Here is a 197624-nt window from a genome sequence, read left to right as displayed (position 1 = left end):
AGATGTGTATAAGAGACAGGACGCCCGCTTTGATGAAATCCTACAACAAATGAAAGACGCAGAGCAAGCCAGACTACAAGCCAGTTTTGACCAAGAAGCCCAGAGCAAACTAGAAGCCGCACAGGCCGAAGAAGCGAGAATCAAAGCAGAGCAAGAAGCCGAAGCAGCACGCTTAAGACAAGAACAAGCAGCCGCCCAAGCTGAGCGAGACAGACTGGCAAGAGAACAAACCTCAGCCCAAACTCAAAGCAACGACACCACAGACGATTACTTAATTGTAGTAGCCTCTTACTCAGTGGGCAACCGTTACGGCAAGCTGTACTTAGAAGAGCTGAAGGCAGAATACCCTCAGGCAGGCCTATTCACCAGCCAAAAGCGCAACCTTGACTACCTCTACATCGAAAGCCTGAACGACTTCGACAAGGCCATCGCCCGCATGAAAGAAATCAGGAACGACACCCGATTCAAAAACAGCTGGGTACACATTGTGAGGTTGAGTAGGTAAGCAGAATAATATGTGCAACAAACCCAAAAGAGCAGCCAGACGGCTGCTCTTTCTTTGTTTTTAGAAGAGTTGGCTACTCTCGCAAAGATTAAAACCTTTAAACTTTAGTCAGCCAAGGCGCTATCATTTACCTACTTCGTCACTATTCTAATCAGCGCATCGTAGCCTTTCAGCTTTCGCTTTTTATGGTAATCATACATCTTGTCGTTTTTGATGATTTGAATACTTTGTACTTTCATTAAATCAAGCGCTTTTATCTGATCATCAGTCATGTCAGGTTTTAACTCTCCGTCAATTTCTAGTATGGCGTTGTCTTCCTTTATTGCGGCAATAGTGAAACTAGTTCTTATTGAGTTGTTGAAACTTTGATCAAAACTGACTATTCCAAGATCTTGATAAGAAGTATAATATGGAAACCTCTTAAGATACTCCCTACTGGATTTTTCATAATCCTTTGTACTATCAAGTATGATTAGCTTAGGGTTGCTAGATTGGACCTCTGGAAACATAACAAGAATTTCGCTCTTGCTCTTCATGACAGTAATACTTAATGCCTGATTAGCGTCAAGCAGCTTACTAGCTTCAGAACGATCTATTAAATTGCCATTAAAGGCGTAATATACAGAGTCAGAATCTTGGCTATCTGGAGCTGTAAATTGAAGCAAGCTTCGCTTTGTTGTAATTATAATGAGCCCAGATACCGGAGTAGGAATATCTGGGTACCTCTTAAGGACTGCAGCCTCACCCTTTATTACTGATATATTCTCAATTTGATTCGGGTCAAGGGTATTCATTATACCACTATCTCTCAGTTTGCCATCAACCATGTAGCGTACGGCAGAGGTCTCCGGTGAACCCTTTACAGTGTCTTTCACTAATTTTACCAACTTGACCTTTATTTCCTTTCGCTCTTTTTCATCATATACAGGATAGTCTTCTATTATTTCTGAAACTCTAAGGCCTACGAGTTTATACTGACTCATTTCTTCTTCTCCTATAATTTTGCCCATGTACTCATATCGTATTTTGGGAGCTGAAAAATCGATGGAAGTATTCATCTTTTCCAAATACTGATTTACCTCTCTTTCGTACTTCTTGAGATCGCCTGAATAGGAGTTAAGTGTTCTCCAGTGTGTATTTAGTTTTTCGATTCGCTTTTTATATTGATTCAGAAGAGCCGTGTCAGTTTTTCCAGTGGCTTTCAACTGTTTCTCCAATTCTTTCAACTCCATTTGAGTTTGGGGTATCTCTCGCTCTACCTTTCTTAACTCCGAACGGATACGAGCCATATTCACTTCGTTTTGAGCTTCAGCCTTTGCCATTTCTTCTGAATACTGTTGTTCCCTTTTTTCAAGTTCTGCATCAATTTGTTGGTTGTATTCTCTGGCCTTATTGGCATTGGCAATATGTCTTGCTTTCAATGCCTCATCAATTCTTCGGTTTTCGGCATTTACCTTGTCAATAAGCTCCTGAGAAAACTCTTTTTTGGCGCTTTGGTGTTCTTCAGAAAACCTATGGATTTGATTGTATGCGGTTTTATAAGCTTCAAATTCTTCACCAGTGATTTCCGTTTTGTCATTCATTATCATTGTTACAGCACCAAAAGCATCGGTTTTCACCGTCACTTTAGAGTTTGGGTTCAGTAACTCTAGAATAGCTTTATTCACCTTGGTGGTATCTTGAAATACCGGGTTTTGCATCAAGCTTTCAATGTTATCTTCTTCCAGATCGGCCATGGTGGGTTGGTCTGCTTGGCTTGCATTCTGACTCATAAGCACAAAGCTCAATACCAGAATTCCCAAGGACATAAAGCCGCTGAGCCAGTTCATTTGAGGTTTGTGATCTACAATGCGTTTTACCCTGCTCAGCAATTGATTTTTCTTTCCGGCAAAAGCCAAAGCAGGTTGAAATTTATGTCCTTGAAATTCAGAGGCATTAGTTAATGCTTTGATCAGTGTCAGCTTTTTACCCAGCTGATTTAGGGCGATATCATCACAGTGGAACTCCCTTTCGGCATCTAGCTGTATTTTGAGCCACCAAAAAGCAGGGTGGAAAAAGTAAACCACCTGCAACAGGTTGATAACTATGTTGATAAGAAAATCTTTTCGTTTGATATGGGCCAATTCGTGCACTAAAATGGCTTCAATTTCATCAGTAGGAAGGGCTTGGATGAGTCCCATAGGAAAAATGATGACAGGCTTAATCACACCCATGACCAATGGAGAAGAAACCCTTTCAGATTGCTTTAAAAGCACTTTTCCCTTTATTTTCAAAGAGTTGCAGAGTTCGCTCATTTTCTCTAACCAGACTGAATCTGTAATCAAATTGGCTCTGGATTTTAGTCGGTTTAGAAAATAGAATCCTCCTAACATTCTGACTGTGAATAAGAAGGCGCCCATAAGCCAAACCACTAAGGCCAAATTGGCGTTTTGTGACGTCCAAGCTTTCCATTTTGCCATAAGGGTGGGAGAGGTAGCCACCTGCTTAACTGGTGATGAAGCTTCATTGAATTCTAATGAAAACACGGAGGTATTCTCGAAATCAAGCGGGCTATTAAAGGTTGAGGTTGTTACACCATTATCTAAATGCCCCAGAAAAGTAGTGATGGAAAGTAGAGGTAATATAAGAATAGCAACAAGCACTACGGCATAACGTTTTGCAGGCGAAGCTTTCTTCATGAAAAGCAAGACAACAAAACTGGCGATCAGCACTAAGGCTCCTTGCCAAAGCGAATCGAATAGGGTTAGGCCTAAGGCTTCGGCCCATTGAGGGTTGATGAGTGCTTTCATTTTTGTTCTCCTTCAAGTTGTTCAATGAGTTTTTTGATTTCTTCGAGCTCGGCTTTTGAGGCTTTTCCTTGCCCTAATGCCTGCATGACCAATTGCGAGGCGGAACCGCTAAAAGCGGCATCTACTAATTTATTGAGTAAAGTATGCTGTACATTTTGTTGTTCAATGGCTGGTTTGTACACATGGGTGCGAGAAGACTCATCTCTAGTGACAATACCTTTCTGCGCCATAATCTGCATCAGTTTTAAAGTTGTGGTATAACCCGTTTCCTTTTCCTGACAAAGTATTTCATTGACTTCCCTCACCGTACTTGGGCCTTTTTCCCAAAGCACTCTGAGTATGTCTAGTTCCGATTCCGTGGGTTTATGTGTCATGTTGCTTTCGTTTTTAAATATTGACCTCTTCTGAAGTAGACATTTCTAGTCTACGACAAGTTTCGTATCAAACTTATACGAACGAATTCGTAATAACAAATTTTGTTACGAATATTTTCGTATATCCATCATGTAATAAATGTCAATTCATATGATTTATACCGAAAAGATGAAAACTCTTTCCTTCCATCACCTTTTTTAGAACAATTATATTATCAATCTGTATTTAGCATGAAAGGAATGTTTAATTTCATTAACCACTAAACTTACCAACGAGATGAAACTATCGAATAATTTAAAACGACTCCCCCGGCTTCTGGTCGTGGCGGTGCTATTGAATTTCGGTTCAATACAAGCACAAGACACCAATATGGGCTACCAAAGGCCTCCAGAGGAAATTGCTAAACTGATTGATGCGCCTTCAACGCCATCGGTGAGTATTGATTCTAAAGCAGATTGGATGTTACTGATGGAAAGACCTGGCTATCCTTCTATTGAAGAAGTAGCTGCACCAGAGCTTAGAATTGGCGGAACCAGAATTAACCCTGCCACCAACGGCCCAAGCAGAGAAAGCTTTATGACGGGCTTGAGTTTGAAGAACATTGCTTCAGGTCAAGAATTTCAGTTTTCAGGAATGCCAAGCAAACCTCAAATTGGTAATGTAAGCTGGTCGATGGACGAAAGTAAAATTGCTTTTACCAATACCACCGAAAACGGAATTGAGCTTTGGGTGGCAGATGTAAACAGCAAGTCAGCCAAAAAATTGACAGGTGAAATCATCAACAATGCCTATGTAGGTGCATATGAATGGATGCCAGACAATAATTCATTATTGGCAAGTACTGTTGTCGACAACCGTGGCCCTCAGCCCAAAAAGCCTTTGGCACCCACCGGGCCAGTACTTCAAGAAACTTCTGGCGCACTTGCCGCTTCAAGAACCTATCAGGATTTACTTGAAAACCCGTATGACGAAATGCTTTTCGAATACTACACCATGGTTCAGTTGAGAAAAATCGACATGAATGGAAATAGTCAGAAAGTAGGGCAGCCAGACATTATTAAGTCGGTTAATATTTCCCCTGACGGCAACTATATTTTAGTTCAAACTATTCAGAAGCCGTTTTCTTATTTAGTGCCTGCGTCTCGTTTTCCTTTTCAATACGAAGTATGGAGCAGTACAGGAAGCTTGGTAAAAGTAATGGCCAAAATTGATTTGGATGAAGTTCGTCCCAATGGATTTGACGCCACAAGGTTAGGTGCTAGAAGCATGACTTGGAGAGCTGACAAACCGAATACGCTTTACTGGGCAGAAGCAAATGATGGTGGAGACCCGAACAAAGAAGTAAAAGAGCGCGACATTGTATACATGCAAAGCGCTCCGTTTAACGGAAAACCAACCAAGCTTTTCGGAACTAGTTTACGCTACTCTGGCATTCAGTGGGGCGATGAAAACAGGGCCTTATTAAATGAAGGCTGGTGGGCACAGCGTTTGGAAAAAACCACCTTGATTGATCCATCTAAACCGAATACTCCTGGTCAGGTATTAATTGACCGCGCTACTACCGACCGTTATAATGACCCTGGAAACCCAGTAATGACTAAAAATCAATATGGCTGGAATGTGCTTTTATTTGACAAAGACGATCTGTTTATGCGTAGTACGGGAGGCTCGCCAGAAGGTGACAGACCGTTCTTGAGCAGGTTTAACACAAAAACTAAGAAGGCAGAAATCCTTTTCAGGTCTGAAGCCCCTTATTACGAAAGAGTAACTGATCTTCTTTCTAAAAAAGGAGACATGATAATTACCATTCGCGAGTCGGAAAAAGAGCCGCCTAACTATTACATCCGTGATTTGAAGAAAGGTACAATGAAGGCGATTACAGACTTCCCTCATCCGCAACCTTCATTAATGGCCATTAACAAGGAAATCGTAAAATATAAAAGGAAAGATGGCGTAAACCTAAGTGCCACTTTATATACGCCTGCGGGTTACGACAAAGACAGAGATGGTAGATTGCCAGTAATTATGTGGGCTTACCCAATTGAGTACAAGTCGGTAGAAACGGCTTCTCAAATTAGAGGTACTCCTTATTCGTTTACCAGGGTAAGTTCTGGTTCACCATTGTTTTGGGTACTACGAGGTTATGCGGTAATGGATGGCACGGAGTTTCCAATTATTGGTGAAGGTGATAAAGAACCAAACGATACTTTTGTAGAGCAATTGGTAATGAATGCCGAAGCGGCCATCGACAAAGCCGTTGAAATGGGCATTGGCGATCGCAATAAATTTGCAGTAGGTGGCCATTCTTATGGTGCGTTTATGACAGCCAACCTTTTAGCACATTCCGATTTATTTGCAGCCGGAATTGCCCGAAGTGGTGCTTACAACAGAACTTTAACGCCATTTGGTTTCCAAAGAGAAGAGCGTACTTATTGGGAAGATCCAGACCTTTACAACACCATGTCGCCATTTATGAATGCTGACAAAGTGAATGAGCCATTGCTTTTGATTCATGGTGAGGCCGATAATAATTCAGGTACTTTCCCAATCCAGAGTATTCGTTTTTACAATGCCATTAAAGGGCATGGCGGCACTTCAAGACTGGTAATGTTACCTCACGAAAGCCACGGCTATCGCGCAAAAGAATCAATTATGCATATGCTTTGGGAAATGGATACTTGGATGGAAACGCACGTAAAAAACGCGAAGACTAAACCAGAAAACGCAACCATTGATAGCAAGAAGTAATTGAAAAGCTAGTATTGAAAATCCGAACCGCACTCGAAAGGGTGCGGTTTTTTTGTCTAATTGACATAAAAGCAACTTACTGGTTGAACCAACAAAACATACTAAGTAGTATTTTTTATTATCTTTACGCCATGCAACAAGATTTAAAATCTGACTTTACTAAACAGCTTATTGTAAACGAGGCATTTAAGTTGTTTTATGCTAATGGTTTCAGAACTACCAGCATTGATAAAATAATGGAGAAAACCTCCTTGAGTAAAGGTGCATTCTATCATCATTATAAAAGTAAAAAAGAACTGGGCCTTGAGGTGATTAGCCTAAAGGTTCAAAAAAGAGTGGTTGAAGGAATGATTTCTCCTTTAAAGCAAGAGGGTAATAGTTTCAATATTCTGGAAAACGTATTTATCAACCGGCTAAAGGAATTTCCATTTCAGGAAAAGCAAAATGGTTGCCCTATGAATAATTTGATTAATGAGTTAGGTAACAGTGAAAGTATATATCAGACTGCGCTCAAAAGTATTATAGAAAAGTGGAAAAGCGCTTTGGTGGAGCTTATTGAAAAAGGAAAAACCGAAGGCTCAATAAAAAAGGAGACTCCTAGCGAAGCTGTTGCCGTTTACTTGATCAGTGCGTTTGAAGGGATCAGAGGTATTAGGAAACTATATGACAATGATGTTGTGTTAGACGAATTCATCACAGGGCTTTCATTGTACTTAAAACAAATAAAGGCTTAATTTTTTTACCCTAAAACATACTTGCTAGTATGTTTTACTAAACATTAAAAAATGAAAAACGAAAGAAGAGATTTTATTAAAAAGTCTGGAATGCTAGGCGTAGGAATGGTGGCGGGTCCGCAATTTGGAATGACGAGATCTGCAGAAGAGGATAAAATGAGTCAAAGCATTAGGCCTAAAGTCTTGTTCTTTGATGTCAATGAAACCCTATTGGACTTAACTGCCATGAAAGAGAGCGTGGGTAAGGCCTTGGGCAATAGAAGTGATTTGTTACCCTTGTGGTTTACCACCATGTTGCAATATTCGCTAGTAACTACAGTGGGTCGGCAGTACAACGATTTTGGAATTATTGGTGCTGCTGCATTACAAATGGTAGCCGCTAACAACAATATTTCTTTAACCGAATCTGAAGCAAAAGAAGCAATACTGACTCCAATAAGGTCATTGCCTGCTCATCCAGAAGTGAAGGAATCATTGGCACGATTAAAGGACGCTGGCTATACACTGGTTTCATTTACAAATTCATCCAACAAAGGGGTTGAAACACAATTTACAAATGCTGGTTTGTTAGAATTTTTCGAAGAGCGATTAAGTATCGAAGACATTGGAAAATTTAAGCCACATACCGATGCTTATGATTGGGCCGCCAGAAAAATGGGCGTTGCGCCAAGCGAGTGCTTATTAGTAGCGGCTCATGGCTGGGACATCGCTGGTGCTATATGGACTGGTTGGAGAGGTGCTTTTATTAGCCGTCCCGGGGCTCAATTATATCCGCTTGCTCCGACTCCAGAAATCAATGAGCCCAATTTAAAGCTCATTGCTGACCGGCTAATTTCTCTCAAATGAAAAAGCGCGTAAATCAAAGCATTAACATAATATCAATACTCGTTTTGATCTACTTTGCGGTTCCCAAAATTCTTGGGCTTTCTCAAAGTGTAACTGGCTTCGAGCAATTTGAAAGTGTGCTGCACATAGACGCCACCTTTTTCAGATTATTTACGGGCTTTTCAGAATTAATCATTGCTGCATTAATCCTTACACATGCTTTTACTAAAAACCGCATGGTAGGTTTAGCGGCCTTTCTGTTTCTACTGGCCACCATGGTTTCGGCTTTAGGTATCGAGTTTTTTGTAAGGCCCGAGCCAGTCATGCTGTTGGTGGTCATCGCCATCATTTTAATGCTTACATCTTCCTACAAACTAAAAAACATCTTAAATCATGAATAACTTAAACGGTAAAGCAATCATAGTAACAGGATCATCAAGAGGGATAGGGAAAGAAGTAGCGATCCTCTTGGCAAAAAATGGTGCTAAAGTAATTGTCAATCATTCTAATAGCCCAGATGAAGCGGATGACACTGTCAATCAAATAGTGAATAATGGAGGAGAAGCCATCGCGGTAAAAGCTGATGTTAGCCAAAGAGATCAAGTAACGGACTTATTCGACAAAGCAATTGAAGCGTATGGAAAAGTGAATGTCTTGGTCAATAATGCGGGAATTATGTTTTCGAAATTGCTAAAAGATAATACGCAAGAAGATTTCACAAGTCTGTTTGATGTGAATGTAAGAGGCATTTTTAATACGCTACAAGAAGCTGACGCTAAACTAGCCGACAATGGAATTATCATTAATTTCTCTTCAAGTACTGCCAAATTAATGTTCCCAACCTACTCATTATATTCTGCTACAAAAGCTGCCGTAGAACAAATCACAAGAGTTTTTTCTAAGGAAATTGGGAGAGGTATTTCCGTAAATGCTATAGCTCCTGGAGCCACTGCAACCGACTTGTTTTTAAATGGAAAATCACAAGAGACCATTGATAAACTAAGTGCGATGAATGCCTTTAACAGACTGGCCGAACCCATCGATATTGCCAAAGTTGTATTGTTCATGGCCAGCGATGATTCCAAATGGATATCGGGTCAAGTAATTGGGGCTAACGGAGCATTGGTGTAATATTAAAATTAGACCGTACTAGGAAAACAACGAACCGCACTCTAAAGGCTGCGGTTTTTTGTTTTCAACACTAATGACAATACAGAGGCCGACTCCTGAAATTCATTTAAAGTTCGGTATCTTTGTTTCTGAATGAAACAACTCTATATCATAGCAGGGCCAAATGGAGCAGGAAAAACAACTGCATCGTATACTATTTTACCTGAGATTTTTGACTGTTATGAATTTGTTAATGCTGATGAAATTGCAAAGGGACTTTCTCCGTTTAACCCGGACAGTGTTGGGCTTCAAGCTGGCAGATTGATGCTTAATAGAATTGATGAGCTAGTTAAAAAGGAAAAAACATTTGCCTTTGAAACTACCTTATCAACTAAGAGCTACCATTCCCTAATCAAAAGAGTAAAAGAATTAGGCTATGAAGTTATACTCTTATTTCTGTGTTTAAACTCAAAGGAGTTAGCTATAAGAAGAGTAAAAACAAGAGTAATAGAAGGCGGACACAATATTCCGACAGATGTTATCGAAAGAAGGTATGAAAATGGATTACAGAACCTGTTTAATAGATACATCCCTATTGTTGACTCTTGGATATTAATTGACAACTCTAACGAACACTTTGACTTTATAGCAAAAGGGTCTAAGGATGAAATAAGTATTATTAACTCAGAGAAGTGGGCTGAACTAAAACAGAAATATGATGGGAAATAAATTGACGGAGCTTGAAAATAAAGTTCGTAAAGGGCTTGAAGATTCGTATAAGAAACTTCTTGAATTTAAACGCCAGAAGAATACGCCACTAATTATTTCCAAAGATGGGAAAATTGTGGAATTAAAAATTAATACTAACTCTAATAAAGGATAACATCAACAATACCTCTTTGGGAAAAGTCAATCAGAAGAGCAACAATTACCAACAAGAAATAATTGACTGAACATACTGAAACAACGAACCGCACTCTTTTGAGTGCGGTTTTTTTGTTTAGGGTTTACAGTTATAAAATTCGATATATTTATGGGCGTCAGTCGTAAATGAGACTGACACTTAATGTTCCTATCAGTTAAAAGAAAACGATGTAGTGAAGCAAAAACGACTCGTCATATCGACACTATTACTCTTTTTAATAGTGAATACAATTTCCCTTTGGGATGGTAAACTTGGCTTTCTAGCTTTTCCGCTCTTCCTTTTACTTGTTGTGGTTTATTTGATACTGGCAGTTCTTGTTTTTAGACAACTGTTTTTCGCTATCAGAGAAAAGTTTAAAGACAAACAAAGGTTAGGTGTTATTGGGGCGTTAACTATCGTTTTGACATTAATTCTTTTAAAACCCAACGGACTAATAGACTTTGACAAATTGCAAGGTGAGGACTTGTTAGTGGCTGAGAGAGAAGGGGCGGCAAACTGTATGACGACTCTTAAGTTGAAAGAGAATAATACTTTTACAGAAAGATCTGTGTGTTTTGGTGTGACAGAGATTAAAGGTAATTATGAGCTAAAAGGAGACACTGTTTTTTTTAGAAATGTTGGGGTCTCCAGAAACAAAAAGAGCTATTACAAGTTTGCCGTCATTTATAAGTCAAAAACTAATAAAATAAAGTACTTGGGAGACATCGTATTGTACGACAATGCAAAACACAAAACAGGCAATGAGCTTTGGATAACAAAAAACGAATTGACTAAATAGCAATCACCCCCCCCCTCTAAAACAACCCCATTTGCCCTTTGTTGGTTTTCACAAATAAGTCGGTGCGAAGCTTAGGCCTGGACTCCGTATTTTGAAAGTATTTGGCTTTGGAAAGCTCAAACAGTCGGTTGATGGATTGCACCATCAAACCTTCTCCTCGCATTCTCGTGTTGTAACGGCTGTCGTTTAGTTTGCCTCCGTGCGCTTCCTTTATTTGGTTCAGAATTTTGCTCGCCCTGTCTGGAAAAGCCTCCTGCACCCAATGTTCAAACACTTGGCCAATGGCTCCATTTAATCGAACCATGGTATAACCCGCGCCTCGTGCCCCAGCCTCAGAGGCGGCTTTCATAATGTCAGGAATTTCATGGTCGTTTAGGCTGGGAATAATAGGGCCAATCATAATGCTTACGGGCACGCCACGCTTGGTCAGTGTTTCCATGGCCTTCAATTTTCTAACAGCCGAAGCTGTTCTGGGTTCCAGTTTTCTTCTTACCGATTCATCCAAAGTGGTGAGGCTGAAATATACGCTAATCAGGTTGAGGTCGGCCAAAGGGCCAATAATATCGAGGTCGCGGGTGATGGTGACGTTTTTGGTAATGATGCCCACAGGGTGTTTGTATTTCAGAAAAACAGCCAGCAGTTTTCGGGTAATTTCAAGCTTCTGTTCCAAAGGTTGATAGCAATCGGTATTGCCAGAAAGCACGATGGTGGAAGGCTGCCAATTGGGGTTTTGCAAATGTTTTTCCAACAACTGAGGCGCGGACTCTTTGTACATGATCACTTTTTCAAAATCGAGCCCCGCGTTGTAGCCCCAGTATTCGTGGCTGTTTCGCGCATAGCAATAAATGCAGCCATGCTCGCAACCTTGATAAGGGTTGAGGGAATAGGTCATACCCACATCAGGACTTTCCACTTTGTTGACAATGGTTTTTGGGAAGATGGGAATGTATTTGGTGTTCGGGTTTTGGCCATCAAATTCATCGATTGCTTCTAGGTGTTCTTGCACATATTCGTGCATCAAGAACCTGTTCTTCACCTGCTTTTGAGCACCTCTTCCTTTAATCATTAATCTAGTATTTTTAGTTTTACTAAAAATACTAGATTTAAACCAGATATTATAGCTAATAGATTGAGTATTTCTTTTGAAGTGCTATTGTTTTGGCCAGCGTCACGGCTGTGGGGTTTTTGTTTTCTGGGCTATTAATTTATATTTTAGAACATAAAATTATACTTAAGCTATAATGAAACTCCGATCTCAGGTATTCTCAATTTTTAGTTTCCTTCTGCTGGTTTTATTGACGGTCTCCTGTGGTACTTCAAAAGAGGTTTCTGATGATAATGTCAAATCCTACATTACCCAAGTAGTCGATTCCGTTATGGTCGATCGACTTTCAACACTTCAACTATTAGACTACAATGTTGATACGAAGGAGTTTTTAGTAGGTGATCTACAAACCGATGAAGTATTGATAGTCAACGAAAATGGTGATTTGGTTTTGTCATTCAATCCCCATGTTGAAAGCCCAGCCTATGTTGGTTCCTATGATTTTGGTTGGAGTTTTTACGGAAATGATGAATTGGTTTGTTACAGCCACTATTATTTATATCAGTTCGATAAAAAGGGAAACAAGCTTGCCAAAATACCCTACCCTGTAGAAGCAAGGTCGATTTGGTGGTTAGATAGAGACCCAACTATGTTGGACAGTTATACTATAAATGGTAGCACTGAAGTGCTTGCCTTTATCACTGAACCTGCTGGGCCTCCTTATAACTCTCAGGCCTTTCAAGACTCGACTGTTATGCTTTACCGTATGAATTTTGAAACGGGAGAGGCCACTCCCGTAATGGAAAAACAGCATGAAAGTGTATATCGGACTTTAGGTAAATTTGTAGACCGCGGCTTTCCTTATGTAACAAAAATGAAAAACGATCGCTTTGCTCAGGTCTATAGCATTGACTCCATGCTTTACATTTTTGATGTGGCGAATAACAACTTAGTAAACGCGATACCGCTACCAAAAGCTTTTCAACCTGAGTATGAAACTATAGAGTTTGGAGAAAAAGGAGAGCCAGATATATTTAGAATTAACTCTTATGTGGTCTCCACTGGTGATAACATTCTGGTTTCGGTCATGGGGAAAGTTCCAGAGTCGATCATAAGAGAAATATATAAAAAGGTAGACATGCTGTCTGAATCGCAGGATTATAAGGATGCAGTAAAAAAGTACATGACGAATAACCATTTACTCTTTGACGAAAACCGCTATTTGGGCGAGGTGAAATGGACTGCTGGAAATGTGGGTTATCAAAAAATCAGTAGCCCCGATGGATATTTCTGGGTTCAACGCATATATAACGATGAACGCGACTACCAAACCTTTTTGAAAGTAAAAATTGTAGAAGACTCTAATTCAGAAAAACCTTAACCAAAGATTTGTATGCTTAAGTACTTAAAAGCCTTTCAACTTCTTCTCCTTACATGCTGCCTTATAACAATGGTGGCCTGCAATGGCAAAGAAGAGAATTCACAAAGTAAAATTGGAAGCTTTAAAGCTGAAATTGTTGACTCTTTGGTGATTGATAGACTTTCGGTCTTAGAGTTATTGGACTACCAAAGTAGTACGGGAGACCTTCTGTTCGCGGATACTCAATCAGGCGATTACTTGGTTATGGACAAAGCCGGAGAGGTTCTTTCATCTTTTAACCCTCATATAGAAGGGCCAAATTATATGGGCAATTCTAGTTATGGCTGGAGCTTCTATGGTAAAGATGAGCTGGTGGCTTTTGGCAGGCCCTATTTTTATCGCTTCTCCAAGGCAGGTGAAAGACTTGGGCGTTATGACAATCCAATAAACCCTGGAGGAGGTATTTGGCTTGATTATTCCCCCCAACGGATAAAGGCTTTTGAAACCCAACGAGGAACGGAAGTGGTGGCTCTGATTTTGGACCTTACCAATAGAAAGCGCAGCAGTCAGGAATATCAGGATTCCGTTGATGCGGTTTTTCGAATGAATTTTGAGACGGGTGAAAACACTACGGTTATGCATAAGGAACCTGACAATATTTACCGTACTGCTGGCGAGTACATGGATTGGGGTTATCCGACTTTCACACGATTGTCGGGCAGTACCTTTGCTTTTACCCATCAAAGCGATAGTTATCTCTATATTTTTGATGCAGAGAAAAATGAGTATATCAATAAAATTGGGATTCCAGAAGAGTTTTTGCCTAAGTATAGTGCAGTAAGCTTTGGTAGCAAAGATGACCCGGAGCAGTTGAGAGTGAATGCAAACGTTTTTTCTGTGGGTGATAAAGTCTTGCTCTTGAGTATTGGACGAATACCGGATGCTGTGATGAAAGAGTTGCAGCAAATCCCTAATTATTATGAGTCACCTGAGCTAGAAGCAGCGGTGAGAAAGTATATGACCACTGATTTTCTACTTTTTGATCAAAAGCAGTTTTTAGGAAAAGTAGAATGGGTTTTTAATATTAATGAGGCTTTACCCAAGGGTACAGAAAGTGGTTTTCTCTGGCTGAAACGAACTTATAAAGATGAGCGCGACTACCAGACCTTTTTGAAAGTAAAAATTGTAGAAGAATGATTTTCTAGCCAAAGATAGAAACCTCTTCAATGGCTTTTTCCATGGCTTCTTTTTCTGAAAGCGTTTTTTCCGCAGACCAGTCAAAGTGATTTTGGAAATCTTTAAGGATAACCTCCAGCGTAGGCTTGATGCTGTGAATATCGAAATACAAACGGCCCGTTCTGCGGATATAGAAATCTTGAATTGAAAAGACCATTTCATTTTCTAGGCAATACCTCAATTCTGAACGAATCAATTTAAGATGGAGTGCTTTGTTGTCAAAGGCATTCATGCCTTCAATAATTTCGTCTGTTACTTTTCCGTAATTGCTCACCAAATAGCCCGCATAGTATTTTTCGAGGCCAATGACCTCTAATTGTTCGCGAGTAGATTTTCTGTATTTCTTTACTGCTTTGGCATTTTTAAAAGCACCATTATCTAAATCAATATGGGTGGTTTTGGTTTCCACAATGGGCATGCCTTCTTCTTTGTGAAGGCGATCATACAAGCGATCGACCACTTTTTCGGCCATTTTTCTATAGCCCGTGAGTTTGCCCCCAGCAATAGAAATCAGTCCAGTTTCCGATTCGAAAATTTCATCTTTACGCGAAATTTCTGAAGCAGACTTTCCGTCTTCATGTATCAGTGGCCTTACTCCAGCCCAGCTTGATTCTACATCTTTGGCTTTCAGGTTCAGCTTTGGAAATGCATGATTAGTGCCCTTGATTAAGTATTCTACATCGGCTTTGGTCGTCAGAATTTTATCCTTGTCGCCAGCGTAATCGGTGTCGGTAGTGCCTATATAAGTGATTTTTCCTCGTGGAATGGCAAACACCATTCGCTTGTCAGGGAAATCGAAATAAATGGCCTGCTTGAGCGGGAATTTATTGTGGGGCAAGACAATGTGTACGCCTTTGGTGAGGTGGAGGTGTTTGCTGGTCAAAGAATGGTTTTTCGTTCTCAGCTCATCTACCCAAGGGCCAGCCGCACTAATGGTGGATTTGGCCTTGATCTCCATTTTTTCACCTGAGATAAAGTCCGTAGCAAAAACTCCGGCTACTTTTCCTTCCTTATAAATGAATTCATCGGCCTGCACATAATTAAGACAATGGGCTCCAAATTTGGAGGCGGTTTTAATAATTTCAATGGTCAAGCGGGCATCGTCCGTTCGGTATTCCGCATAAATGCCACCGCCTTCGACATTCTCTTCACTTAAGAGGGGCTCCTTTTCCAAAGTCTCTTCAATGTCCAACATTTTGCGTTGATCCACTTTTTCTACGCCTGCCAAAACATCGTAGACCATCAAACCAATGCTGGTCATGAGTTTTCCGAAAGTGCCATCCTTAATGAGGGGGAGCAGCATTTTTTCTGAAGTCACCAAGTTGGGAATGAGCTTGTGCAAGGTGGCGCGTTCTCTGCCCACTTCGCGGACCAGCGCAATTTCAAATTGCTTGAGATAGCGCAAGCCGCCATGAATCAGTTTGGTGGATTTACTGCTGGTGCCTGAGGCGAAATCGTTCTTTTCAACCAACACGGTTTTAAGTCCTCTCGAAGCTGCATCGAGCGCAATACCTGCCCCCGTAATGCCTCCACCAATGATCAATAGATCATAGTGCTGCGTTTTTGCAGTATCTGTTAATGCTTTTCTGTTGGTGGAAGAGAGGACGTTCATAGTTTTAATTTTCTACCCAATTCATTGATCTTTTCACTGCCTTTTGCCAAGTCGCGTAGAGTTTTTCTCTGAGCTTGGCGTCCATTTCTGGCTCAAACTCATGCTCGATAATTCTGTTTTTGATAATGTCTTCTTGTTTCCAAAAACCGACAGATATTCCAGCCAAGTAAGCGGCACCTTGCGCGGTGGACTCAATGACTTCTGGTCGTTCTACCCCAACGCCAAGAATATCTGCTTGAAACTGCATAAGGTAATTATTGGCCGCAGCACCACCATCTACTTTCAATTCCTTCAACTTTAGACCCGCGTCTTTTTGCATGGCTTGTAAAATATCACGGGTTTGAAAAGCCAGAGAGTCTAGCGTGGCCTTGATAATGTGTTCTTTTCCCGTATCACGAGAGAGTCCGAAAATGGCGCCTCGAGCATACATGTCCCAATAGGGAGCGCCCAAGCCAGCAAAGGCTGGAACGACTACGACTTCATGGCTGTCTTTTAGCTTTTCCGCAATCGCTTCAGAATCGCTTGAATCTTCAATGATTTCAAGTGCATCGCGTAGCCATTGCACAGCTGCACCCGCTACAAATACACTTCCTTCCAAAGCGTAGTATATTTTATCGTCAATGCCCCAAGCAATGGTGCTGAGCAAGCCATTGTATGAATGTTGAAGGTCTTCGCCCGTATTCATCAGCATAAAACAACCAGTGCCATAGGTGTTTTTCGCCATGCCGGGTTCAAAGCAAGCTTGGCCAAAAAGGGCAGCTTGTTGGTCGCCAGCAATGCCTGCGATGGGAATTTCCACTCCGTCAAGTTCATAAGTACCGAAATCTCCGCAGCTTGGTCGGGCTTCAGGAAGCATGGACTTTGGAACGTCAAGCGCTTTCAAAAGCCTATTATCCCACTTCACGGTTTTGATATTGAAAAGCAAAGTGCGGGAAGCGTTGCTGTAATCGGTGGCATGTACTTTTCTATTGGTCAGGTTCCAAACTAACCAAGTGTCTATCGTTCCGAAGAGTAAATTACCAGCTTCGGCACTTGCTTTTGCACCTTCGACATTGTCTAAAATCCATTTGATTTTGGTGCCCGAAAAATAGGAGTCGATCACCAAACCTGTGTTTTCTCTAAGGTAAGCTTCAATACCCGTGTGCTTTAGGTCTTCGCAAATGCTGGCTGTCCGTTTGTCTTGCCAAACAATGGCGTTGTAAATAGGCTTGCCCGTGTTTTTGTCCCAAACCACTGTGGTTTCCCGTTGGTTGGTAATGCCTATGGCCGCTACTTCTTCACCTTTGATATTGTTCTTTTTAATGAGGTTGGAAAGGGTTTCCATTTGGCTGGAAAGAATTTCCGTAGCATCGTGTTCCACCCATCCTGGTTTAGGGAAAATCTGAGAAAACTCTTGCTGTGCAATGTCAATAATTTGCCCTTTTTGATCGAAAAGCACCGAACGAGAACTCGTGGTGCCTTGGTCTAATGCGATGATGTACTTCTTTTCGCCCATAGTAATAGATGGATTTTGTTTTAAATGAAAAAACGACTTGACCTCCTATAATATTAGCGACTATTAAGCGGAAAGCCTAGAGCGCAAAACCAATTCTATTATTTGAAGAGAATGAACTTTTATTGCTGCTTCTGACTGTATATTTAACTCAAGTCTTTTTTACCTTTCCTGTTAAAGGCTCAATACTTAGCTTTACCGCGATGAATTGGTTACAACTTCTTTCTTTAGATACTCCTGATGTTCAGCAAAACCAGACGAGAACGGTTTTCGATCGTGATTTTGATCGGATTATCTTTTCTCATCCGTTCCGTAAACTGCAGGATAAAACGCAGGTACACCCCTTGCCCGAGCAGGATTTTGTCCACACCCGATTGACGCACAGCTTGGAAGTGTCTAGCGTGGGCCGATCTTTAGGAAGGTTGGTAGGCAGTAGGCTGATAGAGAAGTATGATTTTCTTCAGAATAAAATAAGTGCACATGATTTTGGCGCCATAGTAGCGGCTGCTTCTTTGGCGCACGACATTGGAAACCCACCTTTTGGGCACTCGGGTGAATCTTCCATTTCGGATTATTTTAAGAATGCAGAAGCAGAATTAAAGCCTGAAGTAACCGAAGCCGAATGGGCCGACTTGATCAATTTTGAAGGAAATGCGCAAGGGTTTAGACTTCTGAACCGGCCGGGTTATCAGGGCTTGAAATTATCTTCGGCTACTTTAGCTGCTTTTACAAAATACCCTCGTCCTGCTTTGGTTAAAGAACAAGACAAGGCCAGAAGAAGCCAGAAGAAATTTGGCTTTTACGATACAGAAATAACCGTTTTTCAGGAATTAGGAAAAGAACTTGGTCTTGAGGTTTTAGGAACTGATCAGTACTGTCGCCATCCGCTGGCCTTTTTGGTGGAGGCTGCCGATGACATTTGCTACCATATTATAGATTTAGAAGATGGCTGTAATTTAGGCTTGGTCACTTATGAGCAAACGGTCGAATTGCTTGCCAATGTGATTGGCGATAAGTTTCAGCCCGAAAAGTTAGAGGCCATTCATAGCTTAAAGGAACGAATTGGAGTGCTTCGTGCTTTGGCCATTAATCAGCTAATTGGAGAGTGCGTAGATTTATTTATGAAGCATGAAGAGAAACTACTGACTTCTGAATTCGATATTTCTTTGGCAGATGAAATTCCTTCGAAAGCGGCTATGGCCGAGATTATTAGTGTTTCAGTAGAGAAAATTTACCGTAGTCGAGATGTAGTAGAAACCGAGGCTGCTGGATATCGCGTATTGAATGGTTTGTTGGAAACCTTAGTTCCTGCAACTTTAGCAGGTTTTAAAAAGAACCTTTCTGCAAAGGATAAAACCTACTTTAGGTTATTGCCCTCTGAAACTCAAACGGAAGTGAAGCAGGCGGATTCTGCTTACATTGCCCTAAGGTCTGTGCTCGATTATGTTGCAGGAATGACCGATTCTAACGCTTTGAATTTGTACCGAAAAATTATGGGTATTTCCCTACCGGGCCGATAGCCCAATTAACCTTTCTATTTATAGGATAAAATGGTGAGAATCAATTTACTGAGAAGGGATTTCTATTACCTTTGTGATCTTTGAAAAAAATGTGGTCTAAACTTCCTCATATCGTACTGAAATACAGGCTCGCCCTGATGATTCTATTGCTCCTTTTTACGGTGTTCATGGGCTATATGGCGCGTGATGTAAAAATGGCATTTAACTTTAATACGGCCGTTCCAGAAACAGACGAAAACTATAAGTACTTCCAAGACTTTAAAAAGAATTTTGGGGAAGATGGAAACATCTTGGTGTTGGGTGTGAAAGATAGCAGTCTGTATGAGCTTGATAACTTCCTCAAGTATGAGGCGCTGAATAAAAAATTACGAAGTGTGGAAGGTATCACTAACGTAATTTCACTGGCCACACTTCAGAATATCACCAAAAATCAAGACAGCCGCAGTTTTGAGCTTACCCCTTTAATTAAGCAAAGTCCCACCTCTCAGGCCGAACTAGACTCCATAATGGCAGCGGCTTTGAACTTAAAGTTCTATAGCGGTCAGTTGATGAATGTTAAGAATGGTGCTACGCTGATTCTGATTACGATGGACCGGGAAGTGCTTAATTCTAAACTTAGGAATGATGTAGTTGGTGAAATTCAAGGCATTGGAAAAGCATTTTCTGCCGATACAGGCATTGAGCTTCATTATTCGGGAATGCCGTTCGTTCGAACCATCATGCAAGAAATGACGGCCAAAGAGCTCAAATTATTCATTGTGCTTTCTATTGCCATTACAGCCCTTATCCTCTTCCTCTTCTTTAGGTCGTGGACGGCTGTGGTTTTTCCGCTTATAGTAATTGGAGTAGTGGTGACTTGGGTAATGGGAACCCTCGGAATTCTTCAGTATAATATCAATGTACTCACAGGCTTAATACCGTCAATCATCATTGTAATCGGGATTCCCAATTCAATTTACTTGCTGAATAAGTACCATCAGGATTTTGCCAAACATGGTAATAAAATGAAGGCGCTTAGCCTGATGATCAGAAAAATTGGCTTGGTAACCTTCATCACCAACTTCACTACTGCCATTGGTTTCTTGGTTTTGGTTACTACGGATATTACCCTCTTAAAGGAATTCGGTTTAGTAGCTGGTATTAACATTTTAGCCACTTTCGTGGTAAGTATGGTGCTTATTCCTGGTATTTTCTCTTACCTGCCCGCGCCAAAACCAGCTCAGTTGAAACACCTAGACTTTAAGATGACTGGGCGAGCGCTCACCTTGCTTGATTTGCTAGTGCACAGACACCGTTACCGTGTTTTCATAATCACTTTTGTGGTGGTTGGTGTTTCGCTTTATGGAGTCTCTAAACTCTATTCGGTGGCCTATATGGTCGATGATATTCCAGAAGAATCAACACTTAAGCAGGATCTTTACTTTTTTGAAGAGAACTTTAACGGAGTAATGCCGCTTGAAATTATTGTTGATTTCGGAAAACCAAGGTCGTCACTAAATGCTAGAAACTTGAGAAAAGTGGAACGTTTGGAAATCGGCCTCGATTCTATCGACTTTGTTTCACAACCTATTTCAATTGTCAGTTTTGCCAAGGCCATTCGCCAAGCTTATTATAATGGTGATTCAAACCGATATAGTCTTCCGAGCCCAAGTGATAGGAATGCGATCCTGAATTATTTAAGCAATCAAAAGGATGAAGATGGATTGCTAAACAGTTTTGTAGATACTACAGGCCAAGTGTTAAGGGTTTCTTTAAAAACTTGGGATTTAGGCTCTGTTAAAATGGACTCACTTATTACCCAGGTAGTGGAGCCAAGAATTAACGAAGTATTTGGTGAAGATGAAGACGTGCATACCAGTGTTACGGGTTCTACCTTGCTGTTTGTAAAGGGAAATAAATTCTTAATCGAAAACCTTCAAATGTCGCTGTTATTGGCTTTCGCAATTATTGCGGTGATCATGGCCATTCTCTTTGCAAACTTCAGAATGATTATCATTTCTATGGTGCCGAACTTAATTCCACTGATTTTAACCGCAGGAATCATGGGCTTTTTCGGAATACCATTAAAACCAAGTACGGCCTTAATTTTCAGTATTGCCTTTGGTATTTCTGTAGATGACTCAATTCACTTCTTGGCCAAGTACCGCCAAGAATTGTTTGCGAATAAGTTCTTTGTGCCTATCGCCATCAGTAACAGTATAAAAGAAACAGGATCGAGTATGCTATATACGTCTATCGTGTTGTTCTTCGGTTTTGTGATTTTCGTGTTCTCCGATTTCGGTGGAACCGTAGCCTTGGGTTTACTTACTTCGTTAACCCTGTTGTTTGCTATGGTAACCAACCTTACCGTTTTGCCAGCCTTATTGATGGTTTTCGATAGTGGAAAACGTGATTTGAACTTTCATCCACTTATTGAGCATTATGAGTTTTATATCGAAGACGAAGACGAAGAAATTGATACTCAAAACCTTTTGATTAAGAGTAACGACCCGTTTGTTGGTTCAACAGACAAAGACAATAAAGATTCCTAAAAGCCATTTTCGGCTTAGCCCATAAAACAAGGAGTAAAAGTGAAAAAGTACAACGAATACAAAAACCCGAATTATGCCCAAATAGGAGAGCAAATGCTCCAGTTCTGGAAAGAGAATGGCATATTCGAAAAGTCAGTAAACACCAGAGAAGGGAAACCATCTTTTACCTTTTACGAGGGACCGCCATCTGCTAACGGAACCCCAGGTATTCACCACGTAATGGCCAGAACCGTAAAGGATATTTTCTGCCGTTACAAAACGCAAAAAGGCTTTCAGGTAAAAAGAAAAGGCGGTTGGGACACCCACGGTCTTCCTGTTGAACTTCAGGTAGAAAAGGAATTGGGCATTACCAAGGAAGACATCGGCAAAAAGATTTCGGTTGAAGAATACAACCAGAAATGTCGTGAGGCAGTAATGAAATTCAAAGATGAGTGGGATGACCTTACCGAGAAAATGGGTTATTGGGTAGACCTCGACAACCCATACATCACTTTCGAAACCGATTATATTGAAACGCTTTGGTCGCTTTTAAAACGACTTTACGATAAAGATTTACTTTACAAAGGCTACACCATTCAGCCTTATTCACCTGCGGCAGGTACAGGTTTGAGTTCGCACGAACTAAACCAACCGGGCACTTATCAGGATGTGAAAGACACATCGATGACGGCCATGTTTAAGGTAGAAGGTACCGAAAACGACTTCTTTTTGGCTTGGACGACTACGCCATGGACATTGCCTGCCAACAACGGTTTGGCCGTTGGGGCTGGTATTGAATACGTAAAGGTGAAAACCTTCAACCAATACACTTTTGAGCCTATCAATGTGATTTTGGCCAAAGACCGCCTTTCTTCATATTTCAATGAAAAAGCGAAAGATATTAAGCTTGAAGACTATAAAGCAGGCGATAAGTTAATTCCTTTTGAGGTGTTAGAAAGCTTCAAAGGCCGCGACTTGGCAGGCAAAAGCTACGAGCAACTGATGCCTTATATTCCGTTAGAAAAGCCAGGCTGCACCGTTGTTGTTGGTGATTTTGTCACTACTGAAGACGGTACGGGTATCGTGCACATTTCAAAAACATTTGGTGCAGACGATTACCGTGTTTCGGTAATGAATGACATGCCGGGCGTTTTCGTAAAAGATGAAGAAGGCAAGAACGTTCCGATTGTAGACAAGCAAGGAAAGTACGTGAAAGAGATCACGGATTTTGCTGGCATGTACGTAAAGAACGAATATTATTCAGACGAAGAGCGTCCTGAAAAATCGCTCGATGTTTTGATTTCGATCAAACTGAAAGAAGAAAACAGGGCTTTTAAAGTAGAAAAATACGAGCACTCTTATCCGCATTGCTGGCGAACCGACAAGCCGATTTTATACTATCCGCTAGATTCTTGGTTCATTAAAACTACGGCTTACAAAGAGCAACTTGTAGCGCTGAATAAAACAATCAACTGGAAACCTGCTTCAACAGGTGAAGGCCGCTTTGGCAACTGGTTAGAAAACTTGGTAGACTGGAACCTGAGCCGCTCGCGCTATTGGGGAACGCCACTACCAATTTGGGTTTCGGAAGATAAAAAAGAGCAGAAATGCATCGGTTCACTGGCCGAGCTGAAAGCAGAAGTTGAGAAATCAATTGCGGCTGGTTTTATGACCGAAAGCATTGGCGAAGACTTCGATTTACACCGCCCTTATGTAGACGATGTGTATTTGGTAAGTGAGACAGGTCAGAAAATGACCCGCGAAGCCGACCTTATCGATGTTTGGTTCGATTCGGGTGCCATGCCTTATGCGCAGTGGCATTACCCGTTTGAGAACAAAGAAATTTTCGAATCGAATTTCCCAGCAGACTTTATTGCAGAAGGCGTAGACCAAACCCGTGGATGGTTCTTTACGCTTCATGCTTTGGCAGTAATGCTAGAAGATAAAGTGGCTTTTAAGAATGTAATCGCCAACGGTTTGGTGCTGGACAAGAACGGCAATAAAATGTCGAAAAGGTTGGGCAATGCCATTAACCCGTTTGAAACCATAAGTAACTTTGGCCCAGATGCCACACGTTGGTATATGATTTCAAATGCCAACCCTTGGGACAACCTCAAATTCAATATTGAAGGTGTAGGCGAAGTACAGAGAAGGTTCTTCGGAACGCTTCAGAACACCTATGCTTTCTTTGCGCTTTATGCCAATTTAGATGGTTTCACTTTCGAGGATGCTGAAATTCCTTTGAATGAAAGGCCAGAAAGCGACCGTTGGATTTTATCTCGATTGAACAGTTTGATCAAAGAAGTAGACCAAGCCTATAACGATTATGAGCCAACTCGCGCATCACGAGCGATTATGGATTTTGTGACCGATGAAGTGAGTAACTGGTATGTACGCTTGAACAGAAAACGTTTCTGGAAAGGCGATTATGACCAAGGCAAAAAAGCGGCTTACCAAACTTTATATACTTGCTTGGTGAGTGTAGCGAAATTGGCGGCTCCTGTGGCTCCGTTCTACATGGATCGCTTATATCAAGATTTGAATGCAGTGTCTGGTAAAGAGAACTTCGAGTCGGTTCATCTTTCCGATTTCCCTGTAGCGAATGACGCGTTCATTAATAAAGATTTGGAGGCCCAAATGATTTTGGCGCAAACCATTTCTTCGTTAACACACTCTATTCGTAAGAAGGAAAAAATCAAAGTGCGTCAGCCTTTGACCAAAGTGATGGTGCCTGTTTTAGACGAAAAAACTAAGCAATACATTGAGGCGGTTCAGGATTTGATCATGACTGAAGTCAATGTAAAGGCAGTAGAATATATCGATGATGCTTCGGGCATTTTGGTGAAGAAAGTAAAACCGAACTTCCGCACCTTGGGTAAAAAATTCGGTCCTCAAATGAAGTTAGTGGCTGCGGCGATTGGCCAATGGACGAAAACTGAAATTGCTGAAATCGAAAAGAATGGATCTATAAATATTTCGCTTGAAGGCGAGCCAGCTTCGCTTTTGTTGGAAGATGTAGAAATCTCTAGCGAAGATATTCCGGGCTGGTCAGTAGCTTCTGAAGGCAAGGTAACCGTGGCGTTAGACATTTCGATTACAGATGAGCTTCGTGCCGAAGGTATTGCCCGTGATTTTGTAAACCGAATTCAGAATTTGCGAAAAGACATGGGGCTTGATGTTCAGGATAAAATCAACATTCAAGTGGCCAAAAACGAAGCTTTGATCAACGAAGCTTTAACAGCCAATGCAACTTACGTTTGTGAAGAAACGCAGGCTTTGAGTTTAACCATTGTGGAGTCTCTTTCAGAGTCACAAAGTGTTGAAATTGACGAGTGGATGCTTGAAGTGAAAATAGCAGTAGGCTAATGGCTGCGCAGTTCAGGCACTATAAATACTATCTCCTCACTTTGGCGGTAATCGCCATCGACCAGACGGTAAAACTTCTGGTACATTTTAAAATGGTTTTCGGCCAAAATGGGGAGATCAAAGTATTTGGTGACTGGTTTAAGCTGCATTATATCTTAAACGAAGGTATGGCTTTTGGCCTTCGGTTTGGTTCGGAATGGGGAAAACTAGGGCTTACTGCTTTCCGAATGGTTGCCATAACATTTATTGCCATTTACCTATACAAACTTGCTAAGAGAAACCTTCACCCCGGCTTACTTTGGACCATTGCCCTTATTTTAGGGGGAGCTATGGGCAATGTAATCGACAGTATTTTTTATGGAGTTTATTTAAACAATGCTCCTTACGATGCCGTTACCCCTTGGTTTCATGGGAAAGTAGTAGATATGTTCTACCTCGATGTTTGGGAGGGATATATTGCGGATTGGGTTCCATTTTGGGGAGGAAAATACATTGCCCTTTGGCCTATTTTCAATGTAGCCGATGTCTGTATTTTCTTAGGAATTGCCTTGCTCCTTGTTTTTCAGAAGCGGTTTTTTGGGAAGAGCCAACCTCAAGAGCTCTGATTAGCTATTCCTTCTAATCAAATTTTCAGGCTTCAATATGTGTTGTTTATCCATGATATTGAGGTGTTAATCATTTATTTCCGTGCTATTGATTTTTGGATATTAATTTAAGCTTTTGTTAGAGGGCTATATTTCTCTTTTTCATAGTCTCTATCTTAGTTAGAGAGTGAAATAAGCATTCTAAAAATTATATATAATCATTTATTATATTAATTATAAATTCTATATTTAACTAATCGAATAGTTTAAATTATCAAACATGACACATCGACTTCTTAAACTCAGTATTTGGGCAGTGCTACTACTCCTTCTGCCTTTATCATCACTTGCTCTTCAAGAACTTCCAACAGATCCCTCTGTTAAGGTTGGCAAATTAGATAATGGCTTCACTTATTATTTAAAGCAAAATGCTAAGCCCGAGAACCGGATTGAATTCAGGCTTGCCATAAATGCGGGTTCCATTTTAGAAGATGACGACCAACAGGGCTTGGCTCACTTTACGGAGCATATGCTATTTAACGGCACAAAGAACTTTGAGAAAAACGAGCTGATTAGTTTTCTTCAGAAAATGGGTCTAGAGTTTGGAGGCGATTTGAATGCCTACACCAGTTTTGATGAAACGGTGTACTTTCTACCAATTCCTACAGAAGACAAAGAGAATGTTGATAAAGCTTTGACTGTGTTGAGTGATTGGGCGCATAATGCCACTTTCGACAACGAGGAAATAGACAAAGAAAGAGGTGTGGTGATGGAAGAGTGGAGGCTCGGACGAGGTGCAGCGCAAAGAATGAGAGAAGAAACTTGGCCAGTGGTGCTTCAGGGCTCTAGATATGCCGAACGATTGCCGATTGGTAAAGAGACCGTATTACAGAACTTTAAATATGAAGCGGCTAAAAGGTTTTATGCAGACTGGTACCGACCAGATTTAATGGCAATTATTGCTGTTGGTGATTTTGAACCAGCAGAAATGGAGGCAAAAATCAAATCTTATTTTGGATCGATTAAGAACCCTAAAAAACCAAAAGAGAGAAAGTATTACGATTTACCTCCTTTTAAAGGAACCCGCATTGCTGTGGCAACCGATGATGAAGCCACAGGAAGTTCAATTGCCGTGGGCTTTATTACGCCTGGAACACAAAAGCCAGAAAACACCCTAAATGATTTTAGAAAAGGTCTTTTAACAGGCTTATACGGTCAAATGATTAACCAACGATTGGGCGAAAAAGTACAGACTGAGAACCCTCCCTACTTATTCAGCTTTAGCGGATATGGCGCTTCTTTAGGCAAGTACAAAAAGGAATATAGCATTGTAGTGAATGTAAAAGACGGCATGTTTAAAGAGGGCTTAAAAGCCGCAATGGTAGAGAATGAAAGGGTGAGAAGATATGGCTTTACCAATGGTGAGCTTGAAAGAGTAAAAGCACTTTACCTTAATGCTTATGATAGAAGAGCGAAAGAAGCAGACAAAGCCCAATCAGGGAGTTTGGTTAACACTTATGTTCAACATTTCTTGAATGGAGGAACACTATTAAGCGAAAAACAAGAACTGGAATTGATGAGCCAATTGCTTCCAACCATCACGGTTGAAGAAATCAACGAATTGGTTAAAGGCTGGATTACAGAAGACAACCAAACCATTATTATCACGGCAAAAACAGATCAAGAATCGAATATTCCTTCTGAAGACGAGCTGAAGTCAATTATGACGGATGTTAGAAGTGATCAAACGATTACTCCTTATGCAGAAGAAAAATTGGCAACTTCTTTAATGACTTCGGCACCAAAGGCCGGAAAAATCATAAGCGAAAGTACCAATGAAGCAACGGGAATTACTGAGCTTATGCTTTCGAATGGAGCAACAGTTTATGTAAAACCAACTGACTTCAAAAATGATGAGGTGCGAATGAGCGCTTATAGTGACGGTGGCGCATCTCTATATTCGGTTGATGAATACATGAATGTTACTAATGCAAGCGAGATTGTAGGACAGATGGGGCTTGGAGAATTCAGCCAAGTTGATTTGGGTAAATTCATGACAGGAAAAACCGCAGCCGTAAGTGCAAGTATAGGCCAATTTGAAGAGAGCATGTCGGGCTTTTCAAGCTTAAAGGATTTAGAGACATTTTTCCAAATGGTGCATTTAAAGTTTACTACAGTGCGCCATGATGAACAAGCTTTCAAAAGCTGGCTCACCAGAATGAAGACTCTTTATGCCAATTTTGGTTCTAGCCCAGATATTAAATATCAAATTGAATCCATGAAAATTATGTATGGAGATAACCCTTGGGCAAGAGGGCTTCCGACTGCAGAAGAAATGGATCAAATTTCGCTGAAAAGAGTAACGGAGATTTATAAAGAACGCTTTGCCAATGCTGGTGACTTCAATTTTGTATTCGTAGGAAATATAGACATGAAGACCTTTAAACCACTATTGGAGCAATACATCGCTAGTTTGCCAGCATCGAGTAAAGATGAAACCAACAAAGACATTAATTTAAACCCGGTGCCTGGGGTAATTACTCAAAGCGTTTATGCTGGAGTAGACGACAAAAGTGTGGTGACCATTACTTTGAGTGGAGATTATGACTACACTTTAGAAAACAATGGACTGATGAATGCTGCTGCCAGTGTTTTGACCAATAAAATGATTGAAACACTTAGAGAAGAGTTAGGTGGGGTTTATGGCGTAAGTGCTCAGGCCTCTTTGAGCGAAAGCCCAACGGAAAGATTCACGTTTACAATTTCATTCCCTTGTAAGCCCGATAATGCCGATGCTTTGGCAGAAGCAGCTATGAAGGAATTAGAGAAACTCAAAAAAGGTGAATTTACGGATGAAGACTTACAGAAAGTGATTACAGCCCGCATGCAGAATTATGATGAGCAAATTAAAACAAATGCCTACTGGCAGGGAATGATAAAAAGCTATTCTAAATCTGGAGACGGCTTTGAAGAAATCTTGAAATCAAATGAACGTGCAAAGGCCATTACTAAAGAAAAAGTGGTTGGGGCCGTAAATCAATACTTAACAGGCGAGAATATAATTAGAATTACCAAGCTTCCTGATGGTTATAAAGGTGACGCCAACTTGAAGCAGGAAATCAAGAAGAATTAAGGAAAGTTGAAGTTGAATAGAAGGGGCCGGCAAATTGTCGGCCTTTTCGCTTTTGTATGCTTATAACAGCACTACATCATTCACGATAGGACTTCCAAATTCTTTGGCCAGTAAAACTAAAATCTTGTTTTTAGACATGTTCAGTTCGTGGCGTAAGGGGGCAGAAGTGAGGTGAACGTAAAGTTTTTTGTCCTTAATGTAAATTTTGCTGGTGCGTTTGGCAATGGCCACGCCCATTACTTGCTCCCAAGAATTGATCAGGTTGGTTTCGTGAAATTTCTGCTCAATGTTGAATGACTTCAACATATCTTTCACGGCATCACCAATGCTTTCTGGTTGTCCTTTTCTATTGTTGGGGTAAGGTCTTTTGTTCACTATTATTTCGTTCGAATTGTAAAAGTAAGGATTTGGCAGGGTCGTTTTTGATTAAGCACAGGATTTACTTATCAAGACGGTTATCCACAATTGAGTGTCAATCCTCTTCGCTATAAACGAATAAATCGGAGGCAATCTTATCGGCCAGAAGCTTTCCGTTATTGGTAAGTGTAATGCAGCCTTCTTCTACCTGAATCATGCCTTTGTAGTCAATCCGCATGAGGTAATCTTCGTGCATTTTCAATAAATCAACTTTGTGCTTTTGTTTGAGCCATTCCGTATCACAACCCCATTTGGTTCTTAGGCTGGTAAGAATGTACTCGTTGATTTGGTCTTCTTTGGTCAGAATAATTTTTTCAAAAGGAATAATGCCATCATTAATCCCCTTGATGTATTTGGCGTTGTTCGAAACATTGGCTTGCTTAAAGTGCCCATTGAATGAATGTGCCGAAGGGCCGATTCCCAAATATTTTTCCTGTTTCCAGTAATTGCCGTTGTGCTGCGATTCGTAACCGGGTTGGGCAAAATTTGAAATTTCATATTGTTCAAAACCGTAGCGGTCGAGTGTTTCGGTCAGTATTTCAAATTGTTGTGCAGCGTATTCTTCTTCCACATCCTTCATTTTTCCTTTCGAAACCAAATGGCCGAAGGCGGTTTTAGGTTCTATGGTCAGGCAATAAGAAGAAATGTGTTCAGGTCGCATGTGGATTACCTTCATTAAATCCCGTTCCCAAATTTCATGGTTGTGATGAGGCAAGGCGTAAATCAAATCCACACTAATGTTTTCAAAACCAGCCTTACGCGCATTATAGAAGCACATTTCTGCCTGTTCGGCTGTATGTTGGCGGTTCATCCATTTTAAATGCGGCTCATGAAAAGATTGAATTCCCATACTCAATCGATTAATGCCAGAAGCATAGAGCGATTTCAGTTGGTCGCCATCAAGGTCGTCTGGATTGGCTTCGAGCGTAATTTCAGGGTTGCTGGCCAAATTAAAGGTATGCTGAATCTGCTTCATGATTCGCTTCAGCTGATCTTCACTCATTAATGAAGGAGTACCACCTCCAAAATAGATGGTGTTTATCGCTTCACCATTCAAATAATCAGCTTGCATTTCCAGTTCTTTACAAATAGCATTGACCATGCTGTCCATTTGCCCAAGCGATTGGGTAAAATGGAAATCGCAATAATGACAAGCCTTTTTGCAAAAGGGAATATGAATATATAATCCGGCCAAAGAATCGTTAATTTGAAGCTTAAATTCGCAGAATGCCCAAGATATACTTAAAGTATATTTATTGCTTATTCCTTTATGGTTTTTTATGCCTTTCTGTTCAGGCGCAGGAAAAGTATGTGCTCAATATTGAGGTGGCTGAACAAGAAAGTGCTGTGCTTAAGAGATATAATTTCCCTAAAGAACATGCAGATTCTTTAAGTGCCCAGCGGGCTGTGCAAAACTTGGTGAGCGCTTTACATTCCGATGGTTATTTGCTGGCTTATGTTGTTTCTCATACCAGTTCTTCGCAACAGGTTAGCTATAAAATAGCTATTGGCGAAAAATTTACTTGGATGAAACTTTCGCCTGGAAATGTGGAAAATTCGCTTTTGAGAAGGAGTGGATATAAGCAGAGCCAATTCGATGAAAAGCCGTTTCGTTTTAATCAAGTAGCGCGAATGGAGAAATCGCTTTTGTCTTATGCCGAAAGAAATGGTTATCCCTTTGCGAGCCTAAAATTAGATTCGCTTAGAATAGAAGAAAATCAAATTGGTGCTTCGCTGAACTTAGATTTAGGGCCCCTCATTCTTTTCGATAGCTTAGATATAAAAAGTGATTTTACGCTCAAGGCCCGCTTTTTAGGAAACTACTTGGGCATTGTTCAAGGCAATCCTTATGACCAAAGAAAGATTGATTATCTCGGTCAGCGTTTGCGCAATTTGCCTTACCTAAGGCTGAGTGAAGCGTCCACTTTAACTTTTCAGAACTCTGAAGCCACTGTGCATTTGAAGGTAGAAAAACGGCCTGTAAACCAAATCGATGGAATCATAGGTTTCCTCCCTAATGCTAATCGATCAGATGGATTGCTGATTACTGGGCAGGTTGATATTGATTTGTTGAACCCTTTTGGTTCGGGGAAGCAGATTGGTTTGCACTGGCAAAAACTGAGTGAAGAAACTCAGAATCTCAATCTGCAATATGCACACCCCAACGTGCTGGGAAGTCCGCTCAATTTTGATTTTGCATTGGATTTTCTGAAACAAGACACATTGTTCACTAAGCGCATATTCGACCTGAAAATTGGTTATAACCTTGGCGGAAATAGCTTTCTAAATGCTTTTTCGAGCAGCGAAGGCACTGACCTAATTGGTACGCCAAAAATTACAAATAATGAACTTCCAGTTGTGATCGATTTTGACCTTACTTCTTACGGAATGGGCTTTGAATGGAACAACTTCGATGATCCGTTTTTAATCTCAAAAGGCACTGGGATTAGTTTGGAGGCTTCTACCGGAAATAAGAAAATTAGCCGAAATGTTGGCTTACCCACAGAAGTATATGATGGCGTTGATCTTAAAACTCTTCAATACACCTTTCGACTTAACTTTCAGAATTACTTAAGACTGAAAAATAACTTTGTTTTGGTGAACAAGCTGAGCGGAGGGCTAAAGGCCAACGACCAACTTTTTAGAAATGATGCTTTTAGGTTGGGAGGCCTCAAATCGATTAGAGGTTTTAATGAGAACTTCTTTTTTGCCACAAAATATGCATTAGCTACATTAGAAGGTAGGTTGTTATTTGACGAAAGTTCATATTTGTTGCTGTTTTCAGACTTGGCCTATTTACGAGGAGAATTTAAAACCTCTCCAACATCGGATTGGGCCTTAGGCTTAGGAGCAGGTTTGAGTTTTACTACTTCTTCGGGTATTTTTAATTTTATTTATGCTTTAGGAAGTTCGCAAAACACGGGCAGTTTTAATTTCAATCAATCTAAAATACACTTTGGTTACACAACCAGATTTTAACGCATGATCTATACGCAATTGGTAAGGGCAGAAGGCAGAGATGCATTTATTGTTATTGCAATTATTTTGCTTTGTACCTATGCCATATCCAGAGCGGTTTTCCCCAAAGTGTTTTCCGGTATTATTGCCCCAAACAAACTGTTTGGGTTTAGGGTGAGAGAAGATTTGGGCAGTAACCTGAGGCCTTTCAGTTCGGAACACCTGTACTTTACTGCCTTAAGTTCGCTGTCACTTTCCTTTGTAATTTTATTTATTGCTAATGGTCTTTGGAAGGAAAAGGGCCTGCCTGAAATACTTATTGTCGATCATTTTGGACTCGCGATTATTCAATGGTTAGGTCTTTTTGTAGCGCTCAATGTGTTGGTGTATGTTAAGTTTCTGTTGATTTTAGGTTTCGGATTATTATTTGATTTACGCGGATCGATCGCTCGTCATTTTGTAGATATGGTGAATGCTTCCTTGGTATTTTTTCTTATAGTCCTTCTTTTTTTAACCCTAGTAAGCTTTTCTTCAATCGTGTTTCCAGAGCGTTTGATCCAATTTGCATTGGCCGCATCGGTTATCTTTTTCTATTATAGGGGGTTTTTAATCTACATGAGAATGCTCAACGATAGGCCTCATAGCAAGTTGTTTATATTTTCGTACATTTGCGCCACAGAACTGACCCCACTCACCATTGGGCTGGTTCTAATAATAAATAGCCAAATCTAGAAGAAGAAGTAGGGAACTTATGTCTAATAGTACACAGGAGGATAGGCTTAAACAAGTAAAGAGCATCCTAGTATCTCAACCAAAGCCATCTGATGACAAATCACCTTATTACGTTTTAGCGAATAAGTATAACATCAAAATTGATTTTAGGCCTTTTATTCAGGTTGATCCAATTAATGTTAAGGATTTCAGAAAGCAGAAAGTAGATATACTAAAGCATACAGCCGTAATTTTTACCAGCAGAAATGCCGTTGATCATTTTTTTAGGCTTTGTAAGGAACTTAAGGTAGAAGTGCCAGCTGACATGAAATACTTCTGTATTTCAGAACAAACGGCTAATTACCTTCAAAAATATATTGTAGTTAGAAAGAGGAAGATTTTTACCGGATCACGAACAGCTCAAGATCTGATTGAGATTCTTAAAAAGCACAAGAACGAGAAATACGTTTTTCCTTGCTCCAATATTCGTAAGGAAGATATCCCTCTGTTTTTAGAAGAAAACAACTATCATTTCACAGAAGCCATTATTTATGAAACTGTAGCAAGTGATCTTTCAGACTTGGACGATGTGCTGTACGATATTATAGCGTTTTACAGTCCTAGCGGAATCAATTCGTTGTTTGTAAACTTTCCGGATTTTAAGCAAAACGATACCAGAATAGCTGTTTTTGGCCCAACAACTGCCCAAGCATCAAGAGACGCTGGTTTGATTATAGACATTGAGGCACCTTTGCCCAATGCTCCTTCAATGACTGGAGCGCTTGAGCTTTACATAAAAAAGGCAAATAACTTAGATTGATTTATTGTTAACTCTAAGGGAAGAATCCAGTTATCTTGTAATATATTCGAGCCGAATGAATAATTCGGCTAAATTTGTCGTTACGAGATTATGAATAGAACTTTTAGTTTGTCATTGGTTCTTTTACTGGCTGCCGTTTTTCAGGTAAAAGCTCAGCAAGACGCTCAGTTTACCCAGTACATGTTCAATCAATTATATTATAACCCTGCTTTTGCTGGGTCATCTGATGGAACCACATTAACCGCAATCCATCGCTCACAATGGTTTGGTTATGATGGAACAGTAAACCAAGGCGGAGCTCCAAGCACACAACTAATAAGCTATAATTCAAGGTTGCCTCAAATAAAATCAGGGCTTGGAATATATTTAAGCAACGACAAACTGGGTCCCACCAATAACCTACAAGTACAAACTTCGTTATCAAGAAACTTGAATTTACCCAATGGAGGTATCCTTACAGTAGGAATAAATGTAGGTTTATTTTCAAGCTCCATTGATTATGATAAGGTAGTGGTGGTAGATCCCTCAGACCCCATTTTTAATGCATCCGGAAAAGAAGGTCAAATGAGACCTGATTTAGGAGTAGGGCTGGTATACAGAAAGGGAAATTTTTTTGGTGGTTTGAGTACAAATCACTTACTTCAACCTGAATTTGACTTTGGAGAAAGTCAAACTTCCAATCAATTAAATCGACATTACTATTTGACAGCGGGTTATGATTACTCATTTACCCCTCAAATAACTATCACACCAACTGTTTTACTAAAATCGGTAAGTTTGAATACTTACAATGTAGAAGTGAGCGTTATTGGCGAGTACAATAACAATCTGAGAGCAGGTTTGGCTTACAGACAATCAGAGTCGGCCTCTCTAATAGTTGGGTATAAGATTTTAAGTGATCGTTCTTTAACATTGGCTTATGCCTTTGATTTTGTTGTAGGAAATCAGAGTAGCAAAAAGCCGACATCACAGGAGTTAATGTTAATTTATAACTTTAAGTCTACTCCAAAAATTGGAGGACAAAGGATTATAAGAACTCCAAGATTTAGGTACTAACAAACGTTTTGCCTAAGTTATGATTTCGATAATTTTCGATTACAGGCTGGATTAATGAATAGAAAATACTATTTTTCGCGCTTTATTTAATTGATTGGCAATAACATGCGCTAATGGTCAGTTAAGTAAAAACAAGAATTAGCTATCAATGAGGAGAATATACGCTGGGTTTGCGATTTTAATGGTTGTCTCTTTATCTACTGGTTGCTCTATGTTTAAGGGCTTTCTAGGTGGTGGAGGCATGAGTAAGGTAGAGAAACTTAATGCTGAAGGGCAATTAATGGGGGTACCTGACCGAGAAGGTTGGTACCAAGAAACACCTTACGGTATGGTTCAGATTCCTGGAGGAACATTTTTCATGGGCCAAGCCGATGAAGATGTTGCTGCATCTCAAATCAACTTTAACCGCCAAATTACCGTCAGTTCCTTTCTGATGGACTCGGAAGAAATCACAAATAATGAGTATCGTCAATTTTTGAACTTTATCGATACCATTTCTCAAGACCCTAACGAACAATACTGGACACAGCAAGTAAAGCAAGATGTAACACCAAACCCAGATGTTTGGGATACGGAGTTTGCATATCATATGGGCGATAAAATGACCCAATACTACTTCAGTCACCAAGCCTTTGATGATTACCCTGTTGTTGGAATTAGCTGGGAATCTGCCGCTAAATTTGCTGAATGGAGAACCGAACATTTGAACATCGGTCGTGAAGACGATTACTTTGGCACAGGTGGTGGTGGCCTTTTTGGAGGTAAAAAGAATAATAGTCCAGACCCTGCTGGAGTTCAAGGCTTAGGAGGCCCAGGCCAGTTAGGTGCGCAGCCTCAAGTTGGGCAAGGACAAGGAAACCAAACCAATACGACATTTAAGAGTACACTTCCAGTTGAAGCACGTTATCCAAACTTTAGGTTACCAACGGAAGCTGAATGGGAGTATGCAGCTAGAGGTGGTCGTGAAATCATTAAGTATCCTTGGGGTGGGCCATATACAAAAAATAAAAGTGGCTGTTTCTTAGCCAACTTCAAACCTGGTCGTGGTAACTACGATGATGATGGTTATCCATACACGGCTCCAGTAAACTCGTTCCTTCCAAATGGTTTCAACCTATATAACATGGCAGGAAACGTAGCCGAATGGTGTTTAGATGATTTTTCACCTATCTACAACCCATTGGTTTGGGATTTGAACCCAATATTTCTTTATAAAGACAACGAAACAAGTAATCCTCATTACGGCAAAAAAGTAGTAAGAGGTGGTGCTTGGAATGATATTTCATATTACCTGCAAACAGGAACGCGTACCTACGAATACAAAGATGTGGAGTCGGCAAGTATTGGTTTTAGATGCGCAATGGATTACTTAGGCCGTGCGGGTGATGACTTCGGAATGAACAACTAACCAAATTTAAACCAAATAACTTCAACCTTATTTAATACACATATGGCTAACAAATCATTTTCAGAGAAATTTTATGGCGATATTATGCCAAAGATTTATGGGCTCGGAGCTGCGGTAGTAATCGTAGGGGCAATGTTTAAGCTAGAGGGCTGGGCAGGTGCAACTCCAATGCTAATTACAGGTTTGAGCGTAGAAGCATTGATTTTTGCTTTCAGTGCTTTTGAACCAAAATCAACAGACTATACTAAAAAATTATATGAGGCAAACGCTGCTGGAGTAAGCCCAAGCCAACAAAACAGTAAAGACGAGGTGAGCCTCGGTAAAATTTTGAAGGAAGCTGCAGTGAGTAAAGAAAGCTTAAAGCAGTTCGGAGAAGGAATGACCACCCTAGCCGCTAATGCAAAAAGCATGTCTGACATGTCGAATGCTGTTTCTGCTACTAACGCTTATGCAGATAGCGCTAAGAAAGCTTCTGAAAGCTTAGGTAAAATTAACCAGAGCACTACTGCTACGGCAACTGCCATGGCTCAAATGGCCGATGCAGCAAAAGGAGCTGGCGAAATTCAAGCACAACTAAAAAATTCTGCTGGTTCATACCAAGCACAACTTCAAAATGCATCTGTTCAATTAGATGCTTTGAACAAGGTTTACAAAGAAGAATTGAACGATTCACAAGCACATGTGAAGGCAATCAAAACCTTCTATGCAAATATTGATACTGCCTTAGCGGGTGTTTCTGCTGCAACTAAAGAAGCAGAAGAATTTAAAGCTCAAATGGGCAAGTTGAATACCAATGTGAATTCACTTAACAAAGTGTATGGCGCAATGTTGTCAGCAATGAAATCATCAAACTAAACTGATCTATTATGGCAGGAGGTAAAGAAACCCCAAGGCAGAAGATGATCGGTATGATGTATCTCGTACTGACAGCTCTTTTGGCCTTGCAGATTAAAGATACAGTACTTGAAAAGTTTGTATTAATGGAAGCAGGCTTGGAAACTTCAAACGAAGTTTATGCTACAAGCAATGCTCAAGTATTAGCCAGTATTGATAAGGCAGCGAAAGATCAGGGAAGTAAAGACACTGATATTGCCGTTGTTAATGCTGCAAAGCAGGTGCGTCAGAAAACCACTGACATTGTTGAGTACTTAGCAGGTATTAAACAAGAGGTTGGATTGAAATCTTCTGGTGGCGATGCCGAAGCTATTTATGAAAGAAGTACCCTAAAGAAATACGAGGAGCCTTCTAACTACTTAGTAGAGCAGAAAAAGGCAGATGAGATAAAGGTGCGTTTAGATACTTATAATGATGAGATGAAATCGATTCTATCTCAGATTGGTATCAATAAGAATTGGGAGTCGCTTGCACTTGATGCGAGTGAAATCGAGTTCTATAAGAACAATCCTGAAGAAAAGGATAAGGACTTTGCGAATTTGAATTTCTACAAAACACCATTGGCAGCTGTTTTAGCTCAGCTTACATTCTATGAAAACCAAATTTATGCCCGTGAATCAGAGGCATTAGGTTTATTAGGAGGTAGAGTAGGAGCTACAGCAGTTAAAGGTTTTGACCAGATTACTGGTACTGTTTTACCGGTATCAAACGTGGTTACTGCAGGAACTGAGTTTGAAGCAGAGCTTTTCTTAACGGCATCTAACTCAGCTTTGGAGCCTACAATGACTTATAACGGTTCAAAACTCAATGTTGAAAACGGTAGAGGTAAAGTGAAGTTTAGAGCTTCTGCAACCAATTACGTTGATAACTTATCGAAGCAGACTTTCAGAGCTGAAATTACTTATAGTGACGGTGGTGAAACCAAAACAGTGCCTATTGTGCACGAGTATATGGTGGCTAAGCCAGTAATTGAGGTAAAGGCTGAAGCAATTCAGAACTTATATCAGAATTCTGCTAACGTACTTCAAATCAACGTTCCTTCATTAGGACCAGCTTATAATCCTTCTTTTACGGTTAAAGGTGCGGAGCAACGTGCGGGTTCTAAGCCGGGCGAAGTGGTAGTAATTCCAACTACGGGTACTAGAAATGTAACTATTGGCGTTAGTAGTGGCGGAGCCTTTATTGATAACGTAAGCTTTACTGTAAAATCTATTCCGAGACCTAAATTTGTGGTTCAGGTTGATGGCAAGGAATATAATGCGGAAAGTGGTTACAATGGTATACCGAATAAGCTTAGTCTGATTTTAGAACCAGATGAAGATTTTCTTAAAAACTTTAAATCTGATGCTAACTTCTTTGTTTCCAAAGCAAAAGTAATGTTGATCCAGAATAACCGAGCAAGCGGTACTATTAATATTACTGCAGCACAAACGGATGTAGATTTAGCGCCTTTGAAATCTAGAATGAGAGCAGGCGATAGGTTGCGAGTTATTGTAGAAGAATATACGCGTTTGAATTTTGCCAACCAGAAAGAAGTGGTGAAATACAGCGATGGACAAGAAATAAATATTAATTAATTATGAGAACTCTCTCAGCAATTTGTTTTTTACTCTTAGTGAGTGCCAGTAGTTTTGGTCAAGCCAATTCCAATGGAACCGCACCTATTGATAGTGTGCAAAACTCAAGAAGGTATAATATCAATTCCGTTAGACCGATTAGAAGTGAGGACGTAATGTTCAGCATTCGAGTATGGTCTAAAATGGACCTGAGAGAGAAATCAAATGAAGGCTGGAATTCCAGGTATTCTAAAATTGTTGAAATCATTTTCGAAGGCATTGATCTTTGGTACAACTCTGCAGAGGGTGAAGGAATTGCTCCTTACAACCCGTTAACGCAAGGTTTCGATGATTCAGACTTATTGTCGGATAGAAACGCTTATACTGATAGAGTAATCATTGATGGTACAAAAGGTGAAGATGCTACTTTGGATGAGATTGACCGTTGGAAAACTGAAGCGATAACTCGTGGCGTTGAACCTGATGCTTACGTGCAGCAGAAAACACGTGAGAAACTTGCTCCAGATTCTATTCCGAAAGATCGAATTTCTATGCTGGAAATTGAGGAAGACTTGATTTTTGATAGAAACCGTTCTGTACCAATTTGGGACATACAATCAGTGAAGGTGGTTGCTCAGGCAGATATTGCGGGCGGTGTTGAAAAGGAGATGGTTAGAGTTAAATACAAAGACTTGATTGCCTACTTGGATAAAGTGTATCGTGAGAGCGTAGCAAATAAAGAGGCGAACGTTAGGGCTTTTTGGTTCAATCCACGAAACCCACGAAACTTTGATATTAGCTTAACCAATGCTTTTGATATGCGATTGTTCAGTTCGAATATCGTTAAGTTTTCTAACCCAAGCGATGCGGCTATGGAGCAATTCTTCGAGGCTCAAATCACAGCAGGAAAGAGAAATTTGATGGAGATATCAAGGGATTTCAGATATCAATTATTAGAAACCATGCATAACCTTTGGGAATATTAATTAAGGTTATTGAAGTTATAAATTTGGAAGGAGGCTTAGGCCTCCTTTTTTTGTTGGAAGAAGTTTTGGATTCTTCTCGCTCGACTCTCTCCTGCAATAGCAGATAGTTCTTCAAAACTGGCAGCCTCAATTCCGCTCATGGTGCGAAACTCTTTGAGCAGTTTGTCTACGGTAAACCTTCCAATTCCCTTTACATTTTCAAGCTCAAAGTTGAAGCTGTTTTTGCTGCGCAAATCACGATGGAAAGTAATGGCAAAGCGGTGGGCTTCGTCTCTCAACTTTTGAATAAGCCGGAGCGATTCAGATTTCTTATCAATGTGGAGTGGGAAGGAATCTTCTGGAAAATAGATTTCTTCAAGCCTTTTGGCAATGCCTATAATCGGGATTTCACCATAAATACCCAAACTTTTCAAGGCATCGCAGGCAGCACTCAATTGGCCCTTGCCTCCGTCTATAACAATGAGTTTTGGTAAGGGCTGTTGTTCTTCTAAAAGTCGCTTATACCTTCTGCCCACTACTTCAGTCATCGAAGCAAAATCATCTGGCCCGATAACCGTCTTAATTTTGTAATGTCGGTAGTCTTTCTTAGATGGGCGTCCCATTTTGAAACAAACCATAGAGGCCACAGGATTCGTTCCTTGTATGTTTGAGTTATCAAAGCATTCAATATGAACAGGCAACTCTTTTAGCTGAAGGTCAATTTGCAATTGTTTTAACACTCGGTTGCCCTTGTCTTTTACATTGTCGAGCGATTGGTACTTTTCTTTTTTAGCAAAGAGCGAATTCTTTAATGATAGTTCTACCAATTTACGTTTGTCACCAATTTGAGGCACAACGGGTTGGAAGGTTTCAGAACCGAGATCGAGTGGCTTGTTGGTAAGAATTTCTTTGGTTATACTTTGATAGCGGTCTCGCATATCCACCAACATAAGCGAAAGAATTTCTTCGTCTGTTTCGTTAAGCTTTTTCTTAATCTCATTGGTTTTAGAAAGGTTGATCATTCCATTTTTAATGCGGATGTAATTCACGAAAGCATACTTTTCATCGGATACAATAGTAAATACATCTACATCTGTAAGCTTGGGGCTTACAATGACTGATTTGGAATGGAAGTCATCCAATAATTCCAATTTCTCTTTAAACTCTTGTGCCTTTTCAAACTGTAGTTCTGCAGCGGCTTCCTGCATTCGTTCTTTAAAATAACTTTTAGGAAGTCCCAAATTTCCTTTTAGAATATTCAGTGCTTGATCAACATCTTTGAGGTAATCTTCTTCACTTTGTAAGCCTTCACACGGACCTTTACAGTTGCCTAAATGGTATTCTAAACATACTTTAAACTTCTCCTTAGCTATATTTTCTTGCGATAAGTCATAACGACAAGTACGCAAAGTGAATAAACTGTTGATCAATTTGAGCACGTTATTCATGGCCTTTACATTCGTAAATGGGCCAAAATATCTTCCTAAAGAAGGAATTAATTTACGTGTGCTATAAATTCTAGGAAACCGTTCGTTGGAAACACAGAGGTAAGGAAAAGTCTTATCGTCTTTAAGCAGAATATTGTACTTAGGTTGATTCTGCTTGATGAGGTTATTCTCTAGTAACAGGGCATCAAACTCGGAATTGACGAGTACGATTTCTATGCTTACAATTTCGCTGACCATGCGGATGGTCTTTCTGCTGCGTTGTGCCGATTTATTAAAATAACTCGACACACGTTTTTTCAACGACTTTGCCTTGCCAACATAAATGAGCGTATCATCGGCATTGTAGTACCGATATACGCCTGGGTTATCGGGTAATTTTAAAATTTCTTTTGTTGAAAAGCGTATCGCCTCCATTTACCAGTTTAATAAATTTCTGGATCATATATGGTTGAACCCGATGTGGTATCCTGAGGCGCAAGTATATCCTGAAACTTCTGGCAATCAATTTCCATCTGAAGGTTTGCTGGGCGTTCAAAAACTCCTTTTTGAAGGTTTATAGAAGTGTCTTTATAGACTTTTTCAAAGAACCGACCTACAATTGGAAGGGCTGTTCTAGCTCCTTGTCCATCAGGCCAATTTCTAAAGTGGATTGCGCGATCATCTCCACCTACCCAAGCACCTGCCACTAAATCTTTGGTTACGGCCATAAACCAACCGTCAGAGGCGTTTTGTGTAGTACCTGTTTTAGAACCTACTGAGTTTTCAGTTTGGTTAAAATTGGTGATTTTGTATTCACTCCACAGCCTGATACCAGAGCCATTTGTAGTATTTTCTTGTAGCATATTTAGCATTACGTAGGCTACATCTTCGCTAATAGCTCTCTTCTTTTGAGGCACTTTGCTCCAAATAACGTTTCCGAAGCGGTCTTCAATTTTGGTAACATAATGAGCTTCTATATGTGTTCCTTTGTTGGCGAATGTGCCAAAAGCCGAAACCATTTCTTTTACCGAAACATCTACGGTACCCAAAGCTATAGAATAATACGGGCCAATTTCTGATTCAACCCCTAATCTTCCTGCCATTTTAGAAACGTTATCGGGTTTTACAATGTCCATTACCCGTGCAGAAATAGAGTTTACGGATTTTGCCATGGCGGTTTTCATGGTCATTTTTTCACCGCTAAATTTATTATCAGAGTTTTGAGGAGACCAAGGGTTCGACTGTCCAGGGATCGGGATTGTAATTGGTTGATCAACAAATTCATAACATGGAGAAAAGCCTTTTTCAACTGCCGTGGCATATAAAAATGGCTTGAACAATGAGCCTGCTTGTCTTTTACCTAACCTTACATGGTCAAATTTAAAGTACTTATAGTCGATACCTCCGACCCAAGCTTTAATTTCACCATTGTGTGGGTCGGCCGCCATAAAGCCTGCTTGTAAAAAGTGTTTGTAATATTTTAGTGAGTCCATTGGGCTCATTACCGTGTCAATTTCTCCCTTCCAAGAGAAAACTTTCATCGGAACTTTCTTATTCAAATAGTAATCTATTGAGTCGGAGCCTTTACCATATTCTTTCTCTAGGCTTCTATATCTTTCGGTTCTGGGTAGCACTTGGTCCTGTAAAAAATCTTTAATGACTCGACCATCGCTGTCTATCCAAGGCTCTCGAATGTTTCCATTACCATCTTTTAATGAGTTGAAGAAATTGGCCTGCACTTGACGCATGGTACTGTCTACTGCTTGTTCGGCATAGCGCTGCATTCTGCTATCAATAGTGGTATATATTTTTAGGCCATCGGCAAACAGGTCGTAGCCCAAATCTCTGGCAATTACGATAAGGTCTTTCTGTACTTCAGCTCTGAAATACTGGCCCGGCCCAAAGTTTTGGTCTTGTGCATTGTAATCAAGTACAATGTCTTGAGGAGCCAAAGTATCGTAGGCGGCTTTTTCAAGATATCCGTATCGTACCATTTGGTTCAACACTACATTTCTTCGTGCTTTCGAGTTTTCGGGATTTCTTATAGGGTTATAACGCGTAACTGCTTTCTGAAGTCCAACCAAAACTGCGGCTTCTTCAACATTAAGTTGTTTCGGCTTTTTATTAAAGAAACTTTCCGCAGCAGATTGAATTCCAAATGTATTGTTTCCGAAACTTACCTGGTTGAAGTACATGGCCATTAGTTCGTCTTTTGTATAAGATCGTTCTAATCGCACCGCTAAAATCCATTCCTTAGTTTTATATATAAGTTGGTCTAGCATGCGGTTTATGCCTTCTAACTTTCCTTTTTCGTCTTCTTCAATAACACGAGTATCAAATAAGTTTTTAGCCAACTGCTGGGTTACGGTACTTCCTCCTCCTTGTGGATTAAAAGTTAGCACCCCAAAAGCCGCTCTTAACATACTTCTTAAATCAATTCCTGAGTGGCTATTAAAACGAATGTCTTCTGTCGCTTTTAATGCATTAATAAGGTTAGGCCCAAGCTGATCATAGGTAACAGGCTTTCTATTGTCTCTATAATAGGCACCAAGAATTTCGTCATCGGCACTAAAGAGCAATGAGCTGAGGTTTTGCTCGGGATTTTCTAACTGACTATAGCTAGGAAGTTCACCAAACAGGTTGCTCATATTGCTACTAACTGCCCAGATGTACACAGGGAAGCCCACAAAAATTAGAACGAAACCCACCCAAAGTAGTACCGTTAATTTTTTGAGTATTTTTTTGTCACCTTTCTTTTCTTCCTTGGCCATGTCTATTGATAGAATGTATTATGAAATTTGAGATAAGCTTCTAACTCTTTGCTTTGAAAGAGCATCTGAAAATTATCTCGTGATATTGCAAAATTATTAAAATTTGAATCGACTTCTATTGTGAAATCGGCTAAAGCTTTTTTGAATGCCCTATGATAGGCTTCTACTGTTTTTTTGTCTTCAAAAGAATTGATGAAGATAATACCCAATTTTTTACTTTCATCGAAAGCCAATTGCCCCACACTCAGTTTTAAATGACTGAAAGTATCTTTATTGAAGTTTTCGATTGCTGCTCTTAAACCTGCTGTTTTGGTTACTTCACTATTATATACAATTGCCAAAAGGTGAAGTTGTTTGAAATCTTCGCTGTATTCAAAATCTTCACTCCTTACGATGGTTTCCTTAACTGGGTTAACTGCGATTAAAAGATCTTTTGCATAATTGGTCAAACGGCCCTCAGGATATTTGGCTACAAAAGCTTTTAGGGCTTCTTCATAAGAAAACACACTTTCGGTTTTTCCTTTTAATATGGCCGACAGCAATTCAACAGTTGGCAGAAAATCGACATCTTCAAAGGATTGCAATGCGCCTCGTAATATTTGGTCAGCTTTTACGTACTCTCCATTTTCATAGGCACTATAGGCCGAAGCATATACTTTTTGCAATGCCTTGTTACGTGCTTCTTTTTCGGCCAAGTAATTTGGGTTGATGAGTGTTTTGGCGATTAAAGATTCTGGGAAAGCATCTATAATTTGCTGCTTATAAGTTTGAGCCTGACTTGGATCTGATTCGAGATAAAGGGTGTACAGCGCAAAAAGAGCATCTAATTTATATTCAGTATTGGGGTATTTTTGAACAAGGGTTTTGTAAGTAGTGGCAGCTTTGGCCGTTTTTTCGAGTCCAAACCTATAAACCGACCCAAGCTTAAAGTAGGCTTCTTGAATTTCAAGGTGAAGTTTTTCTTTGGCTTCTGCTGTAGTAGGAATAGTAGCCAGTAATTCTTTTTTCTTGGCGGCTCTTCCTTCATCTGCAAGGCCAGCTTCTTCTGGTTGGTCAGTAGCATCGTCTGTAATATTCTCTTCAGTCGATGATTCCGTAGTAGAAGATGCTTCTTTTGTAGATCTCCTCCAATTATCTTCTAGTTTTCTATTGCCCCATCGTCTTTGGAACTCTATTGTTCCTAGTTCTACTGCGGCATCATTATAGAAATACCATTCGCTTGATGGCGCATTAGAAGAAAACCCGCTTCCGCTAGAGGGAGATATTACCGCTCCTGTAGAAGTCGCATTTCTAGCTTCTTCTCTTTCGCGTTCCTTAGCCTCTTTTTCTTGTTGGTTTAAATAATTGTCCACAAACGCATCTAGCGAAATAGCGGGTAATTCCGCCAAAGAAAGCAAGCTATCGTTTACCTGAATGGTTTTGAGTTGAGTTACAAAATCAGTGAGTACTTCTTTTCTTTTTACATGGCTTGGGTAGCCGTCAATATCATCGGGCATTATAGAAACTGCACTGTCGTAGTAGTTGCTGGCGAGTTCAAACTTCTCATAAATATCAAAATAGAGTTGGCCAATTCTTAAATAAGAAAGAGACTTCTGTCGGGGAGAAGGTTCTTCAACCGCTACCGCCTGAAGGTAATTATCAATGGCCAAATCGTAATGAGTTTGTTTCTTTTCAAACTCTCCCATTTCATAATAAATCTTGCCTTGGTACTCTTTGTTTTTGCCGTCTTTTAAAAGCTGGGCATAAAATTTTCTCACTTTTTCTACTTCCGCAGCGCCATTCACCGAACTCACTTGTTGCATATTTAGCTTGGCGTGGAAAGTAAGGTCGTATGGAGGGGTGCCGGCCAATGAGGCTTTGTAGTATTTATAAGCTTCAGCATTCTGACCTTTTTCTTGCTCAATTTGGCCTAAAATAAAGTTGATCCTCGATTTGGTGTCTTTTTTAGTAATGACCTCTGCCACTTCTTTAAGGTTTTCAGCCATGGTTTCATAATCTTCTTCGCGCTGATAATAATAAGCGAGCATCACCTTATAGTCGGCCATGTTTTCATCTGTAAGCTCTTCGGTTTCTAAATAATTAGAAACTTCCTTAGCTTTTTCTTTATCGCCAGCGTCCATATAAGTTTGCATTAAAGCAATCAAAGAGGCATGTCTGGTGGGGTCGTCTTCGCTGGTTTGATTGATGTATTGAAGGGTTTCAATGGCGAACTGGAATTGAGCTCGAAGGTGGCGGATTTTTCCAATTATTAAATAATTGTCGTCCGTCCAGTCACTAGTTCCGTACCATTCAATCACCTGAGATGCTTTTTTAAAGGCATCGTCTAGTTTGGCTTTATTGCTCTGGATGGTGCTTGAGTCTATATCAGGATAGATTTTTAGAATCTGATCGTAATTGTATTGATACGAATCTTCAATTTGCTCATTGACTTCATTTAAATATTGGTTGGCATAGAAGTATCCATTATACCGGGCGTTCATATTCTGATACCCTTTGGAATTACAGCCTACGAACAATGATACAATGGCCAGCAGACCAAAAAATCTAATGATATGTAAAAATCTAAATCTCAAAATTTCGTTTACCCGATTAAGGAACGAAATTAAATCTTAATTAATACAAATAAAGGAAGTGGATTATCTATTAATCTATAATTTTGTTGTCCTTAGAAAATAACGGTGGCGAAAATTAAAAAAACACTCTCGAACTGGTTGAATAACAGGCACATTCTGATCATTCAGAATGAAGAGGATTTCTCTCATAAAGCAACATATAATTTTACTTACGCGAGGATTATCTTTTTTAGCTTCCTCGCTTTTATCTTGATATTCGTTATCAGCTTTTATTTGGTAAATACAGTTTTAGCACAATGGTTTGACCCTACCCATGCCGAAAGAGAAACCAGAAAGGATTTAGTAACAATGAGTCTTTCTCTGGATTCGTTAGCCACAGAATTAGAAAATAGAGACCTTTTTATTCAGAGTATCAAGCGAGTGTTAGAAGGCGATGAAGGAGCTGGAGAAGAAGAATTGGCCGAGACCGAGGCTGGGCAAGTGGAGCTTTCGAGAGATCCCAACTCTCAAGAAATAGATTCACTTTTTAAATCTGAATTCGAAACAGGTGGAGATTTTCTCTTAGGTAGGAACTTCGATAATATGGAGTTAAGACAGACCTATTTGTTTTCGCCCATCAGTGGTTACGTTTCGCAGCCTTTCGATCCTAAAAATGAGCATTTTGGAATTGATGTGGTTTCAAAGAAGGATGAACCCGTAAAATGTATTGCTGATGGTACCGTAATTTTTGCTTCATGGACGCAAGACGCGGGAAATGTAATAGCCGTTCAACACAAAGAGAATTTAATTTCAGTTTATAAACATAATTCTGCACTGACCAAAGAAGTGGGAAATTTCATTAGTGCGGGCGAAATTTTGGCCATTATTGGAAATACAGGCGAGCTAACCAATGGGCCACATCTGCATTTTGAACTTTGGTACAACGGAAGTGCTGTGAATCCTGAAGATTTCATCGTATTTTAGACGCACTCAACTCAACCGTAAATAGTAAAATGTTCACATCTAAGGAATCAAAGAAAGATACTAGAACTACCGAAGAACAAAGTAATACCAGTAATATTATTGGTAAAGACACCGTGCTCGAAGGCAGTATCGAGTCGGTCGGTAACATTAGAATTGAAGGCAAAATATTTGGCCATGCCAAAGCTAAAGCCAAATTAGTAATGGGCTCGGAGGCCACAGTAGATGGCAATGTTACTGCCAGAACTGCTGAAATTGCTGGAACCATTAATGGCAACATTGAAATTTCTGAACTGCTAATCTTAAAACCTTCTGCAGTGATTAAAGGTGATATACTTACCAATAAATTGGTGGTTGAACCTGGCGCTACTTTTAACGGAGGCTGTAAAATGGGGCATTTGGCCAAGGAAATCGAAATAGGTAAGCCAGCAAGCCAAACCAGAGAAGCGGCCATTAAAAGAGCTTAGATAGCTTCTTTTTTTCTGATGCTTACTTTATTTATGAAGCCTAAGAAATCACCTTTCGAAAAAAAGCCAGTGAATGTTTATCTCAAATATTCACAGTTAGGTTTACAAATGTTCTTAACCATAGGCCTTTGTGCTTGGTTAGGCTACAAAATCGATCATTGGTATTTCGAGGGTAAGCCTATTTTTTTCATTATCCTTTTTCTTCTTGGGGCCTTTGGAGCCTTCTATCAATTTTATAGGCAAATAAAGTCGGACTGAAATCAACATAATTCGCTACCTTTGCGCGATGAATTCGATTAAAACGCAGTTGCTCAGGCTTTTGGCATTTTCTGGGGTTATTCTTCTGCTAATTCTCGTACTCGACTTTATACCATTTACCACGGCTTTAATTCACGAGAAAGCGTATGGGTTATATATATATATGACCGTTTTAAGCTTTGTTTTGAGCTTTGCTACTTTAACCATTATGAAAAACACTGATCAGGAGAGCTGGACAGGGCTTTTTATGGGAGCAATGGTGGCAAGGTTGTTATTTACAGCCGGTTATATAGGTGTAGTGTTGTATTTAGGAGTAGAGAATCGACTTCTGTTGGTTATAAATCTTTTTGTTGTCTATTTGTTTTACATGGGGTTTGAAATCATGGGCTTAGTGACTAACTTGCGCGCGATTTCAAAGAAGGCTGGATAAGTAATGTTCAAAAAAAAATCAGTAGTACCAAACAAAGCGCTTTTCGTTAGTTTTCTAGCGCTATTCCTACTCGTAGTTCCTGCATTGTCTAGTGCGAAAGCATATTCTGGAGGAGGAGAAGAAAAAGGAGCAACCGACTTTATCCTTCATCACGTAGTAGATGACCATGTTTGGCATTTCTTCGATGGTGAATACGGAACGCTTTACTTACCTATTATTCTTTATTCTGAAGACAGAGGTGTAGAAGTATTCTCTTCACACCATTTTTATGATGAGCACCACGAAAAAGTAGCCTATAACGGTTATGAGTTAGGTGAAGATGGCCACATTGCTGCTTTAGATGCAGGTAGACATGCCATGGACTTCTCTATCACAAAAAATACGGCCATGCTTATTCTTACAATGATTGTATTGTCATTCATTGCTTTAAGAGCAGCAAGCCACTACAAAAAGAATCCAAAATCAGCACCTAAAGGTGTGGCCTCTTTCTTAGAGCCTATTATTATATATGTAAGAGACGAAATAGCGAAGCCAAACATTGGTAAGAAGTATGAGAAGTTCATGCCTTATTTGCTCACGCTTTTCTTCTTTATTTGGTTGGGTAACCTTTTGGGTTTGATTCCTGGGGCTTCTAACCTAACCGGTAATATCGCAGTAACTTTTGTGTTGGCAGTATTTACCTTTATTGCTACAAACGTTAACGGAAACAAAGAATATTGGAAGCACGTGTTTGCAACACCGGGTGTTCCAAAACCATTACTATTAATTATGGTGCCTGTAGAGTTCATTGGTCTTTTCACAAAGCCTTTCTCTCTTATGGTACGTTTGTTTGTAGCCATTACGGCAGGTCACATTGTAATCTTAAGTTTGATTGGTCTGGTATTTATATTCCAGTCGCATGCGGTAGGTGTGGCCAGTACTATAATGGTAATATTTATTAATATGATCGAATTGTTGGTAGCTACGATTCAGGCGTATGTATTTACGCTTTTCTCTGCAATGTATATTGGAGCGGCAGTAGCAGACCACGATCATCACTAAGCAACTTATTTGTTCAATTTTATAAAACACGAGTTATGTTAACTACAATTTTACTTACTGCAGGTTATGCTCTTATGGGCGCAGGTATTGGTGCAGGTATCGTTGCGATAGGCGCGGGCCTTGGTATCGGTAGAATCGGTGGTCAAGCAATGGAAGGTATTGCTAGACAACCTGAGGCTGCAGGAAAAATTCAAACAGCAATGTTGATTATTGCTGCTTTGATCGAGGTAGTTTCTCTTTTCGGTGTGGTAGTTTGTCTTTTGATTGCTACTAACGATGCCGTAACGGGAGGATTCTAAAAAAACTAATCGGAGTGGCGTTAGGCCACTCCTTTTATTTGATTTGAACACAGATTTTAAAATATAAATTATGATTGCTGCGGATTTATTATCTCCAGGTCTTGGCTTAATTGTTTATCAGGCGATAGGTTTCTTAGTCCTATTGTTTATTCTAGGTAAATTTGCTTGGAAACCAATTTTAGGAGCCTTAAAAGAAAGAGAAGACAGTATTGAAAGTGCTTTGCTTTCAGCCGAGCAGGCAAAAAACGAAATGCAAGCTTTGCAGGCCGATAACGAAAAACTATTGGCAGAAGCAAGAGTAGAGAGAGACAGCATCTTAAAAGAGGCCATCGCTACTGCTACATCAATCAAAGAAAGCGCTAAGGAGGAAACTTCTAAAATTACTGCTAGAATGATTGAAGATGCTAAAGCAGCAATCGAAATTGAAAAGAAAGCCGCTCTTACCGATGTTAAAAATCAGGTAGCTGTGCTTTCATTAGAAATTACTGAAAAACTGCTTAGAAAGCAGTTGGCAGATCAAAAAGCTCAAAAAGAGCTGATTGATGGTTTCGTAAAAGATTTGAACCTTAACTAATAGGTATAAATGTCAGAATTCAGAATTGCTTCCCGATATGCCAAATCACTGCTAGAATTAGCCAGTGAACAAGGTAAGTTGGAAGAAGTGAACAAAGACATGCTACTTTTCTCTGAGGTTATTTCAGAGAATAGAGATTTTCAGTTGTTTCTGAAGAACCCAGTAGTAGCACACGACAAGAAATTGACCGTATTGAACCAGGTATTTACTGGTAAAGTGAGTGACCTCACTTTAGCGATCTTTAGAATTCTAGTAAAGAAACAAAGAGAAGCTTATTTAGCGGCAATTGCTACAGAATTTCATCACCAGTATAACACACATACAGGGGTAGAAGAAGCTACGGTGACAACTACTTTCCCTATTGATGCCGACTTACGCAATGAGTTTAAGGCTGTGGTGAAGAAAATCTCTGGAAAGGAAGTAGAGCTTACCGAGAAAATTGATGAAAACTTAATCGGTGGTTTTATTCTAAAAGTGGGCGATCGTCAGATTGACGACTCCATTAACTCAAGGCTTAAAGCCTTAAAATTGAAATTTAGTCAAAACCCTTACGTAAAGGAGTTTTAAATAATTAACACATAACTGTATCATAAAATGGCAGATGTAAGACCTGATGAGGTTTCAGCAATTTTAAGAGAGCAACTCTCAAACTTTAAATCAGAAGCTGAATTAGAAGAAGTAGGTACCGTATTGCAAGTAGGTGATGGTGTAGCCAGAATCTACGGCTTATCTAAAGCGCAATCGGGAGAGCTTCTTGAATTTGAAAACGGACTGAAAGCCCTAGTATTGAACCTTGAAGAAGACAATGTAGGTGCTGTATTACTTGGTGAATCAGCTGAAATCAAAGAAGGCGATACCGTTAAAAGAACAGGTAAAATCGCATCTATCAATGTAGGTGAAGGAATGGTTGGCCGTGTGGTTGACACCCTAGGTAACCCAATTGATGGTAAAGGACCTATTTCTGGCGAAACGTTTGAAATGCCTTTGGAGAGAAAAGCTCCTGGGGTAATTTACAGACAACCAGTAACTGAGCCTCTTCAAACAGGTATCAAAGCGATTGATGCTATGATTCCGATTGGAAGAGGCCAACGAGAATTGGTAATTGGTGACCGTCAGACAGGTAAAACTGCTGTAGTTATCGATACAATTCTTAACCAAAGAGAATTCTACGAAAAAGGAGAGCCTGTATTCTGTATCTACGTTGCCGTAGGTCAAAAGGCATCTACTGTAGCAGGTGTAGTAGCAGCCCTTGAAAAAGGTGGTGCAATGGACTATACTGTAGTAGTATTGGCTGGAGCTTCTGATCCTGCTCCAATGCAGTTCTTCTCGCCAATGGCGGGTGCTGCAATTGGCGAGTATTTCAGAGATACAGGAAGACCAGCGCTAGTAATTTATGATGACCTTTCTAAGCAAGCAGTAGCTTACCGTGAAGTTTCTCTTCTTTTGAGAAGACCTCCGGGGCGTGAAGCTTATCCTGGTGACGTTTTCTATTTGCACTCTAGACTTTTGGAAAGAGCGGCAAAAGTGAACGATAACGATGACATTGCAGCAGCAATGAACGATCTTCCTCCTTCATTACAAGGAAAAGTAAAAGGTGGTGGTTCTTTAACGGCCCTTCCAATTATCGAAACTCAAGCAGGTGACGTTTCTGCTTATATTCCAACCAACGTAATTTCAATTACAGACGGACAGATTTTCTTGGAAACTAACCTTTTCAACTCTGGTGTGCGTCCTGCAATTAACGTAGGTATCTCAGTATCAAGGGTAGGAGGTAACGCTCAGATTAAATCAATGAAGAAGGTTTCTGGTACTTTAAAGCTTGACCAAGCTCAGTTCCGTGAATTAGAAGCTTTCGCAAAATTTGGTTCTGATTTGGATGCATCTACTAAACTTACTATTGATAGGGGTAGAAGAAACCAAGAGATTTTGAAACAACCTCAATTTTCTCCAGTACCTGTTGAAGAGCAAGTGGCAATCATTTACGCTTCTACTAAAGGACTTTTAGATAAAGTGCCAGTTGAGAAAGTTAGAGAGTTTGAGAAAGAGTTCTTAACAATCATGAGAACTTCTGAAAGAGCAGCGCTTGATTTATTGAAAGCAGGTAAGCTTGACGAAGCTGCTACTTCAGCAATCGAGAAGACGGTTAAAGATTTAGCAAGTAGGTATTAATTTCATTAAGCCTAAATCGTAATAGATGGCGAATTTAAAGGAAGTAAAGGAAAGAATTAAGTCGGTATCTTCTACCCAGCAGATTACCAGAGCCATGAAAATGGTTGCTGCTGCAAAGTTGAGAAGAGCTCAGGATAAGATCATTCAGTTGAGACCTTATTCAGAGAAACTATCGGCTATTCTTGCCAATGTATCTGCTGGTAACAGCGATGAGTCTATGACAACTTACGCTCAAGAGCGTGAAGTAAAAAATGTACTTATTGTGCCAGTAACCTCTGATAGAGGACTTTGTGGAGCATTCAACTCAAATATCAACAAAGCATTAAATGTAGTAGTAAAAGCCCATGAGGGTGCAACTATTCACGTAATGCCAATTGGTAAGAAAGCGTTCGATATGACCAAAAAGCAGAAATTCACTAATGTAACTGCTTATTGGGATATGTTCTCGAAACTGAGCTTTGAAACAGCTCGTGAGGCTGCGGAATACGCTATGGACGGTTATGTTGAGGGAAAATACGACAAAGTAATATTGGTATACAACGAGTTTAAGAACGTAGCCACTCAAATTGTAAGAAGCGAGCAATTGCTTCCAATCGTTCAAGTTGAAAAGGACAATGATGCTTCTTCTACGAGTACAGATTATATTTTTGAGCCTTCAAAGGATTTTATCGTAGAAGACTTAATTCCGAAATCGTTGAAGATTCAGTTTTACAAGGCAATATTAGACTCTAATGCTTCTGAGCATGGCGCTCGAATGACAGCCATGGGCAAAGCAACAGATAACGCTGGTGATTTGCTGAAAGATCTGAAATTGATGTACAACAGAACACGTCAGGCAGCTATTACCAAAGAAATCCTAGAGATTGTAGGTGGAGCAGAAGCTTTAGCTGCCGACAACTAGAAATTCAATTGTAATAAGTAGAGAAAGCCCTTTTGAGAAATCAGAGGGCTTTTTTGTTTGCTGTAGGTTTGTGAATTTCCATACATTTGATCTATCGCTATGAGAAAGCTTTTGATCCTTATTCAGAACCTTAGTATTGACGTTACGGCTGGAGCAATAATTTCTAGTCTGTACGTGGCCAAGTTGTTCGGTGTAAGGTTAGAAGAGTCAATGCTCATAGGCTTAGGAGTGGCGATTTGGCTTATTTATACCGTAGACCATCTTTTTGATGCCAAGAAAAGCATTGGAGATTCAAGCAATCAACGTCATGCTTTCCATCAAAAATACTTCAAGCCAATTGCCTCTGTTGCGTTCATTGTTTTTCTAGTAGGAGCGTTTAATCTATATTATTTGCCGTGGGCTACTACTAAGCTAGGCTTGATTTTAGCGCTGTTGGTCGCGATTTACATTGGCTCCCTGCATTTACTTAAGCTCAACAAGACTTGGCACAAAGAGTTTTTGGCGGCCATTATCTACAGCTTTGGAGTTTTTGTTGCGCCTCTCAGTTTATTGGAACACTGGGATGTTTTCGTGTTTTATGTTTTTGTGGTGTTTTTTCTCATTGTACTTACCAATCTACTTGTATTTCCATTGTTTGAATATGAGAGTGACCGAAATGACAATAATCAATCTATCGTGACGCTTTATGGAAAACCGTTTGTTAGAAAGTTAACCACTGTCATTCTAGTGCTTAATCTGTTGTTGGTCGTTTGCGGAATGATTTACCTCAACCCCGTGATGACAGGTGCTCGCTGGTTAAGTTCAGAGTATATATTGTTTATGATGACTTTGGTTTTGGCCGCGCTTTCAATGTTTCCAAACTTTTTTCAGCGAAATGACCGTTACAGATTGGTGGGAGATGGTATCTTCTTTTTCCCTTTGATTTACCTTTTGCTGTGAAGAATAATTTCAACCTTATCGCCCCAGTATATGACGGCTTGGCTAAAGTTGTTTTTGGGAAAAAGCTAAAGCAGATTCAAACTCATTTTTTACCCGTGATTCCCGAAAATGCTAATGTTTTAATCATGGGCGGAGGCACGGGATGGATTATCAACGAACTATTCAATACGGGTTTTAAAGGGAAACTTACTTATGTAGAAGCCTCTGAGAAGATGATCTCCCTGTCAAAAAAGAACGGCTCTTTCAATGACTCTGTGCACTTTATTCATGGCGAAGAAAGCGCACTTCCTACCGAGAGAAAATATGATGTAATTATCACCAACTTCTTTCTCGATGTCTTTTCCGAGGCTAGGTTAGATGAAGTAATGGTTCAGCTTTCTGAGCGACTCAATAACGATGGAATATGGATTTGTTCAGACTTCCAGAATACTGGTCGATTTAGTCATCAGTTGTTGCTGTGGCTTATGTTTAAGTTTTTCAGAGTGACAGCAAAGCTAGAGTCAAGATCACTGATGAACTTTGAACATAAGTTCAAAAAAATAGGCCATTCAAAAAGTGAAAATTTCACTTTAATGAATGGCCTAATATTCTCGTCAGTATATACTAGCGAACAATCACTTTAAAGGTTTGTCGCTCTTTAGTAGCTTTATCGGTTAGTGTAATCATATGCAAGCCTTTGCTCAGTCCTGAGGTTTCCAGAGTAATGCTTCCAGCTTCAGGATTTAGTATGGCAGATTGACTATTGATAAGCACGCCCGATGCTGAAATTAGCTGAACAAGTACTTCGCTTTCTACCTCAACACCGTATTGTATGGTAATCAAATCTCCTCGATTTACCGGATTCGGGAATACGTTGAAGGTTTGAGTTATGCTCGCTTTTTCTACAAAGACTCTTTTGATTTCAGAAACCGTAGACACTCCATTGAAATCGGTTTGTCTTAAGCGGTAGAAGTTGTTACCTGATTTAGGTGTTTTGTCTAGGTAGAAATAATTGTTTACACCCTGACTGTTGCCTGCACCTACGAGTGTACTAATACCTTCAAAGTCTTCACCGTTAGTGCTTCTTTCAATAGTAAAGTAAGCGTTATTGGTTTCGTCTGCGGTGCTCCAGTCCAATCTAACATAATCCTCATTGGTTTTTTGAGCATCAAAGGATAGCAGTGTAATAGGTAGCGAAGCCGCTTGTAAAGAGCCTAAAGTGAAATACTGAGTATCATTTAAGTTTACCGCGAAGGTTACCGTTTTTTCTGTTGCATTGATCGATGATGGAGCCACCAAGGTTACTCCTGAAGTGAAGTCCCCATCATTATCTACCATTAATCTCACTTGGTTTAGGTTGTTTGTACCAACACCGTTTGGTCCCATAATATCGGCCAGATCGAAGGTTAGATTTACGGTTCCTACGGTACCTGTTTCTTGTACGTACCATTCTCTAAATAGTCGTCCACTTACCTGAGAAGAGTTATATTCTGTATTGCCTTCTTCTCTAGTTCCAGTTTTAGCTACATTATCATTTCCCCAAATTAGGAATGAATTGTCGGTAGTAAATGATCCCGCCATTTCCATAGTTACAATAGCATCATCATTTTCACTTTTTGACTTCCATTGTTGGAAACATGAGTCGTCATCGCGGCCTATACCAGCAATATCGTTATTGTAAACTGTCTGCTCTGACCAGTCCCACGTGATGGTACCAGCAGACGATAAATAGTCTTCAGTAGCAGTTCCACCAGCGTTTCTTGTAATACCGTATTTAACTGCCAAATAGGATTCAACTCTTTGCCTTTCGTTGTCTGTCAGATCATCTGAGAAAACCAGTACTTCAGCAATTCTACCGCTGAACTGCGAAGCTACGTTTGCGTCATCGTGGTTTCCTATTCCGAAAGAACCAGGACCGGTAAGCGAAGTGTTGGTAGAAGTTCCTGAACCAACATTAGCAGAGTTAATATACAGCTGAATAGATCCTGCAGAGGTTAATCTTCTACGAGTACCAGTAGCAATAAATGGTTCAAAGTTGTTATATACTGGGCCAGATGCACTCCTCACGTTCAGCGTTGAGTTATTGGCGGCATTCATATGAACCCTGCCACCAGAAATTCCTAACCCGTAATCTGCCGATCCACCAGAATCACCGCCTCCAATAATAGCAGGGGCATCTTCAAAATTGTTGGTTGAACCGCCTGTTTGACCAGTTTCAAATACCGCTATTAATGTAAAATCTTCCGACACGTTGTTTCCACCAGAAGTTTCCATAAAGGAAGCGTTGGTTGAGTTAGGGTCGCTGAAATTAATTGCTGGGTTAAAATTGATTTGGTTATTTTGATATTTTGGTTCTACCGGTGCTCCTCCGCCCAAGTTGATTTCATTGGCATTTCTACCGATTGGGCTTTGGTCTGTCCAAGTATTAAGGTCAGTGTTATTAGTGGTTGTACCAGTTCCGTCATCAGCCCTTAACCATAGTGCTAAGTCGGTTGTCACTCCACCAGGGCCACAAGTTTCTCTCGCTGTTCCTAGTGTAAAGTAGTCTCCATCTGCAAAATTCACATTGTTAAATGTAAGCACATTGCCATTAAATGTGCCTCCAGAAATAGTTGAACCACTGGCCATTGTTGAAGAAGAAGATACAATCAATTGGAAATCGGAGGCATTAGATGAATAACCTAAACCTGTCAGATCGAAAGAAACAGATGTATTTCCAACGGTCCCTGACTCATCTACTCTCCAAATACGTTCCATTCTTTCGGTTACGTTACCAGGAACATCGCCAGTATTTGCGTTGGCTTGGTCGGCATTATCTCCATCATTTCCCCATATCAAGAAAGAGTTATCGGTAGTAAAACTATTTGGATTAGAAGCATTGTCTGTAAAAATCCCGCCATTTCCGATGGTAACTATTGAACCTAAGTTCTGGCTCTTGGATTGTTTTTGCTGTAAACATGAGCCATCATCTCGGCCAATTCCAGCAATGTCTCTATTATATGTACTGTTTGTAGTCGCGTTCCAAACAGTAGTTCCAGATGAGTTGACGTAGTTTTGAGGAGAGTTTTGATTTAATGTAATACCGTATTTTATAGATAGATATGATTGAATTCGGTTATGTTCTGCATCTGAAGGGCGAGCCGAGAATGATATAACTTCTGCTATTTGTCCGTCAAAAGTATCGTCAGTAAAGGTATTAGCGTCTAGGTTACCACCTATTCTGTAAGCCACGTTGGTAGAGGTTAAGAATGTTCCACTTTGTAGATTTACCTGATTTATACCATTTACAAACATTTCTGTATTGTTATTAGCTGCATTGTTTTTCACCCCAAATAGCATGGTTTGGTTATTATTAATCCCACCAAATGCTGCGAAGTTCGTTCCTCTTCTCCAACGGGTACCGGTTCCACCAATGGAATGAGAGAATACCTCATTGGTTATAGCTGAAGTTACGCTACCAAAAAGTAGACTCCCAAATTGATTTGTGGCTGTGCCAGGTACTGCAAATTCTACGATTGTTTCTTGTCCAGATGAGTTATTATAAGTTTGATCTGTATTCAGCACTATATAATAGGCACTCGAATTAAAACCAGCACTTCCGGAAATTTCTTCGGTATTAGCCGCATCAAAATTAAGCGCAGGGTTAAAGTTGATGGAATTACTCTCATAATTTGGTTCATCGCCAGAGGCTGCGGTGGCGTTATTACTACCTGCCTGATCGAACCAAGTGCTTACATTGCCTCCATTCGTGGTTGAGCTTGGCCCAACATCAGCTTTAAGCCATAGGGTGAGATTTGAACTTACTTCGCCAGGGGCACAGTCGATAAATCCAGTACCGAGTGTAAAGTATTGACCATTAGAAAGGTTGACATTATTAAAGGTAATTGTGTTTCCAGAGATAAGGCCTCCTGTTATTACTGAACCAGAGGAAAAATCTCCATTGGAGCTATTTCCTGCTACTAACAGACTGTAATCAGCGGCCGCTGGGCTACCAGAAATAGTAAGTTCATCAAGGTCAAAGGAAATGGAATTGTTTCCTGTTTCTCCCGTTTCTCCAACGCGCCAAACACGTTCCACACGTTGCGAAATTAGTGGTGGAACATCGGTAGTTTCTGTGTCAGTATCAGCCCCACCATCATTTCCCCAAATAAACCAAGAATTATTAGAGGTTATGCTTCCACCATTGTCTACCGTTACAACGGAGTTGTTGTTTTCGCTTCTTGATTTAACCTGCTCAAATGCAGAGTTATCGTCTCTTCCTATACCTGCAATGTCTTTATTATACTCCAAAAAACCGCCAATGGAGGCAGCAGAGGTGGTGTTGAAGATGACAGTACCCTCAGAGTTTACATAATTAAGAGGAGTAGATTGATCGAGGGTAATTCCGTATTTGATCGCTAGGTAACTTTCTATCCTGTTGCGTTGTGTAAGTGGGAATGCACCAGGTTCATTACAGTAAATGAGTTCCGAAATTTCTCCGTAAAATGAATTGCCGTTGCTATCGGAGCCATCGTCAAACCTTGTGTTACCATCTGAACCTCCAAACTGAATTCCTCCAGTGTGGTTATAAAGTAGTCCCACGTTACTGAACGAACCAAAACTTTGCCCATTGAGGTAGGCTGTAATGTTACCAGTTCCGGATGAGTTTCCGTTTTCTTCTAGCGTAACAATATACTCTGTGTTTGTGGTAACCGCGGTGTTTACAGTAGTAACGTTTCCGCTATTATTCCATGGTGCCCCAGCGCCATCATTGGCTCGGTTCCAGACCGTGAGGTGAAGGAAGCCATTACGGAGGTATATGTTGATTCCCCTTGTATTTCCTCCTTGCTCAAAAAGTACTTGTCTCGTGTTAATGTCGCTGGTACTCGTTCTGAAAGCCAAGTTGATACCTTTCCGTGTATATGGGCCACCCGTGTTAAAGCCCGCATTATTTGCTATATCGAGACTATTGTTTCCGTTACCAAAATCTGCTGTAGGGTTAAAATTAATACTGCTTGAAGTACTTCTATACACCACTGTTCCAGTGCTTGAAGTAGCGTCATTATCGCCAACCCATTGGTCTTGCCAGTCAGACAAAGTACTGCCATCTGTTGCGGTTGTAACGCCTACATTGGCTTTCAACCAAGTGGTAAGAGCTGCTTTATAACCTCCAGGACCAACGGCTGGAGTTAAGCAATCATCAGAAGATACTGCTGCCGAAACCCCAGCTACTAAATCCAAACCTGAGTTTAGTGCAGTTGTATTAGTAGGGAAAGTATTAATGTCGGTTAAAGTATGGTCGGTAGCATTGGTATCGAATGCAAAGATTGAATAGCCATATACTACTTGGTTGGCCGAAATACCAAGTTCAGTAAAAGAAACACCAACACCCTGAATGGTTTGGGCTGACTGCCCTGCAATAGTACCGATGTTTATAAGTGGCAATGGGTCTTGCCCTACGGTTTGTCTTCTTAATATAAGATAGTTATTAAAACTATTTCCTGTACCAGGCCAATCCGAATCCTCAATATTAACCATAGAACTATATGCTGATGGATTACCACTACCATCAAGTGCAGTAATGGCAGCAATCTTTATTTCATCATTTCCTCCTCGTTCAATAACAGGAAATACAGCATTATCTGGTTCGCAAGTTACGATTCCAGTATACCAGATTACATCAACACGTTCAATTTGAGCTTGAATACTACCACTGGCTTCATCATCTGTATTTACCAAAATATTGTCGTAACCAGTAATCAAACTTCCAGTTTGGTAGATTGCATCAGCATCGTCTACTTCTAGACCGTCAAGACTAACAGTATTAGTTGTAAGGTTATTAAGCGTGTACCAAATGTTTACAAATCGCCCACCATCAGTTCTTTGAATAATTAATGTATCGGGTTGTAAAAAGTTATTATAGGAGGAGCCACCTATGGTGTAGCCATTTAATATAAAGTCGTTACCAGTTCCATAATTTACTGTGTAAGAAGTTGAAGCATTGATGTTGTTGCTGGCATCGCTAGGAGCAGTGGCCGTATAGGAAGTGTTAGCTGGGTTTACGGTAGTAGTGCTGTATGCCGTGATAGCTGTCTGACCAAAAAGTATTTGGTTTGAGCACACAAATAGACATAAAACAAGGAATACCTTGAGCAGTTTTGGCATTAAAGCGACATGTTTAGGTGAACACAGCATATGAAATCTTGCTATTTGTTAGGTATTATAAAACCAAGACAAAAGCCTTAGTCATTTACACTTAACAAAACAGTGCCAAGAATCCACTTCTTGCTGATAGAACAAAAATGTTGGTTTTTTTATTATAAAACAATAATAATTCAAAGGAATTTATCTTCAGTTTGGAAATGATTTCCCAATTTGAGACTGTTATTTTTTCAGGTTGTTTTAATGAATTTCGGATGATTTTAATATTGTAGCTAAGCGAACAAGCTTACCTTTATCACGTAATAGGGTTTAATGTTCATTTCTACAATGTCGAACCACTTTTCTGTATTTAAATACCTCAAAATGGTGAGAGCGTTGAACCTCATTATCGTAGGTTTAACCCAGTATTTCACTGCTATTTTTTTATTGCATAAGGGGCTTAGTTGGCATCTGTTAAATGATGAAAAGTTTTTTTTGCTCGTTCTCTCTACGGTTATTATCACCAGTGCAGGCTATCTCATAAATGATTATTATGATGTTAAAATAGACTATGTCAATAGACCTGAAAGAGTGATTGTGGGCAGAACCTTAAAAAGGAGGTGGATAATTATTGCGCACACGATCTTTAATTTTTTAGGAATTGGTATTGGGTTCTATATTTCTCCGACCATTGGTGTTATTAATTTTATTGCAGCTTTTCTTCTTTGGCTTTACTCAAATCAGCTTAAGAGATTACCCTTTATCGGAAATTTCACCATTGCTATTCTTACGGGAACTTCATTGTTTTTAGTCGGTCAGTATTTTCAAGAGCGAGAATATTTGGTTTTATGCTACGCTATCTTTGCGGGGTTCATAACACTAATTCGAGAGATTATTAAGGATATGGAAGACCTGAAAGGAGACGAAAAATTTGGCTGCAAAACCCTTCCAATTGTTTTAGGAATTGCCAAAACTAAGCAGATTATTTACGGAATTATTTTGATCTTTTGTACAGTAGTATTCCTTCTGATGAGTTCCATAAATATTGTTTTCCCCATCACACTTTCAGTTATTATGATTTTCCTCATCTTTGAACTTTTAAAGGCTGATAAGATCAAGGACTACGGTAATCTTAGCACATTTTGTAAAGTTATTATGCTGATGGGTGTAATCAGTATGGTTTGGATATGAATAAAAAACGAATAGCAATTTTTGCCTCAGGCAGCGGTACCAATGCCCAAAAGGTTTTTGAGTATTTTGAAAATCATAATGAGGCAGAAGTTGTGTTGCTTTTGTGCAATAAAAAAGGGGCAGGAGTTCTGGAGCGGGCGAAGCGTTTTGGTGTTCCTACTTTCAATTTTTCACGAGAGGAATTTTATAATACTCAATCGGTATTGGATAGGCTAAGGAAAGATAAAGTCGATGCTTTAGTTTTAGCGGGTTTTATGTGGTTGATTCCGACCTATTTGGTAGAGGCTTTCCCAAATAAAATTGTAAATATTCATCCCGCCTTATTGCCAAAATTTGGTGGTAAGGGCATGTATGGAATGCATGTGCACGAAGCTGTGAAAGCAGCTCGAGAATCGGAAACGGGCATTACCATACATTTGGTAAATGAACATTATGACGAAGGTTCTATTTTGGCTCAGTTTTCGTGTCGTATCGAACCAAACGACTCGCCTGATGAAATTGCGAGAAAGGTTCAGGTACTGGAACATGAAAATTATGCAAAAGTGATTGAGAATCTAGTTCTTAATAAGTTCTAAAATGCCTAGTTTTGCGACTTAATTAAAAGCCAACCTACATGTCAAAGGTTAAAATCCAATCTGCATTAATTTCTGTTTTTCATAAAGACAACTTAGCTCCAATTGTAAAGAAATTAGGGGCTTTAGGCGTTCAAATTTACTCTACAGGGGGTACTCAAACTTTTATCGAAGAATTAGGTGTTCCGGTTACCGCTGTTGAAGACTTAACGAGTTATCCGTCAATTTTCGGTGGTCGAGTAAAAACACTTCACCCTAAGGTTTTTGGTGGCATTTTACACAGAAGAGATAATGCTGGAGATTTAGATCAGGCAAAAGAATTCGAAATCCCTTCAATTGATTTGGTGATCGTAGATTTATATCCTTTCGAAGCTACTGTAGCTTCAGGAGCACCAGAGCAAGATATTATAGAGAAGATAGATATTGGCGGAATTTCATTGATTAGAGCAGCTGCCAAGAATTTCAAAGATGTAGTAATAGTTTCGTCAAGAAACCAATACCCCACTTTAGAAAAGCTACTTGAAGATAAAAATGGAAGTACAGACCTTTCTGATAGAAAAGCATTTGCTGCGCAGGCTTTTGACGTGTCGTCTCATTATGACACAGCTATTTTCAACTACTTTAATCAAGATGAAGCACTTGAAAGATTTAAGGTAAGCGAAACTGAAGGTCAGACATTGCGCTATGGAGAAAACCCGCATCAAAAAGGGCAGTTCTTTGGTCCGCTTGATGAACTTTTTGAAAAACTAAACGGTAAAGAACTTTCCTACAATAACTTGGTAGATGTAGATGCTGCTGTAAGTTTGATCGAGGAGTTTTCAGAAGATGAAAAGGCTTTCGCTATTTTAAAACATACCAATGCCTGTGGCGTTGCAATTGGCGACACCGTTAAAGAGGCTTACTTAAAGGCTTTCGCGGCTGATACGGTAAGCGCTTTCGGAGGCGTGTTAGTTAGCAACCAACCAATTGACTTGGCTACGGCCGAAGAATTGAATTCTCTTTTCTTTGAAGTATTGATTGCCCCAGCGTTCGATGCCGATGCTTTGGAATTGCTGAAAGGCAAGAAGAACAGAATTTTATTGGTTAAAAAGCAGCCATTGAATACCACAAAACAATTCAAGAGTTTATTGAATGGCGTTATTGTTCAGGATAGAGATTTAGTAACTGATCAAATTTCTGGCTTTAAACAAGTAACTAAAAAAGCTACCACAGAAGCTGAGAATTTGGCATTAGCTTTTGCTAGCAAAATCTGCAAGCATACTAAGTCTAACACTATCATTTTAGCAAAAGACGGACAAATGCTTTCTAGTGGAGTGGGCCAAACCTCAAGGGTAGATGCTTTAAAACAAGCCATAGAAAAAGCAAAAACTTTTGGTTTTGACTTGAATGGAGCTGTAATGGCTTCAGATGCTTTCTTCCCATTCCCAGATTGTGTTGAAATTGCAAAGGGTGAAGGAATTGTTGCTGTAATTCAACCGGGTGGATCAATTAAGGACGATCTCTCAATTGATTATTGCGACAAAAACAGCATGGCGATGGTGTTTACAGGCACTCGCCATTTTAAACATTAAAAGAATTTTTCAACCCTTAGATAATTGCGAGTAATTCGTAACTTTCAAGGATATAAAATATAGGAGACAAGACTGAATATGGGCTTTTTCGACTTTCTGACAAGTGATATTGCAATTGACTTGGGTACAGCAAACACCCTGATCATACATAAAGATAAAATCGTTGTAGACGAACCGTCTATTATTGCCATCGACCGAAACACAAATAAGGTGTTGGCCATTGGTAAAGACGCGATGAACATGCACGAAAAAACGCATGAAAACATCAAAACCATTCGCCCTTTGAAGGACGGTGTAATTGCCGATTTCGAGGCTGCCGAGCTGATGATCAAAGGAATGATCAAAATGATTGACTTAAAGCGAAGAAGCTTTATGCCATCATCGCACCGAATGGTGATTTGTATTCCTTCTGGAATTACGGAAGTAGAAAAAAGGGCTGTTCGAGATTCAGCCGAACATGCGAATGCCAAAGAGGTATACATGATTTACGAACCAATTGCTGCGGCCATTGGTACAGGAATTAAGATTGACGAGCCAATGGGCTCAATGATTGTAGATATTGGGGGTGGTACAACCGAAATTGCGGTAATCGCCCTTTCTGGAATTGTTTGCGACCAGTCTATCAGAGTAGCAGGAGATACCTTTACCAAGGATATTCTTGACTATATGAGAAGACAGCACAACCTTTTGATTGGAGAACGATCTGCCGAAAAGGTGAAAATTGCCATTGGATCAGCCTTGACAGAATTAGACGATGCACCAGACGATTACGAAATCCGAGGTCGTGATTTAATGACCGGTATTCCGAAGGTGATTAAAATTTCATATTCTGAAATTGCTTTCGCGCTAGATAAATCAGTTTCTAAAATTGAGGAAGCTGTATTGAAAGCCCTTGAAATTTCACCGCCAGAACTTTCTGCCGATATTTATGATCGTGGTATTCACCTCACGGGTGGTGGAGCAATGCTGAAAGGTTTGGATAGACGTTTGGCCTTGAAAACCAAACTCCCAATTCATATTGCAGAGGATCCGTTAAGAGCGGTAGTACGCGGAACAGGTGAGGCCTTGAAGAACATTGATCGATATAGAGCGGTGTTAATGACTTGATAATGAATGGGTCAGTTATTTTCTTTTCTTTATAAGTACCGAGCGTTTTTTACATTTCTAACACTGGAGTTGCTATGTATTTGGATGATTGTTCAGAACAACAATTACCAAAGGGCAGCCTACTTCAGTGCAGCCTCTGGCTTTGTTGGAAATATCAATGAAAGAACGAATAATATCAGCGATTACTTTAGTTTGAAAAAGGTGAATAGTGATTTGGCCGAAGAAAACGCCAGGTTGCGAACGCTGTTGTTACAGCTAACAGAAACGCCATTAGATTCGCTTAAAACCTTTAATATAGATACCGATACTACCGATGCGGTACATTACAGACTAATTGCTGCCGAAATAGTAGATAATTCCGTTCGCTTAAGTCATAACTTCTTTAAAATAAATAAAGGAAGTAATGATGGCATTAAGACAGGCATGGGTGTGATTAGTCAGAAGGGGGTAGTGGGTAAAATTAGAACGGTATCTAAAAACTACTCTAGCGGTATTTCGCTACTGAATTCCAGAAATCAAGTTTCGGCTAAACTTAAGAACTCAAACAGAACGGCCACTATTCAGTGGGATGGTGATGGGCGTAACCCAAGGGTAGCAAAACTCTTATATATTACTAGAGAAGATAATGTTCAGGTTGGAGACACTGTTGTGACTTCTAGCTTTAATGCTGTTTACCCAAAGGACATTATGATTGGAACTGTGGCTAGCGTTAAGCCCGACCCTAATCAGCGCGATCTAGAAATCGAAGTATCCTTAAGCGTGGACTTTGGAACACTCGCCTATGTGTATGTTATAGAGAATATATATAAGGAGGAAGAAGACTCAGTTTCTTTAAACAACCCTGTAGACTTTAATGAGTAGAAACCTGATCATATTGACAGTTACAGCAATCCTGCTGATGATTTTTCAGGTACTAATTCTGAAATACTTTGTGATTTTCGGTATTGGGTTTTGCTTTCTATACCTCATGTTTTTGCTATTCCTACCTTTAGAAATTGGCTTTGCCTCGGCTATGATCATTGGTTTAATTGCAGGCCTGATTGTCGATTTATTTTATAATACGCTTGGTATTCATGCTTTTGCTTGCGTTCTGATAACGTTTCTTCGTCCTTATTGGATGAAATGGAATAAGCCTAGAAGTGGATATGAAGTCAATGATTTGCCCATGATTACCAATTACGGTCTTGGCTGGTTTGTTATCTACGCGCTACCTTTAATCTTTATTCATGCTTTAACCGTATTCTTAATTGAATCAGGAGGAAACCAGTTGGTAGGGATTTCAATTCTTAAATCTGCCGTTACGGCTCTTATCTCACTGGTTTTTATGATCGCTATTCAGTATCTTTTTTACTCTAAGGCGAAGCGGTAATGTGGGACAACAGAAGGTATATAATACAAGGTGCGTTTGTTTTGATTGGATTAGTTTTTCTGATCAAGTTGTTTGCTATTCAGGTATTAGATAAAGATTACAGAACCAAGGCCGAGCGGAACATTATTCAACCCATTGTTCAATACCCTTTTCGCGGCCTTATTTACGATAGAAATAAACAACTCATAGTTTATAACGAACCCGTCTACGACCTCATGGTCGTTCCAAAAGATGTTGCTATTGCCGATACCACCGAGTTTTGCGAGCTCTTGGGAATAGAAAGAGAAGTTTTTTTGGAGAACATGAAAACCGCGAGGACGTATTCGCAAGTGAAACCCTCTGTATTTCTAAAGAAAATATCGCATGAGGAATACGGTAAAATTCAAGATCTACTTTATAAATACAGCGGTTTTTTTGTAAACCCAAGAACAGTAAGAGGCTACACCAGTCCAGTGTTGGCCAACGAGCTTGGTTACACAGGTGAAATTAGCAGACGTCAATTAGACAGAGACACTACTGGTTATTACAGATCAGGCGATAATATTGGAATTACGGGTTTAGAAGAGCAATATGAAAGACTCTTAAGTGGTAAACGAGGGGTAAGCTATAAGCAAGTAAATGTAAGAGGAATTGAAAAGGGATCCTTTAAAGATGGAGCGCTCGACACCGTCTCTGTACCCGGAACAAACCTAATCACCACTATTGATTTAGAATTACAGACCTATGCTGAAAAACTACTTAAAGGCAAAACAGGGAGTATTGTTGCTATAGACCCTTCCACAGGAGAAGTATTGGTAATGGCTACCGCTCCCACTTATGAGCCAAAAATGTTGTCGGGAAGGGAGTTTGGTAAAAACTACGGAAAAATAGCATCAGACAGTGCTAAACTTTTATTCAATAGAGCACATATGGCCACTTACCCTGCGGGCTCGGTATTTAAAACGGTTCAGGCACTTATCGCTTTAGATGAAGGAGTGATTAAACCGAATGAACAAATCTATGTTGATTTAAGTGGAATTGGCGACCACGCCCCAGCAGGCTATTATGATGTAGCCAGAGGTATTGAAAAGTCTTCTAACAACTATTTTCTTGAAGTAATGAGGAGACTAGTAGTTCAAAGAAAGAGCCCTAATTATATCGCTGATTCAAGAATAGGTCTAGCGCTGTGGGCAGATGCCGTAAAGAAATTTGGTTTTGGTGCTCCGTTGGGTATCGACATCCCCGGAGAGGCTTCTGGCCTAATTCCCGATGTTGATTATTACGATAAGATTTATGTAAACAAGAACTGGGGCTATAGCACGGTTCAATCTTTATCAATAGGTCAAGGAGAAATATTGGTTACTCCATTACAAGTGGCTAATCTAGCTGCTATTATCGCCAACCGTGGCTATTACATACAGCCGCATTTAGTAAAAGGTTTTGAAAAGGATGGAGTGGTTACTTTAAAGCAATTTGAAAAGAAGTATACAGGAAAAGGCTCCGATTATTACCCTGCTATTATTGAGGGAATGAAACGTTCGGCCATAGGTACTTATAGAGCACCTATTAAGGATATTGTTATTGCTAGTAAAACCGGAACGGCCGAAAATGGAGCGAAGGATGAAAGTTTAGACCACTCAGTATTTATGGCTTTCGCACCAGTAGATGACCCAAAAATTGCCATTGCGGTGTATATCGAAAATGCAGGTTGGGGCGGACGAGCCGCAGCTACCACCGCCAGTCTTGTAATGGAAATGTACCTTAAGGGTTATATAGAAAAGGACTGGAGAAACCGCGAAGAATTCGTGTTAAAGGGTGACTTCTTAGACGAAGAACAGAAAAGAGAAATAGAAAGAAAGAAACAGGAAAAGGCTAGAAAGATTGCCTTAGAGCAACAGTGAGAAGAAGAGACTCCATATTAAAAAACCTAGATTGGCCCATTGTTTTCCTGTACATCATTCTTGTGGTGATGGGCTGGTTCAATATTTTCGCATCGGTTTACGACCCTGAAACGGCTTTTAATATTTTCGATGTAAGTCTGAGTTCAGGCCGACAGCTTTTATTCATTGGCGGCTCGGTAATACTTATTATTGTCATCCTACTGATGGATTTTCGTATTTACGAATCTTTTGCACCTTATCTCTATGCACTATTTATCCTTTTGCTGATGGCAGTTTTAGTCTTTGGAGCTAAAATTAACGGAGCAAGAGCTTGGTTCGACTTAGGTATTTTTCGTTTACAGCCTTCAGAATTTACCAAGTTGGCCACTGCACTTTTGCTGGCTAGGTATATTTCTAACAATAACGTTAAGCTTACCGAATTCAAACATCAGTTGACGGCCTTCTTCATCATCTTTTTACCGGTTGGATTTATAATGCTTCAGCCAGATTTGGGCTCATCATTAGTGTACTTTGCTTTTGTTCTTCCGCTTTTTAGAGAAGGCTTGCCTGCTATTTATTTAATAGTAGCAGGTTCATTTGCATTGCTTGGGGTGCTTACACTTTTATTACCCATCACTACTATAGCTATCATAGTTCTAATCGTAGGTATTATTTGGATAATGGCTACTTCACGATCGGTTTCCAATATTGTAATTACCTCGCTGTTGATTCTTCTCAGTGTGGGCTTCTCCTATGGCTTCGGGTATGCTTTTGAAAATCTTGTGCCGAAATATCAAAAGGATAGAATCCTTGTCATCTTCGATTCCAATTCGGTAGATCCTTTAGGCGCGGGTTATAATTTAAATCAATCCAAAATTGCCATTGGCTCTGGTGGCTTTTCTGGCAAAGGTTTTTTAGAAGGAACACAAACCAAATACGGTTACGTACCAGAACAAAGCACCGATTTTATTTTTAGTACATTGGCCGAAGAGCACGGTTGGCTCGGAAGTTCACTTGTAATTGCCTTGTTCGTTATTTTGATGATTAGAATTACCATCATTGCAGAAAGGCAGAAGTTTAAGTTTGCGCGCTTTTATGGCTATTCCGTTGCCGCAATTATTTTCTTCCATTTCACCATTAATATCGCCATGACCATCGGCCTATTTCCTGTGGTGGGTATTCCGCTGCCCTTCTTTAGCTATGGAGGCTCATCCCTTTGGTCATTCACTATAATGCTTTTTGTGCTCCTTAAAATGGACATGCACAGAACTCAGGTGCTTTCGAGGTGATTGATTTTCAAGTGAAATACTTTATCAAGACATCCTAATTCCTTCTTATCTCTTCTAGCAAACCAATCAAAAATCTCTTAGCTTTCTTTTATGAAAGTACTGTTTATACAAGTGGGAGGCACTATAGATAAAGACTATCCAAAGCTGAATAATGGTTATGCATTTGAGATAGGTGAGCCTGCCATTTCGCGAATTCTAGAACGGAATCTTCTAGGCTTTGACTATGAAATTGTAAGCCTTATGAAAAAGGACAGTCTTGATATGACCGATCAAGACAGAAGCGAGATTCGAGACTATTGTCTAAAGTCCGAAAACTCAAAAATTGTCATTACCCATGGGTCGGATACGCTGGTTGAAACGGCCAAAGTGATTGGTCAGATAAAAGGAAAAACCATTATACTTACAGCAGCGTATAGGCCTGAAAGATTTTCGAATTCCGATGCAGATTTTAATGTAGGCGTGGCGGTTGGCGGCCTCAATAATATATTAGAGGGCACGTTTATTGCCATGAATGGCCTGCTGATTTCCCCTGACCAATGTTATAAAAATGAAAAAACGGGAAGGTTTCAGCAGCGCTAATACTATATTTAAAAACTAGAAAATATACAGATGAAAAAACATACAATATGGGTGATACTCTTGTTGGTATCGCTTTCAAGCTTTGCCCAGCAAGGGCTTTTACAAACACCTCCAAAAAACTGGTTCAACCTTGATCCAGTCGAAAATAAAGTGAATGGGGTGAGTACCGAAAAGGCCTATGAATTATTAAAAGGTAAAACCTCCCAAAAAGTAATCGTTGCGGTAATCGACTCAGGTATTGATATCGAACACGAAGACCTTAAAGATGTGATTTGGACCAATCCAGGCGAAATCCCAAATAACGGAATTGACGATGATAACAATGGCTACATAGACGATGTACACGGCTGGAATTTCATTGGAGGAAAAGATGGCCGTAACGTGGGTAAGGACAGCTATGAAGTAACTAGGTACTATAAAATTCTGAGTGAAAAGTACGAAGGTAAAGAGCTTAAAGACATTGATAAAAAGGACAAGGAAGAGTTTATTACTTGGCAAAAAGTAAAAAGTGAATTTGAAGAAGCCTATACCAAAGCACAAATGGAGTTTGAGCAGTATGGAAGTTTAGCACGCCAAATTGAGCGATTTAACAAACTGTTTGAAGCCTATATGGATGTTGAGGAAGTAACAGTTGCAACCTTATCCGAAATCGAGTCGGATGATGCGGTAATTGACTTAGGAAAAAACTACATGACTCAAATATTGCAATCCATTGATGAAGAAATGTCGTTGGATAGCCTATTGGTTTTAATCAATATGGATTTAGCTGAAATGGAAGCTAGTGCGAAGTATTCTTATGGTTTAGAATATGATGCAAGAGAAATAGTGGGCGATGACCCAAATAACCTTGCTGAAAAAGGCTATGGAAACAACGATGTTATTGGTAAAGGAACCGACAATTTTCATGGAACTCATGTGGCTGGAATTATTGCAGCTTCAAGAGGAAATGGCATTGGAACCGATGGCGTAGCAAAGAATGTAAGTATTATGGCACTTAGGGCTGTGCCCGATGGTGATGAGCGTGATAAGGATGTTGCAAACGCTATCCGTTATGCGGTAGATAACGGAGCAAAAATTATCAACATGAGTTTTGGGAAGGGTTATTCTCCCAATCTTCAGTATGTATATGATGCCATAGAATATGCCAATTCAAAGGGCGTTTTATTGGTACACGCAGCAGGAAATAGTGGAGAAGACATTGATGAGGCTAACAATTACCCGAACGACAAATTCGGAAAGAAAGGAGATTGGGCCAATTGGATTGAAGTAGGAGCTTCATCTTGGGGTGCCGGAGATGAATACGTGGGAAGCTTTAGTAACTACGGAGACAAAACCGTTGATTTATTTGCTCCTGGTGTGGCCATTTATTCTACTGCTCCTGAAAATTCGTATCAAGATGCGCAAGGAACGAGTATGGCATCACCAGTAACGGCCGGAGTTGCAGCGATGCTACTTTCATATTTTCCTGATTTGAATGCTGAACAGCTGAAAGAAATTTTGATGAGTTCCGTTCGTAAACTGGATGGAATTAAAGTAACCAAACCCGGAACATTTGATCAAGAAGTGAATTTCTCAAAGCTGTCCAAATCGGGCGGGATTATTAATGCTTATGAAGCCGTGAAAATGGCCGAGTCTATGAGTATGGGGAAGAAGAAATAAACGTTGACCTCTAAATGTAAAAGGCCCCTTGAACTAAGTTCAAGGGGCCTTTTGTGTTATTAGTTATCTTAGTTTTTCTTCTCAAGGATCAATTTTCTATGCAAAAAGAAGGAGGAAATAAAGCCTACGCCTAACATTAGGAAGATGGTGAAAAAGTAAGCGCCTGGATGGTCATTTGATCTATAGCGATCGAATTGAACATTTGACTCACTCATATTGGTGAGCAAGTTGTCCAATACGTATCCTAATCCGATTCCTAACGATAAACATACGAGAAGAGAGCCTAGTATTATAGTAAAAAAGAGGTTTCTCTTTTTCGGTTCTGTCTGAAATAAACTCGCATCAGCTCCTTTTTCTATTAACATAGCACGTTCCCTATGTCGTGTGAGTAAATGGAAAAATATCAAACCAGCTATGCTGAGGATGGCTATGATAAAAAATATTCCAACTATTTCATTCATGATTTCTGTGTTTAAATTTTCAATACTTACTCTTATAGATGCGCTTTCTGAAATTTAGGTTACACCCAGTTCCAAAGTTTAATTTTTAACTTGGTTCGAAAACGTATCTCTAAACTTTAATGTAACCTCAAACCTCGCCTTGTAGTCAAACATAAAAAATGAAACCTCAAAATGAACGATATGCAATGGAGCTAATCATCGCGAAAGTAAAAAAAGGCGATGTTGCGGCTTTCAATGTGTTGGTTGATGAGCACAAAGCAATGGCTTTTACGCTGGCTTTGCGTTTGTTAAAGTCGAGGGAAGATGCGGAGGAGGTAACACAAGATTCATTTCTAAAAGCCTATAAAAATATAGGTCAGTTTAAAGAAGAAGCTAAGTTTTCCACTTGGCTGTATACTATTGTGTACAATACCGCTTTAACTTCATTGCGAAAGAAAAAGCTAAAGACCACGGAAATTGATGACTTATCTTCTGAAAACTTGCTTCAGCTGAGTGAGCCAGATTCAGAATGGAGAAGGCTTCAAAAGGAAGAAAGATCGGGTTATATTCAATTGGCTTTGACGCAACTTTCTAACGATGATCAGATAGCGATTACGTTGTTTTACCTCAATGAAAATTCGCTTCAAGAAATTTGTGAGATTACGAACTGGGAGCTTTCAAATGTTAAAGTTAGATTGCACCGGGCCAGAAAAAGATTACTGAGTGCCTTAGAGCATTTATTGGACAAAGAGGTGAGAGAATTATTATGAAAGAGTTCGATCTATCAGATAAGGAGTTAAAGGAGTTATTACAAATGGAAGGTTTGGAAGAACCTTCTATGGGGTTTAACCGGTCCTTGCTCGAAAAAGTAGAGCAGTACGAAAAAACTAAAATTCGACCAGTTCATATTCCAAAATGGATCAAAGCAGCTTATTTTTCAGTTATCATTGTCGCGCTAGGTTTTCTTTTATTATCCAAAAAGGATATTGACTTAGAAGGGCTTGGACTATCAAAAATTACGGAGCTTTTTACTTTTAACATCGATCTGTCTTTGTTATTGCTGGGATTACTTAGCGTGGTGGTAGTTTGGATGGCCGTTCTTTTAAACCGTTACTTCAAGCACCAAGAGCTAGAAAGGGCGGTTAAAAAAAGTTAAATACCAATTTTAGCTTAGGGTTATCTATCAATCAAACGTTACTTTGTAACGTGTTCAAAACCATCACCATCTTATGTATGTTTCTCTTGTGCTTTGGTCTTCGCGCTCAGCAGCAAGAAAACTATGTATTGAAAGGTCAACTGGTGGAAAAATCCACACTGGAGCCAATATCGTTTGCAACGGTTTTGGTAGTGAACCGAAAAAAGGGAGTAGCTACCGATAATGAAGGGAAGTTTGAATTTCCAGTACAACTTAACGATAGCATAAAAATCACTTCAATTGGTTATGAACCCGTGACTTTTACCATTACAGCCTCTTTGATGGAGACTCACCCCGAAGGGCTATTTATTCAATTGGAAGAAGGAACCTATTTGCTAGATTCAGTGGTGGTTACCGGTTTTGCTAAAGACTTTTATCTTAATCGTCCTGAGCGTGTACCCATGGATTTGGGTTTTGTAGACCCGAACGCACCCAAAACGGATTGGTCGAAACCACAGATGGAGACCTTGGAGCAAGGAGGTGTTGGTATTTCTGGCTTACTCAATTTTTTAGATAGAAAATTTATGGAGAAGCGGAAGTTGAATGTACTGTTGGCCGCTCAAGAAAAAGAGAAAACGCAGAAAGAAGCCGTTGAGGCTAAATTCAATAAGGAGTTCGTAAAATTTGTTACGCGAATAGACGATCGTGTGATTGATGAGTTTATGGAGTTCTGCAACTTCTACGATATCGAAATCCTTCGTGCTTCAGAATACCAACTAGCACAAAAAGTACTGAACAAGTACGATGCTTTTTTAAGACGTTGACAGCCATTTTTTTCAGTGTTGAATTGTCGATAATTTATATGTCTATAGTTTTAACCACAAAGGGTACAGAAATTCACGAAGCCCACTAAGGATGAATAAATCGGAGAATGAAATAGCAAATCAAATTATTGGTTATACCTCTACTTCACATACTTCTCCAAATACATCCACACGGTTTCTGCTACAATTTTATGCCCCGCACGGTTAGGATGAATTCCGTCCGATTGATTTAAATCTTCTTCCCCGCCTACGTTTTCAAGTAGAAAGGGAATTAAATCTACTTTCTTGTCTTTCGCTACTTTGGCAAAAACCTTACGGAATGATTCAGTGTATTCCTGTCCCAGATTAGGCGGAATCTGCATGCCTGCCAAAAGGATTTTAGTGCTCGGTTTGGCTTGGCGCACTTTGTCGATCATGGCTTTCAAGTTGGCTTCTGTTTCTTGAATACTTAAGCCACGAAGACCATCGTTTCCGCCCAATTCTAATACAAAAATATCGGGCTTTCCTTGTAGTATCCAGTCAATTCTGTCTAAACCACCAGCCGAAGCTTCACCACTTAAACCAGCATTGATTACCTCATAATTCAGCCCCAAAGAATCTATCTTTTTCTGAATAAGGTTGGGGAAGGCTTCCTCCAAGCTTATACCATAACCAGCTGTAATACTGTCACCAAAAAAGATGATTTTTTTCTTTTCTTGACTGTTTGGGCTGAGCCAAAACGTAAGCATAAAAGTTAAAATACTGAGGATCGGAAGTTTTGAAATCATATGTTTCTACACTTAATTGAAGGATCATTAAACATTCGGGCGATAATTTCGTCTTGTTTGTCTACATCCCTATTACTACATGGCAAGTATACTTAAGGTTCAAGACCTAACGAAAACTTACAAAAGCGGTTCTAAAAATTTAACCGTGCTCAAAAATGTAAATTTTGAAATTGAAAAAGGCACAAGTTTCTCTATAGTTGGACCTTCGGGTAGTGGAAAAACTACTTTGCTTGGACTTTGTGCTGGCCTCGACAGGGCCTCATCGGGCAAAGTGGTGCTGAATGGACATGCCTTGGAAACGCTCAATGAAGACCAAAGGGCGGCTGTTCGTAATCAGAATGTTGGTTTTGTATTTCAAAATTTTCAATTGCTACCCACACTTACCGCGCTCGAAAATGTGATGGTACCAATGGAGTTGCGAAAGGAAAAAAATATCAGAGCACGTTCGTTAGAATTACTCGACCGTGTAGGTTTGGCCGATAGACATGACCATTACCCAACACAGCTTTCGGGGGGGGAACAACAGCGTATTTCAATTGCTAGGGCTTTTTCAAATCAACCTGAAATCCTATTTGCCGATGAACCTACAGGGAATTTGGATGAAGAAACTTCTGAAAAAGTAGAAGAGCTGCTCTTCAGTTTAAATAAAGAAGCGGGCACCACCTTAATTTTGGTAACGCATGATTTAGAGCTGGCCAATAAGACCAATCGAATCATTAGAATTAAAGGCGGACAAGTGGTTTTTGATTCGGAATTGGCGAATACCGAAACCTCAATTTGATTGTTTTAGATGAGCATTAATTCAAATAATTTTCAGTCGAATTCTTCTGCCAAATGGTTATTTCTAATGGCTTGGCGCGATGCGCGAAAAAGTAAGTCGAGGCTTTTTCTATTCATTTCATCCATCATTCTTGGTATTGCCGCTTTGGTGGCGATTAACTCTTTCAGCGAAAATTTAAAAGACGATATCAACGGCCAAGCAAAAGAATTGCTCGGTGCGGATCTAGAATTAAGTGCTAACAAAGATGATTTCAGTTATCCATTTCTTGATACGCTGGATTATGAAGTTTCATCTGAAAACAGCTTTGCCTCCATGGTGTACTTCCCTAAAAACCAAGGCAGTCGACTGGTAGATGTTAGGGCTTTAGAAGGTGCATTTCCTTTTTACGGAGTGATTGAGTCTAACCCTGCTTCAGCCGCTCAATCATTTAGAGATGGACAAGCGAAAGCTTTGGTAGACCAAAGTGTTTTGGTGCAGTATGATGTTCAAGTAGGCGATTCCGTCCGAATTGGTAAGGTCACCTTTTTGATTGAAGGCGCCTTGATCAGTTCACCATCACAGTCTATGGCCGCTACTTTGGTAGCCCCTGCGGTGTATATTCCTATGAAATATGTGGAGGCTACGGGGCTGATTCAGAAAGGGAGTCGTGTTCAATACAGGAAGTTCTACAAGTTGAACGATCTAGATCCTGAATTTGACCTAGATGAACAGCTAAGAACCGACCGAGAGTATCTGCGTACCGAAGGAATTCGTGGCGATACGGTAGAGGAAAGAAAGCGAGACACAGGCCGTACTTTCGAAGACTTGAGCAGCTTCTTGAATTTGGTGGCTTTTGTGGCCTTACTCTTGGGTTGCGTAGGTGTAGCCAGCGCGGTACATATTTACATAAAAGAAAAAATCAGAACCGTGGCGATTCTTCGCTGCCTTGGCGCTAAAGGGAGAGATACCTTTTTAATCTACCTTATTCAAATTGGAGTCATTGGGCTGATAGGTGCAACGATTGGTGCCTTTTCAGGAACACTTTTACAAACCATCTTACCAAAAGTATTTGCAGATTTTCTACCAGTAGAAGTCAACTTCAGTATTTCTTGGCCTTCTATTTTAGGAGGCATTGCTACGGGGCTTGTCGTGTCTATCCTTTTTGCGCTTACGCCACTTTTAGCAATCAGAAAGGCATCGCCATTACTTACCTTAAGGAACACGCCTGATGGAGAAAACGGTGCAAGAGATCCACTGAGGTGGTTGGTTTTTGGCGGAATCTTCATTTTCATTTTTGGCTTTGCTTATTTACAAATCGGAGACCTCTCGAACAGTTTTGTGTTTACCATTTCGGTATTAATGGCATTTGGGTTTTTAGTGCTCATCGCTCGTTTGGCCATGTGGGCAGTGAAGAAATTCTTCCCAACGGGCTGGAGTTACCTTTGGCGACAGAGTTTGGCCAATTTATATAGACCGAATAACCAAACTACGATATTGATTGCCTCCATTGGTTTGGGTACAGCGCTGATTACCACCCTCTATTTTATTCAGGGTTTACTGATCAGTCAGGTAGAAATTACCACCGATGCAGGCCGCCCGAACATGATGCTGTTCGATATTCAATCGTATCAGAAGGATGAAATAGCAGATTTTACCAAAGCACAAGGTTTACCCGTATTGCAGCAAGTGCCTGTAGTAACTATGAGGCTATCAAAAATTAACGGCAATACTTTGGCCGATGTAATGGCCGATTCCACCTTGAATTATCGCTCAGGTGCTTTCAATCGTGAATGGCGAATTACATACCGTGATAGCCTTATTGAGTCAGAGAAATTGGTGGAAGGAGAGTTCAGGACTATGAAAACGAGTACTGATTCTGTTTTTGTGACCATAGAGAAGGGCTATGCCGAAAGTAGCCGAATCAAACTAGGTGACGAACTCATTTGGAATGTGCAGGGAGTTCCGATTACCAGCTATGTGGGTGGCTTTAGAGAAATTGATTGGGAAAGAGTACAGACAAATTTCTTGGTGCTTTTCCCCGAAGGAGTTTTAGAAAAAGCACCGCAGTTTCATGTGTTGATTACAAGGGTTAAATCCACTGAAGAAGGAGCGCTTTATCAACGCGATATTGTCAAGAAATACCCGAATGTTTCCGTAATCGACATTGGTTTGATTCTGACCACAGTGGATGAAATCTTAGGTAAAATCTCGTTTGTCATCCGCTTTATGGCCTTGTTTAGTATTGTTACTGGGCTATTGGTTTTAATTGGCTCGGTAATTCTGAGCAAATTTCAACGCATCAGAGAAAGCATTTTGTTAAGAACTTTAGGTGGAAGTAAACGTCAAATCTTGACCATTAATAGCCTTGAATATTTTGTGTTGGGCAGTTTGGCTTCGCTTTCAGGAATTATGTTGGCTTTACTGGGTAGCTGGGCTTTGGCCTACTTTACTTTCGAAACGTCTTTCGTACCAAACGTGCTTCCAGTATTATTGGTTTATGTTTCCATTACTTCATTAACGGTTTTGATTGGGTTGCTGAACAGCCGAGGTATTTTAAGCAAATCCCCGCTAGAAGTGCTTAGGAGTGAAATTCAATGATCGGATTAATATTTCATTTAACCGATGTATTCCCTTTTCGTATTTTTTTGAAAATGACTATGATTGAAGGTACTTTAAAAGACGGCAAGTTTGCAGGTAAATGGAAACAGTCTGGTCAGACTTTCGACATGAACCTCGAGAAAAAGGAAAAGAAATAATAAGCACAAACGAGTAACATATGAAAAGCCTTACAGTGAAAGCTGTAAGGCTTTCTGTTTTTATTAGCTCCTTATTCCTGCTCCGCGAAAATAAGCAGCGTTGTGTTCTGATGGGGAAATAATTATCTTCTGCACTAATTCAACCTTAATGACCATGAAAAAACATTTCTTAAGGGCAATTGCCTCCCTTTTTTTACTCACCTTAGTCGTTCACCTGCAAGCGCAAGTAGAAAAAGCGCCCAACCGCAGCGAAGGCGAAGGGCCTTTCGAAAGGCTTATTATACGCGGAGTTACGCTAATAAATGGCAATGGAGCTCCCCCCACTGGTCCAGTAGATATTGTGGTGGAAAAGAATATCATCAAGGGCATTTATAATGTAGGTTACCCAGGCCTAGAAATCCGTGAACAAGACCGCCCGAAAGTAGGGCCAAAGGATCAAGTAATGGACTTGGAAGGTATGTACCTAATGCCGGGTTTCGTAGATATGCACGGCCATATAGGCGGGTCTGCACAAGGTACGCCAGCAGAATATGTGTTTAAACTTTGGTTGGCACACGGCATTACCACAATTCGCGATCCTTCTACAGGCAATGGTCTTCAGTGGGTTTTAGATCAGAAAGAAAAGAGTAATCAAAATACCATTACTGCGCCTAGAATTTTGGCCTACACAGGTTTTGGCCAAGGAGCAAAAGAACCAATTTCAACACCAGAAATGGCCAGAGAATGGGTAAGGCAAAATAAAGCCAAAGGAGCAGACGGTATTAAGTTTTTTGGGGCTGCCCCTGAAATTATGCAGGCCGCTTTGGAAGAAAATAAGAAGCTAGGCTTAAGGTCCGCTATGCATCATGCACAAATGGACGTAGTGCGTTGGAATGTGCTAAATTCTGCCCGAGCAGGATTGACTTCAATGGAGCACTGGTACGGCTTGCCTGAAGCGCTATTCACAGACAGAAGGGTTCAGAATTATAGCTTAGACTATAACTACAGAAATGAACAAGACCGTTTTGGGGAAGCAGGTAAACTCTGGGCACAGGCAGCACCTCCTTTTTCAGATCACTGGAACAGCGTGATGAACGAATTGATTGAGCTGGATTTCACTTTAGATCCCACCTTCAATATTTATGAAGCCAGCCGTGATTTAATGCGTGCTTATACAGCCGAATGGCACCAAGAATATACACTTCCTTCGCTTTGGGAATTCTATCGCCCGAGCAAAAGGTCGCATGGGTCTTATTGGTTCTATTGGGGAACGGAAGAAGAAGTGGCGTGGAAAGAAAACTATCGCCTTTGGATGACTTTTGTGAATGAATACAAAAACCGTGGCGGCCGAGTAACTGCGGGTTCCGATTCTGGGTTTATCTTCCAGTTGTATGGTTTCGCTTATATCCGTGAGTTAGAATTGCTTCGCGAAGCAGGATTCCATCCACTTGAGGTTATTATGTCCGCTACTTTGAACGGGGCAGAAGCCTTGGGAATGGCCGATAAAATTGGGACGGTTGAAGTAGGCAAGTTTGCAGATTTTGTAATTGTAGAAGAAAATCCTTTACAAAATTTAAAAGTGCTTTACGGTACAGGAGCATTAAAACTGAATGATGACAATGAACTTGTTCGTGTTGGGGGAGTTCGTTATACGGTGAAAGATGGAATAGTGTATGATGCCAAAAAGCTTCTGGAAGACGTGAAGAAAATGGTAGATGAGAAAAAGAACGGAATGACCTTCAAAATGACAGAAAAATACTAAATATATGAAAGCCCACTTATCGATATTGCTATGCTGTACCGTGTTTTTCTTTGCTTGTTCAGGCGAAAAGACTGAAGAAAAGGAAGAAGTTCAAGCCTACGCTGTGGATGGCACTGCCCTTTACATTCCAGAAAGAAGTGAAAAGGCTACTTCAGCCTTGACTGCTAATTTAGAAGAAGCTCAAAAGAACTTTGATGACGACCCTAGCGAAATGAACACCATTTGGTTAGGAAGGCGTTGGGCGTATTTAACCAACTATAATAAAGCCATTGAGGTGTTTACAGCGGGAATTAATAAGTTTCCAAATTCTTATAAGCTTTATAGACATAGAGGTCATCGCTACATTAGTACACGCCAATTTGAAAAAGCTGAGGCTGATTATAAAAAAGCATTTGAGTTGATGGATAGGGAGAAAATTGAAGTTGAACCTGATGGTGCACCAAATAGCATGAACATTCCGCTTTCAAATACCCAATTCAACATTCTTTATCACTATGGGTTGGCGCTTTATCTCCAAGGTAAGTTTGAAGAAGCTACTGCTATTTATAAGGAATGCCTGAAATACAGTGTAAATGATGACTTACTAGTGGCCACTACGGATTGGCTTTATATGAGCCTTATGCGAGAAGGTAAAGCAGAAGAAGCCGCCACAGTACTTGAGCCGATTCATTCAGAAATGAACATTATCGAAAACGATAGTTATTATAAGCGTATTATGATGTACAAGGGGGAGCTGGCAAAAGAAGAGCTGCTCAGAACTGACCAAATGGATGTGGCGCTTAGCTTGGCTACTCAGGGTTACGGAATGGGAAATTGGTATTTATATAATGGAGACACGACCAAGGCGAAAGAAATCTTTCAAAAGGTAATTGAAACAGGCAATTGGCCTGCCTTTGGCTATGTGGCCGCTGAGGTCGATCTGTATAGATTGAAAGACTAGTTAAAAAGCTCATAGAACCAAAAAGGCCATCTCAATTCAATTGAGATGGCCTTTCATTTTGGGAGTGATATTTTTTAGTTACCTCCTGATTTTGCTGCTGGAGCTCCACCTTCAGGTGCAACAGGCATTGGAACGCCTAATTTTTCAAATACAGCTTTAGTAATGTTGTCTTCTTCTCTGGCTGCTAAAACGATTCCGCCAGTATCAGTACCTGCATTAAGGATCATACCGTAGCCTTTTTCTTTTCTAACCTCTTCAATGGCGTTTTGAACCTTTACATAAATTGGATTGAACAGATTGTTCGATTTATTGCTTAATGATTCGTCTGCTTTTTGAGAAAAGTTTGCAAAATCGGCTTGTAACTTTCTGATTTCAGCTTCTTTTTCCTGCATGGCCGTTGGTGCTGCAGTTCCTAATTGAGCCAATTGCTGATATTCTGCAATTTTAGTATCAATTGTTCTTTGTTTGCTCTCTACCTGACTGGCCAATTGTTTTTGATAGACTTGTAGGTCGGCATTGATTTGAGGAATTTCAGGCATACTAAATACAATAGCATCTATGCTTGTATAACCAACTTTAAATTCCTGGCTCCAGGCTGTCATTGCCATTAAAAACAATGATGTAGCGAGTAATAGTTTACGATTCATGACTTTAAGATTCAAATTAATGTTTTAGTTCTTCTTTTTTAATAACTCCAATTCCTCTAGCACAAACTCTGTGTAATCGTGTTCGGGGTTAGAGTAAATAATGCTCATGTCGGCAGCTTTATCAAGCATGTAGTCGAGGTTATGTTTTCTACAAACCACTTCTGTTGCTTCAAACATTTTTTGTCTGATGGGTCTTAACAATTCGTTTTGCTTTTTATATATAAGGCCATCATAACCAAAAAACTCTGTCGATTTATCTAGGGCTTCTTGTTCTTTAAGATCAATTTCTTTTTGTTTTTCCTTTATCATTTCAGGAGTAAACAAAATTTCTTTGGCCCTAAGCTCTGCCCTCATCTTCTCTGCTTCGTTTTGCAAACTCCGTACCACTTTGTCATATTCCTTGTGGAGATCTTCTATCTCCTTCTGTTTTTGGCTGTATTCAGGCATTTTAGATAAAATATACTCTGAATCTATGTGGCCAAACTTTTGTGCAAAGGCTTTATTTTGAGCGAGCACAAAGTTAGAAATTACGAAGAATAATACTATGGCAGGCGAAATTTTGTGCATGTTATCTGATTTGTTGACCAATAGTGAAGTGAATTTGAGAACCTCCATCAATTCCCAATTCTCTATCAGAATCAAAACCATATGCCCAGTCAAGACCTAGCAAGCCAAATGCAGGAAGGAATACTCTTGCTCCTACACCAGCCGATCTAAATAAATTTCTTGGAGAATACTCCGAGTAATTATTCCATGCATTACCCGCTTCACCAAAGCCCAACAGGTAAATTACAGAAGATGGCTTGAGCGATACAGGATACCTTAATTCAGCTACAAACTTATTAAAGATAAGTCCACCTCTAAAACCGGTTTGCGGATCTACTGGCACAATACTGTTATCATCATAACCTCTTAACGCAATAATGTCTTGTCCAATTATAAAGTTGTTTGCTCCATTTAATCCGTTACCCCCTAAGAAGAACCTTTCGAATGGCCCCGTATCGGTTTTGTTTCCGTAAGAACCAATGAACCCAAGGTGAGCCCTAGCGTTTAATACAAACTTGCTAGGAAGCTGTATAAAGAACGAAGCATCCATTAAAGTTTTGTTGTACTCAATAAATTGATAACGCTCTCTGGTGGTAAGGTTTGGACTGCCTTCTCCGCTAAACCTATCTAAGAATAATGAGTAAGGTGGTGTTAAGTTTATATTTAAAGAGAACTGAGAGCCACTAGTAGGGAACTGCGGACTATCAATGTTACTTCTTGAAATGGCAGTATTGAATGTAACACTATTGGCTTGACCAGTAGAGAAACCAAGTGTGTTGCCAAAATTAAATACATCGTAGAATTGGTAAGAAATACTATTGGAGAGCGTGAAAAAGTCATCTGGCCAACGAAGTTTTCTACCTAAACCAATGGTAAATCCAGAAGCCTTTAGGTATCCGTTTACATCAGAAGGATTGTAATAATCTGTAAAGGTTCTGTTTACTGTTCTATTAAAGCTTACACTGAAGTTGTTAGGCTTTTTTCCTCCAAGCCAAGGCTCAGAGAAAGTCATGTTATAGTTCTGGAAACGTCTACCATTAGATTGAATCTGTACGGAAAGTCGTTGTCCATCACCAGACGGATAAGGTCTCCACTTGCTCCAATCTCCAATGTTCTTAACCGAGAAATTGTTGAGTTGAAGCCCTACGGTACCTACGAAACCAAATGGACCACCGAAACCTCCTGAAAGCTGGATTTGATCTGATGATTTTTCAACAAGGCTGAATTCAATATCTACAGTGCCATCTCCGTTGTTCGGAATTGGCTTTGGATTGATTTGCTCAGGGTCGAAATAACCTAGCTGAGCCAGCTCTCTCGTGGTTCTAATTAATTCTTTTCTACTGAATTTTTGTCCTGGCAGGGTTCTGATTTCTCTTAACACTACATGGTCACTTGTTCTATCATTTCCTGTAAGAATAATTCTTTTAATAGTGGCTTGTTCCCCTTCATACATCCTCATTTCAAGGTCTATGGAGTCATTGTCAGCCCTTACTTCAACCACTTCTAACCTAAAGAACAAATACCCATCATCCATGTAGAGTGAGTTGATATCATCTCCGGTTTGCCCGTCAAAAGAGGTTCTAGCTTCTATTCGCTCTCTATTGTAAACATCACCTTTTTTGATGCCTAAAAGGTCCGATAACTCGGAAGAAGTGTATTTGTAATTACCTGTCCAGTCAATATCTCTGATGTAGTACTTATTTCCTTCATCTATTTCAATGTTAAGGTCAATATAATCATCGTCTACTTTTTTAATGGAACTACCAACGATGGTCGCATCTCTGTAACCTTTTGTATTGTAGAAAGCAATCAACGCATCTTTGTCTGCTTCAAATTCTGATTGAATGAACTTCGAGCTTTGAAGGAAGTTGAGCTTAACGTTGTCATTTATAAAAGATTTAAACCTTGACTCGCTTACAGAATAGGTTGAGTCCATATAGTTTGAGACCGTCTTAGGGCTGGTCTTAAATATTTGGTCGAAAAGTCTTGCTACAAGCCAGAAGCGTGGTTTTTCATTGGTTTTCTTTAAAGGCTTCTTTAGTCGTTGATCTGAAAAAGAGTTGTTGCCTTCGAATTCAATTTTATTGATTCTAACCTTCGACATTTTATCCACTATAAAGGTCAATTGAGCACCTTTATTGCCGAGCGAATCGGCCTCTTGAAGTGTTTTTACATTGGCATTTAAATAGCCTTTTTCTACATAATATTTTCGAATAATGTTTTCACTGTTTTTAATCAGTGGAGCACTAGCTACCTTACCAATTACGCCAATTTGTTCTTTTAAGTCTGATTTTTGGGAAGAGTTAATGCCTTCAATTTCGAATTTTGTAATTCTTGGTCGTTCTGTGATTCTAAACTCTAAAAAGGCTCTATCTCCTTCAATTTTGGTGAGCCAAATCTGAACATCAGCGATAATGCCTTGCTTCCATAATTTTTTGATGGCATCGGAAATTTCGTTTCCGGGAATACCAATTTTATCGCCTACTTTAATGCCCACTAGGCCTGTAAGGGCTCTTTCCTCTATGGTGCTGAGGCCAGTGTATTGTACCTCTGCAATTTCAAAAACCCTTGGGTTTGTATAGTCAATTTGAACACCTTCTGCCGTATTCACACCATATCTCACCTGCCCTTTAACTTGCGTTAAACCACATATGCTAATGACCAGAAGTAAAAATATTTTCTTCATTCCCAAGGTTAATTCTATATCTGTTCGCTCGTTTTACCGAACCTTCTTTCTCTTGTTTGGTACGAGACAATTGCCTCATACAAATGCTCTCTTCTAAAGTCTGGCCAAAGCGTATCCGTGATAAAAAACTCGGTATAGGCCATTTGCCATAATAGAAAATTACTTATTCTTTGTTCGCCACTTGTTCTAATCAACAACTCTGGATCAGGAATCCCCGATGTCGACAAATGGTTTTCAATTACTTCACCTGTAATGTTTTCAGCTTTTAATGCTCCTGTTTCGCATTTAGCGGCAATCTGCTTCATTGCATTGGTAATATCCCATTTACCACTATAACTCAAAGCCAACACTAAAGTCATTCTCTTGTTCTTCGAGGTGGTTTCCATTGCTTGTGCCAATTCGCGCTGGCAGGATTCCGGTAAACTTGCAATGTCACCAATAGCCGTTAATTTAATGTCATTATCCATCAAGGTTTTTATTTCCTTGTTGATGGTGGCTACCAATAACTGCATTAGGGCGTTAACTTCTAGTTTAGGCCTGTTCCAATTTTCAGTTGAAAATGCGTATAGGGTAAGGTATTCAATGCCCAATTCTGCACAACCTTCGGTAGTATCTCTTACCGCTTTGATGGCATTCTTGTGACCAAAAACACGGGCTGCACCTTGGCTTTTTGCCCAACGGCCGTTACCATCCATGATTACGGCTATGTGTTTTGGAAGTGAGTCGAGCTTAATTTTGTTCTTCATTGTATCTGCTTCGCGAAAAAGCGAGTGCGAAGGTACGAAAATGGTTATTGTTTTTAAACCCTAATTGATTCTTTATCAGAGCTATCTAAATTTGCCTTGCGGACACACGATTTTATAGAGTGTATAGCTTATGGATATTGACGTGAAGAACATCCAATCGTCATCATTAGGATTGCCCCCTCTGTAATCTTTAATCGAAGGAGTGTCTACAGAAACATTATCCAATGTGTCTGAATTTGTTTTGATTGCGCTGGTTGATGCTGCTAATGTCCACCTTCTATCAATTCTGTATTTAAGCCCTATACCTATGGGCAGTTTTAAGTTCAATCCAGAATCATAAGAAGTTCCAGAACCATCTTCTCCCGTATATTTATAGGCGCCAAGGCCAAACAAAATATAAGGGGTCCAAAACTGTTGTAGCTTTTCGTCTCGATAATCGAGGAAGTTATACTCCCAAAGAAAATCAACGTTAAAAAAACGACCTTTAAATGAAGCCTTTCTGTTTGCTGAAAACACGTCAAATGCTTCGCTATCTACACCTTTGAGTTTTCCATATCCCGCTGAAATGCGGGTATTAAAACCATTATTAAGGTGTTTCTTAACAAAGAACTGTGCTCCTAAAGTTGAATTTCCAAAATCATATGTGCGGGCTACATCGCCAAGGTAGTTATAAGCCCCTAGCTCAAAACCCACCTCAGAGTCTTGCGCTTTCGCACTGAAAGTTGACAGCAGAAATGCTGCTATCAAGAATGATTTCTTCAAAAACTTAGGTAATACAGTTTTATCCGTATGATATGCTCGCAAGCTAGATAACATTGTGATTTCGTTTCAAAAATGGCCAGTTAAATATTGTTAATTCAATTTCTGGCGTCTACCCCCCAATTCAACTTTTGTCGCAAGGTATCAAAATAGCTGTTATGATCGAACCTTACCAGCTTTGCCTCAAACGACTCCCTCTTAACGGATATTTTTACTTTATCGTCTACACTACACGACCTTGAGTCTAAAGACACCATAAAACGATTGGTTCTACCTTCAATCTCAAAGGTAATTTCGCTTTGGTCCGAAACAATGATTGGCCGAACATTTAGGTTATGCGGTGAAACTGGGGTAAGAATAAAGTTCTTCAACCTTGGGTGAACCAATGGCCCTCCGCAACTCAATGAATACCCCGTTGAACCTGTTGGGGTTGAAACGATTAATCCATCGGCCCAATAGGCGTTTAAGTATTCTCCATCTACATAGGTATGCACCACAATCATAGATGAGGTTTCTTTTTTGACGATGGTAAATTCGTTCAGCCCAAAATTGAAAGGAGCAAAAAGTTCCTCATTTGAATCTACATGAATTAATGACCTGCTTTCGACATTGAAATTGCCAGAAACTAATGCGTTAACCGCATTGTTAATTTCACCACGCGGGGTAGTGGCTAAAAAACCGAGTCTACCTAGGTTGATACCCACAATGGGTGTTTCGTATTCTGCGGTATAAGCAATTGTGTCGAGCATAGTACCGTCACCTCCCAAACTCAAAACAAAGTCGATATCAGAGAGGTCGTCACCAGGCAGGAGAATTCTACTTGGGTTAGCACTTAGCTTTACTTTTTTTAGCTGTTTTTCAAAATCTTTCGACATCGAAATGTCAATCGACTTTTCGCTTAAAACCTGAAGTAAATCTTTAACACAATCAATGGCTTCGGGTGTAATGCTTTTTCCGTGGAGGGCAATTTTCATAGGCTGTTAAATGTTGAGGTATTTCATCAACATGTCATAACGGTCTTGGTCGTTCGATTTGATTTCAATTTCTTGAAATTTACCAATTACTTTATATCCAAAACGTTCGATGGAAGCACTGATGTGCGAAATATCTGGCTTATTTACTTTTAAAGTAAGCTTAATTCTTGAGGCATCCATGTAATCGTTGGTAACACAGCTACTCAAAATTTTGGCGTTTTCGCCTTCAACAATTCTGCTGATTTCGGCTAATGAATAGTCTCTATAATTCATAGAAACAATGAGAATTGCCCCTGGTTCTTGAACAGCCATTGATTGAGCAAAACTGCTAATGGTGTCTTCTATGGTTACCACACCCAAGAAATTTCCGTTTCTCCCAATAATTGAAACCAGTTGAACTTCATGCTCATGGGCCATTTTAATGACATCGTAAAAATGCTGGTCTTCAAAAATAAAGCAGTCCTCTGCAAACAAATCGTATTCACTAATGGGCCGAGTAGCATCATTATTTTCTAGGATCACTTCTTCGGAAATAAAGCCTAAGAACTTTCCTTTCTCTACTACAGGCAACTGGTTTGTGCGTAATTCTTCCATCCAAATAATGGCCTTATTGCCATCATCGGTTAATTTTAAGGGTGGAATCAAATAATTTATCAGTTCTGCTGCGGTCATGCTGCCTTTGTTTAAACCTTTTAAATACAAGGCTAATTTCTACTAATTGCCCAATACGTTAAAAGGTTGTGTAACCAGTTTTCAACTTGTGATTTAAACAATATTATAAAAACTCACCCAATTTTTAAGCATTTCTAATCCGTATTGGGTCAAAATAGCTTCGGGGTGAAATTGTATTCCAGCTACTTTCAATTCAACATTTTCAAAGGCCATTAGCTCTCCATTTTCTGTATAAGCAATGGGAGAAAGGCTTTTAGGTAAATTTTGAAGTACTAATGAATGATAACGCACAACGTTAAATTCATTGGGTAAATCGTTGAATATAATTGCTTCTGTGGTTTTAATACTAGAAATCTTACCATGCATTGGGTAATTGGCTTTTACCAAAGAAGCTCCCAAATATTGACCTATGGCTTGGTGTCCCAAACAAATTCCAAGCATTGGTATTTGACCAATTTTGCTTTTGACCACGTCCATTAATATACCAGCTTTTTCTGGCTTTTCTGGCCCAGGAGATAGAACAATAGCCGAATACTTACTAAAATTAATGCTTTCAATAGAAACGTTGTTTCTAATCACCTCGGCTTCAATCTTAAGTTGGCCAAAGTAATCCACCAGGTTATAGGTGAAAGAATCGAAGTTATCTAAAATGAGTATCAAGTGATTTGAGGCGAAACCATTTCTTTGATAGAATCCAGCATTTCTTCGGCAAAGGGCAATACTACATTTAGGGCTTCAATCAGGTTGGGGCCAAGTTTTACTAAATAAGGATAAAGCACCAAATCTTCGTCTTGCCCCGGTAGTTCAATGCCAAAACTGTTGGTAAGCCAAAGGAGAATACTTAAGCCAATGGCCCATTTGGCAATGCCTACAATGGCGCCAGCAAATTTGTCTACTCCTCCTAGCAGTGTCATATCCACTACTTTCTTCATTAGTTTTCCAATCATATTCACCAACAGAATAATGGCTAGAAAAATAACTAAGAAGGAAATAAATGGAAGAAGGTGATCCATGCCTTCTATGTGCTCTTGCAAATAGGAAATGCCAATTTCCATAAGCTTGAAACCACCAATAATCGCCAGAATAAAGGCCAATATTCCGATGATTTCTAAGAGTAACCCTTTTCTAAAACCCATTACCGCCCCGAAAACAAGCGGTATTAATAGTATGATGTCAAGGGTTTTCAATGAATTAGGCTGTCAGTAATTGCTTTACTAAAGTTGAAATGGTTTTGCCATCCGCTTTTCCAGCTAGGGCTTTGGTGGCTGCGCCCATTACTTTACCCATGTCTTGAGGGCCAGTAGCGCCTACTTGAGCAATAATTTTCTGAAGCTCAGCTTTTACTTCTTCTTCGCTAAGTTGTTTTGGTAAATATTTTTCGATTACCTCAACTTCGGCCATTTCAATGGCATAAAGATCTTCTCTATTTTGCTCTTTATATATTTGAGCAGAATCTCTTCTTTGCTTTACCGCTTTTATTAAGAGCTTCATTTCAGCATCTTCAGAAACTCCTTCGGTATTTCCTTTTTCAGTTTCCGCTAAAAGAATCATCGATTTGATTGCTCTCAAGGCTTTCAAGTCATCTTTACGCTTCTCAAGCATTGCACTTTTAATATCTACGTCAATCTGTTGTTTTAGGCTCATCTCAAAATTTTTACGATCAATGAAATCATTAACTTGCGGGCAAAGTTATGCAAATAAAAATATTCCATGACTAAGCTTAGTGTCAACATCAACAAGATAGCCACAATTCGGAACGCCCGTGGCGGAAATAACCCCAATGTAGTTCAAGTAGCAATTGATTGCGAACGCTTTGGTGCTCAAGGGGTTACGGTACACCCTCGCCCAGATGAACGTCATATTACCAGACAGGATGTTTACGATTTGAAGAAAGTAGTAACTACTGAATTCAATATTGAGGGATATCCTGATGAGCGTTTTATGAAAATGGTAAAAGAAGTGAAGCCAGAACAGGCCACGCTAGTACCTGATCCTCCAGGGGTTCTTACTTCCAATGCCGGTTGGGATACCGTTGCTCATGAAGAGTTTTTGAAAGAAGTGATTTCGGAACTAAAAGCGGCTGGGATCCGTGTTTCGATTTTCGTAGCGCCAGAAATTGATATGATTGAAGGAGCTGCCAAAGTAGGCACTGACCGTGTTGAGCTTTATACCGAAATGTATGCTTCTGCTTATGAAAGGGATAAAGTAAAAGCCATTGCTGATTATAAATTGGCTGCAGCAAGAGCAAAAGAATTAGGCCTTGGAATTAACGCTGGCCACGATTTAGATTTAAAGAATTTGGCCTACTTGAAACAAGAAATTCCTTTTATGGATGAGGTTTCCATTGGGCATGCCTTGGTTTGCGATGCGCTATACTTTGGTTTAGAAAATACTATTCAACTTTATTTAAGAGAATTAAGATAATGCAAGAACTCTATTTTAGAGAATTGGGAGAGGGGAAGCCATTAATCATCCTTCATGGCCTATTAGGTACATCAGACAACTGGCTTACATTGGGTAAAAAGTATGCTGAGCATTTTAAAGTATACATCCTAGACCAGCGGAATCACGGTCAGTCTTTTCATGACGATGAGTTTTCTTATCCTGCAATGGCAGAGGATTTACTCAACTTTATGAACAATCATAATATTGAGAAAGCTCATATTCTTGGTCATTCAATGGGAGGTAAGGTGGCCATGACATTCGCTACCGAGCACCCAAATCGAGTAGATAAGTTGATTGTAGCCGATATTGGCCCGCAATCCTATCCGCCACATCACACCCTTATTTTTAAAGGTTTGTTTTCACTAGATCTTCCCAATTTGAGTTCTAGAAAAGAAGCAGATGAAAAGCTGGCGGAATATATTCCAGAGTTTGGAGTGCGTCAGTTTTTGCTTAAAAACTTAGCGAGGAATAACGATGCATTTGAGTGGAAAATGAACTTAGATGTAATTGCGAAAGAAATTGATAAAGTGGGCTTGGGCCTAAACCATAATGCTGAATATAAGGGAAGCACTTTATTTGTTCGAGGTGGAAAGTCGGATTATATAAAGGATTCTGACTTAAACTTAATTCATTCCATTTTTAAGGATAGTAAAATCGAAACGATTGAAGGCGTAGGTCATTGGCTGCATGCCGAAAAGCCAGAAGAATTTTTGAATCTCACCTTAGATTATTTGCAAAATGGGTAGTGGACAAGTTTTTATGATTCCGAATGTGATTTCGGCAGATACCCAGCAAGCGGTTATTCCCGAACAAGTGCGCGAGGCCATTCTTAAATGCGACCTGTTTTATGTAGAAGATTTAAGAACTGCTAGAAGATACCTTAGTTCGTTAAGGCTTGGTTTAGTAATTGAAGAGCTTCAGTTTGAAATTTTAAACAAGAAAACCTCTTTCGAAGATTGTTTCGAACTGATACAGCCCGCGCTTTCAGGAAAAAACATTGGAGTGATATCAGAGTCTGGCTGTCCTGGCGTGGCAGATCCTGGCGCTCGTTTGGTACACATGGCACATCAGTTTGGGGTGAAGGTAAACCCTTTGGTTGGGCCTTCTTCGATACTTTTGGCCTTAATGGCAAGCGGTTTCAACGGTCAATCATTTACCTTTCATGGCTACTTGCCTATCGACAGAAAAGAAAGACAGCAGGCCATTAGAGATTTGGAAAAAGAGTCTAATTCGAAAAATGTCACCCAAATTTTCATGGATACGCCATATCGAAACGAGGCTTTATTGACAGACATCCTAAAAGTGGCGAAAAAGGAAACTTTCTTATGTGTAGCCAAGGATATTTCAGGAGCAACAGAGCATATTGTTTCCAAATCAGTAGGTAAATGGAAAGCTTCAGACATTGACATGAAGAAGACTCCAGCTATCTTTCTGCTTTACAGTAGTTAGTATTACAAACATTTGTTTTCATAATAGAATCAAAAGCCTAATTTTGGCCTCCAATATTTCAAGAAATAAAGATTAATATATGTCATATCTATTTACCTCTGAGTCAGTTTCCGAAGGGCACCCTGATAAAGTCTCTGATCAAATTTCCGATGCACTCATCGATAACTTCTTGGCTTTCGATCCTGATTCAAAAGTGGCTTGTGAAACCTTAGTGACTACTGGTCAAGTGATTTTGGCAGGTGAGGTAAAGTCTAAAACTTACCTTGACGTTCAGAGAATTGCTAGAGACGTAATTGAGAGAATTGGTTATACAAAAGCTGAATATCAGTTCGATAGCAAGTCTTGTGGTGTGCTTTCAGCCATTCACGAGCAGTCTCAAGACATTAATCAAGGAGTTGACAGAGCGAGCAAAGAAGAGCAAGGCGCTGGTGACCAAGGTATGATGTTCGGTTATGCTACTAAAGAGACTGAAAACTACATGCCTTTAGCATTAGATCTTTCTCATAAAATTCTTCAAGAATTAGCAGACCTAAGAAGAGAATGTAAGGAAATTCCTTACCTAAGACCAGACGCAAAATCTCAGGTTACAATTGAATATTCTGACGATAATGTGCCGTTGAGAATTGACAGTATTGTTGTTTCAACTCAGCACGATGATTTTGCTGGAGACGAAGAAATGTTGGCAACTATCCGCAAGGACATCATCAATATTTTGATTCCAAGAGTGATGGCGAAATTGCCAGCCAATCTTCAGGCGTTATTCAATGACCAGATCAAATACCACATTAACCCAACAGGTAAGTTTGTAATTGGTGGGCCACACGGTGATACTGGTTTAACAGGAAGAAAAATTATTGTAGATACTTACGGTGGAAAAGGCGCTCACGGTGGAGGTGCTTTCTCGGGTAAAGATCCTTCAAAAGTAGACCGTTCTGCAGCTTACGCTACAAGGCATATCGCTAAAAACTTAGTGGCTGCAGGTGTAGCTGATGAGGTTTTAGTACAGGTTTCTTATGCTATTGGAGTAGTTGAGCCAATGGGTATTTTCATCTCTACTTACGGAACTGCTCATGTAGATATGACCGATGGTGAGATTGCTAAAAAAGTATCTGAAGTGTTCGATATGCGTCCTTATGCAATTGAAACTAGGTTGAAATTGAGAAACCCAATGTATCTTGAAACTGCGGCTTATGGCCATATGGGTAGAAAGAACGAAATAGTAAAGAAAAGTTTCATTGGGTCAGATGGGCAATCACACGAGAAAGAAGTGGAATTATTTACTTGGGAAAAATTAGATTATCAAGATCAAGTAAAGGCAGCTTTCGGGCTTTAAGCTTTACTTTTATAAATATTAACCCAAAGCCCGGTTCATTGAATCGGGCTTTTTATTTAACTAGCAGCTATGGAACATAATTTAAGGGAAACGATTCTTTCCGCCTTTGAGCGCTTTATGATGATGCCCGAAAACGAAGCCAATTTAAGGCTCGGTGCTGGCAAATGGTCGATTCAAGAAATTGTGGGGCATATGATCGACTCGGCTGCGAATAACCATGCGCGAATTGTGAAAGCACAATCTACGGATGACTTGATTTTTGAAGGTTATGACCAAGTAGCCTGGGTAGAAAATCAAAATTATGCTGGTGCGCAATGGCATGATTTGATCATTCTTTGGAGACAATACAACCTCCATATCGATTTCATTATCAGCCAAATTCCTGATAAGATATTAAAGAAGGAAAGGCTTAATCATAACCTCGATAAGATTGCTTGGAAACCTGTTCCAGCAGATCAACCTACAACGCTTGAATATTTCATCAATGATTATATCAAGCACTTGAAACATCATCTGGGTCAGATTGAGGAGATTATCTCTAACACCTGAGATAACAAAAAAGGAATTGTCAACCTATTTGATAATTCCTTTTTTGTTAAGTGATGATGCTATTCTGTTAATCTGAAATTTTCACGCTTTCATTGCCAATAATAATTGGAGGTAAATCGTACCGCTTTTCTTCTGGACCATTTTCTAATTTCAGAACTCCTCTAGGGCAAACAGCAGAACAAACCCCGCAGCCCACGCAGCTCGCGCGAACAATATTTTGCCCTTTCTGAGCATAAGCCCTCACATCAATTCCTTGCTCACAATAAGTAGAGCAGTTTCCGCAAGAAATGCACTGACCACCATTGGTCGTAATTCTAAACCTTGATTTAAAACGTTGAATAATTCCCATATAACCTGCCATTGGGCAACCAAAACGACACCAAACGCGGTTGCCAAGCATGGGGTAAAAGCCAACTCCGATAATTCCTGAGAAAATAGCTCCGATAAAGAAACCATAAGGTTTTTGGAATTTAGAATAGATATCGAGCCCAAAAACGGAGCTGGCACCAGTAAAATATCCATAGAGCGTAACGGCTGTCATAACAAAAACAAAAACCATTACGCTATGAATAAGCCAGCGCTCGAGTGTCCAAGCGCTTAACTTTTTTGAGGAAAGGTGACGGAAAGGGTCTCCTGCAGTTTCGGCCAAACCGCCACAACCACAGACCCAAGAGCAGTACCAACGCTTACCAATCAAGTAGGTCAAAATAGGGGTGCCGATTAAGAACAAGCCAATTCCAACAACTAAATAAATCATTCCGAAAGGCTGATAGGCCTTTTCTTGCATAGCGTCTAAATGGTAGCTATAAAAGAAGTCGTAATCGAGTGGCCAAACGTTTTTAATGTCAGTGTCATAATAGCCAACATATTCGCCAGCAGTGGTAGTCACATCGTTATAATTAAGGGCCGCTAAAATTTCAGGAATAGTATAGGCAAAAACCAGTTGCGCAATCATCACCGAAATGGTTCTGATAAGTTGATAACGACTATGTCGATATTTGAAAATGAACTTCATTCCCAAAGCCAAAATAGCGATGGTATAAAGGGTTCCATACATAAACCATTGGCTGGCAGGGCGGCCTTTTATGGCCATACTTAAGGGATCGAACAGCGCTACTAAGCCTTGGTTTTCACCGTTCTGAACAAAACCTACATAACCAGGAAACCAATACAACAGGATATAAAAGCCAGTAAGTAAAATCCCGACCGCCCAAGCGAAAGCACCTCTGCTGGTCAATGAGAAGTGCCAAATACCATTGTTCTTAATTCCTTCGGGTTGCTTTAAATAGCTTCGGGCGCCATAAACTGTGGTTCCGCCAATCATGGAAATGATGGCGATGGGCATAAATACCGAAGCATCTAAGGCTACATTGGCCCAAGCCGCCAGCAGTATAAGTACTCCAAAGCAGGCGACCACTAAGGCTATTTTCTGGATTACATCTGTATCTTCTGGATGTGGATTCGAAATGGATAAATTCGGTTCTGTAGTCGACATTATTGTTTGATTGAATTATGATACAAAGTCTAAAATACGTTTCCAGCTTTTCTTTTTTAGCTGAATGTTTTTGCCGTTTTCACGGTTGAATTGAGCGATGATTTCGGCCTCATATGTTTTATAAAGCTCTGGATCGAAGTTGGCGTCCTTTAAGTGCTCGAGCACGTAATCAACTGTTCTTCCCTCTTTAAACCATTTATCAAAAGCGTGGTGCCGAAGTCTAAAGCCTAGATTGTTTACACCCAATAGTTTACCCGTAGACTTATCCCAGCGTAACCTAAGGCAGATTTTTCCATTCTTGTGCTCCCAGTAAAAGTCGTTTTCGTTGTCTTTCGCTTTAGCCCAAACCCAACCGTAGGTCTGATATTCTATGTCTAAGAATTTAGCAGAGTTGAACCAATGCCCAGGTTCATATTTGGTTGGTTTATCGCATAATGTTCTGGCGAGTGCTTCACCCATCATTCGGCCCGTATACCAAACTTGTTCTATGTTTTTTCTTTCTCCATTTGGTTCTAAAAATTCAGCACAATCGCCAAGTGCATAGACATCATCAATATTGGTTTTAAGGAATGGATCAACCAAAACGCCTCTTTTTGTTTCAATTCCTGAACCTTTTAAAAGTCCAATGTTTGGAGAAACACCAGCGGTGAGCCCAACAAATTCACATTTGATAGTTTCACCTGTTCCGGTAATAATAGATTTGACACGGCCATTTTCGTCCGAAACGATTTCTTTTAATTCGGTCGCCAGTCGTAGGTCTATATGATGTTCTTTGATGTGGCGGTTGATCATTTGAGATTCACCGTTTGGTAGAACGTTGTCCCAAAAGCTTTCTTCCCTCACTAAAAAAGTAACTGGAATATTTCTGGAGCGAAGCATTTCAGCCATTTCAATACCAATTAAGCCTCCTCCCACAATGACTGCTCTGGAAATATTCTTCGTATTGGCTTCCATGCTTTCCAAATCCTGATAGCTGTAGAGCCCTTGTACGCCTTCCAAATCTTGCCCTGGCCAGCCAAATTTATTTGGTTTAGAGCCTGTGGCAATCACCAATTTATCATAAGGCATAGTTTCACCATCCGAAAAATGGAGAGTTTTACCCTCAGTGTCTACCTTTTCTACAAAGGCGCGTTTTAGGTCAATTCTGTTTTTTTTCCAAAACCAATCTTCATAAGGTTTGGTGTGTTCGTATTTCATATGGCCCATGTAAATGTACATCAGCGCAGTTCTGGAAAAGAAATGGTCGGTTTCGGCAGAAATCACAGTGATTTTATGATCACTAAGTTTACGGACGTGCCGAGCCGTAGTAATGCCCGAAATGCCGTTTCCTATAATTACAATGTTATGCATAGCTGGATGATAATACCCAAGTTGAGGCTTTTAGTTGCCCGAACATGTCGTTTTTATGACGGTATTGCAAACTCTTATCATTTGAGTTTCCGCTTCTGCTGAATTTAAGGAATAAATACCGCATGTCTAACCATGGCCTTGCTAAATGAGTGAACATATTTATCTTGAACCGTTATTCGTGATGGGTCGTGCAACCTTTTACATTGGGAGCCATCTTTAGGCCAGATTTAAGTTTTAAGCATATGAAAACATTAATAAGAATTTCGAGACCCACTTTACTTGCCGCTGTTATGGTAATGTTTGCCATGACCGCCTTTGGGCAAGCCAAGCAGAAGAGAGAAATATCTGGCGTTAGAGAGTTGAGCGTAAGCAATGCTTTTGCAGTTGAAATTCGAGTTGGAAATCAGGAGTCTTTAGAAATAGAGATTGATGAGGACTACATGGATGATGTAATCACAGAAGTAAGAGGAGGCCGATTGACCATCAAAATGAGAGACCAATCGGGCCGTAGAGGCTACAGAATGAGAGAAACCCCAAGGGCTTATCTTACTGTGAAGTCGCTCGAATCAATTTCTGCCAGTGGTGCGGTTTCCATTAAAACCATGCAGACTTTAGAAAGCAGTAAAATGAGCATTGATCTTTCTGGAGCTTCATCTCTAAACTTAGATTTAGATGTGAATGATTTGAACCTAGAAGTTTCTGGTTCATGCGTAATCAACTTAAAAGGTAGGGCCGACAGACAAACTGTTAGAATTACTGGTGCGTCCACTTACAGCGCTTATGATCTTCAGAATAGAATTGCAGACTTACGTGTTTCTGGTGCCAGCAATGCAAGGGTCAATGTTTCTGAAAGGTTAGAAGCCAATGTTTCTGGAGCCTCTAGCGTTCGTTACCGCGGAAATGCTTCGGTAGACTCAGATACCTCTGGTGCCTCAAGTATTAGAAAAGGAGAATGATATTTTTGGACGTTGCTCCATTAAAATCATATAGATTCCGAGAACTCGGAACAGAATGATAAAAAGTCCCCTTCGAAGGGGACTTTTTATTTCCCCTTAAATTTTTGAATTAGTTGCCTGGCTGCGTTTAGCGCAGGCAAAGACCCCTCTTTGACGGCTTTGGTAATTTCAGGAAGACTGCTTTTTACGGCATCGTTGGTGTAAAATTCCTGTTCCAATAAGGCACTAATATTTTCCTTCATCCAGTTCAAATTCTGAGCCTTTCGGTTGGTATCAAAATAACCATTGGTTTGGGTGTGACGAACGTATTTCTCCATCATCTCCCAAATTTCAGACAAGCCAGTGTTTTGTAATGCAGAACAGGTTTTTACTTCGGGAATCCAACCCGATTCTGACGCAGGGAACAAATGAAGTGCATTCTGGTATTCAACTTTGGCCCTTTTTGCGGCTTTTATATTATCGCCATCGGCTTTATTAATTATGACCGCATCGGCCATTTCCATAATGCCTTTTTTTATCCCTTGCAGCTCATCACCTGCTCCTGCAAGCATGAGCAAGAGGAAGAAATCCACCATGCCGTGGACCAAAGTTTCTGACTGACCAACACCCACAGTTTCAATAAAAATAACATCGAAACCAGCGGCTTCGCAAAGCAACATGGCCTCTCTGGTTTTTCCACTTACACCACCAAGCGCAGTGCCCGATGCCGATGGACGGATAAAGGCTTTAGGGTTTCTGGCCAAAGCTTCCATTCTCGTCTTATCACCCAAAATACTCCCTTTGCTCAGTTGGCTACTTGGATCGATGGTGAGCACGGCTAAGTTTTTGCCTTGTTGTGTAAGGTATTCACCAAAGGATTCGATGAAAGTGCTCTTTCCAACACCGGGAACTCCTGTAATACCAATGCGAATGGCTTTGCCCGCATGCGGAATAAGGTTCTCCAACAATGCTTGCGCCAGCGCTATATCCGATGGTAAATTACTTTCCACCAAAGTAATGGCACGGCTCAAAACCAGGCGATCGGAATTTAAAATTCCGTCCGTATAGGCTTTTACACTTAGTCTTTTTGATCTCAACATCTTCAGTACCCAAAGTAATAATTATTTAACTTGGCCAAACATGATTGTCGAACAAACCGATCAAATATCCTTAAGGAAACTCAATGGCATTTAAAAAACTTGGAAAACGGATGCTGCTTTGGCCATTAGGGCTTCTGTTGCTGCTGACGACAATTCTCTACTTTACACCGCAAACGGCACGTTTATTCTACCCTAAAGAGGTTTTAAACATTAGCCCAGTAGAGGCGAAGAACTTAATTCAATCCCAAAAGCTACTGATCTTGGATGTTCGCGAACAGTCGGAATATGAAGTCAGTCATTTGTCGGGAGCCAAACGTTTTACACCAGAAGTGTTGAAAAACATTGAACTCGACACCGATATTTTGGTGTATTGTACCGTAGGGGTTCGAAGTGCTAATTTGGCAAAGGAACTTCAGGCTCAAGGTTTTTTGAATGTGCATAACATTGATTTGGGAATTGTAAACTGGAAAAACGAAGGTTTTGAAGTGGTAGACGATAAAGAACAGACCACCGAAAAAGTACATGTGTATAAGGGCATATTTGGTCTTTGGTTGAAAAAAGGAGAAGCGGTTAAGTAAGATTTATGGGAAAAGCATTACTCATCATTTTTGTTAAAAACCCAGTGTTGGGAAGGGCAAAAACCCGCTTGGCCGCTACGGTAGGAGAAGAAGCTGCTTTGGCGATTTATAAACGTTTGCTGGAGCGTACTAAATCAATAACCCAACCCTTGGCGGTTGATAAAACAGTGTTTTACGATCAGGCTTTGGGCGAAAATGACTTATGGTCCGCGGAAGGTTTTTCTAAAGACTTACAGTCCAATGGTGACTTAGGTGAAAAAATGTTAGCTGCGGTTCAATCGGCTTTTCAACAGGGCTATGAAAGAATTTGCGTCATTGGTAGCGACTGCTATGACTTAACTACTGAAATCTTAGAACAAGCTTTTTCTGCCCTCGAAAAGCATGATGCTGTGATTGGTGGAGCCGTGGATGGTGGCTATTACCTGATTGGAATGAATCGCTTGATTACTGATGTATTTCAAAACAAGAAATGGAGTACCGAAGAGGTTTTTCCTTCTACCATTCAAGATTTTAAGAATAAAGGGCTTTCATATTTTGAACTCCCTGTTTTAAATGATGTTGATACCGAAGAAGACTTGGGCGATTGGGCCCAGGATATTTTGAAAGAACATAAAAAGGCGTAATCATGAAAGCTATTATCAATTTACTGTTGCTCGTTTTTATCAGTACGGCTTGCAGCACTCCACAAGATTCAGTTCAAGACCAATATGCACCTAACGAGCATTTCGACCAAAATTGGGCGATGGATAAACTGTGGGAAGATGGCTTGGCCGAAGTGGCACATTACCGTGCAGAAATGAATATTTATGGAAAAACCAGAAGCTTCGATCAGGTTTTCATTACCGTAAAAGAAGAGTTTAACAAGGAGTGGAATGTAAAGACAGATGATTACCAGAGAGAAGATCTTTTTAGCGTGATGAAGGTGAATAAGTTTGCTAGAATTGAAACCGATAATTATCCTTACCATTATCTCAGCAGCCTTTTCTTCAAAAGAGATCAACCCGACCAATTGCATAAAATGACGCATACGGGCCAGGAATGGTGCGGCAATACCTTCAAACAGTTTTTAATCGAAGGGACTAATTACGCATATGATTACAACAGTTATTTTGATGGAACCGGTGATGGTGAAATGGGAATTAGCGGGACTGATTTTTTATGGGAAGACCAGTTGAGTTATGCGCTCAGGGCTTTAAAGTTTGAAGATGGATTAACCTTCGAGAACAAGGTGGTCGAAAGTCAAATCAATACAAAAGTACGAACGCCAACCATTTATAATGCTCAGTTTTCTGTAGTGGATAAAAGTGATTCTTGGCAAGTGGAGGCAAAGCTTGATGCAGAAAAAACCAACGTTTACTTATTTGAAAAGGACTATCCGAATTTGCTGATTTCTCAAAATTCTTGGAATGGCTACAAACTTGAACTTGATTCTGTAAGCCGATATCAATATTGGAGGTAAACTTTTAACTTGGGGCCTCAAAGCTAAAAGTCATGTCGAACCTGATTATTACCGCACTTTATATTTACCCAATTAAGTCATTGGCGGGTATTGAAGTAGCCAAAGCCAAAGTCGAAAGCCGTGGTTTCCAAAACGACCGAAGGTTCATGTTGGTGGATGAAAACAACCAATTCATTACCCAGCGCAAATACGCTAAAATGGCCTTGCTTCAGCCAGAATTGACTGCTTCAGAAATTATAGTTCGGCACAAAACAGAAGCGGTAAGCCCGCTTAGAATTAGTTTGGACGAACCCAATACCGCTCCCGAAATGGTAACCATTTGGGACGATACCTGCCCCGCAAAACCTGTGAGCCCCGAAGCAGACGAATGGTTCAGTACTGTTTTAGGAATGAAGTGCAGACTCATGTACATGCACGATGATTCCATCCGTCAAGCTGATCAGCGGTATGCCATTAACGAAACCGATAAAGTGAGTTTTGCGGATGGTTATCCTTACCTCATGATTAGTGAGGAATCATTGGCTCAATTGAATGGGAAGCTTGATGAACCAATGGACATGAGAAGGTTCCGGCCGAGTATTGTTTTTATGGGAGGAAAGGCTCACGAGGAAGATGAGATAAGAAAAGTGTTTTGTAATGGTATTGAAATGTATGGTGTAAAGCCCTGCGCCCGTTGCGTGATGACCACCGTAAATCCTGATACTTCTGAAAAAGGCAAAGAACCACTAAAAACCCTCAGCTCTTATCGTCAGGTTGGCAACAAAATCCTTTTTGGAGAGAACTTTATCGCCACTAGCGAGGGAGAATTAAAGGTGGGTTATTTGCTCAAGGTGTTAGAGAGGAAAGCTTCATCTTTATAAGCTATTAAGTTTCCTTCTTCGCTATCTTTTTAACCAAAAACTCGCCTATCCCTCCACCCACAAGCGCTGCAATAAGAATAAATAAGCCTTCGGTTAAGTTGTACTGTTTAAGAAAGTATCCAGCAAAAACGAGTAGTAATATTAAGGGAATTGAGAATTTAAGTTTCATAAGCGGAAATAGTATCTCTTAATTTAACGGGTAAGTATAAATGTTATAAGGCTCTTCATCTGGAAAACACACATAAAACTGTTTGTGTATTTTGTCATAAGCAAAAGAGCCAATTCTACTATTAACTTCTAAAGTATACTGTTCTAAAGGGTTTCCATCCCAATCGAATACCTGTATCTTACCTTCATCTGGGCCTTTTTTTAGAGCATAAATTTTATTTTCAACTTCTACCAATGAAGAAGAATGGCGTATTATCCCTGTTGGAAGAGATTGAATTCCAGGAGGGGGCAACAGGTTTTCCCTTGGGCTGATAATTGTGGAGCGGATATAATTTCCTTTCAAATCAAAGAAGTTCAATTCATCTAAGTAGGTGGGGGCTGCAACGAATCTGTTTCTCTTTTTATTGATAACAACCGAAGACTGAAAGATCATGAATTTTGTATAGTCCTTCATTTCTACATCTAATTCAGGAATAAAAGGGATATATGTTGTATCCTTTGAACTAGAGTTAAGAATAACAAATCTCCCACCGGTTTCAGGGTTGGCTAAAAAGAGAGAGTGATCAATATGATGTAAAGTCACGGTGACACTGTTTAAATCGGGTGCGCGCTCTTGCGTAATGGCATTATCGCTGCCTTCAATTACTTTTAGAATATTTACTTTAGAGATTCGGTAAGTGCCTAGGTCGTATAGTGTTACTACGGGCGAATTATTCTCTTTATCGTAGGAAATTTGCTTCAATATATCTGGCATTTCAAATTCATTTGGACCCGAACCCTGAGTGCCAATTTCTCCAAGAAGCTTATGGTTGTTTGTACTGTATATTTTTATGAAGGGCGCTTCTCTTTTTTGAACCACTAAAAATGTATCAACCACAACAAGGTTTGCCCAAGTAGTGGTGAGCATAATTTCCTTTGCAGGCTTGCCAGAAAGTATTGCTGTTTTAGGGAATTCTTTGACGATTATATCTTGATTAGTGGTATCACTACCAGAAGAACTACAACTGGCGAAAATGAAAATGGATAATAGGAGACAGAAGCAGGTTTTGAGTTTTAGTGACATAGTTGACCAGTTAATTTCAGATAAATGTCAGTGACATTTTATTATTTACACAGAAAAAGTAGGATCAATATAGGTATATGGACTTATTTTATTCTCAAAACGACAATAAAAAATGAGCTGCCTTTTTACAAAAGCAGCTCATTCGATTTAATGAATTCTTATCTATTCTTAGTGCGCCAAAGATTTTTCTTTGTGCTTTTTGATTTGTCTGCGTAAGGCTTCTGTACAATGGTCGGTTGCGGCCTCGAACGAACCGTTGGTTTTTTCAGCAAAAAGCTGGTCACCCGGAACGTTTAATTTAATCTCAACCGTTTTGTTTTCAATCCCCTCATTATTCACTCTTAAAATGACTTCTGCATCAATAGTTCGGTCGTAAAAGGTATCTAGTTTATCTAATTTTTTCTGAATGAAGTCGATCAACTTCTGATCTGCATCGAAGTGAACTGATTGAATCTGTACTTTCATAATCGTAATGTTTAAGGGTTAAAACTTAAGCTTTAGGGTGCGCCTGATCAAAAATTGATTTCAGTTTTTCAAGCGAATTATGTGTGTATACTTGCGTTGCCGCCAAGCTGCTGTGCCCTAAAAGATCTTTCACAGCATTAAGGTCTGCCCCTTTGTTTAGAAGGTGCGTGGCAAATGTATGTCGCAAAGCATGGGGACTTTTCTTCTCGGTAGAAGAAACCATGTCCAGAAAATTATTTACTATTCTGTAAACCATCATCGGGTATGCCTTGTCTCCTTTGTTGTTTACGAGTAAAAACGCATTTGGATTGCCTCCGAACACATGATTTTTCTCAGCTTTATACTGAGCAATGAGTGATAGGAGTGGTGCAGCTATGGGTATTACACGCTCTTTGTTTCTCTTACCCAATACTTTAAGCGCGCTTTCGTAATGATTTATATCGGAATCTTTGAGCCCAATTAATTCCGATAATCTTATGCCTGTTCCGTAAAGTAATTCGATGATTAGCTTTTGTCTCAGTCCTTCAAAGTCATGAGTAAATTCGAATCGGTCTAAAAGGTTGACCAATTCTTTTTCATCGGCAAAGCTGGGTAAGTCTTTTTGGGTTTTGAGTAAGCGAACTTTGGCAGTTGGGTCTTTTTCAATTTCGCCTCGCTTTATTAAGAATTTGTAATAAGACCTAAGACTGGCAATTTTTCGGTTTACCGTACGGGGCGAAGTGCCAGCGTCCATTAATGATAACACCCAAGAACGCACCATTATTTGAGTGGCCAAACTTAGGTCACTGCATTTAAATTGTTCCGAAATGTAATTTGTGAATTGTGCGAGATCTGATTGATAGGAAATAACAGTATGCTTACTGTATCTTTTCTCGAACGATATGTATTTGAAGAATGAATCAACCATGTTAGCACTGTGCTTTCGCAAACAGTACTAACATAGTGATTAAATATGATTAGAAAAAGTAAGCCTTAGTAGTTTTCGTTGGCGTACATTTTTTCTTTGTAAGCTGCTTTGATCTTCTGAGCTCTGTTAGCAACTGAAGGTTTTTCGTAAGCTTGTCTTGCTCTTAGTTCTTTCAAAACACCAGTTCTTTCAAACTTCTTTTTGAACCTTTTTAGAGCCCTGTCGATAGATTCGTTTTCTTTTACGTTAATAATAATCATAATCCTTGAAACACCTCCCTTCAATTTGGACTGCAAAAGTAGGGGTTTTATTTTTCTAAACCACTGATTTCCACAAAAAAGGACAGCTATTCGGCTATCCTTCCCTATTCTTTTTCAAATTATGGGTTGCTTACTTCAAGATTGACCGAGAAATTACCAGTTTTTGAATTTCTGAAGTACCCTCGCCAATCGTGCAAAGTTTCGAATCACGATAATATTTTTCTACTGGATAATCTTTGGTGTAACCATATCCGCCAAAGATTTGCACCGCTTCGTTAGAGAATTCTACCGCACATTCAGAGGCATAGTACTTTGCCATAGCCGATTCTTTGGTAACGCTTTTTCCGTTATTCTTTAGTTCAGCGGCTCTAAAAGTGAGAAGTTTAGCAGCTTCTAGCTTTGTGGCCATATCCGATAACTTGAAGGAAATGCCTTGAAAGTTGAAAATCGGTTGGTTGAACTGCTCTCTTTCTTGAGAGTATTTTAGTGCTGCTTCAAAAGCTCCTTCGGCAATACCTAAACTTAGTGCAGCAATCGAGATTCTACCTCCGTCCAAAACTTTCATGGATTGAATAAAGCCTTGACCCACTTCGCCCAAAACGTTTTCTTCAGGAATTCGGCAATCTTCAAAAATCATTTCTGCCGTTTCTGAGCTACGCATACCCAGTTTGTCTTCTTTTTTTCCGCCATTAAAACCAGGAGTTCCCCTCTCTACCACAAAAGCGGTCATTCCATGAGAATCGCCCACTTCGCCAGTACGAACAATCACTACAGTAATATCGCTGCTTTTACCATGTGTAATCCAGTTTTTAGTACCGTTAATTACCCACTCGTTGCCGTCTTTTTTTGCAGTGGTTTTCATGTTTCCTGCGTCTGAACCCGTGTTTGGTTCAGTTAAACCCCAAGAGCCAATCCATTCGGCAGTAGCCAATTTTGGCAACCATTTTTTCTTTTGCTCTTCATTACCAAACTGTAGAATATGCCCCGTGCACAGAGAGTTGTGCGCGGCCATCGAAAGGCCAACTCCAGGATCTAGTTTGGTCAGTTCCATTATGGCTGTTATGTATTCGTCATAGCCAAAGCCAGATCCACCGTATTCTTGAGGAACAATTACGCCCATAAGGCCGAGTTCGCCCAACTTCTTCATTACATCTACAGGGAAGGTTTGGTCATCGTCCCATTTATTTCTAAAAGGAGTTATTTCTTTCTCTCCAAAATCCTTGATCATGCTGGCGATCATGGTTTGGTTTTCATTTAGCTCAAAATCCATGGTTGTTATTATTTTCTGAAAATTACGCAATTTCGTTAACCGAACAAACGATCGTTAGGTAAATTGATTGTCGAAGATTAATGTTCATTTAACCATTGAAGTGAAAACCCTGTCGAATGTGAAGGGGTTGGATAAGGGCAATCTGTTATCTTTGAACATGTTCAATACGGAAAACATGAATAAGATTTTAATTACAGGCGGAGCAGGTTTTATTGGAAGCCATTTGGTTAGGCTTTTTGTAAAGAAGTATCCGAATTATTCCATTTATAATTTGGATGCACTTACCTATGCAGGTAACCTCGAAAACCTGAAGGATATTGAGAATGAAGCCAATTATACCTTTCTAAAAGGAGATATTAATGATGCTGATTTCTTAGATGGTATTTTTAAAGAGCATCAGTTTGATGCGGTGATTCATTTAGCAGCAGAATCTCATGTGGACCGTTCAATTACCGACCCATTGGCCTTTGTGAAAACGAATGTAATAGGCACAGTAAATCTTTTGAATGCAGCCAAAAACACCTGGGCCGGAAGCTTCGAAAGCAAACTTTTCTACCATGTTTCTACAGATGAGGTATATGGTTCATTAGGCGAAACGGGTTATTTCTTGGAGACGACCCCTTACGAACCACAATCGCCCTATTCAGCCTCTAAGGCAAGCTCAGACCATTTTGTGAGGGCTTATGCGAATACTTACAAAATGCCGATTGTGGTTTCGAACTGTTCCAATAACTACGGTCCTTTTCAGTTTCCAGAAAAGCTTTTGCCTTTGTGCATCAATAATATAAAAAACAATAAAGCTTTGCCTATTTATGGTAAAGGCGAAAATATTAGAGATTGGCTATTTGTAGAAGATCACGCCAAGGCCATCGATATGATTTTCCATAACGGAAATGAAGGCGAAACCTATAACATTGGGGGTTTTAATGAGTGGAAGAACATTGACATTGTGAAACTGCTTTGCAAAGTAATGGACAAGAAATTGGGCAGAGCGGAAGGTACTTCTGAAAAGTTAATTACCTACGTAACCGACAGGGCCGGCCATGACATGCGCTACGCCATTGATGCCAGTAAGATTAAAGAAGAATTGGGTTGGGAACCTTCCTTACAATTTGAAGAAGGAATGGAGAAAACCGTAGATTGGTATCTTGCGAATGAGGCTTGGCTGAACAACGTAACTTCAGGACAGTATCAGTCATATTATAGTAACCAGTACAAAGACTAATTATGAAAGGAATTATACTCGCAGGAGGCTCAGGTACAAGATTGCATCCATTAACATTGGCGGTGAGTAAGCAGCTTATGCCTGTGTACGACAAGCCTATGATTTACTATCCGTTGTCAATATTGATGATGGCAGGCATCAAAGATATTCTGATCATTACTACACCTCATGACAACGCACTCTTCAAGAAATTGCTAGGAGACGGAAGTCAGTTGGGCTGTAATTTTCAGTATGCGGTGCAAGAAAACCCAGAAGGCTTGGCGCAAGCTTTTATCATTGGCGAAGAATTTATAGGCGATGACAAAGTAGCCTTAGTATTGGGCGACAATATTTTTTACGGCTCTGGCTTACCAAAATTACTTCAGTCCAATACCGAGGTTGAAGGTGGAGTGGTTTATGCTTACCGCGTTTCTGACCCAGAAAGATACGGGGTGGTGGAGTTTGATGAAGAAATGAATGCCTTAAGCATTGAAGAAAAACCTACAGAGCCTAAATCGAATTACGCAGTTCCTGGTCTTTATTTCTATGATAACCGTGTAGTAGAAATTGCTAAGAATTTGAAACCTAGCCCAAGAGGCGAGCTGGAGATTACTGATGTAAACAAAGAATATTTAGCCAAAGGTGAGCTTAAAGTAAGCATCCTCGATAGAGGAACCGCTTGGCTAGACACTGGTACTTTCGAGTCTTTAATGCAGGCAGGTCAGTTTGTTCAAGTGATTGAAGAGAGGCAAGGTTTTAAGATTAGCTGTATAGAAGAGATTGCCTACAGAATGAAATTCATTTCTAAAGAACAATTAGAAACAGTAGCCAAACCTTTGGTTAAATCTGGTTATGGGCAGTATTTATTGAGTTTGTTGAAATAGTTACTCGTTAAAGATTACAGTAAGCAAAGTTTCACCTACGGCTTGTAAGGTGGCTTTGCTTATCCCTTCCATATTATCTTGAGTGGTATGGTGGCCGGGAAAAAAGCTGTTCTGAGCCTTTCGGTAGTCCATAATATCAATCATCGGAATTCGCGCGTATTTATTGACGTAAACATGGTCATCTATAAGTCCGTTTTGTAAAACACTCTCTTGTTTAAAGTATTTCTGATGACCTAATTCATTAGCGATATCCCAAACCTGAGTGAGTATTCGGCCTGCATTTTCTTGCGACACTCCATCATAATAGAAGGTGGCATCTTTCGCCCCTACCATATCGAGTAAAACTCCATAATAGGCAGTATAGTTAGGAATGTGTGTTTTCTTACTCCAATATTGAGAACCCAAACACCACCATGAGTCTTTGTCTCCTTTCATTCTGCCGAAATCCTCACCGGCATCACCCCAGTCTTCGCCATCAAACAAAATGATATCAATACCTACATCTGGATTTTGAACTGAACCAATAATTCTGGCCACTTCCAGTAAAACCCCAACCCCACTTGCTCCATCATTGGCACCATCCAGCGGAGCCTTCTTGTCCTCGGGATCACTATCTGCAAAAGGGCGGGTGTCCCAATGTGCTGCCAGCAGCAGGCGCTTTTTCTTTTCTGGGTTGAAGCTTGCAATGATATTCTTGAGTTCAATCTTTATTCCGCTGTAAGTGTATTCTTCAAATTCTTGTAGATATACTTTGGCGCCATACGATCTAAACTTTTCTTCAAACCACTCACCAGCTGCTTTGTGGGCTTGGGAATTAGGTACTCTCGGTCCAAAATCAACTTGTTTCTGAATAAATGAATAAACGGAATCTACATTAAGGGCAGGCGCGGAAATAAGTGTTTTCAAACTGCCTTTTTTATTTTCTGAATTTTTTGATTCGGAACAAGCCAAGACTGAACAAAAAAGAGCAAGCAATAAGTAGAAAGTTAATCTGTGGCGTACCATCATTTTTGGTTTGAGTTTTGTCCAAAATAATAGACTCATATGTTAAAATCTATCTCTCAGACATTTATTTGATTTGAATAAAAAAAACATTAATTTTGCATCACTTAAGGGAATTTACCACGAGGGGACCAAAAGTCCCCTCTTTGTTTTCTGATTATAGTTTATGGATTTAAAGGATTTTGTAGAGAAGGTGGCTTTAAGTAGCCTGAAGGATGAATCCTACTTTATCGTAGATGTGATCGTGAAAGGCGTTAGCGGAAAGACCAAAATATTGGTGCTTTTAGATAGCGACAGCGGTTTTAACATTGACGATTGTGCAGATTTAAGCCGAGCCATCAGTAACGAAATGGAAGCTGAGGCCATCATGGATGATCCATATATTTTAGAAGTTTCATCGCCTGGTCTTGATCATCCGTTGAAGCTGAAAAGACAGTATCAGAAAAATGTGGGCAGAGAGCTAAAGTTGGTTTTGACGGATAGCTCAATTGTAAAAGGAAAACTCATAGAGGTTTGCGAGAATACCATTAAGTTTGAAAAAGAAGTAAAAGAGAAAAAGAAAATAGGTTCTGAATTGGTGGAAATCAATTTCGATACTATCGAAAAAGCGAATGTATTAGTGTCATTTAAGTAATCAGAATGGACAGTTCAATATTAATCGAATCATTAGCAGAGTTTGCGAAAAATAAAAATGTCGACAGACCAACCATGATCAGAATTCTGGAAGATGTTTTCAGAACCATGATCAGGAAAAAGTACGAGGTTGATGATAACTTTGATATTATCATTAATGCCGATAAAGGTGACTTGGAAATTTGGCGCTTTAGAGAAATTGTTGACGATAACTCTGAAGATATTTGGGACTATGACAAGATAAGCCTTTCGGAAGCACGTAAGATTGAACCTGATTTTGAGGTAGGTGAAGAAGTTTCTGAGGAAATTAAATTACTTGACTTTGGGCGTAGGGCCGTAATGACAGCTCGCCAGACTTTGATTCAAAGAATTAAGGATTTAGAGAAAGATCTTCTTTATCAGAAATACAAAGACTTAGTGGGTGAAATGATTTCTGCTGAGGTATATCAGATTTTGGGTAGAGAAGTGTTGCTTATAGATGCCGAAGGAAATGAAATTTCGCTTCCGAAAGCAGAACAAATACCAAAAGACCGTTTCCGTAAAGGAGATTCTGTACGTGCAATTATCGATCGTGTAGACATGGTAAATGGCAACCCTAAAATTATTCTTTCAAGAACTTCAGGCGAATTCCTCGAAAGACTTTTCGAAAACGAAGTGCCAGAAGTTTATGATGGTTTAATTACAATTAAGAAAGTGGTTCGCGAACCGGGTGAAAGAGCCAAGGTTGCTGTTGAGTCGTACGATGATCGTATTGACCCGGTAGGTGCATGCGTTGGTATGAAAGGATCTCGAATCCATTCTATCGTGCGTGAGCTTCAGAATGAAAATATAGATGTAATCAACTTTACCGACAACATGGAGTTGTACATCGCCCGAGCATTAAGTCCTGCTAAAATTACTAGCATGAAAATTCGGGAAGAGGATGGTAGAGTTTCAGTTTTCCTTAAACCAGACCAAGTTTCATTGGCCATTGGTAAAGGTGGACAGAATATAAAGCTAGCTTCTAAGCTAGTTGGATTAGAAATAGATGTGTTCAGAGAGTTATCTGAACTAGAAGAAGAAGATGTTGATTTGGATGAATTTTCTGATGAAATCGACAGCTGGATTATTGATGAGTTAAAGAAAATCGGTCTAGATACTGCAAAGAGTGTGCTTGCTCTTTCTCAGGAAGATATTGTGAGAAGAACAGAGTTAGAGGAAGAAACAGTAAAGCACGTTTTTGGTATCCTTTCACAAGAATTTGATAAGGACTGAGATTTTTTAAACGCTTAAAAAAAGGGATATTTGAGTATGGCAGAAGAAAGAACGATGAGATTTAGCCAAGTGGCAAGGAAATTAAACGTTGGTCGTAGTACCATAGTAGACTTCCTTTCCTCTAAAGGATTTGATGTTGACAGCAGTCCAAACGCGAAAATCACTGGCGAGCAGTACAGTATGCTTGCCAAAGAATTTGCTGCATCAGCTTCTGAAAAAGAGGAGGCTTCTCATCTAACTATCGGTAATAAGCATACCGAAGAAAAGCCGGTTTCAAAACCTGAGCCTACTCCTTCAGTTGCTCCTAAAAAGATTGAAGAGCCAGAACCTGAAGAAAAAGAGGTGCTTATAAAGAATGTAAGCAGCGAAAAGGTTTTAAAGAAGGAAGAACCAAAACCAACGCCTGCAGTTGAGGCACCAAAAGAGGTTAAGGAAACTCCGAAAGTTGAAAAAGAAGAACCAAAACCTGAGCCTGTTAAGGAAGAGGTTAGTCCTGCTAAGGAAGAAGCAGCTCCTGTAAAGGAAACGCCTAAGGTTGAGAAAAAAGTAGAAGAACCTAAGAAAGAGGTGAAGGAGAACAAACCTCATACCTTCAAGGTATTAGGGAAAATCGACCTTGAACCTAAGAAAAAACCAGAGGCTAAAGCCAAGGTAGAAGAGAAAAAGCCAGAGGAACCTAAGCCAGCTGCCCCTGTTGCACCAACTCCAGTAGAAAGTGAAACGATTAAAGCAAAAGCTGATTCACTTAGTGGTTTAAAGGTTCTTGGCAAAATAGAACTACCTACTAAGAAGGAGAAGCCTAAGCAAGATCAAAATAAAGGCAATCAGTCTGCGGCCGATAAGAAGAAACGTCCAAGAAAGAGAATTCAATCTAAACCGGAACACCCTAATAGAGGTGGCGGTGCTGCTGGTGGAGGAGATAGAAGACCACCACAAAGAGGCGGAGGTGCAGATTCTAGAAAGCGAGTTCCGAAAGAAGAACTTACAGATAAGCAAATACAAGATCAAATCAAGGAAACCCTTGCCCGCTTAAGTGGTGGAAAAGGTGGCGGCAAAGGTCGATCTAAATACCGTAAAGAAAAGAGAAGTGCTGCCGCTGAAGCTGCCGAAGAAAGAATGCTTCAGGAGCACGAAGAGTCAAGAGTACTTAAGGTAACTGAGTTTATTTCTGCGAGCGACTTGGCTTCTCTAATGAATGTGACTGTAAACGAAGTAATCTCAACTTGTATGAGTTTGGGAATGTTCGTTTCAATTAACCAACGCTTGGATGCCGAAGCAATAACCATTATTGCCGATGAATTCGGTTTTGATGTAAGCTTTACTACGGCTGATGAGGACGTTGAAATTGTAGAAGAAACAGATGAAGCGGAAGATCTACTAGATAGAGCTCCAATCGTAACCATCATGGGTCACGTTGACCACGGTAAAACTTCTTTACTAGATTATATTAGAGACTCTAAAGTAACTGAAGGTGAAGCCGGGGGAATTACCCAGCACATTGGGGCATATGACGTAACCACTAAGGAAGGTAAGAAAATCGCTTTCCTTGATACTCCTGGTCACGAAGCCTTTACAGCGATGAGAGCGCGTGGTGCTAAAATCACGGACGTAGTAATTATTGTAGTTGCTGCTGACGATAACGTGATGCCGCAAACAAAAGAGGCAATTAACCATGCTCAAGTGGCTGAAGTGCCAATTGTAATTGCGATTAATAAAATTGATAAACCAAACGCTAACCCAGATAAAATCAAGGAAGAGCTTTCACAAATGAATATTTTGGTGGAAGACTGGGGAGGTAAATATCAGTGCCAAGAAGTTTCTGCCAAAACCGGTCAAGGTGTGGAAGAACTTTTGGAAAAAGTATTGCTCGAAGCTGAATTGCTTGAGTTAAAAGCAAACCCAGAAAAGAACGCAGTAGGTACAGTAGTAGAAGCTTCTCTCGATAAAGGTAGAGGTTACTTAACTACACTTATGGTTCAAGGAGGTACGCTTAAAATTGGAGATGTACTTTTGGCCGGACCACATTACGGTAAGGTAAAAGCCATGTTTGATTACAGAGGAAACAAGCTAAAAGAAGTGGGGCCTTCTACTCCTGTGCAAATGCTAGGTCTAGATGGGGCTCCTCAAGCAGGTGACCGTTTTAATGTAATGAACTCTGAGCGTGAAGCGAGAGAAATTGCAAACAAACGTGAGCAGATTCTACGTGAGCAAAGTGTAAGAACTAAGAAACATATTACTCTAGACGAGATCGGTAGACGATTAGCCGTGGGTAACTTTAAAGAACTTAACGTGATTATCAAAGGTGACGTGGACGGTTCTATCGAAGCCTTAGGTGATTCACTATTGAAACTTTCTACTGAAGAAGTTCAAGTAAATATTATCCATAAAGGGGTTGGTCAAATTTCCGAATCGGATGTACTACTTGCCTCTGCTTCTGATGCGGTAATCATAGGTTTCCAAGTAAGACCATCTAGCGGTGCTAGAAGAATTGCTGAAAACGAAGAAATCGAAATCAGACTTTACTCTATCATCTACGATGCGATTAACGAAATCAAAGATGCAATGGAAGGCTTACTAGAGCCAACCGAGAAAGAAGTAATTACGGGTAACATCGAAGTAAGAGAAGTATTCAAAATCTCTAAAGTGGGTACTGTTGCAGGTTGTTTCGTGTTAGATGGTTTCGTGAAGAGAAACAATCAAATCCGAGTGATTCGAGATGGTATTGTAACCTACACGGGTAACATCGGTCAGCTGAAACGTTTTAAAGACGATGTGGCTGAAGTTAAATTTGGTTACGAATGTGGTTTGAGCATTAAAGGCTTTAACGACATTAAAGAAGGAGACGTAATTGAAGGTTTCGAAATTCAAGAAGTTAAGAGAACACTATAAGTGCTCCAAAACATAAACTGAAAAGCCATTGTGAGAAATCGGAATGGCTTTTTTAATGAAATTAGCTTTCTTTTGGTATGGAAGTTACCCTTAAGTTTCTGATTGGTGTGGCAGCATTAGCTGTGATGATTGGCCTATATTCTCCTTGGCGTATGCTTTGGTGGATGAGTAGACAAAATCGCTTGTTGGTTCTGAAATATTATGGGCTTCCGTTGGTGGTTCTATTGTTGATCTACCTTTTCACATAGTACTATCTTTTTACCACCCTGATCTGTAGTAGCAAAAATATAGAAGCTGCCTCCATCTTTCAACCCGGTTTTTTTTCTTATCTGTTCAACAGTCATGGGGTAGTTCCGAACCGTTATATTGGCTTTCAAATTTGGTAGGGCTTTACGCAGTTCTTTTTTGTTGAGACTAATTTCTTCAATCGCTTTAAAACTTCTGCCAGGAAAATTAGCAACTAGCGTCTTTGAGGTGTACAGATGAGAATTCACATGAAGCTTTGTTAAACCAAATTGGCTAGCGATACTTTTAAACGCACCAGCTTTTAAAATGGCCACATTGGGTTCGTATAAATAGCTTTCAATATTTCCATGAACCAGATGAATGCCCTGCTCTTCTTCATAATTGAACTCAAATCCTACTTGGGTATTTGTCAAGTCAATGGCCTTAATGATTGGATTTTCGCTGGCCTGATCATCAATAATAAAAAGGAGTTCTTTCACTTCATTATTCACCGCAACAACATGAACTTCTGTGGCTCCTCCAAGGTCTCTTACCGCGCCCTTAATATCTAATAGGGGCGAAGTCTTCATTAGTATTGACCTGCCTTTGGTCTTCATTAATGGGAGCAGTGAAAGCACATTAGGTTCACAGTCTTCAATTCTAAAAACCTTTTGGTCGTGGTTTCTCCTTCGGGCCGGATCTAGAAATATGAGGTCGAATTTTTCGGAAGTTTGATTTAAGAAATCTTCTGCTTCGGCATTATAAAACTCCGCGGAGGTTATGCCCAAGCATTTCATGTTATGCCGCGCTATTTCCACCAAGTTGTCCTGCCTTTCAACATAAAAACCCTTTTTAAAAGATTTTGAAAGGAAGGAAAAGTCTATGCCCATTCCGCCAGTCAGGTCTACGAATTTTTCACCCGAGAACAACGAGGCTTTGAATTCAGCAGTAAGGGCAGAAGATGATTGCTCTAAACTAAGTGGTGGAGGATAAATTAGATTGGTTGCCCTGTACCAAGTGGGTAATTTAGTTTTCGCCTTTTTTCTAGATTGAATCTGTTCAACCGCTTCTTTCAAAGGAATATCGGCATACTGTTTTGCCCGAAGCATCAAAGTAGCGGGATCATCGTTTTCATGATCCCGAATAAACTTCTGAACTTCAGGTGTTAGCAGTGCTTTTATCAAAAATTAGCTGTTTTTAGATAAGTATTCAGCAATTTGAACCGCATTGGTAGCCGCTCCTTTTCTTAGATTATCAGCCACAATCCACATATTCAATGTGTTCGGCTGGCTTTCGTCTCTTCTCAAACGCCCTACAAAAACAGCATCTTTTTTATGTGCTGTCAATGGCATTGGGTAAAGATTGTTTTTAGGGTCATCTTGTACAATTACGCCATTAGCATTTTCTAAAATACCCCTTAATTCTTCTAGGTCGAAATCATTTTCGAACTCTACATTTACCGCTTCCGAATGGCCACCCACCGTTGGGATTCTTACTGTGGTTGAAGTAATGCGAATAGAGTCGTCACCAAAGATTTTCTTGGTTTCATTCACCATTTTCATTTCTTCTTTGGTGTAGCCATTATCCAAAAACACATCGATATGAGGCAAGGCATTCATGTCTATTTTATGCGGATAAGCCATATCTCCTTGGATTCCGTTACGCTCATTCATCATTTGATCAACGGCAGCTTTTCCCGAACCCGTTACCGATTGGTAAGTAGAAACTACGATTCTTTTAATCTTGTACTTTTTGTGCAAAGGCCCTAAAGCCACCACCATTTGAATGGTTGAGCAGTTGGGGTTAGCAATAATTTTATCTTCCGCAGTAAGGCTAGTAGCATTAATTTCTGGGACAATCAGTTTGTGATCAGGGCTCATTCGCCATGCCGAAGAGTTGTCGATGACAGTAGAACCGGCAGCAGCAAACTTTGGAGCCCATTCTAATGAAGTACTTCCGCCAGCGGAGAAAATAGCGTAGTCAGGTTTTAATTCAACCGCTTTGGCTAAGCTAATTACTTCATATTCATTGCCATTAAAAGTCATTTTCTTGCCAACAGATCGCTCAGAAGCGACAAGAAGTAACTCGTCAAATTTGAAATTTCTCTCTGCTAAAACCTCTAAAATTTCACCACCAACAAGTCCAGTGGCGCCAACTACTGCTATTCTCATTTTTTATTTCATTATTTTACACTCATAATCAAATGATTATGGGAAATAGAACCATATTTTTCGTACTTTAACAGGCTAGAATCTAAACACTTGTGAATCTCAGATGAGGTTAAGTATATCAATTGCCATAGCAGCTCTTGTTCTGCTTACCGCAAATATAGCGTTAAGTCAGATTAACACCTTTCCTTCTAGTGAAAGTTTTGAACAGGCTTTTACTACGGGCAATCATGTGGCTTTTATTTCTAACTGGACAGGCAATGAAGTCCAGAATAGCTCAAGAATTTTTCAAGGACCAAACGGAAGAACTGGCACAAGTTCGTTGAATATTATCCCCACTTCTACTTTTTCTGGCGAGGTTTTAATTGCGTTGGACTTCGCAGGAGTTAATAATCCGCTTTTATCTTTTTATGCCTATTCCAAGCAAAATGGAGGAGGAACTTCAACCAGACCCGTTTTGGTTAGTTTTTCAACATCAATTGATGGAGGAAATAATTTTCTTGACAATGTGTCTATTGGGGATGCTACTACCTTCCCGAATGATAACACTACTAGCTATACTAAATATGAGTACGAGTTGCCAAGCGAAGCATCTGGCCAAAGTAATGTAATCGTCAAACTGAAAGTAGAAAGGGGAGATGGCTCAGGTTCGGCTGCAGAGTTTGTGATGGATGATGTGAGCATTGTAGAGCAGATTTTGCCTTTGGCCATTAGTTCAACAAGTGCTCCTACTTCAACTTCCGTAGTGGTAAATTTTAACCAAGAAGTTACACAAGCCACGGCCGAAAGCATAGCGAATTACAGTTTGAATAATGGAATAACTGTAGTTTCAACTTCGCGAACCGCTACCAATCAGGTAACGCTTACCACTTCGGTAATGCCAAACGCCAATTACCAACTGACAGTGAACAATGTTGAAGATGCGGCAAGTAGCACACCAGCAGTTAATTTAACCTCTGCCTTTAGTTATGTTGAGGCGCTTTCTATTACGGCAGTTCAGGTACTTTCTAAAAATTCGATTGAAGTAAATTTCAATTTGAACCTTGATCAAACCACGGCTGAAAACGCCTCCAATTTTGTAATTGATAATGGAATTGGCAGCCCAACTTTGGCCGTAAGAAGTGCAACAGAACTCAATAAAGTGGTGTTGACGCTTGGTGCAGACCTTACAGAAAACAACTTTGGGCTAACGGTTAATAGCGTTAAAGATGAATCAACGTTGGCAACTGCTTCGGGCCTTAGCACTAACTTTTCTTACTTACCGTTGAAGGTTTCGGGTATTTCAACCCTTTCAAATACTCAGGTAGAAGTCGTTTTCAATCAGAATGTAGAAGTCATATCTGCCAATACAGCAAACAATTATAGTCTGGATTTTGGCTATGGTGCACCTTCCTCTGCTGCTCGAAATGGGCTTGAACTTAATAAAGTGGTACTCACTTTTGGGGCTGAGTTAGCGAATAATACCTACCAACTGACCATTAATAATGTAGCCAATGAAAGCGGAAACGCTTTGGCTTCTGCCTTGCAGTCTTCAGTGACCAATGCCACACAAACGGCTTATCGAACTTTAGTAATCAACGAAATTTTTGCTGACCCAACGGGTGCGGCTCAGCCCGATCCTCAAACACTGCCCTCTGGCACATCTGATGAATTTATTGAGCTGTATAATGCAGGCAGCAAAGCCATTGATTTGGCCAATTTTGACTTAACAGGAGGAACCATTGCTAGCTATGTGCTGCAACCGCAGACTTATGTTATTTTAACTTCAACTTCAAACGTTGTCGATTTTCAAGCTTTTGGAAATGTAGTGGGTGTTACTTCATGGAATAGCCTTTCAAATGGAGGCGAACAACTATTGCTGAAGGATAATCTCGGCAATTTGGTCGACAGCCTTACTTTCAATACCGATTGGTATAAAGATGCTGCCAAAGCAGATGGCGGTTGGTCCATTGAGCAAATAAATCCAGAGCTTGTTTGTAGCGACATCAACAATTGGCAAGCCTCAACGAATGCTCAGGGTGCTACTCCTTCGGGGCAAAATTCCGTTTATGACAATATTCCAGATGTAATGGCGCCTAACTTGACTGAAGTTAGGGTTGATTCGCCAAGTCAGTTGACTTTGTTTTTTGATGAAATTATGGATGACGCTTCGCTTGATGGAGCATCATACTCCTTGAATAATGGCGGAGCTATTGCCTCAAAAATCGTAAATCAAACTACCCACAAATCTGTGGTGTTGACTTTAAGTACACCGATGGTTTCAGGAACGATTTATACGGTATCATTAACGGGAGCCACGGACTGTGCTGGTAATACCATAGGCACAAACACTTTAGAATTTCTATTTGATAATTTGGCGCCAGTATTTGAAAGGTTTGTGTTTAAAGATAGCACCACAATTGACGTTATTTTTGATGAAAACTTGAACCAAACTTTGGCAGAAACTGAAGCCAACTTTTCGATTAATTTGGGAATAGGAAACCCAACAAAGGCGATTGTTGACGCCAATAATAATAAGCGAGTGAGGCTAAATTTAGGCGCTGCGCTATCTGTTGGCACGGCCTATCAATTTACATTTCAAAACTTAGCAGACACGCTGGGAAACACAGTTAGTCTATCCTCTGTCAACCTCGATTTTGTGAATCAAATTGACACAGTTGTAGTGTTGTCTGCTCAATTGCTTGATGTGTATTTTGACGTTGATGCTGATGAATCCACCGCAGAACAATTGATCAATTATTGGGTAGATGGCGATATTGGTAACCCGGTTGCTGCTTCGTTAGACAACACGAACCCAAGATTGGTGCATTTGGTTTTCAGTACCAATTTTGATGAAAATAAAAATCAGTACATTAGTTTTGAGGACATTCAATCCAGCAATAACGGTCGCTTACAGTTGCTGAACACCACTTTTGTTTATGATACCGATGACCCAGACATAGACTCTGTAGTGGTAATTGACGAGCGTAACCTTAGAGTTTATTTTGATGAAATATTGGATGAAACTTCTGCAGAGGCCGTAAATAATTACATCGCGAATAATGGTATAGGAAATCCAAGTTTAGTAACGCGTCAAGCGGACAAACGTTCTGTATTACTCACATTTGCGCAGGCATTTGAACAGGAAGTTAAGAATCGCTTATCGCTTACTGGAATTCAGGATTTATCTGGCAATACAATTTCAACCCAACGAAACGAAGACTTCACTTACGACCGACTGGCACCTCGCTTGGTAGGAATTACCCTGGCTAGCCCTACTAAAATTTTGGTAGAGTTTTCAGAAGAGGTGGTGAAAGAGGTTGCTGAAAATGTCAATAATTATTTTGTTGATAACGGAATTGGGGCTCCAATGACCGCAGTTCGTACAGAAAAAAACACCAACATTGTAGAGCTTACTTTCGCTACTTTAGGTAATAATTCTCAAAACACTCTTCGCATTTCTAATATTTCCGATGTGTTCGAGAATGGCCTTCCAGTTGATTTAACTGCTACTTTTTCGAGCTTGAAGCCAAACTTTGGGACATTCACGGTTTTGAATGACACCACCATTCAGGTGCAGTTTACCAAAGCGCTGAACAAAGCTTCTGCTGAAGACATAGAAAATTACGGGTTCGATAATGGGGTTGGATTGAAGTCAGCGGTTCAGAATGCAAATGACGCTTCTTTGGTCACTTTAAACCTGACAATTCCATTGAAGGAAGGCTTGAAATATCGTTTGGTAGTGCAAGAACTGTTAGATGCCCATGGTAATACATCTGAAGTAATCAGCTATGACTTTACATACAGTACGCATATTGTTGATATTCAAATCCTCAGTCAGAATAGTTTGGTACTTACTTTCGATCAGGAATTGGATGAAGTTACTGCTGAAACCACTCAAAATTATGTGCTGAATTCCGGGATCGGAAACCCCATTTCTGCGGTGCTTAGTTCTGATGATTTTAAGGTGGTAACCCTTCTTTTCAATACCAACTTTGTGGAGGGTATTAATTATGAACTTATAGTACAGAATATTAAGGATTCGTTTGGGTTCACGATAAATAGCTCAAGAAACAAACTGAGCTATGACCTTACTCCCCCCGTGATTTTAGAAGTCAATTCTACCTACTTAGATGAGATTGAGGTTGTATTTAATGAACCGCTAAATGCAGCCACTGCGAGAACTATTAATCATTATTCATTAAATAATGGAGTGGGAAATCCAACCTCTGCTACTTTGGTCGCGGGTTCTTCTTCAAGGGTATCGCTTAAATTTGGAACTCCACTGACCAATGCTTTAGCTTACCAGCTTACAGTGGACCGAGTGCAAGATAAACAGGGTAAGGCAATGAATGCTGCTACTTTCGACTTCACTTTTTCCGCCCCCGTTACTCCAGTGTTTCGAGATTTAGTGATCAATGAAATTTACTTCGACACAAAACCGACTTCAAGCTTACCTAACGCTGAATTTATAGAGCTTTACAACCGTGGAAACTCAAACATTGAACTGCGAGATTTCTTACTGACCGACAAAAGAGATACTGCAGTATTTACGGCTCAAGTTTTAGCTCCAGGTGAATATTTGGCGGTAACCACTCAAGGGGCGGTTGCACAATACTTGAATTATGGGAATGCCATTGGTCTCAGAAATTTCCCTTCACTTTCGAATACAGGCGAATCGGTTTATTTATTGGACAGAAATAAGGTGGTGGTTGACTCGATTGCTTACGATCAAACATTTTATAATGATGCCACAAAAGCCAGTGGAGGTTTTTCTGTGGAGTTAATCAATCCGGAAAAGCCATGTTTTGAATATACCAATTTTGCGGCCTCTGTTTCGCCAAATGGAGGTACACCAGCAGAACAGAATTCTGTATTTAGCCTTACAGCAGATGTTACAGCGCCATCCATTACAAAACTGGAAGTGATTTCCGCCACTGAACTCAAGCTGACTTTTGATGAAGCTATGGACATTAGTACTTTGATTCCTTCAAATTTCACTCTACAAAATGGGGTTTCGGTGGCTTCCGTAAGCGTACTTGATGCTTTTGGTAGAAGTGTACAATTGAAATTGAACAAGGAGTTTACAAAGGGCTTTGAGCTTGTACTTACAACAAACGGAATTGCAGATTGCTCTGGTAATGCACTATCCTCTAATAGTTTCACTTTTGTGAAAGGGGCGAGTCCAGCTTATCAAGAACTTATTTTCACTGAAATTATGGCTAACCCAGCTCCTTCACAGGGCTTACCAGTAGTGGAATATCTAGAGCTTTTCAATGCTTCTTCTAAAATCATTTCTTTGACAGGCTTAACACTTTCAGATGGTGCAAGCACAACCACCTTAGGCGGTTTCGACCTAAAACCTTCTGAATATTTAATCCTTACAGCAAGTTTTGACAAAACAAAATTGGATCCTTATGGCGATGTATTAGGTGTTTCAAGCTGGCCCAGCTTAAATACAACTGGTGATAAGGTTTCTCTAAAATTGGGGAATCAAATAATTCACAGTGTTGAGTATTCTTCGGCATGGTACAGATCTACTTCAAAAGCGAATGGAGGCTTTAGCCTTGAGTTGATTGATCTTAGTTACGCCTGTGTAGAACAATCTAATTGGAAGGCCTCTGAGGCTGTTGTTGGAGGAACCCCAGGAGCACAAAATTCTGTCAATGGAATTAACCCCGATCTAGTAGGGCCAGAGTTGATAAAAGCAGTGGCGCTAAATAATAGTCAGATTCAGCTGATGTTTAACGAAAAACTAGCCGTCTCTTCATTACTCGCTAACAACATTTCCATATCTGGAGGAATTTCTGTGTCGAGCATAAGTTTGGGGTCTGACGCTAAATCTGCCACCTTGAATTTGAGTAGTGCTCTTGTATCGAATACTGCTTATCAAATTACGGTGGAAAACATCACTGACTGTAGCGGCAATCTCATTTTGGCAGATGCTCGTCAAGCAACCATTGTGATAGCCGTGGAAGCAGCAGCGCTGGATATTGTGATAAACGAAATCCTTTTCAATCCTAAAACTGGCGGTGTGAGATTTGTCGAAATTTATAATCAATCGAACAAATATGTTAATCTTAAAAACTGGCGAATAGAGGGAAAAACAAATGATAGAGTTATTTCTACGGAAGATATTATTGCACCATCGAGCTATAAAACGATTACCACCGATGGGGATATTTTAAAAAACCAATACGCGAGCACAGAGCTTTCTACGATCTTAGAATTGAGTTCCTTGCCGAGCATGCCTTCCGATGCTGGCGTGGTTCGTTTTGTAAATAGTAAAGCTATTGTAATCGATGAAGTGGAATACGATGAAGATTATCATTCCTCATTATTAAGTTCTGTTGATGGCGTTTCGCTTGAGCGCATTCGTTTTTCCGGTCTTTCAAATGATGTTAATAATTGGCAGTCAGCTTCTAGTCAATCGGGCTACGCTACTCCTGGTTATCAAAATTCGCAAGCGCAAAGCCAGCCGTCAACCGTGGCTACATTTAGTATAGAACCTAAAGCCTTTGCGCCAGATGTAGCAGGTAGTGCCAATTTCACCACCATAAACTATGAGTTCGACAATTCGGGTAATGTAATTACAGTTTCGGTTTACGATTCAAATGGAAACCTCATTAAGAATGTTTCGCAGAATTCACTGGTAGGAACTACAGGCTTTTTCCGTTGGGACGGCACCACAAATTCAGGTGAAAAGGCCCGTTTAGGCTATTATTTAATTCTTTTCGAAATTATAGAGCCATCAGGGAAAGTCACGATTAAGAAGGAAACAGTCGCTATTGGCACTCGTTTCTAACTTTATCGTTTAACTTATTCGTTTCAAATACATTTTAATGTAGGTTGTCAATTTGTGATCTTAATTTTATCTCAATGTGAAGCAATATGTATGAGAAATTCTTATATTAGGTGAGACTATTTTCAGAACCATCTAATACCCAACTAAATGAATTGTTTAATTAATAATGCAATCGATTTTAACCTGAAAAAGGGTAGAAAGATCGAAGTGATTAATCGGTACCTCAGAATGAAGTACAGGGTGCAAATTGATAACTTTTCAATTGCGAAAAGGATGCAATCCCTGAATGTTCAATACTGAAACAACTAGACAACCTAAGATAAAAAAGACCCATTGGGTCTTTTTTTATGATCTATACTTGACTGTTTTTAAACTATTTTATTTGCCAGAAGTGCTCAAACTCAGGAATAATATACTCGATATTCTATCCTCTTAAAAATTATATGAAAGCCTTTGCGTTCTCTTGTAGTAGGGCTATTTTAGTGCAATTTTTATAGCAGTACATTTAAACAAAGCTAATTATGAGCCAAGCAGAAAAAACGAGATATTCTGATAGTGAATTAAAAGAATTTGAGGCGCTCATCAACGATAAGTTGGAAAAGGCTAAAAGTGAATTCAACGAATTAAAAAGAAGTATTTCAAAAGGAGGAGATACAGGAACTGATATAACCAACAATTCTACCAAGGTTTTGGAAGATGGGGCTGATACATTGGAAAAAGAAAACCTTAATCAGCTTGCCGCCAGACAACAAAAATTCATCAATAACTTGGAGAATGCCTTAATTCGAATTAAGAATGGTACTTATGGCATTTGCGTAGACACTGGAAAGCTTATTTCAAAAGAAAGGCTGAAGGCAGTACCACATACCATGCATTCTATTGAGGCTAAACTGGCGCAAAAGAGCTAGTGGATTTCCTTGGAAATCATATTGAAGCCCTTATTTTTTGTTCCGAAAAACCAATTAAAATAGCTGAACTTAAGTCCTGTCTGAGCGAAATGTTTGAGGCAGATGTACCAGAACAGGATATTTTGAATGCTATAGTCAAAATTGAGGAAAAGTATTTAGGTGATGAATACCCCTTTACTATATTTAAAAGTGGAGGGGGTTATCACTTTCTTACCAAGCCTGCCTACCAAGCCAGTATTGGTATTTTACTCAAGCAGCAATCGAAGAAAAGGCTTTCAACTTCGGCCTTAGAAACACTTTCTATTATTGCATACAAGCAACCTGTTACCAAATCAGAAATGGAACAAATTCGTGGTGTAAACTGCGATTATGCCGTTCAGAAGCTGTTGGAAAAAGAACTAGTAGAAATTAAGGGAAAGTCTGAAAACGTAGGGCGACCGTTGCTTTATGGAACCTCAGAAAAATTTATGGACTACTTTGGCATCAATAGTCTTAAGGATTTACCTACCCCAAAGGACTTTGCCACTGAAGAAAACGAAATAGGTCAACCTACAGAAGGAGATTCCTAGATAAGCTTTTCGTACCTTTGCGTATATTCCAGTAGAGATACTGCATCATTATGGCAAAGAAATTCAAATCAAATAAGCCTTTTTTCAATAAGGTTAAAAACACTCCAAAAACTCCACCTACTTACGATCGCGAGCTCGTGCAAAAAGGACGAGCAAGTGCAAGTGAAATAAGGCTCAATCGCTATATTTCTAACTCAGGCGTTTGTTCTAGACGCGAAGCGGATAAGCTTATTGAGGCGGGCGAAATTAAAGTGAACGGAGAAGTAGTAACCGAAATGGGTTACAAAGTAAAGCCTACCGATAAGGTTTCGTATGAAGGCAATGTGTTGAAAAGAGAGAAACTGGTTTATTTGGTTCTTAACAAGCCCAAAGATTTCATCAGTACCACAAGCGATCCAGAGGGTAGAAAAACCGTAATGGACTTGATTAAAAATGCTTGCGAGGAACAAGTTTTTCCTGTAGGAAGATTAGATAGGGCCACTACAGGCTTGCTGATTTTTACTAACGATGGAGATTTGGCTAAAAAACTGACACACCCTTCACACAAAGTGAAGAAAATATATCAGGTAACTTTAGATAAACCGATTGAAGAAGAAGATTTCGATAAAATTAAAGCGGGAGTAACCTTAGAAGATGGTCTAGCACCAGTAGATGACTTAGCAGTGACAAGTCCCGATGGAACCGTTTTGGGAATCGAAATTCACATGGGTAAGAATAGAATTGTTCGTAGAATTTTTGAACACCTAGGTTATAAGGTTGAGAAACTAGACCGAGTAGTATACGGTGAATTAACCAAAAAAGACTTGCCACGTGGTAAATGGCGCTTTTTAACCGAAAAAGAATTGATGAAGCTTAAAAAATAGTATGCATGCATACTATTTTAATTTCATTATGTATATTTGTTTATGCCCAGTGGAGTGAGATTGTTATTAACTGAAGAGCAAAAAATAAAGCCTCCCATTTCTGGAAGGCTTTTTCAACGTGGTGCTGAGTGGATTCGAACCACCGACTCACGGATTTTCAGTCCGATGCTCTACCAACTGAGCTACAGCACCCTCAATTGGAGGCACAAAAGTATACAAAAAGTTCACCCGTACAAAACATTTTTAATAATTTCAGGTCTGAATTCTTATTAACCCTTGAAGCCCTAATCTATGCAGTATATTTCTCAAATCGTTTTCTTGATTGTAGTGGCTGTAGCAGCATATTTTCTGTACCAACGCATTAGTCGAATCAGGAAAAATATTTTTCTAGGAAAAGCTTCTGGAAGAACCGCAAGCCCCGAAAGATGGAAGACAATGCTATTGGTAGCATTAGGTCAGAAGAAAATGTTTAAGCGCATTGTACCTGCTTTTCTACACATGTTGATTTATGTGGGCTTCTTGGTAATCAATCTTGAGGTGCTTGAATTCGTAATTGACGGAATTGCAGGAACCCACAGAATATTTGCTCCAGTTTTGGGTGATTTCTATACCGTTCTCATCAACGTTTTTGAATTCTTAGCCGTAGGTGTTCTTTTTTCATGTGTGGTTTTCTTAATCAGAAGAAACATATTGAAAGTAAAGCGCTTTCAGGGGAATGAAATGAAGAAATGGCCGACTTTAGACGCTAATCTTATTTTAGTTATTGAAATTATTTTGATGTTTGCCATTCTTACCATGAATGCAACAGATATGCTTATTCAAGGTCAGGACGAGCATTATACGCAAACAGGAACATTCTTCTTTAGCAGTTTTCTAGTACCTCTTTTTGAAGGAATGCAACTTTCAACACTGATTATTATAGAGCGCTTTGCTTGGTGGTTCCATATTCTCGGAATTTTAGGCTTTGCCGTTTACGTTACTTACTCTAAACATTTACACATCGCTTTGGCCTTTCCAAATACATGGTATTCAAACCTAAACCCTAAAGGGAAAATGGAGAACATGGCCGAGGTAACCAACGAAGTGAAAATGATGTTGGGAATGCCTACAGAGAATGCCAATGAACCTTCAGCAGAAATTGCAAGGTTTGGTGCCAAGGATGTAAATGATTTGAGTTGGGTAAATATCATGAATGCCTATTCTTGCACAGAATGTGGCCGCTGTACAGACAATTGCCCAGCAAATATGACGGGCAAAAAACTTTCCCCTCGTAAAATCATGATGGACACGCGTGACAGGGCCGAAGAAGTAGGCGCTAGTTTGGCCAAAGGAGGTAAAGGGTTAGAAGATGGAAAATCGCTTTTGGGTGATTACATTACTAAAGAAGAAATTAATGCTTGTACCAGCTGTAATGCTTGTGTAGAAGCTTGTCCAGTAAATATTGACCCACTGGCCATTATTTTACAAATGAGAAGGTACGTGGCCATGGAAGAGTCAGGGTCGCCAGCTTCATGGAATAGTATGTTCCAAAATGTGGAAACCAATTTTGCTCCATGGAAATTTCCACCAACAGACAGGTTTAAGTGGGCAGAAGAAATGGAGTCTAAATCTTAAGAGCGAAAGAAGTCATGAGTGATAATTTGAATAATGTACCCGTTATGGCCGATTTGGCCGCCAAAGGCGAATCTCCTGAAATACTTTTTTGGGTAGGTTGTGCTGGTTCTTTTGACGACAGATATAAAAAAGTAACCCAAGCTTTTGTTAAAATACTGAACAAAGTAGGCATTTCTTTTGCCGTTTTGGGGCCAGAGGAAACCTGTACTGGAGACCCTGCCAGAAGGGCTGGAAATGAGTTTTTGTTTCAAATGCAGGCAGTTTCCAACATTCAGGTTTTGGATACTTACAATGTAAAGAAGATTGTGACGGCTTGTCCTCATTGTTTCAATACCATTAAAAATGAATATCCAGAGCTAGGCGGTAATTACGAAGTGATTCACCATTCTACTTACCTTCAGCAATTAATTAATGAAGGCAAGGTTGGCCTGAAAGGTGGCGGAGAGTTCAAAGGAAAGAAGATTACTTATCACGATTCTTGCTACTTAGGAAGGGCGAACAATATTTACGAAGCTCCACGCGAGGTTTTAGCAGCTCTCGATGCCGAGTTAATTGAAATGAAGCGTTGCAGAACGAAAGGTTTATGCTGTGGCGCAGGTGGTGCTCAAATGTTTAAAGATGCAGAACCTGGTAATAAAGAGGTGAATGTTGAAAGAACGGAAGAAGCGATTGAAACAGGTGCGAGTATTGTTGCTTCGGCTTGTCCGTTTTGCATGACCATGATGCGAGATGGTGTAAAAAGTAAGAATAAGGAAGCCAGTGTAGAAGTAATGGATTTGGCTGAGTTGATTGCTAAAAACGAAGGGCTTTAAAGGAATTATTCTTTAAACTTCGAGGTTCAACTACAGACTATCAACAATTAAAATTTATGCTAGCCGACTTCAATAGCCTTAGCGAAAACTCTAGAACCTGGTTGTATCAGGCCAATAGAGAATTGAATGCCTCAGAACAGAAAAAGTGTTTAGATCAACTTGAAGCTTTCCTGAATCAATGGGCGGCTCATGGCAATGATTTAATGGCTTCGGGAATTATTAAGCACGATTACTTTCTTATTATAAGCACCGATGAGTCTTTCAATATGGCCAGCGGCTGTTCTATCGATACCCAAGTAAGATTCGTTCAACAACTTTCATCAAATTTAGGAGTTGACTTTTTTCAGCGCACCAATATTGCCTTCTTAATCAATAATGAAGTAGAATTAGTGCCATTGAGCCAAATTAAATCGGAGGTTGAAAATGGCCGAATTTCCACTCACACACTTTTCTTCGACAATACAATTCAGACAAAAGGCCAACTTAAGAATAATTGGTGCGTTGAAGCGGGTAAAACTTGGCTAAACAGATACTTTAAACAATCGGCAAGCGTATAGAGTATTAGCATTCAGCTTATTTCGCTAATTTACAACCGATGAGGAATAGGATTCAAATTATAGGTATTCTTATGTTGGCCCTTCTGATGGGCTGTAAATCTTCCCAAAACTTTCTTGGAGTTGATACACCTAGTACTCCTGCTAATGATGGTCGTTCTACAAATGCGCAATCCAGCAATGTGGGTAGCTTAACTGGCGGAGTAGAGGAAGAAATTGAGAAGCTCAAAGAAGTAAAAGTAAAGAAGAGCTATGAGAATGCAAACTACAATCTAGCAATCGAAGATTATAAAAAAGAATTGGAGGACGATCCTGAGTCGCCAGTTTATAATTATTACGTGGCGGAATCATACCGCAAAACCAACCGAATTTATGAAGCAACCGATTATTATGCCAAGGCCATTGAAGGTGGTTATGCTGATGATGAAATGGAGTTGCACTATGCTCAAGCTTTAAAGGCATCTGAGCGATACAATGATGCCAAGAATGTACTTCAAAAGTATTTGCAGTATGCCACGGTCGAAAATTTTGTAGATAGGGCTAAAGCAGAGTTAAAGAATCTCGATAAGCTGGACAGCATTAGCTTGAATGTTCGAAACATTGATGTGAAAAATGCAGAAGGCATTAATACTGAAAATGCAGAATACAGCCCTTATTTCTTTAAAAATGAGCTTTATTTTGCTACTGGCCGAGAGCAAGCAAGCTTTGAGCGTTATGGAATTCCGTTTACGGATTTATATAAAGTACAAACTAACGGACTGAATTTGGATGCGACCTCAATTGAAAAACTATCGAGTATATTCAATGATGAAGAAATCAATGAAGGCTCTTTGGCCTTTTCACCCGATGGAAACTCAGTGGTATTTGCAAAAGGAAATTCAGCAGATAAACGAGGACGCTTTAACACAGACTTATACATTTCCACCAAGAAAAATGGAGAATGGACCGCTCCACAATTGATGCCGATTAATAGCCCAGACTCTTGGGATAGTAGCCCTACTTTTAGCGGAGATGGAAAAACTATTTACTTTGCTTCAGACCGTCCGGGAGGTTTGGGTGGCTCAGATATTTACAGAACAAGGCTTAATGACAGAGGCAGATGGGCCGATGTGCAGAATATGGGGCCAACCATTAATACAGCCGAGGATGAAATGTTTCCATATGTCTCGCCAGATAACAAACTTTACTTTTCTTCAACGGGCCATGCTGGTTTTGGAATGCTCGATGTTTTTGTGGCCATTAATGAAGGCGGAAATATTACCATCGAAAACATGGGGCCTTCTATCAATTCATCTTATGATGATTTCGGTTTAGTCTATTCTGAGTTTCCATACGAAGGTTTTTTCAGTTCTAATCGGCCAGGAGGTAAAGGAGATGATGACATTTATACTTTTGTAGACAATTCATCCGACCTAAAGAAAATTGAATACATTCTAGCAGGAGTAACTTATCAGCTGAATGAAGACAGTACACAGAGTATTTTGCCAGATGTGCGTGTAAAACTTATGAGCACGGATAATGAAGTTATAGACGACCAATTAACGGGACGTGGTGGTATTTTTCAATTCAAAGTAGAACCTGAAAAGGAATATATTTTACTTGGAGAGAAGGCGAACTTCTTCGTAAAAAGACGTGCATTTTCAACTGTGGGTGGAGAAATTAAACAAGAAGACTTGGTGGAGCGATTTACCACCAAAAAGTTTGAATCGTCTTTAACATTAGATCCTATTATTCTTGAGAAAACAATTGTGCTTCAGAATATCTATTATGATTTGAACAAGGCTGAAATTAGGCCAGATGCAGCAGTAGAGCTGGATAAACTTGTAGAACTCTTAAAGGATAACCCGAATATTAAAATTGAGTTGAGCTCTCATACCGATTCGCGTGCCGAAGACGCCTTTAACCTAGACTTGTCTGAAAGAAGAGCGCAAGCAGCTGTTCGTTATCTGATTCTAAAAGGGATTTCTCAAAATAGGCTTGTAGCGAAAGGCTATGGAGAGTCTCAGTTGATTAATGGCTGTGGTAACGATGCAGATTGTACCGAAGAGCAACATCAACAAAACCGTAGAACGGAGTTTAAAGTGATTGAATATAAAGACAATTAAGCTGCATTGATATTATCGGCAGATTAAAAACTCGAAAAAAGAGCCCCGTCATACGGGGTTTTTTTATTTTTGTGATCTTAAATTATCAGATATGAGCGACCGGTACATGCAAAGAGGCGTTTCAGCTTCAAAAGAAGATGTTCACAACGCAATCAAGAACTTAGACAAAGGAGTTTTTCCTACTGCTTTCTGCAAGGTGGTTCCTGATTTTATGGGCAATGATGATGCGTTTTGTAATATCATGCATGCTGATGGTGCGGGTACCAAGTCTGCTTTGGCTTATATGTATTGGAAAGAAACCGGTGATCTTTCGGTTTGGCGTGGCATTGCTCAAGATGCTATCATTATGAACATTGATGATTTGCTCTGTGTTGGCGCCACCGATAATATCCTTCTTTCTTCGACAATTGGCAGAAATAAAAACCTGATACCGGGTGAAGTGATTGCTGAACTGATCAATGGCACCGAAGAAGTGCTTCAGATGCTGAGAGATAACGGGATGAACATTATCAGTACTGGAGGCGAAACGGCAGACCTAGGTGATTTGGTAAGAACCGTTGTAGTTGACAGCACGGTAATTGCCCGAATGAAAAGGGAAGATGTAGTGACCAATGAAAAAATTAAGCCGGGTCAGGTTATTGTTGGTTTGGCTTCCTCTGGTCAGGCGACTTATGAAAATGAGTACAATGGTGGAATGGGTTCGAATGGGCTTACTTCTGCTCGTCACGATGTATTCCATAAAGACTTAGCTGCTAAATTTCCAGAAAGCTACGATCACGCTGTGCCTTCAGATTTAGTGTATTCTGGTAAATATCAATTGACTGATGCTGTAGAAGGAAGCCCCTTGGACGTTGGTAAATTAGTGTTATCCCCGACTAGAACTTACGCTCCCGTGATGGTCGAAATTCTCAAGAAATTCAGAAACCAAATTGGAGGATTGATTCATTGCAGCGGAGGCGCTCAAACCAAAGTGCTTCACTTTGTTAATGGCGTTCATATAGTGAAAGACAACCTTTTCGAGCTTCCTCCTTTATTCAAAATGATTCAGGAAGAAAGCGGAACAAGCTGGAAAGAAATGTATAAGGTTTTCAATATGGGGCACAGAATGGAGGTTTATATTGATGAAGAATTTGCCGAAGAAATCATCTCCATTTCAAAGAACTTTAACATCGATGCACAAATTGTAGGCAGAGTGGAAGCTTCTGAAAATAGGAAACTTACCATCAATTCTGAATTTGGAAGTTTTGTCTATTAACAACCTTCGTTTAGAACGCTTAAACAGTTAGTAGATGTTAAAAAAAATAGAGGCAAGAAAAGCAAACTGCTGTTGTTTTTAAACCAATACATCATTTATTTTTGTCCGTTTGTTGGATAGGCTTAAATGGTTGAATTTGTGGCGAATTACTAATTATTATATCCAAATGGCGTAATGTTATTTTTGATTAACAAAAATATAATATACATTTGCCTCCTCTTTCACCCACTATTTAAGGCAAAGCTACCATCTTTGCATCATTAGTATTTTCCTCAACCCACCATTTACTTAACCATTTGATTTTGAACAAAAGATGTTCAAAGAATTAATCAAACATTTTTCAATGTCATAGTAGAAAACCTATGGCGAGAAACTTTAACTAAAACAAAAGGTGAGGTACGTAGATTTAGTTGGTACTTTTTTCGGGAGAGTTATTTTAGGCGTGCTATTGCTTTGTTTTATCAACACGGCATTATTAGGGCAGTCCCATATCACTTCCATTAACTATGCTAGCCCTTTACCAACCTCTATTCCTTCAACAGTTTCGGTAACCTCACCGAGTGATGCCATCAATGACATTCAGCCAAGTTTACCCTACGATCTTTATTATGGAACAGGTGACAACTTGAAAATCAAGTCTTATACTGTTGGTGGTAAACTCTACGATAACTTTGTGCTTCCAGACACTTTGGTAATTAAGAGGACTGATAATCAAGCATACATCAACGTTTGGTATACTTTAAGTAGCATTGTTGACCCATCGTTTAGCCCACTTACACCAGGAGAACTGGAGTTAGATGCGGATGAAGTAGAAGATGCAGATGCCCTTTATCAGTCCGGAGTTTTGAATGCCGGTTATGATAATATTATGGTGAACGAGGATGATGAGGGACTCAATACCATACAAGCACAGGTAGAGCGTTTAGATGTAATTTGGTTTACAGGCCTAGTTACTTGTGAACCAGATAGTGCTGTTTTTCCAATCATTGAAAGGGGTGGGAATGATGAAATAAAGATTGCAGCAATACTCTCACTTGATGTTAATGGTGAACCAGCATCATATGGTTCAATGATTGATATTGAAGATTCAGATTGGCCAGATCCATCTAATTCAGGCACAGGAGGTGGACGTTCATTCGACAACTTTCTTATTTTAAGAAGACAGGATACGGGATTAGACCCAACTCCAATTATTAATATTGGTACCTTTTTTGGGCAGAGTGCCCAAAGTTTGCAAGGAGTAGCGGTTTCTTTTAGTGAACTAGGAATTGCTGCAAATACAGTAATTTATGGTTTCTCAATTTTTGCATTCGATACAAATGCAACGGATCATGACTTAACTGATATTTTCACTTTTCCTACCGATACCAAAGCCAGTGACTCAGGACTTGATTTAGTTGCTGGTTTATCAGCGGGGGTGTCATCAGATAACTGTTTGACCCCTGGCACAGGGCCTGGAGGTTATAAAGCTGCTTTAACTACATGGCTCAAGGCCAATGTTGGAGTAACTACTGCTACTGATGGGAGTACTGTGACCGATTGGCAAGATCAGTGGGTTGGAAATCATGATGCTACTACAGGAGTTGCCGCGCCAACGTATAGAAGCACAACCAGTAACATCAACTTTAACCCTACGGTTGATTTTACTACAGGAAGTACAAGCCTTACTATAGCCAATAACTTAGCGTTTAACACGGGTGGCCCATACACTAAAAAAGGAATCAATTTAGCTTTTAGAACAAGCACATCGGATATTAACACTCGTCAAGTATTGTATGAGCAAGGAGGGAGTGATCGAGGCATCACAGTTTATATTCGAGATGGAAAACTACACCTTTCATCTTGGAACAGAACGAGTGACGGTAGTGGGTCGCCTTGGAATACATCAGCTAATGTGGCAACTATTGCATCAGCTACTTTATCTGAAAATACGGAATACATAGTTACTTTAGAATTTAGTGGAAACACATCTTCAACCGGTACAGTTACAGGCTACTTAAACGGTCAAAGCTTTGCTACCTTAAACAATGTTGGGCTACTTTATAGTGATACTGATGGAATAGAGTTTGGAGCTTCGGATGGAGCTTCTAGATATGACAATGGTAGCAGTAGTAGCGCAAACTCTTACTATGGAGAGATTTCGGAACTCATTTACTGTAATGAACCGGGCGCTTTCCTTATATCACAGCGTAATAGAATAGAGAGTTATTTAGCCGTAAAGTATGGAATCACGCTTGACCAAGCGACACCTATTAACTATGTAGATTCTCAAGGTGATATTGTTTTTAACACTACTCTTAATGCGTCACTGGGTGGATACTTGGAATACAACAAGGACATTGCAGGAATTGCAAGAGATGATAATTCTGAATTTGAGCAGGTTAAATCAAGGAGTGAAAACATGGGGTCTGTGGTTACTATGGATCATGGTGGATCATTTCCTGATAACAACTCATGGCTGATTTGGGGAAATGACAGTGGTGATAAAGATGATGATGAAACCACAGATGTTCCTCCTTTGATTACAAAAAGAGTAGAACGAGTTTGGAGAGTGGCTGAAACAGGAGAGACAGGAAATAACAGTATTAGCTTCGATATTTCAGGATTTACGTTTAGTGGAGGCACGCCTAGCGAATCGGATTATAGCTTACTAATAGCAGGAAATTCTTCAGGTGGTGATTTCAGTTCTGCTCAGGTAATAACTGGCGGTACCTTAAGTGGTAGCACCATTACTTTTTCTGGAGTTAATTTTGAAAATGGTCAGTACTTTACTTTAGGTACAGGTTTTATTAGCTGTGGGCCAGGTAATGTAACTACAAATTTAACCTTATGGTTAAGAGCCGATAATGGGCCAAACACCACAGTTAACGGAGCTGATGTTACCTCATGGGGTGATTTTTCAGGGTCTAACGATGCAAACGATGCCACTAATTACCCAAATTATGTTAGTAACTCAATAAACTTCAATCCAGCATTAAATTTCGACATCACTAATTCAGAGTGGATGAGTGGTAGTGCAGGTTTTTATACAACCGCTTATTACTTTGTTTTTAAAGCGGATAATGAAATAACTACAGGGTCGACTCCTCAAACGGTTATTGGTTTTGATGCTCCTTCTGCATCAGTTAATATAGGTGGTTTTACACTCGGTAACATTGCATCTGGTTCTGAACTGTTTACTCATGTAATGGGTACAACGAACACATGGTATAGACGTGCAAATGATACAGCTGGTAGGCCGAAAGTACTTGCAGGGGAGAGTTTACTCTTGGGAGTGAGAAATAATGCGACTAATACCAGTACTCAGATATATATTAATGGAGAACAAAGAGATGATGCCTCAACGGGTACTTTTAAAACTTCCTCTAATGTGGCTTATCGTCTAGCTAACTTTCGAGCATTCTTTTCGAGAGCTTACGATGGACAAATTGCAGAGCTTATTTCATTCTCCGTACGTCCCGATGATACCAACGAACACCTTAGAATTCAGAGTTATTTAGCCATTAAATACGGCATAACACTAGACCAAACTACAGGACAGAATTATTTGAATTCATCAAGTTCAGTGATTTGGAATGCCACAGACAACGCTTCATATAAGAAAGATATCGCTGGTATTGGCAGAGATGACGGTTCTTGCTTTATTCAAAGGCAATCTAAAAGTGTGAATGATGGTGCAATTGTCACCATTGGTTTAGGAGGAATTGCGGCAGATAATAAATCCAATCTTAATAGCTTCTCAGCAGATGAATCATTTATGGTTTGGGGTAATGATAATGCCGATAAAGAACAGTCAAACGCTGTAAATGCTGCAAATGATGGTAGTCCAGATGTTCCTGCTGGGGTTACTGAGCGCATGAGAAGGGTTTGGAGAGTGGATGAGACTGGAACTGTAGGTAATACTACTATATCTTTTGATTTAACAGGTCTGGGTTATTCTTCTTCGGCAGCAGACTTTAAACTGATCAGGTCTGCTAGTTCAACCATGGCCTCTGGTACCACAGTAGGTGGCGGTACTTTCAATGGAAATGTATTGACTTTTGAGAATGTTGACTTTGCTGATGGAGATTATTTTACTTTAGGAACAGCCATAGAGCTTTGTGGTCCTGGTGGAGTAACAACAGGCTTGGCCATGTGGTTAAAGGCAAATAATGGCCCTGATGCTATTATAAATGATGCTACCGTTAATACTTGGACCGACAAGAGTACGTCTGATAATGATGGAGCAGTGACACCAAATGGAGTATCTCCAGTATTACCAAAGCTCAAAACAGCAACCTTTAATTTTAATCCTGTTGTTCGCTTTTCTGATCCAGGTACTTCTGATCTGGCATATATAAGTACCGATAATGGTAATGTGGTAAGTGATGATATGACTTTAGCGACTGTTTTCTCAACTACTCAAAATGGAGGGAATACTGGAAACTTTGAGGATTCTCCAGTGCTAATGAGCTCTGGCAAATCGGGAGGAACAGCCGATTATGCATTAGGCTTGGCTGATAATGGTGCAGTTCATTTTAATGCGGCTAATAACTCTAGCCGTACTGCTTATAGCACCGCCAAATACAATAACGGTATTCCTCATATTGCTATGGGAACTCGTGTAAAGGCAGTTTCTGGCGCAGTAGAGTTATATATGGATGCTGCAAATGTAGGTTCTGGTACCTCTGATAACGTTTCTTTGAACGGAGGTACAGCTATGGGTATAGGAAATAATGGAGCCATTGCTGATTATACAATAAACTCTCAGCTACAGGGAAATATAGCCGAGGTGTTAGCTTATTCTAGGGTTTTAACAGCGAATGAGCGTGTTCGAGTTGATTCATATCTTGCCTTGAAATATGGTATTACAAGAGCTGGTGGTACAGGTGAAAAGGACTACTTAGCCTCTGATAGTGGTGTAGTATGGGACTGGACAGAACAACCCACCTATAATTATAACATTTCTGGCTTAGCACGAGATGATGACTCTTGTTTCCTTCAAGAAACCTCTAAGAGTTCTAATGCAGGTACCATTGTAAAAATGGCATCGGTTAGTGGCATCGGTGTTGATGATTCGTTCTCGATATGGGGAAGTGAAAATAAGCCCTTAACAGGCACTAAAGCTGATGGAAATACAGAGTTTAATACTTCTCAAGTAAAGAGTAGGCTATTTAGAGAATGGTATGTTCAAGAGACCGGAACAGTGGGACAGGTTGATTTAACTTTTGACTTATTCTCAATTGGCGGACCTTCTGGTGTAGGAACAAACAACCTTAACCTAGTAAGGCTAATGCTAGATGCTGATGGAGATTTCACCTCAGGAGTTACTCTTCAAGCACCTACTTCAATTGATGCGGTTAAGAAAACAGTAACCTTTAGAGTTGATTTAACCGATACACAATTCTTTACATTAGGAGCAACTGAAAAGTATGCACTTCCAATTACCTTGATTTCATTTGATGCTAAAAATATCAATAATGAATCTGTTCAATTGAATTGGACAACGGCTAGTGAAGAAGGTAACGCTTATTATACAATAGAAAGAAGTGCTAACGGAAAGGATTTCACAGCAATTGGAGTACTTAATGGTGCAGGAAATAGTGATGAGATATTAAACTATATCTATAGCGATTCAGAGCCTTTGAGCGGTACTTCTTATTACCGATTAAAGCAGACTGACTTTAATGGTGAGTTTGAATATTCAGAGGTGAAAAGGGTACTGCTAAACAAAGCTCAACTTGAAATCAATACTGCATTCAGTGTCTTCCCTAACCCTGTTGTTTTTGGAGAGAAATTTAAACTCGCTTACAGAGTAGCTGAAGATCAAGAAATTGAGCTTCAGGTAGTGACTTCCAGTGGTGTAGTAGTGAGTAGTTCCAGTTTCGAAATTAAGGCTGCTTCAGGTCACATAGAGCTTGATTCTAAAGACTTGCCAAAAGGCTTGAACATGATCAGAATCATTGATCGAGACAGAAAAGTAGTCACAATTAAAATGTTGGTTCGTTAGTGAGCAGTTTACTCTTCGGAATAATAATCGATGATATTCTGGGAGATTGCTCTGTAGATTTCTGCAATCTCTGGATTGTTAGATAAAGCCTGAAAGTGATTGTCCAAGGTCTCTAAATCACCTCTTTTGGCAGGGCCAGTTTGAGCATTATTTGGGCCTATTTCAAGCGATTTATTGAGCGTTTCAACAATCAATGGCTCGAGCAAGTCAAAATCGAGGTTTCTGTTTTCTAAAATACCTTTTGAAATCGTAAACAGATGGTTTGTGAAGTTGCAGGCAAAAACAGCTGCCAAGTGAATCGTTCTTCTATCTCGGCTATCCATTAACTGAACTTTGTTGCTAATGCTTTTGGCCAAACTGTTCAAGGCATTTTCGGTCATTTTGTTTTCCGCTTCAATACCAATTGGAATTTCTGAAAAGTCCACGGCCTTACCTTTGCTAAAGGTTTGAAGTGGATAAAATACGCCTTGGTTTTCCGTTCGTGCGTAACCCAAAGCATTCATTGCTACCGACCCTGAAGTATGGGCTAAAATGGAGTTTTCTGGAAGTATAATTTCAGGTGCAATTTCAGCAATAGCGTCATCCGAAACTGCCAAAATAAATATCTGAGCATTGCTATCATTAAAGTTGAGCTTACTTGTGGCTTTAGCATTAAAAAAGTCTAAGGCAAAGTGTTTGGCCTTGCTGATATCTCGGTTATAAACATCAGTAATTATATGTCCTGCGTTTTCAAATGCTCTGGCCAAGTGCCAAGCAACATTCCCGGTGCCTATAATGCCTATTTGATAGCTCATGGTTCGAAGTTAGAAAAACGAATGGAATGGTTGATATCGAAAGCGCTGTTCTTCTCTCCAATAAAGTTTACTTAGGTGTTCCGGCAATTTTAAGCATGGCTTCTACCAAACGATCTAAGTCATACTTTGTGGTATACACATGTGGGGTAATTCTAGGGCCGTTTACCTTTTCCCATTGCACAGGGCTCGTATGTATTTTGTATTCGTTAAAAAGCCTGTTGTGTACTTCTCCAGCAGTCATGCCTGCTACGCCAAAGTTGCATAGGGCTCGACTATACTCTGGTTTTAGCGAAGTGTATGGAATAATGTTTTTATGCTGAATCACTTCCTTGGCCCAATATTGCTTCAAGTATTCTAACCTGGCTCCTTTTCGCTCTTGGCCAATTGCGTTGTGAAAGTTGAGTGCTCCGCCAATGGCTTGTTCGGTAGCAAAGGAGCGAGTACCAATGTTTTCGAACTTGCGGATATTTGTTTCTTGGTCTTCGGGCGAAGCCAAAAGTGGCCAAATATCTTTTATTTTTTCCTTTCTAATGTAAAGCATCCCCGTACCAAAGGGTGCACAAAGCCATTTATGAAGACTCGTTCCGAAATAGTCGCAGCCCAAATCTGAGATTTTAAAATCTAGATGAGCGAAAGTGTGTGCTCCGTCTACCACAGAATCAATTCCTCTTTTTCGGGCTTCGGCACACAACTTTTTGGCAGGCATAATCTGACCCGTCCAATTAATCATGTGGGTAATATGAAAAACACGTGTTCGTGGCGTTACCGCATCAGTAAATTGCTTTACAATAACGTCATCGTTTTCATTGGGTAAATCTAAATCTAGCCAAACCAATTTTATTCCATCGCGCTTTTCACGCTGCCTCCAAGCATTCATCATGTTTGGGTAATCATATTTGGTCAGAATTACCTCGTCTCCCTTTTTCAGGTTCATTCCAAATATTACCGTGTTGATGGCCTCAGTGGTATTTCGGTTGATGGCTATTTCATCTGGAGAGCAGCCCGCGAGTTCGGCAAGTTTATCTCTAACAGGTTCGCGGCCTTGGTCAAGAATTCGCCACATGTAATAAGAAGGTGCTTCGTTGGCGTATTGGTAGTAGCGGATCACAGCATCTTGCACCACTTTGGGCTGTGGACTTACTCCTCCATTATTAAGGTTAATAATATTGGGGGAAGTAGTATAGGCCTGCTGAATCCTTGCCCAAAGCTCTTCGTCTTGGGCAGCCGCTTCAGGAGAAAGCTGATTCATTTCCACCATCGCCTGACTTACATCTTCGGCAACGGATTTTTTAAAGAATGAAGATAGAGAAAGACTTCCTGCCGTTAAAAAAGATTTTTGGATAAATGATCTGCGTGAATTCATAGCCTAAAAAGTTTAGTCAACTCAAATTAGGCAATTTTCAACATTTTAAAACCCTTGATTAGAAGAGAGGTAAAACACCAGGATTTGGCGGTTTTACTCAACCCCCTTATCTCTCATTTGCATAAATTCTACATAACGTCTTCTTACCGCTATAATAAAGCCAGCAATCATCACCAAAGTACCTATCCAAAGCACATTGATGTGCGGTTTTTCTAGCGCTTTCATAATGATGAAGTCCTTTTGAGTAGTGTTTAAACCTAGAGTCACAGAGCCTGCGTCAGGGTTTATACTTTCCACTGAGATTTTAGAAGCAATTTCTTTAATTACATCTGGTTGTTTACCTACTTGTCCATTCTGGATAATGAAAATAGGTTGGGCTAGGTACTTTTCATTGTCTTCGGCATAAACCGTAATGTTTGCTCTTACGGCTACGTCATCAGGGCCAAGAGTAGCGAAACTCATGCGCTCGACTCTTTCTAAACCATTAAAGTCGGCTACGTAGTCATTGATGAAAAAGCGTTGTCCAGCTTTTACTTCAATCTCTTCTTTTTCACCCCATTCAATGTCTTCTTCGAAATTTGGTTTTACAGAAACATAAGAATAGATGTCTCTACCCCATAGCTTTTTAATATCAGGAGAAATCACATCACCCATTTGCGGGTTTACTTGTATTCTTGGGTATAATGTAAACTCTTTCCCTGTTTCTAAATCCTTATAATCTGTTTGATAATAGAAATTTTCAGGGCTTTGGAGATAAACCGTGTCGCCAGCTTGAGCATAGGTCTTACCGTCAACCACAATGTCTTGCTTTACTACTTTGTAGTAAGGGTCTTCAGTATTATTGAGATTCGATTTCTTAACATATCCCGGAATGTCATTGACCTTCATAAGCTCATTACGGTAAGTAATCTCATACTTATCCATAAAACTTGGCTCATTTAAGAAAAGAGGAATGTTAGTTTGGTTTTGATCATCCGTCCATTCTTTACTTATAAGAAGGGTGTTTCGAGAAATAGCTTCAGAGTAACCCTCTGAAAACATGATCCCAATTAACATCATGGCGATACCAATATGGGCAACTGAACCTCCAACCAACTTAAAGCTCTTACTTTTCAGTAGCTCTAAAAGAATTTTTGTATTGGCCACAATTGAATACATTCCAGCAACGAGTACGAGAATATATACTGGATCATAAATTTTTGCTACAATGAAAATAACTGCACTCAGCAATAATGAAATCAATACAGGAAAAGTGAGTGACGCAATAAGCTTTTCCTTGTCCATTTTTTTCCAAAAGAAAAATTGACCAGTTCCACTAAGTAGAGCTACAGCTATAGCAAACCAAACTTGACTATTTGAATAGAATTCAATTTGATTGGCTGGTTGAGCAAGAGTAGAAATGCCACCAAACAATTCAATAATCTTGTTGAATACAGGGAATGAGGTTGGAATCAATACTTGAAATGCCATGAGAGACAAGGTTAACGCCCCAATAAACACCCAAAATTCTCTAGAATAAGTTGATGCTTCCTTTTCAGAAGAAGGAATTTGCTTCCAAACCCTTACGGCAAATATGATAGAAATGATAAGGAAGAACATCAAGTAAATTAGAAGCTGTCCTGAAAGTCCTAAGTCAGTAAAAGAGTGAACTGACGCATTTCCTAAAATTCCACTTCTTGTTAAAAAGGTAGAATAGAGAATAAGTATAAAAGAAGTAATGACCAGAATGATCGATGTCTTTAGCGCTGTGGCGCTTTTCTTAAAGGTAATCATGGTATGAATACTGGCGACCATAATTAGCCAAGGCACATAAACTGCATTTTCAACGGGATCCCAGTTCCAATAACCACCAAAGTTTAGGGTTTCGTAAGCCCAATAACCTCCCATAATAATAGCAGTACCTAAAATCATGGTGCCAAAAATTGTCCATGGCAAAGCAGGCCTTACCCATTCTTTCACTCTCCCTGTCCAAAGCCCAGCTATACAATAAGAGAATGGAATTAGAGAGCAGGCAAAGCCTAAGAAAGTCATTGGAGGGTGAATAACCATCCAATAGTTCTGTAATAACGGATTAAGCCCGGTTCCGTCTGCCGGTATAAAGTCAGGGTTGATTAAGAAAATGGGGTCATTCAGTACCTCTCTTAACAATAGGAAAGGAGAACTTCCAATTTTCAAATCGCCAATAACAACTCCTAAAATCATGGAAGCCAAGAATGCCTGTACTACGGCAAAAACCGTCATAACAGGGGCTTCCCATTTACGGTTGGTTTTAATAATGATGAAGCCTAAAAGTGCATTCCAGAATAACCAAAGCATAAAACTTCCCTCTTGACCTTCCCAAAAGGAGGCAATCATATAATAGGGAGGAAGGTTTTTTGAGGCATGACTCCAAGCGTAATGATACTCGAAGTAATTATTATAGATTATGATGTAGAGAGTAACAACCACACCCACTACTGAAAGGCCATGGAAAACAAAGGCAGCACGGCTAAAGCTGATCCAAGGAGATTTACCTACCTCATTATTATTAGTGGCTTTGAAATACCCGAAGGCCGCCATTAATGAGGTAATAAATGAAATTATAATGAGGAGGTGGCCAATATTGCCTATGCCTGTATGTACCATGCTGGGTTACCTTATTTCAGATTAAAGTTCAGTCTCTTCGTATTTAGAAGGGCACTTGAGAAGTATTTTATCAGCAATAAATTTGTCATCGTGATAAGACCCAATTACTACCACCTTCTCTGACCTAAGAAAATCAGAAGGCATTGGTTCGTTATAATATACGGTTTGCTCTAGGTTGTTATCATCTAGCATAACAAACGAAACTGAAAGCTTGTCTGGGCTTGGGTTTACACCAATTACTTGACCAACAGTGTTCTTTTTAAGTTCTCCTACCACATGGATTTTTTTGTTGCTTCCATTCTCAGCCATTTCTTTGGCTACATCAAATGAAACATATGAGCTAGCACTGTTTTGTGTAGAAATGATGATAGCGATGGCGATGGCGATCACTACGATTCCGATGATACTCGATTTTTTCATAACAGGAATTTTTTGGGTTCAACGGGATGAACCACTATTTGGGTGCGAAATTACAACACAAACGACTATGAATTAGCCTTTTCTTTGAAAACCTCCTTCTCAAGCTTACTTATCTTTTTATCAACGGAAATAGTATAAATACTAAGGCCTACAAAAAGAATCATGATAACGGCTACAACTACATATATTTTACCATTTGAGCGCATTGTATCGGCCATTTCAACCGTTTGATCTTTGTAACTGTCATCGGTAATTTCATATGCGCCATCTTGAGCAATGGAAGCTAAGCTGAAGCAAAGGAAAAGGATGGTGAGAAATTTTTTCATATCAATTAATCTTCTAAAGCACGTTCAATTTGTCGGGTTCTAACTCTTAGGTTGGCTAACCAAGCCCCCATGAGGGTCCAGCCAATTACGGCAGGGTAGAAAATTACCCTAAGCTTACTATCAAGGTCATAAGAATTAAAACCAGGATTTCCTCCATTACCTGGGTGTAAAGAATTAGGGTCTAGCCTTGGTAAAATGAAAAGGAGCGGAATCATTGCCGCATAGGCAAAGATGTTATAAACACCGCTTACTCGAGCCCTTTGTTGTTCATCTTTCATTGAGTTACGAAGCACTAAATAAGCAAAGTAAATCAATAGGCATATGGCAGCAGCATTTTGTTTGGAATCACCACTCCATGGTTCACCCCATGTATAATTTGCCCAAACTGCTCCGGTAATAATTCCTAAGGCTCCCATTAAAACTCCTGCTTTGGCCAGTTCTACGGATTTGTCATCTAGTGTAATTTGCCCTGATCGTAAATATTTAATCGCATAAACCATTGATGCAGTTAGCAGTATCACCATTCCAAACCACATGGTAACATGGAAATGGAGGTTTCGAATAGTTTCGTTTAGAATATTTAATCGGGGGGCATCCATGAGTAGGCCTGCCAATAGTGTGTAGGTTACTAGAATTAAGGCTAGGGCTTTCCACCAGTTTTTCTTCATGACAATTAACCTTTAGTGGCTCATTTAACAAAGCGATTAGACGAGAGTTAACTCAGAATGGTTGCGCTTCTTTTATGATCGCCAAAGATAAGGGAATAACAAGTAAGATACCGCGAATACGATTGCATTTATGGCTACTAGTATTAGAATTTCGTCTGTACTTACCGATCGATCAAGTCCATCCATAGCGTTTTTAGAAAGCTTGATTACCATCAGGATAATAGGAAGTATAACAGGGAAACTCAAAACGGCCATCAGCGAGGTGCTATTTTCAGCTTTAGCAGCAATACCTGAAATCATGGTAAGGCTTGACGCCAAGCCTAAAGAGCCAAGTACTATAGCAATAAGGAAATAGAGTAAATCAAAGGTAGTTCCGTCTTCGTTAGTCCTTTCCATTACAAAAGAGTAGATTACAAAACCAACTAAGGCCAAAGCTAAGAGTAAGAGTGCATTATAGATAGTTTTAGAAATAATGATTTCAATAGGACTTGCTATGGAGTAATAATAAAGAGCCCTACCTCTCGATTCCTGAATAAAACTTTTGGCTACCGAATTCACAGCGGTAAAAAGAAGTATAATCCAGAATAGTGCGTTCCAAGTTACAGCATCGATGGCTCCTACTTTTAGACCAAAACTCATATAGCACACAAAGATGGTACTGGCCAAATAAAGTACCATCCCATTCAATGCGAACCGCTGTCTCCATTCAGAGAGTAGCTCTTTTCCTATTAGAGAGAATATCTGATTCTTGTTCATTTTAGATGGGCAAATATAGTGGCTTTCAGAACAGTGTGTTTGAATTTTTGCTAATTATCACCCAATCAGGGCATTGACGAATGTTAGCAAAATGTTAAGAGCTACATAGAGAAGAGAATAAACTCTTTTATTCCACTTGAAGAATCTTTTATAATCCCTATTTTCGTGCCGAACAAATTTTTGGCATGTCAGAGAATAAGATTGCAATTATTGGATTGGGCTATGTTGGCCTTCCGTTGGCAGTAGCTTTTGCGGAGAAATACAAGGTTTTTGGCTTTGATATCAATCAACCCAGAATTGATGAACTCAATAGTGGTCATGATAGAACGCTTGAAGTAGAGGATAACCTTCTTTCTTCTGTTTTGGCACAGAAAGATTCCACATTGGGTCTTTTTAACACAAATCAACTAGAGGACATTAAGGGCTGTAATATTTTTATAGTGACAGTCCCAACACCGATTGATGACGATCAGAACCCTGACCTAACACCGCTAATTAAAGCTTCTGAAACGGTGGGAGGAGTGCTTAAAAAAGGAGATATTGTTATTTATGAATCGACTGTTTACCCTGGGGCGACTGAAGAAGATTGTGTGCCTGTTTTGGAGAACAAGTCTGGATTGAAATTCAACAAGGATTTTTATTGTGGTTACTCACCTGAGCGCATCAACCCTGGAGATAAAGAACATACCGTAAAGAAGATTTTGAAAGTCACTTCTGGTTCTACTCCAGAGATAGCAGAAAGAGTAGATCAACTTTACAAAAGCGTAATTACTGCTGGAACATATAAAGCGGCTTCAATAAAGGTGGCCGAGGCTGCAAAAGTAATAGAGAACTCGCAGCGTGACATCAACATTGCTTTCGTGAATGAATTAGCAATGATTTTCAATAAGATGGGTATTGACACCGTTGACGTTTTGGAAGCTGCAGGTACTAAATGGAACTTCTTACCATTTAGACCAGGCTTAGTGGGAGGTCACTGTATAGGGGTTGATCCATACTATTTAGCTCAGAAAGCCAAAAAGACTGGCTATTATCCACAAATTCTCTTGGCTGGCAGAAGGCTCAATAATAGCATTGGCCCATACGTTGGTAGTCAAGTAGTCAAGCTTTTGATGAAGAAAGGAAAAGTTATCAGAGATTCAAAAGTGCTGGTTTTAGGTATTACTTTTAAAGAGAACTGTCCAGACATTCGTAATTCTAGAGTGATCGATATCATTCAGGAATTGAAGGAGTTTGAGGTGAATGTTGATGTGTTTGATCCATGGGCAGAGCCTAAAGAAGTTAAACATGAATACGGTTTGGATTTAGTTAGTGAGTCTAAACTTGATATGAAATCATACGATGGAATTGTATTAGCGGTAGCGCACAATGAATTTATGAATTTGATGAAACCAGCGAATGTAGGTTCAGATTCAGTTATTTATGATGTGAAATCGTTCCTTCCAAAAGAAACTATCACCGCTCGATTATAATGGCAAAAGTTTTAATTACTGGTACTGCTGGTTTCATCGGATTTCATTTAGCTAAAAAACTACTTGAAAGAGGGGATGAAGTTGTAGGCCTAGATTCAATCAATGATTACTATGATATCCGTGTTAAGTACGGACGATTGCTGGAAACCGGTATTGATTCCGAAGAAATTGAGTATAATAAACTAATTCAAAGTTCAACATTCAAGTCTTATCGTTTTATTCAGTGTCAATTAGAAGACGCTGAAAACCTAAATCGATTGTTTGAGGTAGAAAAGTTCGACAAGGTAATTAACCTTGCTGCTCAAGCTGGAGTTCGATATAGCTTAGAAAACCCAAAAGCTTATATAGATAGCAATATTGTGGGGTTTGTTAACATTCTGGAAGCCTGTAGACACAACAAAGTAAAGCACTTATCTTACGCAAGTAGTTCATCAGTTTATGGTTTGAACGAGACTCGCCCTTTTTCTACGAGTCATAATGTTGATCACCCTATTAGTCTGTATGCAGCTAGCAAAAAGAGTAACGAGTTAATGGCACATACTTACAGTCATTTGTTTGGACTGCCAACAACTGGTTTAAGGTTCTTTACCGTCTATGGCCCTTGGGGAAGACCAGATATGGCCTTATTTTTATTCACCAAAGCAATCCTAGATGGAAAACCGATTCAGGTTTTCAACAATGGAGAAATGTCAAGAGACTTTACTTATGTCGATGATATTGTTGAGGGGATTACTAGAGTAAATGACAATCCTCCCAAAGGCAATGAAAGCTGGTCTGGTTCTCAGCCTGATCCTGGGTCGTCTAAAGCGCCATATAAGATTTACAATATCGGTAACAATTCACCAGTAAAACTGATGGATTTTGTAACTACAATTGAGAAGGTTTTAGGCAAGGAGGCTGAAAAGCAATTTATGCCTATGCAGCCAGGTGATGTTTCTGCGACTTATGCGGATGTTCAAGATTTGATTGATGATTTAGATTATAAGCCAGCTACATCGCTAGAGTTTGGAGTAGGGAAGTTTATTGAGTGGTACAGGAAATTTTATAATAAGTGATGGAGCCGATAAGAATGGTTGACCTTGTGGGTCAGTATGCTAAAATAAAGGAGGAAATAAAGGAAGAAATCAATCAGGTTTTAGATAATGCTACTTTTATCAATGGCCCTGCTGTCTCTGATTTTCAGTCTGAATTAGAAAAATACCTGTCTGTTAAACATGTAATCCCATGTGCAAATGGTACAGACGCACTTCAGGTAATTATGATGGCATATGATTTTCCGAAAGGTGCCGAAGTAATAGTTCCTTCATTCACTTATGTAGCAACAGTAGAAGTTATAGCTCTTCTGGGGTTAAGGCCAGTATTTGTAGAGGTTTATCCAGATACTTTCAATATTGACATTGAAGATTTAGAATCAAAAATCACAGATCATACGGTGGCTATTGTACCTGTCCATCTATACGGACAATGTGCGGATATGGAGCGCCTAATGAAAGTTGCTAAAAAGCATGATTTAAAGGTTTTTGAAGATACAGCTCAAGCCATTGGAGCGAATTATAAATTCAGTGATGGAAATACTGTAAAAGCTGGAACGATTGGAGATGCTGGCGCAACTTCATTTTTCCCTTCCAAAAACTTAGGCGCTTACGGTGATGGCGGAGCTATAATGACCAATGACGATGAGCTTGCAGCAAAACTCAGAATGATTGTCAATCATGGCCAAAGTGAAAGATACTATCATGATTCTATTGGAGTGAATTCGCGACTAGATAGTATTCAGGCTGCTATTTTGAAGGTTAAACTGAAGTATTTAGATGGATATAATCAGGCTCGTCAACAAGTCGCGGATAAATATAATAGTGCTTTTGCCACCACAGACGAGATAATTACGCCAATCACGGCTAATTTCACTAATCATGTTTACCATCAATATACGATTAAGTTGAAAGATGCTTCAAAGCGTAATGAGTTGAACAAGTACCTTGCTGCTCAAGGAATTCCATCTATGATTTATTATCCAGTCCCTAACCATCTACAAAAAGCTTATAGTTATCATGGGTATAAGGAAGGGGACTTCAAAATCACGGAAGACCTTTGTTCTAGAGTGATTTCTTTTCCTATTCACACTGAAATGCAGAGCGAACAACAAGATTTTATAATTGAAAATGTGTTAAAGTTTTTCTCTTTATAGGAACTTTTTTCAATGGCTTGTCATAGTATTTTTGACTGGTTAAAAAATTAACATACAAATACTAAGAGGTTTATTGCTATTTGAAAATATTGAGTAAATTTGTTACTCAATATTGAGTTCTGACTTGGGACTTACGAGGCGAAGCTGTATCATTTGATCAATTAAATTGGCAAATAGCGCATAGCCTTAAAAGCTTTTGATAATGCTTGAAGCACTTATTTCTTCAAAAACACGAATAAAATTACTTTTAAGACTTTTCTTGAACCCAGACTCAAGCGCCTACCTGAGGGGTTTGGCAGAAGAATTTAATGAAAGCACAAATTCAATTCGCGTTGAGTTGAATAGGTTTGAAGAAGCGGGAATGTTAGATTCAGGCTTGGTCGGAAATAAAAAAGTTTTTAAAGCCAATAAAAAATATCCTCTTTTTCAAGAAGTTCGGAGTATCCTTTTGAAGTATACAGGCCTTCAAGACGTAATTGACGAAGTAGTTGAAAAATTAGGGGATTTAAGCAAGGTGTATCTTTCAGGAGATTTGGCACTTGGTAAAGATTCAGATGTTGTGAGTTTGATCTTTGTTGGAAATCCAGACCTTCATTATCTTGTTCAATTAATTCAGAAAGCAGAATCATTAGTGCCTAAGAAAATTCAATACCTAGTATACTCTAATGAAGAAGCCGCCATAATGACTTTCGACCCAAATCAAAACCTTTTAATTTGGAATGAATAATCAGCAAAGAACATACTGGACAGCTTTTTATACCAAGCCACGTAACGAGAAAAAGGCGGCTGAGAGGTTAACTTCAAAAGGTTTCGATGTCTATTGCCCGACCAGAACTGTACTCAAGCAATGGTCTGATAGAAAGAAAAAAGTGACAGAGCCAGTATTCACATCATACTTGTTTGCTAAGGTTGATGAGACTTGCCGATTAGAGATTTTGAAAGACGCCTCGATTGTTTCGAATGTAAGATGGCTGGGCAAACCTGCAATTATTCAAGAAAGAGAAATATCAGAAATCAAATCCTTTTTAGAAGAATTTCCCTTATCAGAATTGTCAAATGAAAACTTCCAAACTGGTAGTCGAGTCAGTATCAATTCTGGAGCGCTATCAGGTCAATCAGGTGTGATTAGAAAAACGCAAGGCAATAGAGCCTTCTTACTGATTTCGAGTTTAGGAATAGAGCTTCAAGCGGAAATAAGTATGAATCATTTACGAAAAGTCAGCTGATTTTTAGCCTAAATAAAATAGTATATATTTGAAGACTTTATACGAGTCTTGTTATTGTAATATGATGAATAGAGGTTACCAAAACTTTCAAAAGGCACTCAAAAGGAACTTAGGTAAAGGCTTGTTTAGCTTTGTTCGAATATTAGGCTTAATCATTTTTATTTTTTGCGCAGTTAATGCTTTAGAGGCTCAGTCCTTAGGTGGCTTGGATTTGAAGTCTGTAAAGGTTGATGAACTCTCAGATGAGCAGATTTTGAGCTACATGAAGCAGGCTGAAGAGAGAGGTTTGACTCAGTCTGAATTAGAATTATTGGCTAGACAAAGAGGGGTTTCGGAAAGTGAAATCTCAAAGTTGCGTAGAAGGGTTGAAGCCCTAAGGAGTGGTGTTAACACTATGAATAATACTTCAACTGATAAAAGGAATTCACGTCTTGAACCTAGCTTATTAAATGACGAAAGTGTTTTTGGGGCTCTTTCTAGTGATGAGGCCATTGAGTTGACAGAAGAACAGAAGAAAATATTTGGCTTTGACCTTTTCCAAAAGCGTAACCTTACATTTGCACCAAACCTCAATTTACCCACTCCAGTAGATTACCAATTGGGGCCGAAAGATGTACTTGTTGTTGATTTATGGGGGGTCACACAAGCATATTTTCAATTTGAAGTTTCCCCTGAAGGAACAATTAGACCAGAGAATTTATCTCCTGTTTATGTAAATGGATTAACCATAGAAGCCGCTTCAAAGAAAATTATTGACCGATTGAGCCAGATTTATAGTGGACTTAAAGCTCAAGGGAATAACCCTCCTACTATCTTTCATCAAATCAGTCTTGGAAACATTCGCACCATCAATATAGAAGTCGTTGGTGAGGTTGCTAAGCCAAGTATGTATTCGCTGCCATCACTTTCAACAGTTTATACCGCTTTACATGCAGCAGGTGGGCCTACTGAGAACGGCACCTTTCGTAAGATTCGAGTAGTCAGAAACAATAAACTACTTTCTACATTAGATGTTTACCCCTATTTAACAAGCGGAATTCGTTCAGGTGATGTTAGATTGAAAAATGGGGATGTTATAATAGTGGAGCCATTTTCTAGTAGAATAGAGCTAGATGGAGAGATAAAACGCTCTGGGTTGTTTGAATTAAAGGATAATGAAAGCTTCAGCGACCTTTTATCATATGCTGGGGGTTTTACAAGCAAGGCATTTAAAAGTACTGTGACTGTTAAGCGTAATGGAAATAGGGAAAGAGAAATAATAGATGTGGATCAAGAGAGGTTTGATGATTTTCAACCGAGTGATGGTGATCTTATAGAGGTGAGTGGGATACTTGACCGTTTTTCTAATAGAGTAATAATTAGTGGAGCTATTTACAGAGAGGGAGAGTATCAACTTACAAGTGAACTTACTTTAAAGAAATTAATCGAGAAGGCTGGTGGTGTAAGAGGGGATGCTAATATGTCTCGTATCACAATATACAGAACAGGTGATAATTTTTCTCAGTCTGTTATTCCAGTAGATTTAGCGGCTCTTTTGAGAGGTGATATTGTAGATATAACTTTATCAAGAGAGGATGTTGTTCAAATAACTTCTATCTATGATTTGAAAGAAGAGTATTATGTTCAAGTGTCTGGTGAGGTCATAGAAGGAGGAGTCTATCCATTTTTTAACGGGATGACGGTTCAGGATTTAATTATTCTATCTGGAGGTTTGAAAGAATCTGCCTCAGGAGCGATGATAGAAATTGCTAGAAGAAATACGAACGGAGGTGTTAATTCTGCTGCTGATATCATTACACTTTCTATCGATCAGACTCTGTCGCTAGATTCAGAAGATAGAAATCAAATATTAAAACCTTTTGATCAGGTATACATCCGAAAATCACCAGGTTATACCATTCAACAGCAGGTTACTGTTGAGGGCGAGGCATTGGCAACAGGGGTATATACCATTAGTAGAAAGGATGAACGTATTTCAGATGTAATTAAGAGGGCGGGCGGCTTAACCCCATATGCCGATGCTTCTGGAGCTATCTTAATCAGAAAAACAGAGTTTTCAAATTCTAAATCTAACGATCAAATTAGTCAAGAGTCCTTGCAACAATTAAGGCAAAAAGTACTTAAGGATGAGTCTGAGTTGAAGAATGTTAGCCAAACTCAACTAATTGAACGCCTCAAAAAATTAGAAGATAAGGTTGAAACGGATACGCAGAATGATTTGGTTGGGAGTAAACTAAAAAAGGAACTTATTCAAGACATTTCGGAGCAAGACTCACTAGTAAGAAATATCGAAATTAAAGAAGAAGAACCAGTTGCAATTAACTTACAGAGAATACTTGATGAACCAGGCTCCAAATATGATCTTATTGTCAAAGAAGGTGATGTAATATCCATACCCGGTAAATTGGAAACAGTAAGAGTTGCAGGAGAAGTTACTTCTCCTCTCAATGTGAGATTTGATAAGGAATTTAGTTTTAAGGATTATATTGAAAGATCTGGGGGCTTTTTAATCACTGCAAAGAAGGGAGGGAGTTATATTCAATATCCTAATGGGGAAAGAAGACAAGTGAAGCGCTTTCTTTTTTTCAAAAAATACCCAAAAGTAGAAGCAGGGTCTACCATTTTTGTAAGTAGGAAGCCGGACAGAAAGCCAGTAAATGTTCAAGCCATCATTTCTGCTTTTGGAACAGTAGCTACAATTGCCTTAGTTATAGATCGTTTGAGTAATTGAATTAATATTTTTCCTTAACCTAATCAAGATACTTATTTGAGGTTATTATTAATATAGTTACTCATTAAGACGAATCATTTTTGTTGAAGAAATAGTAAATGTTGGATTTAGATAACCTAGTCATTTTTATTAAAAGTATGTATGGAAATCCTGAAAGGGTTTACCTTCATGAACCCAATTTTTGGGGAAATGAAAAAAGATATTTAAATGAAGCAATCGACTCTACGTTTGTTTCATCTGTAGGAAAGTATGTAGATCAGGTAGAGGATAAAATAGCCGAAATTACTGGCACTGGTAGAGCTACTGTAGTAGTAAATGGTACTGCAGCACTACAGGTGAGTATGCGGATATGCGGAGTGGGGCTAAATGATGAAGTTATTACCCAGGCACTCACTTTTGTAGCTACCGCCAACGCAATTGCTTACAATGGAGCAAGACCTGTTTTTATTGATGTGGATCGTGATACTATGGGTATGTCTCCTGAATCATTGAAGTATTTTCTGAAAAATTGCTGTGACAAGACTGACAAAGGAATATTTAATAGGGTATCAGGATGTCGCGTAGCAGCGTGTTTGCCTATGCATACTTTTGGTTTTATGTGCCGAATTGATGAGATCGTAGATATCTGTGAGGAGTGGGGCATTCCGGTAATTGAAGATGCTGCCGAATCATTTGGCAGCACCTACAAAGGTAAGGCTGCAGGCAGTTTTGGCAAAATGGGTTGTATTTCTTTTAATGGTAACAAGATCATAACTTCAGGCGGGGGGGGGGCTATTATTTCAACGGATCCTGAGTATGCTCAACGAGCCAAATACCTGACCACAACGGCTAAAGTGCCACACCTCTGGGAGTACTATCATGATGAACTGGGCTATAACTTCAGAATGCCGAACATTAATGCTGCGGTACTAGCGGCACAGCTAGAAAACCTTGATGTTTTTATTGCTAAAAAGCGAGCAATATTTGCCAGATACGAAGAGGAACTTCCCAAATTAGGTTTTAAGCTAAAGTCTATTCCCGAAGATACTGATTGGAATTACTGGCTCATTAGTGTTGAATGCGAAAATCTGAAAGATCGAAATCACCTTCTCAGAAGTACCAACCAAGGAGGAATTATGACCAGACCTATATGGAAACTTATGTATCAACTACCCATGTTCAAGGACTGTTATCGGGATGATCAGGCTAATGCAGAATACTTGTCAGACAGAATCGTAAACTTACCCAGCAGTGCTCACAGAGGCATAGAGTAGAAGTGGGATTGCTGATAAAGGATATAAGAAACACCACCCTGTAATTTTCGAAGACTGCATTGCTATACCTTAATTGATTTAACCGTACAAGCTAAATAGGGAGTTATTTAAAGATTATGAGGAAAGTATTGATCATTGCTGAAGCGGGTGTCAACCATAATGGTGATATGGAAAAGGCTAGGCAGTTAATAGATGTGGCAGCTGACTCGGGTGCGGACTATGTGAAATTTCAAAGTTTTAAAGCGAGTAAACTCGTCAGTAAAAAGGCTAAGAGAGCCGAATACCAGCAAAATAATATAGGAGATGAAAAGGACGATCAACTCAGTATGCTTGAGGCGCTGGAATTGTCTGATGAAGATCATCTGATGCTGGTTGACTATTGCAAATCAAAAAGTATTGAATTTCTCTCGACTGCATTTGATGAAGACGGTCTGACCTATTTGTACAAGTTGGGGCTAAGGTTATTTAAGTCACCTAGTGGAGAAATTACCAACTACCCATATTTGCGAAAAATGTCTCAGTTGGCAGACCAATTGATACTTTCTACAGGAATGGCCGATTTGGAGGAAATAGGTGATGCTCTTGAGCTACTGAGCTCCTATGGATTTAAAAAAGAGAAAATCACGGTATTGCACTGCAATACTGATTATCCTACTGCTATGAATGATGTAAACCTGCGAGCTATGAACAGCATAGGCGAGCACTTTGGGGTAAGCATTGGTTATTCAGATCATACTTTAGGAATTGAAGTACCTATCGCGGCAGTGGCAATGGGAGCTACCGTTATAGAAAAGCATTTCACCTTAGATAGAGACCTACCTGGGCCAGACCACAGAGCCTCTTTGGAGCCAGATGAGTTAGTTGCGATGGTTCGGGGCATCCGAAATATTGAAAGTGCACTTTCAGGTAGTGGCCTTAAGGAACCCTCGGAAAGTGAAAAAAAGAATAAGTTGGTTGCCCGTAGAAGTATTCACATGGCAGTAGATGTACCAGTAGGTACAGTGCTTTCCGAAGAGCACCTTATTACCCTGAGACCAGGAAATGGTATATCTCCCATGAAATGGCCCGAAATTGTGGGGAGAAAGACCTGCGGAAATTTAATCCAAGGCGATATTTTACAGCTTGATGACCTAGTGGATTGATGGAACCTATAAACATCGGAGTTCTTACAAGCTCTCGAGCGGATTACGGTATTTACAAGCCGCTTCTTAAACTTCTGTCAGAAGACGACCGTGTTTCATTGAGCATTATTGCCTTTGGTTCGCATTTACTGTCTAAATACGGTGAAACAATCCATGTCATTGAAAGGGAGGCTTTAGGACAAATCTTAAAAGTAGAGGGTATGGGAGAAGATGATAGTCCTTCAGCGATAGTGACCTACTATGGTAAGTTAGTGCTACAATTCAACAAACTCTTTGAAAGCCATCAATTTGATATTGTCTTTGCTTTGGGCGATCGATATGAAATGTCGGCAGCTGTACAGGCCACCATACCTCATGAACTCAAAATAGCGCACATACATGGTGGCGAAACTACCCTCGGGGCTATAGATAATGTGTATCGTCATCAAATTACAATTGCCTCCAAATGGCATTTTGTAACCACCCAATTTTTTAAGGAAAGAGTAGTCAGTCTAATCGAATCTGATGAGTTCGTATATAATGTAGGAGCCTTAAGCTTAAGTGAAATAGAAAAAAAACCATTGCCAGATTGGTTCGAAGTAAGCAAGAAATTCAGTATTCCTCAAAAACCCTTTATACTTTCCACATTTCATCCTGAAACTGTAAAGAGCAAAAACAATAGCATCCATGCACAGGAAGTTATGCTAGCGTTAAATGAGGTGTTGATGTATACCAATATAGTAATTACAGGAACGAATGCTGATACTTCAGGCACTACATTCAGAAACATGGCACTAGATCTGAAAGAGAGGTTTCCTGAAAAGGTTTACCTAGTTGAGAGCTTTGGTAAAGAAAACTATTTTGCAGCTTTGTCAAACTGTCTTTTCGTTCTTGGAAATTCATCAAGCGGCATCATTGAGGCCGCGTCTTTCGGTAAATTTGTCTTAAACGTAGGTGACAGACAAAAAGGAAGAAAAAGTAATGACAATGTAATCGATATTCCTTTCAAAAAAGAAGTACTCATAAAAGTAATGATGGATTTACTCAAGGGTCCTTCTTTTGATGGAAAAAATGTTTATTATAAACCAGATACAGCAAATGCAATCAAAGAAACCATTCTGTCCTGGACAGGCAAAACCGAATAATGAGCAAGGTTTATTAATCAGGATTGAGGTACAGCTTTAACCAGACAAATGATTTATTAAAGTAATTAAGATATCAAATGATCAAAGTTGAAGATCATATAATAATTCAAGGCACAAAAATTAAGGAGGCCCTCGCAAAACTGAATAAGTTAATGCAAGACGCCATACTTTTTGTGGTAGATGAACAGGGTAAGTTAAAAGGCAGCCTTACAGACGGTGATGTAAGAAGAGGACTGCTAAATGATCTCGGTGTCGATAACACGGTGGATGCATTTATTCAACCTAGTCCCAAGTTTATTCAAAAGGGCAATTATGACATCCAGCAAGTCATAGATTATCGGGAGAATGATTTTCGAATAATCCCAGTAATAGATGAAAATAATGTAATAGTAAATATCATAAACTTCAGGTTTCAGAAATCTTACCTACCACTGGATGCTGTAGTAATGGCGGGTGGTAGAGGATCCAGACTGCAGCCTATGACTGATACGGTACCAAAGCCATTGCTTAAAGTGGGCGAAAAGCCTATTATCGATCACAATGTAGATAGGCTTATCAAATATGGCATAGATGATTTCTGGATTTCAGTCCGTTACCTAGGCGAGCAATTGGAGGAGCATTATGGTGATGGCTCGGGCAAAGGAGTTTCAATCAAGTATGTTTGGGAAGATGAACCATTAGGTACCATTGGAGCGGTAAGCAAAATATCCGATTTCAATCACGATTACGTGCTTGTAACCAATTCCGATTTACTAACTACCCTAGACTACGAAGATTTCTTTCTGGACTTTTTAGAGAAAGATGCTGACATGTCGGTTGTTACGATACCTTACGAACACAATGTGCCCTACGCGGTCATGGAAACCACAGATGGGCTGGTGAGTTCTTTCAAAGAAAAACCAACCTATACCTATTATTCAAATGGAGGTATCTATTTGATAAAGAGAGAAATTTTGGAGAGGATTCCAAAGTCCGGTTTTTATAATAGTACGGATTTAATGCAAGCCTTGATTGAATCAGGTAAGCGCTTGGTGGCATACTCTAATCGCCATTATTGGCTTGACATAGGAAAGCCAGATGATTATGAGAAGGCATTGAAAGATATTATCCACCTTAATCTATGAAAGTAGTTGCATTTATACCAGCCAGAGGAGGCTCTAAAGGATTGCCTGGAAAAAATATCAAGCCTTTTGCAGGTAAACCACTCATTGCACACACCATAAAATTTGCACTAGATTGTGGTGTTTTTGACGAGGTCATTGTGTCTACAGATGATGAGCAAATTAAAGAGATATCGGAGTCTTATGGTGCCAGGGTTGTTTTGAGACCCGACTATCTGGCAGAGGACGGTTCCTTGGTGGTAGATGCAGTACATTATACCTTGGGCGTACTTACCTCAGAGGATCTACGACCTGATTTTTGTTTCTTACTGGAATGTACTTCTCCATTCAGAACTAAACAGGATGTGAAAAAGGCTTTAGAAATGCTTCAATCCGATAGGTTTGACAGTGTTGCAAGTTTTAAGAAATGCGAATTACCCCCCACCAGAATCTGGAAAATAGAAGGAGATACTGCTCTACCATTCATTTCTGGTGCCGATCCTTTCTTACCCCGACAACAGCAGGAAGAAGGATACGAACTCACAGGAGAGATATATGGCTTCAATGTGGATAGGTTCATAGAAACTCATGCAAAGAGCGTGCTATATGGGAAATTTTTCCCTTTGCAAAGTACCTCAAAATTCTTTGCAGAAATAGATACAGAAATAGATTTTGAAGTAGCCGAGTACTTTATGAAGCGGTTGCTTAATGAAAATGACCCGATAAATGTTTGAGGTCAAAATTTATACAGAACTGAAGAATACTTAAGTAGTAATAATGAATTTAAAAGACTTACAAAATTTAACTGGTAAGGTAGCTCTGGTTACGGGTGGAGCAGGATACCTAGGTACCAGCATTTGCGAAACTTTGGCAGAACTGGGAGCCACGGTATTGATTGCCAGCCGAAGTGAAGAAAAGCCTAAATTATTGGCACAAAGACTCAAAGCAGAGTATGGTGCCGATACAGGTACCTATGCCGTAGACATAACCAATATTGATTCAGTAAAAGCATTAACATCAAAAATTGAGGCTGAATACGGTAGACTTGATATTTTGGTGAACAACGCCTGGTCAGGGAATAAAAATACCTTCGAGTCGATTTCTTATGAAGATTGGAAATATGATATTGATGTATGCTTAAATGGTGTGTTCAACTGTACAAAAGAGATCAAACCGCTACTTACAAAATCTGATGATCCCGTCATTGTAAATATAGCTTCAATGTATGGTCATATTGCACCAGATTATCGTATGTATGATGGAAAGCGCTATGCCAACCCGCCAAGTTACGGTGCGGCAAAGGCTGGTGTAATTCAGCTTACCAAGTACCTGGCGAGTTTTTTGTCTGAAGAAGGTATCCGTGTTAATGCACTCAGCCCTGGTGCTTTCCCATTTAAATCCACACAAGGTGAAAATGCAGCGTTTATTCAGAGACTTTCAGATAAAGCCATCCTTGGAAGAATTGGTGATCCTGATGACCTCAAGGGAGCAGTAGCTTTACTTTGTAGCCAAGCATCAAGATTCATGACGGGTCAGAATATTTGTGTTGATGGTGGTTGGGCCGTTTGGTAATCTATAGATTATGAATCTAGGCGTTATCGGATACAGTGAAGGAAACGGACACCCCTTTTCCTTCTCAGCAATTTTGAATGGATACAATCAGGATAAACTGCATTTAAATCCTATTACCCCCATTAATGATTATCTGCAACTTCAGCCGTCCAATTTGTTTGGTATAGGCAACTTGAGAGTTACTCATGTATGGACTCAGGATTTGGAACTATCAAACTGCATAGCTGCGGTGGGCAGAGTAGAGCATGTGGTTAAAGATTTTACCCAAATGTTAGATGCAGTCGATGGGGTTTTAATCCTAAGAGATGACCAGCATACTCATTATGCAGCACCATTTCTAGAAAAGGGGAAGTACGTTTTCGTAGATAAGCCGCTTTGTAGCAATTATAAAGAACTTGACTATTTCATGCCCTTTCTGGAAAAAGGATTACTTATGAGTTGCTCTGGTTTGAGATACTTGCCACGAATTATGGAACTTCAGGGAAGCTTAACGTCTAAGATTAAATTGAGTTACAGCAATAGCGTAAACCATTGGATGAACTACGGTATCCATACACTGGAAGGATTAGACCCCCTGATTGGTAGTTTGCCATGTAGTGTGCAATATATTGGATCTGATCAAAATCGGATGTTCAGAGTCATGTATGAAAATGGCAGCTACACGCTCATCAACCTGAGTGGAGCGAATTATGGAGGCATTAGATCTCATTTACATCTGGAGTCGGGAGAGGTGTTGTCTGTCCATTTCAACGATAACTTTAATGCCTTCAGAAATACATTGGTAGCTTTCAATGAGCAGATCAAAACCGGAGTTCCTGCCATAGACCCACAGCGTACTGCAGCATTGCTGCGCACCATGCTAAAGGGACAGGACTCTTATTTAGATAAGGGCAAAATCATGAATATATGAACAAGGGGAAAATCATAATTGTAACAGGAGGAAGTGGTTTGATTGGTAGGGAGATTATGAAGACTCTGTCCTCCCAAGGCTTTAAGGCAATCAATTTTGATATCGCTGATACAGATGAGTTGGACGAGCCTTTTGTTAAGTGCAATATTACACAGCCTAAAGCAGTGAACCAGGCTCTCAAAAAGGTGGAAACATTATATGGGCCAGTTTACGGATTAGTAAACAATGCCTATCCTCGCACTAAAGATTGGGGATTACCTTTTGAAGAAATCCCCTATGATTCATGGAGCCAAAATGTAGACATGCAGTTAAACGCAGTTTTCTATATTACTCAGCAGGTAATAAAAGGCATGGTGGAAAGAAAAGAGGGTAGAATTGTCAATATCTCTTCTATCTATGGGGTCGTTGGCAATGACTTTACTATCTACGAGAATACACAGCTATCACCCCCGGCAGCATATTCGGCCATCAAAGGAGGGCTTGTGAATTTTAGTAGATATTTGGCTTCAAAATTTGGTAAAAAGGGTATCAGTGTCAACTGTGTTTCGCCTGGTGGAATTTTCGATCATCAGCCGGAAGCGTTTGTTGAAGCTTATGAGCATAAAGTACCTATGAAAAGAATGGGAAATCCGGGAGATATCTCACCAGCAGTAGCTTTCTTTATGTCTGAAGGCGCCGGCTACATCACAGGCCAGAATTTGGTAGTGGATGGTGGCTGGACGTGTATTTGATTAGGTTACTTGATTTTTAAAATGGATCATAGCCTAAACTGAGACATTTACTCAATTGAATTTCTAAATTACTATTATGCAGTCAATCAATTTATACGACCTGTTAATCGAGCTACGGGCCAAGCTAAAATGGATCATAATTACTGTAGGGGTATTTGTTATGATCGGTTTGGTTGTTGCTTTTACCAATCCAAAAGAGTGGAAAACAAGAATCGTATTGATACCTGAGGCTACTCAAGGCAAAAATGGGCTTTCAGGTGCTCTAGGAGGGATTGCAAGCTTGGCGGGATTCTCTGGTTCTGAGTCTTCTACTGGTACCATAAGGCCTGAATTATACCCTAACATTATTACTAGTACTCCATTTCTGTTGGCCATGATGTCACAGGAATACTACTTCAAGAGCCTTGACCAGAAATTATCAATTGTTGATTATTTTTCCTGTCATGAGAAAATGCCATTATTATCCAGACTATCTGGTGCAGGGGGGTGCATTGAAGATAATGAGTTTGAGAATGTTGAGATAGAGGGAGCCATATTGCTTTCAAAAAGGGAACATAACGTCTCCAGAAAGCTTGGAGAGCGTGTGAATATTTTTGTTAACAAAGAATCGGGTATTATCACCTTAAATGTAGAAATGCAAGATCCGCAAGTGAGTGCTCAAATGGCCATTTTTGCTAAAGAATACATAGAGAGATATGTGGTAAATTATTATAAGCAAAATAAGCTAAGGCAACTTGAGTTTATTGAAACTCAAGTTGCAATTAAGAAGTCTGAGTTTTCAAAGATTGACTCTTTATTGGCTAAGTATAAAGATCAAAATCTACTTTTGAACACAGAAAAATCAAGGGTTTACGAGTCTCAATTACAGTCTGAAAGAGATCTCTTGTTCAATGTTTTTAGCTCTCTGTCTCAGCAGCTGGAAGAATCGCGTATAGAATACAATAAGAACATACCTGTGTTTACAGAAGTAGAACCCGCAGTGATCCCAATTAATAGAAGTAAACCACGCAAGGTGATTATCCTTTTTATTTTCACCTTCTTAGGTGGCTTTTTGTCCGTATCCTACTTCGTCATTCAAAAAATCCGTAAGCCCTCTATCAATTAAAGATTGGGTTCCTGTCTTTTGGGGAGTACTTTCCTGAGGCTGGATAGTGGAATGTTACAGAATCTCAAACAGCAATTGTGGAAACATCGAAGTTATGCCTACTTCACGGGTTTTAGATACCTTGAATTTGGTTTGCTTTCGTTGTGTTTCTTTTTTGTAGCGCATAGATCAGGACCGGAAGAATATGGTAATGCAGCACGGTCTTTTCTTACCATTACCTATTCTGCTTTTTTCGTTTTAGGGGTCAATCAATTGATGGTGAAGAAATTTGCCATTTATGAGGAAGAATGGCAAAAGTCATACATCAGCACCTACAACTTGCTGTATAACATGGCTTTTGCCGCAGTCGGTTTTGGCCTTACCTTGTTACTCATTGATCAGGAATACAAGTATTACGTGGCTTGTATAGTAGCCCTCAAGCTGGTGGTTGAGTCTTTTGTTTCGTTGAAAAGGGTCTATCAGGAGAAGCTCCAAATCAACCTCATTTATCTGACCAATGCGAGCTTACTAACGGCTCTCTATTTTGGTACACAGGGAGCAACGGTACATGATTTTTTCAAATACTGGGCTATAGGTTTGAGTTTGTCTGTACTAACAGGTGTAATGCTGACCTTAAAATATGATTTGTGGAAAAACCTTTTTAAGGTCAGTTTCTACAGATTTGTATCTGCTAACCTCATAGACTTCCTAAAAAATGGTGCTACCCTAGCAATAATTAGTGCCTTCACACCTTTGATTGGTACCAGCGATAAGTACTTCTTATCTTATAGCTCTTTCGATAAAGAGCTACTTGGCAATATGCAATTGGCAGATAATGTAGCAGCGGTAGTGGCTATGGGGCTAGGGCCAGTTGCATTCATCATTACTCCCATTCTCATAGGTAAGTTGAGTAAAGGGCAACTTTCAGTGAAGCATTTTTACACACAAGGCTATAAAGTCTACACACTTATTATTCTAGGTTTTTGTGGGTTGCTTCTCCTGACTTCCCCCGTATTATTGAGTCTCTTTTCCGATTTCGATCAGTTGCTCTTTCCACTTGCGGTGTATTTGATTACCCGTTCTATCGTAGCCGCTTTGTTTATGGGTAGTGTGGTGAGCATGGCTTTCTCTAAAGAATATCTCTACCTCAAACAAATATTGATTGTGGTGGTAGGCTATCTCTTATTACAGTGGGGTGCGTTCTTGTTGGTTGACGAAAAACATCAACTCTTTTACCTTTTACCCGTGGCAGGGCTGGTTGCAGCAGTGCTCATGCATGTGATGATATACAGGAGTTATAGGGTCAATGATGTATTTGAAAAAAAGGAAGTTGTATGAAAAGAAGGCTAGTTCTTGTTTTTGGTTCCGTTGATTTTCCCTTGGAAGCAAACGATATATTGGTCTACAATCAAAAAGGAGGCCTACCACAAGACATTACTTCCGTTTGCATCAATGATGCCAGGTTAAACAGACAAGAGTGGGCGCAACGTTATGATGAATTTCTCGCTTCCAACCTGATTGAGGGAGCTGATGATTATAATGCAGTCATTGCAGGCTGCAATAAGAATCTCTCCAGAAGCCATCATTATATATTCAATTGGATCATCACTCTTGAGAATCTAATGGAAGAGCACGAAGTGACCACTGTGCTTATTACCGATTTGGTCAATTCATTTGGTTTTGCACCCTATTATGAGGCTGAGGGCGAGGTTAACAAAGAATTTTTTTACAAAAGGTATGATTTCATTCCGGCTCTCATTAAGCGCTATCTCGAAACTAGGGCTGGGATAGAAGTAAAAGTTCTGAGGCATCATTCCAAGGTGTGGCAATGGTTCAGAAGGCTGCTAAGGCGCTATTTTTTGTTGTTTGCCAAATGCTTTTTCTATTTGAGAGCACTTGGTTCGCTTAAGAAAAAGACAGCTACATATGCGGAATTGGAAGAGGGAGATATTCTAGTACTTAATACACGAACTCCTGCCCACCATAAGGCATTTGACTTAATTGAGCGTAAATATTCAAACACTATATTCTTTTGTGCCGAACTCACGAGCTCATTAGGTACAAACTATCAGTATGCTATTGAAAAGGGTTCGAGGGCGGTGTCTTTTGGTACCTATATATCTCATTTCGATTTGATCAGAATCATGTTCAAGTGTTTGCGATTCATATGGTTAAGCAATGTTAAACATCCTTATTTTGAGTATTTGGGAGTGAAAGTGGCTTATTACGACTCTTATAAGGAGATGGTGATAGCATTCTTTGAAGTTTGGGTATATCAGACCTCCCTTGATCGTTTTATGAACGAGCTAAATCAAAAATATCCAGGAAGATTGAAGTTGAGTACGGGAGAGATGTTTACACCTCAGGCCTATGTAACAAACCTTGTAGGTAAAAAATATGAATCTGATACTTATCAGATTCAAACAACAGCTATGACCCCTTTGAAAGAACCAAATTTTGTCCATTGTGACTATTTTTTGTTTCTGGGCCGAATACTTGCTGATCAATATCAAATGAACAACCCTGAAAAAGAGAGTATAGGCAGGTTCATTGGTAACATTCAGTATTCATCAGAGGATGCTTTGGCTGAAATAGAGGTTAGTAAGCATGACAGTGTCAAAAAAATCATCTACTTCTCACAACCCGTCATCGATGAAGACATTGAAATGGAGATCGTGGAAACCTTGGTCGGTGCCAAGGAAAATTTAGGGTATAGGTTGTTTGTGAAAATGCATCCGCGGGACAACATTAATAAGTTTTTGAAATTTTCAGAGGAGCTTGAATTCATAGACAATAGCATGTCTATGAGCGAATACTTAAATGATGCAAGCGTGGCTGTCTTGAAAAACTCCTCTATCGCAACAGACATTTTAATCAAAGGAGTTCCCATTATTTATTGTCTGTTTTCAGAATATATGAGGAATACTCGCCTTGATTTTCTTGATCCTGAATATATTGGTACTCTGGAAAAAATCGGTGAACTTGTCCCAACACTTGAAGATTTTCAGGCTTTGAAAGCTGACTTTGAGTTGTATAAACAACGCTACCTGGCAAATAATTACGACTCTAAAGGAGTAGAAGATTTTTTGAAGAACTTACTGTCGACAGAGCCATTGAATGGCCATGATTGAAGGACTGAATAGGATAAGGCAAGAAAACCAAACTGGTATCTCCAGTTTTACCCTGGAAGGTATACTGCTTGGAGTTTTCCAGTTTTCAGTGTTTTTCCCTTTCGTCTCCCCAGTACCCATACAGTCTGATGTACAACCACTGGGGGGGCTATTAGCAGGAGTCATATTAGCGCTTAGGTTTCTTTCGAAGAAGCTTGTTGTGGAAAAGAGAAATCTCTTTTTGCTCCTGTACACGTTCTTGCTCCTGTGTTTTATAAATCCATTCGGTGGCTTTGAAATAGATTATGGTAAGTATCTTTCCATGCTTTATGGTATGGTGTTGCTCCTTGTTTTTACTAGCGAGTTTGAGATCAAAGCCAATTTTTTCTTTTTGTCGATCCTTATTTATGCAGGTTTCACAGTAGGCCTGTTGGCAATGCCTAACCTGTTTTTCAATATTCAGGATATGCTCATAAGAAATACCAATTCGGTCGATTTTCTAGGCTATCGTGGCATTTCTACCCTTTCAACAGAGCCGGGCCTTTTTGGAGGGTTGTTGGTGGCTTTTGCCATGATCAACGATCATTTAAAGTCTCATAATAAATTAAGTAATGTAAAGTTTTTCCTGCTTCACATCCTGATTCTCTTCATGATCTTGCTCACTAAATCGGGTACAGGCTATTTGTATTATGTAGTATTTTTGGGCTTCAAGCTTTTCGACAACAAAATCCCCTTCATTCAACGAGTTTCAGGATTTTCTTTGGTAGTCATCCTTACTGTATTGCTGGTTATTTATTTAGGGTCTCTTGGATTGAACCTGGGTAGGGGCATTGACATAATCATGAAACTATCGGAAGGTAGTTCAGGGGGACTAGGGAATGATAGTTCCATTCTCTATCGACTCAGTGGGTTTTATGTGAGTTTTCTGGTGATGTCGGTGTATCCGTTTGGTGTTGGGTTTGGAGATGTAGAAACAACAGCACAAGAATTCGTATATGAAAGTGAATTTCTCTTTTCACTTCTGGGCAATGAGCAAGTTCATTTCACTTCTGCATTTTCATATACAGTTATGGGAGCCGGTTTATTGGCCGTCGGGCTGTTCTTCTCTATTTTTCTGCTTACAAAGGCTAAAACAAAACACAAAGCCTTTGCTTTTATCTTCATGTTCTTCTCCTATAGTCTGGCTTTCCCTATGATTTGGCTATTGTTATCATTAAAAAAGAAAAAATAAATGTGTGGAATAGTAGGTTATTGCTCACTGAAGCAATTTTATACCACCGAACTAAGCAATGCACTTGATGTAATTGACTATCGTGGGCCTGATGGTAGAGGTGCCTTTGAAAGCAATGATCACCAGGTACACCTGGGGCTAGGGCATGTCAGGTTGAGCATCATTGATTTGTCTAAAGAGTCTGATCAGCCTATGTGGACTACGGACGGCCAGTATTGTATTGTCTTTAATGGAGAAATTTATAACTATCAACAGCTAAGAGATAAGTATCTGCAAGGTGTTGAGTTCAGAACCTCCTCTGATACAGAAGTGTTATTGCATCTGTACATCAAGCAAGGAGAGTCGTTTCTAGACGAGGTATTGGGCATGTTCAGTATTTGCATTTATAGCAAGGTTGATGGTTCCCTGTTCATTGCCAGAGATCAGCTCGGCATCAAGCCCTTATATTATGCTTTTGATGGGGAACAGCTGTTTTTTTCTTCTGAGATCAAGTCCATTGGTCAATTTGATCCAAAGCTGACTAAGATAGATAAAGACTGCCTGTACGAATTCCTGCTGAACGGCTTTTTATATGAACCCGATACAGGATTTAAACATATAAAAAAACTCCCTCCCGGCCATTGGATCAAACTGGATAAGAACATGCAGTTTGAGTTGCAGCGTTATTGGATTCCCACAGCGCATGGGCAGGCAGACCAAAATATCAATTGGGCAAAGGAAATAGAATCGTCTATCAAGTCACATCTGGTGAGTGACGTACCTGTAGGACTCTTCTTTAGCGGTGGCGTTGACTCAACTGTATTGCTCAAATTTGTTGAAAATGTAAAGCCCCTCCTTTTCAAGGCTGAACCTGATGAGGTGAAACAGGCGGGTATGAGCAGTGATGTTAACTATGCCAGAATGATAGGCAAGCACTGGAATATTGAACTGGACGAGGTAGAATCTAAGGAGAGTATAAAGTCTACAGAAGACTTTTTGGAGAAAGTGGAGTCTCTGGCACATATGACAGAAGAACCCATCGCAGACTTTACTTTTATTGCTTCACTCGATCTGTCTAAGCGAGCCAAACAGCGTGGTTATAAAGTAATGCTCTCTGGTATGGGGGCCGATGAGATCTTTGCAGGATATCCGCGATACAACCTGGTCAAGCATCAGAAGTTTTTCGGTCTACTCAACAAGCTACTTCCCCTGCCACTTTTGAGGCTGTCTAAAAAATTTGAAAAGAAGGCAGAAAGGTTCAAAACCTTTTTTCGCTACAATGAGCTGGCGCTTTCCTATACCTCTACCATAGGCTATTTTTCACCTGAAGAAACCAGTCGCATGCTAGGCAGAGATGGCATTAAATCGTACAAGGCCAAGCTCAATCAAATTCTGGCGCTTTTTCCTTCTGGTATCAGCGATATGAAGAAAGTAATGTGCCTTGATTTGTATGGCTTCCTCTCGCACAACTTTCTAGTGGCAGATAAGTCTAGTATGCTTTGCAGCATAGAAATGCGTGTGCCCCTGGCCACGCACCAACTTTTTGAAAAGGTATTGTCTATTGACGACAATGACCTGATGGATCATAAAAGGTCTAAAAAGATATTGAAAGCCCTGCTGGCGGATTCATTGGATAATGATATCATTGAAAGGAGAAAAGCTGGGTTTAATCCACCACTCGATGGTTACATCAGACGACTTGGTTCTGTGAAACTGGGAGAGGTGTTCGATTCGAACGGGCTTTACCAATACTTGGAGAGGCCGTTTATTGAGCAAATCATTTCAGATCATTTTGACAAGAACGTCAATAACACTTACAAGCTTTATCAGCTGCTCTACCTCAGCTACTGGTTAAAGGCCAAGAAAGAGTGAAAAGCCTTTTTAAGTGAAAGAATATATGGGGGTAGTGAGCAAAGCAACATTGATTTTCAGAACCGTTAGGTACCTGAGTTTTAAACAGTTGTATTTCAATGTTTTCTATAGGTTAAAATTTAAAGTAAAGACTCGTTTTGCTTTTGGAAATCAGAAAGGGTATGTCACACCGACACCTTTGCAGCTAAAGTATGATGCTATTTTTGTGCCTCATACAAGTGTAAGCGTGGCTGGTAATCAGGCTACATTTTCCATTTTGAATAAAGACCGGACTTTTGCCATTGACCAAATGGACTGGGCCGATGAAACGCATGGCAAACTTTGGAACTACAATCTCAATTACTTTGAGTATTTATTTTGCCCTGCCTTGAGTCATGAGCAGTGTCTTCAATTGATTACTGCATACTGCCAGAGCCTTTCGGTGAATGAGGGTGGGCTTGAGCCTTATCCGATTTCATTAAGAGGAATCAATTGGATAAAATACCTGTCCCTCAAAGAGGTTCAGCATGAGACTTTCAACAGATCACTTTACTTTCAGTACAAGGTGCTCATGGCCAGCCTTGAATATCACCTTTTGGCCAATCATCTTCTGGAGAACGCCTTTTCTCTACTTTTTGGTTCTTATTATTTCCGTTCAGATACTTTTTACAATAGGGCAAAACAGCTTTTACAGGAAGAATTGAATGAACAGATATTGGCGGATGGTGCTCACTATGAGCGTTCCCCCATGTATCATCAGATCATACTCTATCGATTACTTGATGCTATCAACTTGCTTGATGCCAACTCCTGGAAAAATGATAACCTTTATGGTTTTCTTCAAAGGAAAGCGAAACAGATGCTGTCCTTTCTGCATCAGGTGACTCTGGGCGGTACAGTGTACCCATGTGTAAAAGATTCTGCTCCTGGAGTGGCACCTACTGCCATACACCTTTTTTCATACGCAAAAATACTGGGGCTGACCTGGAACACCAATAACCATATGAAGCAATCAGGTTATCGATGGATAAGACATCAAGACCTACATGTGCTAGCTGACATTGGAGAGGTAAGCCCAAGTTATCAACCTGGGCATGCTCATGCCGATGAATTGAGTTTCTTGCTTTGGAGTGGGCATAGTCCCATTTTGGTAGATACAGGCATCTCTACTTACGAAAAAAACCAGCGCAGGCAGCAGGAGAGGTCTTCTTCATCTCACAATTGTCTAGCCTTGGATGGCATAAATTCATCGGAGGTTTGGGGAGGCTTTCGTGTAGGCAGTCGAGCGAATATCAAGATACTGGCCGATACTGAAAATGAAGTGTCGGCAAGCCATGACGGTTTCCGTAAGCAAGGCCTTCTGACCAGTCGATTGTGGAAGAAAGAAAAGGAGGGCCTCATTATTTATGATTTGCATAAGGGCAATGAGAATGACTTGCAAAAAGCCATCCTTAACCTACATTTTCACCCTGATATAGAGGTTGTTGTAGAAGGCGCACTGGTGAGAGCCGGTGGAGTAGAATTACATTTATCAGGATTTCGAGAAATCAGCTTAGAAAGTTTTAAGTTTGCAACCCAGTTCAACTCTTTGGTTAAATCAAAGAGGTTGAGTTTAAAACCCAGTACCAAAACAAGAATTTTTGTAAAAAATGCTAGTTGACATCATCGCAGGCGCTCGCCCTAATTTCATGAAAATTGCACCAATAATTCACGCGATTCAAAAAGCTGAAGATAATGGTTCAAAGCTTAAATATAGACTGGTCCACACTGGACAGCATTATGATAAGAAAATGTCAGGAGACTTTTTCGAGCAACTCAATATCCCTCATCCCGATGTGAATTTAGAGTCAGGTTCTGGAACCCAAGCAGAGCAAACCGCTAAGATAATGGTCAGGTATGAGGCTCTTCTGCTAGAAAAGCCTTGTGATTTAGCCTTGGTAGTTGGCGATGTAACCTCTACAATGGCCTGTTCGATTGCAGCAAAAAAATTAAACATTAAGGTAGCTCATGTGGAAGCCGGTATTCGCTCGTTCGATCTTTCGATGCCCGAAGAGATCAATAGAATGGTTACCGATAGTATAACAGACTACTTTTTCACTACCTCTGAACGCGCGAACATTAATTTAAAAAAGGCTGGCGTACAAGATGAGAGAATCTTTTTCGTGGGTAATACAATGATCGATACTTTGCTTAAGAATCGGTCGCGTTTTATGAAGCCCGAGGTTTGGGATGAGCTAAAACTTAATGAGTCCGGCTACATTGTGATGACTTTGCATAGACCTGCAAATGTTGATGAAGAACATAAGTTAAAAGACTTAATACAAGAGATTGTAGATCATTCTCAGGGAATACCTTTGGTTTTTCCAATTCATCCAAGAACCGCTAAAGTATTCGAAAACCTAGGGATCACACATGATAATTTACACTTGATCGAGCCACTTCCTTATTTGGAGTTCAACTTTTTGGTTGAAAGAGCAAGTGCAGTAATTACAGATTCAGGAGGAATAACAGAAGAAACTACGGTGATGGGAATTCCATGTATGACGCTGAGAGATAATACAGAAAGACCAGAGACTTGCGAACTCGGAACTAATGAGTTGTTAGGAACAGACCCTAAAGCTATTGGTCCAGCTATGGCTAAATTGTTTTCCGGACAATGGAAAAAAGGAGGGATTCCACAATTATGGGATGGGAGAACTGCAGAGCGGATAATAGAGTGCTTAAATAAGTTATGAAGATACTTTATTTGACTTTTTATTTTGAACCAGATCTTTGTGCTGGTTCATTTAGAAATACACCCTTAGCCTACGAGTTAAATAGAAAACTTAAGGAAGGTGATGAGGTTCATGTGATAACCACCATGCCTAATCGTTACAAGTCTTTCAAAGAAGACGCCCAGGAGGTTGAGCGAATTGACAAGCTATTTATTCAGAGAATCCCTATTCCTGATCATCAAAGTGGGTTTTCGGATCAAATTAATTCGTTCAAAACATTTTTCTTTAATGCACTGAAGTTGACAAAGGGGAATCACTATGATTTGGTTTTTGCTTCTTCTTCTCGTCTTTTTACCGCTTTTTTAGGGAGATATCTAGCGAATAAACACAAAGTCAACCTCTACCTTGATATAAGAGATATTTTTACCGATACAATGAATGAGGTGCTTGAGAGTAAAGCATTGAAAGCGCTCAGTTTACCCGTTCTAAGAAAAATTGAAAAATATACCTTTAGAAACGCCAACCACATTAACCTCGTATCAGGTGGTTTTGAAGAGTATTTTAAGAAATTCAAAAAACCATCGTACTCATTCTTTACGAACGGAATTGACGATGAATTCTTAAATCTCCCCGAATCTAAAGAGAGAGTTAGGGATCAATATATCATAACATATGCTGGTAATATTGGTGAGGGGCAGGGCTTACATAAAATTATACCCCAAGCGGCTAAGGCGCTAGGTGATGATTATAAGTTTGTGATTATTGGCGATGGGGGGGCAAAAGGCAAACTAATAGATCAAATTGAAAAAATAGGAGGTGCTAATATTGAACTGATTGAACCTGTAAATAGGGCTGCCTTGAAGGATTATTATCTGAAGTCGGATTTTCTTTTTCTACATTTGAATGATTTTAGAGCTTTTGAAAAAGTACTTCCATCAAAAATATTTGAATACGGGGCTTATGATAAGCCTATAATTGCAGGAGTTGCTGGTTTTGCAAGCCGTTTTATTCAGGAGAATCTACAAAATTATATACTATTCGCTCCTGGAGATGTGGATTCATTTGTTTCAAGCATTAAATCCTTTGAGTTTAGAAATCAAAGAAGGTCTGAGTTCATTTCCACATTTAGCCGAAAAAATATAACGGAAAGGATGGCTGATGATATAATTAGTAATGTTAAGAAAGGTAATCAGTAACAAATGAAGAAGGTTCTTGTTACGGGTGCATCTGGTTTTGTGGGACAACTTTTTTGTGTCAAGAATAAAGATAGATATATCATAAAAACCGTTTCGCTCCAAAATATTAAGGTTAAAGACTTGGACTTGTCGAGCGTAGATGTAATCCTTCATTTAGCTGGAATTGCTCATCGAATGGAGAAGACAGATGACTCCCTCTATTATGATGTGAACTATGAGTTAACTAAGGAATTGGCAACTGCTGCTAAAGCGGCAAATGTGAGCCATTTTCTTTTTGTAAGTACAATTAAAGTATATGGAGACGAGTATGAATTACTCACTCCAGATACTGAGTGTAGACCAAATGATGCTTACGGCAAAAGTAAGCTTCTTGCGGAAGAGGCCCTTAATGGGTTAGAGTCTGAGCACTTTAAGGTTTCTATTGTTCGTCCACCATTAATTTATGGTCAGGGTGTGAAAGGTAACATGAAGAAGCTTATAGCATTGGTTGAGAAGAGAAAGTACATCCCCTTTGGTAACATAAATAATTTAAGGAGTATAGTTGGGGTTGATAATTTTGTTGCGCTCTTGGATAGGGTAATTGAAACTCGTAAATCAGGTACTTTTTTAATCCAAGATACTGAACCCGTGTCTACTTCAAGATTGATATCGGAAATCTCAAAAGCAAAAAATATTAACGTCAAGTTGATTTCAATACCAAGGGTGATGAGGTTTACGATTAAAAAAATTGCACCTGAAATATATAAGAGGCTGTTTGGCTCTCTCGTAGTCGATGATAGTGCCACTAGAAATATATTAAACTTTGAACCTCCTTATTCATTTGAGGAAGGGGTACGATTAATGGTTAAAAATAATTAATATGAATAAACTGTTTAAGCTCGATAGATTTATATCCGAACATGTGACGGAGAGAGAGAATAGTCTTTTTTTAAACGACTTGGTTACTTTTCATCAGGATTTAAAAAGTAAAACAGAAGGAAAAACTGCATTAGTAATTGGCGGTGCTGGAACAATAGGCTCATCATTTATTAAGGCTCTCTTGCATTTCAATATTAGCAAGCTGTATGTTGTAGATATAAATGAGAATGGATTAACAGAACTCGTTAGAGATATTAGAAGCTCGGTTGGTTTAAATGTTCCAGATGATCTCAAAACTTATCCTATAAGTTTTTCAGATCCTGTTTTTAAAAAAATGTTTCTTGCTTCAGGGCCTTTTGATATTGTTGCCAATTTTGCAGCCCATAAACATGTGAGAAGCGAAAAGGATCATTACTCAATTGAGGCAATGGTTCAAAACAATGTCTTAAAAGCAAAAGCTCTATTAGACATTTTGGTAGAAAACCCTCCAGCACATTTTTTCTGCGTTTCTACGGACAAAGCAGCGAACCCAGTGAATGTTATGGGAGCAAGTAAAAAGCTTATGGAGGATTTAATTATTGCCTATTCAGACAGGTTGCAAATTACTACAGCAAGGTTTGCTAATGTGGCATTTTCCAACGGAAGCCTGCCTTTTGGCTTTATGGAAAGATTGGCAAAGCAGCAGCCGTTGGCAAGTCCGTTAAACATTAAAAGATACTTTGTTTCACCCGTAGAATCTGGTCAAATATGCCTCTTAGCTTGTTTATTGGGTCAATCAGGGGAAATCTTCTTTCCGAAGTTAGACTACAACAAGAATATGAAAACCTTTTCTGATATAGCTGTAAGTTTATTGAAAGAAATGGGTTTTGAATCTGATGTGTGTAAAACGGAGACGGAAGCAAGAGAAAAAGCAGAGCAGTTAAAGAGTGATTCAAGTTCATATCCAGTGTATTTTTTTGAATCAAACACTTCTGGTGAGAAATCTTTTGAGGAGTTTTATACAGAAGATGAAGAATTGGACATACAAAGTTTTTCTGGCCTTGGTGTGATTAAGAATACTGAAAGAAAGTCTACTCAAGAACTAATGAAAATATTCTCAGAACTGGAAACAACATTTAGTTCAAGCGCAATAACTAAAGCAGATGTAGTGAAAATCCTAAAGAATTACCTTCCGAATTTTGATCATATTGAGAAAGGTAAAAACTTAGATCAAAGCATGTAATATGTATAAAGTATTAAAAAGACTATTAGACATCGTTGTGTCGTTTATAGCAATTGTGATTTTGCTTCCCCTATTAATTCCTGTTATGATAGGCCTGAAGCTTACAGGAGAAGGGTATATATTCTATAAACAGAAGAGAATTGGTTTGAATAATAAGTATTTCTATATACTTAAATTTGCCACCATGCTTAAAGATAGCCCCAATTTGGGCTCGGGTTCTATTACACTTAGAAATGACCCTAGAGTGACTCCTATGGGTGGTTTTCTTCGAAAAACTAAGATTAACGAACTGCCTCAAATATTTAACATTTTGTTAGGAGATATCAGTTTGGTTGGACCTAGACCCTTGGTAGATAGAACTTTTAACGCCTACTCTGAAGAAGTAAGAAAAGTCATTTATAAAGTCAAGCCAGGTTTAACTGGTATTGGCTCTATAGTTTTTAGAGATGAAGAATCCCTTATTTCAAACAGTAATTTAGAACCTCATGCTTATTATGAAAAAGTAATAGCACCTTATAAAGGTGAATTAGAAATGTGGTATCAAAAGAACGCGTCTATGTGGACAGATATTAAAATTATATTTCTTACTGCTTGGGTTGTTATGTTTTCTAAATCTGAGCTACCTTATAAAATGTTTGATTCACTTCCAGATAAGTCAAATTTTTGATTATTAGTTGCACTTAACAAATAATTAATATTCCCGCTTTTTAATACTGTGTTTACTTTCTACCTTTGATGTTCTCAATTGAGTGGTATGGAACAATTTTTTCTTATTGCTGGAACTGCTTTTTTAATTACTTTTTTGATTTTCCCTGTTTTCATTAAGGTATTTAAAAAGCGCAATTATTTGGATACACCTGGTGGACGAAAAATTCATACTGTTCAAACTCCTTCAATGGGAGGACTTCCAATTTTTATTGGATTTGCCATTTCTTTATTGATCTGGATGCCCTTCGAACAATTGCGTGAAATAAAGTATGTGATTAGTGCGCTTACGATAATGTTCATTATCGGTTTCAGGGATGATTTGATAAATCTAAGGGCATTTCAGAAACTCTTTGGTCAGATTGCAGCAATGTTGATCATTGTGGCTGTTTGTGATATTCGTTTAATGTCGCTTTATGGCCTTTTTGGCGTCTATGAAATCCCATTGGTTGTAAGTTATGCGCTTTCGGCTTTTACAATTATTGTCATTACAAACGCCTATAACCTTATAGATGGAATTGATGGTTTAGCGGGCTCAGTTGGCATAATTTGTAGCCTCTTCTTTGGTATTTGGTTTTACCTTATTGGCGCTAGTGCTTATGCTTTTCTGTCCTTTGCCATATTAGGTGGCTTACTGGCTTTTCTTCAGTTTAACTGGGCACCTTCCAAAGTTTTTATGGGAGATACAGGTTCTTTAATGATTGGATTTTTCCTGTCCATCGTTACCATAAAATTCATCGACCTAAACTATAACCTACAAGCGGCACATCCTTTTCGTTTTGATTCGTTTGTTGGACCAGCTGTGGCCGTGCTGATTGTTCCGCTTTATGATACACTCAGAGTGTTTATTAAGCGAATGCTAAGAGGTAAGTCGCCAATGCATCCAGATAGGACTCATTTACACCATATACTTCTACGCCTGGGATGTAATCATGCTCAGGCAACAGGTATTTTGGCAACAGTGAATGTGATTTTTGTTCTCTTAGCGCTGGTACTAAAAAGTTTTCCAGACATGGTAGTGCTTCCAGCATTGATAATTACAGCCCTAACTTTAGGTACAATTACTGAACTCATTTTTAAATCAATGATTGAAAAACGTAAAGAGGAATTAAAAGAAAGAAATAGAACTTATAGAAAGGAGGCAAAAGTGGTCTCTATTTCGAAGTCGGTGGGCTAGTATTTTATCACCGAAAACAATCTTGTGAAAGCTAAACATTTCTATGTTTAGCTTTTCTTTTATCTTGCAATTGATTTAGACAGAATAACCAAATAATGGTGCAAAAAATTAGATCGTACTTTTACATAATTGGCTTACTATCCTTGTTCGTTAGCCAGCCTGTTTTCTCACAAACTATACCGGATTTCAGTACTATAAAAGTAGATGACCTTTCTGATGATCAAATTCAGAATATGATGCAGAGGGCGTCTTCTATGGGCTATTCACAGCAGGACATATACAGCTTGGCACAACAGCAAGGCCTATCATTGACTGAGATTTCGAAACTTGGTCAAAGGGTCAATCAAATAGAAAGTTCACGAGCCTCAATTGCTCAATCAACCCCAATTAAGCGGTCCGTTAGAACTTATGCGGATACAGTTTTTCTGAACAATCAGACTTCATCATCTTCTATGATTTTTGGGCTATCCATTTTTCAAAATGGAACGGCAAAGAAGGGATTTGAGCCTAGTTTAAATATACCCACCCCTCAAAGTTATATTTTGGGTGCCGGAGATGAACTGTTTATTGATATATATGGAACTTCTGAACAGTATTATCAGGCCGAAATCAATGCTGATGGAAATATTATTTTAGAGAATTTTGGCCCAATTTTCTTGTCTGGACTTGATATTAATGCTGCTCAGAATAAGATAGAGAACCAGCTTTCAAAAGTATATACCGAAATGGGAGGTGACTCCCCGTCTACTTTTGTTTCGGTTAATTTGGGGAAAATCCGATCTATCAATATTACGGTGGTGGGTGAAGTCGCTATTCCTGGTACATATACTTTAAGCGCATTTAGTACCGTGTTTAATGCTTTGTATACAGTAGGGGGAGTAACGGAGAATGGAACGTTAAGAAATATAAAAGTGATTAGATCAGGTAAACTGATTACTCAGCTTGATGTCTATGATTTTTTAATGTCAGGAGATAATAAGAGTAACGTAAGGCTTCAGAATGATGATGTTATTATGGTGGAACCTTATACCAATCGGGTTGAGATCAACGGGGCGGTAAAAAGACCAGCCATTTTCGAACTGAAAGAAAACGAATCTCTTTCTGACTTAATTAGGTATGCAGGAGGCTTTACAGAGAATGCTTTTTCTGACCAAATAAATGTGGTTAGAAATGTTGGTAAAGAGAAAGTGGTGGCCGATGTCTTCAAAAATCAATTCGACATTTTCACGCCAAAACCTGGCGATGTTTATCAGGTAAAACGAGTATTGGATCGTTTTACTAACCGAGTTCAAATAAAAGGAGCCGTTTTTCGCCCTGGACAATATTCTATTTCTGAAGAGTTGACTGTCAAAGAGCTTATTGAGAAGGCTGACGGATTGAAAGGGGACGCTAACTTGAGCAGGGCATTAATCATCAGAACAAATCCAGACTTATCAACTGAGAATATCTCTATTAATTTAAAGGATTTGATGGAGGGCGTTTCTTCCGATATTCAATTACAACGCGAAGATGTGGTTCAAATATTCTCAATTTATGACTTAAAGGAAGAGAGTTATGTAGAAGTATCTGGTGAGGTGAATTCTGGTGGGGTTTTCAGGTTTTCAGACCGTATGACGATAGAGGATGTTTTAGTAATGGCCGGAGGCTTTAAGTCTTCTGCTTCAGCCTCTAAAATTGAAATTACTCGAAGATTTGGTGATGCTAAGGCAGGTAACGTTTCGGAGGTGTTTGTGGTAGATGTTGATAGAAATTTGTCTCTTAATGAAGAGGATAACGCTTTTGAACTTCAGCCTTTTGACCATGTTATTGTCAGGAAAAACCCTGATTTCTTTGTTCAAAAATTTGTAGCTATTGAGGGCGAAGTTGCCTACCCAGGCAATTATGCAATAAAGAATCAAACTGAGCGAATTTCAAGCTTGCTTGAGCGTGCCGGTGGCGTTAATCAGTATGCTTATATAGAAGGGGCTACATTACTCAGAAAGACCGAGTTTCATTCAGAGATCAGTACTATCGAACAAAAGGTTCAAGCCTTAGAAGCATTACTTAATCGATATGCTGAAGCAGATCCATCATTATCTGAGTCTGAGTTAGCACAGGTGGCTAGACTCAATCAACAACTAAATGAGCTTGATAAGCAGAGTTTGGATATTGAGGGAGATCCTTTCTATGCTAAAAAGGAAAGGCTCCGAGAAATCGTACAGCGAAATGCGCTCTTTGGTGATGTACAGCTTGGTAACTCTGATGCAATTGGTATCAATCTAAAAAAGATTTTGGAGGAGCCTAACTCTAAATATGACCTTATTCTTGAAGAAGGTGATGTGTTAGTTCTGCCTAAGCAACAAGAAACCGTGAGGTTAAGAGGGCGAGTGCTTTATCCAACCACTGTGGTTTATGAGTCTAATCGAAACTTGAAACACTTTATCAATTTAGCAGGTGGCTTCGGTAATAGGGCTCAGCGTAAAAACACTTATGTTATTTATGCCAACGGAAGTGTGGCTAAAACCAAAAAGTTCTTGTTTTTCAAAACCTATCCTCAGGTATCTCCTGGGGCTGAAATTATTGTACCTGCTAAACCACCTAAACTACCCGTTGCAATTTCAGAAGTAGTAGGAATAACTAGCGGACTGGCCACTTTAGCACTTCTTATTAGTCAGATTAATTTTTAGATATGATGGATAAGGCTAATAACTCCTACGAAGAGAATATCACTTTAGCTGTTTTAGTTCAGCGTATAAAAAATTGGATAGCTTTTATGTTTTCGGCTTGGAAGAGAATATTCCTCGGTACTCTCTTTATTGGTGCGGTATTTTTTCTTTATCAGTTTGCAAAAAAGAACAGTTACAGGGCAGAGACAACATTTGTACTAGAGTCTGAAGGAGGTGGTATCGGAGGGCAGCTATCCTCTTTGGCTAACCTAACAGGAATTAACCTCGGTTCTATGTCTGAAGGGAGTAGTCTATTTCAAATTGACAATATCATTGAACTGTATAGATCTTATAGAATGATGAGAAAGACTTTGCTTACTGAAGTTGAAGTTTCATCAAAAAAGCAACGACTAATAACTCATTATATTGAGGATGCTAAGTTGTCTAAAAAAATGAGTAAGGCTGGAATTAATTTTGAAGTTCCGGATAATCAGATAGAGATCAGGCATGACAGTGTTCTCAAAGAGGTAGTGGAAGATATTCTGAAGTATAATCTTTCTGTTACTAAACCGAGTAGAAAACTTACTATTCTAAGTGTAGTATACTCTTCTAAAAATCAAGAATTTAGCAAGGTGTTTAATGAAACTCTTGTTATGCATGTCAATGAGTTTTATTTGGATACAAAAACCAAAAAGAGCGGAGATAATTTAGGAATACTTGCTTATCAAACCGATAGTGTGAAAAGGGTATTGGATAAAACACTAGCCGATTTGGCCGAATTTGAAGAGAGACATCCAAACCTGAATCCGTTGAGAGCGAAAGAGCTCTTACCATATCAAAAACTTCAAATTGATGTTAGAGCGTCTGGAGCCGTATATGAAGAATTGGTTAAGAATCTAGAGATTGCCAAAATAAGCTATCGTAATAATCAACCATTGATTCAAGTGATTGATGAGCCAGTTTTACCTCTGAATAACCAAAAAATGAAGTGGTATAAGGCTTTAGTTATTGGGTTGGTGATTGGGGGTGTTTTTATGGTCTTTTGGGTAACCATGAGTTACTTTTACAGATTAGCTTTGAGAGAGGATAAAGAGTCAATCGAATAACCTTTTATCCATTTCTATTTCTTCTATCTTTGAACTCCTATATTTAAAACTGTTTTGAAGCAAAAAATGCGAAATATTGTTATTACTGGCATAGCTGGGCTAATTGGAAGTAGAATGGCAGACTGGATAGCGGTCAACCATTCAGAATACAATATCATAGGAATAGATGATTTGAGTGGCGGATATATTGAAAACGTTAATCCTAATGTCGAATTTCATCAGGTTGACTGTAAATCGGCAGAGTTAAAAGAGATTTTTGCTAAATATAAGCCTGAAATTGTTTACCACTTTGCGGCATATGCAGCCGAAGGACTTTCTCCATTTATAAGAAATTTCAATTATCAGAATAATCTTTTATCAACCTCTAATATTATCAATGAGTGTATTAGACATGGAGTTCGAAGGTTAGTTTTTACCAGTTCAATGGCTGTTTACGGTAACGGAACCCCTCCTTTTGATGAACAAGATACTCCCGCGCCAATAGATCCTTATGGAATTGCTAAATATGCTTGCGAAATGGACATCCAGGTAGCAGGTGAACAACACAGTTTGGATTGGTGTATCATACGCCCCCATAATGTTTACGGGATAAAACAAAATATTTGGGATACTTATAGAAATGTCCTCGGTATTTGGATGACCCAATACCTAAATAATGAACCCATGAGTATTTTTGGCGATGGTGAGCAGAAACGAGCATTTAGTTTTGTGGATGATTGCCTTGAGCCTTTGTGGAAAGCAGCTACTGATGAGCGTGCTTCAAAAAAGATAATTAACCTTGGCAGCTCTGTTTACCATAGTATCAATGAGGCCAATGAAATACTAAAACGTGTGATAGGTAATGGTGAAACCATATACAAAGAGGCACGCCATGAAGTTAAAAATGCACACCCAACTTGGCAAAGATCTGTAGAACTACTGGATTACAAGGATAATACATCGCTGGAAGAAGGCCTAACCATAATGTGGAATTGGGCTAAAAAACAACCTTTAAGAGAAAGGTTTAGATGGTCCGAATATGAACTTGAGAATGGCATTTATGATTTTTGGAAAAAGCCAGAAATAGTAGCAAACGCATAAATATTTCATATGCTACCCTCGTTAGCCATAGTTATTGTAAACTGGAATAGCTTTGATGTAACACGTAACTGCCTTGCTTCATTGAGTGATATCGACTATCCTGATTACCGTGTGATAGTAGTTGACAATGGGTCGAATGATGGTTCGGGTGATAAACTCAAATCTAAATTTCCTGAAATCGTTCTTTTAAAGAATCAAAAGAATCTTGGTTTTACTGGGGGGAATAATACGGGCATTGAATTCGCACTGAATGAGAATTTGGAATTGGTAATGCTGCTGAACAACGACACGATTGTTACGCCTGATTTTGCTAGCAGCTTAGTGGCAGTTTTACAACAAGATTTAAACATAGGAGCAATTCAGCCAAAGATAATGTTCAACCAAGAACGAGAAGTCATTTGGAATGCAGGAAGTTCATTTTCAAAGGTTTGGCATTTGACTAAAACTATTGGAATGGGTGAAGCCGACAAGGAGGCTTATGATGAACAGATGGAAATTCCTTGGGTGACAGGCTGCTGTTTTTTGACAAAATCTTCAATAATACGCCAAGTAGGAAAGCTAGATGATCGCTTTTTTATTTATTATGAAGATACTGATTGGTCATTTAGAATTAAGAAGGCAGGGTATAAGTTAGTTTATGAGCCTTCCTCTAAGATATATCATGAAGTAGGTAAGTCGAATGATAACCGGGAAACTTTTGGGGAGGGTAATCTGTCACCATTTTCACACTATGTCAATATCAGAAATCACATTTTTATAGTGAGACGATATGCCAAGGGTGTTTTTTTTATTACCTCAATGCTTTTTCAGGTTTACAAGCTTACTGGCTACTCATTATACTTTTTAATCAGAGGCAGATTTAAAAAGCTTAAGGCCTCATTTCGAGGTTTTTATCATGGCCTAACATTTCAAGTTTGAATTATTCCGTATGATTCCTAATTGCGAGAATTCCTGTAACTTGAAACTAGCTTTAATATACTTATGGGTGTCTTGAATGATCTGTCTTGCTAGTTTTATTCTTAATATTGAGCCTTTTTTTAGTATGGGGTGTGATCTATTGCGCTCAACAAATCCTATTTAAAAGGAATCTACATTTCCTCATTTATTTTCTTTGCGTTTTTCTCCCTTTTTATGTCACCCTACAGGCTTTAACCTACCAACAAACTGGGTCTCCATTATTGGTGAGTTTAATCACTTATTTAAAAGAGATAATGGTGTTTATAACATTGATGTCTTGGCTGTTATATAGAAAGAATGTCTTCACCACTCCCATTCAATTACAAGCCACTGACTACTTATTTATAGTATTACTTGCGTATGCCTTGTTATATGTCTTCCTACCTATCGGAGGTGTCTCATTCCTGAATAAACTGCTGTATTATAAGAATATTCTGATGCTTGGCCTCATGTACTTCCTCGGAAGACTAATGGTGTTGGAGTCCTATCAGGTCATGAGTATTCTAAAAATAATTCTGACTGTGACTGTTTTGGCTTTTGCATTAAACCTATTTGAGAAGGCGATAGACACCCATTTTCAAACATTTATTGGTTATGCAAACCTATATCAGGACATCAATGGTATTGAGCCTGCTGGAGTCTATGGGTTGACTTATACTTTTGGTGCAGAGAGTGGGGCCAAGCGCTTTGCTGCTTTTTTTGCCAGCCCATTGGGTTTGGCAGCAGCCATGCTGATTAGTTTTTCTACAGCGCTTTTCCTTTTTCTCAATAGTAAAGTCAAAGGGAGACGTTATCAGTATGGAATCTTGGCAATGATCTCAATAGGAAGTCTTCTTTTTGCCTATTCTAGGTCGTCTCTTATGGGGCTATTTTTGATGATCTTCTTTATCGCAATTGTTCTTGGTTATCATAAATTCATTCTGTACGGGGTCATGATAGTATTTCTCTTTTTTGGAGCAATATTTCTGTTTGCGGGAGACGATTTACGCTATTTTGTAATTGACACCCTTAGTTTGGCAGATGCATCTAGTTTAGGACATGTTGTGGAGTGGCTGGAAGGAATAAATAGTATGGTTTCGAACCCTATGGGTATTGGTTTGGGCACCAGTGGGAACGCAGGGGGAGTAAATGAAGAGTTAAAGATTGGTGGAGAAAATCAATTTATAGTTTTTGGAGTACAACTGGGAGTTCCTTTTCTAATACTCTATATAGCACTCATTTATTTCTCAATTCGGTCATCAATAGAGTCTTATAAATTAAAGGGAAGTGTATACGATAAGGCAATACCCTTTATAGCGGCTACATTTAAGTTTGCTTTTATTATCTCTCTAATGACTTCTAATGCGGAAACATATCTATATGTAGCTTATATATCTTGGTGGATGGTAGGTTACAGTGTAAAAAATAACGATAGGCCCCAATCTATCACTGTTTAATATGGAAAAAGGGAGACTAGAAGAACTAGATGGCTTGAGAGGAATTTTTGCTTTAATGGTCGTTTGTTATCACTTCTCAACTGGGCCTCAGTTTGATCCTTTAGGATACACAGCAAACTTTGTCTTTCGTCACTCTTACATCTTTGTCGATTTCTTTTTTGTGTTAAGCGGGTTTGTCATCGCTTTTAATTACTCTGGGAGACTTTCTTCAAAAAAATTATTCTTGATTTTTATTAAAAAAAGGTTTGTAAGGCTTTATCCGTTGTTATTCTACTCAGTTTTGGTTTATATTCCTTTAAAGGCTTACGGGATTTTCACAGGGTTTGAGTTTAACGATGGGGTATACTCTGTCAATAATTTGATATTTGAAACGCTGGACTCACTTACATTTATGAACTCTACCCCCATACTTGGTAGCAATGAAGGAATGAATCCAGTAAGTTGGTCTATTTCGGCAGAAATGATTTCTTATGTGTACTTTGGATTGATGGTTCTTTTGTTGATCAAGAGACATATGATTGCTATCACTTTAGCGACCATTGTAACTTTTGTTTTTTTCCTTCAATATGGGCATCTACAAGTTGCTGGCTCATTGGGGTTTTTACGTGGTATTTTGGGCTTTTCTCTTGGCGTTATAGTGAATAGTCTCTATCAAAGATTTCCATCTCAATTTAATGGATGGGAGTTACCTTATTTGGCTATACTTGCTCTGCTTTTCTATTTGGTAGATTTAGAAATAAAACAAGAATTAATTCTTGTTTTCCCTTTTTGGTTTGGCCTAGGGGTTTTTATTTTCTCTAAATCAGATGGTTTGATTTCCAAATTCTTAAGAATCAGAGTAGTTCAATTTTTGGGAAAAATTTCTTACTCCATTTATTTGAATCATTTCTTAGTGCTCTGGGTCATATACTTTCTTTTTTGGAAAGTGTTGAAACTTGAAGTGAGCGAGTCTGTGATATGGATTGGCTTTATATCAACGATTATCATCACCATTGTTTATTCATTTTTCACTTACAGGCTTATTGAAGTTAAGTTTGGAAAGTGGTTGAGAGGGAAAGCTATTAAAGAATAATGGACTCTAACCTGATAAGCCAGTACTTCTTCTTTCTGTTTTGACCTTACCATTTTTAATTTAGGAGCTAATGATATACCTACTGAGCTAAGAATCGGCCAGAATTATCCTCCTCGTAATAATAAAATTCAGAATATATGTAGTGCAAATAATCTATAATAGAGTTAAGGAACGTATAAATATGGTTTTGACAAAGTAGTTAATTCCACTACATTTAAATTATGATTATCAATTGGTTTCAAAAGGAGAGGTTTTTGATATTTCTCCTTTTGATTTTTTCTTCGTTTTGTGCTCAAGGTCAAACTAATTCAGAGCAAATATATCTTGGTAATGAGTTCAAGTTTGATGCTGGATCAAATGATTTTTTTGAGCTAGAGAAAGTAGGTGAAAATAGGATAGTTGTTTTTAGAAAGATTCGAAATAAACCAGAATTCAAAGCTTATGTTGTATTAATAGATGATGACAACAATTTTATCTTGGATGCCGATGTAGAGGAAAATTCTCTTTCTGGTTTCTGGTCAGGGTCTATTATACCGTTAACGGATTCCACATTTGCCGTTGGGCGTACATTCTTTAAAATCAACAACGATAACCTAATTGAGAAGCAAGCTGAACTTCCAATCTCCTGTAATGGTTGCGGAACTAATATCATAGGCCCATATTCGTCAGATACTGTTTTAGTTAATCACGATGGAAATTTGGCATTGGGCACGGCCCTTGATGGTAAAATTCATTCGCTAACAAATTTTTCCTCTCCTGCATTCTCAGTGTATTTACCTATTCAACTTGGCAATAGAAAGGTGGTGAGTTGTACAGGATTTGGGTCTTCATCAATTGGGTGCTTTGTTACGGAGGTAAGTGAAGGGAATGCCTATTACGGGGATGAGTTTAAAATTTGTGAAGAAGGTGAAGATTGTTATGTGATGAGTCAAAATGTATACTCCATTGACTCTAATCGCTTTGCCGTGGTTTATTATTTGGATAAACAGTCTTTCATGAAGATTGGCATTGTTGAGGGCTTAACTATAAGTTATTCTTCACCAATATTTATTTCTGATTTTAACAATTCTGGACAGCCCATAACAAATATAGATGTAGCAGCTCTATCAGAAGAAAGCCTTGTTATTATTTATAATTTTGGTTACACAGGGCCTGGATATACTAGGTTAATAAAACTTGAAGAAAACAACACTACTTCGGTTTCTGACCGATACCTATACAATAATGTTGGGCCAGAATTGGGACATCATGTAATCCCCCTTAGTTCTACTAAATTTATGATTCAGTACTATGGAGGAAACCCTGTTTACAATTTTAGTGATGGACGTTCATATTTTCATGATGGTTTTTTTAGGCTGGGTAGTATTGATAGCCAAGAAAATGTGGATTCAATTGTTCTGGGCTTGGAAGATGAGAAAGAGGGTCGTTTGTTTAATGTTTACCCGAACCCTTCTGACGGTCAATTCTGTATTAGTCAGCCAATCACTAAAAATTATAAACTGCAAATAAATAATCTTAGCGGACAAACCATTCTAAGTTTGGATTTGAATTCGGAAAAAGAATGTGTTGATCTTGGGAGTTTTCCCACCGGAGTTTATATCATTAACCTGAGCAACTCTCATTCCTCTGTCACCGGAAAAATTATTATAAAGTGAGTTATCAGTGTTATTTGAGAACGGAATTTATGACCAATGTTACGAATTCCTGTTTCTTTTTTGAAAAAGGTAATTAACAACCAGCCTACTCATATATCTTTACCCCATGTGTGGAATAATCGGAGTAGTTGATTTTAGAAACACAATTTCTGTGGAGGAAGTTGTTGTAGCAAGAGATTTAATGTTGCGGAGAGGCCCAGATGATTTTGGTTTAGAGTCTTACTCATTTAATAATTGTAAGGTACATTTAGGGCATCGCAGATTATCTATTATTGATTTATCAGTTGCCGCAAGGCAACCATTTGTGAGTCAGGATAAAAAATGGTCGATAGTTTTTAATGGTGAGATTTATAATTTCCGTGAGCTAAGAGAAGAATTGCGCAACCTTGGCCATTCTTTTAATACCAACAGCGATACAGAAGTAATAATAAATGCCTTTGAAGAGTGGGGAGTGCACTCAATTTCAAAATTCATCGGAATGTTTTCCTTAGCAATTCTGAATGCTTTGGATAACAAGTTATTTCTTGTACGAGACAGATCTGGGGTTAAGCCACTTTATTATCATCATACCGAGGGGAAATTGATATTTTGTTCTGATCAGAAATCAATCTTGAAGCTATTAGGCACCGAAGCTAGCCTTAACCTAGCAAATATTCCTTTCCACATGCGCTATGGATATTTAAATAGCAATAGAAGTTTTGTAAAGGAAATTAACAAAATGGAGCCAGGAACATTAATCTCCTTTTGCCTAAACACGAATACGTTTGAGCAAATTAAGTATTGGGATCCAATATCGTTCTTCCTGAAACCAAAGAATATCTATAGTTCAACAAACCAGTATATAGAAGAGCTTGAACCTATCTTAAAATCTGCTTTTAGTTATCGAATGGTAGCAGATGTACCCGTAGGCGTATTTCTGAGTGGAGGATATGATAGCAGTATACTTTGTGCACTTCTTAAGCATCAAGGCCATGACTTCAAATCGTTTTCAATTTCATTTGAAGATAAGGCCTATGATGAGGGACCGTTTGCCAAAAGGGTATCTGAATATTTAGAGATTCCACATACCCAATATAAGTGTACGGCAAGCGATGCAAAGGCACTAATACTAGAATTGATAAATATTAACGATGAACCTTTAGGCGATATTTCTTCTATTCCTACGACTTTAGTGAGCAGGCTCGCTTCACATGAAGTGAAAGTTGTTTTGTCAGCGGATGGAGCAGATGAGATATTTGGTGGATATATTAAATATGGCCGCTCAGTGAAGTTCTCCAAAAAGCTCAAGATGTTTCCGATTCAGGGAAGAAAATACTTATCTCGGGTTTCAACAAAAAACTTAGAGTCTTTAGGGTCGATGCTATTGGGCAGAAAACTCGGACATTCTCGCATAGAGAAACTTAAGAGAGCTTTATTGAGTCAATCTGCAACTCAGTTTTGTGATGAGCTAGCCACAGAATTCGTCCATCCCTTTTTCAACCCTGAATTCGTGAATGAAACATCTCTGTCCTTCTTCGAGGATGATATTAGAGCAAATTTATTTCAAATTGATGATCTTATAGACCAAATGTTAGCTTTTGACTATATAAACTATCTTGAAGGCGATATTTTAAAAAAGGTTGATAGGGCTACAATGTTCAATTCCATAGAGGGGAGAGAACCTTTTTTGGATCATAGAATATTTGAATTTATGGCCTCTGTGCCATCTAACTTAAAAATAAATCAGCAACTGCAGAGCAAAGTGTTATTGAAACAGATTACTCATAAATACCTCCCTAAGAATATGATGGATAGGCCAAAAATGGGTTTTGAAATACCAATCCATAATTGGATACATGAAAAGGGGGAACTCAGAGATGTTTTTTTTGATGCGATAAGTAATCAACACTTAAGTGAATTTAAGATTTTCGATTTGACAGAAATAGAAAAATTGAAGAATCAATACTTAAAAGATGGAGTCTCTAGCTTTCAAGCCCTCTGGAATCTTTTTACCTTTAGCCACTGGTATGCAAACTCCACCCTTAAAGGTGTTAGCCCTTGATATAAATTAATGAAACGAGTATTAGTTGACGTAGGGTATCTAAATACGGCTGTTGGCGGAATAGGGACTTATATAAATCAGATTTTAGGTGAAATTGAATCACAGGGTGAGAAAAAATTCAAATATATATTAACACCATCTAAAAATAAGGTCTCAAGGTCTATCTACTTAAATGAAAAACCAGATAGGATAAAAAGTGTTCTCCATCATTTAGAATATTTTTTAAGAAAGCAATTTGTGTTGCCCGTACTTTGTCTCTACTATAAGGTGGACCTTTTACTAGTACCAGATTACGTTGCTCCCTTCTTCTGTTTCCGAACAAAAAAAGTTATAGTTCTACACGATGCCTTTTTCTGGAAATTTCCTAATAATTACAATCCATTATGGAGAAGGTATTTTGTTCAAATGATTAAACTGGGACTGAGAGGAAAGGCTGGAGCAATTACCACTTCAGAATACACAAAGAATGATTTAGGCAATTTCTTACCGATTAAAACCATCTTGAAAGTAGTATATCAGAGCCCTAAACTTTTACCGAAAAATGAGCATAAGGTTGAACTATTAGAAATGCAGTTGAATCGCAAAGAATACATTCTACATGTTGGCACCTTTGATCCGCGAAAAAACCTTCCTTTGCTTATAGCTTCTTTTAATGATCTTATTAAATCAGATAGTAAATTCGAAAATATCAAATTAGTGCTTGCTGGAGCAACTGCTGAAAGCTTAAATCAAAACGTAATTTTAAAAATAAGGCGATTGATATTGGAGTTTGGTATATATGAAAGCGTTTTTATCACTGGGTTTGTAAATGATAGTACCCTTGCATCGCTATATCGGAATGCATTGATTTATGTGTTTCCTTCAGTTGATGAGGGTTTTGGTATTCCGATTGTCGAGTCATTTTCTGCAGACCTACCTGTGCTTGTTTCTGATAAGGGTGCTTTGAAAGAGATAGGTGGAGATGCAGTATTAGTGTTTAACTCATCGGATAGATTAGACCTAAAATTAAAGATGGAAAGACTTTGTCAGGATGTTTCTTTGAGAAACTTGCTAATCCATAATGGTAGGATGAGGCTAAAAAAATTCACGCGAGACAATTTCTTCAAAGACTTGGAGGATGCAATTGAAGAAATTTCTTTAGAACTAAAAAAGTAATATTACCCAATTTTGACACTTTGAATCAATGCTAAACTATTTGTTTAAATATGTTAAGATGGATGCTTCTGGGAGATATGGGGAAAATTGGGGAATTAAGGATACCATTTGGTCCCTAGTTCGTCTGTTTGTTAGGTGTCTCAGAGGTAGGGTGGTTTCTCTTTTTTTCCGAGAGAGGAGAGGCCTTTCTTTTATTGGTAGACATACAAGAATAATAAATAGATCATACATATCCGCTGGACGAAATTTTGTTGCTGAGGATGGTTGTGAAGTAAACGGTAAGTCTTTACGAGGCCTAAAGTTTGGTAATAATGTGACGATCGGAAAGTTCGCATTAATTAGAGCAACAAATGAATATGGTGGTGAGCCGGGCGTGGGACTTGTTATTGGAGATGATTCTAATATTGGCCCATACTCTTATATTGGATGCTCTGGATTTATAGAAATAGGCAAGAATGTTATGATATCTCCTCGGGTCAGCATATATGCTGAAAATCATAATTTTTCATCAACACAACAGCCTATGAAAAAGCAAGGTGTGACTAGGCATTTTGTAAGAATTGAGGATGATTGTTGGATTGCTGCTAATAGTATTATTCTTGCCGGAGTAACTATTGGTCAAGGATCTATAGTTGCTGCAGGGAGTGTAGTAACCAATGACGTTTTACCATTTTCAATCGTAGCTGGTAATCCTGCTAGATTAATTAAACAAAGAAAATAATTCATGGCCACAGTTTTATTTTTGCACTCAAGTAGCGATTTGTATGGTTCTGATCGCAGTTTGATAAGAACGATTGACGCTGTTTTAGAATTAGGACATAGTGTATTTGTTTGCCTTCCGTATCAGGGGCCTTTGGTCGGATTACTTCGTAAAAAGGGTGTTATAGTTTATGTTTTTAGCCTCGGGGTGTTAAGAAGAAAGTATTTTAATCTGATTGGTGTCTTTGCTTTTATTTGGTCCTTTAGTTATGCTTTTTTTAGAGTATTAGGCATTGTACGGAGAAACAAAATTCGGTTAATCCATAGTAACACTAGCACTATATTGATTGGTGGGGTAGTGTCTAAGTTGTTAGGGGTTTCGCACATTTGGCATGTTAGAGAAATTCTTACCAGTCCAGTTTTTTTAAGGAAGTCGATTCACTATTGTCTAGCAAATATGAGTGATAAGATTGTGGCTGTCAGCAGGAGCACATTGGATCATATTTTTCTTGATCAACCATCAATAATAAATAAGGCTGTAGTAATTAACAATGGGTTAGAAATTGATGGATATCTTGGCGGAGATGGAAGACAGCTAAGAGAGGAATTAGGGCTAAATGAGAATGACATTCTAGTCGGTATGATTGCAAGAGTAAGTCATTGGAAGGGTCAAGATTTGTTTTTGAATATAGCAAGAAAGACATTTTTGGAATTCGATAATGTTTATTTTATTGCTTTAGGAAGTCCATTCCAAGGTATGGAGAACTTAATGGATTCATTTAGAAAGGAAGCTGTATCCTTACCTGTTGATAGATTCTTTATACATGAATTTTCAGATAACGTTAAAGACTATCTTGCATCATTTGATGTATTCATATTGCCAAGTACACAACCAGATCCCTTGCCAACAACTGTATTGGAGGCTATGGCGACTAAAAAAGCAATAATTGTTAATGGCCATGGTGGAAGTACGGAGATGATAGAGCACAAGAGGTCGGGGTTTATAGTATCTACTCCAAATGATTCTGATGAGTTTTTGATGTACCTAAGAGAGTATATTAAATCCCCTGAATTAAGAGAGGAAATGAGTAAGGGAGCCTTCGATCGAGTTAATAAGGATTTCTCTGTTCAATCATACACTCATAATATTCAGAAGCTATTTAAACAGTATTTAAATTGAGAGTATCAATTATAGGCACCAGAGGTTATCCATATGTTTACAGTGGGTACGAAACATTTATTAAAGAGCTTGTCGAAAGACTGGTAAAAAAAAATGTAGAAGTAACTGTTTATTGTCATCGTAACCTTTTTAAAGATAGGCCTAAGGAAGTGAATGGTGTCAAGTTGGTGTACATACCAACAATAGAAACCAAGTCATTGAGTCAGTTAATTCATTCTTTTTTCTCTATGACCCACGCCTGTTTGAGTAAAACAGATGTGGTTTTTGTTGTGAACTCAGCAAATGGTCCATTTGGCTTAATTACCCGTCTGTTTAGAAAGCCCACTGCTATAAATGTGGATGGTTTAGAATGGCTGAGGCCAAAATGGAAAGGTCTAGGAGCGAGCTATTTTAAATGGGCTTCGAGGCAAGCAACAAAGTGGTATGATGTGATTATTAACGATGCCGATGAAATGCGTAGGATATACCTTGAACTGTTCAATCGTGATTCTGAAGTAATCGCCTATGGCGGAAATATAAAATATTCTAAATCGCCAGAATTAATTGAAGAGTGGGGACTCGAACCTGGTGGTTATTATTTAATTGTTGGGAGGTTTATTCCAGATAATAACTGGGGAGTAATGATTGAGGGATTTCGAAAGAGTAATTCAAAAAGAAAGCTTGTTATAGTAGGAGACGTGCCCTATCAAGATGAATACTCATCAAAGTTGAAAGCCCTTAGTCAAATTGACGACCGACTTATTTTTACCGGTTTGGTTAGGAATCGTGATGCCGTTGCTGAGCTTTTTCATAATGCATATGTTTACATGCATGGTCATGAGTTTGGTGGAACAAATCCAACAATGCTAGAGGCTCTGAGCTTTGGTTCAGCCATAATAGCATTAAATACCCCTTTCAATAGAGAAGTACTTCAGAATGAAAAGTATGGTCTGTACTTTGAAAAGAATGAGACTAGTGTTCAACAATTGGTAGATAAAATAGATGCTGAATTTGAACGGGTTCAAAAAATGAAGTCTACTTCTAGAGAAGGGATCACAGAAAAGTATAACTGGGATTCAATCACGGATAATTACATAAGAGTATTTGAAGATTTAACTAAGAAGGCTGGTTAAATTCTACTTTTCGAAATCAAAGTATTTGTCCGCCTTGTGCCTCATTTTCAATTTCTTGTAAATACGTTTTTTAATAGGCGATAAGAATCTAAGCTTATCTTTTATGATGTGAATAGAATGTAGTTGTGCCACTTTAAAAGAATTACGTGCTGATTCGTTTACTTCAGTTGGGGTATTCTGATTTCCACTTACTTTTATTAAAGCTAACCCTCCCCACATTTCTCTATTATTCCCATTATGCCAGAATGAGCCTGTTATATAATCCAATTCTACATATTCAATATTGTCATAGCTAGAATAGTCAATGTCCTTCATTCCCTTACGGCACTGCGGGTTATAACTGTCATGCATAAGTATGACTAAGTCATTCTTATGAGGGTAATCGAGAATCATCTTTAAATCATCATGCACTCCTTTTCTTGAGTGGTCTCCATCCACCAAAACAAAATTTAGTTTTTCACCAGCTTCCTCAATATTTTTAAATAGATCATGAAGTACATTCACAGACTGATCAACAATGAATTCTACGTTATCAAACAAAGGCTGAAGCGTTCTCTTGGGTTCTGGACTAATGTCTATAGAGTAAACTTTCTCAGAGAATTCACTAATTACTTGTAAACTACCTCCCTGATAAGTGCCTATTTCTACAGAACAATTGGGTTTTAAGTGTTCAAGTAATCCAATTAACGCATATTTCTCGGATCTAGACATTTGCCAAACCAAATCGGTATTTACTCGAAAGGAAGAAATAAAAGGTAGTCCGTTGTCTTTATTAATTTCAGTCATGATTTATTTAATTGATATTTCAAATATCAGGCTTCCCATTCAATATCTGAAGCTATTTCTTTTGCTGGATTTCCACCAATAATTGAGTTAGGTGTTGCAAGTGCCTTGTTAATAATGGAGTTTGTAGCTATTACGCAGCCTTCAAGGATTTCACTTCCTTTGAGTATCGTGCAGCGCGAACCTATCCATACCCTATCTCCAATTTTTATTTCTTTGTCGGGGTTGGTGATACGCCCTGTTTTATCTTTTATTTTATGGAAGTCTGTATCCATAATTTGTACTTCCCAAGAGATTAAACAGTCGTGGCCAATGGTTATTTTTTTATGACATGCTATGGAAGACTCTGCAGTTACTAGAAGGTTGTCGCCAATAGTTAGTGTGGCCCTTTCACCCACACTAATTTTACAAGCCTGACCGAATTTAGCCCTATTTTCAAAAATTAGTTTACCCCTTAGTTCTAAAATACTTCTTGAATTTTTTCTATCAAATATACCAATCTCACCATAACCAATCCTTATCATGCCAGACGCAATTTCACCCTTAATCGTAATGGATCCTTTTAAATCCATCAAATAAACTTTCTGGCTAATAAATATGGGCAATTTGATTGCATCTCTGAATGGAAGATACTTGAAGTTTACTAGTAACGTTTTAAAGTTGATTTTGGAAAGAGCAGAGATTAGACTAGCCATATATGTCTTACTTAATACGGAGTTCTTCAAAGAGTCTTCTTCTATATAGCTTTTGCTTGAAGTAATTTAAGCTTCGACTCCTTAAAAATTGATCAAAGATATCTTTTTTGTCCGAGTCCATTAAGTCCTTATGAATATCATAAAAGGCCTCTGCAATTTCAAATTGATTTTTCATATGAAGCTCGGGATTTAAAATGTCTTTAACATTTTGCAACCGTCTGTCGATAAGGCTACGTTTCCTTGTCGAATAGAATGCCTGATTGTTTCCGTGAATCCTGTAATCATTGTAGGATTTGTCTATTCTCTTTGTTTTACCAAAAGTAAAGGCTGCTATGGCTAACCAGTGGTCATGGTAACTTTTGATATTTGGAGGCATGCTCGCTAAGTATTTAGCTAGAGCAGGATTAAACGCTGAAGCGGCACCTGTCACGAAATTACCAAAAAGCAAAGAATGAAGCGTGTGTTCAAACTTTTCATATCCGAATTGTGACCAGAAAGAAGGGTTAATAACATTGTTTTCTTTATCAATAACCCTCATGTCGCTATAAACTAAAATAGGAATTTCAGCGGAACTAGTTAAAGAAATCAATTCTGATTTAAAGCTTTGAATTTTTTCAGGGTGCCAAATATCATCCTGATCACTAAGGGCAATTAAGTCCGCATCTAAGTTTTCATTCAACGCGTTTTTTACATTAGAAACAACTCCAATGTTTTTTTCATTAAAGTGTAGATTGATTGGTGCATGAACACTTTCAGCAAGAGCTTTCAACTCTTGCTGAAAGTGTTGTTTTGAACAATCATCATAAATTTCAATTGACTCAATATTTCTTTGATCAGCAATACTATTAAGCTGGTTCTGAATAAATTCTGAACCGTTATAGGTAATCATGATTACGCGTATATCACTATTTCTTTTTTCCATTTCTTAAGAAGGTGAATGAGTCAATGATAAGCTTCTCCTTAAATATGTAATACTGTATTAACACATATACCAGAGAGCACATTGAAATTGCCAAAATAATAATTGTCAAGCTGTGCTTTAACTGACTCTGTAAAAAAAGAACAATGGGAACGAACGGTAGTACCGCCAAGCCTGCGGTTATCAATTTTTTCCAAGGTAGGCTTAGTAAAATATATCTTGGAATGAATATGAAATAACAAACTGTAACGATTAGTTCTGTTGCTGCATTGGAAATTGCAGCACCAGTACTACCGCTCTTAGGTACTAGAAGGAAACAGAGACCAAAGAAAAGACACATACCCACAACAGTAGAGATAAAGAGGCTTTTGTTTTGGTTAAGCGGGAGTAAAACCTGAAATGCCGCAAAATGGCCGAAACCAATAAACAACGGAAGAAACGCTAACGCTGCTACATCTGGTGCTGCTGGCATGAATTCTTCACCAGAAAAAAGAAGAATTGTTTCTGTCCTCAATAGGTAAATACCAAGACACATTGGAATGGCTAAAAAACTGATAAAGGAAAAAGATTTTTCGTATAAGGACTGTTGTGCCAACTGATTGTTAGATTGAATCATGCCCGTAATCTTTGGTAGAGCAACTATGCCAAGGCTGGTTAAAATAGGAATGGAGACTTTAGATAACTTTACTGCTGCAGTATAATATCCCACTTCTGTTGTGTTACTCAAGAACCCAAGTAAAACACTATCTAATGTAGTGTAAATAGTTGTTGCTATGGTCATACTGAGAATTAATACAAGGGGGCGAAGGTGTTTTTTAGGTATTATTTCTCTAAAATCCAGCTTGACATAACGGAATAAGAAAAAGAAGTTCAGCACGTAGTTTCCAATGTATAAGAATACTAAGAAAAAGAGATATGCGGTTATGTCATCAGAATTTCTAACCGTTATGAATAAGAGTATAAATGCAACCGTTTTAATTAACCCAGACCGAATTGCTATTATTTTAAATTGCTCTTTTCCACTAAAGAACCAATCCACATTAAAGGCACTCATAACAATGAGTAAACCCGCAAGCAAATAATCAGCTTGATTTTCTCTAAACTGACCAATTATCATTATAGAAGAGATATAAATGACAAGAACAATTATCATATTCACGGTAGAAATCAGTAATAACTCCGTAGTAGCCTTATTCAGTTTGTCCTGATTATCCCTAGCTTCACTTATTACTTTAACTCCATAAATGGGTATACCAAAAGCTGCCAAAAGGGCAAAATATTGAGCGTAAGAAAATATAAATTGAGTTTGGCCTATGCCGTCAGGGGATAATATTCTTGCAGCGTATGGGAATGTGAATATGGGGAATGCAATGTTCAATAATGAATTGAACAGATTATAACCGTAATTACTTTTGATTGACATTAGAATATGTAGATCAAATCCAAACCAGCAGAAATGTTAATCACATCTTTTCCTGGAATGAAAAATTGAGGTGTCCTCAGTTGATCCAGTATTTGATATTGATAGTTCAATGATTTTATAACTCCTAGTTTTCCATCGATAATAAGATCGTCAAACTGCCAAGTTGCTTTAGCAAAAGCACTGATGTCGATCCAGTGTCGCCTTGGGTCTTGAGTTATTGTAAATAAATCAATATACAAGTCATTGTTATGAACATATCGTTCTAATTGGAGACCTAGTTTATTGATTCCCTGTACCCAATTCACATTAAGTGTTTGAGAGTTTCCACTTGGGCCTATTCCGGCTCCCATTACTTCACCATAATTCGTGTAGCCCTGTCTTACCCTGCTATGGATATAAAAAGTACTTGCATTACGTATAATTCGATTTGCACTTTGTTGAAGAATTGTCCATTCGAGGTTTCCTTCAATGAACTCATTAGATTTTCCCTTGTAAGAGAACAATTTATTAAAGCCGAACATAAATCCGGCAGCATGGCCAGGTTCTAAAAAGAAGTCTCTAAAATTCCATGAAGCATCGTTTCGTGCAAATTCAAAATAAAACTCACTTTTAGTTGAGGTCCAAAAATATCTCAAAAATACCGAGGCAAGCTGATCTCTAACAATGTCATCAATCTTATCATTTTTTCTGAACACAGACCCTAGTGCAGCTAAATAGTCATTATTTTGTTTTGCTGTTTCACTATACTGTTGAACAACTCTAGTGAGCCCCAGTGATAAACCTGGAATCCACTTTGGCTGATAACCAAGCATTAGACCTGACATATACCTCCAATCAGGATTTTTAGGGTCCCTGACGAAACTACCATTATATGTAAAAAATGGTCTTGGAGGAGTGTGTCCAGAATTTTCAAGTTTTGCGCCTATCAGCTGCCACTCAAATGATCCGATGGGAGTTTTAACTGGCTTGCTTGAATTAAAAGTGAGGTGCTTGAAACCGCGGGCATTGTTAGACATTACCAATGAATTTCTTTTACCGGGCCCCCACTGAATGTTTTCATTAGATAAGCCAAAAGCAACAGGTCCAAATTCTAATTTTATAGAGCTTTGCCCCCACATAACCTCGCTGATACTTTTTTCACCAAACCTCTCTGGGGTGTCAATATAATTAAGTTGGCTTCTGTAATAATTATACCAAATAAGGTCGAACGCTTCTAATGGAAAACCGTCATACTCCTTATTCTGGGCGTATAGATATTCAGGATAAAGTTGAATTTTTAATGGTCCTACTTTGGCCGAAAAACCAGCACTAATCATTTGCTGATAGCCACTTGCTGGAAGGATACTTCCATTATTCCATCCATAGGGTTGTTTCTGGTTATAGACAGATTTAGATAAAACAGGAAGTAATTGTACATTCATCCACTTGTTTTTTTGAAAACCAGTAGGTCTCGTTTCTTCATTTAAGCCGAACAAGGGTTTTGAAAAACTTTCAGAGTATAATGGCAGTTTTAAAAATGATACGGTACTATCAAACTGACCAAGTAACTGATTTCTTCTGTTATATTCATTGATTGCATCAAAACTTAATGGTAAAGATGACTGGGCTTTAAGTTGAATACAAAAAGCAAGAAATAATATAGGAACTATAATATACGTTTTCAATTGAAAGATGGGGTTATAATTACAAGTCAATGACTCTCACAGTAGTTACTTTTATGTTATCTACCGACCAACTTTTTAAACATAGGTCTGAGCCTGCATCTTTAATATCCGCTCCAATCGTAATGTTAGATGAAACACTAGAATGAGGTATTAATTCTTTAATATGAAATTTTTTACTTCCTCCTATTTCTCCTTTCCAATAGCACACACCAGGTAAGTTTGGGTTGGCGACATTGGCATTTTCAGGGTTGGTTCTAGATTTGATTACATCTGGAAAACTCTGAACTGTATCACAGTTCTGATCAATACATTTAGAATTTATAATGGAAGAAAAATAGATTGATGTGTTGTCTACGTTGAAAATTAGAACATCCTCTCCATTTCCTCTTTGGCCATTTCCCTCCCAGTTGTCATGGACATAGAAATCATACTCGACAATAAAATAATCGTGAGTGGGTAAATCCTTTAACTCGATGATTATACCGCCAAGACCGAAGCGACCTAGAACTGTATTACCATCGAATTTAAACCATTTTTCAGAGGTATTATATGCATAGTTGATAGAACCAAATTCTTTTTGCATTAAACTACTGCCTTCAAAATCATTTGAATATACTAGAGTTTCTTCCGGTTGGCCATTGGTACAGCTAGTTAGTGCGATAATACTAAAAATGAAAAGTAGATTAAGTGTGTTTTTCATGCATCTTCGTAGTCGTTGAAAATTTTTCAAAACTAAGCAAATAGAGATACAATTGAATCATTAATTGGTTATTTGGACGTGTCTAATTTTAAATACAAAGGACTTATTAATTAATTTGCCCATTAATTTAAAGCTAAGGTTACTAAACTCACACTTACTAAAGATGAATAGATTGTTTTTGTTATGCATTTTTATAGTTCTATTTAGTCAGAACTTAGTTTCTCAATCTGATTCAGTGAGTGTCTCATTTCAATTGGGTACCCTTCTTTCTTCTAAGAGCTTTGCCCCATTCTACCTTGTCAATAACCAATATGGAGAGGTTGATGGTGATGCACCAGTTTTTCTAAAAGGGGAGGTTGAGTATAAAAAGTCTTTGAACAAAAACTGGAGATTTTTGTCTGGTTTGGGATTTCGTAACGAGAGATTCTCTGAGTTTTATGTTGGAGC

The 197624-nt window shown here is 39.2% G+C and carries 166 protein-coding genes and 1 tRNA gene (1 of these 167 only partly in view); 118 read left to right on the top strand and 49 right to left on the bottom strand.

From position 1 onward, the window contains the following. Positions 1-505, top strand: a 505-nt coding sequence (locus MB14_RS10180; RefSeq protein WP_221405477.1) for a hypothetical protein, incomplete at its 5' end; no start/stop codon positions are given. Between the two features lie 131 nt (positions 506-636). Here the strand turns inward: MB14_RS10180 and MB14_RS10175 are convergent. Next, positions 637-3294 carry a M56 family metallopeptidase gene (locus tag MB14_RS10175; RefSeq protein WP_062591445.1) on the bottom strand — a complete coding sequence of 886 codons (2658 nt, stop codon included), beginning with the start codon at positions 3292-3294 and terminating at the stop codon, positions 637-639. Next, entirely contained in the window at positions 3291-3668 is a 378-nt protein-coding gene (locus MB14_RS10170) for a BlaI/MecI/CopY family transcriptional regulator (protein ID WP_062591444.1), read from the bottom strand. Before MB14_RS10170 ends, MB14_RS10175 begins: the two co-directional genes overlap by 4 nt. A gap of 277 nt (positions 3669-3945) precedes the next feature. On the opposite strand from MB14_RS10170, the gene MB14_RS10165 reads away from it, so the two are divergent. From MB14_RS10165 to MB14_RS10135, 8 genes are all read left to right on the top strand, one after another. Beyond that, positions 3946-6417, top strand: coding sequence for a S9 family peptidase (locus MB14_RS10165; RefSeq protein WP_062591443.1), 2472 nt, complete (start codon positions 3946-3948; stop codon positions 6415-6417). 131 nt (positions 6418-6548) lie between these two features. Then, positions 6549-7151: a TetR/AcrR family transcriptional regulator gene (locus MB14_RS10160; protein ID WP_062591442.1), complete on the top strand. Its 603-nt coding sequence runs from the start codon at positions 6549-6551 to the stop codon at positions 7149-7151. A gap of 51 nt (positions 7152-7202) precedes the next feature. Then, on the top strand, positions 7203-7997 hold the full coding sequence (locus tag MB14_RS10155; RefSeq protein ID WP_062591441.1) for a haloacid dehalogenase type II: 795 nt from the start codon (positions 7203-7205) through the stop codon (positions 7995-7997). Further along, a complete protein-coding gene (locus MB14_RS10150) occupies positions 7994-8377 on the top strand; it encodes a hypothetical protein (protein WP_062591440.1) in 384 nt (127 codons plus the stop codon). Before MB14_RS10155 ends, MB14_RS10150 begins: the two co-directional genes overlap by 4 nt. Next, positions 8370-9107, top strand: coding sequence for an SDR family oxidoreductase (locus MB14_RS10145; protein ID WP_062591439.1), 738 nt, complete (start codon positions 8370-8372; stop codon positions 9105-9107). Before MB14_RS10150 ends, MB14_RS10145 begins: the two co-directional genes overlap by 8 nt. Before the next feature lie 132 nt (positions 9108-9239). Next, positions 9240-9815: an ATPase gene (locus MB14_RS10140; RefSeq protein ID WP_062591438.1), complete on the top strand. Its 576-nt coding sequence runs from the start codon at positions 9240-9242 to the stop codon at positions 9813-9815. After that, complete coding sequence (locus tag MB14_RS18955) at positions 9802-9969, top strand: DUF8506 family protein (protein ID WP_157716573.1); 168 nt, start codon at positions 9802-9804, stop codon at positions 9967-9969. Before MB14_RS10140 ends, MB14_RS18955 begins: the two co-directional genes overlap by 14 nt. Before the next feature lie 262 nt (positions 9970-10231). Further along, positions 10232-10789: a hypothetical protein gene (locus MB14_RS10135; RefSeq protein WP_062591437.1), complete on the top strand. Its 558-nt coding sequence runs from the start codon at positions 10232-10234 to the stop codon at positions 10787-10789. Positions 10790-10805: 16 nt separating this feature from the next. On the opposite strand, the gene MB14_RS10130 is transcribed toward MB14_RS10135, so the two are convergent. After that, entirely contained in the window at positions 10806-11855 is a 1050-nt protein-coding gene (locus MB14_RS10130) for a PA0069 family radical SAM protein (RefSeq protein ID WP_062591436.1), read from the bottom strand. A gap of 175 nt (positions 11856-12030) precedes the next feature. Here MB14_RS10130 and MB14_RS10125 point away from each other — a divergent pair, with 175 nt between their 5' ends. Together MB14_RS10125 and MB14_RS10120 are read left to right on the top strand one after the other, a co-directional pair. Further along, positions 12031-13215, top strand: a complete 1185-nt coding sequence (locus tag MB14_RS10125) for a hypothetical protein (protein ID WP_062591435.1) — start codon at positions 12031-12033, stop codon at positions 13213-13215. A 12-nt stretch (positions 13216-13227) separates the two neighbouring features. Next, positions 13228-14391 (top strand): hypothetical protein, encoded by a 1164-nt coding sequence (locus MB14_RS10120; RefSeq protein WP_132644128.1) that lies wholly within the window; start codon positions 13228-13230, stop codon positions 14389-14391. 4 nt (positions 14392-14395) lie between these two features. On the opposite strand, the gene MB14_RS10115 is transcribed toward MB14_RS10120, so the two are convergent. Further along, entirely contained in the window at positions 14396-16042 is a 1647-nt protein-coding gene (locus MB14_RS10115) for a glycerol-3-phosphate dehydrogenase/oxidase (RefSeq protein ID WP_062591433.1), read from the bottom strand. 4 nt (positions 16043-16046) lie between these two features. Beyond that, positions 16047-17537: a glycerol kinase GlpK gene (gene glpK / locus MB14_RS10110; RefSeq protein ID WP_062591432.1), complete on the bottom strand. Its 1491-nt coding sequence runs from the start codon at positions 17535-17537 to the stop codon at positions 16047-16049. A 200-nt stretch (positions 17538-17737) separates the two neighbouring features. Between glpK and MB14_RS10105 the strand changes: the two genes are divergently transcribed. From MB14_RS10105 to MB14_RS10085, 5 genes are all read left to right on the top strand, one after another. Then, on the top strand, positions 17738-19054 hold the full coding sequence (locus MB14_RS10105; protein WP_062591431.1) for a deoxyguanosinetriphosphate triphosphohydrolase: 1317 nt from the start codon (positions 17738-17740) through the stop codon (positions 19052-19054). 89 nt (positions 19055-19143) lie between these two features. Next, positions 19144-21585, top strand: a complete 2442-nt coding sequence (locus MB14_RS10100) for an efflux RND transporter permease subunit (protein WP_062591430.1) — start codon at positions 19144-19146, stop codon at positions 21583-21585. A gap of 39 nt (positions 21586-21624) precedes the next feature. Continuing rightward, positions 21625-24930: an isoleucine--tRNA ligase gene (gene ileS, locus MB14_RS10095; RefSeq protein ID WP_062591429.1), complete on the top strand. Its 3306-nt coding sequence runs from the start codon at positions 21625-21627 to the stop codon at positions 24928-24930. Next, positions 24930-25535: a lipoprotein signal peptidase gene (locus MB14_RS10090; protein ID WP_062591428.1), complete on the top strand. Its 606-nt coding sequence runs from the start codon at positions 24930-24932 to the stop codon at positions 25533-25535. The genes ileS and MB14_RS10090 overlap by 1 nt, the downstream gene beginning before the upstream one ends. A 259-nt stretch (positions 25536-25794) precedes the next feature. Then, a complete protein-coding gene (locus MB14_RS10085; protein WP_062591427.1) occupies positions 25795-28647 on the top strand; it encodes a M16 family metallopeptidase in 2853 nt (950 codons plus the stop codon). Positions 28648-28707: 60 nt separating this feature from the next. Here the strand turns inward: MB14_RS10085 and MB14_RS10080 are convergent, their stop codons facing one another. Both MB14_RS10080 and hemW read right to left on the bottom strand, forming a co-directional pair. Then, positions 28708-29022, bottom strand: a complete 315-nt coding sequence (locus MB14_RS10080; protein ID WP_062591426.1) for a DciA family protein — start codon at positions 29020-29022, stop codon at positions 28708-28710. Between the two features lie 97 nt (positions 29023-29119). Next, positions 29120-30259, bottom strand: a complete 1140-nt coding sequence (gene hemW, locus MB14_RS10075) for a radical SAM family heme chaperone HemW (RefSeq protein ID WP_062591425.1) — start codon at positions 30257-30259, stop codon at positions 29120-29122. A gap of 32 nt (positions 30260-30291) precedes the next feature. On the opposite strand from hemW, the gene MB14_RS10070 reads away from it, so the two are divergent. From MB14_RS10070 to MB14_RS10035, 8 genes are all read left to right on the top strand, one after another. Beyond that, a complete protein-coding gene (locus MB14_RS10070; RefSeq protein ID WP_062591424.1) occupies positions 30292-32043 on the top strand; it encodes a BamA/TamA family outer membrane protein in 1752 nt (583 codons plus the stop codon). Between the two features lie 3 nt (positions 32044-32046). Further along, positions 32047-32754, top strand: coding sequence for a DUF4271 domain-containing protein (locus tag MB14_RS10065; protein ID WP_062591423.1), 708 nt, complete (start codon positions 32047-32049; stop codon positions 32752-32754). 19 nt (positions 32755-32773) lie between these two features. After that, positions 32774-33553: a uroporphyrinogen-III synthase gene (locus MB14_RS10060; protein WP_062591422.1), complete on the top strand. Its 780-nt coding sequence runs from the start codon at positions 32774-32776 to the stop codon at positions 33551-33553. A gap of 90 nt (positions 33554-33643) precedes the next feature. Further along, complete coding sequence (locus MB14_RS10055; protein ID WP_062591421.1) at positions 33644-34609, top strand: PorP/SprF family type IX secretion system membrane protein; 966 nt, start codon at positions 33644-33646, stop codon at positions 34607-34609. A gap of 148 nt (positions 34610-34757) precedes the next feature. Beyond that, the gene (locus MB14_RS10050) at positions 34758-36017 is read left to right on the top strand and encodes an SUMF1/EgtB/PvdO family nonheme iron enzyme (protein ID WP_132644129.1); all 1260 of its coding nucleotides are present in this window, start codon (positions 34758-34760) and stop codon (positions 36015-36017) included. Positions 36018-36059: 42 nt separating this feature from the next. Beyond that, the gene (gene porL / locus MB14_RS10045) at positions 36060-36872 is read left to right on the top strand and encodes a type IX secretion system motor protein PorL/GldL (protein ID WP_062591419.1); all 813 of its coding nucleotides are present in this window, start codon (positions 36060-36062) and stop codon (positions 36870-36872) included. Between the two features lie 11 nt (positions 36873-36883). Then, positions 36884-38488 carry a type IX secretion system motor protein PorM/GldM gene (gene porM, locus MB14_RS10040; RefSeq protein WP_062591418.1) on the top strand — a complete coding sequence of 535 codons (1605 nt, stop codon included), beginning with the start codon at positions 36884-36886 and terminating at the stop codon, positions 38486-38488. A 2-nt stretch (positions 38489-38490) separates the two neighbouring features. Beyond that, positions 38491-39453, top strand: a complete 963-nt coding sequence (locus tag MB14_RS10035; protein ID WP_062591417.1) for a hypothetical protein — start codon at positions 38491-38493, stop codon at positions 39451-39453. Between the two features lie 35 nt (positions 39454-39488). Here MB14_RS10035 and uvrC read toward each other — a convergent pair whose 3' ends face one another. The 3 genes from uvrC to porW are packed head-to-tail and all read right to left on the bottom strand — an operon-like array spanning position 39489 to position 46146. Continuing rightward, complete coding sequence (gene uvrC / locus MB14_RS10030; RefSeq protein WP_062591416.1) at positions 39489-41294, bottom strand: excinuclease ABC subunit UvrC; 1806 nt, start codon at positions 41292-41294, stop codon at positions 39489-39491. Positions 41295-41302: 8 nt separating this feature from the next. After that, positions 41303-43630, bottom strand: coding sequence for a penicillin-binding protein 1A (locus MB14_RS10025; RefSeq protein WP_062591415.1), 2328 nt, complete (start codon positions 43628-43630; stop codon positions 41303-41305). Positions 43631-43632: 2 nt separating this feature from the next. Further along, entirely contained in the window at positions 43633-46146 is a 2514-nt protein-coding gene (gene porW, locus MB14_RS10020) for a type IX secretion system periplasmic lipoprotein PorW/SprE (protein ID WP_446238830.1), read from the bottom strand. Between the two features lie 162 nt (positions 46147-46308). Between porW and MB14_RS10015 the strand changes: the two genes are divergently transcribed. From MB14_RS10015 to MB14_RS09960, 12 genes are all read left to right on the top strand, one after another. Beyond that, on the top strand, positions 46309-47166 hold the full coding sequence (locus tag MB14_RS10015; protein ID WP_246032643.1) for a M23 family metallopeptidase: 858 nt from the start codon (positions 46309-46311) through the stop codon (positions 47164-47166). 29 nt (positions 47167-47195) lie between these two features. Then, positions 47196-47630, top strand: a complete 435-nt coding sequence (locus MB14_RS10010) for a bactofilin family protein (protein WP_062591413.1) — start codon at positions 47196-47198, stop codon at positions 47628-47630. A gap of 18 nt (positions 47631-47648) precedes the next feature. Beyond that, positions 47649-47888: an AtpZ/AtpI family protein gene (locus tag MB14_RS19225; protein WP_062591412.1), complete on the top strand. Its 240-nt coding sequence runs from the start codon at positions 47649-47651 to the stop codon at positions 47886-47888. Between the two features lie 28 nt (positions 47889-47916). Then, positions 47917-48318, top strand: a complete 402-nt coding sequence (locus MB14_RS10000; protein WP_062591411.1) for a hypothetical protein — start codon at positions 47917-47919, stop codon at positions 48316-48318. 3 nt (positions 48319-48321) lie between these two features. Beyond that, complete coding sequence (gene atpB, locus MB14_RS09995; RefSeq protein ID WP_062591410.1) at positions 48322-49359, top strand: F0F1 ATP synthase subunit A; 1038 nt, start codon at positions 48322-48324, stop codon at positions 49357-49359. A gap of 35 nt (positions 49360-49394) precedes the next feature. Beyond that, positions 49395-49658, top strand: coding sequence for an ATP synthase F0 subunit C (gene atpE, locus MB14_RS09990; RefSeq protein WP_062591409.1), 264 nt, complete (start codon positions 49395-49397; stop codon positions 49656-49658). A 70-nt stretch (positions 49659-49728) separates the two neighbouring features. Then, on the top strand, positions 49729-50232 hold the full coding sequence (locus tag MB14_RS09985; RefSeq protein WP_062591408.1) for a F0F1 ATP synthase subunit B: 504 nt from the start codon (positions 49729-49731) through the stop codon (positions 50230-50232). Positions 50233-50241: 9 nt separating this feature from the next. After that, the gene (gene atpH, locus MB14_RS09980) at positions 50242-50799 is read left to right on the top strand and encodes an ATP synthase F1 subunit delta (RefSeq protein WP_062591407.1); all 558 of its coding nucleotides are present in this window, start codon (positions 50242-50244) and stop codon (positions 50797-50799) included. A 27-nt stretch (positions 50800-50826) separates the two neighbouring features. Next, positions 50827-52401, top strand: coding sequence for a F0F1 ATP synthase subunit alpha (gene atpA, locus MB14_RS09975; RefSeq protein ID WP_062591406.1), 1575 nt, complete (start codon positions 50827-50829; stop codon positions 52399-52401). Between the two features lie 25 nt (positions 52402-52426). Beyond that, the gene (atpG, locus tag MB14_RS09970) at positions 52427-53302 is read left to right on the top strand and encodes an ATP synthase F1 subunit gamma (protein ID WP_062591405.1); all 876 of its coding nucleotides are present in this window, start codon (positions 52427-52429) and stop codon (positions 53300-53302) included. Positions 53303-53401: 99 nt separating this feature from the next. Further along, the gene (locus MB14_RS09965; RefSeq protein WP_062591404.1) at positions 53402-54241 is read left to right on the top strand and encodes a hypothetical protein; all 840 of its coding nucleotides are present in this window, start codon (positions 53402-53404) and stop codon (positions 54239-54241) included. Then, positions 54238-54864, top strand: a complete 627-nt coding sequence (locus tag MB14_RS09960; RefSeq protein ID WP_062591403.1) for a class I SAM-dependent methyltransferase — start codon at positions 54238-54240, stop codon at positions 54862-54864. The genes MB14_RS09965 and MB14_RS09960 overlap by 4 nt, the downstream gene beginning before the upstream one ends. Here MB14_RS09960 and MB14_RS09955 read toward each other — a convergent pair. Further along, positions 54845-60364, bottom strand: a complete 5520-nt coding sequence (locus tag MB14_RS09955) for a DUF8202 domain-containing protein (protein ID WP_132644130.1) — start codon at positions 60362-60364, stop codon at positions 54845-54847. The genes MB14_RS09960 and MB14_RS09955 overlap by 20 nt on opposite strands. A gap of 309 nt (positions 60365-60673) precedes the next feature. On the opposite strand from MB14_RS09955, the gene MB14_RS09950 reads away from it, so the two are divergent. From MB14_RS09950 to MB14_RS09905, 10 genes are all read left to right on the top strand, one after another. Next, positions 60674-61531, top strand: a complete 858-nt coding sequence (locus MB14_RS09950) for a geranylgeranylglycerol-phosphate geranylgeranyltransferase (RefSeq protein ID WP_246032644.1) — start codon at positions 60674-60676, stop codon at positions 61529-61531. Beyond that, the gene (gene purN / locus MB14_RS09945) at positions 61528-62106 is read left to right on the top strand and encodes a phosphoribosylglycinamide formyltransferase (RefSeq protein WP_062591401.1); all 579 of its coding nucleotides are present in this window, start codon (positions 61528-61530) and stop codon (positions 62104-62106) included. The genes MB14_RS09950 and purN overlap by 4 nt, the downstream gene beginning before the upstream one ends. A 38-nt stretch (positions 62107-62144) precedes the next feature. Next, positions 62145-63674, top strand: coding sequence for a bifunctional phosphoribosylaminoimidazolecarboxamide formyltransferase/IMP cyclohydrolase (gene purH / locus MB14_RS09940; RefSeq protein ID WP_062591400.1), 1530 nt, complete (start codon positions 62145-62147; stop codon positions 63672-63674). 78 nt (positions 63675-63752) lie between these two features. Then, positions 63753-64781 carry a rod shape-determining protein gene (locus tag MB14_RS09935; protein ID WP_062591399.1) on the top strand — a complete coding sequence of 343 codons (1029 nt, stop codon included), beginning with the start codon at positions 63753-63755 and terminating at the stop codon, positions 64779-64781. A gap of 6 nt (positions 64782-64787) precedes the next feature. Next, positions 64788-65642, top strand: a complete 855-nt coding sequence (gene mreC, locus MB14_RS09930; RefSeq protein ID WP_062591398.1) for a rod shape-determining protein MreC — start codon at positions 64788-64790, stop codon at positions 65640-65642. Then, positions 65635-66150, top strand: a complete 516-nt coding sequence (gene mreD, locus MB14_RS09925; protein WP_053222306.1) for a rod shape-determining protein MreD — start codon at positions 65635-65637, stop codon at positions 66148-66150. Before mreC ends, mreD begins: the two co-directional genes overlap by 8 nt. After that, positions 66150-68030, top strand: a complete 1881-nt coding sequence (locus MB14_RS09920) for a penicillin-binding transpeptidase domain-containing protein (RefSeq protein WP_084376037.1) — start codon at positions 66150-66152, stop codon at positions 68028-68030. Before mreD ends, MB14_RS09920 begins: the two co-directional genes overlap by 1 nt. Beyond that, positions 68027-69298, top strand: a complete 1272-nt coding sequence (gene rodA, locus MB14_RS09915) for a rod shape-determining protein RodA (RefSeq protein ID WP_062591397.1) — start codon at positions 68027-68029, stop codon at positions 69296-69298. Before MB14_RS09920 ends, rodA begins: the two co-directional genes overlap by 4 nt. 90 nt (positions 69299-69388) lie before the next feature. Further along, positions 69389-69877 carry an asparaginase domain-containing protein gene (locus MB14_RS09910; protein WP_062591396.1) on the top strand — a complete coding sequence of 163 codons (489 nt, stop codon included), beginning with the start codon at positions 69389-69391 and terminating at the stop codon, positions 69875-69877. Positions 69878-69907: 30 nt separating this feature from the next. Further along, positions 69908-71536 (top strand): S8 family peptidase, encoded by a 1629-nt coding sequence (locus MB14_RS09905; RefSeq protein WP_062591395.1) that lies wholly within the window; start codon positions 69908-69910, stop codon positions 71534-71536. 68 nt (positions 71537-71604) lie between these two features. On the opposite strand, the gene MB14_RS09900 is transcribed toward MB14_RS09905, so the two are convergent. Beyond that, on the bottom strand, positions 71605-71997 hold the full coding sequence (locus tag MB14_RS09900) for a DUF6249 domain-containing protein (protein ID WP_062591394.1): 393 nt from the start codon (positions 71995-71997) through the stop codon (positions 71605-71607). 158 nt (positions 71998-72155) lie between these two features. Between MB14_RS09900 and MB14_RS09895 the strand changes: the two genes are divergently transcribed. The 3 genes from MB14_RS09895 to MB14_RS09885 all read left to right on the top strand — a co-directional run bounded on the left by MB14_RS09895 (position 72156) and on the right by MB14_RS09885 (position 73935). Continuing rightward, positions 72156-72746, top strand: coding sequence for an RNA polymerase sigma factor (locus MB14_RS09895; RefSeq protein ID WP_062591393.1), 591 nt, complete (start codon positions 72156-72158; stop codon positions 72744-72746). After that, positions 72743-73132, top strand: coding sequence for a hypothetical protein (locus MB14_RS09890; RefSeq protein WP_062591392.1), 390 nt, complete (start codon positions 72743-72745; stop codon positions 73130-73132). The genes MB14_RS09895 and MB14_RS09890 overlap by 4 nt, the downstream gene beginning before the upstream one ends. A gap of 77 nt (positions 73133-73209) precedes the next feature. Further along, a complete protein-coding gene (locus MB14_RS09885; RefSeq protein ID WP_062591391.1) occupies positions 73210-73935 on the top strand; it encodes a carboxypeptidase-like regulatory domain-containing protein in 726 nt (241 codons plus the stop codon). A gap of 140 nt (positions 73936-74075) precedes the next feature. Here the strand turns inward: MB14_RS09885 and MB14_RS09880 are convergent, their stop codons facing one another. After that, positions 74076-74702: an arylesterase gene (locus MB14_RS09880; protein WP_062591390.1), complete on the bottom strand. Its 627-nt coding sequence runs from the start codon at positions 74700-74702 to the stop codon at positions 74076-74078. A 79-nt stretch (positions 74703-74781) separates the two neighbouring features. Between MB14_RS09880 and MB14_RS09875 the strand changes: the two genes are divergently transcribed. The 5 genes from MB14_RS09875 to MB14_RS09860 all read left to right on the top strand — a co-directional run bounded on the left by MB14_RS09875 (position 74782) and on the right by MB14_RS09860 (position 80899). Continuing rightward, positions 74782-75483, top strand: a complete 702-nt coding sequence (locus tag MB14_RS09875) for an ABC transporter ATP-binding protein (protein WP_062591389.1) — start codon at positions 74782-74784, stop codon at positions 75481-75483. 9 nt (positions 75484-75492) lie between these two features. Then, positions 75493-78060 (top strand): ABC transporter permease, encoded by a 2568-nt coding sequence (locus MB14_RS09870; RefSeq protein ID WP_246032646.1) that lies wholly within the window; start codon positions 75493-75495, stop codon positions 78058-78060. After that, on the top strand, positions 78057-78218 hold the full coding sequence (locus tag MB14_RS18950) for a hypothetical protein (protein ID WP_157716570.1): 162 nt from the start codon (positions 78057-78059) through the stop codon (positions 78216-78218). The genes MB14_RS09870 and MB14_RS18950 overlap by 4 nt, the downstream gene beginning before the upstream one ends. 154 nt (positions 78219-78372) lie before the next feature. Further along, positions 78373-79959: an amidohydrolase family protein gene (locus tag MB14_RS09865; RefSeq protein ID WP_062591453.1), complete on the top strand. Its 1587-nt coding sequence runs from the start codon at positions 78373-78375 to the stop codon at positions 79957-79959. Positions 79960-79963: 4 nt separating this feature from the next. Further along, positions 79964-80899: a tetratricopeptide repeat protein gene (locus MB14_RS09860; protein ID WP_062591388.1), complete on the top strand. Its 936-nt coding sequence runs from the start codon at positions 79964-79966 to the stop codon at positions 80897-80899. Between the two features lie 74 nt (positions 80900-80973). Here MB14_RS09860 and MB14_RS09855 read toward each other — a convergent pair whose 3' ends face one another. The 10 genes from MB14_RS09855 to MB14_RS09810 form a co-directional block, all read right to left on the bottom strand. Next, positions 80974-81546: an OmpH/Skp family outer membrane protein gene (locus MB14_RS09855; protein WP_084376035.1), complete on the bottom strand. Its 573-nt coding sequence runs from the start codon at positions 81544-81546 to the stop codon at positions 80974-80976. Positions 81547-81570: 24 nt separating this feature from the next. Beyond that, a complete protein-coding gene (locus tag MB14_RS09850) occupies positions 81571-82113 on the bottom strand; it encodes an OmpH/Skp family outer membrane protein (protein WP_157716569.1) in 543 nt (180 codons plus the stop codon). Between the two features lies 1 nt (position 82114). Next, entirely contained in the window at positions 82115-84778 is a 2664-nt protein-coding gene (locus MB14_RS09845) for a BamA/OMP85 family outer membrane protein (protein WP_062591386.1), read from the bottom strand. A 14-nt stretch (positions 84779-84792) separates the two neighbouring features. Continuing rightward, the gene (uppS, locus tag MB14_RS09840) at positions 84793-85524 is read right to left on the bottom strand and encodes an undecaprenyl pyrophosphate synthase (protein ID WP_062591385.1); all 732 of its coding nucleotides are present in this window, start codon (positions 85522-85524) and stop codon (positions 84793-84795) included. Positions 85525-85605: 81 nt separating this feature from the next. After that, positions 85606-86340: a type IX secretion system protein PorG gene (gene porG / locus MB14_RS09835; protein ID WP_062591384.1), complete on the bottom strand. Its 735-nt coding sequence runs from the start codon at positions 86338-86340 to the stop codon at positions 85606-85608. 41 nt (positions 86341-86381) lie between these two features. Then, positions 86382-87257, bottom strand: coding sequence for an NAD kinase (locus MB14_RS09830; protein WP_062591383.1), 876 nt, complete (start codon positions 87255-87257; stop codon positions 86382-86384). Positions 87258-87263: 6 nt separating this feature from the next. Beyond that, positions 87264-87929, bottom strand: a complete 666-nt coding sequence (locus MB14_RS09825; protein WP_053222434.1) for a CBS domain-containing protein — start codon at positions 87927-87929, stop codon at positions 87264-87266. A 93-nt stretch (positions 87930-88022) separates the two neighbouring features. Further along, the gene (locus MB14_RS09820) at positions 88023-88589 is read right to left on the bottom strand and encodes an anthranilate synthase component II (protein ID WP_062591382.1); all 567 of its coding nucleotides are present in this window, start codon (positions 88587-88589) and stop codon (positions 88023-88025) included. Beyond that, complete coding sequence (locus tag MB14_RS09815) at positions 88586-89116, bottom strand: CvpA family protein (RefSeq protein WP_132644131.1); 531 nt, start codon at positions 89114-89116, stop codon at positions 88586-88588. The genes MB14_RS09820 and MB14_RS09815 overlap by 4 nt, the downstream gene beginning before the upstream one ends. A gap of 4 nt (positions 89117-89120) precedes the next feature. Beyond that, on the bottom strand, positions 89121-89573 hold the full coding sequence (locus MB14_RS09810) for a GatB/YqeY domain-containing protein (RefSeq protein ID WP_062591380.1): 453 nt from the start codon (positions 89571-89573) through the stop codon (positions 89121-89123). Positions 89574-89639: 66 nt separating this feature from the next. On the opposite strand from MB14_RS09810, the gene MB14_RS09805 reads away from it, so the two are divergent. The 5 genes from MB14_RS09805 (at position 89640) to MB14_RS09785 (ending at position 93705) form a co-directional block, all read left to right on the top strand. Next, positions 89640-90353, top strand: a complete 714-nt coding sequence (locus MB14_RS09805) for a pyridoxine 5'-phosphate synthase (protein ID WP_062591379.1) — start codon at positions 89640-89642, stop codon at positions 90351-90353. Then, a complete protein-coding gene (locus MB14_RS09800; RefSeq protein WP_062591378.1) occupies positions 90353-91120 on the top strand; it encodes an alpha/beta fold hydrolase in 768 nt (255 codons plus the stop codon). The genes MB14_RS09805 and MB14_RS09800 overlap by 1 nt, the downstream gene beginning before the upstream one ends. Then, a complete protein-coding gene (locus MB14_RS09795) occupies positions 91113-91823 on the top strand; it encodes an SAM-dependent methyltransferase (RefSeq protein ID WP_062591377.1) in 711 nt (236 codons plus the stop codon). The genes MB14_RS09800 and MB14_RS09795 overlap by 8 nt, the downstream gene beginning before the upstream one ends. Before the next feature lie 79 nt (positions 91824-91902). Continuing rightward, positions 91903-93156: a methionine adenosyltransferase gene (gene metK, locus MB14_RS09790; protein ID WP_062591376.1), complete on the top strand. Its 1254-nt coding sequence runs from the start codon at positions 91903-91905 to the stop codon at positions 93154-93156. A gap of 69 nt (positions 93157-93225) precedes the next feature. After that, positions 93226-93705, top strand: coding sequence for a DinB family protein (locus MB14_RS09785; protein WP_062591375.1), 480 nt, complete (start codon positions 93226-93228; stop codon positions 93703-93705). Positions 93706-93772: 67 nt separating this feature from the next. Here MB14_RS09785 and MB14_RS09780 read toward each other — a convergent pair whose 3' ends face one another. Together MB14_RS09780 and MB14_RS09775 are read right to left on the bottom strand one after the other, a co-directional pair. After that, on the bottom strand, positions 93773-95200 hold the full coding sequence (locus MB14_RS09780; protein WP_062591374.1) for a 4Fe-4S binding protein: 1428 nt from the start codon (positions 95198-95200) through the stop codon (positions 93773-93775). 15 nt (positions 95201-95215) lie between these two features. Further along, positions 95216-96550 carry an NAD(P)/FAD-dependent oxidoreductase gene (locus MB14_RS09775; RefSeq protein WP_062591373.1) on the bottom strand — a complete coding sequence of 445 codons (1335 nt, stop codon included), beginning with the start codon at positions 96548-96550 and terminating at the stop codon, positions 95216-95218. Between the two features lie 242 nt (positions 96551-96792). On the opposite strand from MB14_RS09775, the gene MB14_RS09770 reads away from it, so the two are divergent. Then, on the top strand, positions 96793-97506 hold the full coding sequence (locus tag MB14_RS09770) for a head GIN domain-containing protein (protein ID WP_062591372.1): 714 nt from the start codon (positions 96793-96795) through the stop codon (positions 97504-97506). Between the two features lie 86 nt (positions 97507-97592). Here the strand turns inward: MB14_RS09770 and meaB are convergent, their stop codons facing one another. After that, positions 97593-98585 carry a methylmalonyl Co-A mutase-associated GTPase MeaB gene (gene meaB, locus MB14_RS09765; protein ID WP_062591371.1) on the bottom strand — a complete coding sequence of 331 codons (993 nt, stop codon included), beginning with the start codon at positions 98583-98585 and terminating at the stop codon, positions 97593-97595. 83 nt (positions 98586-98668) lie between these two features. On the opposite strand from meaB, the gene MB14_RS09760 reads away from it, so the two are divergent. The 4 genes from MB14_RS09760 to MB14_RS09745 are packed head-to-tail and all read left to right on the top strand — an operon-like array spanning position 98669 to position 101482. Next, on the top strand, positions 98669-99163 hold the full coding sequence (locus tag MB14_RS09760; RefSeq protein ID WP_084376033.1) for a rhodanese-like domain-containing protein: 495 nt from the start codon (positions 98669-98671) through the stop codon (positions 99161-99163). Between the two features lie 5 nt (positions 99164-99168). After that, positions 99169-99786: a TIGR04282 family arsenosugar biosynthesis glycosyltransferase gene (locus MB14_RS09755; protein ID WP_062591369.1), complete on the top strand. Its 618-nt coding sequence runs from the start codon at positions 99169-99171 to the stop codon at positions 99784-99786. Between the two features lie 2 nt (positions 99787-99788). After that, the gene (locus tag MB14_RS09750; RefSeq protein ID WP_062591368.1) at positions 99789-100622 is read left to right on the top strand and encodes a hypothetical protein; all 834 of its coding nucleotides are present in this window, start codon (positions 99789-99791) and stop codon (positions 100620-100622) included. Between the two features lie 32 nt (positions 100623-100654). Continuing rightward, positions 100655-101482 carry an MOSC domain-containing protein gene (locus MB14_RS09745; RefSeq protein ID WP_062591367.1) on the top strand — a complete coding sequence of 276 codons (828 nt, stop codon included), beginning with the start codon at positions 100655-100657 and terminating at the stop codon, positions 101480-101482. 4 nt (positions 101483-101486) lie between these two features. On the opposite strand, the gene MB14_RS18945 is transcribed toward MB14_RS09745, so the two are convergent. The 6 genes from MB14_RS18945 to MB14_RS09720 form a co-directional block, all read right to left on the bottom strand. Beyond that, positions 101487-101651, bottom strand: a complete 165-nt coding sequence (locus MB14_RS18945; RefSeq protein ID WP_157716568.1) for a hypothetical protein — start codon at positions 101649-101651, stop codon at positions 101487-101489. A gap of 18 nt (positions 101652-101669) precedes the next feature. Next, positions 101670-102713, bottom strand: a complete 1044-nt coding sequence (locus MB14_RS09740; protein WP_062591366.1) for a TolB-like 6-bladed beta-propeller domain-containing protein — start codon at positions 102711-102713, stop codon at positions 101670-101672. Between the two features lie 168 nt (positions 102714-102881). After that, positions 102882-103178 carry a ribosome hibernation-promoting factor, HPF/YfiA family gene (gene hpf, locus MB14_RS09735; protein WP_053222273.1) on the bottom strand — a complete coding sequence of 99 codons (297 nt, stop codon included), beginning with the start codon at positions 103176-103178 and terminating at the stop codon, positions 102882-102884. Between the two features lie 25 nt (positions 103179-103203). Beyond that, the gene (locus MB14_RS09730; RefSeq protein WP_062591365.1) at positions 103204-104085 is read right to left on the bottom strand and encodes a tyrosine-type recombinase/integrase; all 882 of its coding nucleotides are present in this window, start codon (positions 104083-104085) and stop codon (positions 103204-103206) included. A 65-nt stretch (positions 104086-104150) separates the two neighbouring features. Further along, entirely contained in the window at positions 104151-104345 is a 195-nt protein-coding gene (rpsU, locus tag MB14_RS09725) for a 30S ribosomal protein S21 (RefSeq protein WP_053222271.1), read from the bottom strand. Positions 104346-104475: 130 nt separating this feature from the next. Then, entirely contained in the window at positions 104476-105615 is a 1140-nt protein-coding gene (locus tag MB14_RS09720) for an acyl-CoA dehydrogenase (RefSeq protein WP_062591364.1), read from the bottom strand. Positions 105616-105790: 175 nt separating this feature from the next. Between MB14_RS09720 and rfbB the strand changes: the two genes are divergently transcribed. Both rfbB and rfbA read left to right on the top strand, forming a co-directional pair. Continuing rightward, a complete protein-coding gene (gene rfbB / locus MB14_RS09715; RefSeq protein ID WP_062591451.1) occupies positions 105791-106840 on the top strand; it encodes a dTDP-glucose 4,6-dehydratase in 1050 nt (349 codons plus the stop codon). Between the two features lie 2 nt (positions 106841-106842). After that, positions 106843-107703, top strand: coding sequence for a glucose-1-phosphate thymidylyltransferase RfbA (gene rfbA / locus MB14_RS09710; protein WP_062591363.1), 861 nt, complete (start codon positions 106843-106845; stop codon positions 107701-107703). Here the strand turns inward: rfbA and MB14_RS09705 are convergent, their stop codons facing one another. Continuing rightward, complete coding sequence (locus MB14_RS09705) at positions 107704-108609, bottom strand: M28 family peptidase (protein ID WP_246032647.1); 906 nt, start codon at positions 108607-108609, stop codon at positions 107704-107706. Between the two features lie 262 nt (positions 108610-108871). On the opposite strand from MB14_RS09705, the gene rimP reads away from it, so the two are divergent. From rimP to infB, 3 genes are read left to right on the top strand one after another with little or no spacing between them, the layout of a single operon-like run. Further along, the gene (gene rimP / locus MB14_RS09700; RefSeq protein ID WP_062300859.1) at positions 108872-109339 is read left to right on the top strand and encodes a ribosome maturation factor RimP; all 468 of its coding nucleotides are present in this window, start codon (positions 108872-108874) and stop codon (positions 109337-109339) included. Positions 109340-109344: 5 nt separating this feature from the next. Beyond that, entirely contained in the window at positions 109345-110592 is a 1248-nt protein-coding gene (gene nusA / locus MB14_RS09695; RefSeq protein WP_062591361.1) for a transcription termination factor NusA, read from the top strand. Between the two features lie 36 nt (positions 110593-110628). Beyond that, a complete protein-coding gene (gene infB / locus MB14_RS09690; RefSeq protein ID WP_062591360.1) occupies positions 110629-113481 on the top strand; it encodes a translation initiation factor IF-2 in 2853 nt (950 codons plus the stop codon). Between the two features lie 221 nt (positions 113482-113702). On the opposite strand, the gene MB14_RS09685 is transcribed toward infB, so the two are convergent. Further along, on the bottom strand, positions 113703-114890 hold the full coding sequence (locus MB14_RS09685) for a THUMP-like domain-containing protein (RefSeq protein ID WP_062591359.1): 1188 nt from the start codon (positions 114888-114890) through the stop codon (positions 113703-113705). Between the two features lie 3 nt (positions 114891-114893). Then, positions 114894-115877: an aspartate-semialdehyde dehydrogenase gene (locus MB14_RS09680; RefSeq protein ID WP_062591358.1), complete on the bottom strand. Its 984-nt coding sequence runs from the start codon at positions 115875-115877 to the stop codon at positions 114894-114896. Between the two features lie 103 nt (positions 115878-115980). Here MB14_RS09680 and MB14_RS09675 point away from each other — a divergent pair, with 103 nt between their 5' ends. The 4 genes from MB14_RS09675 (at position 115981) to MB14_RS09660 (ending at position 124998) form a co-directional block, all read left to right on the top strand. Then, positions 115981-122658: an Ig-like domain-containing protein gene (locus MB14_RS09675; protein ID WP_062591357.1), complete on the top strand. Its 6678-nt coding sequence runs from the start codon at positions 115981-115983 to the stop codon at positions 122656-122658. A 521-nt stretch (positions 122659-123179) separates the two neighbouring features. Next, entirely contained in the window at positions 123180-123566 is a 387-nt protein-coding gene (locus MB14_RS09670) for a TraR/DksA family transcriptional regulator (protein ID WP_062591356.1), read from the top strand. Continuing rightward, positions 123566-124135, top strand: a complete 570-nt coding sequence (gene scpB, locus MB14_RS09665) for an SMC-Scp complex subunit ScpB (RefSeq protein WP_062591355.1) — start codon at positions 123566-123568, stop codon at positions 124133-124135. The genes MB14_RS09670 and scpB overlap by 1 nt, the downstream gene beginning before the upstream one ends. A 50-nt stretch (positions 124136-124185) precedes the next feature. Then, positions 124186-124998: a pseudouridine synthase gene (locus MB14_RS09660; protein ID WP_062591354.1), complete on the top strand. Its 813-nt coding sequence runs from the start codon at positions 124186-124188 to the stop codon at positions 124996-124998. Between the two features lie 119 nt (positions 124999-125117). Here MB14_RS09660 and MB14_RS09655 read toward each other — a convergent pair. Further along, positions 125118-125190, bottom strand: a tRNA-Phe gene (locus MB14_RS09655). A 99-nt stretch (positions 125191-125289) separates the two neighbouring features. On the opposite strand from MB14_RS09655, the gene MB14_RS09650 reads away from it, so the two are divergent. The 6 genes from MB14_RS09650 (at position 125290) to MB14_RS09625 (ending at position 137327) form a co-directional block, all read left to right on the top strand. Further along, a complete protein-coding gene (locus MB14_RS09650) occupies positions 125290-126612 on the top strand; it encodes a 4Fe-4S dicluster domain-containing protein (protein ID WP_062591353.1) in 1323 nt (440 codons plus the stop codon). A 14-nt stretch (positions 126613-126626) separates the two neighbouring features. Next, complete coding sequence (locus tag MB14_RS09645) at positions 126627-127424, top strand: (Fe-S)-binding protein (RefSeq protein WP_246032648.1); 798 nt, start codon at positions 126627-126629, stop codon at positions 127422-127424. Positions 127425-127480: 56 nt separating this feature from the next. Then, positions 127481-127981, top strand: coding sequence for a hypothetical protein (locus tag MB14_RS09640; protein WP_062591352.1), 501 nt, complete (start codon positions 127481-127483; stop codon positions 127979-127981). Positions 127982-128019: 38 nt separating this feature from the next. Then, positions 128020-130083, top strand: a complete 2064-nt coding sequence (locus tag MB14_RS09635; protein WP_062591351.1) for a CHU_0125 family OmpA-like outer membrane integrity protein — start codon at positions 128020-128022, stop codon at positions 130081-130083. 91 nt (positions 130084-130174) lie between these two features. Next, on the top strand, positions 130175-131338 hold the full coding sequence (locus tag MB14_RS09630) for an AIR synthase related protein (RefSeq protein WP_062591350.1): 1164 nt from the start codon (positions 130175-130177) through the stop codon (positions 131336-131338). Between the two features lie 391 nt (positions 131339-131729). Continuing rightward, positions 131730-137327, top strand: a complete 5598-nt coding sequence (locus MB14_RS09625) for a beta strand repeat-containing protein (RefSeq protein ID WP_062591349.1) — start codon at positions 131730-131732, stop codon at positions 137325-137327. A gap of 8 nt (positions 137328-137335) precedes the next feature. On the opposite strand, the gene MB14_RS09620 is transcribed toward MB14_RS09625, so the two are convergent. The 7 genes from MB14_RS09620 to MB14_RS09590 form a co-directional block, all read right to left on the bottom strand. Further along, positions 137336-138121 (bottom strand): Rossmann-like and DUF2520 domain-containing protein, encoded by a 786-nt coding sequence (locus MB14_RS09620; protein ID WP_062591348.1) that lies wholly within the window; start codon positions 138119-138121, stop codon positions 137336-137338. 67 nt (positions 138122-138188) lie between these two features. Next, on the bottom strand, positions 138189-139484 hold the full coding sequence (locus tag MB14_RS09615) for an aminotransferase class V-fold PLP-dependent enzyme (protein WP_062591347.1): 1296 nt from the start codon (positions 139482-139484) through the stop codon (positions 138189-138191). 93 nt (positions 139485-139577) lie between these two features. Beyond that, positions 139578-142109: a cytochrome c biogenesis protein CcsA gene (gene ccsA / locus MB14_RS09610; RefSeq protein WP_062591346.1), complete on the bottom strand. Its 2532-nt coding sequence runs from the start codon at positions 142107-142109 to the stop codon at positions 139578-139580. A 21-nt stretch (positions 142110-142130) separates the two neighbouring features. Next, positions 142131-142529 carry a cytochrome c maturation protein CcmE domain-containing protein gene (locus MB14_RS09605; protein WP_053222430.1) on the bottom strand — a complete coding sequence of 133 codons (399 nt, stop codon included), beginning with the start codon at positions 142527-142529 and terminating at the stop codon, positions 142131-142133. 65 nt (positions 142530-142594) lie between these two features. Next, on the bottom strand, positions 142595-142855 hold the full coding sequence (locus MB14_RS09600) for a CcmD family protein (RefSeq protein WP_062591345.1): 261 nt from the start codon (positions 142853-142855) through the stop codon (positions 142595-142597). Positions 142856-142860: 5 nt separating this feature from the next. Continuing rightward, positions 142861-143523, bottom strand: a complete 663-nt coding sequence (gene ccsA / locus MB14_RS09595) for a cytochrome c biogenesis protein CcsA (protein WP_062591344.1) — start codon at positions 143521-143523, stop codon at positions 142861-142863. Between the two features lie 72 nt (positions 143524-143595). Continuing rightward, the gene (locus tag MB14_RS09590) at positions 143596-144279 is read right to left on the bottom strand and encodes a heme exporter protein CcmB (protein WP_172796108.1); all 684 of its coding nucleotides are present in this window, start codon (positions 144277-144279) and stop codon (positions 143596-143598) included. Positions 144280-144464: 185 nt separating this feature from the next. Here MB14_RS09590 and MB14_RS09585 point away from each other — a divergent pair, with 185 nt between their 5' ends. From MB14_RS09585 to MB14_RS09400, 38 genes are all read left to right on the top strand, one after another. After that, positions 144465-145751 carry a nucleotide sugar dehydrogenase gene (locus tag MB14_RS09585; protein ID WP_062591343.1) on the top strand — a complete coding sequence of 429 codons (1287 nt, stop codon included), beginning with the start codon at positions 144465-144467 and terminating at the stop codon, positions 145749-145751. Next, on the top strand, positions 145751-146806 hold the full coding sequence (locus tag MB14_RS09580) for an NAD-dependent epimerase (RefSeq protein WP_062591342.1): 1056 nt from the start codon (positions 145751-145753) through the stop codon (positions 146804-146806). The genes MB14_RS09585 and MB14_RS09580 overlap by 1 nt, the downstream gene beginning before the upstream one ends. Further along, positions 146806-147939: a DegT/DnrJ/EryC1/StrS family aminotransferase gene (locus MB14_RS09575; protein WP_062591341.1), complete on the top strand. Its 1134-nt coding sequence runs from the start codon at positions 146806-146808 to the stop codon at positions 147937-147939. Before MB14_RS09580 ends, MB14_RS09575 begins: the two co-directional genes overlap by 1 nt. A 202-nt stretch (positions 147940-148141) precedes the next feature. Beyond that, entirely contained in the window at positions 148142-148666 is a 525-nt protein-coding gene (locus tag MB14_RS09570; protein WP_062591340.1) for a winged helix-turn-helix domain-containing protein, read from the top strand. Next, on the top strand, positions 148659-149165 hold the full coding sequence (locus MB14_RS09565; protein WP_062591339.1) for a UpxY family transcription antiterminator: 507 nt from the start codon (positions 148659-148661) through the stop codon (positions 149163-149165). The genes MB14_RS09570 and MB14_RS09565 overlap by 8 nt, the downstream gene beginning before the upstream one ends. 61 nt (positions 149166-149226) lie before the next feature. Beyond that, positions 149227-151896, top strand: a complete 2670-nt coding sequence (locus MB14_RS09560) for an SLBB domain-containing protein (RefSeq protein WP_062591338.1) — start codon at positions 149227-149229, stop codon at positions 151894-151896. Between the two features lie 98 nt (positions 151897-151994). After that, a complete protein-coding gene (locus tag MB14_RS09555; protein ID WP_062591337.1) occupies positions 151995-153149 on the top strand; it encodes a LegC family aminotransferase in 1155 nt (384 codons plus the stop codon). Between the two features lie 116 nt (positions 153150-153265). Beyond that, positions 153266-154291, top strand: coding sequence for an N-acetylneuraminate synthase (gene neuB, locus MB14_RS09550; RefSeq protein WP_062591336.1), 1026 nt, complete (start codon positions 153266-153268; stop codon positions 154289-154291). Next, a complete protein-coding gene (neuC, locus tag MB14_RS09545) occupies positions 154291-155415 on the top strand; it encodes a UDP-N-acetylglucosamine 2-epimerase (protein WP_062591335.1) in 1125 nt (374 codons plus the stop codon). Before neuB ends, neuC begins: the two co-directional genes overlap by 1 nt. Before the next feature lie 77 nt (positions 155416-155492). Beyond that, positions 155493-156539: a nucleotidyltransferase family protein gene (locus MB14_RS09540; RefSeq protein WP_062591334.1), complete on the top strand. Its 1047-nt coding sequence runs from the start codon at positions 155493-155495 to the stop codon at positions 156537-156539. Beyond that, the gene (locus MB14_RS09535) at positions 156536-157249 is read left to right on the top strand and encodes an acylneuraminate cytidylyltransferase family protein (RefSeq protein WP_062591333.1); all 714 of its coding nucleotides are present in this window, start codon (positions 156536-156538) and stop codon (positions 157247-157249) included. Before MB14_RS09540 ends, MB14_RS09535 begins: the two co-directional genes overlap by 4 nt. Positions 157250-157292: 43 nt before the next feature. Continuing rightward, positions 157293-158087, top strand: a complete 795-nt coding sequence (locus MB14_RS09530; protein ID WP_062591332.1) for an SDR family oxidoreductase — start codon at positions 157293-157295, stop codon at positions 158085-158087. A 10-nt stretch (positions 158088-158097) separates the two neighbouring features. After that, entirely contained in the window at positions 158098-158997 is a 900-nt protein-coding gene (locus MB14_RS09525) for a Gfo/Idh/MocA family oxidoreductase (protein WP_062591331.1), read from the top strand. After that, complete coding sequence (locus MB14_RS09520) at positions 158994-159728, top strand: SDR family oxidoreductase (protein WP_062591330.1); 735 nt, start codon at positions 158994-158996, stop codon at positions 159726-159728. Before MB14_RS09525 ends, MB14_RS09520 begins: the two co-directional genes overlap by 4 nt. A 76-nt stretch (positions 159729-159804) precedes the next feature. After that, positions 159805-160833, top strand: coding sequence for a Wzz/FepE/Etk N-terminal domain-containing protein (locus MB14_RS09515; RefSeq protein ID WP_062591329.1), 1029 nt, complete (start codon positions 159805-159807; stop codon positions 160831-160833). Positions 160834-160884: 51 nt separating this feature from the next. Then, positions 160885-162150, top strand: a complete 1266-nt coding sequence (locus MB14_RS09510) for an MATE family efflux transporter (RefSeq protein ID WP_062591328.1) — start codon at positions 160885-160887, stop codon at positions 162148-162150. After that, on the top strand, positions 162147-163943 hold the full coding sequence (locus MB14_RS09505) for a CDP-glycerol glycerophosphotransferase family protein (protein WP_062591327.1): 1797 nt from the start codon (positions 162147-162149) through the stop codon (positions 163941-163943). The genes MB14_RS09510 and MB14_RS09505 overlap by 4 nt, the downstream gene beginning before the upstream one ends. Continuing rightward, positions 163936-165153: a hypothetical protein gene (locus tag MB14_RS09500; RefSeq protein WP_132644132.1), complete on the top strand. Its 1218-nt coding sequence runs from the start codon at positions 163936-163938 to the stop codon at positions 165151-165153. Before MB14_RS09505 ends, MB14_RS09500 begins: the two co-directional genes overlap by 8 nt. Then, a complete protein-coding gene (gene asnB, locus MB14_RS09495) occupies positions 165154-167004 on the top strand; it encodes an asparagine synthase (glutamine-hydrolyzing) (RefSeq protein WP_062591325.1) in 1851 nt (616 codons plus the stop codon). A 13-nt stretch (positions 167005-167017) separates the two neighbouring features. After that, positions 167018-168643, top strand: coding sequence for an alginate lyase family protein (locus tag MB14_RS09490; RefSeq protein WP_132644133.1), 1626 nt, complete (start codon positions 167018-167020; stop codon positions 168641-168643). Continuing rightward, entirely contained in the window at positions 168633-169718 is a 1086-nt protein-coding gene (gene wecB, locus MB14_RS09485; protein ID WP_062591323.1) for a non-hydrolyzing UDP-N-acetylglucosamine 2-epimerase, read from the top strand. Before MB14_RS09490 ends, wecB begins: the two co-directional genes overlap by 11 nt. Further along, positions 169715-170893, top strand: a complete 1179-nt coding sequence (locus tag MB14_RS09480) for a glycosyltransferase family 4 protein (RefSeq protein ID WP_062591322.1) — start codon at positions 169715-169717, stop codon at positions 170891-170893. The genes wecB and MB14_RS09480 overlap by 4 nt, the downstream gene beginning before the upstream one ends. A gap of 3 nt (positions 170894-170896) precedes the next feature. Further along, positions 170897-171751, top strand: a complete 855-nt coding sequence (locus MB14_RS09475; RefSeq protein WP_062591321.1) for an NAD-dependent epimerase/dehydratase family protein — start codon at positions 170897-170899, stop codon at positions 171749-171751. A gap of 1 nt (position 171752) precedes the next feature. Further along, the gene (locus MB14_RS09470) at positions 171753-172973 is read left to right on the top strand and encodes a polysaccharide biosynthesis protein (RefSeq protein ID WP_062591320.1); all 1221 of its coding nucleotides are present in this window, start codon (positions 171753-171755) and stop codon (positions 172971-172973) included. Between the two features lies 1 nt (position 172974). Continuing rightward, on the top strand, positions 172975-173640 hold the full coding sequence (locus MB14_RS09465; RefSeq protein WP_062591319.1) for a sugar transferase: 666 nt from the start codon (positions 172975-172977) through the stop codon (positions 173638-173640). Positions 173641-173727: 87 nt separating this feature from the next. After that, entirely contained in the window at positions 173728-174855 is a 1128-nt protein-coding gene (locus MB14_RS09460; RefSeq protein WP_062591318.1) for a glycosyltransferase family 4 protein, read from the top strand. A gap of 95 nt (positions 174856-174950) precedes the next feature. Then, positions 174951-177521 carry an SLBB domain-containing protein gene (locus MB14_RS09455; RefSeq protein WP_062591317.1) on the top strand — a complete coding sequence of 857 codons (2571 nt, stop codon included), beginning with the start codon at positions 174951-174953 and terminating at the stop codon, positions 177519-177521. Between the two features lie 2 nt (positions 177522-177523). Then, on the top strand, positions 177524-178606 hold the full coding sequence (locus MB14_RS09450; protein WP_062591316.1) for a GumC domain-containing protein: 1083 nt from the start codon (positions 177524-177526) through the stop codon (positions 178604-178606). Between the two features lie 66 nt (positions 178607-178672). Beyond that, the gene (locus MB14_RS09445; RefSeq protein ID WP_062591315.1) at positions 178673-179686 is read left to right on the top strand and encodes an NAD-dependent epimerase/dehydratase family protein; all 1014 of its coding nucleotides are present in this window, start codon (positions 178673-178675) and stop codon (positions 179684-179686) included. A gap of 9 nt (positions 179687-179695) precedes the next feature. Further along, positions 179696-180604, top strand: a complete 909-nt coding sequence (locus MB14_RS09440; protein ID WP_062591314.1) for a glycosyltransferase family 2 protein — start codon at positions 179696-179698, stop codon at positions 180602-180604. A gap of 311 nt (positions 180605-180915) precedes the next feature. Next, positions 180916-182079, top strand: a complete 1164-nt coding sequence (locus tag MB14_RS09435) for an O-antigen ligase family protein (protein WP_062591313.1) — start codon at positions 180916-180918, stop codon at positions 182077-182079. 1 nt (position 182080) lies between these two features. Continuing rightward, positions 182081-183151, top strand: coding sequence for an acyltransferase family protein (locus tag MB14_RS09430; protein WP_062591312.1), 1071 nt, complete (start codon positions 182081-182083; stop codon positions 183149-183151). Positions 183152-183372: 221 nt separating this feature from the next. Then, on the top strand, positions 183373-184806 hold the full coding sequence (locus MB14_RS09425) for a T9SS type A sorting domain-containing protein (protein ID WP_062591311.1): 1434 nt from the start codon (positions 183373-183375) through the stop codon (positions 184804-184806). Positions 184807-184912: 106 nt separating this feature from the next. Next, the gene (gene asnB, locus MB14_RS09420; RefSeq protein ID WP_062591310.1) at positions 184913-186847 is read left to right on the top strand and encodes an asparagine synthase (glutamine-hydrolyzing); all 1935 of its coding nucleotides are present in this window, start codon (positions 184913-184915) and stop codon (positions 186845-186847) included. A gap of 9 nt (positions 186848-186856) precedes the next feature. Continuing rightward, positions 186857-188002, top strand: a complete 1146-nt coding sequence (locus MB14_RS09415; protein ID WP_062591309.1) for a glycosyltransferase family 4 protein — start codon at positions 186857-186859, stop codon at positions 188000-188002. A 58-nt stretch (positions 188003-188060) separates the two neighbouring features. Continuing rightward, a complete protein-coding gene (locus tag MB14_RS09410; RefSeq protein ID WP_281275551.1) occupies positions 188061-188723 on the top strand; it encodes an acyltransferase in 663 nt (220 codons plus the stop codon). A gap of 3 nt (positions 188724-188726) precedes the next feature. Next, the gene (locus MB14_RS19270; RefSeq protein WP_084376032.1) at positions 188727-189881 is read left to right on the top strand and encodes a glycosyltransferase family 4 protein; all 1155 of its coding nucleotides are present in this window, start codon (positions 188727-188729) and stop codon (positions 189879-189881) included. Continuing rightward, positions 189878-190993: a DUF1972 domain-containing protein gene (locus MB14_RS09400; RefSeq protein WP_062591306.1), complete on the top strand. Its 1116-nt coding sequence runs from the start codon at positions 189878-189880 to the stop codon at positions 190991-190993. Before MB14_RS19270 ends, MB14_RS09400 begins: the two co-directional genes overlap by 4 nt. Positions 190994-190996: 3 nt before the next feature. On the opposite strand, the gene MB14_RS09395 is transcribed toward MB14_RS09400, so the two are convergent. From MB14_RS09395 to MB14_RS09370, 6 genes are all read right to left on the bottom strand, one after another. After that, positions 190997-191779 carry a class I SAM-dependent methyltransferase gene (locus MB14_RS09395; protein ID WP_062591305.1) on the bottom strand — a complete coding sequence of 261 codons (783 nt, stop codon included), beginning with the start codon at positions 191777-191779 and terminating at the stop codon, positions 190997-190999. 26 nt (positions 191780-191805) lie between these two features. Then, positions 191806-192501 (bottom strand): acyltransferase, encoded by a 696-nt coding sequence (locus MB14_RS09390; RefSeq protein ID WP_221405476.1) that lies wholly within the window; start codon positions 192499-192501, stop codon positions 191806-191808. Then, complete coding sequence (locus MB14_RS09385) at positions 192479-193393, bottom strand: glycosyltransferase (RefSeq protein WP_062591303.1); 915 nt, start codon at positions 193391-193393, stop codon at positions 192479-192481. The genes MB14_RS09390 and MB14_RS09385 overlap by 23 nt, the downstream gene beginning before the upstream one ends. Next, complete coding sequence (locus MB14_RS09380) at positions 193377-194813, bottom strand: flippase (protein ID WP_062591302.1); 1437 nt, start codon at positions 194811-194813, stop codon at positions 193377-193379. The genes MB14_RS09385 and MB14_RS09380 overlap by 17 nt, the downstream gene beginning before the upstream one ends. After that, entirely contained in the window at positions 194813-196234 is a 1422-nt protein-coding gene (locus MB14_RS09375; protein ID WP_132644134.1) for a capsule assembly Wzi family protein, read from the bottom strand. Before MB14_RS09375 ends, MB14_RS09380 begins: the two co-directional genes overlap by 1 nt. A gap of 262 nt (positions 196235-196496) precedes the next feature. Continuing rightward, complete coding sequence (locus tag MB14_RS09370; protein ID WP_062591300.1) at positions 196497-197177, bottom strand: hypothetical protein; 681 nt, start codon at positions 197175-197177, stop codon at positions 196497-196499. Positions 197178-197412: 235 nt separating this feature from the next. Here MB14_RS09370 and MB14_RS09365 point away from each other — a divergent pair, with 235 nt between their 5' ends. Continuing rightward, on the top strand, positions 197413-197624 hold the 5' portion of the coding sequence (locus MB14_RS09365) for a capsule assembly Wzi family protein (protein ID WP_157716565.1). 1207 nt of this gene lie beyond the right edge of the window; the window shows 212 of its 1419 coding nt (coding positions 1-212); it begins with the start codon at positions 197413-197415; the stop codon falls past the right edge of the window.

This window comes from Roseivirga ehrenbergii (assembly GCF_001593005.1).
In the GTDB taxonomy this organism is placed as follows: Bacteria; Bacteroidota; Bacteroidia; order Cytophagales; family Cyclobacteriaceae; genus Roseivirga; species Roseivirga ehrenbergii.
Note: the sequence above shows the minus strand (reverse complement) of the source record. Positions and strands in the feature narration are given on the sequence as shown.

Excerpts from the sequence above, each read along its gene's own strand:
- MB14_RS09505 (WP_062591327.1), top strand. The coding sequence starts at position 162,147 with ATGAAAAGAAGGCTAGTTCTTGTTTTTGGTTCCGTTGATTTTCCCTTG.
- MB14_RS09785 (WP_062591375.1), top strand. The coding sequence starts at position 93,226 with ATGGAACATAATTTAAGGGAAACGATTCTTTCCGCCTTTGAGCGCTTT.
- MB14_RS09560 (WP_062591338.1), top strand. The coding sequence starts at position 149,227 with ATGATGAATAGAGGTTACCAAAACTTTCAAAAGGCACTCAAAAGGAAC.
- MB14_RS09920 (WP_084376037.1), top strand. The coding sequence starts at position 66,150 with ATGTGGGACAACAGAAGGTATATAATACAAGGTGCGTTTGTTTTGATT.
- MB14_RS09415 (WP_062591309.1), top strand. The coding sequence starts at position 186,857 with ATGAAACGAGTATTAGTTGACGTAGGGTATCTAAATACGGCTGTTGGC.
- mreD (WP_053222306.1), top strand. The coding sequence starts at position 65,635 with ATGAGTAGAAACCTGATCATATTGACAGTTACAGCAATCCTGCTGATG.
- MB14_RS09905 (WP_062591395.1), top strand. The coding sequence starts at position 69,908 with ATGAAAAAACATACAATATGGGTGATACTCTTGTTGGTATCGCTTTCA.
- MB14_RS09775 (WP_062591373.1), bottom strand. The coding sequence starts at position 96,550 with ATGCATAACATTGTAATTATAGGAAACGGCATTTCGGGCATTACTACG.
- MB14_RS09480 (WP_062591322.1), top strand. The coding sequence starts at position 169,715 with ATGAAGATACTTTATTTGACTTTTTATTTTGAACCAGATCTTTGTGCT.
- uppS (WP_062591385.1), bottom strand. The coding sequence starts at position 85,524 with ATGAAGAACAAAATTAAGCTCGACTCACTTCCAAAACACATAGCCGTA.
- MB14_RS09955 (WP_132644130.1), bottom strand. The coding sequence starts at position 60,364 with ATGCCAAAACTGCTCAAGGTATTCCTTGTTTTATGTCTATTTGTGTGC.
- MB14_RS10025 (WP_062591415.1), bottom strand. The coding sequence starts at position 43,630 with ATGGCCAAGGAAGAAAAGAAAGGTGACAAAAAAATACTCAAAAAATTA.
- MB14_RS09510 (WP_062591328.1), top strand. The coding sequence starts at position 160,885 with ATGTTACAGAATCTCAAACAGCAATTGTGGAAACATCGAAGTTATGCC.
- purH (WP_062591400.1), top strand. The coding sequence starts at position 62,145 with ATGTCAAAGGTTAAAATCCAATCTGCATTAATTTCTGTTTTTCATAAA.
- MB14_RS09670 (WP_062591356.1), top strand. The coding sequence starts at position 123,180 with ATGAGCCAAGCAGAAAAAACGAGATATTCTGATAGTGAATTAAAAGAA.
- meaB (WP_062591371.1), bottom strand. The coding sequence starts at position 98,585 with ATGTTGAGATCAAAAAGACTAAGTGTAAAAGCCTATACGGACGGAATT.
- MB14_RS09370 (WP_062591300.1), bottom strand. The coding sequence starts at position 197,177 with ATGAAAAACACACTTAATCTACTTTTCATTTTTAGTATTATCGCACTA.
- rimP (WP_062300859.1), top strand. The coding sequence starts at position 108,872 with ATGGATTTAAAGGATTTTGTAGAGAAGGTGGCTTTAAGTAGCCTGAAG.
- MB14_RS09450 (WP_062591316.1), top strand. The coding sequence starts at position 177,524 with ATGATGGATAAGGCTAATAACTCCTACGAAGAGAATATCACTTTAGCT.
- MB14_RS09445 (WP_062591315.1), top strand. The coding sequence starts at position 178,673 with ATGCGAAATATTGTTATTACTGGCATAGCTGGGCTAATTGGAAGTAGA.
- MB14_RS09615 (WP_062591347.1), bottom strand. The coding sequence starts at position 139,484 with ATGAATTCACGCAGATCATTTATCCAAAAATCTTTTTTAACGGCAGGA.
- MB14_RS09825 (WP_053222434.1), bottom strand. The coding sequence starts at position 87,929 with ATGACCGCAGCAGAACTGATAAATTATTTGATTCCACCCTTAAAATTA.
- MB14_RS09855 (WP_084376035.1), bottom strand. The coding sequence starts at position 81,546 with ATGAATCGTAAACTATTACTCGCTACATCATTGTTTTTAATGGCAATG.
- porL (WP_062591419.1), top strand. The coding sequence starts at position 36,060 with ATGGCTAACAAATCATTTTCAGAGAAATTTTATGGCGATATTATGCCA.
- MB14_RS09645 (WP_246032648.1), top strand. The coding sequence starts at position 126,627 with ATGAGTGATAATTTGAATAATGTACCCGTTATGGCCGATTTGGCCGCC.
- MB14_RS09520 (WP_062591330.1), top strand. The coding sequence starts at position 158,994 with ATGAACAAGGGGAAAATCATAATTGTAACAGGAGGAAGTGGTTTGATT.
- MB14_RS10090 (WP_062591428.1), top strand. The coding sequence starts at position 24,930 with ATGGCTGCGCAGTTCAGGCACTATAAATACTATCTCCTCACTTTGGCG.
- MB14_RS09675 (WP_062591357.1), top strand. The coding sequence starts at position 115,981 with ATGAGGTTAAGTATATCAATTGCCATAGCAGCTCTTGTTCTGCTTACC.
- MB14_RS10155 (WP_062591441.1), top strand. The coding sequence starts at position 7,203 with ATGAAAAACGAAAGAAGAGATTTTATTAAAAAGTCTGGAATGCTAGGC.
- MB14_RS09865 (WP_062591453.1), top strand. The coding sequence starts at position 78,373 with ATGAAAAAACATTTCTTAAGGGCAATTGCCTCCCTTTTTTTACTCACC.
- MB14_RS09540 (WP_062591334.1), top strand. The coding sequence starts at position 155,493 with ATGATCAAAGTTGAAGATCATATAATAATTCAAGGCACAAAAATTAAG.
- MB14_RS10160 (WP_062591442.1), top strand. The coding sequence starts at position 6,549 with ATGCAACAAGATTTAAAATCTGACTTTACTAAACAGCTTATTGTAAAC.
- purN (WP_062591401.1), top strand. The coding sequence starts at position 61,528 with ATGAATAAAAAACGAATAGCAATTTTTGCCTCAGGCAGCGGTACCAAT.
- uvrC (WP_062591416.1), bottom strand. The coding sequence starts at position 41,294 with ATGGAGGCGATACGCTTTTCAACAAAAGAAATTTTAAAATTACCCGAT.
- MB14_RS18950 (WP_157716570.1), top strand. The coding sequence starts at position 78,057 with ATGATCGGATTAATATTTCATTTAACCGATGTATTCCCTTTTCGTATT.
- MB14_RS10115 (WP_062591433.1), bottom strand. The coding sequence starts at position 16,042 with ATGAACGTCCTCTCTTCCACCAACAGAAAAGCATTAACAGATACTGCA.
- MB14_RS09380 (WP_062591302.1), bottom strand. The coding sequence starts at position 194,813 with ATGTCAATCAAAAGTAATTACGGTTATAATCTGTTCAATTCATTATTG.
- MB14_RS09585 (WP_062591343.1), top strand. The coding sequence starts at position 144,465 with ATGTCAGAGAATAAGATTGCAATTATTGGATTGGGCTATGTTGGCCTT.
- MB14_RS10055 (WP_062591421.1), top strand. The coding sequence starts at position 33,644 with ATGAATAGAACTTTTAGTTTGTCATTGGTTCTTTTACTGGCTGCCGTT.
- MB14_RS09590 (WP_172796108.1), bottom strand. The coding sequence starts at position 144,279 with ATGAACAAGAATCAGATATTCTCTCTAATAGGAAAAGAGCTACTCTCT.
- MB14_RS09750 (WP_062591368.1), top strand. The coding sequence starts at position 99,789 with ATGAAAGCTATTATCAATTTACTGTTGCTCGTTTTTATCAGTACGGCT.
- MB14_RS09630 (WP_062591350.1), top strand. The coding sequence starts at position 130,175 with ATGAGCGACCGGTACATGCAAAGAGGCGTTTCAGCTTCAAAAGAAGAT.
- MB14_RS09795 (WP_062591377.1), top strand. The coding sequence starts at position 91,113 with ATGGGTAGTGGACAAGTTTTTATGATTCCGAATGTGATTTCGGCAGAT.
- infB (WP_062591360.1), top strand. The coding sequence starts at position 110,629 with ATGGCAGAAGAAAGAACGATGAGATTTAGCCAAGTGGCAAGGAAATTA.
- MB14_RS09555 (WP_062591337.1), top strand. The coding sequence starts at position 151,995 with ATGTTGGATTTAGATAACCTAGTCATTTTTATTAAAAGTATGTATGGA.
- MB14_RS10085 (WP_062591427.1), top strand. The coding sequence starts at position 25,795 with ATGACACATCGACTTCTTAAACTCAGTATTTGGGCAGTGCTACTACTC.
- atpB (WP_062591410.1), top strand. The coding sequence starts at position 48,322 with ATGTTCAAAAAAAAATCAGTAGTACCAAACAAAGCGCTTTTCGTTAGT.
- MB14_RS09760 (WP_084376033.1), top strand. The coding sequence starts at position 98,669 with ATGGCATTTAAAAAACTTGGAAAACGGATGCTGCTTTGGCCATTAGGG.
- neuB (WP_062591336.1), top strand. The coding sequence starts at position 153,266 with ATGAGGAAAGTATTGATCATTGCTGAAGCGGGTGTCAACCATAATGGT.
- MB14_RS09515 (WP_062591329.1), top strand. The coding sequence starts at position 159,805 with ATGCAGTCAATCAATTTATACGACCTGTTAATCGAGCTACGGGCCAAG.
- MB14_RS10060 (WP_062591422.1), top strand. The coding sequence starts at position 32,774 with ATGTCTAATAGTACACAGGAGGATAGGCTTAAACAAGTAAAGAGCATC.
- MB14_RS10065 (WP_062591423.1), top strand. The coding sequence starts at position 32,047 with ATGATCTATACGCAATTGGTAAGGGCAGAAGGCAGAGATGCATTTATT.
- MB14_RS09425 (WP_062591311.1), top strand. The coding sequence starts at position 183,373 with ATGATTATCAATTGGTTTCAAAAGGAGAGGTTTTTGATATTTCTCCTT.
- MB14_RS09810 (WP_062591380.1), bottom strand. The coding sequence starts at position 89,573 with ATGAGCCTAAAACAACAGATTGACGTAGATATTAAAAGTGCAATGCTT.
- MB14_RS10105 (WP_062591431.1), top strand. The coding sequence starts at position 17,738 with ATGAATTGGTTACAACTTCTTTCTTTAGATACTCCTGATGTTCAGCAA.
- MB14_RS09870 (WP_246032646.1), top strand. The coding sequence starts at position 75,493 with ATGAGCATTAATTCAAATAATTTTCAGTCGAATTCTTCTGCCAAATGG.
- MB14_RS10000 (WP_062591411.1), top strand. The coding sequence starts at position 47,917 with ATGAATTCGATTAAAACGCAGTTGCTCAGGCTTTTGGCATTTTCTGGG.
- porM (WP_062591418.1), top strand. The coding sequence starts at position 36,884 with ATGGCAGGAGGTAAAGAAACCCCAAGGCAGAAGATGATCGGTATGATG.
- MB14_RS19225 (WP_062591412.1), top strand. The coding sequence starts at position 47,649 with ATGCTTACTTTATTTATGAAGCCTAAGAAATCACCTTTCGAAAAAAAG.
- nusA (WP_062591361.1), top strand. The coding sequence starts at position 109,345 with ATGGACAGTTCAATATTAATCGAATCATTAGCAGAGTTTGCGAAAAAT.
- asnB (WP_062591325.1), top strand. The coding sequence starts at position 165,154 with ATGTGTGGAATAGTAGGTTATTGCTCACTGAAGCAATTTTATACCACC.
- MB14_RS09620 (WP_062591348.1), bottom strand. The coding sequence starts at position 138,121 with ATGAGCTATCAAATAGGCATTATAGGCACCGGGAATGTTGCTTGGCAC.
- MB14_RS09600 (WP_062591345.1), bottom strand. The coding sequence starts at position 142,855 with ATGAAAAAATTTCTCACCATCCTTTTCCTTTGCTTCAGCTTAGCTTCC.
- ccsA (WP_062591344.1), bottom strand. The coding sequence starts at position 143,523 with ATGAAGAAAAACTGGTGGAAAGCCCTAGCCTTAATTCTAGTAACCTAC.
- MB14_RS09455 (WP_062591317.1), top strand. The coding sequence starts at position 174,951 with ATGGTGCAAAAAATTAGATCGTACTTTTACATAATTGGCTTACTATCC.
- MB14_RS10145 (WP_062591439.1), top strand. The coding sequence starts at position 8,370 with ATGAATAACTTAAACGGTAAAGCAATCATAGTAACAGGATCATCAAGA.
- MB14_RS09635 (WP_062591351.1), top strand. The coding sequence starts at position 128,020 with ATGAGGAATAGGATTCAAATTATAGGTATTCTTATGTTGGCCCTTCTG.
- MB14_RS09530 (WP_062591332.1), top strand. The coding sequence starts at position 157,293 with ATGAATTTAAAAGACTTACAAAATTTAACTGGTAAGGTAGCTCTGGTT.
- MB14_RS09755 (WP_062591369.1), top strand. The coding sequence starts at position 99,169 with ATGGGAAAAGCATTACTCATCATTTTTGTTAAAAACCCAGTGTTGGGA.
- MB14_RS09910 (WP_062591396.1), top strand. The coding sequence starts at position 69,389 with ATGAAAGTACTGTTTATACAAGTGGGAGGCACTATAGATAAAGACTAT.
- MB14_RS09850 (WP_157716569.1), bottom strand. The coding sequence starts at position 82,113 with ATGCACAAAATTTCGCCTGCCATAGTATTATTCTTCGTAATTTCTAAC.
- MB14_RS09890 (WP_062591392.1), top strand. The coding sequence starts at position 72,743 with ATGAAAGAGTTCGATCTATCAGATAAGGAGTTAAAGGAGTTATTACAA.
- MB14_RS09740 (WP_062591366.1), bottom strand. The coding sequence starts at position 102,713 with ATGTCACTAAAACTCAAAACCTGCTTCTGTCTCCTATTATCCATTTTC.
- hpf (WP_053222273.1), bottom strand. The coding sequence starts at position 103,178 with ATGAAAGTACAGATTCAATCAGTTCACTTCGATGCAGATCAGAAGTTG.
- MB14_RS09440 (WP_062591314.1), top strand. The coding sequence starts at position 179,696 with ATGCTACCCTCGTTAGCCATAGTTATTGTAAACTGGAATAGCTTTGAT.
- mreC (WP_062591398.1), top strand. The coding sequence starts at position 64,788 with ATGGGTCAGTTATTTTCTTTTCTTTATAAGTACCGAGCGTTTTTTACA.
- MB14_RS09575 (WP_062591341.1), top strand. The coding sequence starts at position 146,806 with ATGGAGCCGATAAGAATGGTTGACCTTGTGGGTCAGTATGCTAAAATA.
- MB14_RS09875 (WP_062591389.1), top strand. The coding sequence starts at position 74,782 with ATGGCAAGTATACTTAAGGTTCAAGACCTAACGAAAACTTACAAAAGC.
- MB14_RS09460 (WP_062591318.1), top strand. The coding sequence starts at position 173,728 with ATGGAACAATTTTTTCTTATTGCTGGAACTGCTTTTTTAATTACTTTT.
- MB14_RS09985 (WP_062591408.1), top strand. The coding sequence starts at position 49,729 with ATGATTGCTGCGGATTTATTATCTCCAGGTCTTGGCTTAATTGTTTAT.
- MB14_RS18945 (WP_157716568.1), bottom strand. The coding sequence starts at position 101,651 with ATGAAACTTAAATTCTCAATTCCCTTAATATTACTACTCGTTTTTGCT.
- MB14_RS10140 (WP_062591438.1), top strand. The coding sequence starts at position 9,240 with ATGAAACAACTCTATATCATAGCAGGGCCAAATGGAGCAGGAAAAACA.
- MB14_RS09375 (WP_132644134.1), bottom strand. The coding sequence starts at position 196,234 with ATGAATGTACAATTACTTCCTGTTTTATCTAAATCTGTCTATAACCAG.
- ccsA (WP_062591346.1), bottom strand. The coding sequence starts at position 142,109 with ATGGTACATACAGGCATAGGCAATATTGGCCACCTCCTCATTATAATT.
- MB14_RS09650 (WP_062591353.1), top strand. The coding sequence starts at position 125,290 with ATGCAGTATATTTCTCAAATCGTTTTCTTGATTGTAGTGGCTGTAGCA.
- MB14_RS09535 (WP_062591333.1), top strand. The coding sequence starts at position 156,536 with ATGAAAGTAGTTGCATTTATACCAGCCAGAGGAGGCTCTAAAGGATTG.
- MB14_RS09570 (WP_062591340.1), top strand. The coding sequence starts at position 148,142 with ATGCTTGAAGCACTTATTTCTTCAAAAACACGAATAAAATTACTTTTA.
- MB14_RS09430 (WP_062591312.1), top strand. The coding sequence starts at position 182,081 with ATGGAAAAAGGGAGACTAGAAGAACTAGATGGCTTGAGAGGAATTTTT.
- rfbB (WP_062591451.1), top strand. The coding sequence starts at position 105,791 with ATGAATAAGATTTTAATTACAGGCGGAGCAGGTTTTATTGGAAGCCAT.
- MB14_RS09895 (WP_062591393.1), top strand. The coding sequence starts at position 72,156 with ATGAAACCTCAAAATGAACGATATGCAATGGAGCTAATCATCGCGAAA.
- MB14_RS10050 (WP_132644129.1), top strand. The coding sequence starts at position 34,758 with ATGAGGAGAATATACGCTGGGTTTGCGATTTTAATGGTTGTCTCTTTA.
- MB14_RS10120 (WP_132644128.1), top strand. The coding sequence starts at position 13,228 with ATGCTTAAGTACTTAAAAGCCTTTCAACTTCTTCTCCTTACATGCTGC.
- MB14_RS10170 (WP_062591444.1), bottom strand. The coding sequence starts at position 3,668 with ATGACACATAAACCCACGGAATCGGAACTAGACATACTCAGAGTGCTT.
- MB14_RS09780 (WP_062591374.1), bottom strand. The coding sequence starts at position 95,200 with ATGTCGACTACAGAACCGAATTTATCCATTTCGAATCCACATCCAGAA.
- MB14_RS10130 (WP_062591436.1), bottom strand. The coding sequence starts at position 11,855 with ATGATTAAAGGAAGAGGTGCTCAAAAGCAGGTGAAGAACAGGTTCTTG.
- MB14_RS10070 (WP_062591424.1), top strand. The coding sequence starts at position 30,292 with ATGCCCAAGATATACTTAAAGTATATTTATTGCTTATTCCTTTATGGT.
- MB14_RS09680 (WP_062591358.1), bottom strand. The coding sequence starts at position 115,877 with ATGAGAATAGCAGTAGTTGGCGCCACTGGACTTGTTGGTGGTGAAATT.
- MB14_RS09500 (WP_132644132.1), top strand. The coding sequence starts at position 163,936 with ATGATTGAAGGACTGAATAGGATAAGGCAAGAAAACCAAACTGGTATC.
- porG (WP_062591384.1), bottom strand. The coding sequence starts at position 86,340 with ATGTTATCTAGCTTGCGAGCATATCATACGGATAAAACTGTATTACCT.
- MB14_RS09410 (WP_281275551.1), top strand. The coding sequence starts at position 188,061 with ATGGATGCTTCTGGGAGATATGGGGAAAATTGGGGAATTAAGGATACC.
- MB14_RS09900 (WP_062591394.1), bottom strand. The coding sequence starts at position 71,997 with ATGAATGAAATAGTTGGAATATTTTTTATCATAGCCATCCTCAGCATA.
- MB14_RS18955 (WP_157716573.1), top strand. The coding sequence starts at position 9,802 with ATGATGGGAAATAAATTGACGGAGCTTGAAAATAAAGTTCGTAAAGGG.
- MB14_RS09730 (WP_062591365.1), bottom strand. The coding sequence starts at position 104,085 with ATGGTTGATTCATTCTTCAAATACATATCGTTCGAGAAAAGATACAGT.
- MB14_RS09525 (WP_062591331.1), top strand. The coding sequence starts at position 158,098 with ATGAATCTAGGCGTTATCGGATACAGTGAAGGAAACGGACACCCCTTT.
- atpA (WP_062591406.1), top strand. The coding sequence starts at position 50,827 with ATGGCAGATGTAAGACCTGATGAGGTTTCAGCAATTTTAAGAGAGCAA.
- MB14_RS10100 (WP_062591430.1), top strand. The coding sequence starts at position 19,144 with ATGTGGTCTAAACTTCCTCATATCGTACTGAAATACAGGCTCGCCCTG.
- asnB (WP_062591310.1), top strand. The coding sequence starts at position 184,913 with ATGTGTGGAATAATCGGAGTAGTTGATTTTAGAAACACAATTTCTGTG.
- MB14_RS09885 (WP_062591391.1), top strand. The coding sequence starts at position 73,210 with ATGTTTCTCTTGTGCTTTGGTCTTCGCGCTCAGCAGCAAGAAAACTAT.
- MB14_RS09950 (WP_246032644.1), top strand. The coding sequence starts at position 60,674 with ATGTTCATTTCTACAATGTCGAACCACTTTTCTGTATTTAAATACCTC.
- atpG (WP_062591405.1), top strand. The coding sequence starts at position 52,427 with ATGGCGAATTTAAAGGAAGTAAAGGAAAGAATTAAGTCGGTATCTTCT.
- MB14_RS09770 (WP_062591372.1), top strand. The coding sequence starts at position 96,793 with ATGAAAACATTAATAAGAATTTCGAGACCCACTTTACTTGCCGCTGTT.
- MB14_RS09660 (WP_062591354.1), top strand. The coding sequence starts at position 124,186 with ATGGCAAAGAAATTCAAATCAAATAAGCCTTTTTTCAATAAGGTTAAA.
- MB14_RS10165 (WP_062591443.1), top strand. The coding sequence starts at position 3,946 with ATGAAACTATCGAATAATTTAAAACGACTCCCCCGGCTTCTGGTCGTG.
- MB14_RS09470 (WP_062591320.1), top strand. The coding sequence starts at position 171,753 with ATGAATAAACTGTTTAAGCTCGATAGATTTATATCCGAACATGTGACG.
- MB14_RS09580 (WP_062591342.1), top strand. The coding sequence starts at position 145,751 with ATGGCAAAAGTTTTAATTACTGGTACTGCTGGTTTCATCGGATTTCAT.
- MB14_RS09880 (WP_062591390.1), bottom strand. The coding sequence starts at position 74,702 with ATGATTTCAAAACTTCCGATCCTCAGTATTTTAACTTTTATGCTTACG.
- MB14_RS09745 (WP_062591367.1), top strand. The coding sequence starts at position 100,655 with ATGTCGAACCTGATTATTACCGCACTTTATATTTACCCAATTAAGTCA.
- MB14_RS10175 (WP_062591445.1), bottom strand. The coding sequence starts at position 3,294 with ATGAAAGCACTCATCAACCCTCAATGGGCCGAAGCCTTAGGCCTAACC.
- MB14_RS09475 (WP_062591321.1), top strand. The coding sequence starts at position 170,897 with ATGAAGAAGGTTCTTGTTACGGGTGCATCTGGTTTTGTGGGACAACTT.
- MB14_RS09435 (WP_062591313.1), top strand. The coding sequence starts at position 180,916 with ATGTCTTGGCTGTTATATAGAAAGAATGTCTTCACCACTCCCATTCAA.
- MB14_RS09385 (WP_062591303.1), bottom strand. The coding sequence starts at position 193,393 with ATGGAAAAAAGAAATAGTGATATACGCGTAATCATGATTACCTATAAC.
- glpK (WP_062591432.1), bottom strand. The coding sequence starts at position 17,537 with ATGGGCGAAAAGAAGTACATCATCGCATTAGACCAAGGCACCACGAGT.
- MB14_RS09720 (WP_062591364.1), bottom strand. The coding sequence starts at position 105,615 with ATGGATTTTGAGCTAAATGAAAACCAAACCATGATCGCCAGCATGATC.
- neuC (WP_062591335.1), top strand. The coding sequence starts at position 154,291 with ATGGAACCTATAAACATCGGAGTTCTTACAAGCTCTCGAGCGGATTAC.
- MB14_RS09565 (WP_062591339.1), top strand. The coding sequence starts at position 148,659 with ATGAATAATCAGCAAAGAACATACTGGACAGCTTTTTATACCAAGCCA.
- MB14_RS09805 (WP_062591379.1), top strand. The coding sequence starts at position 89,640 with ATGACTAAGCTTAGTGTCAACATCAACAAGATAGCCACAATTCGGAAC.
- metK (WP_062591376.1), top strand. The coding sequence starts at position 91,903 with ATGTCATATCTATTTACCTCTGAGTCAGTTTCCGAAGGGCACCCTGAT.
- MB14_RS10125 (WP_062591435.1), top strand. The coding sequence starts at position 12,031 with ATGAAACTCCGATCTCAGGTATTCTCAATTTTTAGTTTCCTTCTGCTG.
- MB14_RS10150 (WP_062591440.1), top strand. The coding sequence starts at position 7,994 with ATGAAAAAGCGCGTAAATCAAAGCATTAACATAATATCAATACTCGTT.
- MB14_RS09465 (WP_062591319.1), top strand. The coding sequence starts at position 172,975 with ATGTATAAAGTATTAAAAAGACTATTAGACATCGTTGTGTCGTTTATA.
- MB14_RS09800 (WP_062591378.1), top strand. The coding sequence starts at position 90,353 with ATGCAAGAACTCTATTTTAGAGAATTGGGAGAGGGGAAGCCATTAATC.
- MB14_RS09845 (WP_062591386.1), bottom strand. The coding sequence starts at position 84,778 with ATGAAGAAAATATTTTTACTTCTGGTCATTAGCATATGTGGTTTAACG.
- MB14_RS09605 (WP_053222430.1), bottom strand. The coding sequence starts at position 142,529 with ATGAAAAAATCGAGTATCATCGGAATCGTAGTGATCGCCATCGCCATC.
- MB14_RS10010 (WP_062591413.1), top strand. The coding sequence starts at position 47,196 with ATGTTCACATCTAAGGAATCAAAGAAAGATACTAGAACTACCGAAGAA.
- MB14_RS09860 (WP_062591388.1), top strand. The coding sequence starts at position 79,964 with ATGAAAGCCCACTTATCGATATTGCTATGCTGTACCGTGTTTTTCTTT.
- MB14_RS09965 (WP_062591404.1), top strand. The coding sequence starts at position 53,402 with ATGAGAAAGCTTTTGATCCTTATTCAGAACCTTAGTATTGACGTTACG.
- MB14_RS09935 (WP_062591399.1), top strand. The coding sequence starts at position 63,753 with ATGGGCTTTTTCGACTTTCTGACAAGTGATATTGCAATTGACTTGGGT.
- MB14_RS10035 (WP_062591417.1), top strand. The coding sequence starts at position 38,491 with ATGAGAACTCTCTCAGCAATTTGTTTTTTACTCTTAGTGAGTGCCAGT.
- MB14_RS09830 (WP_062591383.1), bottom strand. The coding sequence starts at position 87,257 with ATGAAAATTGCCCTCCACGGAAAAAGCATTACACCCGAAGCCATTGAT.
- rpsU (WP_053222271.1), bottom strand. The coding sequence starts at position 104,345 with ATGATTATTATTAACGTAAAAGAAAACGAATCTATCGACAGGGCTCTA.
- MB14_RS09640 (WP_062591352.1), top strand. The coding sequence starts at position 127,481 with ATGCTAGCCGACTTCAATAGCCTTAGCGAAAACTCTAGAACCTGGTTG.
- atpE (WP_062591409.1), top strand. The coding sequence starts at position 49,395 with ATGTTAACTACAATTTTACTTACTGCAGGTTATGCTCTTATGGGCGCA.
- wecB (WP_062591323.1), top strand. The coding sequence starts at position 168,633 with ATGCTAGTTGACATCATCGCAGGCGCTCGCCCTAATTTCATGAAAATT.
- MB14_RS09395 (WP_062591305.1), bottom strand. The coding sequence starts at position 191,779 with ATGACTGAAATTAATAAAGACAACGGACTACCTTTTATTTCTTCCTTT.
- MB14_RS19270 (WP_084376032.1), top strand. The coding sequence starts at position 188,727 with ATGGCCACAGTTTTATTTTTGCACTCAAGTAGCGATTTGTATGGTTCT.
- rfbA (WP_062591363.1), top strand. The coding sequence starts at position 106,843 with ATGAAAGGAATTATACTCGCAGGAGGCTCAGGTACAAGATTGCATCCA.
- atpH (WP_062591407.1), top strand. The coding sequence starts at position 50,242 with ATGTCAGAATTCAGAATTGCTTCCCGATATGCCAAATCACTGCTAGAA.